Raw genomic sequence first — 228,334 nt, 5'->3', positions numbered from 1 at the left:
CGACAGCGGCCTGCTGTCCACGGTCTGCTACCGGTTCGGCGACGCCAAGCCCGTGTACGCCCTGGAGGGCTCGATCGCCGTCACCGGCTCGGCCGTCCAGTGGCTCCGTGATCAACTCGGGATCATCGGCGCGGCCGAGGAGAGCGAGACGCTGGCCCGCAGCGTGCCGGACAACGGCGGCGTCTACTTCGTGCCCGCGTTCTCCGGCCTGTTCGCGCCCTACTGGCGTTCGGACGCCCGCGGCGCGATCGTCGGCCTGTCCCGGTTCAACACGGCCGGCCATCTCGCTCGGGCCGCGCTTGAGGCGATCTGTTACCAGAGCCGGGACGTGGTCGAGGCGATGGAGACCGACTCCGGGGTGCACCTGGACGTGCTCAAGGTGGACGGCGGGATCACCGCCAACGAACTGTGCATGCAGTTGCAGGCCGACATCCTCGGCGTCGAGGTGAGCAAGCCGGTGGTGGCCGAGACCACCGCGCTGGGCGCCGCCTACGCGGCCGGGCTGAGCACCGGTTTCTGGTCCGGCACCGACGAGTTGCGCGCCCAATGGCAGGAGGACAAGCGGTGGCGGCCGACCTGGTCCGACGACGACCGGGCCGCCGGCTACGCGACCTGGAAGAAGGCGGTCGACCGTACCCTCGACTGGGTCGACGTCTCCTGACCAAGATCAACAACCGACCACGATCATCGGGGATCATGATCATCTTTCGATCGGAGGACCTGTGACATCGGTGACCGCACCGCTGAATCCGGAGAGCCGGCGCGAGGCGCTGGCCCGGCTGGCGGCCGACGAGCTCGACGTGCTGGTGATCGGCGCCGGCGTGACCGGTGCCGGCGCCGCCCTGGACGCCGTCACCCGCGGCCTGCGGGTGGGCCTGGTCGAGGCCCGCGACTACGCCGCCGGCACCTCCAGCCGGTCCAGCAAGCTGTTCCACGGCGGGCTGCGCTACCTGGAGCAGCTGAACTTCTCGCTGGTCTTCGAGGCCCTCAAGGAACGTTCCCTGGCGCTGAACCGGCTCTGCCCGCACCTGGCCAAGCCGGTCCGGTTCCTCTATCCGCTGCGCAAGAAGGTGATCGACCGCGGCTACGCCGGCCTCGGCATCGGCGTGTACGACATCATGGGTGCCGGCCGCGGCGTACCGCATCATCTGCGGCACCTGTCCCGGCGCAAGACCCTGGAGTATTTCCCGTCCGCGGACCGGTCGGCGCTGGTCGGCTCGATCGCGTTCTACGAGGGGCAGGTCGACGACGCCCGGCACACGATGATGCTGGCCCGGACCGCGGCCCACTACGGCGCGCTGGTGGCCAGCAGCACCCGGGTGGTCGGCTTCCTCCGCGAGGAGGACCGGGTCGCCGGAGTGATCGTTCGTGATCTTGAAGGCGGGGACGAGTTCGAGATCCGGGCCCGGCAGACGATCAACGCGACCGGGGTCTGGATCGACGAGATCCAGGCCATGCTGGGCGGCCGTGGCCAGTTCCAGGTCCGGGCCTCGAAGGGCATCCACCTGGTGGTGCCGCGGAACCGGATCAACTCGACCACCGGCTTGATCACCCGGACCGAGAAGAGCCTGCTCTTCATCATCCCGTGGGGCGGGCACTGGATCATCGGCACCACGGACACCGACTGGGACCTGGACAAGGCGCACCCGGCGGCGAGCCAGGCCGACATCGACTACCTGCTGGATCACGCCAACACACTGCTCGCCGACAAGCTCGTCCGGGACGACGTGGTCGGCGTCTACGCCGGGCTGCGGCCGTTGCTGGCCGGCGAGTCGGACTCGACCAGCAAGCTGTCCCGGGAGCACGCGGTCGCCTCGCCAGTCCGGGGATTGATCATGGTCGCCGGCGGCAAGTACACCACGTACCGGATCATGGCCAAGGATGCCGTGGACGCCGCCGTTCATGATCTTGTGCCGCCGGGTGCCAGCAGTACGGTGCCACGGTCCTGCACCGAGAACGTACCGCTGCTCGGGGCAGACGGGTTCACCGCGCTCTGGAACGGCCGGGCGATCCTGGCCGAGCGAAACGGTCTGCGGATCGGCCAGGTGGAACACCTGCTGAACCGGTACGGGTCCCTGATCGGCGAGCTGACCGATCTGATCGCGACCGATCCCCGGCTGGCCCGGCCGCTGGACAGCGCGCCCGACTATCTGAAGGTCGAGGCGGTCTACGCGGCCTCCCACGAGGGGGCGCTGCACCTCGACGACATCCTGGCCCGGCGGACCCGGATCTCCATCGAGACCTGGGATCGCGGCAACGCCGCGGCCCAGGAGGTCGCCGAACTGGTCGCCCCGATCCTGGGCTGGGACGCCGCGGCGATCGCCCGCGAGGTGGAGCACTACCGCAAGCGGGTCGCCGCCGAACGGGAGTCGCAGCACCAGCCGGACGACCTGTCCGCCGACGCGGCCCGGCTCGGCGCGCCGGACGTCCGGATGGGCGGCGGGCGCTGAGGCCCACGGTCCACAGCGACCGGCCCACCTCCACACCCGCGACCGTTCCGCCTGTCCGCGACCGTTGCAACGGTCGCGGCTGAGTGGGACAGTCGCGGATTCGTGAGGCCGGATGCGGCTTTCCCCCCTGACGGAAAGCTCGGTAACGTCGGCCCCATGGTCCAGCCGGCGGCGTTGAGGGCAGCTCGTGATTTCCTGATCCAGCATCGGGACGACTACCCGACGGCCCACGCCGGCTTCACCTGGCCGGACCTGCCGGTGTTCAACTTCGCCACCGACTGGTTCGACGGCCTGGCCGAGGAGAATCCGGACGGCACCGCGCTGTGGGTGATCGACGGCGAACGCGAGGAGAAGCTGAGCTTCGCCGAACTGTCCGCCCGGTCGGTCGCGGTGGCCCACCTGCTGGCCGATCTCGGCCTGCGCCGCGGTGACCGGCTGCTGCTCGTACTCGGCAACATCGCCCCGCTGTGGGAGATCATGCTCGGCGCGATCCGGCTCGGCGCGGTGATCATTCCCGCGGCCCAGCAACTCGCAGCGACCGACCTGGCCGACCGGATCGACCGCGGCGGCGCCCGGCTGCTGGTGGCCCAGGCCGCCGACGCCGAGCGGCTGGCCGAGCTGCGGCCCGAGGCGGGCCGGATCCTGGTCGGCGCCGAGGGGCCGGTCGACGGCTGGGTCGACTACGGCCGGGCCGAGGAGTTCCGCGGCGCGAACCCGCACCTACCCGGGGCCAGCAAGAGCGGCGACCCGCTGCTGCTCTACTTCACGTCCGGGACCACGGCACAGCCGAAGCTGGTCCAGCACACTCAGATCTCGTACCCGATCGGGCATCTGTCGACCATGTACTGGATCGGGCTGAAGCCGGGCGACATCCACCTCAACGCCGCGTCCCCGGGCTGGGCCAAGCACGCCTGGAGCAGCTTCTTCGCGCCCTGGCTGGCCGGCGCCACGATCGTCGTCTACAACTACGCGCGGTTCGACCCGAACGACCTGATGCGGGTGCTGGAACGGACCCGGGCGACCACCCTGTGCGCGCCGCCGACCGTCTGGCGGATGCTGGTCCAGGCCGACCTGACCACGGCCCGGCACGCCCTCCGCGAGTGTGTCTCGGCCGGCGAACCGCTCAACCCCGAGGTGATCGAGAAGGTACGCCAGGCCTGGCACCTGACCATCCGGGACGGTTATGGCCAGACCGAGACCACCGCCCAGATCGGCAATCCGCCGGGCCAGCCGCTCAAGCCCGGTTCGATGGGCCGGCCGCTGCCCGGGTACGTGATCAAGCTGATCGACCCGGCCACCGGCCAGCCGGCCGAGCGCGAGGGCGAGCTCTGCCTGGAACTGACCGGCACCGCGCGCAGCGGCTGCGACAGCGACCCCGGGCCGGCCCCGGACCGGCCGCTGCCCCTGATGACCGGGTATCAGCACCGGGCCGGCGAGTACGACAGCGAGCTCAACGACGGTGCCTTCGCCGGCGGCGTCTACCACACCGGCGACGTCGTGGAGATCGACGACGAGGGCTATCTGACGTTCATCGGCCGGGCCGACGACGTGTTCAAGGCCAGCGGCTACCGGATCAGCCCGTTCGAGCTGGAGTCGGTGCTGATCGAGCACCCGGCCGTCGCCGAGGCCGCCGTGGTGCCGTCCCCCGACCCGATCCGGCACGCCGTGCCGAAGGCGTACGTGGTGCTGGCCGCCGGTCACGCACCCGATGCCGACACGGCTCGCTCGATCCTGGCGTACGTCCGTGATCATGCGGCGCCGTACAAGCGGATCCGCAAGCTCGAGTTCACCGATCTCCCGAAGACGATCAGCGGCAAGATCCGCCGGGTCGAACTGCGCACCGCCGAGGACGGCCGGGACGGCCGCGCCGAAGGCGAGTTCTACGATTCGGACTTCGCCTTCTGATCGAGGTCGATACTGAAGCCATGGGCGATAGGCCGGGGGCGGCGCTGCGGGACTACCTGAGTGAGCAATGCGGGATCGTCATCCGGTTGACGGCCGCCGGCCTGGGCGACGCCGAGGTCGTGCACGACACCCGGATCGCCCTGCGCCGGCTGCGGAGCACGCTGCGCACCTTCGCCCGGGTGATCGATCCCGACCAGGCCGGGCCCCTGGAGCAGGAGGCGCGATGGCTGACCGGTGTGCTCGGCGAGATCCGCGATCCCGACGTCCTGGCCGAACGGTTCGCGGACCATGCCGACCGCGAGCCGGGCCTGGACGCCGGCGAGGTGGCGCCGGTGCTGGCCGAACTGGACGACCGGCGGCAGCAGGCCCGGCGGTCCGCGGCCGAAGCGCTCGCTTCCCGCCGGTACGCGGAGCTGCGGGCGGAGCTCGAACGCTGGCGGGACGATCCGCCGATCCGCGTCGAGGGGGTCTCGGCCGGCGACCTGGTCGACCTGGTCCGGCGAGCCGGGCGTACCCAGAAGAAGCGGGTCCGGAGCGCGGCCAAGGACGACGCCGACGACGAGGCACTGCACCGGGTCCGGAAGGCGGCCAAGCGACACCGGTACGCCCTCGAACTCGAGGACCGGCTGCCGATCCACCGCTCGTCGAAGAAGCGCAAGAAGCACCGCCGCCGGGCCCGCCGCAGCCGCAAGCTGCACCAGCGCCTCGGCCGGCACCAGGACGCGGTCGTCGCCACCCAGTTCCTGGAGGCCCGCTCCGACAACTCCACCGAGCCCGCCGCGGTCCGGCGCCGGCTGCTCGACCGGGAGCGCGCGATCGCCGACGAGACCCGACTCCCCTGACCGGTAGGGCGTTCGCCGATTCCGTGGCTCCCCCACAAGGGGGAACCGCCGGGCGTCCGATCACCCGTGCCGGGCTGCCGCTCCGACGGGCACCGGAACAAGATCATGATCATGGTCGACCAGCACCGCTTCCTCCGGTTCGCCGTCGCCGCCGTCGTCATCAACCTGGGCTACGCCCTGGTCCACCTGGCCTGGTTGATCATGGGCGAACCCGCCTGGGCACACGGAGTCTCGGTGTTCCCGGGCGGCTGGGTCCCGGTGCTCCCGGCCGTGATCGCGGTCGCCTCGATCATGATCATGATCTTGGTCCCGCGGGCCTGGCGGCCGGCCGCGGTCGCCGCCGCGGCGGCCGGTGCCGCGTTGCTCGCGTACAGCATGCTGGCCTGGATCGGGCTGCTGATGCTGCTGATGATTCCGTTCGGGCTGCCGATGCCGGCCGACGACCTGGCCCGGCTGGTGGTCCGGGTGGCCGGTGCGGCCGGCGGCGGGCTGACCCTGCTGGCCGCGGTGGCCAGGGCCCGGGCATCCCGGCCGGCCTGCCCGCGCTGCGGCGGCCGTCACCCGGACCTGCGCACCCGCCCGCCCGGCTGGGCCGTTGCCGGCGGTTGGCTGGCCGTCGCCGGGTTCGCGGCCCGGTTTGCGGTCGAACTCCCGGACATCCTCACCGCCGGCGTGTCCGGACCCGGCGGGCTCGGCTTCCAATTGTTCGTGGCGCTGCTGGTGCTCGCCGGTACGGTGCTGCCGCTGGCCCTGATCCGGCCCTGGGGACGGGCCTGGCCGCGGTGGGTGCCGGGTCTGGCGGGCCGCCGGATCCCCCGGCTGCTGGTCCTGGTCCCGGGCCTGGTCATGGCGGCGGGGTTGCTGGCGTACTTCGGCATCGGCGGCATCGGCGCCCTGCTCACCGGCCATGACTCCGCCGATCCGGCAGCCTGGCTGATGATCGGCGGCTACACGCTGTGGGGACTCGGGCTGCTCCTGGCGGCGGCCGGTTACGCCCGGCTGACCGACTCGGTCGCCGCCGGCTGCGTGCCGGTCCGCGCCGCTGTCGTACCGAACAGGCAGAATGCAGGGAGGGGTGAACCGCGCCCCCGATCAGATCGCAGTAAGGACCACGAACAGCCCCATGGCCCGCAAGCCCCCAGCACCGCCGGATGACGATTTCACCGAACGGATCGTCGACATCGACGTCTCGTCGGAGATGCAGAACAGCTTCCTGGAGTACGCCTACTCGGTGATCTACGCCCGGGCGTTGCCGGACGCGCGGGACGGGCTGAAGCCGGTGCAGCGGCGCACGCTGTATGCGATGGACGAGATGCGGGTCCGGCCGGACCGGCCGCACGTGAAGTGCGCGCGCGTCGTCGGTGAGGTCATGGGTAAGTACCACCCGCACGGCGACACCGCGATCTACGACGCGCTGGTCCGGACCGCCCAGCCGTGGAACATGCGGCTGCCGCTCACCGACGGCCACGGCAACTTCGGCTCGCTGGACGCCGGCCCGGCCGCGATGCGGTACACCGAGTGCCGGATGGCGCCGGCGGCGCTGGCGATGACGACCGACCTGGACCAGGACACGGTCGACTTCAAGCCGAACTACGACGGCAAGGACGTCGAGCCGTCGGTGCTCCCGGCCGCCTTCCCGAACCTGCTGGTGAACGGCACCACCGGGATCGCGGTCGGCATGGCCACCAACATCCCGCCGCACAACCTGATCGAGGTCGTCCAGGCGCTGCGGCACCTGATCAAGCACCCGGACGCCGACCTGGACGCGCTGATGCGGTTCGTCCCGGGCCCGGACCTGCCGTCCGGCGGCAAGATCATCGGGCTGGACGGGATCCGGGAGGCCTACGCCACCGGCAAGGGCTCGTTCCGGATCCGGGCCACCGCGCGGGTGGAGCAGGTGCACCCGCGGCGCAAGGGCATCGTGGTCTCCGAGCTGCCGTACCTGATCGGCCCGGAGAAGATCATCGAGCAGATCAAGCAGCTGGTCACCAGCAAGCGGCTGCAGGGCATCGCCGACGTGATCGACCTCTCCGACATGGAGAACGCGACCCGCCTGGTGATCGAGATCAAGAACGGGTTCAACCCGGATGCGGTGCTGGAGCAGCTCTACAAGCTGACCAAGCTCGAGGACTCGTACTCGATCAACGCGGTGGCGCTGGTCGACGGCCAGCCGCGGACGATGACGCTGCGCGACATGCTGACCGTCTATCTGGATCACCGCCTCGACGTGGTACGGCGACGGACGCAGTACCGGCTGGGCGAGGCGAACGATCGGCTGCACCTGGTCGAGGGCCTGCTGACCGCGATCCTCGACATCGACGACGTGATCGCGATCATCCGCGGATCCGACGATGCGGCGGCGGCGCGGGCCAGGTTGATGGAGGTCTTCGACCTGTCCGAGATCCAGGCCAACTACATCCTGGACATGCCACTGCGCCGGCTGACCAAGTTCTCCAAGATCGAATTGGAGAAGCAGCGCGACGAGCTGCAGCAGACGATCACCGAGCTGACCGCGATCCTGGAGAACGAGGACCAGTTGCGCAGCCTGGTCGGCAACGAGCTGGCCGAGATCGCCAAGCAGCACGGGACGCCGCGCCGGACCATCCTGCTCGCGGCCGACGGCATCGCCACCTCGGCGGCCGCCGCCCCGCTCGAGGTGGCCGACGACCCGTGCTGGATCCTGCTCTCCTCCGCCGGGCTGCTGGCCCGGACCGACCACGCCGAGCCGCTGCCGCCGGCGATCGCCCGGGCCAACCACGACGTGATCACCTCGCGGATCGTCGCGACCGCGCGCGGCGAGTTCGGCCTGGTCACCTCGGCCGGCCGGGTGATCAAGATCAACGCGATCGACCTGCCGACGGTCCCGACCACCGCGGCGGCGCCGAACCTGCAGGGCGGCGTGCCGCTCACCGCGCTGGTCACACTCGAGGCCGGCGAGACGGTCCTGGCCCTGACCACGCTCGCCGAGGACTCCCTCGGCCTGGCGCTCGGCACCGCCCGCGGCGTCGTGAAGCGGGTCAATCCCGAGGTGCTGGCCAAGGACTCGTGGGACGTGATCCGGCTGGAACCGGGCGACCGGGTGATCGGCGCGCTGGAGCTGACCAGCGCCGAGACCGAGCTCGCGTTCGTCTCCTCGGACGCGCAACTGCTGCACTTCCCCGCTTCGGCGGTACGACCGCAGGGCAGGTCCGGCGGCGGCATCGCCGGCATCAAGCTGTCCCCCGGCGCGTCCGCCGTGTTCTTCGGCGCGGTGCCGGACGGCGAGGCGGTCGTCGTGACCGTGGCCGGCAGCTCCGGTGCGCTGCCCGGCACCGACTCGGGAACGATCAAGGTCACCCCGTTCTCTGAGTATCCGGGCAAGGGCCGGGCCACCGGCGGCGTCCGGTGCCACCGCTTCCTCAAGGGCGAAGACACGCTGCTGCTGGCCTGGGCCGGCCCGGCTCCCGCGATCGCGGCCGCGGCGAGCGGTGCGCCGATCGACCTGCCCGCGGCGGACGGCCGCCGGGACGGCTCCGGCTCCCCCGCCGGCCAGCCGCTGAACGCGATCGCCCCGGCCGGTGGCTGAGCCGACTCACCCGATCCCTTCCGGTCAGGCTAAAACTTCATTACGGTGACACCTAAACCTTCACAGGTCAGGAAGCGGTGTCACCCATGGACAAGGTTGATCAGCGGCGCACCCAGAACTCTCCGGTCGTCTCCACGCTCGCGGTCCTGCTGGGACTGGTCCTGACACTCGGCCTGGTGGCGACGGCCGGACCGGCCGTCGCCGCCGGGACCGTGCTGCTCACCGGCTTCGAGGACGACAGCAGCCTGCGGGGCGTCACCCTGGCCGACCCGGAGCACGACACCGCGACGCGCAGCGACGCCTTCGCCGGCGAGGGCTCCAGCGCCCTCAGGTTCACCCTCGCCGGCACCCGCGACAGCGGGAGCACGATCTTTCCGCGGGTCTGGCTGGCCGACGGCACGACGCTGCAGCCCGCCGATTGGTCCTCGCACACGTACCTCCAGGTCGGCGTCGCGAACGCGTCGGCCACCCCGACCACGCTGTACGTCGTGGTACGCGACCTCGACGGCCGCTACCTCCAGCGGTCGCTCGCTGCCACGCCGTACGACTACCGGGTCTTCCAGATTCGCACCGCCGACATCGCCGGCGCCGGGGTGGATCTGGACCGGCTGCAGCACATCCAGGTCAGCGCCGCTCGCAGCGGCGAGGAGCGGGTGATGTTTGTCGACCACGTGCGACTCTCCGACACCGCGATCGACGAGTCCGCCGAACGGGCGGCCGTCGTCCCGGACCTGCTCGCGCTGACCGGAGCGGCCGACGTCCTCGACCGGGTCGACGCCGAGCTCGCGCAGGCCCGCGAGCTGCTCGGCTCCGACGGCGGCGCCTCGTACGCGCCGATGAAGGCCTGGATCGACCAGGTGGCGGGCCGGTCCGCCGACCTCCGCCAGAGGCTGGACCAGATCGCGACCCCGGCCCAGCTGCAGGCCATGCTCGCCGAACTCGCCGAGCTGACCGCGGCGCCGGCCCGGCTGATGCAGGTGCTGGACGTCCGAAGTCGCAGGCCCGACGGGCTGTTCGGCCTGGACACCGCGGACTCGATGACCCTGGTATATCCGAAGGACCTGCCCTGGCCGAGCACCGGGCCGGAGCCGCTGGTCGAGCTGGCCCGTGGCGAGACCGAGCACACCCAGCTGGTCGTCGTCCCGTACGGCGCCGCGCTCACCGGAGTCTCGGCCCGGGTGCTCGACATCCGTGGACCCGGCGGCACAGCCGTGCCGGCCGAAGCGTTGGCAGCGTCGGTCACCCCGATCGGATCGCTGTACACGGTGCCGAGCTCGGCGTACAACCGCCCGACCTACACCGGCTGGACGCCGGATCCGCTCCGGCACGACCTCGACCGGGTCGACCTCGCCGCGCGGGACGTGCAGCCGTACCTGGTGAGCGTGGACTCCGGCACCGACGCCGCGGCCGGCACCTTCCGGGTGCGGGTCGCGATCAGTGCCGACGGCCAGCCGGAGCAGCGGATCACGGTGACGGTGAAGGTGTGGCCGATCACGCCGCAGGACCGTCCCGAGCTGCGGACCGCGTTCCAGTTCACGCCCTGGCTGGCCTGGGACCTGCACGGGATCACCGACCCGGCCGAGCGCGAGGCGATGCGGCTGAAGTACTGGGACTTCCTGGCCGAGCACAAGATCCAGCCCGACCAGATCTACACCACGGCGTTCGACCCGGCGAAACCTGGACCCGGCGACTTCCGGCCGCAGCCGGTCGAGGACATCGTCAAGATCAAGGAACGGTACGGGCTGAAGCAGTTCACCGCGCTCTACCTGTGGGCCGGCCTGCTCGACCCGAACAAGCCCGAGACCTGGGACACCCAGATCGACCTCTGGATCGGCCAGTTGGAGACCGCGATGGCCGAGTACGAAGCGGCCGGGGTGGCCGACCAGGCCGTCGTCTACGGCTTCGACGAGTCGACCGGCCCACTGCTGCGCGCCGCCGAACACACCTTCGCCCGGATCAAGGAACGGTTCCCCGACCTGCCCACGATGACCACGCTGCGCGACGACACGTTCGGGCAGAGCACCGGCCTGGTCGAGGAGGTCGACATCTGGGTGCCCTGGGTCGACGGCTACCGCTACGACCTGGCCGAACAGGCCCGGGCGAACGGCGAACGGGTGTGGTGGTACCACGCCATCTCCACCCGCTACCCCCAGCCGAACTGGTTCAACGGCTACCCGCCGATCGACGCCCGGATGCTGATGGGCCCGATGTCGCACCAGTCGGGTGTCGAGGGGGTCCTCTACTACGCGACGAACCGCTGGCCCCGCGCCGACCGGGGTGATCAACTTCTGGTCGACGACGGCATTCTCTCGAAGTGGAACCCGGCCACCTATTTCGGCACCGCCGGCGACGGGTCGATCTTCTACCCGGGCCCGGACGGCCCGATGTCGTCATTGCGGCTGGAGAACGTCCGCGACGGGCTCGAGGACTACAACCTGATGCAGGAACTGCGCCGCGCCCTCGCCGAACACCCGGACGCCCCGGCGGGGATCCGGCAACGCGCCGAGGCTGCGCTGGGCGCGACCGCCGTCGTCCGGAACTCGCGCGACTTCACCGAGGACCCCGCCAGCTACCGCGAGTGGCGGCGAGAGGTCGCCCGCACCCTGCAGCTGCTCGCTCAGAGCTGACCGCGCCGTCCGAGGCTTCGACCCGTCCAGCGTCATCGTCGACCGACCCCGTCGAAAGGACCAACCCGATGCGTCCCGTCTCCCGTACCCGATCGGTGCCGTTGTTGATCATCCTGGCGCTCGTGGCGAGTCTGGTGCTGGTCGCCGCTCCTCCCGCCCGCGCCGCGACGGCCGGCGTGTGGCAGGACTTCGAGACCGACGAGGCGGTGGCGGCGGCCACGGTGAGCGTGCCCGGCCACGACGCCGCGATCCGGGTGCCGTACGGGAGCCACGGTGACAGCGGCGTGGAGTTCACCGTCGCGCCCCGCGACACCCCCGGCGCCCTGGACAACGCCGGCCTCACCCTGCACCAGGACACGGCGAGCATGCCGGTGAACGACTGGTCCGGTCACACGTACCTGGTGTGGGACTTCTGGATGCCGACCGACTACACCACCAGCGGCCGGATCACCATCCGCGACGACCGGGGTGTCGCCTGGGGCACGAGCTACCCGATCCGTGGCCGTGGCTGGACCCCGGTGCAGATCCGGCTGGCCGACGTCACCGCGGCCGGCATCGACCTGACCGACATCCGTTACCTGGGCATCTCCATCCCGCGCCGCAGCGAACCGGTGCAGGGGTTCTTCGACGGGTTCCGGCTGGTCGACGGCACACCGGACAACGCCGCCTTCGGCGCTCGGGTCGTGCAGAACCTGATCGACCAGGTCGACTTCCCCGGCACCCTCGACGGCGTCGACGCCGAGCTGGCAGAGCTGGCCCGCCTGCTGGGTACGGCGGACTCCCCGTCGTATGCGCCGATGAAGGCCATGATCGACAAGTGGCTCGACACCTCCACCCGGATCCGGGAGAGCCTGGCCAAGATCAGCACCGCCGACCAGTACGCCGCCATGATCGCCGAGGTCGACGGCCTGACCGCGGCACCGGCCCGCCTGGAGCAGATCCTCACCCTGCGGCAGCAGCAGCCCGACGCCAGGTTCGGCCTGGACTCGGCGGACTCGATGAGCCTGGTGTACCCGAAGGAGCTGACCTGGCCGAGCACCGGCGCGGCCCCGAAGATCGAGCTGGCGCGCGGGGAGACCGAACACACCCAGACCGTGGTGGTCCCGTACGGCGTCGACCTGTCGGACGTCTCGATCAGCGTCACAGGCGTGCACGGACCCGACGGGAAGCCGGCGCCGGCCGCGCACCTGGCGGCCACCGTCGCCCCGGTCGGCTCGCTGTTCACCAGGCCGACCTCCGCGTACGGCCGGGACACCTACACCGGCTGGACCCCGGATCCGATCCGGACCGACCTCGCCGAGGTGGACGTGCCGGCCGGGGACGTCCAGCCCTACCTGGTCAGCCTGACCTCCGGCCGGGACGCGAACCCGGGCACCTACCGGTTGACCCTGACCGTGCGGGCGGACGACGAACCCGCCCGCCGGATGACCGTGATCGCGACAGTGTGGCCGACCACCCTGCAGGACCGCCCGGAGCTGCGGACCTCGTTCCAGTTCACGCCGTGGCTGGTGCACGAGCTGTACGGGATCACCGACCCCGCCGAGCGGGAGGCGATGACGATCAAGTTCTGGGACTTCCTGGCCGAGCGCAAGATCCAGCCGGACCAGATCTACACCGTGAACCAGAACCCGACGCCGCTGCCGCCGGCGCAGAAGTTCGTGCCCCAACCGGTGGAACGGATCACCTACATCCGGGATCACTACGGGTTGGGCCAGTTCACCGCGATGTACCTGTGGGCCGGGCTGCTCGACCCGAAGAAGCCCGAGACCTGGGACACCCAGATCGACGTCTGGATCGGCCAACTCGAGACCGCGATGGCCGACTACGAGGCGGCCGGCGTCGCCGACCAGGCCGTCGTGTACGGCTTCGACGAGTCGACCGGGCCGATGCTCAACGCGGCTCGGCACACGTTCACCAGGATCAAGGAGCGCTTCCCCGACCTGCCGATCATGACCACGCTACGCGACGACACCTTCGGCGAAGCGACGCAGCTCACCGGCCTGGTCGACATCTGGGTGCCCTGGATCGACGGCTACCGCTACGACGGCGCCGAGGCAGCGCGCGCCCGGGGTGACCAGGTGTGGTGGTACCACGCGATCTCCACCAACTATCCGCAGCCGAACTGGTTCAACGGCTACCCGCCGATCGACTCCCGGATGCTGATGGGCCCGATGTCGCACCAGTCGGGTGTCGAGGGGATCCTCTACTACGCGACGAACCGGTGGCTGCTCGCGGACCGGGGGACGCAACTCCTGGTCGACGACGGCATCCTGTCGAAGTGGAACCCGGCCACCTACAACGGGACCGCGGGCGACGGGTCGATCTTCTACCCCGGTCCGGACGGACCGATGTCGTCCCTGCGGCTGGAAAACATCCGCGACGGGCTGGAGGACTACAACCTGATGCAGGAACTGCGCCGCGCCCTCGCCGAACACCCGGACGCCCCGGCGGGGATCCGGCAACGCGCCGAGGCTGCGCTGGGCGCGACCGCCGTCGTCCGGAACTCGCGCGACTTCACCGAGGACCCCGCCAGCTACCGCGAGTGGCGGCGAGAGGTGGCCCGCACCCTGCACCTGCTGAACCGGGCCTGACCTCTCTGCCCGTCGCTCCCCGAGCTGGTCGGTTCGGCGTTGTTCCTTGCCACGGGCGAGTTCCGGGGATTCAATAACCCTGACGGCGTTCAGTCGCTGCTGCGGGCCATCGTCGAGGCACCAGGAGGTGCGGTGTGAGCACTGAAGCAACCGCGAGCGAGATCTCCAGTTCGCCACCGCGGCTCGGCGGGCTGGCGATCGTGCTCGGCGTCCTGACCGCCGTCCTCGGCATCCTCGTCATGGTCTGGCCCGGTCAGACCCTGCTGATCATCGCCGTGCTGTTCGGCCTGCAACTGCTGTTCGTCGGCGCCTTCCGGATCATGGTCGCGGTCACCACCAGGGCCGCACCGAACTGGTGGCGCGGCCTCGTCGGCGTGCTGGGCGGGCTGACCGTCGTAGCGGGCATCATCTGCTTCGTCCGGCCCGGCACGTCGCTGCTGGTGATCGCCATCCTGATCGCCGCGGGCTGGCTCGTCGACGGCGTGACCTCGATCGTGTCCGGCGTCGTCGACAACTGGGCCGGCCTGCAACGGGTGGCCCAGATCGTGTTCGGTGTGATCAGCATCCTGGCCGCGATCGTCGTCCTGATCTGGCCCAGCACCAGCCTGCTCCTGATGACCTCGGTCGGCGGCGCGCTGCTGGTGGTGCTCGGCGTCGCGATCATCGTGGTGGCCCTGGTCGTCCGCCGTACGACGAACCGGCCGGCCCGGGCCGCCTGACCCACTCACTCCGTCCCACGTCCCGCCCCGGTCGGCTGAACCCGGACCGATCCGTGGACGGCCTGATCCCGCTCCGCGAGCCGCCATGATCGCCTCCGCGGCGGCGCCGTACAGTTTCAGTCGTGGAGGATTCCGTGCCCGCGCACCAGGACAGCTTCGACGATCTGCTCGCTGCGAACGTCGAGTTCCAGCGCCAGTTCACCGACGGCGGCTTCGACGGCATCGCCCGCGCCGGCGTCCTGATGCTCACCTGCATGGACTCCCGGATCCTGCCGCTGCACATGGTGGGCTTGAGGATCGGCGACGCCAAGATCCTGCGTACGCCCGGCGCTCACCTGACCGACGACGCCCTGATCGGCGTGATCGTCGGCGTCCACCTGCTCCATGTGCGACGCGTCCTGCTCGTCCCGCACACCCGCTGTGCCATGGCGACCGGGACCGACGCCGACATCGCCGCCGCCGTCCGTGCCAGCACCGGCGCCGACCTCGGCGACCTGAAGATCGGCGCCACGCCCGACCAGGAGGGCCGGCTCGCCGCCGACGTCGCGCGGCTCCGCGACCACCCGCTGATCGCCGGCCGGGCCGAGATCGGCGGCTTCCTGTACGACGTCGACACCGGAGCCCTCAAGCAGTTGCTGTAATGCTCAGCCCGCATCGTCCCCTGATATCCTTTGATATCGGAGGTGATGGCGATGACGGATGTGTTGATTCGCGGCGTCGCGGAGGATGACCTTGCCCGGATCGACGAACGGGCCGCACGAGTGGGTCTGTCCCGCAGCGAGTACCTTCGCCGGCAGATCACCCGAGAGGCTGCCCGGGACGAGGGACGCGTCAGCATCGAGGATCTGGAACGGGTCGGCAGGCTGAGTCGTGATCTCCTCGACGAGGATGTCATGCGTGACGCATGGTCATGACGACTTGGCTCGTCGACAAGTCGGCGTTCGCCAGGCTGAGTGTCGCCGCCCAGGCCTCGGTGTGGGCTGAACGCATCGAACGTGGTCTGGTGCATGTGACGACGGCTACGGTCCTGGAAGTGGGATACTCGGCGCGGTCCGGCGACGACTGGTCTGCGCTGGTGACGGAACCACCGGTGAGCCGTATGCCCGTGCAGAATCTCACGCCGGCCATCGAAGCCCGGGCCGTCGAGGTTCAAGGCATCCTGGCACGCCGTGGCTGCCATCGGGCGCCGTCGGTCCCGGACCTGCTGATCGCGGCCACCGCTGAACTGACGGACCTCGTCGTTCTGCATCACGACCAGGACTTCACTCTGATTGCTGACGTGACCGGGCAGCCCGTCGAAGAACTCGAACTTCGATCGTGACGCCGATCAGGCGTCGATCGTCGCGGCGTCGAGGGCGTACGCGCCGTCGATGATGAACTCCTTGCGCGGCGCCACGTCGTTGCCCATCAGCATCTCGAATGTCGTCTCGGCCAGGATCGCGTCGTCGACCGTGATCCGGCGCAGGGTCCGATGCCGCGGGTTCATCGTGGTCTCGGACAGCTGGTTGGCGTCCATCTCCCCCAGGCCCTTGTAGCGCTGCGGCTCGCTGAACCGGATGTTCTTCTTGGTCAGCTCGGCGGCCTTCCGCTGATACTCGGCGTCGGAGTACGTGTAGATGTACTTCGGCTGGCCCTTCTTGGGGTTGGTCAGCTCGAACCGGTGCAGCGGCGGCACCGCGGTGTAGACCCGCCCGGCGTCGATCAGCGGCCGCATGTACCGGAAGAACAGGGTCGCCAACAGACAGCGGATGTGGGCACCGTCGGCGTCCGCGTCGGCCATGAAGATGATCTTCCCGTAGCGCGCCGCGTCGGGGTCGAAGTTTCGGCCGGAGCCGGCGCCGACCACCTGGATGATCGAGGCGCACTCGGCGTTCTTCAGCATGTCGCCGACCGAGGCCTTCTGGACGTTCAGGATCTTGCCCCGGATCGGCAGCAGCGCCTGGGTGTCGCCGTTGCGGGCCCGCTGCGCCGTGCCCAGCGCCGAATCGCCCTCGACGATGAACAGCTCGGTCGAGTCGACGTCGTTGCTCCGGCAGTCCTTCAGCTTCGGCGGCAGGGTCGAGGACTCCAGCGCGTTCTTCCGCCGCTGCGCCTCCCGGTGCTGCCGGGCAGCGACCCGGGACCGGGACGCCGAGACCACCTTCTCCATCACCGCGCGGGCCTGGGTCTTCGCCTCTCGCTTGGTCGAGGTGAGGAAGCTCTTCAGCTCGGCCGCGACGGTCTTCTGGACCAGCGCGGCCACCGGCGGCGTGCCCAGCACCTCCTTGGTCTGGCCCTCGAACTGCGGCTCCGCCAGCCGGACCGTGACGACCGCGGTCATTCCCTCCTGCACGTCGTCCTTGATCACCTCGTCGCCGTTCTTCAGCAGCCGGGTGCCGCGCATCACCTCGGTGAACGTCTTGGTCAGCGCCCGCTCGAAGCCGGTGACGTGGGTGCCGCCCTTGGGCGTCCGGATGATGTTGACGTAGGACTGCACCATCGTCTGGTAGCCCTCGCCCCAGCGGATCGCGATGTCGACGTCGAGATCCCGCTCCACGTCGGTCGGCGTCATCGCGCCGCTGTCGTCGAGCATCGGCACGGTCTCGGTGAACCGGCTCTGGCCCTGCAGCCGGATCACGTCGCTGATCGCGCGGTCCGGCGCCAGAAACTCGCAGAACTCGGTGATCCCGCCGTCGTGCAGGAACTTCTCGACCGAGGTCTCCGGGCCGCGGTCGTCGGTGACGACCAGGGCCAGTCCGGGCACCAGGAAGCTGGTCTGCCGGGCCCGGGCGTGCAGTTCCTCGATGGACAGCTGGGCGTCCTTGAGGAAGATCGAACGGTCCGGCCAGTACGTGATCCGGGTGCCGGTGGCGCCGCGCTTGGCCTTGCCGAGCTTCTGCAGGCCGCCGCCCGCGGTGAACTTCGCGTCCGGGCCCGGGCCGTCGAACGTGCCCGGCACGCCGCGCCGGAAGGACATCCCCCAGGTCGCCGACTTGCGGTCCACCTCCACGTCCAGCCGGCTGGACAGGGCGTTCACCACCGAGGCGCCGACGCCGTGCAGGCCACCGGTCGCGTTGTACGACCCCGCCCCGAACTTGCCCCCGGCGTGCAGCTTGGTGAAGACCACCTCGACACCGCTCAGCCCGGTCCGTGGCTCGATGTCGACCGGGATGCCGGCGCCGTGGTCCTGGACGGACACACTGCCGTCGGCGCCCAACGTGACCAGGATCTCGTTGCCGGATCCGGCCAGGGCCTCGTCGACGGCGTTGTCGATGATCTCCCAGACGCAGTGCATCAGCCCGCGGGTGTCGGTCGACCCGATGTACATCGCGGGCCGTTTCCGGACGGCCTCCAGCCCCTCCAGGACCAGCAGGTGCCGGGCCTCGTAATCACGGCTTTCCGTTGCAGGCTTGCCGATCGTGGACTTCGCGGGACTTGGCACCCTGTGAGCTTACCGGCGCCCACCGACGGTCCCCGGGAGATGCTCGCGGTGTCGGAGGATCCGGCCTCCGGAGCACCATTCTTGGAGTTCGCTGGGCTGATCCTGAGGTGATCGTTACTCGACTTTCACGATCATGATCCGAAATGGGGAACATTCCACCCCCGGAAGGATGTTCACTAGATATCGACGCCCGTACTGGTCGCCGACTCGGGATGACTCACACCCGGGGGAGGACCGGACATGTTGCGAAAGAGAGGCCTATCGTGAGCACATCCGTGATCGAAGACCCCACCCTCGACGCGGCCGACCGCTGCGACCGCTGCGGTGCCCAGGCCTATGTACGTGTGACCTTGGCGACCGGCTCCGAACTCCTGTTCTGCGCCCACCACGGAAAGCAGCACGCCGACAAGCTGAAGCAGGTCGCCCTGCAGATCCATGACGAGTCCGAGCGACTGAAGTAACCCCCACGACAGACCTCAACCGGAAACGGCCCCCGATCCTTCGATCGGGGGCCGTTTCGGTGCTGGGATCAATCCAGGTAGTCCCGGAGGACCTGGGACCGGGACGGGTGGCGCAGCTTGCTCATCGTCTTCGACTCGATCTGGCGGATCCGTTCCCGGGTCACGCCGTAGACCTTGCCGATCTCGTCCAGCGTCTTCGGCTGGCCGTCGGTCAGGCCGAACCGCATCGAGACCACGCCGGCCTCGCGCTCGCTGAGCGTGTCCAGTACGTCGTGCAACTGCTCCTGCAGCAGCGTGAAGCTGACCGCGTCGGCCGGCACGACCGCCTCGGAGTCCTCGATCAGGTCGCCGAACTCGGAGTCGCCGTCCTCGCCCAGCGGGGTGTGCAGGGAGATCGGCTCGCGGCCGTACTTCTGCACCTCGACGACCTTCTCCGGCGTCATGTCCAGCTCGGCCGCCAGCTCCTCCGGCGTCGGCTCGCGGCCGAGGTCCTGCAGCATCTGCCGCTGCACCCGGGCCAGCTTGTTGATCACTTCCACCATGTGGACCGGGATCCGGATGGTCCGGGCTTGGTCGGCCATGGCCCGGGTGATCGCCTGCCGGATCCACCAGGTGGCATAGGTGGAGAACTTGTAACCCTTGGTGTAGTCGAACTTCTCGACCGCACGGATCAGGCCCAGGTTGCCCTCCTGGATCAGGTCCAGGAAGAGCATGCCGCGGCCCGTGTACCGCTTGGCCAGCGAGACGACCAGCCGCAGGTTGGCCTCCAGCAGGTGGTTCTTGGCGCGGCGCCCGTCCTCGGCGATCCACTCCATGTCATCCCGCTGCGCGGCCTTCACCTTGGCCGCGGTGTCGTTCAGCTTCTCGTCGGCGAACAGGCCGGCCTCGATCCGCTTGGCGAGTTCGACCTCCTGCTCGGCGTTCAGCAGCGCGACCTTGCCGATCTGCTTCAGGTAGTCCTTGACCGGGTCGGCCGTGGCGCCGGCCGTGACGACCTGCTGCTCGGGCTCGTCGGCGTCGTCGGCGTCGGAGAGACTGAAACCCTCGTCCTCGGTCAGTTCCTTCTCGAGGGTGGCCTCCTTCTTCGGCTCGAAGGTCGACTCGTCGACCTCGTCCAGGGCGCGCCGCTTGTCGTCGGTGGTGAGCTTCTTGCCCACCGTCAGCACGACATCGTCGCCGTCGACCTCGACCAGCAGATCGGCCTCGAGTTCCTCCGGCGTGATCTCGACGTCGTCATCGTCGTCGTCGGACCTGGACGCCTTCTTGGCGGTGGCCTTCTTCGCGGCCGCACCCTTCGCGGCGGTCTTCTTGGCCGTCTTCCGGGTTCCCGGACTCGCGCCCTCCGCCTCGTCCGGCTCGTCGGAGACCGCCTTCAGCTTCGCCTTCTTGGCGGCCGTCTTCTTGGCCGGTGGACGGCCTGGCCGCTTGGCGGCCGGCGCCTCGTCCTTGGTCACCGCAGCGGATACCTGGCTGGCCCGCGTCGCGCCGGCAGCGGCGACGCTGCCGTTCGACTGGTGCGGTGCCGAAGGCTCGATGGCTTCGACGGTGGATTCGGACGTGATTCCCTCGCGCGCGGCGTTGGGAGTTGAAGAGGATGACACTAAGGACCTCTCGGGCGTACCGGATCGTATCTAGGGCAGGCGCGGCCCGTCGGAAGTCAAGAGCCGTTCCTGAACGTATTCTTACACGCCCACCCAAAATGGCTGAATCGACGCGGCGGTACGAGCTCCGACGGCAACCCGCCGCACCAAGATCAACTTCGGCGGATCAACTCCCGGCGATCGACTCGGCCTTGACCGCGAGCACCGGGCAGGACGCGTCCAGCAGCACCCGCTGGGCGTTGCTGCCGAGCAGCAGCTTCCCCACCGGCGAACGACGGCGCAGCCCGATCACGATGAACAGGGCGTGCGACTCCTCGGCCGCGTTGATCACCTCATCCGCCGGGTCCAGCTCGTCCGGCGCCTTGCGGACCTCGAACGGCACCCCGGACTGGTCGAGCTCGTCGGTGAGCGCAGCCACCTCGTCCGCGGTCGACGTGTGCACGACGATCAGCCGGGCATCACGCCGCCCGGCCTCGACGATGGCGGTCCGCAACGCCGCGCTTCCCTCCGGCTTGGCCGAGTAGCCGACAACGATCGTCGGCGTCGTCGTTGCCTGCGCATCCGAGTCGCTCATCCGCCCTGTATCGCTCATGTACGCAGTGCCTCCCAGGTGTGGACCGGTTCGTTGCTGTGCATCAGTTCCAGGTAGCGGGCGAGCATGGCGCGCAGGGCCGCTCCCCGGTCACGACCGGCCGCCTCCAGCCCGGACACCTCCGCAGTCTGCCACGTTGCGCCGTTGGCCGCACGGACGCAGCGCCGCTCGATCACCTGGAGCAGCCGGTCGGCCTCCTCGCCGTTCACCCGCCACTGCCGCAGCCCCTGCTCGGCCAGCGGCAGCAGTTTCCGCAGCACCAACTCGACTACGGTGACCCGGCCGACGCCGGGCCAGTACACCTCGGCGTCGATCCCGTGCCGGTAGCCCGCGACGAAGTTCTCCCGGGCCGCCTGGAACGACATCGCCGACCAGAGCGGCCGGTCGGCGTCGGCCAGCGCCCGGACCAGCCCGGCGAAGAACGCGGCGTTGGCCATCGTGTCCAGCACGGTCGGGCCGGCCGGCAGCACCCGGTTCTCCACCCGCAGGTGCGGCACCCCGCCGGCGATGTCGTACACGGGACGGTTCCAGCGGTAGACGGTGCCGTTGTGCAGCCGCAGCTCCTCCAGCTTCGGCACGCCCCCGCTGTCCAGCACGGCAACCGGGTCCTCGTCGGTACAGATCGGCAGCAGCGCCGGGAAGTAGCGGGTGTTCTCCTCGAACAGGTCGAAGATCGAGGTGATCCAGCGCTCGCCGAACCAGACCCGAGGCCGTACCCCCTGGGCCTTGAGCTCGTCGCTGCGGGTGTCGGTGCTCTGCTCGAACAGCGGGATCCGGGACTCGGCCAGCAGCCGGTGCCCGAAGAGGTACGGCGAGTTGGCCCCCACCGCGATCTGCACGCCGGCGATGGCCTGGGCAGCGTTCCAGTAGCCGGCGAAGTCGTCCGGGCTAACCTGTAGGTGCACCTGGGTGGAGGTGCAGGCCGCCTCCGGCATGATCGTGTCGGACACCATCCGGAGCCGCTCGGCGCCGTGGATGTCGATCTCCATGTCCTCGCCGCGGGCCGCGAAGATCTCCTCCTCCAGCAGCGAGTAGCGCGGGTTCTCGCTCAGGTTGTCCCGGGTCGCGTGCTCCGGCGCCAGGGTGGGCAGGATGCCGACCATCGCCAGCCCGACGCCGGCGTCGGAGGCCCGCTTCTGCGCGTGGTTGAGGGCCGCCCGGACCGAGTCCTCGAACGAGGACAGCCCGCGCCCGGCCAACTGCCGCGGCGGTACGTTGATCTCGATGTTGAACCGGCCCAGCTCGGTCTGGAACTGCGGATCGGCGATCGCCTCCAGCGCCTCGGCGTTCCGCATCGCCGGCTGCTGGTCCTGGTCGACCAGGTTGAGCTCGATCTCCAGCCCGGCCATCGGCTGGTCCGCCTCGAACCGCGACTCGGTCAGCATCAGCGCCAGGACGTCGAGCCCGGTCCGCACCTTGGCGCGATAGCGACTCCGGTCCGCCCGGGTGAACTCCCGCCGTTCGACCTCGTCGCCCATGCGATCCATCGTCACCCATCGGCGCCGCAATGTCAGCAGGCCGGCCGTTCCCCTACGGTGGCCGTTGTGGATCCGAACTCCTACTACGTCGACCTCGGTGATCACCGGTACCGCCCGACCGTGCACGTGCAGGGCGCCTGGCGGGACACCGAGCAGCACATGGCGCCGGTGGCCGGGCTGCTGGCGTACGTGATCGAGACGCACGCGGCCCGGCCGGAGCTGCAGCTGTGCCGGCTGACGTACGAGATCCTCGGGGTGATCAGCGCGGTGCCGTTCCGGGTCGAGGTCTCGACGATCCGGCCGGGCCGCACGATCGAGCTGGTCGAGGCGATGATGATCATCGACGAGCGGCCGGCGGTGCGGGCGACCGGCTGGCGGCTGGCCAGCACCGACACGTCCGCGGTGGCCGGCGGCGGACCCGATCCGTTGCCGGCGCCGGACGGACTGCCGGTCTGGCCGATCACCGACACCTGGGGCGGCGGCTACATCGACAGCCTGGAGTTCCGGGTCGTGCCCGGCTCGGAACCGGGCCGCGCCCGGGCCTGGCTGCACTCCCGCACGGCGCTGCTCGAGGGCGTCGAGGCCTCCGACCTGGTCCGCTTCGTCGGCCTGCTGGACACCGCCAACGGGATCGCCGCCCGGCTGCCGCCGAAGCAGTGGATGTTCCCCAACACCGACCTGACGATCCACCTGACCCGGCGGCCGCGGCTGTCCGGACCGGACGCCTGGATCGGCTTCGACGCCCGGTCCGAGATCGGCCCGACCGGGATCGGCCTCACCTCCGCGATCGTGTACGACCTCGACGGCCCGGTCGGCCGGACCGAGCAGATCCTGACCGTACGCAAGCTCGGCTGAGCACCGTCGGAGGCAGGGACTAAGGTCGGCAGCTATGACCGACCAGCTCGACCGCGCCGCGACCGCTCCGACGGCCGCCTTCCGTCCGACCGTCCGGAGCCACCACGGCGACGACTTCGCCGACCCGTACGAATGGCTGCGGGACAAGGAGAATCCCGAGGTGATCGGCTACCTCGAGGCGGAGAACGCCTACACCGAGGCGCGCACCGGGCACCTGGCCGAGCTGCGCGAGGCGATCTTCACCGACATCAAGTCGCGAACCAAGGAGACCGACCTCAGCGTCCCGTCGCACCGCCGCCACGGCGAGCGCGGCTACTGGTACTACACCCGGACCGTCGAGGGCCAGGACTACCCGATCCACTGCCGGGTGGTCGCCGCCGACCCGACCACGCCGCCCGACCCGGAGCGCCCGATCGAGGGCGAGGAGGTGCTGCTGGACTGCAACGCCGAGGCCGGCGACGCCGAGTTCTTCTCCGTCGGAGCCCTCGGCGTGTCGCCGGACGGCAGCCTGCTGGCGTACTCCACGGATCTCAGCGGCGACGAGCGCTACACGATCAAGATCAAGAACCTGGGCACCGGCGAGCTGCTGCCGGACGAGATCCCGGACACCGTGTACGGGATCGCCTGGGCCGGGGCGGATCACCTCTTCTACACGCGGGCCGATTCCGCCTGGCGGCCGTACCTGGTCCGCCGGCACCGGCTCGGCACCGACGTCGCGCAGGACGTGGACGTGTTCAACGAGCCGGACGAGAGGTACTGGGTCGGTCTGGAGGCCAGCCGCGACGAGCGCTGGATCCTGATCGGCGTCGGCAGCAAGCTGACCACCGAGTACCTGATCCTGGGCACCGAAGAACCTGCCGCGACCCCGCGATCGATCGCGCCGCGCCGGCAGGGCGTCGAGTACAACGTCGAGGTCGCCGGCGACCGGCTGCTGATCCTGCACAACGACCCGCAGCGAGACGGCGGCCCCGACTTCGCGCTCGCCGAGGCGCCGCTGGACGCGACCTCGCCGGACCAGTGGCGGACCGTGCTGCCGCACCAGGCCGGGGTCCGGCTCACCGACGTCACGGCGTACGCGGGCCACGTCGTGCTCGGGCTGCGCAGGGACGGGCTGACCGGGCTGCGGCTGCTCCCTCGCGGCGCCGACGGCACGCCGGGCGCCGGCACCGACCTCGAGTTCGACGAGCCGCTCTACACGGTGGACCACGTGGCCGGCCGGGACTACGCCAGTAGCACCGTCCGGTACGCCTTCACCTCGCTGGTCACGCCGGACTCGGTGGTCGACCTGGACGTGCCGACCGGTGCCCGGACCGTCCGCAAGCGGACCGAGGTGCTGGACCACCCGGTGCACGGGCCGTACCGCTCCGAGGACTACGTCCAGGTCCGCGAGTGGGCCACCGCCGCCGACGGCACCAAGATCCCGATCTCGATCGTGCACAAGGCCGGGCTCGAGCTGGACGGCAGCGCGCCGGCCCTGATCTACGGCTACGGCTCGTACGAGATCTCGATCGACCCGTCCTTCCGGATCTCCCAGCTGTCCCTGCTGGAGCGCGGCTTCGTGTACGCGATCGCCCACATCCGCGGCGGCGGCGAGCTCGGCCGGGCCTGGTACGAGAACGGCAAGGAGCTGACCAAGAAGAACACGTTCAGCGACTTCGTCGCCTGCGCCGAGCACCTGATCGAGCGCGGCTACACGAGCGCCGACCGGCTGGCGGCCCGCGGCGGCAGCGCCGGCGGACTGCTGATGGGCGCCGTGGCCAACCTGGCCCCGGAGACGTTCCGGGCGATCCACGCCGCGGTGCCGTTCGTCGACGCGCTGACCACGATCCTCGACCCGGACCTGCCTCTCACCGTCACCGAATGGGAGGAGTGGGGTGACCCGCTGCACGATCCCGAGGTGTATGCGTACATGAAGTCCTACAGCCCGTACGAGAATCTGCGCGAGGTCGCCTATCCGGCGATCCTGGCCACCACGAGCCTCAACGACACCCGGGTCTTCTACGTCGAGCCGGCCAAGTGGGTCGCCGCGCTGCGCCGGGTCGCCCACAACGGCGAGGACCGGCCGATCCTGCTCAAGACCGAGATGACGGCCGGCCACGGCGGGGTCAGCGGACGCTACAAGTCGTGGCGGGAGTTGGCCTTCGAATACGCCTGGATCATCGACCAGGTAACCCCTTCCCCGTGACGCAGATCTCAGTAAAGTAAGACTTGCGGCCTATCGGGGTTCCACCGAGGTAGGTCTCAGGGATTCTTCAGGGCTACGAAGGAATCCTTTCGGCGTCCGGTGGCGTTGACTCCTGTGTACGGCAGAGACAACGCCGGCCCGGACATGGAAAGGGGCCAACTGTGGTAGCTCAAGCAACGCGATCCCGCGTCTCCGAAGGCATCGACGGTAAGGACGCGGTTGGACTGTATCTCGATGGAATCGCCAAGACTCCCCTGCTGACCGCCGAGGAGGAGGTGGAGTTGGCGAAGTCGATCGAGGTCGGCCTGTACGCCGAACGCATTCTCACCGGCGAACTGGACGACGAGGGCGGCAAGAAGGCCGTGTCGGCCTCGACCGAGGAGCTGGAGTTCCTCGCCGAGGAGGGCCGCCGGGCCCTGCAGCGCTTCATCACCGCCAACCTCCGGCTGGTGGTCTCGGTGGCGCGCAAGTACGGACGGTCCCAGATGCCGTTGCTTGATCTGGTGCAGGAAGGCAACACGGGCCTGATCCGTGCGGTCGAGAAGTTCGACTACACGAAGGGCTTCAAGTTCTCCACCTACGGCACCTGGTGGGTGCGGCAGTCGATCAGCCGCGGCATCGCCCAGCAGGGCCGGATCGTGCGGCTGCCGGTGCACGTCGCCGAGCAGGTCAACCAGGTCGGCGCGGTGCGCCGTACTCTGGAGCGGCGGCTCGGCCGCGAGCCCGAGATCACCGAGATCGCCGACGAGATGGGCATCGAGGCGGACCGGGTGATCGACCTGATGCGGTACGGCCGGGAGCACGTGAGCCTGGACGCGCCGGTCGAGGAGGGTGGCGACACCGCCCTCGGTGACCTGATCGCCCGCGAGCCGATGCCCGGCCCGGACGAGGTCTATCTCGACGCCGAGGAGCACGCCCGGCTGGAGGCCCTGCTGGATCAACTCGACGAGCGCTCCGCCGACGTGGTGCGCCGCCGGTACGGCCTGCTGGACGGCCGCCAGGCCAAGCTCGCCGACATCGGAGCCGTCTGGGGCATCACCGCCGAGCGGGTCCGCCAAATCGAACGGCACGCCATCGCCAAGCTGCGCGGCAAGTCAGTCCTCGCCGCCTGACCCAAAGATTCTCTTCCCTACCCACAAAGAGAAACGAACGGCCCCCGACCACCCACTCGGGGGCCGTTCGCTGTTCCCTGACTTCAGCGGGTGGTGGGGCGGATCAGCCCCTCCTGGGCGACATCGGCGACCAGCGTCCCCTCCTGGAACAGACGGCCGGTGGACAGGCCGCGGGCGTTCGAGGCCGAGGGCGAGACCTGGTCGTAGAGCAGCCAGGTGTCGGCGCGGAACTCCCGCAGGAACCACATCGCGTGGTCCAGCGACGCCGCCTGCAGCCGCGGGTCGCCGATGAAGACGCCGTGCGGCACCGTCGCTGCGGCGAGCAGGGTCAGGTCGCTGGCGTACGCGAGCGCGGCCTGATGGATCCACCGCTCGTCCGGCAGGCGCCCGTCGACGCGGACCCAGACCCGGGCCCGGGCCGGGTGCCGCGGGTCGGTCAGCGTGCCGCCGGGCCTGGAGTCACCGGCGAACCGTACGTCCAGCGCGCCGTACTCCCGCTGCCAGACCGCCGGCTCGCGCCGGGTCGCCGCGGCCAGCAGGTCGACGTAGCGCGGACAGTCGTCCGGCCCGGGCACGCCCTCCGGCAGCGGGTCCTGGTGCTCGAACCCGTCCTCGGCGATCTGGTACGACGCCGAGAGATAGAAGATCGTCTTCCCGCCCTGCCGGGCCACCACCCGCCGGGACGAGAACGAGCGGCCGTCCCGGATCTGCTCGACGTCGTACACGATCGGGATGTCGGTCCGGCCCGGGATCAGGAAGTAGCCGTGCATCGAGTGCAGCGACCGGTCCTCGCCCACCGTCCGTACCGCCGCGCAGAGCGCCTGCGCCAGCACCTGGCCCCCGAACGCCCGCTGCATCCGGGTGTCCGGCTGCCGGGCCCGGAACAACCCGACCTCGATCTCCTCGAGCTCCAGCAGGTCCACCAGTTCATCGATCGACTTCGGCACACCAAGACCCTAACCACCCACCACCCCACCCGCCGACCGGTCACCAACGCAGCCCTTTCTGCGGCGTGTCGCTGCACAAGTGACCGGTCGGCAAGGGCGACCTGGGCGAGTACCGGACCCGAGCTGCAAGGCTGGGTCGCATGGCCGAACCCGATCTGCTCCGACCGTTTCCAGCCGGTACGGGCTCTGGGCCGGGACGGGCCGCCGGTGCTGCTCACCCGGGACGGCCGCGAACAGCCCGCCGTGGCAGCGACCGTGGCCACGTTTCTGGCGGCCGCCGAGGTCGCCGGGCGTCCGGTCGAGGTGATCGACGTTCCCGCGGGGCGGCACGGGTTCGACTCACTTGATCATGACGTGGGCTCCCGGACGGCGGTCGAAGCGGCGCTCGACTGGGTCTCCGGCAAGATCCGCGCCGGCTGAGCCCGCCGGCGGAGCAGGGCCGAGCCGACGATCAGCACGCCGAGGGCGGCGGCGACCGGCGGGACCAGGAGGGCGGAGCGGTACCCGGCGAGTTGCTGCTGCGGATCGTGCGAGCCGCCGATCACGGCACTGATGATCACCGAGGCGGCGGCGATGCCGAGGGCGGCGCCGAACTGGAACGAGGTGTTGACCAGGCCGCCGGCCAAGCCCTGCTCGGACTCGGTCACGCCGTCGGTGGCCAGGATCGTCGTCGGGCCGTACACCAGGGCGAACGAGACGGCGATGATCACCATCGCCGGGAGCATGGTCAGGTAGCTGCGGTCCAGGTCGAGCGGCAGGAACAGCCCGTACCCGATCGCGGCCAGGACCAGGCCGGCGGTGATCACCTTGGCATTGCCGAACCGGGCGACCAGTCGCGGCGTCAGGGTCGGCGCCAGGACCGCGTCGAAGCCGAGGACCATCAGGGCGAGGCCGGTCTGCAGCGGCGTCCAGTCGCGCAGTTCCTGCAGGTAGAGCACCAGGATGAACTGGTACGCGTTGAAGCCGCCGAGGACCAGCAGCGCGGCCAGGTTGGCCCGGACCACCGACGGCGACCGCAGGATGCCGAACCGGATCAGGGGTGCCGCCACCCGCCGCTCGATGATCACGAAGACGATCCCGAACAGGGCCGCCGCACCGAACGTGATCAAGGACTCGACGACCGGCACCTCGTGCACCCGGACCAGGCCCAACACCAAGATCAACATCGTGGCGGTCAGGGTGACTGCACCGGCCAGGTCGAGGTCGCGGAGCCGCGGCCGGCGCTGCTCCGCGGGGCCGGCCGGCAGCACCCGTACCGCGGTGATCAACAACAGCAGCGCCGCGATCACCGGCGCGAAGAAGACCCAGCGCCAGTGCACGGCGGCCAGCGCACCGCCCACCATCATGCCCAGCGAGAAGCCGGCCGCGGCCATCCCGGCGTAGACCAGCAGCGCCTTGTTGCGCCGCTCCCCCTCCTCGAACGTCGTGGTGATGATCGACAGCCCGGCCGGCGTCATGAAGGCCGCCGCGACGCCGGTGACGAACCGCGCCGTGATCAACATCCAGCCCTCGCCGGCCATCCCACCCAGCCCCGACGCGACCAGGAACACGGTCAGCCAGAGCAGGAACATCCGGCGCCGGCCGAGCAGGTCCGCGGCCCGCCCGCCGAGCAGCACGAACCCCGCGTAGCCGAGCACGAACGCGCTCATCACCCACTGCAGTTCGGGCGTGGACAGCCCGAGGTCGGCCCGGATCGACGGCAGCGCGACGCCCATCATGGACAGATCGATGCCCTCGAGGAAGATCGTCCCGGACAGGACGAAGACGACGGCCCGGGCGCGCGCCGGCATCCGTACCTTCGCGCGTTGTGGACTCGAAACACTCACCAGAACTCCCGTTCGTCATTTCGGTTACTTCTTGTAACTGACACAACCATCCGTCACCATGGGGAGTTGTGGAAGAAGGCACTTTGAAGTCACCCGGTTCCGCCTGTGATACCGACGACGGCGATCCGTTCCAGTGGGACACCCGCGAGGACTGCGAGGTACGCCAGATCCTGGACCGGATCGCCGACAAGTGGTCGCTGCTGGTGATCGCCCTGCTGGACCAGCGCTGCCTGAGGTTCACCGAACTGCGGCGCCGGATCGACGGAGTCAGCCAGCGGATGCTCGCGGTCACCCTGCGCCATCTGGAGCGGGACGGACTGGTCAAGCGCACGGTGCATCCGGTGGTGCCACCCCGTGTCGACTACGAACTGACCCCGCTCGGCCGGTCCCTGCACGCGACGATCCAGGCCCTGGTCGACTGGACCGAGACCCACCAGGGCGAGATCGCCGCCGCCCGCAGCAACTACGACGAGCGCCTGACCGAGCCCGCTGCTCTCACCTGAGCCGCACTCCGCTGCCTCAGGAACGCCGGGCACAGACGTCCTTGTCGCCCCGGGCGTCGGCAACAGAACCCGTTCGTGTCCGGAAGTGAATCGCGTCCTGGGTGGGCACCGGGGAAAGATGCGCGGGCAAGATCATCGACGGCACCGGTGTCAGGTTCCTTGATGATCGAACTCGGGCGAGGGGGCACGCAAGGTGCTCGATATCGCGGTCAGGTTGGACGAGGCCGAGTTCGATGCGCTGCCCTACCGCAGCCGCCGGGCACTGTCAGCGGCTCGGCGACGAGCGGCCAGGCCCAAACCGATGCCCGCCTGGCCGTCGGAGCTCGCCCGCGCGGGAGACGATCTGCTGGTGCGATGGGTCGAGACCAACCGCAGACCCAGCCAGCACGAGGCCGTACCCGCATCGGTCTGGCGGCGAGCCGACCGGCTGCTGCCCGAGGCGAAGCGACTCGCCGGCACCTTCCCGAGCGGGTCCGGGCCGAACTGTTTCGGCAACGTGGTGGCCGCCGCCGGCGTTCCGGACACCGCGATCGTCCAGGTGTTCCCGGACCAGTTCAAGGCCTGGCTGGACCGGCAGACCGAACCGGTCCGCGGGACCGGCCATGTTCGAGAACCGGGCACCGTCCTGTACTGGACCGAGCACGGGAAGCTGGCCCATGCGGCGGTGACGATCGGGGACGGATGGGTGTTGAACAAACCGTCCCAGGCCTGGTCGTGTCCCCGGTTGATCATGACCGTGCGTGATCTCGTCAACCGCTGGAGGTACCCCACGACCCGCTGGTATCGACGCCGGATGATCGACTGAGCCCCAGCCGCCTAGCGTCGACCGGTCAACAGTGCAGCGACACGCCGCCAAAACAGCTGCTTTTGTGACTGGTCGGCGGGTTTATTCGGGGTTCTTGTCTCGTTCGGCGAGGAAGCGTTCGAACTCAGCGGCGATCTCGTCGGCGCTCGGGACCTGCTCGACGCCCTCGGCGGTCATCGCGTCGTACTGCTGTTCCAGGGAGCCGACCAGCTCCTGCACCTCGGTCGAGCCGGCGACCTCCTCGGCGATGTCGGCCATGGTCGAGGCCGAGGCCTTCTCCAGCGGCTCGGTCGGGACGACCAGGCCGGTGACCTGGGTGACGGCCCGGGCCAGGGCGACGGCGGATTCGGGGAACGCGGACTGGGCCAGATAGTGCGGTACGTGGACCGCGAAGCCCATCGCCTTGCGGTCCTGCTGGCCGAGCCGGAACTCGATCAGGCCGGTGAAGCTGGCCGGGACCTCGACCCGGTCGATCCAGCTGCGGTAGCCGGTGACCAGCTCGGGATCGGTGGCGTGCGCGGTCAGCGTGATCGGCCGGGTGTGCGGCACGGCCATCGGGATCCCGTGCAGCGAGACCGTGAGCCGTACCCCGAGCTGATCGATCAGGCCGAGCACGGCCGCGGCCAGCCGCTCCCACTGCACGTCGGGCTCCGGCCCGGACAGCAGCAGGAACACCTCGCCCTGTTCGTCGACGACCCGGTGCAGCCGCAGTTGCACGTCCGCGTACGACTTCCAGGTGTTGGTGTCGAAGACCATCGCCGGCCGCCGGCTCCGGTAGTCGTGCAGCTGATCATGATCGAATTCGGCCAGCAGTTCATGATCAAGGTGTTCCAGCAGGTGCGCGCCGTAGAGCCGGCCGGCCTGACCGGCGTCGACGAACCCGTCCAGTTGGACGATCAGCACCGGATGGTGCCCGGCGAGCTTGGCCACCACGTCGTCCCGCAAGGTGTACAGCTCCCGTGGATCCATCATGCGGCCCAATCTACCCGCGCGCCTCTCGCTCGATCGCGCGCATGATCCGCTTGGCGGACACCGGCGCCGCCGTCCCCAGCCGCTGGGCAAACAGGCTGACCCGCAACTCCTCGATCAGCCAGCCGATCTCGGCCACCTGGTCCGGCAGCGGCCCGGGCGGCAGGCCGGCGCACAGTTCCGCGTACGCGTCCTCGCAGTCCAGCACCGTCGCCAGCGCCTGGTCGTCCCGGGCCACGTTGCCGGGCAGTGCCTCGGCCCGCAGCACGGCGGCCCGCAGGTAGCGCGGGACCTGGACCAGGTGCCGGTACGGCGTCGCGGCCAGGAAGCCGGCGAAGACCAGGTTCCGCAGCTGCTCGGTCAGGTCGTCGGCGGCTGCCGGGCTGACCCGGCGGACCCGGTCCAGGCCGGCCCGGGCCTGCTGCCAGAGCCGTACGCTCTCGGCGGCCAGGACGACCAGCTCGAGGGCCAGCTCCGCCGCGTCGGCCCGGACCCGGTCGGCCAGCGGCCGGAACGCCGCCTCGGAGCGGATCTGATCGGCTCCGCCGGCGCGATCGATCAACTCGCTGACGGCGGCCAGCCGGGCGTCCACCAGCAACTCCGGCACGCTGGGGTACGGACTCGAGCCGAGCGCCAGCTTGTCGGTGTTGGACAACCCGCCGACCAGCCAGCGGGTGATGTCCGGGATGTTCAGCAGCACCAGCCGGCGCAGCCCGAGCCGGTGACTGTGCCGCTGCCGCAGCGGCGAGTCGAGCACCGTGACCGCGACCGCGTCGCCGGCATCGGACAGGGCCGGATAGCCGACCGCGCCGTCGCCGAGCCGCAACTCGGTCGCGATCTCGCCGAACTTCCAGGTGGTCGCCGGCGGGCTGAGCCGGTCGGCCGCGGCGCTGCGCAGGGTCTTGGTGACCTGCCCGACCAGCCGGTCCCGGAGCTCGGTCAGGTCCTTCCCCTCGGCCACCGTCCGGTCGCCGTCGGTGATCACGAACGTCGTCTCGACATGGCCCGGCACCGTGCCGGTCCGCCAGTCCCCCGGCTCGATCAGCTCGCCGGTCAGGCCGCGGATCGCGCGGGCCAGCCCGTCGGTGAGCGACCCGGATCGCTGGTCGGGATGGGCGTCCAGCCAGGCCAGCGCGCGCTCGGCGTACTCACGGGCGGGGACGAGGTTGCGCCGGACCGCCTTGGGCAGGGACCGGATCAGTTCGGTGGCCAGCTCCACCCGGGCGCCGGGTACCTGCCAGCTGAACGGGGCCGGATCCACCTGGTTGAGCAGCGCCAGCGGCACCTCGACGCTGACCCCGTCCCGTTCGGTGCCCGGATCGAACCGGTAGCTGACCGAGTAGTCGTGGCTGCCGACCGACCAGACGTCCGGGAACTGGTCCGGGTCGGCACCGCGGTCGTCCAGGACCAGGTCGGACAGGGAGAGCGTGAGCAGGTCCGGCGTCTCCTGCTGTGCGTCCTTCCACCACCGGTCGAAGTGCGCACCGGAGACCACCTCGGCCGGGATCCGGGCGTCGTAGAAGTCGAAGATCACCTGGTCGTCGACGACGATGTCGCGGCGCCGGGTCCGCTCCTCCAGCTCCTCCGCCTCGGCCCGGGTCTCGGCGTTGGCGGCGAAGAACCGGTGCCGCGTCCGCCAGTCCCCCTCGACCAGCGCGGACCGGATGAAGATCTCCCGGGCCTCGGCCGGATTGATCTTGCCGTAGCCGACCGGCCGGCCGGCGATGATCGGGATCCCGTACAGGCTGACCGTCTCGGAGGCGACCACCGAGCCGGCCCGGGCCGACCAGTGCGGCTCGGCGTAGCTGCGCTTGAGCAGGTGGCCGCCGACCTCCTCGATCTGGGCGGCGTCGACCGGCGCAACGGTACGGGCCCAGAGCCGGGTCGTCTCGACGATCTCGGCCGCCATCACCAGCGGCGGCTGGGTCTTGGCCACGCTCGAACCGGGATTGATCGCGAACCGGGTGCCGCGGGCGCCGAGGTATTCCCGGGGCCCGCGCTGCCGCCGCCCTAGGGAGCCACGATCGGGCTGGCCGCGGGCCGGCTTCTGGTCCGGTTCGGCCAGGCCGACGTGGGACAGCAGCCCGGACAGGACCGCGGTATGGATCGAGGCGTGCGACGCCGGAGCGGTGTTCCGGCCGAGACCCAGGTCGCGGGCGATCTGGCGCAGCTGGCCGTGCAGGTCCTGCCACTCCCGGATCCGGAGGAAGTGCAGGAACTCGTCCCGGCAGAGCCGCCGGAATGCGTTGCCGGACAGGGATTTCTGGCGTTCCTTGAGGTAGTCCCAGAGCCGCAGGTAGGCGATGAAGTCGCTGCCGTCCGGCTCCGCTTCTTGATCATCGCCAGCCCCGCTCGGGGCCCAGAACCGGCGGTGCAGCGCGGTCGCCCGGTCGGCCTGGTCGGCCGGCCGCTCCCGCGGATCCTGGATCGACAGCCCGGCGACGATGATCAACATCTCGGCCAGGCAGCCGTACCGTTCGCCGGCCAGCAGCATCCGGCCCATCCGCGGATCCAGCGGTACGGCAGCGAGCCGGTGCCCGATCTTGGTCAGCCGCGGGCGGTCCCGGTCGCCCTTCCCCTGACCACGCAGGGCGCCCAACTCGTCGAGCAACCGGATGCCGTCGGTGATCTGGGCGGCGTCGGGTGCCTCGACGAACGGGAACGACCGGATCTCGCCGAGGTCGGCCGCGGTCAACTGCAAGATCACCGAGGCCAGGTTGGTGCGCAGGATCTCCGGTTCGGTGAACTCGGGCCGGCCGAGGTAGTCCTCCTCCTCGTACAGCCGGATGCAGATGCCCGGCGCCACCCGGCCGCACCGGCCGGCGCGCTGGTCCGCCGACGCCCGGGAGATCGGCTCGATCGGCAGCCGCTGCACCTTGGTCCGGGCCGAGTAGCGGGAGATCCGGGCCAGGCCGGTGTCGATCACGTACCGGATGCCGGGCACGGTCAGCGAGGTCTCGGCGACGTTGGTGGCCAGCACGATCCGTCGCCCGGTGTGGGAGCTGAACACCTTGTGCTGCTCGGCCGCGGACAACCTTGCGTACAAGGGAAGGACCTCGGTGAACCGCAGCCCGAGCCCGTTGATCGTCTCGGCCGCGTCGCGGATCTCCCGCTCGCCGGAGAAGAAGATCAAGATGTCGCCGTCGCCCTCCGCGGCCAGCTCCTTGACCGCCTCCGCGACCGCCGCCGACTGATCGACGTCGGGGTCCTCCAGCAGCGGCCGGTAGCGCACCTCGACGGGATAGGTGCGACCCGACACCTCGACGATCGGCGCCGGATTCCCTTGCTCGTCGGCGAAGTGGGCGGCGAACCGCTCGGTGTCGATGGTGGCCGAGGTGATGATCACCTTCAGCTCCGGCCGTTTCGGCAGCAGCGTCCTCAGGTAGCCGAGCAGGAAGTCGATGTTCAGGCTGCGCTCGTGCGCCTCGTCGATGATGATCGTGTCGTAGCGGCGCAGCTGGCGATCATGGGCGATCTCGGCCAGCAGCACGCCGTCGGTCATCACCTTGACCCGGGTGTCCTTGGACGCCTTCCGGGTGAACCGGACCTGGTAGCCGACCAGGTCGCCGAGCTCGACCTGCAGCTCCTCGGCGATCCGTTCCGCAACCGTACGGGCAGCGATCCGCCGCGGCTGGGTGTGCCCGATCTTCGTCCGGCCGAGCTTGAGGCAGATCTTCGGGAGCTGGGTGGTCTTGCCGGACCCCGTCTCGCCGGCCACCACCACGACCTGGTGATCGCGGACCGCGGCGGCGATCTCGTCGACCCGGTCGCTGATCGGGAGCTCCGGGGGGAACTCGATCCGCGGGTCGCACATTCCGGCCATCCTAGGCGCCGCCCCAGCAAGACGACGAACCGATTAACGCCGAGCCCCACCGCACTTGTCCTTCGACCCTACGGCCCGAACCGCACCGTCAACCGGCGGATCCGGTCGCCGTCGAGTTCGAAGATCATCACACCCGCGTCCTGGTCAGGCTCGGCATCCCAGGCGTACCGAGCGGTGATCCGGTCCTCGGCGACGGCGCGGTCAAGGGTGCGCAGCGTGTCGTCCGGCGGCGCCGCTGCGTAGCCCGCCCGGATCGCCTCCCGACCGCGATACGGCCCGACCGGCGGTCCCTCGAAGATCAACTCCGCGTCGTCGGTGAACCCGGCCAGCATCGGCTCGTAGTCCCCGGTGCGGACACCGTGGTTGAAGGCGGCGACGTGGCGATCCAGCAGTTCCGAGCGATCCATCGGCATAGTGTCGGGCCGGAATCCCCGTGCTGGCAAGGGTTCCCGGCGTACGATCCGATCATGCTGACGCTCGGCCTGGCGATCTTGATCTACTGCGTCGCCCGCGCCGTCATCGAGGGCCGCTCCGACCCGCCCCTCGCGCGGTCCGACTGATCCGGCCCCGCCAGGAACCGTACCGACCGCTCGACCACGTCCGGGTCGCGCAGGATCCGGTAGTGGCCCAGTCCGTCGGTGCCGACGATCTCGGTGGCCGGCCAGCGCTCGGCCAGCCGCTCCCCTTCCTGGTACGGCGTGTCCCGGTCCCCGTGGTCGTGGATGATCAAGGTCGGCGGCCGCGGCACCGAGTCCGGCACCGCGAGCGCGTTCAGGTCGGTCAGCGGCCGGCCGGCCACCTGCTGCAGCCGGACCAGGAACGCGACCGACGACCGGCGACCCAGCCCGAGCTGCTCCCGGAACCGGTCCACCACCAGCAGCGGGTCCGCACTCGGCGACAGCAGGACCAGCCGGCCCGGCGCCAGCCCGTCCCGCAGCGCGAGGATCGTGGTGGCCGTACCGAGTGAGTGGGCCACGATGCCGGCCGCCGGCCCGTGCACCGCGACCACGGCGCGCAGCGTCTCGGCGAACTCGATCGCGCTCGCCTGATGCCGGCCGAGTTCGCCCGGCCCGGAGTCGCCGTGGGCCGGGGCGTCGAACCCGACCACCCGGTAGCCGGCCGCCCGGAGAGGCTCGACGAACGCGCCGAGCTGACCCCGCCAGCCGCCCCAGCCGTGCACCAGATAGATCGTGCCCGCCGGAGCCTGCCCGTCCGGCGCCCAGGTCTCCACCCGGACCCGGCGCCCGCCGGTCAGCGTGAGCTCCGACTCCTGGCCCGGGCCGGGACGGTTGTCCTGCCGGCGCCCCGCGGCGCTCGGCGGCGTCGCCCAGAGCCGCAACGCCAGCCGGCCGGCCAGCCTGGGCGCGACGCGCTCGCCGACAGCCAGGGCGAACTTGATCGCCCGAAGCCGGGCGGGCTCTGATTTCCGTACGATCGTGCTTTTTTCTGTCGATGGTTCTGCGCTCATGGTGGAACCTCTCCTGAAGGTTTATCCGGTGGCGGCGGCGTCGGCGAGCAGGCGTTCGAAGGCCTGCCGGGCCCGGTGTTCGGCGTCGGGGTCGGCGAGCAACTGGGAACTGAGGTAGAAGGCGAGCATGATGCCGTACAGGTCGGTGGCGAGCTGTTCCGGATCGGTGTCGGGCCGGAAGTGCCCCTCGGAGATCCCGGTCCGGGCGATCTGGGCGATCGAGTCGAGCAGATCCCGGTGGGCCTGCACCAACTCGTCCCGGACCGGCCCTTCCTGCTGGTCGAATTCGTTGGCAGCCTTGACGAACAGGCAGCAGCCCGGCCGCCCCACAGCGGCCCAGGACGACCAGTGCTCGAACAGCGCCCGGAGCCGCGGGATCCCGCGCGGTGTGGCCAGCGCGGGCCGGACCACGCGATCACCGAAGTCGGTCCGCGCCTCGGCCAGCACGGCCAACTGCAGGGCCTGCTTGGACCGGAAGTGCGCGTAGAGACCGCTCTTGGACAGTCCGGTGACGACGGCGAGACTGCCGATGGTCAGGCCACCCAGCCCGATCCGGTACGCGGTCTCGACACCGCGCTGCAGGATCAGTCGACGGGTCTCGTCACCCTTGGCCACGCGCCCAAATCTAGCACGGTCGTGCTACTAGAACCGAGCGGGTTCCTGATAGCTGCCCCACACCTCGCGCAGGGTGCCGCAGATCTCACCCAGGGTCGCCTCGGCGCGGGCCGCCGCGAGCATCGGCTCGATCAGGTTCGCGTCGCCGGTGGCCTGTCGCTTCAACTCGGCCAGCGTCGCGTCCACCTCGGCCTGGTCCCGGGCCGCCCGCCGCTCCGCGAGCGCGACGCGCTGCTGTTCCTCGACCTCGTGGCCGACCCGGAGGATCTCGACCGGTTCGGTGACCGACTCGAGTTGGCTGTTCACGCCGACCACCCGCTTGTCGCCCTTCTCGACGGCCGCCTGGTAGCGGAACGCCGACTCGGCGATCTCGCCGGTGAACCAGCCCTCCTCGATCCCGCGCAACAACCCGGCGGTCATCGTCCCGTCGCCGCCCAACTCGAGGATCTTGGCGAAGATCTGCTCCGCCTCCGCCTCCATCCGGTCGGTCAGTTCCTCCACGTACCAGGAACCGCCGAGCGGGTCGACGACGTTGGTCACGCCGGTCTCTTCGGCCAGCACCTGCTGGGTCCGCAGCGCGATCTCGGCCGACCGCTCGGTCGGCAGGGCGAGCGTCTCGTCGAGCGCGTTCGTGTGCAGCGAGTTGGTCCCGCCGAGGACCGCGGCGAGCGCCTCGACGGCGGTCCGGACCACGTTGTTGTACGGCTGCTGCGCGGTCAGCGACACCCCGGCCGTCTGGGTGTGGAACCGGAGCCACTGGGCCTTCGCCGTCTTGGCCCCGTACCGGTCGCGCAGCCAGCGGGCCCAGATCCGCCGGGCCGCCCGGAACTTCGCGATCTCCTCGAAGAAGTCGATGTGGGCGTCGAAGAAGAAACTCAGCCCGGGCGCGAACAGGTCGACGTCGAGCCCGCGGGACAGCCCCAGCTCGACGTAGCCGAACCCGTCCGCCAGCGTGTACGCCAGCTCCTGCACCGCCGTCGAGCCGGCCTCCCGGATGTGATAACCGGACACGCTGAGCGGCTTGTACGCGGGCATCCCGGCGCAGGTGTACTCCATCAGGTCGCCGATCAGCCGCAGGTGTGGCTCCGGCGAGAAGAGCCACTCCTTCTGCGCGATGTACTCCTTGAAGATGTCCGTCTGCAGCGTCCCGTCCAGCACGGCCGGGTCGACGCCCTGACGTTCGGCCGCGACGACGTACATGCAGAAGATCGGCACCGCCGGGCCGGAGATCGTCATCGAGGTGGTCACCGCACCGAGATCGATCCCGTCGAACAGCAGCTCGAGATCGGCCGCCGAGTCGATCGCGACGCCGCAGTGGCCGACCTCGCCGAGGCTCTGCGGCTCGTCGGAGTCCCGGCCCATCAGGGTTGGCATGTCGAACGCGACGCTCAGCCCGCCGCCGCCCCGGGCCAAGATCATCTTGTACCGCTCGTTGGTCTGCCGGGCGTTGCCGAAGCCGGCGAATTGCCGGATCGTCCACTGCCGGCCGCGGTAGCCGGTCGGATAGAGACCGCGGGTGTACGGATACTCCCCCGGCCAGCCGATCCGCTCCATCCGCTCGTCCGCGGCTTCGTCGACGGGGCCGTAGACGGGGTCCACCTCGGCCCCGGACAGGGTGCTGAAGTCCGCGTCCCGGACCCGGCCGGCCCGCTCGGCCTCCGCATAGGCGGCCCGCCAGCGCTCGTAGCCGGGACGTCGCTCAGACTCGCTCATAACGAAATACTAGGACGCCCTACTAAATCTCACCACTGGACTAAAGCGGCGTCTCCACCCACCGTTCCCATGACATCTACCCGGGGTTAACCTCCGCGACGCCAACCCGTCCTAGCGTCCCCGCCGTGGTGAAGACCTCCGAACAACTCCGCGTCGTCGCGATCATCCCGGCCCGAGGCGGCTCCAAGGGCGTACCGGGCAAGAACCTGCGCCGGGTCGGCGGGGTGCCGCTGGTCGCCCGCGCGGTCGCGGCCTGCCGTCGGTCCCGCTTCATCGACGCCGTGTACGTCAGCACGGACGACCCGGAGATCGCCGAGATCGGCCGCGCCGCCGGCAGCCGCGTGATCGAGCGGCCGCCGACCATCGCCGGTGACCTGGCCAGCTCGGAGTCGGCGCTGCTGCACGCGTTGGAGGAACTCGCTGCCGCCGGCCACCAGCCGGACGTGCTCGTCTTCGTCCAGTGCACCAGCCCGTTCATCCAGCCCGACGACCTCGACAACGGGGTGTCGCTGGTGCTCGACGACGACTGCGACAGCGCGTTCTCCGGCGTCGCGACGTACGACTTCATCTGGCGCGACCGGGCCGACGACGTGCTGCCCGGCGGCGGCGCCATGGTCGGCCAGAACCACGACGCGGCAGTACGGCCCCGGCGGCAGGACCGGCGGCCCGACTTCCGCGAGACCGGCGCCTTCTACATCATGAAGGTGGCCGGCTTCCGGGCCCACCAGCACCGCTTCTTCGGCCGGACCCGAGTGGTCGAGGTGCCCGAGCTGACCGCGATGGAGATCGACACCCCGCAGGAGTTGATCATGGCCGAGTCGCTGGCCAGCCTGGTCGACCCGCCGAGCACCGAGCTGGTCGGCGTCCGGGCCCTGGTCACCGACTTCGACGGCGTACACACCGCCGACACCGCCTACGTCGACCAGGACGGCCACGAGACGGTCCGGGTCAGCCGCAGCGACGGCTACGGCATCGCCGAACTGCGCCGGGCCCAGGTCCCGATCCTGATCTTGTCCAAGGAACGCAACCCGGTCGTGGCGGCCCGCGCCGCCAAGCTCGGCGTGGAACACCTGCAGGGCATCGACGACAAGATCAGCGCCCTGTCGGCCTGGCTGGCCGAGCGCGGCATCGACAGCCGCGACGTGGCCTATCTCGGCAACGACGTGAACGACCTCGGCCCGATGTCCCTGGTCGGCTGGCCGGCCGCCGTCGCCGACGCGCACCCGCAGGTCCGGTCCGCGGCGCGGGTGATCTTGAACCGGTCCGGTGGCAACGGCGCGGTCCGCGAGATCTGCGACCGGATCCTGTCCGGCCGCCGGCTCGAGGACTCGGTCAGCGCCGCCGAGGCCGGCGCTTCGCCAGTCGCCGGACCCGACGAATCATCGGCCAGGTCCGAGCCGGCAGTTCCAGCCGGAGCCGCCGCTTCAGCCGGGCCGAACGGGAGTCGACCGGCATCGTGATCGACGGGGCCAGGCCGTGCAGCTCGCGGATCGCGAGCAGGTCGTCCAGCCGGTCCAGCCAGTCCGACTCCGCCTCCGGGTGGAAGTAGTTGTCCATCAACCAGTCCTTGTTGGGCGACTTGAACTCGCCCCGGCGCAGATCGTCCAGCGTGCCGAGGCAGCCGGACTCCGCGTAGACGGTGTTGATCATGGTCTGGTTGACGCCGAAGTCGTTCAAGATCAACACGCCGACCCCGGCCGCCATCGCCTCCAGCGCCGCCGTCGACGACACCGTGACCAGGCCGTCCGCGCCCTCCAGCGCCGCCCGCATCGAGCCCTGGGTGAACGACACCCGGCGCCGGGACAGCTGCTCGTTCTTGACCAGCTGCTTCCACAGCCCCTGATACGGATGCTGCTCGTTGTGGGTCTGCTGCTCGTCCGCGGCGGCCCGCAGCTTGACCACCGGCCGGACATCGCCGGGCAGTTCCGCGAGGGCCCGCAGGATCTGCCGGCGCTGCTCCGCCTTCGGCGGTACCATCGCCTGGCCGGCGAACAGCACCCGCGGCGGCGACTGCGGCTCGAGCCCGTCCGGATTCTGCGCGCCGGGCTCGGTGTCGACCAGGAACGGCAGCCGGGTCAGCCCGACCCGGAGCCCCGGAGCCATCGTCTGGGCCAGCGTGCTGAACTCGCGGCGCTCCCGCCGGGAGTGCACGATCAACAGGTCGCAGCCGGCCCGGAACCGGACCGCCCGCGGGCTGGCCGGGAAACTGATCCCGGGCAGCCCGGTGATCAACACCGGCCGCCGCAGCGAGTCGGACAGCCCGCGCTGGGCGGACAGCTGCCCGACCGTCGGCCCGGTACAGCCGAGCAGCACCGCGTCCGGCCGTTCGAAGCCGATCCGGTGGATCAGTTCACGGCGCGACAGCACCTCGACCGGCTGGTCGGTGACCGCGGCGATCTGCGCCGGCGACGGCTGGGTCGGGTTGCGGACGATGATCGTGTCGCAGGTCCAGCCGTACGGCAGGCGCGCAGCGGTGGCATGGGTCCATTTGAGGTACGAGTCGGAGTCGGCGACCGCAATCATCCGCGGCATCGTGGCCTCAGAAGTCTCCGGCCGCGGCGCGCGGCGTCGTCAGCAATTCGGTCAGCCGGTCGCAGTCGTCCTCCGACATCGCGCCCAGCGCGAACCGTGCCCCGACGATCAGGTCGGTGGCCTGCTGCAACACCTCGCGGCCGGCCGGGGTGATCGCGGCGAGCACCGCCCGCCCGTCCTCCGGATGCCGATTCCGGGTGATGAAGCCCGAGTTCTCCAGCCGCTTCACCAGCGGCGTGACCGAGGTGGCGTGCACCTGCAGGCGCTCCCCGATCTTGCCCAGCGGCAACGCGCCGCGCCGGGAAAAGGCGAGCAGCACCAGCACCTCGTACCGGGCGAAGGTCAAGCTGAGCGGCCGGAGCAGTTCGTCCAACTCGGTGAGCACCAGCTGGTGCACTCGCATCAGCGAGGTGACCGCGCGCATCCGGGGCGTCTCGGCCCAGCGCCGGGACCACTGCTCGGCGGCTGCCTGGATCGGATCGAACGGCAGCCGGTGGCGATCGGACGATTCGCGCACCGGCTGCGGGACCAGCCTCGGACGCTCCGGACCGGCGGGACTGTGTCCCCCCGTTTCCGCGCGCGAAGCCTGGGTCACGTTTCTTCCTCTTTACTGATCTGCATGCTGGCCCGAAGACCGGACCGCTGGATCACGGTCTGGATCGTAGCGTCTCGCTCGTCCGGCCGCCCAACCCAGCGAATGTCGCGCAGGCCCTGATCCTGGGCGGCGGACTCGAACACCAGGTGTCCGTACCCGAAAACCCGGCCGATCACCGGCTTCTCCACCGTGATGTCGAGGATTCGGGCCATCGGCATCGTCGCCCGGTTCTGGGTGAACACGCCGTGCACGCGGAACACCCGCATCGTCGTGATCACGAACCGGTCCATGTGGGCGGTCAGAATGCGCCAGCCGGCCTGCAACGCGATGATCAACGCCGCCACCATCAGCAACGCGCCGGCCAGCGGACCGACGAAGATCGACACGCAGGCCAGGATCACCGCGATGATGACCCGCACCACCGGGAAGGCCACCGCCATCCAGTGCCGGCGCACCTCGTCGACGATCTGCTCCCCCTCACCAACCAGCAGATAGTTCTCGACGTGCGGATCGATCAGCCGGCTGAGCGCGCCGAACACCTACTCACCCGGCAAGGGCGCTGAAGAACACGACGAACGAGTTCAGCGCGTTGGCGACCGCGTCGACCCCGCTGCGCACGGCGCCCGCGGCACCGTTCGGATTCCCGATCAGGTAGAAGGCGACGAACGCCACCACCATGACCAGCAAGATTCGCTTGATCCACTTCATTCAGATCAACACCTTCTGCTCGACGCGGGGCCTGGGTCCCCACCATTGTCACCTCAGTCGCCCCGATACGCAGCCCTGCCACGCCGACCTTCCTGCCTCACCCGAGACCACCCGCAGCGCACCGTCCGGGTCACTCCCGCGCAGCGACCAGTCTATCGGCCGCAGCGTACGGGTCCAGCCTTCCGTCTCGTACGTCCTCGGCGAGTTCGACCAGCCGGTCGCCGCCGCCGGAGTCCGCGGCGCCGAGCCTACGTCGGAGCGAGGCCAGCGCAAGCGCCGACACCTCCGTTTCCGCCCGGCCCAATCGCCGGTCCTGCCAGCGCCCGGTCCGCTCCGCCTCGGCCCGGAACCGGTCCAGCCGTCCCACCAGGTCGGCGATCCCCTCGCCGGTGGTCGCGACGGTCCGGACGATCGGCGGCTTCCAGTCGTCCGGGCCGTGATCGGCCAGCGCGACCATCCCGCGGAGCTCCCGGATCAGGCTCTGGGCGCCGTCCCGGTCGGCCTTGTTCACCACGAAAAGGTCGCCGATCTCCAGTACGCCGGCCTTGGCCGCCTGGACCCCGTCGCCCATCCCGGGCGCCAGCAGGACCACGCAGGCGTCCGCGATCCGGGCCACCTCGACCTCGGACTGGCCGACGCCGACGGTCTCCACCAGGACCACGTCGTAGCCGGCCGCGTCGAAGCCGCGCAGCGCCTGCGGCGCCGCCGCCGACAGGCCGCCCAGATGGCCCCGGCTGGCCATCGACCGGATGAACACGGCGTCGTCCAGCGCGTACTCCTGCATCCGGACCCGGTCGCCGAGCAGGGCGCCGCCGGAGAACGGCGACGACGGATCGACCGCGAGCACCCCGACCCGGTCGCCGCGGGCCCGCAGGGCGCCGATCAGCTCCGCGGTCACCGACGACTTGCCGACGCCCGGCGCGCCGGTCAGCCCGATCACGTACGCGTGCCCGGTGGCCGGCGCCAGCGCCGCGGCCAGGTCACGCAGCACCGGTGCGTCGTCCTCGATCGCCGACAGCACCCGGGCCAGCAGCCGGCGGTCGCCGGCCCGCAGCCGCTCCCGTACAGTCTCGGGGTCGATCACGCGTCGCCGACGGTGAGCAGCAAGGCGTCGCCCTGGCCCCCGCCGCCGCACAGCCCGGCCACGCCGGTGCCGCCGCCGCGGCGGCCGAGTTCCAGGGCGAGGTGCAGCACCAGCCGGGCCCCGGAGGCACCGATCGGGTGGCCGAGCGCGACCGCGCCGCCGTTGACGTTGACCCGCTCGTCGATCGCGGAGTCGGACAGGCCGAGGTCGCGGGCGCTGGCCACCGCGACGGCGGCGAAGGCCTCGTTGATCTCGATCAGGTCCAGCGCGGCGACGTCGACGCCCTGCCGTTCGCAGGCCCGCCGGATCGCGTTGGCCGGCTGCAGTTGCAGCGACGAGTCCGGACCGGCCACCTGCCCGTAGGCGCCGATCGTGGCGAGCACCCGCCAGCCGTTGCGGCGGGCCACCTCGGCGTCGGCGACGATCACCGCGGCGGCGCCGTCGGAGATCTGGCTCGAACTGCCGGCCGTGATCGTTCCGCCGGCGCCGAACGCGGGCGGCAGCTCGGCCAGCGTCTCGGCCGTGACGCCGGGCCGAATCCCCTCGTCGGCGGCGACCAGCGAGGGCGCGCCGCGGCGGTGGGCGACCTCGATCGGCTCGATCTCCTCGGCGAACACCCCGGACTGGGTCGCGGCCAGCGCCCGCTGGTGCGACCGCGCCGCGAACGCATCCTGGTCGGCCCGGCTGACCAGGGCGTCGCCGGTGTTGCAGCTCTCGGTCAGCGCGCCCATCGCCTGATCGGTGAACGGGTCCCAGAGTCCGTCGTGCGCCATGTGGTCGACCAGCCCGGCCGGCCCGTACTTCACACCGGTCCGCGAGGTCGGCAACAGGTGCGGCGCCAGCGACATCGACTCCATCCCGCCGGCGACGACGACCTCGGCCTCGCCGGATCTGATCATGAGATCGGCCAGCGCGATCGCGTTCAGGCCGGACAGGCAGACCTTGTTGACGGTCAGTGCCGGCACGTCCAGGGCGATTCCGCCGGCGACGGCTGCCTGCCGGGCCGGGATCTGGCCGGCGCCGGCCTGCAGCACCTGGCCCATGATCACCGAGCCCACCGCGGCCGGGTCGACCCCGCCGCGGCGCAGGGCGGCAGCGATCGCGTGCCCGCCCAGTTTCGTTGCGGGGAACCCGCTCAGTCCGCCCAGCAGCCGCCCGATCGGCGTCCGCGCTCCGCCGACGATCACCGAAACCACGACGCTCTCCCCTCAGTCCGCGGGCGTCCCGCACCCGTTCCAGATCAGTGTGACACTGGTCGTCTTGGGCGTGACCGCCGATGAGGATACGGTAAGGAGAACGCACTCGGGTGCGTTCTCATCAGCGTGCACGGAGAGGACCGGATGTGGCTTCGGAAGAAACCGGCCTGAATCTCTTTGACGATACGGCAAGTGCGGTCGGCAACTTCCCGTCCGCGATCCGCGGGTACGACAGGTCCGCGGTTGACGACTACGTGCGGACCCTCGAAGCAACCGTCGTCAATGCACGTCGTCAGGCCAGGGACCTCGAGGACCAGTTGGCTGCGGTCAGTGATCAACTGAACCAGGCCAACAGCCGACCGGCACCGGACAACGTCGACTACGCCAACCTCGGCGGGCGGGCGACGGACATTCTGCGGCTCGCCGAGGAACAGGCCCGCGAGATGGTCGACCGCGCCTCGGTCGACGCGGACCGGATCCGCGAGGTGGCCCGGCGGGAGGCCGACGGGATCCGGCAGGCCGCTGCCCGCGAGGGCAGCAACATCAAGAACACCGGCAAGTCCGAGATCGAGCAGATCCGCAGCCGGACCCGCGAAGAGGCCAAGTCCCACGTGGAGAAGGCCGCGGCCGAGGCGGCCAACATCGTCGCCGCGGCCCGCCGCGAGGCCGAGGCGCACCGGCGCCAGGCCGAGCAGGAGGCCCAGACCGTACGCCAGCAGGCCTATCTGGACACCGAGACGCTGCGCCGGCAGGCCGAGCGGGAGGTGGCCGAGACCCGGCAGCAGATCGCCAGCGAGCGGGAGGCGGCGATCAGCCAGCTGAAGGCGACCCACGAGGAGCACGTCAGCAAGACCACGGCGCTGCTGGCCGAGGCGACCCAGCACAACAAGGACGCCACCGCCCGGCTGGAGAAGGACATCGCCGAGGCCGAGCGGATCCGGTCGGAGGCCGTGGCCGAGGCCGAACGGATCCGGACCGAGGCGATCGCCAACGCCGAGGAGCGGATCGCTGCGGCGAAGAAGCAGGCCGCCGCGATCAACGAGCGGACCCAGCAGGAGTTCTCCTGGCGCAAGCAGCAGCTGAAGCGGGAGACGGACCTGCTCGGGCAGCGCAAGCAGGCGGTGCTGAACCAGCTGGCGAGCCTCTCCGCGCTGGCCGAACAGACCGCGCAGACGTTCCCCGACCTGGACGAGCTGGAGGGCTTCGAGGCCGAGCACGGCGACACCACGCTGCTCCGGCCGCCGAACCTGCCGCCGTCGCTGCCGGAGGGATCCAGCGGCGACGCCGAGGACACGATCGACCCGGCCAAGCCGGACGGCGCGCCGTCCGACGCCGAGCCGGCGGCGAAGTCGGGAGGGGTTCCGAAGTCGGAGCCGGCCGCCCAGCCGCCGTTCGATCCGGACACCACGATCGTCCAGGCGGCCGTCCGCGACGGACAGCCGGCCGGCTCGCCGGCCTCGGCCGGTGGCCCGCAGCCGGGTGCACCGGCGCCGGGCTCGGCCGGCTCCCCCGCCGCCTCGGCGACCTCGCCGTCGGCGAAGCCCGACGACGACGGCACGCTGATCCGCGACAAGGACCGCGCGGCCGGCGCGGGCCAGCCGCCCCAGCACCAGTCCGCGCAGCACCAGCCCACGTCGAATCAGCCCGCGCAGAACCAGCAGCGCCCGCAGGGCCAGCCGGGACCGAATCAGGCCCGCCCGAACCAGCCGGGGCCGCACCAGGCCGGACCGAACCAGCGACCGAACCCGGCGCAGCACCCGCAGTCCCCGCCGGGGCAGCCGCAGCAGGGCCAGCGACCGCCGAACCAGCAGGGCCTCGGGCATCCGGGCCAGGGGCAGCCTCCGCAGGGCCAGCCCCGGCACGCCCAGCCGCAGGGCCAGCCGGGTCCCGGCCAGCAGGGTTCGGGTCAGCCGCAGGGAGGCCAGCCGCAGGGACCGGGCCAGCGCAGCCCGCAGAGCCCGCAGGGCCAGCCGCACCCGCAGGGCGGCGACCACACCGTGCTCGCACCGCCGCCGGCGCGTCCGGCCGGCACCGAGCACCTGCCACGTCCGGGCGCGAGCCCGTACCCCGAACAGACGGGCGGGAGCGGCCAGGGGTCGCAACCGTATCGTGGCTGAACCGACCGATCCCTCACCAGCCGAACCCTCGCGAGCAGAGCCCTCCAAGGCACCTCGGCGGCCGCCGACCGCCGAGGTGACCCCGGGTCCGGATGCGGTGACCGAGCCGCAGCGTCGGTTCCTGTTCCAGATGCCGCCGTTCTGGATCGGCTTCTCCGGGACGCTCGGCGCGCTGATCGCGTTCGGCCTGGCCAACCTCGTGTTGCAGGCCCGGTCGGTGTTGATCTTGATCCTGGTCGCGATGTTCATCGCGCTGGGCCTGAACCCGATGGTCGAGCTGCTGCGGAAGCGGGTGCGGCGCCGCTGGCTCGCGGTGCTGATCGTCGTCCTCGGGCTGCTGGTCGTGCTCGGCCTGGCCAGCTTTGCCATCGTGCCGGTGTTCACCCAGCAGATCACCAACCTGGTGGTGCAGGCGCCGACGATCTTGAGCGACCTGTTGCGCAACCCGCAGATCGATGCGTTCGACCAGCAGTACCAGGTGATCTCGAACCTGACCCAGTTCCTCGGTTCGGGAGCCTGGGTCAATCAGCTGTTCGGCGGCATCCTCGGTGCCGGTCAGATCGTGATCGGGGCGGTGTTCTCCGGCTTCACCCTGTTGATCTTGACCCTGTGGTTCCTCGCCTCGCTGCCGGCGATCAAGGCCGGCATCTACCGGCTGGCGCCGGCTTCGAAGCGGGATCGGGTGGCCGAACTGGGCGACATGGTGTCGGACCGGATCGGGTCGTACCTCTCCGGGCTCTTCGTCGTGGTCACCTGCGCCGGCATCGGATCCTTCGTCTTCCTTTGGATCGTGGGGATCTGGGTACCCGAGCTGCGCAACTTCGCGCTGGCGCTCGCGGTGCTGGTCGCGCTGTTCGACTTCATCCCGATGATCGGCCCGCCGATCGCCGCGGTGATCGTCTGCGTGATCGCTTTCGTCCAGTCCCCGGTGAGCGGGATCGCCGCGGTGATCTACTACCTGATCTACCTCCAGTTCGAGAGCTACGTGCTCTCGCCGCGCGTCATGAAGCGGTCGGTCAACGTTCCCGGCGCGTTGGTGGTCATCGCCGCCCTCATCGGCGGTACGCTGCTCGGCGTGGTGGGTGCCCTGATCGCGGTGCCCACCGCTGCCGCTGTCCTGCTCCTGCTGCACGAAGTCGCGCAGCCGAAGTTGGACACTTCCTGACCAAAGCGGGCCCTCCCGAACCCGATTCCGTGCGAATCCTAAGAAAAATCGCCGCAGACCCTCGTCGGATCGGCGTTGGCTCAGTAGCATGACTCGGGCTCGGGGAAAAGCATTTGGCGTCAGGTGGCGCCTGTCCACACGTACCACAAGCCCCGAGGATTCGAGTGAGCGCATTCGCCCAAACCACCACCCCCCAGTTTCCGCTGGTCCGAAAGGGATACGACCCGACCGCCGTGTCGAGTCAACTCCAGAAGCTGGAAAGCCGGATCGAGGTCCTCTCGAGCTCGACCGACCAGCTGAACCAGCAGATCGCGGATCTGACCGAGGAGAACGAGCAGCTCCGCAAGGCTCTCGATGAAACCTCCAAGGGTGGCGAAGTCAACTTCACCAATCTCGGCGGTCGCGCCGGCGACATCCTGCGGATCGCCGAGGAGCAGGCCAAGGATGTGACCGAGCGGGCCACCGCAGAGGCCGACGAGGCACTGCAGAAGGCCCGTGCCGAGATCGAGATGCTCAACCAGCACGCCGCGGAAGAGCGCGCCGAGCTGAAGGCCTCCGGCACTGCGGAGATCGAGCGGCTCCGGCAGCAGGCCGCGGCCGACGCCGACAAGCTGCTCAGCAAGACCCGCGGCGAGACCGAGCAGCTGATGACGGCGGCCCGGCTGCAGGCCGAGGCCGTCACGACCGAGGCCGATCGGAAGGCTCGGGCTCAGGTCCAGTCCGCCGAGATCAAGGCGAAGTCGATCGTCGCTTCCGCCGAGAAGGAGATCGCCGACGTCCGCCAGCAGGTCGCCACCGAGCGCGACGAGCTGCTGACGGAGCTCCGGACCACGCAGCAGGAGTCCGAGGCCAAGCTGTCCAAGCTGCTGTCCGAGGCCACTGAGCACCACCGGACCTCGTCGCAGCACCTGGCCGAGGAGGCCGAGAACGCCGCCAAGCTGCGTTCCGACGCCCTGGCCGAGGCCGAGCAGATCAAGGTCGCCGCGGTGGCCGAGGCCGACCAGCTGGTCGCCCAGGCACAGCACCAGGCCGCGACGATCGACGAGCGGGCTCGGCAGGAGTTCGCCTGGCGGAAGCGTCAGATGCGCAGCGAGTACGAGCTGCTCGGCCGTCGCAAGCAGGAGATGCTCAGCCAGCTGGCCTCGCTCTCCGCGCTCGCGCTGGAGACCGCGGAGAAGCTGCCTGAGGTTCCGGAGCTCGACTTCACCGATCTCGAGCGGCAGGACTCCAAGACGGCGGACGTCTCATGAGCCCGGTCAACTTCTGAGGTACCCGCCTCACTCTTCCCCACCTGCACGCAACAACGCGGCGGGCCCCGGTCACTCGGCCGGGACCCGCCGCGTTGGTGTTCTGGCGGGCTCGAGCGCCAACGCATCCCGAGCTTGTCAAAGGGCAGAGATTGATCGGATCAGCTGTTTTCGGTTCGGGCGCGGTGGACCCGGGCTCAGGGAACGTGGGTTTCCGGATCAGAAGAGGCGCTCGGTCGGGTCGTCCAGGCCGCGCAGTAGATCGTAGTCGACCGTGACGCAGGCGATCCCGCGATCGGTCGCGACCACCTTGGCCTGCGGCTTGATCAACTGCGCGGCAAAGACGCCCTGAACGTCGCCGAGCAGCGGGTCGCGCCGGAGCAGTTCGAGATAGCGGGTCAGCTGCTCGACGCCGTCGATCTCGCCGCGCCGCTTCACCTCGACCGCGACGTAGCCGCCCTCGGCGTTGCGGCAGAGTAGGTCGACCGGACCGATCGCGGTCGGGTACTCCCGCCGGACCAGGCTCCAGCCGGCACCGAACGTCTCCGGGTGCTCGGCGAGCAGTTCCTGCAGGTGCGCCTCGACGCCGTCCTTGCGCAGGCCCGGGTCCACCCCGAGCTCGTGGCTGGAGTCGTGCAGCACCTCGGCGAGGGCGATCCGCAGGGTCTCCCCCTCGGCGTTCTTGACCTCCCAGACAGCCTTCAGCGCCTCCAGCCCCGGCACCTCGGCCTCGTCGGACTCGGCCGGCAGCTCGGTCAGCGTGCACGGCGGGCTCATCCAGTTGAGCGGCTTGTAGGCCCGGTCGTCCGCATGGATCGACACCGATCCGTCGGCCTTGATCAGGATCAGCCTGGTCGCCATCGGCAGATGAGCGGTCAGCCGACCGGCGTAGTCGACCTGGCAGCGAGCAATCACCAAACGCACCCGGACACCGTACCGGCGCGAGCCCGCTCGACCGCAGCCGAACCGCCGCCACCGGTCTGGCAGACTGCAGGGCGTGATGATCAACTCCTCGGCCGTGGTCTTGTGGTGATCATGGTCCGCCGCCGCAGCAAGCACACCCGGCCGGCCCGGCCGCTGGGAGCCCATCACGCCCACGCCGAGGACAAGGGCGACGGCCGCTGGATCGTCCGTACGGTGCCGGGAGCCAAGGCCGAGAAGGAGTACCGCTGCCCCGGCTGTGATCAGCCGATCCGGCCCGGCACGCCGCACCTCGTCGCCTGGCCGGACGACCCGGGCTGGCTGGCCGACTCCGGCCTGGAGTCCCGGCGGCACTGGCACACCGCCTGCTGGCAGCGTCGCCGATGAGCACAGCAGTGCTCAACACCATGACCGTCGGCGACCACGGCAGCCGGGTCGTCTTCTGCCACGGCCTGTTCGGGCAGGGCCGGAACTGGACCGCGATCGCCAAGGCGCTCTCCGCTGATCACCGCAGCCTGCTGGTCGACCTGCCCAACCACGGCCGCTCGCTGTGGACCGACGACGTGGCGTACCCCGCTGTCGCCGACCTGGTCGCCAGCAGGCTGGCCGAGCTGACCGGCGGCGAACCGTTCGCGCTGGTCGGCCATTCGATGGGCGGCAAGATCGCGATGATGATCGCGCTGCGGCACCCCGAGCTGGTCGAGCGGCTGTGCGTGGTGGACGTGTCGCCGCGGCCGCAGCAGCTGACCGGCGACAGCCCGTTCGCCCGGTACGTCCGCGGCATGCGTTCGCTCGACCTGGACGGGCTGCCCGACCGGGCCGCGGCCGACCAGGCCCTGGTCCCGTGCGTCGAGGATCCGGTGGTCCGCGGCTTCCTGCTGCAGAACCTGCGCCGGGACGGCGATCACTGGCGCTGGCAGCAGAACCTGCAGGTGCTCGGCGACCGGCTGGACGTGCTCGGCTCCTGGCCGGAGGTGACCCAGCCGCCGTACGACGGCCGGGTGCTCTGGGTGGCCGGGCAGCGGTCGGACTACATCACCGACGCCGACCGGGAACCGATGCGGGCACTGTTCCCGGCCGTCCGCAAGGTCGTGATCAAGAACGCCGGCCACTGGGTGCACTCCGAGCAGCCGGAATCCTTCCTGGCCACCCTGCGGGTCTTTCTCGCCGCCTGACCCGGTTGCCGCCAAGATGGGGCCATGCATCTGCTCCCGCTGGACGTAGCGCCGGAACCGGCGACCCAGGTCGGCCCGGTCGTGATCATCGTCGTGCTGGCCGTGATCGCCGCCGTGGTGGCCGTACTGCTGATCCGCTACCTGCGCCGGTGATTCAGAGCCGGTCCATGATCAACGACAGCAGCGCGGAGCCGGCCAGCACCGAGAGCGCGTTCACGCCGAGCGCCACCGGCCAGGCCCAGACCGGCCCGGCCCATGGCGGCGCCGAGCCGAGGTCGGCGGAGCGACGCCGGACCACCAGCGCAACGATCAGTCCCTCGATCCCGACCGCGAGCAGTTCCAGCGGAATGACCAGCCAGGGCAGCTGCCCGACGGTCAGCCAGAGCAGCGGGTGGGTGGCCAGGTTGACCAGGATCGCGAGCAGGACCGCCACTGGCATCCGCAGTGGGGCCCGGCGGCCCAGCCAGCCCAGCGTCGCCCAGCCGAGCAGATAGCCGGGGATCTCGATGGCACAGGTCAGCGCGAACGCCGGCAGCAAACCGTCGGCCCAGCTCAACACCGCCTCCACCACCGTGCCCAGTCTGCCCGTTCCCGGTCCGCGCGGGGCGCTGCTCGCAACATTGATGATCATCGCCGCCGTCGGGGCGCTGGCCCTCGCCCTCCGCGCGCCGTTGGCCCTGACGGTGCTCGGGCTGATCGCGTTCGGCGTGCTTCACAACGTGCTCGAGTTGCGGTACGTCGCCGGCCGGTTCGCCGCCATCCTGACCGGCCGGTTCCTGATCCTGCTGGTGATCTTGATCAGCGGCATCGTGGCCTGCCGGCTGATCGCCGGCTACCTGCCCGCGCTGGCGAGGTATGCCGAGGTAGGGCTCGGCTATCTGGTCCTCGGCGTCGGCTGCTGGTACGGGTTGCGCGGCCGCCGGCTGGCCTTGGCCCTGCTGGTGCTGGCCGTCGCCGCGGTCGGCTCGTTCGCCTGGCCCTCGTACCACTTCGTGATGTTGACCCACCTGCACAACCTGGTGCCGCTGGTCTTCCTGTGGGAGTGGGCCGGCCGGATCCACGGGCCGGCCCGGGACTGGTTCCGGGCGTCGCAGGTGCTCTGGGTCCTCGTCGTCCCGGCGCTGATCCTGGCCGGCGCCGCCGACGGGTTGATCGTCGCCGACCCGGGCGTCGTCGCGGGCTTCGTCGGGGACGGGTCGCGGGTGATCGCCGCCAGCGCTCCCCCGGACGCCCCCGTCACGATCGGGCTCCGGCTGTTGGTGATCTTCGCGTTCCTGCAGACGATGCACTACGTGGTCTGGGTCGGCTTCCTGCCCAGGTACGCGCCGGAGGCCGCGGCCGCGTTCGACGCGCGGGTGCCCTGGCTCCGCGGCTGGCGGACCTGGGCGGTCGGGGCGGTCGGCGGCGTCTTCCTCGGCGCCCTGTTCGTCTCCGACTACTTCACCGGCAAGGCCCTCTACGGTGCGCTGGCCAGCTACCACGCGTACCTCGAGTTCCCGGTTCTCTTGGCGCTGCTGATGACGCCCGCGCGCCCCGTACCCAAAGTGTCTTGATGTCAAGATAGTCTGTGGTCATGCTGCACCACGTCCTGCTCGCCAGCCCGCCCGACTCCGAGGCCGCCTCCCGCACGTACTACGCCGACCTGCTCGGCCTGACCGAGATCGCGAAGCCGCCCGCGCTCGCCGCCCGCGGCGGCTGCTGGTTCCGCGGCCCCGGCTACGAACTGCACCTCGGCATCGAGGACGACTTCCGGCCGGCCCGCAAGGCCCACCCGGCGATCCGGGTCGGGGATCTGGACGCGCTCGCGGAGCGGTTGACGGCGGCCGGTCGCGCGATCCGGATCGACGACGAGCTGCCCGGCTTCCGCCGGTTCTACGCCGACGACCCGCACGGCAACCGGCTCGAGTTCGTCCAGCCGGTCGAGCCGGACTGGCCGCTCGGCGACGGGGTGATCGTGCGGCGGGCCAGGGCGGCGGACGTCGGCAAGATCATCGTGTTGCTCCGGGACGACCCGCTCGGCCGGGACCGGGAGACCGACGCCGCCGACGCCGCCGGGTACGCCGAGGCGTTCGCCGAGATCGAGCGCGACCCGAACCAGCTGCTCGCCGTGGTCGAGGACGACGGCCGGATCGTCGGCACCTGCCAGCTCACCTTCGTCGCCGGACTGTCCCGCCGCGGCACCCTGCGGATGATCATCGAGGCGGTCCGGGTCGCCGCCGACCAGCGCGGCCGGGGCCTCGGCGCACGGCTGATCGGCTGGGCGATCGAGCGGGCCCGGGAGCGCGGCGCGGGGCTGGTCCAGCTGACCACCGACAAGTCACGGGTGGACGCGCACCGGTTCTACGAACGGCTCGGCTTCGTCGCCAGCCACGAGGGGATGAAGCTCCAGCTCAGTCGCTGAGCTTGATCACCTTGCTGATCTTGGCCGGATTGTTCGGCTTGCCGCCACCGTACGGATTCGTGCCGTCCTGCCCCTCGGCCGCGATCCGCTGCACGACCGCGGTCGACGCCGCGTCCATGGTCCCGAAGATCGTGTACTTCTGCTCCATCGCGTCCAGGCCCGTGGAGTCGTTGTAGACAAGGAAGAACTGCGAGCCGTTGGTGTTCGGCCCGCCGTTCGCCATGGCGATCACGCCGGTGGTGTACGACTCCGTACCGTCGGTCTCGTCGGCGAAGCTGTAGCCGGGATTGCCGCCGCCGTCGCCGGCCGGGTCGCCGCACTGGAGCACGTAGATGCCCGAGTCGACCAGCCGCGGGCAGGCGGTCTGGTCGAAGAAGCCCTGCAGCGCCAGCGACTCGAACGAGTTCACCGTGCAGGGTGCCTTGGCCCGGTCCAGGGTCAGCTTGACCTCGCCCTCGTTGGTCATCATCGAGAACACCGGCTGGCCGGCGTTGGCGACCCCGGTCGTCTTCGGCGGCTGGACCGGCTTGGACGCGGTGCCGGTGGCCGGATACTCGCAGGTCTCCGGGCCCTCCGGCACGGTCGTCACGCCCCCGGTCGCGGGCGGCTGCGGCCCGGCCTGGGTGGACCCGCCGGACGGGGACGCCGAGCCGGACGGGACCGGCGATCCGGACCCGGCCGGCGTGGACGGTGCCCCGGGACCTACGGGCGGACTGCTGGAAGGCGTGCTGCTCGGCGGGGCCGCACTCGAGGCGGGATCGTCCGGCGCTGCCGTACCGGAACTGAGCGGGTCGCTGACCGGGATGGTGCCGCAACCGGTGAGGAAGAGCGCCGCCAGGGCCAGGGCGATACGGCGCGGGACGGGATTCACGTGCCTACCTTGCCATGCGGCCTCGCCCGGCCCGGAGCCGACGCGCGCGCCGGTGGGAGGATGCGGACATGGCCCGGCTCCTGGACTCAGCCCTGCCCCTGGTCGCGGCGCCGATGGCCGGCGGACCGAGCACGCCCGCCCTGGCCGCGGCGGTCGCCGGGGCCGGCGGGTTCCCGTTCCTGGCCGGTGGTTATCTCTCCCCTGCTGCCTTCGCCGAGCTGCTGGCCGAGGTCCGGCCCGTGGGCGAGTTCGGGGTGAATCTCTTCCTGCCGCAGGACGATCGGCCGGACCCCGCGGAGTTCCGGCGCTATGCCGAACGGCTCGCTCCCGAGGCGGCTGCGCTCGGCGTCGCCCTCGATCCCGTACCGGTCGAGGACGACGATGCCTGGCCGACCAAGCTCGACCTGCTGCTGGCCGACCCGGTGCCGGTCGTCTCGACGACGTTCGGGCTGCCCGACCGGGCCGCCGTCTTGGCCCTGCAGCGGGTCGGGACGCGGGTGCTGGCCAGCGTCACCACCCCGGCCGAGGCCGCGGCGGCCCGCGAGCTCGGCGTCGACGGGCTGGTCGTCCAGGGGGTCGAGGCGGGCGGGCACAGCGCTCGCTTCGATCCACGCGCCGCCACTCCGAGCCGCCCGTTCCCCGACCTGGTCCGCGCGGTCCGGGCCGGCACCGGGCTGCCGGTCATCGCCGGCGGGGGCGTCACCGGACCGGCCGCGGTCCGCGACCTGATCGCGGCCGGTGCCGATGCCGTCGCGGTCGGCACCCTGTTGCTGCGCTGCGACGAGAGCGGCGCCTCCGCGACCCACCGGGAGGCCCTCGCCGACCCGAGCTTCACCGAGACCGTGATCACTCACTGCTTCACCGGCCGCCCGGCCCGCGCGCTGCGGAACGCGTTCGTCGACCGGCACCATGCCGCGGCCCCGTACGGCTATCCGGCCCTGCACCACCTCACCCGGGACCTGCGCCGGGCCGCCGCCCGGGCCGGCGACCCGCACCGGCTGCACCTGTGGGCCGGCACCGGCTTCCGCGAGGCCCGGACCGGGCCGGCCGCCGACGTCGTCCGGGCCCTCGCCGAGCGGCTCTGACCCGACCCGTGGAACCCGCAGGTGCGCCACGGGCCCTGCCCTCGTAGGGTTTGATCATGGCACCCGCGGCGAGGCGATATCCGGGGTCCCCGCGGCGTTGTTCGGGGGAGCGCGGCGGAGGAGAAGAACGGCGTGGGGTGGTCGCATGGTTCGGTTGACCAGGATCTACACCCGGACCGGTGACGGCGGTCGGACCCGGCTGGTCGACTTCTCCGAGGTCTCCAAGACCGAGCTCCGGGTGGCCGCGTACGGCGACGTCGACGAGGCCAACTCCGCGATCGGCGTGGCGCTGGCGGGCGGTGAGCTGCCGGACCCGGTGCGCGACGTCCTCGGCCTGATCCAGAACGAGCTGTTCGACGTCGGCGCCGACCTGGCCAACCCGGTCCCACCGCCGGACACGAAGCTCATGCCGGGCCAGCACCATCCGCTCCGGATCACCCAGGATTCGGTCGACCGGCTGGAGCGTTGGTGCGACGAGTTCGGCGACGGGCTGCCGAAGCTGGAGTCGTTCGTGCTGCCGGGCGGCACCCTCGGCGCCGCGTACCTCCATGTCGCGCGGACCGTCGTCCGGCGGGCCGAGCGGACCGGCTGGGCGGCCCGGGAGGCCGAGGGCGACCGGCTGGAACCGCTGCCGCTGACGTACCTGAACCGACTGTCCGACCTGCTGTTCATCCTCACCCGGTACGTCAACGGGCCCGAGCGCGAGGTTCTCTGGGTGCCGGGCTCCGGCCGGACCGACCATGATCATCCCCATCCCACAGTTCAGGAGTGACAACGATGACCGCACCGAACACGCTGCCCGAGGCGACCGGCCAGGCGAACCCGAAGCAGGCTCGCCCGGTGACCCTGTTCACCGGACAGTGGGCCGACCTGCCGTTCGAGGAAGTGTGCAAGCTCGCCTCGGAGTGGGGTTACGACGGCCTGGAGATCGCCTGCTGGGGTGATCATTTCGATGTCGCGAAGGCGGCCGAGGACGACGCGTACGTCCAGGACCGCAAGGACATCCTGGCCAAGCACGGGCTCGGCTGCTGGGCGATCTCGAACCACCTGAACGGGCAAGCCGTCTGCGAGTCGATCATCGACGACCGGCACAAAGCGATCGTGAACCCGCGGGTCTGGGGCGACGGTGATCCCGAGGGTGTCCGGCAGCGCGCCGCCGAGGAGATGAAGATCACCGCGCGAGCCGCGGCCCGGTTCGGCGTCGAGACGGTGATCGGCTTCACCGGCTCGTCGGTCTGGCACTACGTGGCGATGTTCCCGCCGGTCAGCGACGACGTGATCAAAGCCGGCTACCGCGACTTCGCCGATCGCTGGAACCCGATCCTGGACGTGTTCGACGAGGTCGGCGTGCGGTTCGCCCACGAGGTGCACCCGTCCGAGATCGCGTACGACTACTGGTCGACGGTCGCCACCCTGGAGGCGATCGAGCACCGGCCGGCGTTCGGGCTCAACTTCGACCCGTCGCACATGGTCTGGCAGGGCCTGGACTACGTCGGCTTCCTGGACGACTTCAAGGACCGGATCTACCACGTCGACTGCAAGGACACCAAGGTCCGGATGAACAACGGCCGCAACGGCGTGCTCGGCTCGCACCTGCCCTGGGCCGACCAGCGCCGCGGCTGGGACTTCATCTCGACCGGGCGCGGCGACACCCGCTGGGAGGACATCTTCCGGATGCTCAATCACATCGGCTACGACCGGCCGATCTCGATCGAATGGGAGGACGCCGGGATGGACCGGCTGGCCGGTGCCCCCGAGGCGCTCGCGTACGTCCGCGCCCTGAACGGGATCACGCCGCCGGAGGCCGCGTTCGACGCCGCCTTCTCCAGCTGACCCCTCTCGTTCAGCGGCTGCCAGCGGGTCCGTCGCTACGCTTCGGTGCATGCCTCGCCCTCGTCGGAAGCAACTCAAGCTCACGGATCCGCGGACGATCAAAGCACTGAGCCACCCCGCGCGGATCGCCGCGATCGACGAGTTGTACGGCGGCCGCGTTGCGACGTCGACCGAGCTGGCCGCCCTGACCGACCTTTCAGCCAGCGCGATGAACTATCACATGCGCGCGCTGGAGAAGCTCGGCATCGTCGAACGCGATGACTCGGCCCGCGACGGCCGCGAGCACCCCTGGCGGGCGGCGGCTCAGGGCCTGAGCGTGGAGGGGTTGCAGAGCCGCGCTCAGCAGGCCGCTGCGAGCCTGCTCAGCGGCGCCGTCGTGGACAACCTCCGTCGTTCCGTCGACCGTTATGCGGCGGCCGAGGCCACGTTGCCGGCGGAGTGGCAGGACCACGCGAACTTCGACTCCGGCACGGTGTATCTGACGCCGGACGAGACCCGAGATCTCATCGATGCCGTGATGGCCGCGGCCAAGCCCTATCGCTGGCGCCGGACTCGCCGGAAGGGCACCCAGCGCGTGCGCATCGCGTTGGCGATCATCCCCGACCCTGACTGAGCCGGTCGACCGGCTGCTCACCGTTGTCAGATCTAAAGTATTCACTTTATAGTGACTGCTTTAGATCTTGGAGGATCCGATGATCGTTCCGCTGCATCGCAACGCCGATTTCCGCCGACTGTGGCTGGGTGAGGCCCTGTCCGATCTCGGTACCGGTACCTCCCAGCTCGCCTTTCCCTTGCTGGTGTTGGCACTGACCGGCTCGCCGTTCCAGGCCGGGCTCGTCGGCACCACGCAGTTGGCCGTGTGGGTGCTGCTCTCCGTCCCCGCCGGCGCGCTGGTGGACCGCTGGGACCGGCGCCGGATCATGATCAGCTGTCAATGCACGCGGGCCGGCGCGTTCGCCGTACTGGGTCTCGCGGTCGCCGGCGGGGTCGCGTCGATGCCGTTGGTGCTGGCCGTCGCGCTCATCCACGGAGCCGCGGGCGCGTTCTTCGGGCCGGCCCACTCGGCCGCGTTGCGCAACATCGTGCCGACCGAGCAACTGCCACTGGCCGCATCGAGAGAGCAGACCCGGGCCTACGCCGCCGAGCTGGCCGGCCCGCCGCTCGGCGGCACCCTGTTCGGCCTGGCCCGGTGGGCACCGTTCGTCGCTGACGCGGTGTCCTATCTCGCCTCGCTCGTCGCCATCCTCCGAATCCGCCAACCGCTGCGGCGAGCCGGCGAGGAACAGCGCGAGGCCTTCCTCCCGTCGATGCGATCCGGCGTCGCGTTCGTCTGGCAACAGCCCTTCCTGCGCGCAGCTCTGGTCTGGGCACCGCTCTCCAACGTGGCCATGCAGGGTGTGTTCTTCGCCTTCATCGTGCAGCTGCAGTCGAACGGCGTGCCGCCGGCCGGCATCGGGGGCGCCCAGACCGTGATCATGGCCGGTGGGCTGCTCGGCACGTTTCTGACTCCCCTGATCCAGCGCCGACTGCCGGCCCGGGCGCTGATCATGACCATGTCGTGGCTGGCGGCGGCGCTGATCGCGTCCCTGGTGCTGGTCCGAGGGAGCTACCTGATCGTGCTGCCACTGATGATCTTCATGCTGCTCGAGCCGGCGGTCAACGCGACCTTCCTGGCCTACCAGCTCGCCACGACTCCGGACGCACTGCAGGGCCGGGTGATGGGAGTGCTCGGCACCCTGTCGCAGGCCTTCAGCCCGCTCGGACCATTGCTGGCCGGGTTCCTGATCGAAGCCGCCGGGGGCTCCTGGGCCTTCGGCGGTTTCGCCATCCTGCTCGGCCTGGCCGCGATCTACGCCACCGCAAGCCGGGGCATCCGTACCCTCCGCCCGATCGAATCACTCGTCGATCGATGACGCGTCGGGACGGCACGACTGTCCACTCCGGGAGTAGCTGCAACCGGTTGCATCGCCGGCCGAGACAAGTCGGCCGGATCATTGACGCCCCCTCGCCTCCATGATCGACTGCAATGGATTGCAGTGCTGCCGTCGGGAGAGGGGGAGCCATGCTCCTCAGTCGCCGTTCCTTGATCATCGGTTCCGGGGCCACCGCTGCCCTGACCCTCGGCCGGTCCGGTGCCGGCCGAGCCCGGGCGGAGGACGGGGCGACGCCGGTCCCCCGCCCGATCGATCCGGGCGTCGATCTCGGCCGGGTGGTGATCGTCGCGCCCGACCGGCCGGCCTGGCAACAGCTCGGCGCCGCGCTGGCCGCCGGGATCGCCGAGGCGGCCGGAGTTCCGGTGCCGACGGTGGCCGTACCCGAGCAGGCGAAGTTCGAGACCGGCTGGGCCGGACCGACGATCCTGCTCGGCCAGCTCGGCAACAACGTCCAGCTGGCCCGGCTCTACGGGATGCGGTTCGCCATGGTCGACTCGTGGTTCCCGGGGCCCGGCGGGCACTGGATCCGGACCCTCGTCGACCCGTTCGGGCTGGGCGGCAACACCGTCGTGCTTGGCGCCGGCGACTTGGCCGGGGCCGAGGCCGCGGTCACCGCGCTGATCGGCGCGATCGACGGCAGCACCCTCGGCCTGCAGCACCGGGCCCGCCTGGCCGACGCGGTGCAGGCCGCCCTGCCGAACGACGGGGTGGCCGACGACGCGTACCTGAACCGGGAACTGGCCGACGCCGACGCACTGCTCGGCTCGCTGGTGCCGAGCGTCGGCGTCGAGGCCGACGCGGTCCGGCTGCACAGCGTGCTGAACGAGATCAGGATCGCCGGCGAGGCGCACCTGCTGACGGCCGATGTCGGCTTCGCCCGATTGCACCGGCACTATCTGCTCGGCTATGCGGCGTTCGTCAACGAGCACCCGGAACCGGCCACGAACCAGCTGAACAACAACCGGAACATGTGGACCAACGGCGAGGAGTTGATCAGCGTCTGGGCCGTGCTGGAGGGCGACGGCCGGTTCAGCGAGGACGAACGGGCGCAGGTCCTCGCGGCGTTGCACACCACCTTCGCCGCGAACGCGAACGACTCGTACCTGATCAGGGCCAGACCGGAGGCGCCACGCTGGAATCACGAGGCGTATCCGGCGTTGTCGCTGGTCGCGGGCGCCGACTACTTCCTCCGCCACCACGATCTTCCGGCCGCCCGCGATTGGTACGACCGCGGCGCGATGATCTTCGCCGGCAACACCGCCGTGATCAGTCTCGACGAGGGCGCCGACTACCTGATGCACCTGCCCATGATCACGATGGACTACGGCATGTTCACCGGGCAGCTGGACTACCTGAACCGGACCCTGCGGCCGAGCGCCGACCTGAACGCGCTCATGATCGACAACCTCGGGATGATGGTCGGCGGCGGCGACGTCTATCCGTTCGGCTACAGCGGCGTCTACTCCTGGGGGCACTCCCAGGTGATGCACGCTGCCACCTGGCTGTTCGGCGATCCGCTCTACGCGCTGCTGCAGGAGCGGGCCCGGACCGGGCCGTTCAGCGGCCAGCGGATGCCCGACCTCGACTTTCCGTTGCACCGCTATCTGGTGCTCGACGACGACGGCGGCCCGCCGGGTGAGGCCCCCGCGCCGCCGGCCGTCCGGGCCTACCCGATCGAGCCCGGCGTGTACGACGATCTCACCGCGACCACGCCGTCGGAGATCCCGCAGGACCGGACGTTCCACAAGCTGGCCTTCCGCGCCGGGCTCGGGATTGACGCGCCGTGCCTGATGCTGGACGGCTTCACCGGCGGCCGGCACAACCACCTCGATGGCAATGCGATCATCGGCTACTCGGCCCATCAGCGGCTGTTCCTGACCGACCGGGACTACATGGAGAACACGCCGGAGCACCACAGCGGCGTGGTCGTGGTCCGGAACGGCGAGCAGCAGCGGATGGGCGCGTTCACCCGGATCGACTGGGTGGCCGACGTCGAGGGCGCCGCGGTCAGCCGCTCGACGGTGCCGGCCTGGAACGGCACCGACTGGACCCGGACCGTGATCACCGTGGACGGCGGGTTCCACCTGATCCTGGACGACGTCCGGATCCTCGACGACGGCTCGTACCTGATCAAGAACCAGTGGCAGGCCCTCGGCACCGGGACCCTGGCCGGGCACCGGTTCCACGCCCGGCAGCGCGATGCGTCCATGATCATCGACAGCCTGGACGACTCCCGGCTGCAGACCCGGGAGCGGTACGGCCACTTCCGGAAATACTTCAAGAGCACGTATCCGTACCCGTTCGCCGATCAGGAGACCGTGCTCAGCCAACTCCACCCCGAGCGCGCCCGCTCGGCCGGCGACGCCGTCGGGTTCGTCAATGTCCTCGCCAGCGGCCCCGGGACCGACCCGGGGCTCACCTCGCGCCGGTGGGGCGGCCGGATCTGCCAGGTCGAGCTGGGCGACCGCAGTTGGTGGCTGGTCCGCGGCCGGCTGCAGGCGCCGGAGCTGGCCAGCGACGGCGAGTGGCACCTGATCGGGCCGGACCGGTTGATCATCGCCGGGGCGACCATGATCACGCTGGCCGGAACCCGGCACCGCTTCGGCGAGGAGGCCATCGTCACGGTCAGTCTCGCCGACGGATCCTGGGCCGCCTACCCGGTCCGCCGCGACCTGGTCCGGTACGACGAGCAGGGTGACCCGATCCGGCCCGGGCCGATCGACCAGGGATCCTCCGCGGTGCGCCGGCGGCACGCGGACGCCGTGCTCGAGCGGCTGCGCCCGGACCATGATCAGAAGACGCCGCCGGACAAGATCATCTCCGCCGGCACCTCCGTACCGAAGAGCTGGCGGCAACTGGCCGCCGTGTCCGGCCGGATCACCGCCACCCACCGGGTCACGCCGTTCGGTGATGGGCACTCTTTGCTGCTGGTCGGCACCGAGGACGGCCGGGTCGTCGCGCTGACCCCGGACGGCCGTACGGTCTGGTCCGCGACGGTCAGCGGGCGGGTCAACGAGATCGCCGCTCACGTCCACGACGAAGATCAACTGGTCACTGTGGCGACCGAGGGCTGGCGGGTGCACGCGCTGTCGCTCGACGGCCGCGAGCGCTGGGTCCGCGAGATTCCCAACACCTCGGCCCGGCGCGAGATCAAGGGCAACCTGCTCGGCATCACCACGATCCGGCTCGGCTACGTCAACGGCCGGGGCCAGGCTCCGTGGCTGATGGTCGGGACGCAGTTCCGCTGGGTCTACGGGCTCGACTGGGCCGGAACGATCAAGCACGAGACGATGCTCTACTTCTACGGCATCGAGGATGCCGTCTTCGCCGACTTCGACGGCGACGGCCGGGACGAGGGCGCCTACGCGCTGGAGTACTTCTACCCGGTGATCTGGGACGACAAGACCTCGGTCCGTGGCCCCGCCGCCGCCGGTCCGGGCTTCACCGCCGTCGGCACCCTGGAGCAGGCCGACGGCCCACCGTCGATCGTCTACGGCACCAAGCAGAACGACGTCCGCAGCTATCGCTATGCCGGCGGGAAACTGGTGCCGGGCTGGTCCCGCAACGTCGGCGGCCAGGTCACCACCCTCACCGCCGGCACGTTCCACGCCGCCGTCGGCCAGGAGATCATCCTGGGCACGACGGGATTCCAGGCAATCTCGCTGGGCGCCGACGGGAGACCGCGGTTCCGGGCCAAGATCGGCGACACGGTGCGCTTCCTGGTCGCGACTCCGCAGCCGGGCTACCTGGCGGCGGCCGATCACGGACTGCTGGTCGGGCTGGACCCCGCCGGCCGGGAGACGGGGCGGTGGCGGTTCCCGGAGTGGATCGCCGGGGTCGAGGTGGCGCCCGGCGAAGCGATGCTGGTGGTGCTGGCCGACGGCCGGGTGTTCGCTCGCTGACCACCAACCGAGGTCGGTCAGGAGGCACCGAGTTCGGCCAGCTCACGGGTGTCCGGGTCGGTCGCACTGGCGCCGTCCGCGACCAGCCGCTGGTACTCCGTGAGCAGCGCGGCGTCGCGAACGGTCGAGTCCTCCCCCGCCTTCCAGTACGCCGACGCGTGCAGGTCGTCCCGGGCGACCAGGTCGTGGTCGAGGACGTACCGGCGCACTTCGCGTACGACGCCGGCCTCGGCGCCGATCCAGACCTGGAGTCGCTCACCGGTCGGCTCCGGGAGCGCATGGCGGACCGCCGCGGCCAGCTCCGTGTCGCTGCCGTACGGCGAGCTGTTCGACGTCCAGTGCACGTCCAGGCGGGACCGTTCCGGCAGCACGGCCCGGTCGGCCTCGTCGGCGACGCCGAGCACGGCCGTCACCGCGGTCCCGTCGGGCAGCGACTCCACGATCGCCGCGACCGCCGGCAGGGCACAGGCATCGCCGACCAGGACGTGCCGGTCCACGCCGAGGGCCGGAACGAACTCGCGGCGCATCCCGGAGATCCCGATCTCGGTGCCGTCCGGAGCCCGGCGGAGCCAGCCGGCCGTGTAGGCGTCACCGTGCCACCAGGCGTCGAAGTCCAGCCAGGACCGGTCCTCGGCGACGCCACGGACGGTGAAGGCGCGCAGCAGCGGCCGCGGCCCGTCGTTCCAGACCGGAAGCCGGTCGGACCGGCGGCCCGGGAAGTCGATCGGCCCGCCGTCGACCGGGATCGCGATCTTGAACGCATCGGCCGGCCGCGGGTCGCGATAGTCCGTGAGGCCCGGTCCGGTCACCCGGATCCGGAGCAGGCCCGGCGAGATCGTCGTCACGGAGTCGATCCGGACCGGGCAGGTGAACACGTCGCCACGATTGGACAGCTCGCGTACGGCCTGGCGGATCGACGACATGAGACCTCCCGACTTAGGTTGCCCTAAGTTTACTCCACCCGTCCCGTACGGACTCCACCGAGGGACGGTGCGGCCGGTAGCCGTTGTCCAGCAGCGGCGAGGAGATCATCAGATCTGCGCTGGCCCGATTGCAGGCGACGCCGATGTTCCAGACGTTCGCCAGCCGCAGCAACGCCTTGACGTCGGGATCGTGCGGCTGAGCCTCCAACGGATCCCAGAAGAAGATCAACAGGTCGATCACGTTCTCGGCGATCTTGGCGCCGATCTGCTGGTCGCCGCCGACCGGGCCGGAGAGGAACCGGGTCACCTCCAGGCCGAGTTCGAAGGTGAGCATCGTCCCGGTCGTGCCGGTCGCGTAGAGGGTGTGCCGGGACAGCGTACGCCGGTTGAAGTCGGCCCATTGGAGGAGTTCGAGCTTCTTGCTGTCGTGCGCCACCATCGCAATGTGCCGACGGCGCGCCAGCTCCTGGAAGTCGTCCATCGGGCCAGTGTGGCGCCGGATTGAAACGGTCGCGTGAAGGTGAGGTTGCGTCCGTGAATAGGCGGAATTCCTTCGTGAATGACGACCGAACTCCTCGGCTCGAAATTCGGGCGGACATCGTGCCGCCGAGTCCACCCAGCCGGAATTCACCCGATCAATCGGCGAAACCCGGAGCGGCGCCTCACCTCCTATGGACGAAGGAGGTGAGACGGCGAGCAGTCGTTCTCCGGGCGACCGCCCGCTCCGAGGATTCCGGGCCGAACCTGGGCGAACGACACCCGGAATTGGATTCCCCGCCGCGAAGGAGTCTGGCGGGACGGATCGACACGTGGCAACTCGCCACACGGAACATCTCGTCAATCGTGACACAACTGTCGGTGCCGACAATCGGCGCTGGTGAATTCCACAGAATGGCGCGGAACGAGGGAATTCCGATGTACAGATGGTGTCCGAGAACCATTCATCCCGGGAATGGTTTCCTTCCGGACCGTTCAGCGCGGTACCAGTTGACCGTCCTCGACCAGGGCCCGGTAGTTCCATTCGTTGCGTTCCTCGGCCGTGTAGTTCCAATAGGTCCAGGCCGCCGCAGCCGCGTAGCCCTCCTGTTGGGCCGCCGCGTAGTCGCGTCGCAGTGCGTGCCGCAGCTCGTCGGAGAGGCCCGCGATGGTCCGGCCGGGCAGCGCCACACTCCACTCCCCCACGATCACCGGGTGCCGGCGGCTCAGCCAGTTGATCAACCTCGCCCGGCTGCGCCGGGCCTTGCGCAGGTGGTGCTCGACGGAGTTGTTCTGGTCCCACGGGTAGAAGCACTGGTAGAGGTGGCAGTCCATGATCACCGGGAAGTCGGGCACCGGCCGGATCGCGCCGCGGGTCAGCCAGGGCACGAAGCCGTCGGAGAAGACGATCTTGGTGCCGGGCCGCAGGATCGTGATCAACCTCCCGTACGCCTCGCGATAGAACGTGATCAAGGTCCAGACCCGCGGGTCCATCGGCTCGTTGAGCAGCTCGATCCCCCACAGGTGATCGGCATCGCGGTAGCGCCGGGCCAGTCGCTCCAGCACGTCGACGGTCCGGCGCCGGTAGTCGGCGTTGTCGTACCACGCGCGGCGGCCGCTCTTGCCGCTGTGATCACGACCGTTCTGCGAGCCCGGGGCGCCGTGCAGGTCGAGCAGCACCCGGAGCCCATACCGCCGTGACTGTTCCATCGCCCAGTCGAGCTCGTCGAGACAGCCGAGCAGCAGCTGCCGCCCGTCCGGTCCGGTCTCCGGCGCGTCGCCGAACACCCAGTGCCCGACCGGGATCCGGACCAGCTCCAGCCCGTGATCGGCGATCCAGGCGAAGTCGTCCTCGGCGAGGAACTCGGCCCGGTGCTTGCGCAGCTTCTCCACCGCGCCCGGCGTGGACATGAACTGGTACTCGTCCTCGGCGTGCACTCCCGCGAAGAGCGAGGGGGTGAGCCACTTCTCCAACACCAGCCAACCGCCGAGATTCACGCCACGCATGGGCACACCGTACCGGGCGCCCTGCCCGCCGGTACGGCCAACTACGATCGTGCATCGTGCAGCCGCTCACCGTCGTCAGTTACAACCTGCGGACCAGTCTCGCCTTCGATGATCATCCGTGGTCGGTCCGCCGGGAGCCGGTGGCGACGCTGATCAGAGAGCTGGCGCCGACGGTGCTCGGGACCCAGGAGGGTCACCCGGAGGCGATCGCGGACCTGGCCGCGCTGCTGCCGCGGAACTATGCGTACCTGGCCGAGGGCCGGCGCGGCCGGAACTCCGACGAGACCTCGGCGATCTTCTACGACACCGCTCGGCTGACCGTGCTCGACGTGGCCCACCGCTGGCTGTCCGACACTCCGGAGGTGCCCGGTTCCGCGACCTGGGGCAACGAGCTGCCCCGGATGATCACTCGGGCGAGGTTCGCCGACTCCGTCTCCGGCGTACGGTTCGTGGTGATCAACGGTCATCTTGATCATGTCAGCGAGCCGGCCCGGGTCCGCTCCGCGCACTGGCTGGCCGAGCAGGCGGCGCGCACCGAGGAGCCGGTCCTGCTGCTCGGCGACTTCAACGTCGGCACTGGTACGCCGACCCATCGGATCCTGATCGAGAGCGGGCTCCGCGACGCGATCGACGAGGCCGCGACCGGCCCGGCGATCGGCACCTTCGGCAACTACGCCCCGCCGAGGCCCGGCGCCGACCGGATCGACTGGATCCTGGTCGGCCCGGGGATCGGTGTGATCGACGCCGAGATCGTCGACCGCACCGTCGGCGGCCGCTACCCCTCCGACCACGTCCCGGTCCGAGCCGCCCTCACCCTCCCGGTCCCTGACTCGACCTCCAGAACCGCGACGACGTAGCCCCGGCGCCGGCGCTCAGCACCGACGACGCGCGGCCCGTAGCCGCAGGCCGGCGACCCATCCACCGGTCGGCAGTCGGCGGCAGTGGCTCGCGCTGGGTGCAGGTTCGCGGTCTGGGTCCGCCGAGAGAGTTGGGGTCGGGCGGTGACCGGACCGCGTTCCGGGCAACCCTGGAATGCATCGAGCGGACGCAAATGGCAGCGAAATCGCGCCTGGCTTGCCATTTGCGTCCGCTCGGTGGCTTGGCGGCCGGCGGGAGGAGCGCGCGATGGTGCGGGATCGCAGTTCCGCGGCGCTGGGTCCGCCGAGAAAGTTGGGTCGGGCGGTGACCGGACCGCGTTCCGGACAACCCTGGATCGCATCGAGCGGACGCAAATGGCAGCGAAATCGCGTCGGGCCTACCATTTGCGCCCACTCGGCGCGGCCTGCGGGAGGCGCTCGCGACGATGGTGCGGGACCGCAGTTCGGCGGAGTTGGGTCCGCCGAGAGGGTTGGGGTCGCACGGTGACCGGACCGCGATCGGGGCGGCCTTCGGTTGCGGCGAGTGGGCGGAAGGGCAATTGGATCGCATCGCGCTTGCCCTTCGGGTCGGCCCGACGGTTGCACCCGCGAAAAGAGTTGCACCACTCGGCGGTGAACGACGGTGCGGGTCCGGCGTCGCCGCGTCGGATTCAGCGCCGATCGACGGAATCCGCGGCATCCACAGCGGTACGGTCACCGCGGCCGCACGGCGGGCGATGTAGACGACCGCGCGACTGTGATCGTCGCGGTCGACATGTCCGGTGGCGGCGGCCGACGTCAGCTCGACCGGCTACGAGCAGCCGGGCCGTCGCCCACGTCGGGCGAGACTCCGCAAGAGTCTCGGGTCGAGCTGACCATCCGCCTTCGAGCGGATCGCTTGACCGCACCGGCGGCCGGTTCTGCCGGTCAAAGGGTCCGCTCGGCGACGTCGAGACGAAGCCGACCGAAGATCTTGCTGTCACGAGGATTCACACAGGCTCGGCGGTCCGACCGTGTCTCATCGCCCGCAGTGCATTCCCGGCGCGCGATCCGCGACAACCGGTGATCGCTCCAACGGTCGCGGATCGGCGACCGATCGCGGCTGGCCAGATGCCGCCGACGTTCGTTGGCGACGCCCCGCCGATCCGGGCCGGAGGCTGCCGAACCGCCGACTCACGTCCGCGACGGTTCGCTCGAGACCTCGAGCTCCCGGGCCTGTTGATCTTGCTTGGTCGTCGATTCGTGAGCGCGTCGCAGGAGGGGCTCCGAACAGAGGGGTCGTCGGGACCGGACATCGAATGGCTCGGGCCGAGACCGCCGCACGCGGACTGCCCAGCGGCCAAACATCGGAGCCCGCTCACTGTGACCCGCCTCAACCGCCCCGACCACCAGACCGATCGCCGACGAGCCGCGCGATCGCACGAACCGGCCCGGACTGGCCGGACGCGCGGGCGCCCATCACCCACAGCCCAACCGACCGGTCACAACCGCAGCGACACGCCGCAGAAACGCCTGCTTTTCTGACCGGTCGGCGTTTGTGGGAGGGGTTAGAAGCCGTTGATGGCGGTGCCGGGCGGGGCGGCTTCGAGCCAGGCCAGGAAGCCGGTCAGGGAGTCCGAGCTCATGGCGAGTTCCCAGACCTCGATGGATTCCTGGTGGCCGATCGCGATCCGGACGACCCGCTGGCCGTCGTAGAGGGCGACGGCCTCGGCGGGGTCAGGGTCGCGGGTGTCGACGACGCGGGAGCCGTTGCGGCGGAAGGTCATCCGCGGGAACGGCGAGAAGGAGAAGAAGCGGAACCACTCGACCCGGTCGTGGCTGTAACGAGCGACTCCGAGCACCCAGTTGGTGCTCGGAGTCTGATCGGCCTGGAGCTGGCCGACGGCTACGGGTCGCAGCCGCATGCTGCATTCGAAGGCACTGCCCTGTCTGGTCACCCAGCGTTGCCGCAGGGCAAGGGAGACCAGCGGCAGGACCACGACCACCAAGATCACCAGCGCGACAACGACGGCGCCGATCCAGCCTGCCATCGTCGTCTAGGGGCCCTGTCTCTCGGTGGTGGGTTCGGCGTCCCGCCACCGGTGTCCGATTCGTTGAACCGGACACCATTCGGGCGGAAGTCCTCAGCGTACCTTGTGTGCCGCCCGCACCTGAGCACTGGCGCGCATCACGTGCTGACGTACCTCCTCGGTGTCCTCGCCGGCGTCCAGCCGGGCCTGGGCGTCGGCGAGTTCGCGCTCTGCCTGGTCGACGCTGATCTCGTCGGCCATCCGCGCGTACTCGCTGAGGATCGACACCCGGCCCTGGGCGACGGACAGGAAGCCACCGTCCACGGCCACCACCTCGCGGGAGGCGTCGGGCGTGACGATCTCCACCCCGCCCGGGGCCAGGACGGCCAGCACCGGCGCGTGCCCGGGCATGATGCCCATGTCGCCGTCGACCGTCCGGGCGATGATGAGCGTGCCCTGACCGGACCAGACCACCTCATCCGCCGAGACGACCTCGACCTGCAACGGTTCAGCCATGATCAGTTGTCCTGCTGCAGCTCGGCCCAGCGACGCTCCACGTCCTCCATGCCACCGACGTTGAAGAACGCCTGCTCGGCGATGTGGTCGACCTCGCCGTCACAGATCATCCGGAACGACTCGATGATCTCCGACAGCGGCACGGTCGAGCCGGGCACGTTGGTGAACTTCTCGGCCATGTACGTGTTCTGGCTGAGGAACTGCTGGATCCGGCGGGCCCGCGCGACGACGATCTTGTCCTCTTCGGACAGCTCGTCGACACCCATGATCGCGATGATGTCCTGCAGTTCCTTGTTCCGCTGCAGGATCTGCTTCACCTGGGTGGCCACGTCGTAGTGCGTCTGGCCGATGTACTGCGGGTCCAGGATCCGGCTGGTCGAGGTCAGCGGGTCGATGGCCGGGTACAGGCCGCGGGCCGCGATCTCTCGGGACAGCTCGGTGGTCGCGTCGAGGTGGGCGAACGTGGTCGCCGGCGCCGGGTCGGTGTAGTCGTCGGCGGGCACGTAGATCGCCTGCATCGAGGTGATCGAGTGACCGCGGGTCGACGTGATCCGCTCCTGCAGCTGGCCCATCTCGTCGGCCAGGTTGGGCTGGTAGCCCACCGCGGACGGCATCCGGCCGAGCAGCGCGGACACCTCCGAGCCAGCCTGGGTGAACCGGAAGATGTTGTCGATGAACAGCAGCACGTCCTGGTTCTGCACGTCCCGGAAGTACTCGGCCATGGTCAGCGCCGACAGCGCCACCCGCAGCCGGGTGCCCGGCGGCTCGTCCATCTGGCCGAAGACGAGGGCGGTGTCCTTGAACACGCCCATCTCTTCCATCTCGTTGATCAGGTCGTTGCCCTCACGGGTCCGCTCGCCGACGCCGGCGAACACCGAGGTGCCGGAGTGCAGCTGGGCGATCCGGTAGATCATCTCCTGGATCAACACGGTCTTGCCCACGCCCGCGCCGCCGAACAGGCCGATCTTGCCGCCCTGCACGTACGGGGTCAGCAGGTCGATCGACTTGATGCCGGTCTCCAGCATCTCCGTCTTCGCCTCGAGCTGGTCGAACGCCGGCGCATGCCGGTGGATCGGCCAGCGCTCGGTGATGTCCAGGCTCGCGGTGTCGGCGCTCAGGCAGTCGCCGGTCACGTTCCACACCCGGCCCTTGGTGACGTCGCCGACCGGCACCGAGATCGCCGCGCCGGTGTCGCGGACCTCGGCACCGCGCTGCATGCCGTCGGTCGGCTTCAGGGCGATGGTCCGGACCAGGTTCTCGCCGATGTGCAGCGCGACCTCGAGGGTCATCGTCCGGGTCTCGTCACCGACGGTCACGTCGACCAGCAGCGCGTGGTAGATGTCCGGCATCTGGTCGGCGGGGAACTCCACGTCCACCACCGCACCGATCACCCGGGCGACGCGCCCGACGCCGGCCGGGGCGGATTCCTTCTTCTCCTCAACTGTGGCGGTCATGGTTCCTCACTGGGTTTCTTGTTCAGGCATGGTTGTACGGCTGGTCAGTCGGCTTCGGCGGTCGCGTCGGCCAGGGCGCCGGCACCGCCGACGATCTCGCTGATCTCCTGGGTGATGCCGGCCTGGCGGGCCTGGTTGGCATCCCGGGTGAGCTTCTCGATCAGCTCCTCGGCGTTGTCGGTCGCCGCCTTCATCGCTCGCTGCCGGCTGGCCAGTTCGGAGGCCGCCGACTGCAGCAGGCAGTACTGGATCCGGCTGGCCACGTACAGCGGCAGCAACTCGTCCAGTACGGTCTCGGCGTTCGGCTCGAACTCGTACAGCGGGAGCAGTTCCTCCGCCGGCGGCGCTTCCGTACCCTCCACCACTTCGAGCGGCAGCATCCGGATCACCTCCGGCCGCTGCGTCACCATCGAGACGAAACGGGTGTAGACGACATGGATCTCGTCCACCCCGCCCTCCTCGTACGGCGTGAGGAAGGCACTGATCAGCGTGTCGGCGATCTCCCGCGCCTCGGCATACTGCGGCGCATCGGAGAACCCGGTCCACTGCTGGGCGACCTCGCGCCGGCGGAAGCCGTAGTAGGCGGCCGCCTTGCGCCCGGTCAGGTACGGCACGACCTCGCGACCCTCGTCGGTGAGCAGCCGGGTCAGCGACTCGCCCTCCCGGATGGCGTTGGTCGAGTAGGCACCGGCCTGACCACGGTCGGCGGTGATCAACAGCATCGCCGCCCGGCGCGGATTCTCCGACTCGGTGGTGAGCGGGTGATCGGTGTTGGAGAAGGTCGCCACCGCCGACACGGCCCGGGTCAGCTCCCGGGCGTACGGCGCCGCCGACAGGGCCCGCTGCCGGGCCTTGATGATCCGCGAGGCAGCGATCAGCTCCATCGCCTTGGTGATCTTCTTGATGTTCGACACCGAGGCACGGCGCTGGCGCAGTTCGCGCAGGCTAGCAGGCACTAGACGATCACCTCTTCTGCTTGACGATCTGCTCTTGCTCGACCTCGTCCTCTTCCAGCGCCTCGTGCTCCTCGCGGCCGGCCAGCAGACGGCCGTCGGAGGTCTGGAAGCCCTGCTTGAAGGTGTCGATGTCCTTGGTCAGTGCCGCGGCCGTGTCGTCGTCGAAGAGCTTCGTCTCGCGGATCGTGCCGAGCACCTCGGAGTTGTGCCGGAGGTACTCCAGCAGTTCCGTCTCGAAGCGCAGCACGTCGTCGACCGGGACCTCGTCGAACTTGCCGGTGGTGCCGGCCCAGACGCTGACCACCTGCTCCTCGACCGGGTACGGGCTGCCCTGCGGCTGCCGCAGCAGCTCGGTCAGCCGCTCGCCCCGCTCCAACTGCCGCCGGGTGGTGGCGTCCAGGTCGGAGGCGAACATGGCGAACGCCTGCATGTCGCGGAACTGGGCCAGGTCGACCTTGATCGAACCGGAGACGGTCTTCATGGCCTTGACCATGGCGGCCGTACCGACCCGGGACACCGAGATGCCGACGTCGATGGCCGGCCGCTGGTTGGCGTTGAACAGGTCGGACTGCAGGAAGATCTGGCCGTCGGTGATCGAGATGACGTTGGTCGGGATGAACGCCGACACGTCGTTGGCCTTGGTCTCGATGATCGGCAGACCGGTCATCGAGCCGCCGCCGAGATCGTCGGAGAGCTTCGCGCAACGCTCCAGCAGCCGGGAGTGCAGGTAGAAGACGTCACCGGGGTACGCCTCGCGGCCCGGCGGGCGGCGCAGCAGCAGCGACATGGCCCGGTACGCCTCGGCCTGCTTGGACAGGTCGTCGAAGACGATCAGGACGTGCTTGCCCTGGTACATCCAGTGCTGGCCGATGGCCGAGCCGGTGTACGGGGCGATGTACTTGTAGCCGGCCGGGTCGGACGCGGGGGCGGACACGATCGTCGTGTACTCCAGCGCGCCGGCCTCCTCCAGCGAGGCCCGGATGCCGGCCACCGTGGACGCCTTCTGGCCGATCGCGACGTAGATGCAGCGGACCTGCTGCTGCTCGTCGCCGGAGGCCCAGTTGTCCTTCTGGTTGATGATCGTGTCGACCGCGATCGCCGTCTTGCCGGTCTTGCGGTCGCCGATGATCAGCTGCCGCTGGCCGCGACCGATCGGGGTCAGCGCGTCGATCGCCTTCAGGCCGGTCTGCAGCGGCTGCCGTACCTCCTGGCGATCCATCACGCCGGCGGCCTGCAGCTCCAGCGCACGCCGCTCGTCCAGCGGCGTGACCTCGCCGAGGCCGTCGATCGGGCGGCCGAGCGCGTCCACGACGCGGCCGAGGTAGCCGTCGCCGACCGGGACCGAGAGGACGTTGCCGGTCCGCTTGACCGGCTGCCCCTCCTCGATGCCCTCGGAGTCACCCATCACCACGACGCCGATCTCGCGGACGTCGAGGTTCAGCGCGATGCCCAGGGTGCCGTTCTCGAACTCGAGCAGTTCGTTGGCCATCGCCGAGGGCAGCCCCTCGACGCGGGCGATCCCGTCGCCGGAGGTGGCGACCGTGCCGACCTCTTCGCGGCTGGCGGTCTCGGGCTGGTAGTCGCGGACGTAGCGGTCCAGTGCGTCCCGGATCTCCTCCGGGCGAATCGTGAGTTCTGCCATCGTTTCCTGCTCTCGCCTACGTTGCCTAGTAAGTGATCTTGGACCGCTGTCTCATCGACGCGGTTATTCGAAAAGCCGTCGAGCCTGGTCGAGTCGGCCGGCCACGGTCCCCTCGATCACCTCGTCGCCGAGTTCCACCCGGATCCCGCCGAGCAACTCGGCGTCGACAATGACCTGGACCGAGATCTCCCGGCCCGCCTGCCGGCTCAACGCCTGCTGCAACCGCTCCAGTTGACCCGGCTCGAGCGGCCGCGCCACCCGGACCGTCGCCAGCAGCCGACTGCGCTCCGCCGCCGCCAAGGATACGTAGCCGGCGATCGTGTTGGCGAACGTCCGCTGCCGGGCCGCCACGGCCCGCCGGGCCAGCGCGATCGTGGCGTCGTTGGCCTTGCCGGACAACAGTTCGGAGACCAGATCCTGGCGCCGCCCCAGCGGTGCCGACCGGTCACTCAGCGTCGACCGCAAAGCGCCGTCGGAATCGACCAGCCGGCCGAACCGGAACAGTTCGTCCTCGGTCTCCTCCAGGCCGGCCGACCCGATCGACCGCAACTGCGCCCGGACCGCCTGCCGCTCCAGCGCCACCGTGAACGTACGGCCGCCGGACCAGCGGAACCGGACCGCAGCGACCAGCAACTCGACCGCCGCCGGGGCGATCTTGCCCTCGAAGAGCGACCGGGCGATTCCGGCCCGCGCCTCCTCGGGCGTCCCCGGGTCGGTCAGTGCCCGGCGCAGGGCCGGCTGCGCGTCGAGGGCGTCGACCACCGCGAACAGGTCCGAGCCCGCCTGGCCCTGCTCGCTGCCGGACCCGGAGGCCAGGATCGAGTCCAGGGACGAGTCGAGCGCGCTCAGTCGGTCCTCGGCGGCGGAGCTCATCGGGAAGCCCCGGTCTCCGACGGCGTGACGTCCTGGCCCTCGAGATCGGACAGGAACCGCTCGACGGTACGGCGAGCGCGCTCGTCGTCGTCCAGCGACTCGCCGACGATCCGGCCGGCCAGCGTGGTGGCCAGGCCACCGACCTCACGCCGCAGTTCGGCCAGCAACTGCGAACGCTCGGCCTCCAGCTGGGCCTCGCCGGTCGCCTTGATCCGGGCGGCCTCGGCCTGCGCCTGCTCCCGCATCTCGGCGAGGATCTGGGCACCCTGGGCCTTGGCGTCCTCCCGGATCTTCGCGGCCTCGCCCCGGGCCTCGGTCAGCTGCGCCTGGTACTCCTCCAGCGCGGCCTGAGCCTCGGCCTGGGCCTTCTCAGCCTTCTCCATCCCGCCTTCGATCGCCGCACGACGCTCGTCGTACATCTGCTCGAAGCGCGGCATCACCTTGGCCCGGATCACCAGCCACAACACGATCATGAGGAGGATCCCCATGATCAACTCGGAGAGGTGGTGCGGCAGCAGCGGGCCGAGATCGATTCCCTCCATCGGCACCATGATCATGTTCTCGTTTCTGGAATCAGGTGAGGAACAGCGCGAAGGCGAGGCCCAGGATGGCGAGCGCCTCGACCACGGCGAAGCCGATCCAGGCGGTGCCCATCATGGCGCCGCGGGCCTCGGGCTGCCGAGCGGTGCCCTGGATGACGGAGGCGAAGATCAGCCCCACGCCGATACCGGAGCCGATGACGGCGAGGCCATAGCCGACCAGGTTGATCGAGCCGTTGATTTCCATCGGGGTCATGCTTGTCGTTCCTTTCGGTTTCCTAGCCGGAGCTGGGCAGGTCAGTGTTCGTCCGCCGTGGCCGAGGCCACGTACGAAGCGGTCAGGACGGTGAAGATGTAGGCCTGGAGGGAGACCACCAGGAGTTCCAGCGCGAAGATCGCGAAGGTGAACAGCAGCGTGAAGCCGCCGGCCGCGTTGAGCAGGATCCCGTCGGCCTGGGTCAGCAGGTACGTACCGCCGACCACGAACACCAGCACGACGAGGTGGCCGCCGAGCAGGTTGCCGAAGAGTCGCAGGGCCAGCGTGATCGGCCGGATGATGAAGTTCGACAGAGCCTCCACCGGAATGATCACCGGTGCCAGCCACAGCGGGACGCCGGCCGGCAGCACGCTGTTCTTGAAGTACATCAGGCCGTGCTTCTTCACGCCGGCCGCGTTGTAGATGATCCAGCTGAGCAGCGCCAGGCCCCAGGCGTACCCGATGTTGGAGAACGTCGGGAACATGAACACCGGGAACAGACCGAACAGGTTGTTCACCCAGATGAAGCAGAACAAGCCCAGCAGGTACGGGAAGTAGGGCTTCCAGTTGTGCCCGATGGTGTCCCGGGCGACCCCGTTGCGAATGAACGAGTACAAGAACTCACTGACGAACTGGCCCTTGCCCGGCACCACCTTCAGCCGCCGGGAGGCGATCAGCCAGAACGCCAGGATGATGATCACCGAGATCAGCGCCTGGACCAACGGCTTGTTGAACCAGTCGACGCCGGGGATGAACCCGCCGTTGAACTCGAAGTCCTCCAGACCCGGCGGTACGAATCCGCCTTCGCCGCCCGTCTCGAGCGGAACCAGAACGGGAATCAGTGAACCCACCGACCCTCCTCTCCCAAGGTCCTATGAACCGACCGGTCAGAGACGGTCAGCGTTTGTTCCGCGGATCCGGCGTGCCGCCGTACCGCCTGATGATCAAGAAAATGGCCCCGGCCGCGCCGAGGATGATGCCGATCGGCAGCAGGAACCGCGTCTTCAGCAACTGGTCCCCGATCCAGCCCAGTCCGCCGTAGAAGACCATCCCGGCGATCAGGTACGACAGCACCCGAAGCCCCTGGTCCGTTCCCGTCGCCTTGTCGGACCGCTGCCGGTCCTGCGGCGAGGTCGAGCGGTCCTCCTCCGGCTGTTCCGGCGAGGAGTCCGCCGGCGGCTCGCCGCGGCCGCCGTCGTTCCGATCCGTCATGGCGACACAGACGATAGCGTGTCATGGCTGATCACCGCTCACCGCCGGGGCGACGTACTCGCGGTCGTAGACGCCGATCCGCAGCCGGGAGAAGACGAAGATCTCCACGGCCAGCCAGCCGACCACCACGGCGACCGCGGTCGCGGTCACCGCCTGCGGCGTCAGAGCGGCCCATCCGGCCCCCTTCCGGGCGACCAGCAGCAGGAACAGGCCGACCACGCAGAACCGGGCGAAGTAGCTGGTCATCGAAACGATCATCAACGTTCGGGCGCCGGCGCCGGCGGTCCGCACCATGACGTACTGCCCGACGGTGTAGAAGGCCAGCACGATGCCGCCACCGACCGCCGCCGAGAGCAGCCCGGAGAGACCGCTCAGCAGACCGAAGACGATCAGGCAGATCAGGGTTGCGGCGGAGCCGCCGATCAGGCCGCCGACCAGCAGCTTGCGCGCTCGCACCACGTGAATGCTCGGCCCCGTGCCAACAGCCGGCGCGCCGTCGGTGGGCGGGGCTGTCGAGGGAGAGTGTTCAGTCGTCATGACGGCGGCTGTCCTAATCTGCGACCCAGGGACGGTGTCCTGGGCCCTAGTCGGGCGATCCCCGGCCTTGGGGTGTCTGTCCGGCCGGCCGATCTACTCGGCGTTTCAATGCTTGTGAAAAATAGCACAAGGTCTCCTCCGAGCTCCAATCGGGGGGCGGCCTTCGGGCGCTACTTCGCGACCCTTCGCGGCTTCACTCTGGTGCGACCGTTGAGCGGCCGTCCGAGCGTCGCCACCAGCAGCACCAGCGCGAGTCCGAGCAGGCCGACCGCGACCAGCACCGAGACCCGGTCCTGGACCAGGCCGAGCCCGATCATGCCGAACGAGACCAGCGCCGACCAGCCGTACATCAGCATCACCGCGCCGCGCTGGCTGTGCCCGCGCTCCAGCAGCCGGTGGTGCAGGTGCTGCTTGTCCGCGGCGAACCACCACTTTCCTTGGTACGTACGGCGGATGTAGGCCATCACCAGGTCCAGCAGCGGTAACGCGAGGATCGCCACCGGCAGCACCAGCGGCAGCACGGTCGGCAGCAGGCCGCGATCGCTCGGCATCTGCGACGGGTCGATCTGCCCGGTCAGGCTGACTCCCGAGGTGGCCAGCAGGAAGCCGAGCAGCAGTGCGCCGGAGTCGCCCATGAACATCTTCGCCGGGAAGAAGTTGTGCGGCAGGAAGCCGAGGCAGGCGCCGGCGATTGCGACCGTGATCAGGCTGGCCGTGGTGGCCCGGGTCAGGTCCTGGGTGACGGTGAGCAGATAGCAGTAGGCGAAGAAGGCCAGCGCGCCGATCCCGACCACCCCGGTGGCCAGGCCGTCCAGCCCGTCGACGAAGTTGACCGCGTTGGAGCAGAGCACGATGAAGAACACCGTGATCGCGATCGAGGCGGAGCTGTCCAGCGCGATCGTCTGCCCGGGCAACGGGATCCAGAGCATCTTCACGCCGAGCGCGACCACGACCCCGGCGGCGACGATCTGGCCGGCGAACTTGGCCAGCGCGGACAGCTCGAACAGGTCGTCCAGCACCCCGACCAGGCAGATGATCGCCGCCGCGATCAAGATCGCCCGGGAGTCCTGGATGACCAGTTCCTGGCCGCCGAGGAACGGCAACTGCCAGGCCACCACCACCGCGACGGCAAGGCCGCACAGCATGGCCAGGCCGCCGAAGTACGGCATCTCGATCGTGTGCACGTCCCGGTCCCGGACCTTGGCCAGCGCCCCGAACCGCAGCGCGAGCTTGCGACACAGACCGCTGACCAGAAAGGTCGCGGCCGCCGCGATCAGCAGCACCAGCAGATATTCACGCACGCTCGGTCTTCCGGATGGATTGCGCCACTAGGTCTTGGGAGTCGCCTCGCTCGGCGACGCCGCAACATGATCATCGTCCGCTTGATCATCCGCGGGTACGGGCTCGGTCGCGTGCTCCTTGATCAGCCGCTCGATGTCCTCGCTGCTGTCCGGCTCCTCGGTCTCACCCTTCGCCTCGGTGCCGGCCTCGGCGGCCGGGCCGACGTCGGTCGGCTCCGGGTCGACGGGCTCCCCCGCAGCCATCGATTCGGCATCCGACGGCTCGGTATCCGTCGGCTCGGCGTCGGTCGGGTTGTCGTCGGTCGGTTCGGCGTCAGCCGGCTCGGCTTCGGCTGCCTCGGCTTCCTCGGCGGGGACCGTCAGGTCCTCCAGCTCGGGCAGCGTCTCCCGCAGCACGTCCACGCTGAGCGCGCCGGCCCGGAGCAGTTCGCCATGATCATTCTGGGAGAAGTCGACCATCGACGAGGGCGCGCCGTCGGGGCTCGCGACCGGCCCGCCGTCCAGATAGACCGACACCTTGTTGCCGAAGTACTCGATCGCCTGGTCACAGGTCAGGGCCGGCGGCCGGCCGCTCAGGTTGGCCGAGCTGACCGCCATCGGGCCGGTCTGCCGGAGCAGGTCCCGGGTCAGCTCGTAGTCCGGCACCCGCAGCCCGATCGTGCCACGGGTCTCCCCCAGGTCGATCCGCAGCGAGTCCCGGGCCTTGACGATCACGGTCAGCGGCCCCGGCCAGTGCTTCTCGGTCAGCGGTCCGACCAGCTCCGGCACGTCGTCGGCCAGCGCCCGGATCAGCGAGGCGTCACCGATCAGCACCGGCGGCGGCGTGTCCCGGCCGCGGTCCTTCGCGTCCAGCAGCCGCTGCACCGCGTCCGCGTCGAAAGCGTCGGCGCCGATCCCGTACACGGTGTCGGTGGGCAGCACCACGCACTCGCCGTTCTCGATCGCGATCCGGGCCGCCTCCGCCGCCTCCGCCAGCGCGGCCGGATCCGATCCCGTGATGTCGAACCGCTGGTAGGCCGGCAGCGGCGGTTCCTCCGGCTCGGCCTCCGCGGCGTCCTCGGCCGGTTCCTCCGCGTCCTGATCGCCCGCCGGCTCTTCCTCCGTGTCCTGAGCCTGTCCAAGGGCCGAGTCCGGTTCGGCACCGCTCACCGCGCCCGCCGGCTCGGCGGCCTGCTCCTCCGTGCCCTCAGCCTGTCGCAGGGCCTGATCGGATTCGGCCTCGACCGGCTCCGGCGGTTCGTCCGTCTTCGGCGCCGTCACCTCCGAGACGGCGGCCCGGCCGGCCATGTGGTCCTTGATCCACTGCTCGGTCTCGGCCCGGCGCTCTTCCTCCGTCGGCTCCGTCTCCGTCGCCGGCGGCCCGGGTCGGGGGCCCGCGTCGGCCGGCGCCGGCTTTGCGGACCCGTTGGGCTCCGGCGGGCTCAGCGGCTCGTCGGCCGCGGCGCCGGTGCCCTGCTCACGTACTTCGTTCACCCGGCCCATCCTGCCAGAGCCGTACGAGTGGATCCGTCCCGCACGGCGGTGGTGAACCGGGAGCGTCCGGTCAGGTCGCGGTGGTCGCGGACGGAGCCGAATCCGCCGTGCCCGGCGAAGAGCGCGACGACCGCCTCGCCCTGCAGGTCGGAGTGCTCGGTGGCGACCAGCCCGCCCGGCTTGAGCAGCCGCGCCGCGAGCCCGGTCAGCACCCGGATCGCGTCCAGGCCGTCGGCCCCGGAGTACAGGGCGAGCTCCGGATCATGATCACGAGCCTCCGGCGCGACGGACTCGTACGCCTCCCACGGAATGTAGGGCGGATTGCTGATCACCAGGTCGCAGCGGCCGTCCCAGTCCCCCGGCAGCTCGGCCATGTCGGACTTGATCAACTCGACGCCGGTCCCGGCCAGGTTGCCGGCGGCCCATTCGGCGGCCCGATGATCACGTTCGACGGCGATCACCGTGCAGCCCGGCGCCTCGTCGGCGAGCGCCTTGGCGATCGCTCCGGACCCGGTGCCGAGTTCGATCACCAGCGGCCGATTTCCGTCCATAATCGACTTCTGCAACCGCTCGACGGCCCAGCCGGTCATCACCTCGGTCTCCGGTCGCGGTACGAACACGCCCGGCCCGACGGCCAGCTCCACGTGCCGGAAGAAGGCCCGCCCGGTCAGGTGTTGCAGCGGTTCCCGGCGCGCCCGGCGGATGATCAACTCCAGGTAGCGGCGCCGTTGATCATCGTCGACCCGGTCCATGATCAACAACTGGCTCGGCTCGAAGCCGGCCGCGTGGGCCAGCAGCAGCCGGGCATCGGTGTCGGGGCTCGGCACGCCGGCCTCCCGCAGCCGGTCGGTGGCCTCGGCGAGCACCGTACGTACCGAGGAATCCATGATCATCTTCTGGTTCATGCCGGGCCGGCCAGGGACAGCCGCTCGGCGGTGTCCGCCTCCTGCAGCGCGGTGATCACCGCGTCCAGCTGACCGTTCAGCACCTGGTCCAGGTTGTAGGCCTTGAAGCCGATCCGGTGATCGGCGATCCGGTTCTCCGGGAAGTTGTAGGTCCGGATCCGTTCCGAACGGTCGACGGTGCGGACCTGGCTCCGGCGGGCCGCCGAGGCGGCGTCCGCCGCCTGCTCCTCGGCCAGCGTGGTCAGCCGGGCCCGCAGCATCCGCATCGCCTGTTCCCGGTTCTGCAGCTGAGATCGCTCGTTCTGGCAGGAGACCACGATGCCGCTGGGCAGGTGGGTGATCCGGACCGCGGAGTCGGTCGTGTTGACCCCCTGGCCGCCGGGACCGGACGACCGGTAGACGTCGATCCGAAGATCATCGTCGCTGATCTCGATCTCGGTCTCCTCGACTTCCGGCATCACCAGGACTCCGGCCGCCGACGTGTGCACCCGGCCCTGGGACTCGGTCACCGGCACCCGCTGCACCCGGTGCACGCCGCCCTCGAACTTGAGCACCCCGTACGGCATGTCGTCGGGCGAGCCCACCTTCGCCGCCTTCACCGCGACGGTGACCGACTTGTAGCCGCCGAGATCGGTCTCCTGGCTGTCCAGCACCTCGACCTTCCAGCCGCGCAGCTCGGCGTAGCGGCTGTACATCTTCAACAGGTCGCCGGCGAACAGCGCCGACTCCTCGCCGCCCTCGCCGGACTTGATCTCGATCAGCGCGTCGGACGAGTCGTTCGGGTCCCGCGGAGCGAGCAGCCGGGTCAGCCGCTCGGTCAGCTCGGTCAGCTTCCCCTCCAGCTGTTCGGCCTCCGCGGTGAACGCCGGGTCGTCGGCCGCCAGTTCGAGGGCCGCCTCGCGGTCCGCGGTGAGGCGTTCATGATCGGCGAGCGCGGTCACGATGGGGGTCAGCTCGGCGTACCGGCGGCCGAGTCGGCGGGCCAGGGCGGGGTCGGTGTGCGTCGCCGGGTCGGCGAGGCGGCCCTCCAGCTCGGCGTACTCCTCCCGCAACGGCTGGGCTGACTCGAACATGGACCCTCCACGGGGAGCTGACGAAACCAGGTGCGCGAATCCTGGGCAGACACGCAAACGGGCGCCGGGAAGGCGGGTCTCCCCCGCCTCCCGGCGCCCAGTCGAAGCTACTTCTTCTTGGCGTACCGCTTCTCGAACCGGGCCACGCGGCCGCCGGTGTCGAGGATCTTCTGCTTGCCGGTGTAGAACGGGTGGCACGCCGAGCAGACCTCGGCGCGGATCGCACCCTCCGACGCAGTGCTGCGGGTGGTGAACGTGTTGCCACAGGTACAGGTCACCTGGGTCACCGCGTACGCGGGATGAATGTCAGCCTTCATTTCTCTCCTCGGTCTCTCGGCACCGGGTCGCCTCGCAGTTCGCGGACGTGAACCGGCACCACCGGGCAAGTTTGCCGTACTTGCCTCCACCCGCCAAATGCGCCACGCCCCGCAGATATTCCCGCCGCCCGATGGTGACTACTCGTCGGCCGAAACACTCCGGGGACTGGAGTGCAAAGCGGTCTCCCAGTCCTGACCGCCGTGGAAAATGCCAAGGACGTTGATCACGAACTCGCCGGTCGACTCATCGACCTCGTAGGCGATCGTCGTCCGCTTCCGGTACGTGGTCGTTCGCAGCCCCGGCCGGACATCATCCCGATTCCGACCAGCGTTCGGGAACTTCGTGATGCTTCTGCAGTGATCCAGGATCGCCGAGATGAAGACCCGCGCCGCCTCGACCGATGCCCCGTTGGTGATCCACTCGTCGAGTTGCTGCGCGGCTTCCGGCGTGAATTAAACCCGGCCCGTCATGAACGGGCCGCCCACTTGGCCTCGAGACGGCTCCTGATGTCGTCGGCCGGGATTGCACGCGACCGGTCTGCCTTCAAGGCGTCGTAGGCTGCTGCGACTTCGGATCGTAGCCACTCCTCGGCTGCTCGCCCCATGGACTCGTCCGACTCCACCGACCTCAGCAGTCGCAGGGCCACATCCTTGCGCACCTCGGGAGGCAAGGACATCCCCGCCTCGTAGTACTCCGATGCACTCAGCGACATGCGGTCAATGTACGACGATCCCCCCGACGACACCCGCCGATCACAGCTACCCACGGATCGCGGTGAGGGCGAGGGCCGCCACGGCCCGTAGATCCTCGACCTGGGCGCCGTCTCGGGCCTGCTGACTCATCCCCTGAAGGGTCGCGGCCACGAACCGGGCCAGCCGAGCAGGTTCGGCGTGCGGCGGCAACTCACCCGAGTCGATATCGCGGCGGAACGCCGACTCGAAGGTCGCGAGATTCTGGTTGCGCAGGCCGGCGAGCCGGTCGGCGACGTGGCGATGGCCCGGCGTCACCGTGACCGCCGCGCTGATCACCAGGCAGCCGCCTGGGTGGCCGGTCGAGGCGTAGTGAGTCGCAGCCTCGTTGAGTACGCGATCGGCGAGCCGGGTGCCGCCCAGTTCAGCCGCGACCGCCTCCGCGAGGAACCGTCCGTGAGTCGCGTTGTAGTGGTCGACCACGGTGAAGAAGAGCGACTCCTTGGAGCCGAACGCCGCGTACAGACTCGGCGGCCGGATCCCCATGGCCGTCGTGAGCGTGGCGAGACTGGCGCCTTCGTAGCCCCACTCCCAGAACACCTGGGTCGCGGCCTCGACGGCGGAGGTCAGGTCGAATCTTCGGCCCTGGCCCGAAACCCCTGCCATGGATCCTCCTCTCGGGACGGCCAGCATACGTGTAGCGATCGATACTTGTAGTGATCGATACACGTATGACACGATCAATGGCATGACCCAGACCTCGCCGCCCGCCGCCGCCGAACTCGCTCCCCTTGCCGTCGTCACGGGAGGCAGCCGGGGCATCGGTGCCGCAACCGCCGAACGACTGGCACGCGACGGCTATTGCGTCGCGGTCCATTACGGCAGCGATGCGGCCGCTGCCGACACGGTGGTCGCCCGGATCCGGCGGAACGGAGGCGACGCCTTCTCCTTCCGGGCGGAACTGAACCGGCCCGAAGCCGGCCATCGATTCTGGGAGGCCTACGACGCTGCAGCAGGCGACCGCCGCGGACAGCGCCTCCGGACCATGATCAACAACGCCGGCGTGACCCTGCGCGGGCCGATCGAGGATTTCACTTCCGAATCACTGCTGCAGCAGCAACAGATCAATCAAGTCGCGCCGTTCCTGATCGTGCAGGCAGGACTCGACCGTCTCGAGGACGGCGGCCGGATCGTGAACGTGTCCTCGGGCGCCACCCGGATCGCCACGCCGGACATCATCGGCTACACCATGACGAAGAGCGCGATCGACGCCTTCACGCGGATCCTGGCCCAACATCTGGGACATCGCCGGATCACCGTCAACGCCGTGGCACCCGGAATCATCGACACCGACATGAACGCGGGCTGGCTGCGCGGCAACCCCGAGGCCGTCGAGCAGGTGCTGCCCCAGATCGCCCTCGGCCGGATCGGAACGGCCGCCGAGATCGCCGACGTGATCAGCTTCCTCGCCTCCGACGACGCGCGCTACGTGACCGGACACACCATCGACGCGACCGGTGGTTCCCGACTCTGAGGCGCCCGAGCTTGTCGCGGCGCTGTCCGCTACCGCTCGCCCGGAGCAGGGGACGCGACCGGGCCCGGGTTGTCCTCCATCACCCGTTTCCGGCGCTGCCACGGATCAAGATGCAGGTACGGCTTCGCGAACGGGTCGACCTCGGCCTGGTCGAGGATCCGCCCGACCTCCTCGACTGATCGGCCGACCACCTCCACGGCCTTGAAGTCTCCCTCGGGCGGCGGAGCCTGAACCACGGAGTCGGCCACGGGCAGGGTCCGCAGGATGATCAACTCCGGAACGCCGGTCTCGCCCAGGTCGGCGTACGTCACGACCGCGAGGCAGGCCTGCCCCACCTCGAATCCCCGCTGCCAGCCGCCGGTGATCGTCTCGGGCACCTCGACGCCCGGGTTCAGGGACGGCCGGCGCCACACGATCCGGTCCGTCCGCAACTCGAGCCGGCCGGGACTCCGGCTGGCCCGAGGCGCGGGCTCGTCCTCGTCGGTCACGGTCAGTAGCACCAGGATGTCGCCGTAGGTCACCCAATCCCTGACCGTCCCGTCCGGAAACGCCTTCTGCCCTCCAGGGGACGGGGCGCCGCAGTGGCCGGCGACCACGGCCCGCGGACCGAGACTCGTACCGGCGCAGGCCGACAGGGCCAGGGCGAGGGCCAACCCCAGGGCCGCCACCAGGCGCACCCGCGACGTCGTTGTCATGGACCGAGACTAAGCGCCGGGTCTGTCAACCGGCGGTTCTGGACCAGCGAGTGAACGATCAGAGGAGCTCCCGGGTGGGCAAGAATGAGGCTGTGCCGACCCCTGCGAACGACGGGCAGCCAGGAGGGCTACTGATTGTCATCTCTGGCCCCTCAGCCGCAGGCAAGACCACGGTCGGATGCGAGTTGGCCACCCGCAGAGAGCGTGCGATCCACATCGATGGTGATGTGATCCAGCGCCTGGTCGTCTCCGGGTCCGTCACGATGGAGATCCCGCCGCCGCCGGGCGCACTCGACCAGCTGCGCCTGAGGTTCGCCGCGGCGCTCGCCGTTGCCGATCTCTATCGCGCCGCCGGCTTTGACGCGATCCTGAGCGACAACCTGTTCGGGGAGGAAGCGCGTCGGTTCATCGTGTCCGCGCTCGAATCGGACCCTTCGTGGCCGCTGCATTTCGTGATGCTCGATCCGTCGATCGAGGCGATCCGGGAGAGATACCGCCGACGGCCGGGCGGGGGCTACTCAAACACCCTCACTCCGGAAGTCCTCAAGGACGCGGTGGAAAGCACGCCTCGCGTCGGACTTCGGTTGGACACGACCGGCCAGACGGTGACGCAGACCGTCGACGAAGTGCTCGCGCGGCTGGCGGAAGCGGTGGTCGATCCCGCATCACTTCGCGCCGCCGGCTGAATGCCCTGACTGGCGATCGCCTGTCCAGGTCGGTGTCGCCAAACCTCCGCAGTTCGGCCGCTACACCCCGGAATCGGCCTCCAATGCTCCGCTCGTGGAGGAAAACGACACCGGCTCTCGGCAGCCGGACCCCGTGCCCAGCCGGCGCCTGAAAACCATTGGCAGGCTGTCGGTGGCCGACCCTAGACTCGTCGGCGACGAAGAAGGAGGTGCACACACCTTGTCGAACCATGTTCCCTCGACTCGCTGGTCGGCCGGTCCCGGCTGGCCCGCGCCGGCTGAGATCGGCGCGTCCGGTTGTGCCTCCGCCGATTCCGTCTGTTGATTCGGCCCCAGCGCTGACCGTCCGCCGCGACCGCGCGGCCAACCTTCGCTGACTTTCAGCGTCGCTGCGCCGACTCCTGCCTCCCAACTCGTACGACCTCTCTGCGACTCAACGCCCTCGAAAGGAGGACGACACATGATCACGCACGACCACGATCCGCGCGAGACCGCCATCTGGGTTCCCGGATCGCTGGTTTTCACCCGGACCGAACAGTGCCAGCACGGGCTGGCCGCCGAGGAGGCGCTGTTCCTGCGCACCCTGGACCAGGTCCAGGCCGACCGGCGCCGCCGGCCCCGGCCCATCGCCAGGCTCCGGCTGTTCGCCGCACGGCGGCTCGGCGTCGCCAGCCTCACCGACTGAGAAAGTCTGCGCCGCGCGGAATACCTTCCGGGGCTCGCTCGTTGGTGCTGTTGGCCGGGCTGAGAGATGCTCGGACCAGCGGCGCCGGAGCCTCATCCGGTAGCCAGCCCAATGACGCTGCCAGCCCCACCAGGGGCGGGCTGTGCGCTGGGCACCCCACTCTCACAGTGCAGTGACCGGACCAGCCTGTCCGGTGGATTCGTCTGCCCGCAGGCCGGCCCGGGCCGCCACGCCCCAGCAAGACCCCTCGAAGGGAGGGAACACGAATGAACTTTTCTCAGTACGATCCGCGAGACGTCGCGCTCTGGACCCCCGGTTCGGTGACCGCCAACCGTCCGGCCGTCGGTCGCTTCGGCCGTCCGAGCGAGGAGGCCCTGATCCTGCAGGCACTCGAGGGGCGGCGCGCCGCGCGCGCCCGTCGGCCGCGCCGGTTCGGTCGGCTCCGCCTGATCGCCCGCAACGCCTGATCACGGATCAGGCCCTAGAAAACGACTCGATCCCCGGACCTCACGGTCCGGGGATCGCGTCTTTCCACCGGCGGTTCAGCGCAGCCGCTCGATCGAGATCTGGTCGTCGCAGACCCGGTCCAGCAGCGCCGGCTCGTGACTGATCGCCAGCAGCCCGAGTCCGCGATCACGGACGAGGTCCAGCAGGGTGTGCCAGATCCCGGCCTGGGTGAGCGCGTCGAACATCGCGGTCAGTTCGTCCACGACGAGATAGCGGGTGCCCGGCTGCAGCGCCCGGGCGATGCAGAATCGCTGGAGTTCGCCGCCGGACAACTCCTCCGGAAAGCGTTCGAGCCAGTCGGGCCGGATCCCGATCCGGTCCAGTGTCTCCCGGGAGGGCCGGCCGGCCTCGTCCAGCACCGACCGCATCCGCCACCGGGGATTGACGGCGAGTTCGGGATGCTGATGGATCAGCTGGACCGGCCGGAAGCCGCGGCGCGGCAGCGGCCGGCCGTCGACCTGAATCTCACCCGAGGCTGGCCGAAGATCACCGGCCAGCAGTGCGGCGAACGTGGACTTGCCCACGCCGCTCGGACCGGTCAGCCCGACCACCGTCCCGGCCTCGACCCGGAGAGTCGCCGCCCGAAAGAGCGGTTCCCGGCCCGGATGGGCGAACGCGAGGTCCCTGACCACCAACGCCATCAGGCACCTGCCGGACGGAACTGGTTCTGCGGCAGGGCACACCAGAGATCACGGGCGAAGGCGTGGGTCAGGTCGGCGCCGTCGCCGGCGAACGCCCGGGCGTCCTCCACGCTGAGCAACTCGCCCTGGTGCATGACCGCGATCCGCTGGGCGACGGCGATCGCGGCGAAGATGTCGTGCGTGATCAACAAGACCGCGGTGCCCGCCTCGGCCAGCTCGCGCAGGTGGCGCAGCACCTCGGCCACCGCGTCCGGATGGAGCCCCGGGGTCGGTTCGTCGGCGACCACGAGCCGCACCGAGTCCCGGATGCTGGTGGCGAAGAGTACGCGGCGCAGCATCCCACCGGAGAGCTGGAACGGGTACAGCCGAGCCACGTCGTCGGCGAGCCCGTACCGCGCGAACAACTCTCGTTGCCGCAACCCGGCGGTCCGGGGGTCCAGCCCGATCCGAACCTGCCGGCCGACGGTCATCAGCGGGTCGAGGTGGCTGACGGTCTGCGGGATGTAGGAGATCTCGCGGCCGCGCAGGGTCCGCAGCCTCTTCTCGTCCAGCGGTTCGCGGTCGTACCGGAGCTGCCCGGTGACCGTCGCATTGGCCGGGAGGATGCCGAGGATCGCCTGGGCGAGCAGGGTCTTGCCCGAGCCGCTGGCCCCGATCACGGCGAGGATCTCGCCCTCCCCGAGCTCGAGGCTGAGCGAGCGGACGGCGGTCACCGAGCGGACCCTGCCGACGTTGCGGGTGAACTCGACCGAGAGGTCCTCGAGGGACAGCAGCGGCGGCCTTGCGGCGAAGTTGATCATGCGTTCACCAGTCTCGGGTCGAACCGGGCCCGCAGCCGGTCACCCAGACGCGCAACGCAGAGCACCACGACGAGCAACGCCGCGCCGGGAAAGACGGCCAGCCACCACTTCCCGCTCAGGATGTGCGGCATCCCCTCGGAGAGCAGGATGCCGATCGCGGGCGTCTGCGGGGAGAAGCCGAAGCCGAGGAAGGTCAGCGCCGCCTCGTGCAGCACCACGTGCGGCAGCATCAGCACGAACCCGACCAGCAATTGTGGGAAGGCGAGCGGCAGGATGTGCCGGGAGGCGATGAACCAGGGACTCTTGCCGAGCCCGCGGGACACCTTGACGAAGTCGGCGTCGCGCAGCTGCTTGGTGTCCGCCCGGACCAGCAGGGCGAGCGCCATCCAGTGCGTCGTGGCGATGCCGAGCATGATGCCGGGGATCCCGCCGCCGACGGTGAACGCGATCAAGATCATGAACACCAGATGCGGGATGCCGATGAACAGGTCGACCAGCCAGGAGAGGGCCGTATCCAGCCAACGTGCCGCCAGCGCCGCAGCGATGCCGAGCGCGGTCGAGATCGCCGTGCTGAGCAGCGCGGTCGCCACGCCGATGGCGAGCGAGAGGGCGAGTCCCTTGACCACGCGGGTGAACAGGTCCCGGCCCAGATGATCGGTGCCGAAGAGATGCTCGAAGCTCGGCGGCAGCAACCGCGATCGCAGGTCGGACTGCAGGGCCGCGTCGTCGAGCAGGAAGCTGCCCACGGTGATGCCGACCACCAGCGTCGCCACCAGAGCCAGGGACCGGGCCAGCGGGGACCGGGCCGGCGGGAAGCGTGGGCCGGACCGGACCGGAGTTGCGGTGGCCGTCACAGCCGGCTCCTGACTCGAGGATCGATCCCGGCATTGACGAGGTCGGCGACCAGGTTCCCGGCGAACACGAAGGCCGAGCTGATCAAGACGATGCCCAACAACAGCGGTACGTCGGAGCCGAGGGCGGCGGCGGTCAGCGTCGATCCCAGCCCCGGATAGGAGAAGACCGTCTCGGCCAGGACCGAACCGCCGAACAGCTCGGCGAAGTACGCGAACTGCAGCGTGATCGCGGGGACGATCGAATTGCGCAGCCCGTGGTTCCAGAACAGGGCAGGTCCACGCTCGCCCCGGGCCCGGGCGAAGATCACGTAGTCGCTGTGCAGGACGTCGGTCATCCGTTCCCGGGTGTGCATCGCGATGTTCGCTACCCCGATCAAGGAGAGCGTGGCCGCCGGCAGGACGAAGTGATGCAGCCGCTGCGCGAACGTGACCTCGTCGGCCGGAACGCCGTGCGGGCCGGCGAGCCCGACCGGGAACCAGGCCAGCCAGACGGCGAAGATCATCAGCAGGACGATGCCGAGCCAGAACGCCGGCGTCGACGACAGCAGGTAGCTGTAGCCGGTGACGAGCCGGTCGGCCGGCCGGCCACGGCGAAAGGCGGCGACCACGCCGAGGGCGTACCCGAAGAGGCCGGAGAGCACCCAGGCCACGCCCATCAGAGCGAACGAGGCCCAGAACCGCTCCGCGATGATCTCGGCCACCGGCGCCCGGTACAGCGTCGACGTGCCCAGGTTTCCCTGCAAGATCGCGCGCGCCCAGGCCAGATACTGCTCGATCGGCGACCGGTCCAGACCCCAGTACGCGCGAAGCCGCTCGAGCTGCTCGTCGGTGAGATTGACGTCGGCGCCGACGTAGGCCTGGATCGGATCGACCGGAGAATTCAAGATCAGAACGAAGGCCAGCACCGACACGCCGACCAGCAGCGTCACGAACCGCAGCACCCGGATGGTGACCCGGCGGGCGAGCCCGGTGCCGCCGAGACGGCCGTGCACCACCGTCACGTGGTCCAGTTCCAGTCGGCGAGGGTGTTGAACAACGCCCACTCGTGACCGTGGCCCTGGATCGGGCCTTTGCCCAGGTCGAGCCCGTCCCGCACCAGGTAGGAGTGGTCGAGCCGGATCAGCCAGACGATCGGGGCGTCGCCGTGCTCGCCGGCGAAGCCCGCCTCGCCGTCGAGCTGGGCGAGTTTCCAGTGCTCGTTGGCTTCGGCCGGATCGGCTGCGGCGAGCCCGGCCGCGAGGTGCCGGTCCACCGTCTCGTCCGAGTACTGCGGCATGTTGTTGTAGCCGGAGTCGATCGCCGTGGACGAATACATCTCGAACAGCTGATGGGCATGGTGGCGGCCGCCGCCCCAGGTGACCGCGTTGGCCTTGCCGTCCCGGTAGATCCCGTCCCAGGTCGTGCCCTGAGCCACGATCTCGATCCCGAACGCACGCGCCTGTTCGGCGACGACCAGGGCAAGATCGCTGCGAAGTTGATCATCGGACGGGTAGAGCAGGGCGAACCGGGCCGGGGTGCCGTCCTTCTCGACGATGCCGTCCCCGTTGGAATCCGACCAGCCGGCCTGCTGCAACAGCCGCTTGGCGTCGTCGATCCGGCCGTCCTCGAAGGCCGCGGCCTCGTTGAACCACGGCAGCCCGTCCACCAGGGTGAAGGCCGGCCGGCCGTGGCCCTGCAGCACCAGCTCGACCAGGCCTTCCCGATCAAGGCCGATGTTCAGTGCTTGCCGCACGGCTCGATCGGCGGTGACGTCGTTGCCGACCTTCACCTCCTGGCCGCGGATCTTCCCGGTGTTGCCGGCCGGCAGGGTCGGCAGGGTGAGCCCGCGCGAGTCGACGGATTCGAAGGTCTGCAAGGTCATGCCCGGGATCTGCTGGTCCGCATAGGCCGGCGGTACGTAGGCGATGTCGACACCACCGGACCGGGCCGCGGCCAGGGCCGCATCCTCGGCCAGGAAGAGGAACGTCAGCGACGAGAACGCGACCTTGCCGCCGTACCAGTGCGGGTTCGGCTCCAAGATCAACTGCTGGCCGTCCTGATAGCTCCGGACCTGGTACGGACCCGAGCCGATCGGGTTGCTCGAGTACTCCGGCCCGTAGTGGTCCTTGGGCAGGATCGGGATCTCCGACAGCTGGCTGACGAACGTCGACCGGGGCTGTTCCAGCTGGAAGCTCACGTGCTTCTCGTCCGCGGCCGTGATCTTGCGGACGAAGCTCAGATCGAACTGACTGGCGTCCTTCTTCAGCAGCTCGTAGGTGAACACCACGTCCTGCGCCGTCACCGGCTCACCGTTCGACCAGCGCGCGTCGTCCCGCAGGGTGAAGTCCCACCGGAGCGCGTCGTCGCTCACCGAGTACTCCGCGGCGAGGTCGCCGACGAAGTTGACATCGGCGTCCAGCGCCAACAGCGAACTGTGGATCGGCCGGATCTGTGCCGGACGACTCCCCCACCCCTTGAGCGGGTCGAACTCGCCTCCCGCCACGTTGCCGACGGCGATCGTCAGTTCGTCCCCGCGGGCGGCGGGCCGACCGGACTCGCCGCCACCACCGCTGCACCCCGTGATGATCAGGAGCACAACCGCCGCCATGAGGGCGGCCATTCTGCTCGCCCTGCCGGGGTGAGCGCGGAATGTCGGCACTGGTCGACCTCATCTCTCGATGGCGTGCTGCGGAGACCCCCGATGATCACCAGACCCGGGTCGAGAGAAAACGATAATGAAAACGGTTGCCAGTTGCAATTCCGCCCGCAGAACGATCACCGGCCGGTTGGGCCGCAGCCGCGACTGATCATCTGCCTGGCCTGATCAAGGTCCCTGGAAACGACTCGATCCCCGGACCTCGCGGGTCCGGGGATCGAATCTTGGTGCGTGTGGGTCAGTCGTCGTCGGAGCCGGCGGTGACACCGGTTCGAGCGCCGGCGCCGGGAACGCTTCGGGTGATCGCCACCAGGAACTCCTGGTTGCTTTGCGTCTTGCGCATCCGGTCCAGCAGCATCTCCAGACCCTGGACGCCCTCGAGGCCGGACAGCACGCGGCGCAGCCGCCAGACGACGTTGAGCTCTTCCTTGCTCATCAGCAATTCTTCGCGGCGGGTGCTGGAGGCGTCGACGTCGATCGCGGGGAAGATCCGCTTGTCGGCGAACTCGCGGCGCAGCCGGAGCTCCATGTTGCCGGTGCCCTTGAACTCCTCGAAGATCACTTCGTCCATCTTCGAGCCGGTCTCGATCAGCGCCGTGGCCAGGATGGTCAGCGAGCCGCCGTTCTCGATGTTCCGCGCCGCACCGAAGAACTTCTTCGGCGGATACAGCGCGGCCGAGTCGACACCACCGGACAGGATCCGGCCGGACGCCGGGGCCGCCAGGTTGTACGCGCGGCCGAGGCGGGTGATGCCGTCGAGCAAGATCACGACGTCCTTGCCCAGCTCGACCAGCCGCTTGGCCCGTTCGATCGCCAGCTCGGCGACCGTCGTGTGATCTTCGGCCGGCCGGTCGAACGTCGAGGAGATGACCTCACCCTGAACAGTGCGCTCGAAGTCGGTGACCTCCTCCGGACGCTCGTCCACCAGCACCACCATCAGGTGGACTTCCGGGTTGTTGGTGGCGATCGCGTTCGCGATGGCCTGCATGATCAACGTCTTGCCGGCCTTCGGCGGCGAAACGATCAAGCCACGCTGACCCTTGCCGATCGGCGACACGATGTCGATCAGTCGCGTGCTCAGCTTGTTGGCCGTGGTCTCCAGCCGCAGCCGCTCCTGCGGATACAGCGGGGTCAGCTTGCTGAACTCGAGCCGGCCCTTGCTGGCCTCGGGATCCGCACCGTTGACCGTGGTCAGCTTCACCAGCGGATTGAACTTCTCCTTCCGCTCCCCGTCCTTGGGGGTACGGATCTCGCCGGTGATGATGTCGCCCTTGCGCAGGCCGAACCGCTTCACCATGGACAGCGAGACGTACGCGTCGTCGGGACCGGGCAGGTACCCGGTGGTCCGGACGAAGGCGTAGTTGTCCAGCACGTCGAGGATGCCCTTGGTCTCGACCAGGACGTCGTCCTCCGACACCACCGGCTCGTCGAAGCGCTCCGCGCCGCCGAGCTGGCCGGAACCGCCCCGGCGCCGGCTCTGCCGGTCCCGGCTGCGCCGCCGCCGGCCCCGGCGACCGCCCTGCTCGTCGTCGAAGTCGCTACCGCCGCCGCGATGTTGATTGCTGTTGTTGTTCTGGTTGCTCTGGCGACGGCCGCGGCGGCCGTCGTCGCCGTCGTTGCGATCGCCGTCGGCGTTGTTGTTGTTGTTGTCGGACCGGCTCTCGGCCTCGCCGCCGCGCTGGCGCGGTTCCCGGTCGCCGTCGTTGTCGCCCCGGGAGCGGCGTTCGACCTGGGCCTTGATCTCCTGCTCGACCCGGGCCTGCACCTCGGGGTCGACGGACGGCCGCTCGGCCTGACCGTCGCGAGCCTGTCCCGGCTCACGCTGCTCGCGCGGCTGACCCTGCTCGCGCGGCTGATTCTGCTCGCGCTGCTGGCTCTGCTCACGCTGCTCGCGGCGCGGCTGGCCCTGCTCACGGACGGGCTCATGGGTGCCGTTGCTGCTCGGCTGTTCGATCGACGCGTCCAGCGTCGGCTGATCGGCCGGGGCCGACTGGCGGCCCTCCCGGCGGTTCCCGTTCCGCGGCCGCTCCGCCGCAGCTTCGGTGGCCGGCGCCTGCTCGGCGGAGCCGGATCGGTTGGATCCGCTCTGCGCGGCCTTGATGGCGTCGATCAGTTGGCCCTTGCGCATGGCGCCGAGGCCCTTGATTCCGAGTGAGCCGGCAAGCTGCTTCAGCTCCGGGAGGACCATGGCCTCCAGACCAGAACCCTTGCGCTTGCGGGGAGCGTCGCCAGCTGAGGGCGCGCTCGTCACTTCGGCGGTATCTGTCACGAGTTTCCTTCTCGGTTCGGGTGTTCGTCACCCTTCCTGACCCCACAGGATTCGCCTGGGGGAACGTTTCTTTGAACTCCCTCGCCACCTCCGCCTATGCCAAGGCCGTGGACGCGGGATTCATCAGTTGGGTCATCGACAGCGATCAGGTCGGCCAAACATTTCTCGACTTGGCATCGACCTCTGGGTGATCGCCGTTGCGCCAGACCCGGGGCGCTGCCGGGGAAAAGACCCGCAAGCCAAACCGCGTGCTCTCTTCACCGTCGGCACAATCAGGCTAGCACCATCAGGCCAGAAAGGGTGATTTTCCGCGGAGTGGCACCGAAAGTCGTGTTCGTCACACTGCCGCGGCGGGCGGTTCCACCCTGGCCCCGGCGCCGATCGCCAGGCTCCTCCGGCGGAATCCCGGATGCTCCGGCAGACCGGCCAGCGACGGTGCCCGCCCGAGCACCAGGACGGACGGCCCGGCACCGCTGACCACGGCCGCGAATCCCTTGCTCCTCAGGAGTTCCAGCAGGTCGTACGACTCCGGCATAGCGGTCCGGCGATAGCGCTGGTGGAGCCGGTCCTCGGTCGCCGGCAGCAGCAGGTCCGGGGTGCGGGAGAGGGCCTCGACGAGCAGCGCGGCCCGGCCCGCGTTCGCCGCGGCGTCGCTGTGCGGCACCTCGGCCGGCAGCAACCCGCGCGCCTCGCTGGTGGGCACCGAGGTGTCCGGCAGGTAAACGGTGGCACCGAGCTCCGGGTGTACGGGAACGCTCACGGCTCCGACCCGGTCCGGCTCCGGATAGGCGATCACCAGCCCGCCCAGCAGCGCGGCGGCGACGTTGTCGGCGTGGCCCTCGAGTTCATTGGCCAGGCCGAGCAACCGCTCCGGCTCCGGGTCGACGCCGGCGAGCACCGTACCGGCGAACAGACCGGCGATGATCGCGGCCGCCGACGAGCCGAGGCCCCGGCCGTGCGGAATGACGTTGTCCGCGGTCAGCGCCAGGCCCGGCACCTCGCGGCCGAGGTCGGCCAGCGCCGCGACGGCGGACCGGAGGATCAGGTGCGAGCCGTCCCGCGGCACCGTGTCGGCACCCTCACCGGTCACCGCTGCGGTGAAACCGGTCTCGGTGACCCGCAGCGTCGCCGCCTGACGCAGGTCGAACGCGAGCCCGAGATGGTCGAAGCCGGGCCCCAGATTCGCGCTGGTCGCCGGCGCCGAGACCGTCACGGTGCGCCCGACCAGGTCCGCTGCCAAGGCGCCTACTCCAGCCCGCAGACCGCGGCGACCTCGGCCAGCGCCGCCGGCACCACCGGTGCGGACCCGATCGTCTGCCCGGTCAGCGCCGCGTGGCCGGACAGGGCGGTGTCGACGTCCTTGAGCCCATTGCCGGTCACCGTGATCACGATCCGCAGCCCGGACTCCAGCTCACCGCGCTCCGCCTTCGCCAGCAGTCCGGCGACCCCGGTCGCGGAGGCCGGCTCGACGAACACGCCCTCCCTGGCCGCGAGGTACTGCTGGGCGGCCAGGATCTGATCGTCCGGTACGGCCTCGAACAGCCCGCCGGACTCGTCCCGCGCGGCAACCGCGAGCGCGGTCGACGCCGGGTTGCCGACCCGGATCGCGGTGGCCACGGTCTCCGGATTCAGCACCGGGTGACCCAGCACCAACGGCGCCGCGCCGGCAGCCTGGAACCCCCACATCCGGGGCCGCCGGGTGGCCCGGCCGGCGTCGGCGTACTCGACATAACCACGCCAGTAGGCCGGCAGGTTGCCGCCGTTCCCGACCGGCATCGCGTGGATGTCGGGGGCGTCGCCGAGCAGGTCGACGATCTCGAACGCGGCCGTCTTCTGGCCCTCCAGCCGGATCCGGTTGACCGAGTTCACCAGGGACACCGGGTAGTGGTCGGCGAGCTTCTGGGCCAGCCCGAGGCAGTCATCGAAGTTGCCGTCGATCTGGACCACCTTGGCGCCGTGCACGATGGCCTGGGCGAGCTTCCCGGCGGCGATCCGGCCGGCCGGCAGCAGCACGATCGGCAGCAGCCCGGCCTTCGCGGCGTACGCCGATGCGGAGGCCGACGTGTTCCCGGTGGAGGCGCAGACGACCGCGGTCGCCCCTTCGTGCAGGGCGGCGGTGACGGCGACCGTCATGCCGCGATCCTTGAAGGAGCCGGTCGGATTGGCGCCCTCGACCTTGAGCCAGACCTCACCGCCGAGCCGGTCCGACAGGTTCTCCGCGGCGACCAGCGGCGTGTTGCCCTCGCCGAGCGTGATCACCTTGGCGGCGGGATCGATCGGCAGCCAGTCCCGGTAGCGCGCGATGATCCCGTGGGTCGTCCCCTGCGCCTCGCCAGCAGGCTGCGTCCCATGATCAAACAGGGTCATCACTCACCCTCGACTCTCATCACGCTGGTCACCTCGACGACCACGTCCAACTCCCGCAACGATTCCACAGTGGCGCTGAGTGCCGCATCCGGAGCCGGGTGGGTGACGATCACCAGTTGGGCGTCGGCGCCCCGGCCCTGCTGCCGTACGGTCTGGATGGAGACGCCGTGGTCGGCGAAGCAGTTCGCGATGGTGGCCAGCACGCCCGCCACGTCGGTCACCTCGAGCGAGAGGTGATAGCGGGTGATCACGGTGTCGATCGACGAGATCGGCCGGGCGGCGTAACTCGACTCCCCCGGCCCGGCGGCGCCGCGGAGCCGGTTCCGGGCGACCGTCACCACGTCGCCGAGCACCGCGCTCGCCGTCGGCGGACCGCCCGCGCCGGGCCCGTAGAACATCAGCCGACCGGCCGACTTCGATTCGACGAACACCGCGTTGTAGGCGCCGCCGACCGAGGCGAGCGGATGATGGCGCGGGATCATCGCCGGATGGGTCCGGACCGAGACCGCCCGCTCGCCGTTCGCGTCGGGGCCGGTGAGCTGACAGATCGCGACCGCCTTGACCACGCAGCCCATCGCCTTGGCCGAGGCGATGTCGGTCGACGTGACGTCGGTGATCCCCTCCCGGTACACGTCGGCGCTGGTGACCCGGGTGTGGAAGGCCAGGCTGGACAGGATCGCGGCCTTGGCGGCGGCGTCGAACCCCTCGATGTCGGCGGTCGGATCCGGCTCGGCGTACCCGAGATCCTGGGCCTCGGTCAGCGTCTCGGCAAAGCCGGCACCGCTGGTGTCCATCTTGTCCAGGATGAAGTTCGTGGTGCCGTTGACGATGCCGATCACGGCGGTGATCTCGTCGCCGACCAGGGATTCGCGCAGCGGCCGGATGATCGGGATCGCGCCGGCCACCGCCGCCTCGAAGTAGAGGTCGACGCCGGCCTCCTCCGCCGCGGCGAACAGGGTCGAGCCGTCCTGGGCGAGCAGGGCCTTGTTGGCCGTGACGACCGAGGCGCCGTTCTTCAGCGCGGTGAGGATCAGGTTCCGGGCGGGTTCGATGCCGCCGATCACCTCGATCACCAGGTCGGCGCCGGAACTGACCAGTTTCTCCGCGTCGGTGGTGAGCAGGGCCGGGTCGATCCCCGGGCGCTCCCGGCCGGCCCGGCGGACCGCGATGCCGATCAGTTCGAGCGGCCGGCCGATCCGGGCCCGCAGGTCATCGGCCGAGTCGGTGAGCAGGCGCACCACCTCGGTGCCGACGGTGCCGCAACCCAGCACGGCGACCTTCAGCGGCGTGGTGGCGAGCGGCTCGGCTGTGCTCATCGATGACCTCGTGAATTCTGGTGGTTGTCGCGGACTCCGCCCATGCGGTGCGGCCGCGGCGGATCCTGCCCCATCTTGACTGTCCTACTCGGCATTCTGTCCTACTCGGACCGCTGCGGCTCACCCGACGTCGAGCCGCAGCAGGTCCTCGATAGTCTCTCGCCGCACCAGCGTGGTCAGCCGGCCGTCCCGGACCCCGATCACCGGCGGCCGCGGTACGTGGTTGTAGTTGCTGGCCATCGACCGGCAGTACGCGCCGACCGCCGGCACCGCGAGCAGATCACCCGGGGCGATGTCGGAGGGCAGGAACTCGTCCCGGACCAGGATGTCGCCGCCCTCGCAGTGCACACCGACGACCCGGGACAGCACCGGTTCGGCACCGGACCGGCGGGAGGCCAGCGTGGCCGAGTAGTCGGCGCCGTAGAGGGCGGTCCTGATGTTGTCGCTCATGCCGCCGTCGATGGACACGTACAGCCGGGTGTGGCCGCCGTCCAGCTCCACCGGCTTGACCGTGCCGACGCGATACAGAGCGAACGTGGTCGGTCCGCTGATCGCCCGGCCCGGCTCGATCGACAGGTGCGGCACCGTCGCCCCGAGTGCCTCGCACTCGGACTGGATGATCTTGGTCAGGGCGTCCGCGAGCTGGCCCGGTGTGGCCGGCGAATCCTCTGACGTATAAGCGATTCCGAAGCCACCACCAAGATCAAGTTCCGGCAGCTCGAGGCCGATGATCTTGGCCGCCTCGGCCCGCAGCCGGAGGGTACGCCGAGCCGCCACCTCGAACCCGTCCGGCTCGAAGATCTGCGACCCGATGTGGGAGTGGATGCCGATCAACTCGAGCCGCGGATGATCATGACACTCGCGCAGCGCCCGCAGCGCGGCGCCGCCGGCGATCGAGAAGCCGAACTTCTGATCTTCGTGCGCGGTCGCGATGTATTCGTGGGTGTGCGCCTCGACGCCGGTGGTCACCCGGACCATCACCCGCGGCGTCGCGCCCAGCTGCTCGGCCAGTTCGCCGAGCCGGCCGATCTCGTCGAAGGAGTCGACGATGATCCGGCCCACGCCGGCCTCGATCGCCGTCCGCAGCTCGACGACGCTCTTGTTGTTGCCGTGCAGTCCGATCCGGGCCGGGTCGACGCCCGCCCGCAGCGCGACGGCCAGCTCGCCGCCGGTGCAGACGTCGACGCCGAGCCCTTCCTCACTGACCCAGCGGGCGACCGCCGTACAGAGGAAGGATTTGCCGGCGTAGTAGACGTCCCAGCCGTCGAACGCCGTCCGGAAGGCCGTGGCCCGGGCCCGCAGGTCGTCCTCGTCGAGCAGGTACGCGGGCGTACCCACTTCTTCGGCGATCTCCGTCACCGACCGCCCGGTGATCGTCAGCACTCCCTGCCCGTCCTTCGCGACGTGCCGGCTCCACAGCCCGGGCAGCAGCGCGTTGACGTCCTCGGGTACGTCGAGCCAGCGCGGGTGCGGCCCGGCGGCGTCGGCATGGATCGCGCCGGCGATGTGCGACGCGTTCATCGGCGATACCCGGAGCGGAGCAGTCCGGAGGGGCACGAGATCACGGCGGAACTCTGCCAGAACCGGCCGGCCGATGCCCCGCCTTTTCATCTCGTGGACCGTCCCGCCCGAACCGAGTGCGCATCCGCGGTCGATCACTGGTACATTTCTCTTCGGCCATCCGGCCCCCGTAGCTCAGGGGATAGAGCACCGCCCTCCGGAGGCGGGTGCGCAGGTTCGAATCCTGCCGGGGGCGCCAGCACCACACCTGTTCAGGTGTGAGCGCAGCGCCGAATTCACCACCAGCCGATCGCCGATCCCGGCGGTCTACTACGTATCATGTATGACAAGTGATACGTGTCAGGAGGCTGGATGAAGCTCAACAGCAAGGGGCAGGTCACCATCCCGGCCGAGCTCCGCGCCAAGCACGGCTTCGCCGCGGGCGACGAGGTCGATGTGATCGAGGACGGCAATTCCTTGCGGATCGTCCACCGCAACCCGGGCCAGAGCCGCGGAGCCCGAACCGTCCACCGGATGCGCGGTCGCGCGACAACCAGCCGGACCACCGACGAGTTGATGGAACTGTTGCGTGGCGAATGAGCGGACGACCCTGGTCGATTCGAATGTGCTGCTCGACGTCCTCACCGACGACTCGACCTGGTCCGAGTGGTCGGCCACCCAGCTCGCCAACGCCCTCGACCACGGCACGGTGATCATCAATCCCCTGATCTACGCCGAGGTGTCCGTCGGCTTCGAGCGGATCGAGGAACTCGACGAAGCACTGCCCGAAACGACTTTCCGACGGGAGCCACTGCCCTACTCCGCCGGATTCCTTGCCGGGAAGGCGTTCCTGGACTACCGACGCCGTCGCGACTCCAAGCCGACACCGCTGCCCGACTTCTACATCGGCGCCCACGCGGCCGTCGCCGACCATCGCCTGCTGACCAGGGATGCCCGCCGGTACCGGACGTACTTTCCGAGCGTCGACCTGGTCGCTCCCGCGTAGTCACCGACTCGCTCCTTGCCGAATCCGCAAACAGTCGTGCCGGATCGGCCGCTCCCGACGAGACTGGCGACCAACGCCGCCGGTCATCGCCGAAGGAGATCGTTGTGCCCACAGCCACCCGCCGTGCCCGTCGCCGGGACACGCCGCCGCCCCGGACCGGGAGCACCGAGGCTGAGGTGCTCCGTGGGTTCCTCGACTACCTTCGGACCTCGATCGCGGCGAAGGTCGACGGTGCGCCGGAGCCGGAGGTGCGGACGGCCCTGGTCCCGTCGGGCACCAACCTGCTCGGCCTGCTCAACCACCTGATCTTCGTCGAGCGGGCCACCCTGCTCGGCGACAAGATCACCAACTGGCCGGCGACCTTCCGCGCCGCACCCGGCGACAGCGTGGCCGATGTGGTCGACCTTTACCGGGCGACGGTCGCGCGGGCAAACGAGGTGCTGGACGGCTACAGCGATCTCGCAGCGACCCTGCCCCGGCCGGGCAACCAGCGCGGACCGAGCGTGCGCTGGGCACTCACCCACCTGATCGAGGAGACCGGCCGGCACGCGGGCCATGCGGACATCCTGCGCGAGTTGATCGACGGCACCACCGGCCGCTGACGCTCAACCAGGCAGCGGCAGGTCCACGGTCTGCCCTGGCGGGGTCAGCCGGTAGGCGTCGAACAGGTGCATGATCGCCAGCGATTCGTCCAGGGTGCCCTTGGTGGGCGGAGTGCCGGCCAGCACGCTCTCGCAGAAGTGCCGCACCTCCGGCACGTAGCCGAGATAGAACAGGTTCTTGTTGTACAGCTGGCCGAGAGAGAACTCGGGCTGCCAGACCAGCGGCGCCACGTCGTCATCCACGACATAGCTCGGATTGCGGCCGTAGCCGAGCCTCACCCCGGGCCGGTAGTAGGTCAGCCGGACCCCGTTGTCGATCACCAGATTGGCGTCCCGGCCGACCACCTCGACCCGTTCCAGCGGGCTGGTGCCCGCCGCTCCGGCGGCCAGGTGCAGCGAGCCGATCGCACCGGACTCGAAGCGAAGCATCGCCACCGAACCGCCCGCGGGCTCCCGCTCGTAGCCGAATCTGGTGATCTTGCCCCCGAGGTACCCGAGCACCGCGCCCGGGTGGTAGATGTGATCAAGGAAGCCGATCAGCTCCCGCGGGTCCTGTTTGCGATCGTCGTCGGGCAACCCCTGCGGATACCGTACGATGATCGAGGAGACCGGCCCGAACTCGTCGGACTCGATGATCGACTTCGCCTTTTCCATCGCCGGCGTGAAGATCTTCTTCAGCCCGGTCATCACGAACCGGCCGGCCGACTCGGCGGCGGTCTTCAACTCGAGCACCTCGGCCACCGAGGCCGCGGTCGGCTTCTCCATCCAGACATGGCTGCCGGCCGCGAGACAGTCCAGGGCCAGGTCGGTGGCCTGGACCCGCCCGTCCTCGTCGTAGCTGGTCACGATGAAGACGGCGTCCGGCCGCTCCTGCTCGAGCATCGCGCGATGATCATGGTAGGACTGCGTCGCGCCGAACGTCCGGGCGTACGCCGCCGCTCGGTCGGCCGAGCGGTCGCACACGGCGACCAGGTCGACGGGTGCGTACTGGAACGTCGGATAGACATTGCGGTACGAGTGCCCGCCGGCACCGATGAACGCACACCGGACCCGCTGCTCGTACTCGAACTGATAGGTGATTTCTGCACTCCCCTGGGCCATCGCACCAGTCTGTCAGCGATGATCACTGATCTTGAGAAGTTCGAGTAGGACAGTTCTAGCCCGACTTGATCTTGGCGGCCCGCTCGACGGCCTTGGCGATCGCGTCCCGCTCCCGTTGGACGGCCTCGCGAACCTTGATGTCGGCGTCGCGGCGCTTCGCCTCGGCCTCCCGGCGTTTCGCCGCCGCTGCCCGTACCGCCTTGTCGCGGCGCACCTCGTCGCGGGCGAACTCGCCGATCTCGGGCGGCTCCGGAGGCGGCTCGGCATCCGGTGCGGTCCGGTCACCGACCGCTTCCAGATAGCGCGCGAACCCGTCCAGCAGCCGGTCCAGGCCGAACCGGAAGTCGGCGTCCTCCAGCTGGGACTCGGAGGTGCCGAAGTACTCGCCCGACACCACCATCGGATAGAGGTCCGGGAACCGGTCCGGCGTGACCAACTCCCGCAGCGCGCCGGCCTGCGCCTCGGCGGCCCAGGCGTCCCGGGCCAGGTCGATCTCCTCGTCGGCGACCTCCTGCTCGAGTTCGCAGAAGCTCCGCACGTACATGCTGACGACCATGATCAACGCGATCTTCTCGGCCAGCTCCAGCCGGGCCGGACGGAGGGCGCGCAGACCAAGATCGACAACGGCCATGTTGTTCGGCGTCATCAGCAGCGACGGGGTGCGGTTGATCTCCAGCAGCCACGGGTGATCGCGATAGCAGCCGCGGAGCAGGGCCGCCCAGTCCCACATGTTCGCGCGCCAGTCGTCGCCCCAGCTGCCCTCCGGGTACGAGACCTCGCTGGCTGCGTCGGCCATCAGCACCAGCAGGTCGTCCTTGCTGGTGACGTAGCGGTAGAGCGACATCGTCGTGAATCCGAGCGATGACGCCACCCGGCTCATCGTCACGGCCCCGAGCCCTTCGGCGTCGGCGATGCCGATCGCGGCCTCGACGATCAGCTCGTGGCTCAACTCCCGCTTCGGGCCGCGTTGCGGGTTGGCCGCGATCCCCCAGGCCATCGCCACGGCACGCGGCAGTTCCTGCTCCACCGGGTCGCTCATCGGGCCAGGATAGTGCCCCGCGCTGGTTCTGTGTGTGCTGCATACTGTTTACGTGATACGCTGCGTATCCAGTACACAGTTAGGAGCCGCGATGACACCCGCCGTCGAGATCTCCGGTCTCGCGAAGTCGTACGGGAAGACCACCGTCCTGGCCGGGATCGACCTCAGCGTCCCGACCGGAACGATCTTCGCCCTGCTCGGCCCGAACGGTGCCGGCAAGACGACCTTGATCAACATCCTCAGTACGCTGATCCCGCCGGACCGCGGCCGGGCGACGATCCTCGGTCACGACGTGGTCACCGAGGCCGACCTGGTCCGCCGGTCGATCAGCCTGACCGGCCAGTACGCCGCCGTGGACGACCTCCTCACCGGCACCGAGAACCTGCAGCTGATGGCTCGGTTGTCCGGTCTCCGCCCGGCCGACGCCCGCCGCCGCAGCGCCGAACTGCTGGCCGACTTCGACCTCGTCGACGCCGGGCCGCGCCGGGTGAAGACCTACTCCGGCGGCATGCGGCGCCGGCTCGACCTGGCGATCAGCTTGATCATCACGCCACCGGTGCTGTTCCTCGACGAGCCGACCACCGGCCTGGACACGCGCAGCCGGCAGGCGCTCTGGCAGGCCATCCGCGGCCTGCTCGACGTCGGCACGACGATCTTCCTGACCACGCAGTACCTGGAGGAGGCGGACCAGTTGGCCGACCGGATCGCGGTGATCAACAACGGCCAGGTGGTCGCCCAGGGATCGGCCGCCGAGTTGAAGGCCCAGGTCGGCACCGAGTTGGTCGAAGTGCACGACGCCTCCGGCCGGCTGCTCGCCGAGCACCAGACGGACGGAACCATCGACGGCCTGCAGGCGGTGCTGGCCGGGCTGGACCGCTCGGCGTACCCGGATGCCCAGATCACCCTCCGCAAACCGACCATGGACGACGTGTTCCTCGCCCTCACCGGGGACGCGCCGGCCGACCAGAACCGACGGGAGCTCGTCCGATGACCACCCTGACCGTGCCGGCGCTGCGCGCCGTACCCTCGCCGCTGGCGACGAACCTCGCCTTCATCGGCCGCAGCGTGAAGCACTCGCTGCGCGAGGTCGACGCACTGCTGATGGCGATCGCCCTGCCGGTGATGTTGATGTTGGTCTTCACGTACGTCTTCGGCGGCGCGATCGAGACCGGCGGCGACTACATCAACTACGTCGTACCGGGGATCATCCTCACCTGTGCCGGCTTCGGTGCCAGCAGTACCGCGGTCAGCGTGAACACGGACATGACCGAGGGCATCATCAACCGGTTCCGGACCATGCCGCTGCGCGCGTCCGCGGTGATCACCGGCCACGCGGTCGCCAGCCTGCTACGCAATCTGGTGGCCACCGGGGTCGTCTTCGTGGTCGGCCTGCTGATCGGCTTCCGGCCGGCTGCCGGCCCGCTCGGCTGGCTCGCCGCGTTCGGCGTGATCGCCCTCTACATCCTCGCGATCACCTGGATCTTCGCCGTCCTCGGCCTGCTCGCCCGGAGCGCCGGCGCGGCCAGCGGCTACGGCTTCGGCCTGCTCTTCCTGCCGTACGCGTCCAGTGCGTTCGTCCCGGTCGACACGATGCCCGCCTGGCTCCGCGCGTTCGCCGAGCACCAGCCGCTGACCCCGATCAACGAGACCATCCGCGGCCTGCTGATGGACACCCCGCTCGGCAGCCAGCCCTGGTGGGCCCTCGGCTGGTGCCTGGCGATCCTGATCGCCGGCTACCTCTGGGGCCGCTGGCTCTTCCCCCGCCGCCTCGCCCACTAAACCCCCGCCGACCGGTCACAAAAGCAGCGGTTTCTGCGGCGTGTCGCTGCGGTAGTGACCGGTCGGCGGGGCTTCGGTCGGACCGAAGGCCCAGTACGGAATCTTCTGCCGGGTCTGATCCATGGGTCTGATCCACGCTGGCGGGCGACGCATTCGTCCCGCCACACGGCGGACCGGAGACGCGGCCACGGCTGGAACGCCGAGCAGCCCGGCCTTGACCGGAACGCCAAGGGCAGGGATCCGCCCGGTGCCGTGGTGACGCGGATCCTGCGGCTGAGCGGCACAGGATCGCATCTCGGGGCAGGGCACCGCCGGCTCAGGGGGCTACCTCGACAAGATCATCACCGGACGCCCGCCGACCCCCAGAAATGCGCACCGGCGACCCCTTGACCTACGGAGCGGCATCCAACTCGGCGAGAAGCGAGCGCTCAGCCCGGATCACCATGACCCGCCGCCTGCTGGCCGAGCTCGTCGCCGCCGGCCGTCCGGACCACCGGCCGCTGCACCGCTGATCCCGTGCGCGTGATGTCGCGAAATCTCTTGACGTTGACCGAACGGCGGCGGTACAACGTTGCACCCGCTGACGCGAAGAGAAATCGCGACACACCCTGGCCAGGCCCGACCCTGCGCGCACCGCGGCCTGTGAACCGCCCCGGGTTTTCCGGACGCTTCGGGTTGTGTCTCTACCCGGTCGGGCTGAGACGGTTTCTTGCAGCGTAGTACGCGGTTTCGACCTCGATGGGTGTGAGGTCGTCGATGGCTTCGTGGGTGCGTTCGTGGTTGAACCAGTGGACCCAGTGCAGGGTCTCGATCTCGACATGATCAACATTGCGCCAAGGCCCGCAGCGTCGGATCATTTCGCTCTTGTAGAGACCGATCTGGGACTCGGCCAGGGCGTTGTCGTAGGCATCGCCCACCGAGCCGACCGAGGGGTCGACGCCGGCCTCGATCAGCCTGCTGGTGAAGGCGAACGAGGTGTACTGACTGCCGGCGTCGGTGTGGTGGACCAGCCCGGTCAGGTCGGTGATCCCGGCTTGATGGCGGGTCCAGAGCGCGTGTTCGAGGGTGTCCAGGACGAGTTCGGTGGTCATCGTGGTGGCGGCTCGCCAGCCGACGATCAGCCGGGAGAACACGTCGATGATGAACGCGACGTAGACGATCCCGGCCCAGGTCGGCACGTAGGTGAAGTCGGCCACCCAGAGCCGGTTCGGCGCCGGCGCGGTGAAGTCCCGGTCGACCAGATCAGCCGCTCGGGCCTGCTTGGGGTCGGCGATCGTGGTTCGCACCTGCTTGCCCCTGAGTGCGCCGTGCCAGCCGTTTTGTGCCATCAACCGCTCGACCGTGCACCGGGCCACGTCGTGGCCCTGCCGGCGCAGATACAGCCACAGCTTCCGAGCACCGAACCCGTCGACGAACCGCTGCTGCCGGGCGGTCTTGATCAACTCGACGATCTCGGTGTCTCGTAACGCCCGCCGAGATGGCGGCCGGTTACGGGCCTCGTAGTAGGTGGACGGGGCGATCTTGATCCCGTGCTCGGTCAGCACGCGACAGATCGGCTCGACCCCGAACCGGTCCCGGTGTTCGTCGATGAACACGATCAGTACCTGGGTGGGCGGTCGAGCTCCGCCGCGAAGAAAGCCGACGCGCTCTTGAGGATCTCGTTCGCTCGGCGCAACTCGGCGTTCTCCTTCTTCAACGCCTTGATCTCAGCGATCTCCTCGCTGGTCTTCCCCGGCCGCTGACCATGATCAACTTCGGCCCGACGGACCCACTTCCTGACGGTCTCGGCCGACCCGATCCCGAGCTGGTCCGCGATCGTGCGGATCGCTTCGAACTCGGACGGGTAAGCGCCGCGCTCCAGCGCCTCAGCGACCAGCCGGACCGCACGCTCCCGCACCTCGCGGGGATACTTCGACGGACGTGCCATGACTTCATCCTCCAACTAATGAAGCCTCCGGACACCCCGGGGCGGTTCACTCAGCCTCCCCACCACCCGTACAACCGCGACCGGCGCGTCACCATCGCAGCCTCGACAGCGTCGAGCGGAATGCTTGACCCACGGAACGCGCCGGAATCGAGGTCAAATCACTCAGTGAGCACGCCGGCGCTCCCGCCTCGAAGTTGCCGGCTCGCCTCATGCTCGACCCCGTCAGCAGAATCGCGTTCGCGTCGATCGGGATCCCGGCCACGACGGCTGCGACTTCCTCCGGAACCTCGGCCCAGCCCTGTCGGTTCGAGTGCGGTCAATTCGGGCTGAGCGTGGCCAGGGTCCGCCGGTCAATCGGCGCCCGAACCCGTGCCTGCGCTGACCGGCTCGGCATTCCACACCTCCGGGAATCGGCACAGGCACCGACATCCATGACCGGCGCAGTACGCCACCTGTCCCCACCGGCGCAGAGCGCGCATGTCTATGAATCGGCGCAGCGACCGTAGTGGATCAGCGGATCGCGCACCCCACCCCCCGGACCAGCAGAGCGCGCAGCACCCGCCCCCGGTCCAGCAGATCGGTGCAGCGCCCATCACGTCCACTTGTCGGCATAGCGCATGTCCGAGCGTCAACTGATCGGCCCAACTCCCGTCCAACCACCGACCAGTGCAACGCCTGTCCGTGCGACCGCTGATCGGTGCAATTCCCCTCGCCCACCCTTCGGCACAACACTCCACCGATCGGCGCGACGCTATCCGTGCATTCCGCGGACCGGCGCAGCGCCGCACATCCGATCCAGGCTCTGCTCCGAGGGCATTGGCCAGAGCCCCGGCTCCCCCCATCACCACCGACCAGTCACAAGTGCAGCGACACGCCGCCAAAACACCTGCTTTTGTGACCGGTCGGCGGATCTCTTGGGGGGTCAGGGGGTGTAGACGAGGGCGTCGCCGACCTTGCGTTCGGCGCTGCCGGAGGGCTTGTTGATCAAGCCGCCCTTGGCGACCATGGTCGAGGAGCCGCCGCCGTCGAGGTTGATCGCGTCGCGGAGGCCGAGGGACTTCGCGACGGCCGCGGTCTCCTCCAGGGTGGTGCCGACGCTGGTGGTCTGGCGGCCGTCGATCACGCCGAGCACCAGCTCACCGGTCGACTTGGTGCCGATGAACGTGCGCGGGTTGCGGGCGAAGAAGCTGTTGTCGATCGGGGGCAGGACGTTCTCGCCGTTGCGGAGCAGCTGGTAGCGGCCGTTGACGGCCTGGCTGTCCCGGCCGAGCCGGACCTCGCGGCCGGCCTCGTCCCGCAGGGTGCTGTCGATCTTCACGCAGCCGGCCAGCCGGCGCAGGGCGACGACGTCGGAGCCGGTGGCCTGCAGGGACTGCTCGCCCTTGGCCAGTGCGGTGCCGCGCTGGTCGGCCCGGCGCTTCACGCAGCCGCGGGAGTCCAGCACCAGTTCGGTGCCGGGGCCGGACGGGGTGCTGGCCGCGAACTCGGGCGTGAACAGCACCGTGTCGCCGTCCGTCGGGCAAGCCGCCTGGTCGGCCAGCGCCTCGCAGCCGGCGGGCAGCGCCGGCGGGTGGTTGACGAACTCGAGCCCGACCCTGAGGTCACGTCCCTGGACGTGGCCGGACCAGCTGAACGGCCCGTACGACGGGCGCAGTCCATCCCGGTGGAACAGCACCGAGACCTCGGCCGGGTCGGTGGTCGGCTCGCTGAGCAGCCGGCCGTCGTAGACGCCCAGACCGACCGGATCGCCGGGATAGTCCCGCGAGGCGGTGAAGGTGAAGAAGCTCGCGTTCACGCCGGCCAGGGCGCCGGCCTCGGCGGTCAGTTGCGAGGTGGTCTCGACCCCGGCCAGGTCCGGGCCCTTGACGGCACGGATCTCGCCGGTGGCCTGGCGCGGATCGATGGTGAGCAGGAAGACGCGCCACGGTCCCCTGGTCGTGGTCGCGATCTCGGCCGGGTCGGCCGGCTCGTCGCCGCGGACGATCGTGGTGAGCGTGACGCCGGGCGCGAGCGTGGAGGTCGACCGGCTCTCCGGCAGGTCGGCGTCGCCGAGCGGCAGTTCCGGCGGGCGGGCGGTGGCCGGAACGGCGGCCAGCGCCAGAGTGAGGAGGGTCCCCCCGAGCAGGGCTGTCATGGTGGAAAAGCGACCCTTGATCATGACTTGACGTTGACATTTGCCAGCGAACGGCCGGGCCACCTTCCCGTGACCGCATCGAGAAGATCCGGTGACGCATCGGAGCCCTGGTAGATTCGCCGCCGTCCGTACCGCCGCCGGCGGGTCCGCCTCTCGAGCCAGCAGGAGTCTCCGCCGTGCCCGAATCAGCACCCGACGCCCGGCCGGCCCCGCGACCGCTGGTCGACCGCATCCCGTCGGTCACCCTGGTGATCTTCTGGCTGGCCAGCCGCGTCCTGGTGCTCGGGGTCTGGCTGAACGCCGAATACATCGCGACCGGGGACGTCGGCTACTACTTCGGCAAGATCGCCAACCTGGGCCGGGTCGGGCTGGACCAGACCTTCCTGGAATACCCCACGCCGGTCACCTGGATCCTGTCGATCCCGTACCTGCTCTCCGGCGGCAACCAGTCCGGCTACATCATCGGCTACGTCGGCTTCATGATCATCATCGACGCGGCTTTCACGATCGCGCTGTGGCGGGCCGGCGGCGACCGGCCCGGCCGCGCGGTCTACTTCTGGCTGATCTTCATCGTCTGTGTCGGCCCGCTCTCCTACCTGCGGTTCGACCTGATCCCGGCCGTGCTGGCCGGCGGCGCGCTGCTCGCGCTGCGCCGGGTGCCCGCACTGAGCGGCGTGCTGACCGGGATCGGCGCAGCGATCAAGCTCTGGCCGGCCCTGTTGATCGCGGCCCTCGCCGCGCCGAAATCAGGCCGGCGGCCGGCCCTGATCGGCTTCGCCGCCGCCGGGTTCGGGCTGGCGCTCATCAGCCTGATCGCGGGCGGCTGGCAGCGGCTGATCTCACCGCTGGCCTGGCAGTCCGGTCGCGGCCTCCAGATCGAGTCGGTCTGGGCGACGCCGCTGATGCTGGCCCGGATCGGCGACCCGACGACCTGGACGATCGACATGTCTCCGTACCAGGCCTTCGAGGTGTACGGACCCGGCAACGAGATCATGGTCGCGGTCAGCAACCTGGCCACGATCGCCGGTCTCGCCGTGATCGTCGCCCTGTGCATCCGGGCCTTCCGCGCCACCGAGCCGAGCCTGCTCGGCATCGGCCTGCTGATGATCGCGATCGTCGCGTTGATGATCATCACGAACAAGACGTTCAGCCCGCAGTACCTGCTCTGGCTCGGCGGCCCGGTCGCCGCGCTCGGCGTCCTCCATCGCGGCGACCGGTCACTGCTGGACCTGCTCGGCGTCTCGGTGCTGGCGCTGGCCGTCCTGACCCACCTGATCTACCCGGTGCTCTACTACCAGGGGCTGCTCGACGCGGAGGTGTCGACGGGCCTGATCGTCGGCACCGTCGTCCTCGCGATCCGGAACGTGGCGATCCTGGTCTTCACGGTGGCGGTCTGCCGCCAGACCTGGATCGCCCTCGCTCCCGCTCCGGTCAGGCCTCCCGGGTGAACTTCTTGATCTTCGGGTCCTGAGCCACCTCGTCGGCCGCCTTCTGCATCGCGGCGACGTACTGGTCCGGAGTGGACCGGCCGTTGATCAGGTTGGCCATCTCGCGCTTCCGGGCGTCGTTCATCGGCGCGTACCAGGTGTTGAAGTTGAGGCTGAAGATGTTCTCGCCGGCGGCCTTCGTCGCCTCGGCCACCGACTTCAGTGCGGTGGTCGGGTTGGTCAGGTTCTCCGGCGCCGTCTTGGTCGCGATCAGCGACCCGGTCAGTTCGGCGAACTTCGCCCCGGCGTCGTTGCTCAGCATCAGCCGGAGATACTGCATGCCGCCGAGCTTGTTCTTGGCGTTCTCGGCGACGATGAAGTTCTCGCCCGGGCCGCCGTAGAGCGCCTCGAACGGCAGCTGGTCGCTCGCGGTCAGCGAGGGCACCGGCTGCGCCACCATGTCGAAGCCGGGCTTGATCTGCTTGCGCATCTCGTTCTCCAGCCACGATCCGCACGGGATGATGGCGGCCCGGCCCTGCAGCCACTGCGCCTGCGAGGTGGTGTGGTCGAGACCCTCGGAGCCCTCCATGATGTAGCCCTCGTCGTGCAGTTGCCGGACCGCCTTCGCCGCCGCCAGCACCGACTCGTTGTCGAACGCGTTCGGCCGCAGGTTGTCGATGTTGAGCATGATGTCGATGCCGCCGTGCTTGATCGCCATCGTGTCCAGGATCGTGTCCATGTACTGCGTGTGCACGCCGGTGTGGACGAACGGCGCCAGCCCGGTGGACTTGATCTTGTCGCAGAGGCCCAGGAAGTCGTCCCACGTCTTGGCCGGTTCCCAGCCCTTCTCCGCGAACAGCGGCCCGCTGTACCAGAAGCCCCACATCGCGAAGACGTACGGCAGCTGCCGCATCACGCCGTCGTAGGAACCGGAGACGATCGCCGCCGGCATCAGCAGATCCCGGATCTTCGTGTTCGGGTCGTCCACCGACGGCGCGTCCAGCAGCGGCGTCAGGTCGGCCAGCTGGTTGTCGGCCACCAGCGTCGCGGTCGGCATCGCGTCGGCGCCGGAGTTGTCGATCACCTCCGGCGGGTTGCCGCCGGCGAACCGCGACTGCAGCGTGCTGGCGATCTTGACCGTCGACGACATCTTGCCCACCTCGCCGCCGGCCCAGGTGTTGTAGAGCGCGACGTGCTCCTTGCCGTACTGATCGCCGTACCCGCCGTTGAAGATCACCACCTCCAGCGGCGCCTTCTTGTCCACGCCGAGCGGATTGTCCGCGGTCTGCTCGCCCGCCGACGAGGAGGCCCCGGGGTCGGGCGCACCGCCGCTGGCCACACAGGCGGTCAGCCCGCCAGTACCGGCCAGCGCCGCACCCGCCGCGGCGGTCTTGATCAAGGACCGCCGGGTGATCGGCGGGACCTGCTTGTCGAACTCCGGAGCCATGATCGGTTCCCTTCGATGTCGGAGAAGTTACTTGAGCGCGCCGGCGGTCATCCCGGCCTGGATCTGCTTCTGGAAGATCACGTACAGGATCAGCACCGGCGCCATGCTGATCACGAGCCCGGCGAACAACCCGGAGAAGTCCGAACCGTACTGCGAATCCCCCGCGAGCTTGGCCAGTCCCTGGGTCACCACATAGAGGCCCGGGTTGTCGTTGTTGAGGAACAGCGGCAGCAGATACTGGTTCCACAGCCCGACCGCGTTGAAGATCGTGATGCTGACGATGCCGGGCCGGGCCAGCGGCAGCATGACGAAGAAGTACGTCTTGAAGTGACCGCAGCCGTCGATGAAGGCCGCCTCGCTCAACTCGCCGGGCAGGCTGCCGAAGAAGCCGGTCAGGAAGAAGACCGTGAACGGCATCGCGTACGCGACGTAGACCGCGATCAGGCCGTGATAGGTGCCGAGCAGCCCGAACGGCAAACCGGACGCCTGCATGCTCGTGCCGAGTTGTTTTATCACCCCGAACAGCGGGATCACGGCCAGGAAGATCGGCAGCGCCATCGCCCCGATGAAGGTGAGGTTGAGCGCCCGCCGGCCGACGAACTGGTAGCGGGCCAGCACGTAGGAGACCATCGCGCCGAGCACCATGACGATCAAGGTCGACAGGCCGACCACGATCAGCGAGTTGAGGAAGTAGGTGCCGAACTGGGCCTCGTTCCAGGCCCGGAGGTAGTTGTCGAGCTGCAGCGCCTGCGGCGGCCGCCAGGAGTCGACGAAGATCTCGGCGTCGGTCTTCACCGACGACATCAGCACCCAGATGATCGGCAGCCCGATGATCACCGACCAGATGATCAAGATCACCTGGGTCACCGCGGTCAGGCCGCGTTCGCCCTTGATCTTGGGCGCGGTCTCGGTCCGCAGCTGCGTCACCTGCGTCGTGGTCACAGTTCCCCCTGCTCTCGCCGGGTCACCCGCAGGGTCAGCGCCGCCAACACCATCGTGATCAGGAACAGGACCACGCCCTGCGCGGTCGCGTACCCGAACTGGCCCTGTTCCTTGAAGCTCTTGTAGATCGACAAGGCCATCACCGTCGTGGTTTCGTTCGGCCCGCCCGGACCGATCGTCATCAACTGGACGATCGCGAACGCGTCCAGACACAGCACGCCGAGATAGATGTAGGCCGTGATGATCGACGACCGCAGCAGCGGCAGGGTGATCCGCAGGAAGGTCTGGGCCCGGCTGGCCTTGTCGATGGCGGCGGCTTCGAGCAGCTCCCGCGGGATGCTCGACATCGCGGCCGAGAAGTAGACCATGTAGAAGCCGACGTTCATCCAGACCATGACGATGATCACCGTCAGCATGGCGGTGTTGGGATCGGCCAGCCAGGACGGCGGGCTCGCGACACCGACGAGACGCAGCAGGGAGTTGAGCAGGCCGCCCGGATGGAAGACCTGCTGGAACATGATCGCCAGGGCCGCCACCGAGACCACCTGCGGCACGAAGAACAGCACCCGGTAGAAGGCGGCGCCGGTCACCCCGCGCAGCTGGCCGGCCTTGGTGCTGCCGGACAGGTTCAGCATGGATGCGAAGAACAGGGCGATGGCGATCGAGATGAACGGCACCACCAGGAGCAGGATCATGTTGTTCCGCAGACCGGCCCAGAAGACCCGGTCCGGATTGAAGTCGCCGAAGCCGAACAGGGCCGCGAAGTTCTGCAGACCGATGAACTCGAACGTCGGCGAGTAACCGGTCCAGTCGGTCAGCGCCAGATAGAACGCCTGCACGTACGGCGACACGACGAAGATCAGGAAGATGATCATGGGCAAGATCAGGAAGGAGCCGACGAAGACGTACTTCTGCACCAGCTTCAACCGGCGCTGCCGGGACCGCCCGATCGGATCGACGGCAGGCCGGCGGGCGGGCGCGACGGCCGCGTTGCCGCCCGACTGCACCGCGACCTGATTGCCGCTGTCGGCCATGCCTGATTCCCCTGTCGCCTTGCCCTCAGACGGGTATTTCCGCTACCTAAGCACACTCACCGCAGAGATTCTCGTGATCCGGGCTGGAAGTTACCTGAGCGCATCCTTCGGGTCACGGCGACGCACCGGACGACCCCGGTGACTTCGGACGCAGGCTGGTCGGCAAGGATTCGGGCGTGACCGCGGTGATCATCGGCGCCGACATCGGCGGAACCTCCAGCAGAGTCGGCGTGGCCAACCTGACCGGCCGCTTCCTGGCCGTCGTCACGGGCGGGCCGGCCAACCCGAACGCCGTCGGGATCGACAGCGCCGGCGCCGAGATCCGCCGCGTGACCGACGCGGCCCTGGCCGCCGCCGGCCAGGGGCTCGGCGGCACTCCGACCGTGGCCGGAGTCGTGATCGGCCTGGCCGGGATCACCGGCGTCGCCGACCCGGAGGGTTTCGCCCGCGCCGCCCTGGATCCGATCCTCGCCGGCCGGCCGCCGCTCGAGGTCGTGACCGACCTCGCCGTCGCCTACGCGTCCGGCTCCCCCGAACCCGACGGCTGCGTGTTGATCGCCGGGACCGGAGCGATGGCCGGCATCATCCGGTCCGGTGTCCTGGACGAACGCCGGGACGGCTGGGGCTGGCTGCTCGGCGACGACGGCTCCGGTTTCTGGCTCGGCCGGGAAGCGGTCCGGGCGACGCTCGCCGACCTCGAGGCCGGCCGGGAGCTGGGCCCGCTCGGCGACGCGATCCTGGACCTGGTCCGGACCCAGGTCGAGCCGGGCCCGGGCGGAGAGTACGGAGCCTCGGAGCTGATCCGGTCCGGCTACGCCAGGCCGCCGCGGGAGCTCTCGGAGTACGCGACGCTGGTCGCCGAGCTGGCCGACGTGGACCCGGTGGCAGCCCGGATCGCCGACCGGGCCGCGGAGGTGCTGGCGGCGACCCTCGGCCGGCTGGACCCGGGTCCGGCGTTGCCGATCGTGCTGGCCGGGTCGGTGCTGCAGCCGGGTCCGGCCGGGCGGCCGACGCCGGTCGGCAGCCGGCTCCGGGCGCTGCTGTCCGAGCGGTACGAGAACCCGCTGCACGAGGCCGGACCGGGGGTCGTCGGGGCCGCCTGGCTCGCCGTACCGGCGGCGGCCCGGAGTGATCGAGACCTGCACCGAAGACTGCTCGCGTCGGCCCGCGACCGGTCCGGCTGAGGCTGCCGGCGACCCGCTCCGGACCCGTCGCGCAACACGTGCGTACCACCCGTCTCCCTGGTCCATATTCTTGGGTAGCCTTAGGGACGACACCGCGGTAGACGATGGCCGCGGGACAGTTTGCAACGGAAGAAGGCGACAGTGGCCACCAGGCCAGACCAATCATCCACCGGATCGCCCGCTGCGGGCGGCTCCAGCCGCAGTCAGTCAGCCGACCTCGACGTCGAGGCCACGGCAGAGGACGTGGGAGCCAACGAATGGCTGCTGGAGGAGATGTACGAGCAGTATCGCGAGGATCCGAATTCGGTCGCCCCGAGTTGGAAAGAGTATTTCGCGTCGCGGTCGAACGGACATCAGTCCCAGCAGGCCGCGCAGCAACCCAGCCCGCGCCGGGCTGACCCCACCCCAGCCCCCGCGGCACCGGCCCCGGTGAACAGCGCCCCGGCCGTGCCCACGGTGCCGGCGACCCCCGCCCCGGCCTCGCCGCCGTCGGCCGCGACTCCCCGGGCCCGGGCGGCCCAGGTCGAGCCGCCGAACCAGACCAAGGAGGTCCGGCCGAGCAAGCCGGGCAGCCAGGGCGGCCTGCCGGCCGATCCGCCGAACCCGTCCAACCGGCCCGACGTCGCCGCCACCGAGCCGACCCGGACCATTCTGCGCGGCGCCCCCGCCCGGACCGCGAAGAACATGGACCTGTCGCTGTCCGTGCCGACCGCGACCAGCGTCCGTTCGCTGCCGGTGAAGCTGCTGATCGACCAGCGCGTGGTGATCAACAACCACCTCCGCCGGGCCCGCGGCGGCAAGGTCTCGTACACCCATCTGATCGGGTACGCGATCGTCCGTGCCCTGCAGAGCCTGCCGTCGATGAACAACGCCTACGACGAGGTCGACGGCAAGCCGACCCTGGTCGTCCCGGCCCACGTCAACCTCGGCCTGGCCATCGACATGCCGAAGCCGGACGGCACCCGGCAGTTGCTGGTGCCGAGCATCAAGAACTGCGAGAACCTCGACTTCGCCCAGTTCTGGGCGGCCTACGAGGAGGTCGTCAAGAAGGCGCGGTCCAACTCGCTGACGCTGGAGGACTTCGCCGGCACCACGATCACGCTGACCAACCCGGGCACGCTCGGCACCAACAACTCGGTGCCGCGGCTGATGCGCGGCCAGGGCGCGATCATCGGCGTCGGGTCGATGGACTACCCGCCCGAGTTCCAGGGCGCGGATCCGGAGCGGCTCAACGAGACCGGCGTGTCCAAGGTCATGACGCTGACCTCGACGTACGACCACCGGGTCATCCAGGGCGCCCAGTCGGGCGAGTTCCTGGGCCGGATGCATGCGCTGCTGCTCGGCGAGGACGACTTCTACGACGACATCTTCCGCGCCCTGCGGATTCCGTACGCACCGATCCGGTGGGCCCAGGACGTCAGCTCCGAGCACGAGGACCAGGTCTCCAAGCAGGCCCGGATCCTGGAGATGATCAACGCCTACCGGGTCCGCGGTCACCTGATGGCCGACACCGACCCGCTGGAGTACCGGCTCCGGTCGCACCACGACCTGGACGTGCAGAGCCACGACCTGACCCTGTGGGACCTGGACCGCGAATTCGCCACCGGCTCGTTCGGCGGCGGCCAGAGCCGGATGAAGATGCGCAAGATCCTCGGCATCCTGCGCGACGCGTACTGCCGCACCATCGGCATCGAGTACATGCACATCCAGGAGCCGTCGCAGCGCCGCTGGATCCAGGAGCGGGTGGAGCGGCCGCACGAGTCGCTGCCCCGTGAGGAGCACCTGCGGATCCTGGACAAGCTCAACGAGGCGGAGATCTTCGAGACGTTCCTGCAGACGAAGTTCGTCGGGCAGAAGCGGTTCAGCCTCGAGGGCGGCGAGTCCACGATCGCGTTGCTGGACGAGGTCTGCGAGCAGGCCGCGAACAGCGGTCTGGTCGAGGTCTGCGTCGGCATGCCGCACCGCGGCCGGCTCAATGTGCTGGCCAACGTGGTCGGGAAGTCGTACGCGCAGATCTTCCGCGAGTTCGAGGGCAACATCGACCCGCGGACCGTGCAGGGCTCCGGCGACGTGAAGTACCACCTGGGTGCCGAGGGCGAGTTCACCGCGCTGAGCGGGGCCAAGATCAAGACCTCGGTGGCCGCGAACCCGTCCCACCTGGAGGCTGTGAACCCTGTCCTGGAAGGGATTGCGCGGGCCAAGCAGGATATCCTCGACCGCGGCAGCGAGTTCCCGGTGCTGCCGGTGCTGCTGCACGGTGACGCGGCGTTCGCCGGCCAGGGCGTGGTGGCGGAGACGCTGAACCTGTCCCAGCTGCGCGGCTACCGGACCGGCGGCACGATCCACATCATCGTGAACAACCAGGTCGGCTTCACCACCTCGCCGACCGAGTCCCGCTCGTCCATGTATTGCACGGATGTGGCGCGGATGATCCAGGCGCCGATCTTCCATGTGAACGGCGACGATCCCGAGGCCTGCATCCGGGTCGCCCGGCTGGCGTTCGAGTTCCGGCAGGCGTTCAACAAGGACGTCGTGATCGACCTGATCTGCTACCGGCGGCGCGGCCACAACGAGGGCGACGACCCGAGCTTCACGCAGCCGAAGATGTACGACCTGATCGAGAAGAAGCGTTCGGTACGCAAGCTCTACACCGAGGCACTGATCGGCCGCGGCGACATCTCCGTCGAGGACGCCGAGCAGGTGATGACCCGGTTCCAGGAGCGGCTGGAGAGCGTCTTCGCCGAGGTCCGCAACGCCGGCGCCGAGGCCCCGCACGACGAGCCGTACCGCCGGGTGCCGGTCTACCCGAGCAAGTCGGCGGCCAAACACGGCACCGCGGTCAGCCTGGAGACGCTGAAGAAGATCGCCGACGCGCACACCAACGTGCCGGACGGCTTCACCGTGCATCCGAAGGTGCTGCCGCAACTGCAGCGCCGCGCGGCCGCGATCACGCAGGGCCCGATCGACTGGGCCACCGGCGAGATCCTGGCGCTCGGCTCACTGCTGCTGGAGGGCCGGCCGGTCCGGCTGACTGGGCAAGACACGCGCCGCGGCACGTTCGTCCAGCGGTTCGCCGCGGTGATGGACCGCAAGACCGGCGAGGCCTGGGTGCCGCTGCGCAACCTCGATGATGATCAAGGAAAGTTCGCCGTCTTCGACTCGCTGCTGAGCGAGTTCGCGGCGATGGGCTTCGAGTACGGCTACTCGGTGGCCCGGCCCGAGGCGCTGGTCCTCTGGGAGGCGCAGTTCGGCGACTTCGCCAACGGCGCGCAGACGATCATCGACGAGTTCATCACGTCCGGCCAGGCCAAGTGGACCCAGAAGTCCGGCGTGGTGCTGCTGCTGCCGCACGGGTACGAGGGCCAGGGCCCGGACCACTCGTCGGCCCGGATCGAGCGCTACCTGCAGCTGGCCGCCGAGGACGCGATCACGGTCTCGTACCCGTCGTCGCCGGCGAGCTACTTCCATCTGCTCCGGCAGCAGGCGCTCAGCGAGCGGCACCGCCCGCTGATCGTCTTCACGCCGAAGCGGATGCTGCGGATGAAGTCGGCCACCTCGGATCCGGCCGACTTCACCAGCGGCACGTTCCAGCCGGTGCTCTCCGATCCGTCGATCAGCGACGCGGCGAGCGTCCATACCGTGCTGCTGTGCTCCGGCAGGCTGCGCTGGGAGCTGATGGCGGAACGGGACAAGCGCGGCCTGACCGACTCGGTCGCCGTGGTGTCGGTGGAGCGGTTCTACCCGCTGCCGGGTGACGAGGTCGCCCGGGCGCTGGCCGGCTACCCGAACGCGAACGACGTGCGCTGGGTGCAGGAGGAGCCGGAGAACCAGGGCGCCTGGTTCTACATGGCGATGAACCTGCCGGGTGCGATCGCCGACGCCACCCCGGACCGCCCGGTCCGGCTCACCTCGGTCGCCCGCCCCGCCTCCTCCGCCCCGTCCGTCGGGTCGGCGAAGGAACACGAGGTGCAGCAGAAGGCCCTGTTCGAGGCGGCCCTCTCCACCTCGCACTGACACAACGAGATTGACGACGAGACCCCTTCGCGCAGGCGAAGGGGTCTCGGTGTTTCACCGGGCGTTGGGCCCGGGCGAGGCCAGTTGGTTGGCCGACCGCATCAGCGCTTCTCTCGGGCTGGCAGCGTCGGCCGACGCGTCGGCATGGATCATCCGGGCCATCTGCGGCACGGCGTACCACCAGCCCGCGAGCGCCAGCACCAGGAACGCGAGGTCGGCCGCGGCGATCTCGTCGGTGATCTCCCGGCGCTGCTGCGCCTCGGCGAACGCCGCGACCTTGCGGCGGTAGTACTCGGTCCGGGACTCCTCGTCGGGCACCCGGGGCGCGTCGAGCAGTCCCTCCCAGAGCAGCAGCCGGGTCAGCTCGGGATGCTCGGCGTGGTAGTCGTAGACCGCCGCGGCGTAGTCGGCGACCGCTGCCGGACCGTCCAGTCGATCCAGCGGCACGGCCGCCGCGACCTTGTTCAGCTCGTCGGCCAGCACCGCGGCGAACAGCCGGTCCCGGTCGCCGAAGTAGTGGTAGAGCCGCTCCTTGTTCACGCCCGCCTTGCGCGCGATCCGCTCCATGGTGGTGCCGCCCAAGCCGTGCGCGGCGAACTCCGCGACCGCCGCGTCCTTGAGCCGGCGCTTGGTCTCCTCGGTGTTCCAGGCCATGCCCGGAGCATATCCAACGCTGGCGTTGTAAACCGTGGGCGAGCGCGCTACGGTCATATCCAACGCAATCGTTGGAAATTGGAGGAGACGCCATGCCAGATCTGAAGCCGCTCATCGTCGGAGGCCTCGCCATCGCCGTGCTGGCCGCTGCCGGCACCGCCGTGGCCGCGACCACGGTCGGCAACGGGGCCGTACCCGCGCCGTCCCAGTCCGACCTCGCTCAGCTTCGCCCGGCCACTGGCACCCCGCCGCCGACCGCCCGGCCGACACCCCAGGGAGAGGCCGAACGGCGCGAGGCGGACGCGTCACGGACGGCCGAGCGGCGCACGGCCGATGCTCTGCGCGACACCGGCCTGGAGGTCCCGACCGGCTGGGACATCGTCGACGTCCGCCTCGAACGCCACGACGACCGGGCCGTCACCGTCATCCGGCACCAGCCCGACGGCCATCGGCTCGGCGGCCCGCACGCCAGCCTCGTCCTCGACGACTCCGGCACCATCCTCGGCTTCACCCGGCTCGCGGGCGGAGCCGGCGCAGAGTTGCCCGACGAGGAGGCCGCCCGGGAGGCCGCACTTGGGTTCCTGCAACGGGTGGCGCCGGACTATGCCGCCGGCCTCAGCGTCGAATGGGTCGATCAGCACGACGAAGCCATCACGCTGCGCGACGGCATCGCCCACACCGTCTCGGGGATCAAGGTCAAGCTGCACCACGACGACGGTCGCTACGCCTGGGTCATCGTCGGTCCGGACGCCCAGATCCTCACCTACGAGCGGGACATCACCTGGGACTCCAACCAGGGGCGGCGCGGCACCCAGATGTGGTTGCACGACTCCTGGATCGCCGCCCACGAAGGCACCGGAGCCCAACCCGGCCCGCCCTACGCCCTCGCATGAGCGGAGTCCTCCAGCAGGTCCTCGACTGTGACGATTCCGTCCGGTTTCGGCGCGCGATTTCGTGGTCGGAAGCGTCACAGTCAGTGAACGCGACGGACCCAGGCGGCATGGCAGAGCGCGGCGGATCTCGATCATGATCGTCCCCGGATCATCCGGATGATCGGGCGGCGGAAGCCGGGGTGGAGCTTCCGGGCGCCGTCCGGACGGAAGCCGTGGCGGCGGTAGAAGCCGACGGCGCGGTCGTTGCCGTCGAGGACCCAGAGGGAGGCCGGCTGGTCGCCGATCGCGGCCTCCAGCAGGCGGTGACCGACGCCGGCGCCCCAGTGGGCGGCGCGGACGTAGATCATGAACAGTTCCAGGCCGGGGCGCAGGTCGTCGTCCTCGGTCGGGCCGGCGTCGGCCAGGCCGATCACCTCGCCGTCGTCGAGGGCCAGCCACGGGGCACGGCCGTTGTCGATCTTGGTGGTCCAGTACGAGATCCGGGCCGAGCGGCCGCCGCTCACGTTCGCGAGGTATGCCTCCGATGCGTACTCCCGGTAGGCCTCGCGCCAGCAGGCGAGGTGGCAGTCGACCAGCGCGGCGGTCTCCCCCGCCGCGGCCGGCCGGATCTCGATCATGGACCCCAAACTAAATGCATTCGCCCTTGGCCAGCCATGGCCGTACAGTGATCGGCGGCTCGGATCAGCGGTGACGGATGGGTGTGCCGATCAAGATTCCGCGTGTCGTACCCGAGCTCTTTCCTGGTACAGCACTCCAAATGCTGAGGTTCGATTCCTCCAAGGTGTCGGCGCGGCGGACCAGGCGGACGGCTGCTCTGCGGGCGGACCGGGTCGGGCGCGAGCCCCTTCGTCGGCGAAAGCCGGACCGGTGCCGTCCCCGCGACCGGCCGCCCCGCCCCGCCGGCACCGCCGAGGAAGTCCACGACACGACGAAGATCAACAGAAGCAGCACCGGGAGGTGACACCCATGTTCATGATCACGGTCGAGCCGGATCAGCGCGTCGTCCACTACCGCGACGGCCGGCTGATCGGTGTGCTCGAGCCCGGCCGGTACCGGCGCACCCGCCGGTCCCGCTACGTGCCGGTGGATGTACGGCAGCAGCTGACCCAGACGGCTCCGCAGGAGGTGCTCACCTCCGACGGTGTGACGGTCAAGGTCAGCGCGACGGTCCGCTGGGCGGTCTCCGACGCCGCGGCCTACCTGCAGGCAGCGAACGAGCCGTTCTCGTTCGTCTATCTCGCCGTGCAGGTCGCGCTGCGCGAGCGGCTGGCCGATGTCGAGGTCGCCGACCTGCTCGGCCCGGCCCGCTCCGGGGTCACCGAGGCGCTCACCGCGGCGGCAGTCGCCGCCGGGCAGCCGCTCGGCGTCGCCGTCGCGGAGGTGGTGATCAAGGACGTGATCGTCCCGGCCGAGCTGCGCAATGCCTACGCCGAGGTGATCACCACCCGGCAGCGGGCGCAGGCCCAACTGGAGGCGGCGCGGGCCGAGACCGCCGCGCTGCGGTCGATGGCCAACGGCGCGAAGCTGCTCGATGATCACCCGGCGCTCGCGATGCTGCGGATGATCCAGGCCGCACCGTACGGAACCAAGATCGTTCTGGGCTCCGTCCCGGCCGCCGAGGCCGCCGCCGAGGAGTGATCGCGGCCAGGGAGCCTCGGTGGTGCCGGCGTGCGGGGGGTCGCGATTTCTCTTCTCTTGAACTGATAAAGCGCTTCAGAGGCCCGCTAGCGCTCGAGTTCAAGAGCTTTCGCGACAAGGTCACGCTGCGCCGCTTCTCCTCAGAGTGGTCCCGAGTAGGCGCTGCAGGACGTCCCGGGCGACTTGGCGGCCGGGGCTGCGGAAGCGCCACGCGGCCCGGGTGGCGATGCCGCCGAGGTCAGGGCTCGATCACGATCTTGCCGAACACCGTGCCGTCGATCATGGCCGCAAACCCCTCGCTCGCCTCACCCAATGGAAGGACCCGGTCGATCGGCGGCCGGATGCCGGTGGTCACCAGCATCGCGGCCAGCCGGCGCAGTTCCTCGGCGGTGCCCATGGTCGAGCCCTGTACCCGCAGCGGCCGGAAGAAGATCTTGGTCAATTCCGCAGACTCCGGTTCCGCCCCCGAGGTCGTACCGCAGATCACCACGGTGCCACCGGGCCGCAGCGCGTTGATCGAATGCGACCAGGTCGCCGCGCCGACGGTCTCCATCACCGCGTCCACCCGTTCCGGAAGTCGTTCTCCGGAAGGGAAAGCACGGTCCGCGCCGAGCTCGACGGCACGTTCGCCGCGCTCCGGGTCGCGCGAGGTGACCCAGACCCGCAGCCCGGCGTGCCGGCCCAGCATGATCAACGCCGTCGCCACACCGCCGCCGGCACCCTGCACCAGCACGGTCTCGCCCGGCCGCAGCCCCGAGCTGGTGAACAGCATCCGGTACGCGGTCAGCCAGGCGGTCGGCAGACACGCCGCCTCGGCGAACGTCAGTTCGGCCGGCTTGTCGATCAGGTTCGCGGGCGGCACCCAGACCCGCTCCGCCAGCGTCCCCTGATGCCGCTCGGACAGCAACGACCGCCGCGGATCGAGAGTCTCGTCCGGCCCGGTGAACGACGGATCCCGGATCACGGCGTGCACGATCACCGCGCGACCGTCCTCGGTCGTCCCGGCGGCGTCGCAACCCAAGATCATCGGCAGCCGCTCGGCCGGCAGCCCGACCCCGCGCAGCGACCAGACGTCGTGGTGGTTCAGCGCCGCCGCCCGTACCTCGACCGGGACCCAGCCGGACGGCGGCGCCGGCAGTTCAAGATCATCGACGCGGAGCGCCGCGAGCGGGTCGTCAGGATCGAGCCGGGCGGCGTAGGCGGCGAGCATCTGCTCAGCCTAGGACGACGAAGGCTTCCGGGCGGCTGGGCCCGGTCCGGGCTCAGCGACGGTGGAGCAACGGCGAGAGCGAGGCCTCGACCACCCCGTCCTCGGTCACCTCCACCGCGTCCTGCCGCTTGCCGACGACGTCCGGCGGGAGGTCCGCCTCGATCAACCAGAGGCCCGGCCGGAGATCCGCGACACCGAACCAGCCGGTCGCATCCGTCGTCGCACCCGTCACCCGTTCACCGGTCGCCGGATTCCGGGCCAGGATCGACACCACGGCCAACGCCGCTCCGCCGGAGAGCCAGAGGCGTCCGACCACCGCTCCGGTCCCTGACTGTGCCTGCCAGGGCAACACAGAGACTGCTGTCTGCTCCGCGATCACCGGCTTCTCCCCCGAGGTCAGTGGTGGTCGGTTCGGCGTCCTGAAGCACGTGGCCGCCGCCGGCGCCGCCCGCTGTCAGCACGGGCGCGCGGCGCCAGAGTAGTCGCTGCACGAGGTCACTCCGGCCGGGCCGGGAAGCGGCTTGTAAGGTTTCGTCCCGTGCTCGAGCAACGCGACGAAGCTGTGGTCAACGCCTTCCGTACCGGTTATTCCGCCGAACCCGCCGGGGTCTGGGTGGCGCCGGGCCGGGTCAACCTGATCGGCGAACACACCGACTACAACGACGGCTACGTGATGCCGTTCGCCCTGGACCAGCACGTGACGATCGCGGCCCGGCCCCGCACCGACGACACCTGGTCGGTCACCTCGGTCAACACCGGCGACACCGCCGTGTTCGAGGCCGCCGACCTGCGGCCCGGGATGAAGGGCTGGCCGGCCTACCTGGCCGGCGTCGTCTGGGCGCTCCGGGAGGCCGGCCACCGGGTCTCCGGTGCCGACCTCACGCTCGGCTCCGACGTACCGCTCGGGTCCGGGCTGTCCTCGTCGGCCGCGCTGGAGTGCGCGATGCTGACCGCGCTGGCCGACCTGAACGACCTCGAGATCGAGCCGCTGCAGCGGGCGATCCTGGCCCGCAAGGCCGAGAACGAGTTCGTCGGCGCGCCGACCGGGCTGATGGACCAGGCCGCCTCGACGCTGTGCATCGCCGGCCATGCGCTGTTCTTCGACTGCCGCGACCACTCGGTACGCCAGGTGCCGCTGGCCGATCCGGCCCTGGAGATCCTGGTCCTCAACACCAACACGCCGCACGCGCACGTGGACGGCGAGTACGCGGAGCGGCGGGCCAGCTGCGAGCAGGCGGCGGAGCGGCTCGGCGTCCCGGCCCTGCGGGACGTGACCGACCTCGACGCGGCGCTGGCCCGGCTGGACGACGACCTGCTGCGCCGCCGGGTCCGGCACGTGGTGACCGAGGACGCCCGCGTGCTGGAGGCCGTCGCCGTCCTGGAGCAGGGCCGGTTGGCCGATCTCGGGCCGATCCTGGACGCCGGGCACGCCTCGATGCGGGACGACTTCGAGATCACCGTGCCGACGGTCGATCTGGCCGTCGAGACCGCCCGGGAGGCCGGCGCGCTGGGGGCCCGGATGACCGGCGGCGGCTTCGGCGGCTGCATCATCGCGCTGGTCCCGGTGGGCACGTCCGATGCCGTGGCCGAGCGGATCGGGGCCGCGTTCGCCGACGCCGGTCACGCCGCTCCGGAGCACTTCGTCGGAGTCCCCTCGGCCGGCGCGCGCCGCCTGCACTGAGCCGCAACGGCCGCCGCGGCCGAGGTGTTGCGATTGGGTTCCACTCGCGGTGCCGCGTCACGGAACCCGGGCTGGCGTGGCAGGATGCGGAAACACCCGGTCCGCGAGTGATTCTCGAGGACAAACCGGGACGAGGAGGAGGAAATCTCGTGATGACCCGAGGAAAGTTGCTCGTTCTGGCCGCATCGCTGGCGCTGCTGGCCGCCACCGCCTGCGGATCGAGTTCACTGGATCAGCCGCCGGTCGAAGGGCAGCCGCCGTCCCAGTCGCCGTCCGAGATCGCCGCCGATCCGGCGCTCGCGGGGAAGGTCCCGGAGAAGATCAAGTCCGCCGGCAAGATCGTCATCGGCACCGACGCCAGTTATGCCCCGAACGAGTTCCTGGCCGCCGACGGCAAGACGATCCAGGGCATGGACGTCGACCTGTTCAACGCCGTCGCTGCGAAGCTCGGCCTCAAGACCGACTGGCAGCCGGCCGACTTCACGTCGATCATCACCGGCGTCCAGGGCAAGAAGTACGACATCGGCATCTCGTCGTTCACGATCAACGACGAGCGCAAGAAGCAGGTCACGATGGTCAGCTACTTCTCCGCCGGCACCCAGTGGGCCACCCTGGCCGGCAACCCGAAGGGCTTCGACCTGAACAACCCGTGCGGCCGGACCGTCGCGGTCCAGACCGGCACCGTCCAGGAGACCGACGATCTGCCCGCCCGGCAGGCGAAGTGTGGCGACAACAAGATCAACATCCTGTCCTTCAAGGGCCAGGACCAGGCCACCAACGCGGTCGTCACCGGACGGGCCGAGGCGATGCTGGCCGACTCGCCGGTGACGGCGTACGCGGTGAAGCAGGCGGCCGGCAAGCTCGACCCGCTCGGCGAGGTGTACGAGTCCGCGCCCTACGGCTACGTCCTGCCGAAGGAGCAGACCGAGTTCGGCGAGGCGATCGTCGAGGCGCTCAAGCAACTCAAGGAGAGCGGTCAGTACGAGGCCGCGCTGAGCACCTGGGGCGTTGAGAACGGCGCGATCGACGACTTCGCCGTCAACCCCTGATCGGGAGTCGATCATGTCACCCCACGAAGTTCTTCTCCTCCGCTGCGCTCCCCCGAACAACTTCGCGGGGGCCCCGACATGACCGCGACCCCGGCCGAGACGAAGGCGTCGGAGGACCGGCCCGGACTGATCAAGGCCGTACCGGTCCGGCACCCGTGGCGCTGGGTGGCGATCGCCGTGATCGCCGTGCTGGTGGCGATGTTCCTGCACATGGTGTTCACGAACCCGGCGTTCAACTGGCCGTTCGTGTTCGAGGCGATGAACCAGAACCCTGTCATCGAAGGGTTCTGGAAGGGCACCATCCTGGTCACCGTGCTCGCGATGATCATCGGGATCGCCGTCGGAGTGCTGCTGGCCATGATGCGGCTGTCCGACAACCCGGTGCTCAAGGCGGTCTCCTGGGCCTACACCTGGTTCTTCCGCGCGATCCCCCGCTACGTGCTGCTGACGATCATGGGAGCGCTCGGGATCCTTTTCCAGCAAGGGCTTTCGCTCGGGGTTCCGTTCGACTGGCTGATCATCGACTGGCTCGGGCTGGAGGGCAGCTGGCGGTTCGTCACGCTGGATGCCAATGTGCTCTTCGTCGGGCTGTTCGGCGGTGTGATCGGGATGGCTGCCTCGGAGGCGGCCTACATGGCCGAGATCGCCCGGGCCGGCATCCTCAGCGTCGACCGCGGCCAGCTGGAGGCCGCCCAGGCACTCGGGATGAGCCGGGCCAAGGCGATGCGCCGGATCGTGCTGCCGCAGGCGATGCGGGTGATCGTGCCGCCGACCGGCAACGAGACGATCGCCATGCTCAAGGACACCTCGTTGCTGCTGGCCATCCCGGTCGGCACCGAGCTGTTCTTCCAGTTGCAGGCGATCGGCACGAGGACGTACCAGACCTTTCCGGTGCTGGTGGCCGCGACGCTCTACTACCTGGTCACGACCAGCGTGCTGATGATCGGCCAGTCCTATCTGGAGAAGCGGTTCGGTCGCGGCTTCGGTACGACTGCGCCGCGCGCCGCGGCCGGAATGGCGGGAGGCGGCCTGTGAGCGAGCACCTGGTCGAGGCCGTCAACGTCACCAAGGCGTTCGGCGACAACGTCGTCCTGCAGGGCGTCGACCTCACCGTCGATCCCGGCGAGGTGGTCTGCCTGCTCGGTCCGAGCGGCTCCGGCAAGACCACGTTCCTGCGCTTGATCAACCAGATGGAGATCCTGACCGGCGGCCGGATCTGGGTCGGCGGCGAACTGATCGGCGTCGAGGAGCGCAACGGCCGGCTCTACGTCCGCAAGGACCGCGACATCGCCCGCCAGCGGTCCCGGATCGGCATGGTGTTCCAGCGGTTCAACCTGTTTCCGCACAAGACCGCCCTGCAGAACATCACCGAGGCACCGATCCAGGTGAAGCGGATGCCGAAGCCGACGGCACGGAAGGCGGCGCTGGACCTGCTGGACCGGGTCGGGCTCGCCGACCGGGCCGACTACTACCCGGCGCAGCTCTCCGGCGGCCAGCAGCAGCGGGTCGCCATCGCCCGGGCGCTGGCCATGCAGCCGGAACTGATGCTGTTCGACGAGCCCACCTCGGCCCTGGACCCGGAGCTGGTCGGCGAGGTGCTCGCGGTGATGCGCGACCTGGCCAAGGACGGCACGACCATGATCGTGGTCACCCACGAGATGGGCTTCGCCCGCGAGGTCTCGGACCGAGTGGTCTTCATGGACGGCGGGGTGGTGGTCGAGGAGGGTACGCCCGAGCAGGTGCTGCTGAAGCCGACGCAGGAACGGACCCGTACCTTCCTGAGCCGGGTCAAGCAACAGGCCGAGGCGGAGGCGGCACACGACGCGGAACTGACCCAGATCCTGGAGTCGTGAGTCACTCGGCCGGCGGTTGCGGATCCTCGGCGAGGAAGTGCCGGGTGGACGGCGGTACGACCAGGCAGACCAGCGCCACCAGGGACAGCCCGGCCAGCAGATAGCAGACCCAGGCGGTCACTCCGCCGAAGAAGCTGAAGGCGACCGGCAGGTGCAGCAGCTGGGTGGCCACCGCCGGCCCGCGGGACCAGCGCCGGCCGAGGAACACGCCGCGCGCCGCCGCGCCCAGCAGCGCCGCGTACCCCAACAACAGCACGGCGGTGCCGGCACCGACCACGACCCGGTCGAGTCTGATCTGGGTGGCTTCGAAGATGGCGAAGGCCGCGGCGCCGAGCGCCTCGATGCCGAGGAGGCCCGCGGCGACGACGAGGGTCAGGCGATCCCGGGTGAACCAGTTGGCGAGCACCGGAAAACTCTACGGCCTGCGGCGTTTTGGGGGTTTACCTAGGCTGGGTGTTCCCCTACAGTCGTACCGACCGAGGCGCTGCGGCGGGAAGTGTCCGGTTCCCCCGGCTGTAACGTGCGTGAAATGTGAGGCAGCCAACGCGGGGAAACCCTTGTAAAGATGCTTCGAAGTTGAAAGTCTTGACGTCGGGCTGAACGATCGGCACGGTTTCGCGTGGACCGCCGGCCCAAATCAAATGAGACGTGCGGGTCCAGCAGGACCCCTGGTAAGGAGAGGACGCCATGGACTGGCGCCACAAGGCGGCTTGTCTGGACGAGGATCCGGAGCTGTTCTTCCCGATCGGCAACACGGGACCTGCCCTGTTGCAGATCGAGGAGGCCAAGCAGGTGTGTCGGCGTTGCGACGTGAAGGACGCCTGCCTGCAGTGGGCCCTCGAGGCCGGACAGGACCACGGAGTGTGGGGCGGCCTGAGCGAGGACGAACGTCGTGCGCTCAAGCGCCGCGCGGCACGGGCCCGGATCCGTACCGCCTGAGACGGACCGCCCCAGGGCACACAGCGCCGGCTCAACGCCGGCGCTTTTGCTTTCCCAGCATTGACTACGTGCTTCCCAGCCAGTGATAAACCGGCTAGCGGGCCGGCTGATCCAGCGGTACGACGACGCTGGCGCGGGTCCCGGTCCCGTCGGGATTCGAGCCCAGTTCGAGCGTCCCGCGCAGCTCGGCCACCAGGGTGTTGACGATGGACAGGCCGAGGCTCCGCGAGGAGCGCCAGTCGAATCCCTCCGGCAGGCCGACGCCGCCGTCCAGGATCTCGATCTGAAGCTCGCCCGCCGCGCTCTTGGTGGCCGGCCGCCGCGTCGGCCGGACGATCACCACGCCGGTCCGGCCGGCCAGGCCGTGCTCGACGGCGTTCTGGCACAACTCGGTGATCACCATCGACAGGCTGGTCGCCATCGTCGCGGTCATCACCCCGAACGAACCCTCGCGGGTGGCCACCGCAGTGCCGTCCGGTGAGGCGACGTCACCGACCAGCTTGAGCACCCCGTCCACCACCCGGTCGAAGTCGACCGACTCGTCGAACGTCTGCGAGAGCGCCTCGTGCACGATCGCAATCGATTCCACCCGCGACATCGCCTCCCCCAGCGCGGCCTTGGCCTCCGGCGCGTCGATCCGCCTGGCCTGCATCCGGAGCAGCGCCGCAACGGTCTGCAGGTTGTTCTTCACCCGGTGGTGGATCTCCCGGATGGTGGCGTTCTTGGTCACCAGCTCCCGCTCCCGCCGCCGTAGGTCACTGACGTCGCGGCAGAGCACCATCGCTCCGAGCCGTTCCTTGCCCCGGGTCAGCGGCAGCGCCCGGAGCAGCATGTGCGCGTCGCCGGCCACCGCCTCGGCCCGGCGGGCGCTCCGGCCGGACAGCACCGAGCGCAAGGAGTCGTCGACCGGCCGGTCCGGGACCGGGACCAGGTCGGCGGTCAGCTCGGCCAGGTTCTCGTCCTCCAGGTCGCCGATCAGGCCGAACCGCCGGTACGCGCTCAGGGCGTTCGGGCTGGCGTACTCGACGAATCCCTCGATATCGATCCGGATGAACCCGTCCCCCACCCGCGGGCCGAGCGCGTCGTCGCCCTCGTCCGGGATCGGGAAGCCGCCGTCGGCGATCATCCGGGCCAGGTCGTCGGCCGTCTTCAGGTAGGACTGCTCCAGCGAGCTCGGGGCGCGGACGCCGAGCTGGCTGGTGTGCTGCTCGATCACCGCGATCACCCGGTCACCGCGCCGGATCGGCAGCGCATGCACGTCGACCGGGATGCCCGCCTGCAGCTTGCCCTCGCTGGTCCGGGTCATCTCGCCGCTCAGGTACGCCTCGGAGACCAGATGCTCCGGCGAGTACGCGATCAGGTCGCCGATCACGTCGTCGATCAGCGCGGTCGGACCGGTTGTGGGCCGGATCTGCGCGGCGGCCCAGAACACGTTCTCGTCCGTGTCGGGCACCCAGAGCACCAGATCCGAGAAGGAGAGGTCGGCCAGCAGCTGCCACTCCGCGACCACCGCCTTGAGCCAGGCATGATCGGCATCGCCGAGGCCCGTACGCTCCGCGATGATCTCCGACATGGACGGCATGAGTGCAACCTTAGTGGCGCGGACGGACATCGCTTTCAGCGGCGCGGCGGAGCGTGTCGAGGTAGTTCGCCAGCCGCCCGTCGGCGGCGATCATCGCCAGTCCCCGCCGGACCAGCCGGTCCTGCCAGTCGGCCAGTGACGCGACCAGGGCGTCGGTACTGCCGGCGCCGCGGACCTGCGCGATCACGGTCGCGATCCGGTCCAGCCGTTCGCCGCCGCGGCGCAGCAGCCGGGCCAGTTCGGCGTCACGCAGGTCGTCCGGTCCGAACTCGCGGTGCCCGGTCGCCGGGTTGCGCTGCGGTTCGAGGATGCCGGCTCGTTCCCACGCCCGTACCGTGGCTGCGGTGAGGCCGAGTCGATGGGCCACCGCACCGATGCTGGACGAGCCCTCGACGGCTGCCGCCTCGGGCCGCTGGCCGGCGAGCAGGTCGATCGCGTCCCGGACCGCCTGCAGCGTGGCCCGGTCCCGCTGCAACCGGGCATGGCTCTCGTCGATCTGCTGCAGGACGCCGTCCAGGTCGCCGGCGTGGGCGGCCCGCATGATCATTCCAGCGGTCGCGTGGCCGTGACCGCGGATCAGGGCCAGGTAGGCACCGAGGGCGGCATCGTGCAGCTCGGTGTAGCGGCGGTAGCCGGCCGGGCTGCGGTCCGCCTCGGGCAGACAGCCGTCCTGCTCGTAGTTGCGGACCGCCTGGGTGGACAGGCCGTGCCGCCGAGCCAGGTCGACCGGACGTAAGCCTCGTTTGAGACTTTTCTCCATCGGCTCCGCTCCAGATCTGGGACCAGGTTTCAACCGTTCCTTCAAAGATACGATTGAACCTCATGACTCAGTCCCTGGACCACCTCATGAACCCGGCCTGGGAGCTTCTCGCCCTCGGCGAACCGACCCACGCCGAGCCCCGCTTCGGGTTCCTCCGCAATCGTCTCTTCCAGCAGTTGGTCGGTCACGGCTACCGTTCGCTCGCGCTCGAATCCGATCGAGTCGCCGGCACGCTCGTCGACGACTTCGTCCGGAACGGGGTCGGTGATCTTGATCGGGTGATGGCCGAGGGCTTCAGCCACGGTTTCGGCGAGCACCCGGCGAACCGTGAGCTGGTCGCCTGGATGCGCGACCACAACCAGGAGCAGGCTCCCGCCGATCGGCTGGCCTGGTATGGCTTCGACGTACCGTTCGAGACCCTGAGTGCTCCGAGCCCGCGCCGCTTCCTGGCCCACGCGCTGGCCTATCTTGATCTTGAACTTGATCTTGGTCCGAAGATCGACCGGCTGATCGGGCCCGAGGAGCGGTGGGACTCGGCCGCAGCGCTGATGAACCGCGAGGCGTCGCCCGGCGCGTCGGCCGAGGCCGACGAACTGCGCAACCTGACCGAGGACCTGATCACCACCCTCCACGTCCGGGCGCCGGAGTTGATCAAGAAGTCCTCGGCGGCCGCCTGGCGGGAGGTCGAGGTCAGGCTGACCGCGGCCCGGCAGCTGCTGCACTACCACGGGCAGGCGGCCGCGGCCTGGACCGAAGGCGAGGTGGCCGATGAGCCGCGCTGGAACCGGATGTGCGCCACCCGCGACGCCATGATGGCCCGGAACCTGATCGAGCTCCGTACCCTCGAAGCCCACCGCGGACCGACCCTGGTCTTCGCCAACAACCTCCACCTGCAACGGCAGATCAGCACCATGCAGATGGGCCCGATGCGGCTGGAGTGGTGGGGCGCCGGCTCGATCCTCGCCCCGCTGCTCGGCGACCGCTACGGCTTCGTCGCCGGCAGTCTCGGCGCCAGCCCGAAGATCGACCTCGGTCAGCCGCGGCCGGACACGTACGAGAGCTTCCTGCAGACCAAGATCAACGACTGGGGCCTGCTCCGGCCGGAGGAACTGCCGGCCGCCACGAGCCGTACCGACGCCACGCCTCGGCAGGGCTACTTCCCCCTTGATCAGGAGACGATCGACGGCGCCGACCTGATCCTGCACCTGGCCGCCGGTCAGGCCTGACCGGCGTTCTCCAGCGCAGCGCAACAGGTGTTCACGAGCAGGCGGGTGACGTTGTAGGGGTCGATGTTGGCGTTGGGCCGGCGGTCCTCGATGTAGCCCTTCTTGTCCACCTCGACCTGCCACGGGATGCGGACCGATGCGCCGCGGTTCGAGACCCCGTAGCTGTAGACGTCGTGCGGAGCGGTCTCGTGGTGACCGGTCAGGCGCTCCTCGATGCCGTGGCCGTAGCCCGCGATGTGCTCCTCGACCTTGCCGGGCGCGCCGAGGGATTCGCACGCGGTGATGATCGCGTCGTAGCCCTCCCGCATGGCCCGGGTGGAGAAGTTGGTGTGCGCGCCGGCGCCGTTCCAGTCGCCCTTGGCCGGCTTGGCGTCCAGGGTGGCGGCGACGTCGTACTCCTCTGCGATGCGGTAGAGCAGCCAGCGCGCGATCCACAGGTGGTCGGCGACCTCGACCGGTCCCGCCGGCCCGACCTGGAACTCCCACTGGCCCGGCATCACCTCGGCGTTGATGCCGGAGATGTTCAGCCCGGCCTCGAGGCAGGCGTCCAGGTGCTTCTCGACGATCTCGCGGCCGAAGACCTCGTCGGCGCCGACGCCGCAGTAGTACGGGCCCTGCGGAGCGGGGTAGCCGACGGCGGGAAAGCCGAGCGGGCGGCCGTCCTGGAAGAAGGTGTATTCCTGCTCGATGCCGAACCAGGGTTCCTGCCCCGCGTACCGCTCGGCGACCGGCAGCAGCCTGGCCCGGTTGTTGGTCGGGTGCGGCGTGCCGTCGACGAGGTAGACCTCGCACAGCACCAGCACGTGGTTGCCGCCGCGGACCGGGTCGGGGCACGAGAAGACCGGCTTGAGGACGCAGTCCGAGTTGTCACCGGGCGCCTGGTTGGTGCTCGAACCGTCGAAGCCCCACTCCGGCAACTCGGCCCCGTCGGCCAGGATCTTCGTCTTCGAGCGAAGTCGCGCGCTCGGCTCGGTGCCGTCGATCCAGATGTATTCGGCCTTGTAACTCAACGGTCTCCCCCTCGGATCGGCCAGCCCCGTGGCGGCCAACGCCGACGATGTCAGCCGGCTTTTACGGTCCCGTTGCTCCTCCATGACGACGGCGTTACGACGGCAGAGATGCGGGCCGGTTGGCTTTGGGTGCCTCCACCCGGCAGCGGTCAGCGGCGCGTGATCAGCAACTCGATGCCGTCCAGGACGCGTTCCAGGCCGAACGTGAAGGCGTCGTGGTCCGGTTCGGCGGCGGACGCGGCGAGCGCCGTCAGTGCCGGGTAGGAGGAGCCGAAGCTGTCGCGGAGCCGGTCCAGCAAGGGATCCTGCGGAACGTCGAGCGTCCACGGCAGCACGCCTGCTGTGGTCATCGCGTGCGTGCTGCGGAGGTGCGCGCTGAGCAGGAACACGCAGTCCATCCGTTCCCGCGCCGTCAGCGGTGTGTCCTCGAAGGCTGCGACCGCGGCCTCCACCCAGCCGACCTCGTTGGGTCCCATCGGCCGGTCGCCGGCGACCGGCCGGATCGCGCCCGCGTGTCCCTGCCATTCGCTGACGTACGGCAGCCACGGGTGCTGCTGCCAGGTGGCCCGGATGCCCCGGATCCAGCGGTCGATGCGGGTGCGCCACCCGTCCTCGGGCGGCCCGAGGTCGGGCGGCGCACCGATCGCCAGGTCGGTCATCACGGCGATCAGCTCGGCCTTGTTCCTGACGTAGCGGTAGAGGGACATCTTGGTGTAGTTGAGTTCCTGCGCCACGCGCTGCATTGCGACCGCGTTCAGGCCTTCGGTGTCCGCCAGCCGCACGCACACCTCGGCGAGCTGCTGGACGGTGAGTGCACGCCGCGGACCGAAGGAGGACGGCTCACGCAAGCCCCACAACAGCTCGAGTGCCGCCAGTTCCTGGCTCTGTTCGTCCTGCACAGCCCACCATCCGTCGGTCGGAGATCGGGGATTGCCACGGCGCCCCACGGTGTCTAGAGTACACAGTGTCCCTGAGACACAGTGGTCTGGGACTGATGACCAGGAGGAGCAAGCGATGAGCAAGATCACCTGCCACCAATCGATCTCGGTCGACGGCTACGCGGCCGGGCCCAACCAGTCCGAGGAACGGCCGTTCGGCGACGACGGCGGCGATGGTTGGGGCAACACGCTGCACAGCTGGATGTTCGACGACGCCGACGACAACCGCCCTGAGCTCGATCAGGCCACGGCGGCCGGCGCGGTGATCATGGGGCGGAACATGTTCGGCCCGGTGCGCGGCGCGTGGGACCGGCCGTGGAACGGCTGGTGGGGCGACAATCCGCCGTTCCACGGGCCAGTGTTCGTGCTCACCCACCACGCCCGCGAGCCGCAGCCGATGGAGGGTGGCACGACGTACCACTTCGTCACCGACGGGATCGAGGCGGCGCTGGAGCAGGCCCGGGAGGCCGCCGGGGAGCGCGACATCTCGATCGAGGGCGGTCCGGAGACGATCAATCAGTACCTCGCCGCCGGCCTGGTCGACGAGGTGCGGCTGCACATCGTGCCGATCACGCTCGGCGGTGGTTCACGGTTGTTCGACGGCGTCCCGCCGCTGAAGCTCGAGCAGGTGTACGCCCGGGCCTCGACCACGGTCACCCATGTGACGTACCGCGTGCTGCGCTGACTCCGAAGCCTCGGAAGGCCACGCGCCCGCATCAGCGACGCAACTGCTCCGCGGCCCACCCGAAGACGTCGCCGACCTCGTCGGCGAGGGTGTGCCGGAAGCCGGCGACCAGGTCGGCCTGGCCGGGGTCCGGCGCCTTGGGGTTCGGGTCCGCGGCGGTCAGGTCGGCCAGCTCGTCGCGGTCGCGGGAGCGCCAGTTGTAGCGGTGGGTCCGGGTCCGCAGGGAGAGGTTGATCGCGTCGGTTGCCGGGTCGAAGCCGGCCGGGTCCCGGTGCTCCCCGGCCGCGTTCTCCGAGTCGAGGTTCCACAGGACCGACTCGCCGACGACGTGATCACGGACGTCCGCGGCGCCGGCGTTGCCGACCAGGTTCGCGTACGAGAGCCCGTCGGTGGCCCGCTCGAACGGCACGCCGGCCAGTTCGGCGAGCGTCGGGGCCAGGTCGGTCATGCTCATCGGGGCGTCGGTCCGGGCCGCGCCGCCGTCCGGGTGCTTGATCAACAACGGCACCCGCATGGTCTCGTCGTAGTGCAGCAGGTGACCCTTCTCCACCATCCGGTACGCGCCCATCATGTCGCCGTGATCGGAGGTGTAGCAGATGATCGTCCGGTCCAGCTCCCCGCGGGCGGCCAGGCCGGCCAGGATCCGGCCGAGTTGATCATCGACCAGGCTGCACAGGCCATGGTAGTGGCCGATCACGTCGATCCAGCCGGCCTCGTCGAGGTCGGCGAACTTGCTCGCGAAGTGGGACTTCGCAACCTCGTCCGGCAAGGCCTCCGGGCCGAGCGCCCAGGTCGGCGGCAACGTGATCTTGGTCCGGTCGATCAGGCTGTCGTACGGGCGCGGCACCGCGAACGGGAAGTGCGGCGCGTTGAACGAGCAGACCGCGAACCAGGGCCGGTCGTCCGGCGCCCGGTCCAGCGCGGCCAGGAACTGCCCGGTCTGCCAGGGCTCCAGGAAATGCTCAAGCTCGATCGCGGCCGTCGTGCGGTGCGGCGACGACGGATCCGCCAGGCCGGCCCGGTCGGCCTCGGTCAGGTTCTCGATGTTGCCCGGCACCAGTTCGTAGCCGGCCGCGGCGGCATGATCACGATACGGCTCGATGTAGCGGCCGCGGTCCTTGCCGTCGATCACCGCCGGGATCGCGACCGACTCGGCGAAGCCCATCCTCTTTGGCGTCGTGCCGGGCACGTGCCACTTGCCGCAGTAGAGCGTGTGGTAGCCGGCGGCGGCGAAGTCGGCGCCGATCCCCTGCTCCGCCAGATCCGGCCGGATGCCGCGCCAGTTGCCGAGCACGTGGTGGTGCCGCGGCTGCTGCGAGGTGATCAGGCTGGTCCGCGACGGGCAGCAGAGCGGGAACGGTGTGAACAACGCGTCGAACGACGTCCCGTTCTCGGCGAGCCCGTCGGTGTGCGGGGTCCGGGCGGCCGGGTTTCCGTTGCAGCCAAGGGTGTCCCAGCTCTGCTCGTCGCTCATCACGACCAGCACGTTGAGTCGATCAGTCACGATCAGGTCTCCTCAGGGAAGTGCGGCGGAAAGCAGGGCGGCGCCGATCGCTGCGCCGAGGTCACGCTCCGCCGCCGCGTGCTTCGGATCGCCGGACCGGTTGATCAACTCGCCCGGGTCCTCGGCAAGGTCGAAGAACTCGGCGAACCTACGGCCGTGGGCCTCGGCCCGGGCCAGCTTGCGCCGACCGTCGGTCGCCGTCACGAAGCCCTCGCCCTCGGACAGCAGGATCTGGTGCCGCTGCTCGCCGGCCAGGCTCAGGCCGTCCACGGCGCCAGGATCCCCGCCGGCCAGCCCGACCAGGGTCGGGAAGATGTCGATCAAGGACACCAGGTCGTCGCTGCGGCCGGGTGCCACACCCGGGCGGCGGACCAGGAACGGGACGTTGAGCACGTCGTTGTAGAAGCAGTGGCCCTTGCCCCAGATGCCATGATTGCCGAGCATCTCGCCATGATCGGGCGTGAAGATCACCACCAGGTCGTCGCCGAACCGCTGCTCGGCGGCGGTGATCAGATCCCCGATCACGTCGTCGATCAGGGCGACGTTGGCGTAGTAGTTGGTCCGCAGCCGGCGCCAGTAGTCGGCGTCGTAGCGGTCGTTGCGGCCGCTCTCGATCCATCGTCCGGGCGCGCCGTGCCGACTCCAGTAGTGCATCCGGGCCGGGTCGTCCAGGTCGCCGGTGATCACCGGCTCCTCGATCTTGTTCGGATCGACCCGGTCCAGGTATTCCGCCGGCGGGTCGAACGGGAAGTGCGGGCCGGAGATCGAGACCCAGGTGAACTGGGGTTGATCTTGGTCGGCACGGGACAGCCGTTCGACCGCCTTCCGGCCGACCCAGGCGTCCGGGTGCCACTCGGTCGGCGCCGGGAAGGTGAACACCTTCGCCGCGTCCTTGTCCCAGACCTTGGCCCGGTACGCCTCCAGGTGACCGGCCTGGTCGAGTTCCTCGGCGTAGTCGTCGCGGAACCAGACCGACACCTGCTTGTCGTCCTGAAGTTCGAGATCGTCGATACCGAGACTCAGGTAGTAGTCCCGGAACTCCGAGTACGGCAGCGTCCGGTCCGGCTTCGTCTCGCCGTACGGCACCGGCGCGTAGTGGCACTTGCCGACATGGGTGACGTGGTAACCCAACCCGCCCAAGGTGTTGTAGAGGTTCGGCCGGTCCGGGGTCAGCCGGCAGTCCCGGAAGTTGCTGTACGCCCGGTGGGTGTGCGGGTAGCAGCCGGTCATGATCGAGCTCCGGCTGGGCAGGCACCACGGGCTGGCGGTCCAGGCGTTGTCGTAGACCGTCGACGTCGCCGCCAGCCGGTCGAGGTTCGGCGTCTCGATCACGCTCCCGCCGTAGCAGCCGAGGGAGTCCCGGCGCAGCTGGTCGGTGGTGATCAACAACAGGTGGGGTCGTTCACTCATCTCTTCCTCGGCGATACCAGTTGTGATCGGCGCGGAGCGGGCGGTAGGCGCCGGTGGGCAGGTCGTCGGCGACCTCGAGCCGCCAGCGGAGCAGCTCGGTGATCAACTCCGCCCGCCGCGCCGCACAGTCCGGGTCGTCCCAGAGATCGTTCAACTCGGCCGGGTCGATGTCCAGCCGGTACAGCTCGCCACGCCCGTCGGAGTGGAAGATCACCTTCCAGTCCCCGCGCCGGAGCATCGCCGAGGTGCCGCTCTGGGTAACGGTGTTCAGCTCGTCGTAGATCGTTCCCTGGTACGGATAGTGCAACTCGGGCCGGGCGTCCGCTGGGTAGAACAGGCCGCCGTAGCCGCCCTCGGCGTAGATACTGGCGAACACCTCGCCCGGATCGTCACCACCGGTCAACAGCGGCCAGAAACTCCGCCCCTGCACGCCGGCCGGGATCTCCGCCCCGATCGCCTCCGCCAGCGTCGGCAACACATCCACCAGACTCACCAGATGATCACCGTCCACGCCGGACCGAACGCCCGGACCCGCCACGAAGAACGGAATCCGCATCAGGGCCTCCGGCATCCCGGCACCCTTGCGCTGCAACCCGTACTCCCCCACGAAATCACCATGATCGGCCAGGAACAGATAGAGCGTCCGCCCCGGAGCGCGCTCCTCCACCGACGTCACCAGCCGCCGCACCTGATCATCGATCAACCGCAACATCCCGCAATAGGACGCCCGATACCGCCGCCACAGGTCGTCATAACCGGGCCGCTTCTCCTCCACCAGCTCGCGCAGCCAGCGGTACGGCCCGCCCTTCGCCAGCGCCGCCTCCGGCCCCGCCGCCCGGTCCGGCACCTGCTCCGGAGCGAACAGCGAGAAGTACGGCTCCGGCACCTGATACGGATTGTGCGGCTCCGGGAACGACACCCAGCTCAGCCAGGGCCGATCATGATCACCGCCGTCGTCGGCCAGCTGGGCCAGCGCGTCGTCGACGATCCGAACCGGATACTGCACCGCCACCGGGAACGGCGTCGGCTCCAACGCCGGACCATGATCGATCGACACCAGCCACTCGGTGAACGCCCGTTGCTCGTCGGTCTCGTCCGGCGCCCCGGTGTGCATGTACGGCCCGGCCCAGTGGTCGTAGTCCTCCGGCCCCCGATACACGTGCGGCTTCCCGGCGAACGCCGTCCGATAACCGGCCGCCCGGAACACGTCGAGCAGATCCTCGCCCCGAAACTCCTTGCGGTTGTTGGAGTTCTGCCGGATCCGGTGCGCCGACGGAAACCGCCCCGACAACAGACTGGTCCGGGCCGGGACACACGCCGGCATCGGCGTATACGCCCCGGTGAACGTCGTCCCGGACGCCGCCAACCCGTCACAGAACGGCATCGTGTCCAACCCGAACCCTGTCCCAGCCGTGAACCCGGCCCGCTGCTGGTCGGTCATGATGATCATGACATTGGGCCGATCGGGGGCCACGCGATCAGCCGTTCTTGTAGTCGGTCGCAGGCTTCCAGTCCGAGAACGCCCAGTCGTCGGCGGACACCTTCGCGCCGTCGGCGACCGCCTTCTTGATCGCCTGCTCCCGATCCGCGGCCGAGTCGTCGGTGAGCTTCTTCAGCGCGCCCCGGATGTCGGTGACCTGGCCGGAGAAGACGCCTTGCAGCAACTCGCCGAGGCCCGGCTTGACCGCCTTACTGTGCCGGTTGACCCGCTGCACGTCGGGGTTGCGCAGCACGGCCTGCGGCGCGATGAACACCGAGTCGGCGTACCAGCCGATCAGCCGTTTCCACGGCTCGATCGCGGTCGATCCTTCGACCACGGACAGGTCGTACGGCGGCTGGGCCATCGCGTTGGCGATCGCGGTCCAGTAGTCCTTGGTGGCCAGCCCGGTGAGCAGTTCCGACGCCTCGGCGGGCAGCTTGGACGAGCCGGAGATGAAGTAGTTGCCGCCGGCCTGGCCGCGGTAGGCGACGACCGGACGGCCGGCCTCCGGCTGCAGCATCGGGCCGACGTCGACCGACGGCAGGAACTGCTTCGCCTCGGTCTGGACGGTGCCCGAGCACCACGGCCCGTCCAGGTAGAAGCCGGCCGCGCCGGCGGCCCAGCGGACCCGCGCGGTCTGGTCGTCCAGGCTGGACGATCCGGGGAAGATCAACTTGTCGGCCTGCAGCGAGGCCAGGAACTCGAACACCGCCACGTACGCATCGTCGTCGAAGGCGAACTCACCGGTGGCGAACTTCACCCCGTTGATGCCCTCGAACCCGGCGCCCTGCGCGAGCGAGTTGAGGTGCTCGTTCATCCGGCCCGTGTGGGCCAGGCTCAAGATCATGCCGCTGGCACCCTTCTGGGTGTCCTGCACGGTGCGGCAGGCGGTGCGGAACTCGTCGAACGTCTTCGGCGGGTTCGCCGGGTCCAGTCCGGCCTTGCCGATCATGTCCCGGTTGAACCAGGTCGCGGCGACGTACTGCCGGTCGGCGAAGATCGGGAACGTGTAGAGCTTCCCGTCGAACGAGTGCAGCCCCTCGACCAGCCCGCCGAGCGAGGCGAACGCCTTCTTCACGTCGTCCGGCCAGTCGATCGGAGCGAACCAGCCGTCCGCGATCAAGGACGGGATCGACGCCTCCAGCCCGGCGGTGCTGTGCACGTCCGGCTGCTGGTTGCTCTGCTTGGCCAGCTGCAGGGCCTGGCCGATCTTGGCGGTCTGGTGGTACGTGTACTTGACCGCGATCCCGGACTTGGCGGTGAACGCCTCGTACGCGGCACCGTTCGCCTTCTGCAGGTTGACGTTGTGGTCCCACCAGGTGATCGTGCGCTGTCCCGGCGTCTCGGCCTGCGGTGTGCTGCAGCCGGCCACGACGCCGGCGGCACCGGCCGCGGACAGCCCGAGCAGGGTCCTTCTATTCATGAGCGACATGGCTCTTCCCCGTGCCTTTCTCTTGTACTGGGGCCTTTCCGTTGGTCCCGCCGGCTGACGCGGCGGCGGCCCGGCGGCGGAAGCCGTCGACGACCTCCGCCGGGATCGAACGGGCCGGACGGGTGATGATCTTGCGCAACTCCTCGATCGGGAGCTTGGCCGAGCGGTCCTCGGCCAGCAGGCCGTTGGTCTCCTGCACGGTGTCGGTGAGCTGGGTGTAGCAGAAGCCGGCCACATCGGGCAGGTCCGTGATCGCTGTGACCAGGCTGGCGAAGTGGTTCAGGAACTCGTCGGCCGAGGTCACAGTGGCGTAGCCGAACCAGCGTTCCCCCTGCGATGGCGCGTAGGACAGGCCGCCGAACTCGGTGATCATGATCGGCTGGCCGCGGTACTCCCGCTCGCCGAGCAGCACCCGGCGCCGGTTCGGCGCCTTCTCGGTCAGGCTGGCCTGCAGGGCCTCCGGGCTGCCGTACTTCGCGGTCAGGTCCTCCGGCACCGGCGAGTAGTCGTGGATCGACCAGATGTCGGACTCGGTGTGTTCCCAGCCGTCGTTGGAGATCACCGGCCGGGTCGGGTCGAGCGCCTTCGTCAGGTGGTAGAGCGCGGTCGCGAAGTGCTGCTGATCGGCCCGGTCGGAGATGCCGGGCACGCCCCAACTCTCGTTCAGCGGCACCCAGCAGACGATGCTGGGGTGGGAACGGTCGCGGCGCACCACGTCGAGCCACTCCCGGGTCAGCCGGGTCGCCGCCTTCTCGTTGTAGACGAAGGCGTTTGCCATCTCGCCCCAGACCAGCAGGCCGAGCCGGTCGCACCAGTAGAGGAACCGGGGATCCTCCACCTTCTGGTGGATCCGGGCGCCGTTGAAGCCGAGTTCCTTGATCAACCGCACCTCCTCGGCGAGTTCCTCGGGGTTCGGTGCGGTCAGGTGCGACTCCGGCCAGTAGCCCTGTTCCAGCACCAGGCGGGAGTAGTACGGCTTGCCGTTGAGCAGGAACTGGCCGTCTCGGACCGCGACCTCGCGGAGGCCGAGATAGCTGCTCAGTCGATCGGTCTCGACGCCGTCGACGATGAGCGTGATCTCGGCGTCGATCAGCCGCGGCCGTTCCGGCGACCAGAGCAGCCGCTCGCGCTCCATCGGCATCCCCAGCCGGGGCAGGTGCAGCCGCACCAGCGACCGCTCGCCCCGGGCCGCGGTCGCGGTCTGGTCGGCCAGCAGTTCACCGTCGTACGACAGCCGGACCCGCACCGTCACCGCAGCGTCTCGCTGATCATCGCTGCTGGCCAGGTCGAGCTCGGCGGTGACCGACTCGGCGTCCAGGTCGGCGGTCCAGGCGACGTCGGCCACATGATCGACAGCGACCCGCTCGGCCCAGACCTGCTGCCAGATGCCAGTGGTGCGGTGGTAGAAGATCCCGTGCGTCTCGGTCCGCCAGTCCTGCTTGCCCCGCGGCTGGGCGACATCCAGCGGGTCGTCGTGCACCCGCAGGGTGAGCCGGTGCGGGCCGGGCCGGCGCAACTGCCGGGTCACGTCGACCGAGAACGGCGTCATGCCGCCGACATGATCACCGACCAGCTCGCCGTCCAGGTAGACCGCCGCCGCGTAGTCGACGGCACCGAAGTGGAGCTTGATCAACTCGCCCTCGCCCGGCGGCTCGAGGTCCAGCGTCCGGCGGTACCAGACCACCGGATGGTAGCCGGGGTCGCTGATGCCGGACGCCGACGACTCCGGCGGGAACGGCACCGTGATCCGGCGGCCGAACTCGTGATCATCGGCGAGCCAACCGTCGGCCAGGCCGCGGTCGGCGTCGTCGACGTCGAAGTCCCAGACGCCGTTCAGGTCGGTCCAGTCGTCCCGGCGCAACTGCGGCCGCGGGTAGGCGGCCTCGGCGCGGTGGTCCTGGTTGTCGATCATGGTGTGATGTGCTCCTGAGTTGGTTTCGGTGGTCACCAGAAGTCGGCCCGCGGCTGGCTTCGGTCCTCGGTCGCGACACCGATGTCGAGGAGGAGTTCGACCAGGTCCAGCCGGGTCGCGGCGTGGGCCGGGTCGTCGTAGAGGTTCTTCAGTTCGTCGGGATCGCCGGCGAGGTCGTACAACTCGCCCTGCCGGCGCCGGTTCGTGGCCGGTCCGCCGTGATGGACCACCAGCTTGTGCCGCCCGTGCCGCAGCATCGTGGTGTGCACCGGCGGATCGTACGGGTGCCCGGAGTTCCGGTACTCGCTGATGGCCCAGTCCCGGATCGGGGTCTCGGTCTGCCCGGTCGCCCGCGGCAGCAGGCTGCTCCCCTGCGCCCCGGGCAGCGCCGGCGCGCCGGCCGCGTCGACGATCGTCGCGGACAGGTCGATCCACTGCACCAGGTCGTCGATCACGGTGCCCTCCGCGATCCCTCCGGGATAGCGGATCAGCAGCGGGACCCGGACCGAGCAGTCGTACATCATCGGGCCCTTGAGCATCAGCTGATGATCACCGAGCAGCTCGCCGTGATCGGAGGTGAAGATCACGATCGTGTCGTCGGCCAGGCCCTCGGCCTCCAGCGTGTCCAGGATCCGGCCGACCTCGTCGTCGATCAGGGTCACCATCGCGTAGTAGGCGGCCTTGACCTGCTGCAGTTCCTCGGCGCTGTAGTCGGCGAAGCCGCGGGCGTGCCCGCCGTAGGACTCCTTCGACGCGTCGGTGTAGATGTCCGGCTTGCTCGCCAGTTCCTCCGGGCTGCCGACCGGGCGGCTCAACTGCTCCGGGTCGTAGCGGTCCAGATACTCCGGCGGCGCACCGAACCCGTGGTGCGGGTCGAAGAAGTTGGCGATGAAGAAGAACGGCTGGTCCGGCCGGCGGCTCTCGGTGAGGAAGTCGATCGTCTCCTCACCGATCCAATGGCTGTAGTGCGCCTCGGCCGGCATCGAGTCGAAGCCCAGCGGGTCGTCCCGGTCGACGGCCCGGCGGTACAGCTCCGGATGCACGGCCTTCAGATAACGGTGGTACGCGTTCTCGGACGACCCGCGGTACGGGTCGTGGGCCCAGCGGAACACCCGCATCCCCGGCGGCGCGTACTCGGTGCGGCCCTTCATGCAGGCGGTCAGGTGGTACTTGCCGACCAGGCCGCAGTCGTACCCGGCCGCGGCGAGCGGTTCGGTGATCACCGTCGCGTCCTCGGGCAGCGAGACGCCGTTGGCCCAGAGCCCGTGCCGGTGCACGTACTGCCCGGTCATCAGCGACGCCCGGGACGGCCCGCAGACCGGGTTCTGCACGTAGCACTGGGTGAACCGCGCCCCTTGGCCGGCGAGCCGATCAAGGTTCGGTGTGCGGATCTCCGGGTTGCCGGCGGCGCCGAGGGCGTCGAAGCGCTGTTGATCGGTGCACAGCAACAGGATGTTCGGACGATGTTGATCTTGGGTGGTGGTCACGACTTGACGGCTCCTGCGATTCCCTCGACGAAGTAGCGCTGCAACAGGATGAACAACAGCACGACCGGTAGCAGCGAGATCGTCGCCGCGGCGGCCATGCCGGACCAGTCGGTGGAGTTCTCACCGATGAACGCGAGCATGCCGACGCTCAGGGTCCGCAGGTCCGGCCGGGAGAAGGTGAACACCAGCGGCAGGAAGAACGCGTTCCAGGTGGACAGGAACGTCATCAGCGTGACGGTCGCGGTGACCGGCATGGCGAGCGGCAGCATCACCTGGAAGAAGGTTCGGAAGAAGCCGGCGCCGTCCATGATCGCCGCCTCCTCCAGCTCCTTCGGCAACTGCCGGAAGTAGCCGAGGTAGAGCAGGATCGACGCGACATGGGCGCCGCCGGACAGCGCGACGATCATCCCCCAGAGCGAGTTCAGCATGCCCAGCCGGGTGGCCAGGTCGACCACCGGGATGATCGTGTAGCCGGCCGGCACGAACAGGGTCGCCACCAGGATGCCGAGAATGATCTTGCGGCCGAAGAAGGAGTAGCGGGCGAGCACGTACCCCGTCATCGAGCACCTGATCAACACCAGCAGCACCGTCGCGAACGTGACGATCACCGTGTTCAGCAGATACTGGGAGAAGTCGGCGTCGACCCAGGCGCGCCGGAAGTTGTCCCAGACCGGCGACTCCGGAATCAGGTTCAGTCCGGAGCTGAACACCTCCAGCGGCGACTTCAGCGCCGCCGACACCATCCACAGGAACGGATAGATCCACACCGCGACCAGCCAGATCAAGATCACCGCGGCGAACCAGTACGGCAGCCGGCGCAGCACCCGGCCGGACCGGGGCCGGCGCGCCGGCGCGGCCGGCGGAGCGGTGGCCGCGCGGGCCGGGGCTTGCGTGGGCGCGCTCATTTCGTGGTCCTCATCTTCTGTGCGGCGCGGATGCCGACCAGCTGGAACAGGCCGACGGCGCAGATGAACAGGCCGAACAGCACCGCCGCCGCGGAGGCGAACCCAAGCCGCGGGGTGGTCGACGCGAACGCTGCCTCGTAGATGTAGATCTCCATCACCTGCGTCGCGTAGAACGGCCCGCCGCCGGTCATCGTCAGCATCAGGTCGAACACCTGCAGCGTCGACTCCAGCGTGAGCAGCGTGATGATGATCAAGAACGGCTTCAGCAGCGGCAGCGTGATCGAGGTGAACATCCGCAGCGGGCCGGCCTTGTCGATCGACGCCGCCTCGTAGAGATCGCGCGGGATCGTCTGCAGCGCCGCCAGCCAGTAGATCAACGTGGTGCCGAACCACTTCCAGACGAACACGCCGACCACGGTCGGCAGCGCGGTCTTGGAGTCGCCCAGGAAGTTGATCCCCTGGTCCAGGAAGCCCAGCTCCAGCAGGCCGAGGTTGACCGGCCCGGAGGCCGGGTCGAAGACGAACTGCATCACCACGCCGACGATCGCCGTCGTCGTCACCACCGGCAGGAAGAACGCGGTCCGGAAGAAGCCGGACCACGGCATCCGCGGCGAGTTGAGCAAGATCGCCAGCAGCAGCGCCAGGAAGACCTTGATCGGCACCGCGAGCAGGGTGAACGTCACGGTGACCCGGAACGAGTTCCAGAACATCGGATCGGCCAGCACCTCGGTGTAGTTGGCCAGGCCGACCCAGGTCTTGACCGCCTCGAAACCGTTCCAGTCCAGGAAGGAGTACCAGTAGCTGCCGATGATCGGGTAGACGGTGAACAGCCCGTACAGGACGATCGTCGGCAGCAGGAACAGGTAGACCATCAGCTCGGTGCGCCGAACCCGGCGGCGCCGGCCGCCCACCGCCGCACGCCGCGGTGCGGCCCCGCCGATCGCGTTGCTCGGGATCCCGGTCACCGGGTGCCCCCGTCGACCGAGGCTGCGACCCGCGCCGAGCGGTAGCTGTTGACGACCAGGTGCGTCCGGCCGGTCGGACCCGGATCGTCGTGGGTGGCCAGCACCTGCTCCCGGGGCAGCACGCCGCACCGGTCGGCCCACGCCTGATAGGCGGTGATCAATTCCTGGACCAGGTCCGGATGATCGGCGGCGACATCGTTCAGTTCGGTCCGGTCGGCGTCGAGGTCGTACAACTCCCAGGGCCGGGCGTGCTTGCGGACCAGCTTCCACCGACCGCGCCGGACCGCGCTGTTGCCCTCGTGCTCCCAGAACAGTTCATGATCATCGACGGTCCCGCCGCGCCAGGACGGCAGCATCGACGTGCCCTCGGCCGGCGGTACCGGATGATCATCACGCCGTTCCGGGTACTCGGCGCCGGTCGCCTCCAGCACGGTGGCCAGGACGTCGGGCAGCTGGTACGGATCGTGCACGGTGACCCCGCCGGACAGCCCGGCCGGCCAGTGCGCGATCAGCGGCGTCGCGATGCCGCCCTCGTGCACCCAGTGCTTGTACTCGCGGAACGGCGTGTTGGACAGGTTGGCCCAGGGCTTGCCGTAGGAGGTGTACGTGTCCGCGCCGCCCGGGACGATCTCCGGCGCGTTGCCGGTCCGGACCCGTTCGCCGGACGGGGAGGTCAACGGCGTGTGGATCGGCCGCGCGGGCAGCTCGTCGGCGTACCCGGGCGGCATCTCCTCCGCGCAGCCGCCGTTGTCGGACAGGAAGATGATCATGGTGTCGTCGAGCCGGCCGGTGTCTCGGAGTGCGGCCACGACCCGGCCGATCGCGGCGTCGGCCAGCTCGACCTGGGCGGCGTAGACGGCCATCCGGCGGGCCTGCCAGTCCCGGTCGGCGGTGTCCGCCCAGGCGGGCACCTCCTCGTCGCGCTCGGACAGCGGCCAGGCCGCGCTGATCAAGCCCGACTCGCGCTGCCGGGCGTGGCGTTCCTCCCGGAGCCGGTCCCAGCCGGCCCGATAGCGCTCCTGGTAGCGCTCGACCACGTCCTCCGGCGCGTGCAACGGCCAGTGCGGCGCGGTCAAGGCCAGATAGAGGAACAGCGGCTGCTCCGGCGCCGCGGTGTGATGATCATGGACGTAGCCGGCCGCCCGCTCGCCGAGCTCGGTGGTCAGGTAGAAGCCGTCGCCCGCCTCGGCCGGCTGCTCGTCCTCGGTCAGGGTCGCCGGGTCGTAGTAGCTGGCCGCGCCGGCGACGATGCCGTAGTGGTGATCGAACCCGCGCCGGGTCGGCCACGTCTCGTCCGGTTCCCGGATCTGGCCGGTCAGGTGCCACTTGCCCGCCATCGCGGTCGCGTAGCCCTGGCTGCCGAGGATCTCGGCCAGGGTCGCGCACTCCTGGGACAGGGTGCCGGGATAGCCGCCCGGACCGTCGTTGCGGGTCAGCACGCCGATGCCGGTCTGGTGCGGATGCAGCCCGGTCAGCAGCGAGGCCCGGGACGGCGAGCAGCGCGCGGTGTTGTAGAACTGCGACATCCGTACCCCGGCGGCGGCGAGCGCGTCCAGGTGCGGGGTTTCGATCTCGGAGCCGTAGCAGCCGATGTCGGAGTAGCCGAGGTCGTCGGTGAGGATGATCACCACGTTCGGCCGGCGGGGCTGGGTCTGGTTCATGATCATTTCCCGGGTTCGGTGGTGTAGTCCTGGCCGCGCTGCCAGTCGGGGAACTTCCAGTCGTCCGGACTCGCGGTCACACCCTTGCCGGCGAGCTGCTTGATCGCGCGCTCCCGCTCGGCCGTCTGGGCGTCCCGGTACTTGATCAAGGCGGCGCGCGCGTCCGGGACGTCTCCGGTCATCACGCCGGCGACGATCTCGCCGAGGCCGGGCTTGATCGCCTTCATCGCGCCGGTCACCTTCGCGACGGCCGGGTTGCGGACCACCGGGTCGGGCGCCAGGAAGTCGATCTTCTCGCACAGTTCGACCGACTGCTTGAAGGTCGGGTGTACCTCCGCCTCGGCCACCGTGCCCGAGTAGATCGCCGGCGCATTCATCCCGGACAACATCCGGATCTGGGCCTCCTTGCCGACCATGATCGACAACAGCTTCGAGGCCTGCTCAGCGACCTTCGACGTCTTCGACACCCAGAGCGTGCTGCCGCGCGGCACGTGGTTGATCACGGGCTGGGTCGACGCGTCCGGCACCGGGATCGGGGCGACGCCCACCTTCGACGCGAACTCGCCGAAGTCCTGCGCCACGACCCCGATGCAGTACGGCCCGTCGAAGAACATCCCAGCCGATCCCGCCGCCCAGCGGGCCCGGGCCGTCCGCGCGTTCAGTGACGCCGATCCCTCGAACAGCACCCCGTCGGCCTGCAGCGCCAGCCACCAGTCGATCGCGGCCAGGTAATGATCATTGCCGGCCGTGTACTCGCCGGTCAGGATGTCGATCCCGCCGACCGACGGCGAGCCGCCCGCCTCGGCGAGCTGGTGGATCTGGGCGGCGATCCGGTCGGTGAACTGCAGTGGTGCGATCCAGCCCGCGGCCCCGGCCTGCTTGATCGCGCGGGCCGCTGCCCGTACCTCGTCGTAGCCGACCGGCGGCTTGGCCGGATCGAGGCCGGCCTTGCTGAACAGCTCGGTGTTGAACCAGTTCTGGCAGTCGTGCATCCGCCAGCCGAACAGCGGCAGCCCGTACACCTGGCCGTCGAAGACGTTCACGCCCTCGAGCAGCGTCCCGGCCGGCAGCCCCGACTTGACCTTGTCGTCGAGCGTGACCGGTTGGAACCAGCCCTGCTCTATCAGCGCGGAGCTCGGGGCGCCGACGCCGGCCAACGTGAACACGTCCGGCAGCTGGTTGCTCTGCTTGGCCAGCTGCAGCGCCTGGCCCATCTTGGCCGGGTCGTAGACCGCATAGTCGACCGGCAGCCCGCCCTCGCTCGCGGCGAACTCGGCGAACAGCTCCTTCTCGACGTCCTGGGTGGGCAGGAACTGGTCCCACCAGACGATCTTGCCGGCGGCGCGCTCCTGCTCCGGTGCCGCGCCGGGCGCGCAGCCGGCGATCAGCGACGCCCCCGCACCGACGCCTGCAAGACCGAGAAATGCCCGGCGATCGAGGCCAACCATTGCCCTCCCCCTCCGAAATTTGCCACGTGGCAAGAACGGAGTCTAACGGCCCCGATCGGGGTTCGGCCACAGGCCTCGAACGCCGAGACGTCACTTGTGCAGCGACACGCCGACAGAACGGCTGCTTTTGTGACCGGTCGGCGGAGCTTTTAGGAGGGGGTTGGGCCGACGGTGCTCTCGCGGGCGATCAGGGAGTAGCCGACGGTGCGGTGCAGTTCGGCGGGTCGGACGCCGGCCAGTTGGTCGATGATCATGTCGACCGCGATCGCGGCGATCTGGTCCGAGTCGGCGCGGATGCTGCTGATCGGCGGCCAGCTGTACGCGACCTCGCGGATGTCGTCCCAGCCGATCAGGGCGACGTCACCGGGGACCGAGAGACCGCGTCGCCGCAGCGTGGCCAGCGCACCGACGGCGACCAGGTCGTTGAAGCAGAAGACGGCGTCCGGCCGCAGATCGTCGTCCAGCAGCCGCTCCATCGCGGCCTCGCCCTGCATCCGGTTGAACTTCAGCACCGACTCCTGCCGGACCGGCAGCCCGGCCGCGGTCACGGCGCGCCGGTAGCCCTCGAACCGCTGTGAGGCCGTACCGCCCTCCCGGCCGGGCACGGTGCCGATCGCCGCGATCCGCCGGCGGCCCAGCTCGATCAGGTGCTGCGTCGCCGCACCGGCGGCGGCGATGTTGTCAACGCCGACGTAGGCATGGTTGCTGCTCGGTTCGCTCCACTCACCGAGCAGCACCAGCGGCGTACCGTCCGAGGCGTCATCGACCTCCCGGGCCCGCAACCGCAGCGGCGACAGGATCAGCCCGTCGATGGCGTGCGGACGCAGACCGCCCGCGATCAGCCGCTCCCGGTCCGCCTTGCCCTCGGTGATGTCGATCAGGATCGTGTAGCCGCGCGCCTCGGCCGCGGTGGTGATCTTGGTCGCCAGGTCGGCGAAGTACGGCAGCGTCAGCTCCGGGACGGCGAGCCCGATGATGCCGATCTTGCCGGTCCGCAACGTCCGAGCGGAGCGGTTCGGGATGTAGTTGAGCTTCTTGATCGCGGCCTGCACCCTGGCCACCGTCTCCGGCTTGATGTGCGGATAGCCGTTGATCACGTTCGACACGGTGCGCGGCGAGACGCCGGCCTCGCGGGCCACATCGCTCTGGCGTGCCTTCACCACCCACCTCCTCGAATCGACCATCACGCAGGTCATGGCAGAATATGTCGCCTTGCGCCCGGTGACGAAGTGGAGCCCGGGCGGGCAACACCGCTAAGGAGGCTAGAGATGGGCAAGACCGGCCGCAAGCGTCGGGCGCGGCGCAAGAAGGGCGCCAACCACGGGAAGCGCCCCAACGCCTGATCCGTACCCAGAACGTGCCTGAGCCTGTCGACGCCGAGATCATCGGCATGTCGACAGGCTCAGGGCACGTCAGGGGTTAGGACTCGGACAACTCCGAGATGCGCAGCAACACCTTCGACCGCAGCTGGTCCGGCGCCTTGTCGTTGCCGCAGCAACGCGACACCAGCGCCTTCACCGCCTGCTCGACGTCGAACCGGTCCAGGCACGGCTCGCAGGCCGCCAGATGACTCCGGATCGCGTCCCCGGACGCCTCGTCCAACTCGTGGTCGAGGAACTCGTAGACCCGGGTCAGCACCTGCTCGCAGTCGTGCTCGGCCGGGGTTTCCGCTCCCGTCATGACTTGCCCGCCTCCTGCCGGATCAGGCCGCGCTCGACGGCGTAGTCGGCGAGGTGGCGACGCAACTGCGTCCGGCCGCGGTTCAGCCGCGACATCACGGTCCCGATCGGCGTTTCCATGATCTCGGCGATCTCCTTGTACGAAAAGCCTTCGACGTCGGCCAGGAACACGGCCAACCGGAAGTCGGGCGCCAGCTTCTGCAGCGCCTCCTTGACGTCGGAATCAGGCAGGTGCTCCAGCGCCACCATCTCCGCCGACTTCAATCCGTCCGAGGTGTGCGCCGCGGCGCGGGCCAGTTGCCAGTCCTCGATCGTCTCGCCGCCGGCGATCTGCGGCTGCCGTTGCCGCCGGCGGTAGTTGTTGATGTACGTATTGGTCAGGATCCGGTACAGCCAGGCCTTGAGGTTGGTGCCCGGCGTGAACTGGTTGAACGACGCGTAGGCCTTCGCGTACGTCTCCTGCACCACGTCCTCGGCATCGGCCGGATTACGGGTCATCCGCAGCGCGGCCGCGTACAACTGGTCGAGGAAGCCGAGCGCGTCCGCCTCGAAGCGCGCGTTCCGCTGCTCCGGCGTCTCTTCGCCCGGGGTCTCGCTCGCCTGATCGGCCGCGGTCGCGGGACTGGTCGGTATGGTCATCAGGTACGAGCGTACTGACGGGCGTTCCCGTTCCAACAACACGGCTGACATCCACTCCTCCGACGGCATCGACGTACCTCTTGTCGAACACCGCCGGAAGGCAGTTATTCCCGACCCTGCGCCAGGAAGTCCAGCACCTGGGTCTTCAACTCGGCCCGCAGATCGGCCGCCGTCCACTCCGCCGCCTTGGCGACCCGGTAGCCGTGGTCGACGCCGGGCAGGTCCACAATCCGCACCCCCGGGTCGCCGGCCGCCGCGGCCCGCACCTCGTCCGCACTGCCGAACGTGTCCTTGGTCCCCTGCAGCACCAGCCGCGGCACGTCCGGCGCGAGCAGCTCCGGCGCTCGCGACTTCTCCGGCCGGCCCGGCAGGTGCAGCGGGAAGGCCAGACAGACCACGCCACGCGCGCCGAGCTCTGTCGCGGTCCGGCAGGCGACCCGGGCCCCGGCACTGCGCCCGCCCAGATAGAGCGGCAGGTCGGTGAACTCCGGCACCGTGCGAAACGCCTTCAGCGCGGCGGTCCAGCCGACGTCCAGCCGCGGCGGCGGTACGGCGATCTTGCGGCCCGCGACCCGCCACGGCTGCTCGAACCGGGCCACCGCGATCCCCTCGCCGGGCAGGTAGCCGGCGAGCAGCTTGAGGTCCATCGCGTCGATGCCGCCGCCGGCGCCGTGGCCCAGCACCAGCAGCGCGCGGGGCGTCTCGGCGGGCGCGACGTGCAGCCGGCCCGGGCCCTCGGGGGTCGGGATCTCGATGATCATGGTGCCCTTCAGATCAGTGGGGCCTGGTCGTCGCCGTCATCCTCGTCGTCGGCGAGCGGCAGCAGCAGCGACGGACCATTGTTCTGCACCCGGTTGACCTCCGTCGACACCGGGTAGGCCTCGAGCTGCGCCGGATCGGTCACCGACAGCAGTTCCAGCGCCGCGGCGGGATCGTCCTGCTTCGGGTCCAGCCAGGCGTCGAAGGACTCCTCGCCGATCACCATCGGCATCCGGTCGTGGATGTGCCCGACCGCGTCGGTGGCCTCGGTCGTGATCACCGTGCAGGTGCGCAGCCAGGCCGTCTCGTCGTCGCGGTCCTTGGCCGGGTCCCGCCAGATCTCGTACAGCCCGGCCATCGCGAGCACGCCGCCGTCCGTGCGCCGGATGAAGAAGGGCTGCTTCTTCGTCTTGCCGAGACCCGGCAGCGGCCGCCCGGACGCGGCCCGTGCCGCCTCCGGCAGATACCACTCGTAATAGCCGTCGGCCGGCAGCAGGCAGCGCCGGGCGGCGAACGCCCGCCGGAACGACGGCTTCTCCGCCACGCTCTCCACCCGGGCGTTGATCAACTTCGCCCCGCCGGTGGCCGACTTGGACCAGGACGGAACGAGACCCCAGACCAGCGGCGCCAACCGGCGCCGGGTCTCCCCGGTGTCCTTCGACGTCCGCTCGAACACCGCCGGCACGGCCACCGTCGGCGCCACGTTGTAGTCCGGCCCGGGCAGCCCGTCGAAGATGTCGTCCACCTCGAACTCCGCCGCCAGGTCGTCGGAACTGCGCGAGGTCGCATACCTGCCACACATGGGACAGACGCTACCCCGGGGCACCGACGACCCGAGAGCGCCGTGCGGTTTTTCACGTCCCGTGAAAAACCGGCGCTTTACCAGAGAAGTTTCTCGGGTAAAGCGACAACAAACTTGGTGAAGTGCCGCCACCCCCGTACGATGAATGAAAGTTCACTCAACAGCTAGGGGTGGGACGGTGCCGCGGAGCGAGGCGCAGAACGAGGTGATCCGGGCGGCGACCCGGGAGAAGCTGCAGGCCGCCGCGATCACGATGTTCACCCGGAAGGGGTTCGCGGCGACCAGCGTCGGCGACATCGCGGGGGCGGCCGGGGTCAGCGTCGGTCTGATGTATCGGCACTACCGGACCAAGGAGGACCTTTTCGGGGACCTGGTCGAGCAGGCGGCGACCGGTTTGGAGCGGGCCGCGGCGCTGTTCCGAACCGAGCAGCCCGCCGCGGAGTTGATCTTGGCGTTCGCCACCGAGTTCCTGGACGACCTCGCGGCCGGCGGGGCGACGCTGGAGTTCTATCTGCTGCTGCAGCAGGCCGTCCTCAAGGGTCCGGACGATCCTCGGATCGCGGTTCTGCTCGACCGGCACGAGGCGCTGCACGGCGAGACCGTACGGCTGATCGAGCGGGGGCAGCGGGACGGCACGTTCCGGGACGGGCCCGCCGCTGCCCTGGCCGACCTCTTCTACGCCACGCTCGGCGGTCTGGCCCAGCTGCGGCTGATCCGCGGCGACCGGTTCTCCGGCCCGAGCCCGGAACTGCTCACCACCTTCTTGATCAAGGAGCCCTCATGATCGACATCGTGCCCGCCCGTTCCCTCGGCGACGACGCCGCCCGGATCGTCAGCGAGATCTTCGTGGACGGCTTCGGCCAGCACTTCACCGCGTTCACGAAGGACCCGGGCCGGCTGGTCGGGGCGTTCGCGCACACGTTCGTCCTCGACCTCTTCTACGTCGCCACCCTCGACGGTGAGCCGGCCGGGATCGCCGCCTGCACCGACGGCGTGCAGGGCTGCGTCCACTCCGATGCGGCGACCATGCGACAACATCTCGGCCTGATCCGGGGAATGTTCGCGCACTGGGTGTTCGCGAGCCAGTTCAGCGAGCCGATCAAGGATCCGCGCCCGGGTCAGGGCTCGATCGAGTTCGTCGCGACGGCGGCTCGGCATCGTGGCCGGGGCGTCGCGTCCGCCCTGCTGCGCTGGTTGCACACCCTCCCCCAGTACGACAGCTTCGTGCTCGCCGAGGTCGCCGACACCAACACGGGTGCGCTCAGCGTCTACCGCCGGCTCGGCTACGTCGCGTACGACCGCAAGCCGGTCCGGCACGGCCGGTTCTCCGGGATCAACGCCTACGTGTCGCTGCGGTACGCCAAGGACTCACCAGCGGCCCCACTTGGCGGCGGTCCGGTGGCACGGTAGGAATGGTTCATGACTTTGCTTCGTGCAGCCGCCCGAACCCTGCTCGCCTCGTACTTCGTCGTCTCCGGGGTCAAGGCCGTCAAGGATCCGGACTCGCTCGTCCCCGCCGCCCAGCCAATCGCCGACAAGGTGGTGCCGCTGGTCAAGGACTACGCGCCGGACACCGTCGCCAGGTACATCCCGGAGGACGCGGCGACCCTGATCAGGATCAACGGCGCGCTGCAGCTGGCCGGCGGCTTCGCGCTGGCCACTGGCAAGGGCCGCCGGCTCGGCGCGCTGCTGCTGGCCGCCTCGCTGGTGCCGAGCACGATCGCGAAGCACCCGTTCTGGACCCGGGACAACCCCGAAGAAGAAGCCGTCGACAAGGCCCACTTCCTCAAGAACGCCAGCCTGCTCGGCGGTGTGCTGCTGGCGGCCGGTGACACCGAGGGCAAGCCGAGCTTGGCCTGGCGGGCCCGCCGGGGCAGCGAGGCGCTCGCCCGGGACACCAAGAAGTCGGGCCGGAAGGCCGTCAAGGAGGGCCGCGAGTTCGCCGAGGAGGCGCTGGCCAGCGGCGCCCTGCTCGCCGGCACCGTCGTCGCCGGCTCGCGGCGGGCCCGGAAGCAGGCCGCCAAGGACCTGAAGAAGGCTCGCGAGGTCGCCGAGAAACAGGCCGCCGAGGCCCGCAAGGTGGCCGAGAAGCAGGCCGCCGAGTTCAAGAAGAACGCCGAGCGCGCCGCCAAGGACGCCCGGAAGAATTTCAAGAAGGGCCGGGACAACTTCGCCAAGAGCGCCGAGCAGGCCCGGGATGACGTCGCCAAGCAGGCCGGCCAGGTGATCAAGGACGTCAAGAAGAGCGACGTTGCGAAGAAGATCAACAAGGCCACCGAGAACATCCACCTCGGCGAGAACTGATCATCGCAGTTGGGGCTCGCGCGGTGGGCAACTTGTAAACTCGCCGCGTGACCTCGACCCCGACCGAAACCTGGCCCGCTCCGCTGGCCCCGGCCCCGATCCGAGCCACCGTCACGGTGCCCGGGTCCAAGTCCGAGACCAACCGCGCCCTGATCCTGGCTGCGCTGGCCGACGGACCCTCCACGATCAGGTACGGGCTCGACGCGCGGGACACCCGGCTGATGCGGGAGGCGCTGCGCACCCTCGGGGTCAAGATCACCGAATCCGCGGCCGAGCACGCATGGCGGATCGAGCCGCCGGAGACGTTCACGGCCGGCGGCACCATCGACTGCGGGCTGGCCGGGACCGTGATGCGGTTCGTTCCGCCGGTGGCGGCGCTGGCAGCCGGCGAGGTCGCCTTCGACGCGGACGAGCAGGCCTACCGGCGACCGATGGACGTCCTGCTGAACGCGCTGCGGGACTGCGGCGCGACGGTGCCGGACGACGCCTCGACGCTGCCGTTCCGCCTGGCCGGCCGGCCCGACCTGCCGGGCGGTGTGATCACGATCGACGCGTCCACCTCGAGCCAGTTCGTCTCCGCGCTGCTGCTGGCGGGCGCCCGGTTCGCCCAGGGACTTGATCTTCGCCACGACGGCAAGGACGTGCCGTCGCAGCCGCACATCGACATGACGGTGGCGATGCTGCGCGAGCGCGGGGTCGCGGTCGACGACAGCGAGCCGGCCCGCTGGGTGGTCTCCCCCGGCCCGATCGCGGCCGTGGACGTCGTCATCGAGCCCGACCTGTCCAACGCGGCGCCGTTCCTGGCCGCGGCGGCGATCACCGGCGGTACGGTCACCGTACCCAACTGGCCGGAGCACACCCACCAGCCCGGTGATCAACTTCGGGAGATCCTGGCCCGGTTCGGCGCCGCGGTCGGCCGGAACGACTCCGGCCTGACCGTGATCGGGACCGACCAGATCCACGCCGTTGATCTTGATCTTCGCGAGGCCAGCGAGCTGACTCCGGTGATCGCGGCCATCGCGGCGCTGGCCGACGGGACCAGCCACATCCGCAACGTGGCACACATCCGCGGGCACGAGACCGACCGGCTCGCCGCCCTGGAGGCCGAGCTGGACGCCCTCGGCGCGCATGTCACACAGACCGACGACGGGCTGACGATCCATCCGCGGCTGCTCGGCGGCGGGCTGTGGCACTGCTACGCCGATCACCGGATGGCGCACGCGGGAGCCCTGCTCGGCCTGGTGGTGAACGACATCGAGCTGGACGACATCGCCTGCACCGGTAAGACGATGCCCGAGTTCGCCGAGCTGTGGCAGTCCATGATCAACTCCTCTGTCGTCGACCAGGAGTCGACCGACGCATGAGCACCAGGGGTCTGCGCGACGACGACCACACCGGTTTCGACCGGCCTCGTCGGCGCAGCAGGCCCCGGACCAAGGACCGGCCGGACTACTCCGACGCCGAGATCGGCATGATCATCACGATCGACCGCGGGCGCTACCGGGTCCTGATCGACGGCCGTGACCTGACCGCGGTCAAGGCCCGCCAGCTGGGCCGCAAGAGTGTGATCGTCGGCGATCGGGTACGCGTCGTCGGCGACACCTCCGGCGAGGAGGGCACGCTGGCCCGGATCGTCGAGGTCGAGGAACGGACCACCGTGCTGCGCCGGACGGCCGATGACGACGACCCGTACGAGCGGCCGGTGGTCGCCAACGCCGACCAGCTCGCCATCGTCACCGCGCTGGCCGACCCGCCGCCGCGGACCGGGATGATCGACCGGATCCTGGTCGCCGGGTACGACGCGGGACTGGAGCCGCTGCTCTGCCTCACCAAGGCCGACCTGGCCGCCCCCGACGTGTTGCTGGCCGCCTATCAGCCGCTCGGCGTGCACAGTGTGGTGCTGGCGCCGGACAGCGATCTGGAGCCGCTCCGGCGGGCGCTGGCGGGCCGGGTCAGCGTGCTGGTCGGGCATTCGGGCGTGGGCAAGTCGACCCTGGTGAACCGGCTGATCCCGGGCAGCGACCGGGCGATCGGCGAGGTCAACGAGGTCACCGGGCGGGGCCGGCACACGTCGACGTCGGCGATCGCGCTCGCGTTGCCGGGCGGCGACGGCTGGGTGATCGACACGCCCGGCGTGCGCTCGTTCGGGCTCAGCCATGTGACGCCGGACCGGATCGTCGCCGCCTTCGGCGACCTGGCCGAGGTCGCCGCGGACTGTCCGCGCGGCTGCCGGCACACGGCGGCCGACCCGGAGTGCGCGCTCGACGCCGCGGTTGCCGACGGCCGACTCGGCTCCGGCCGCGTGGAGTCGTTCCGGCGAATGATCACGACGGCCTAGAGATCACGACTGGATAGCCGGACGTGGTGGCGCCGGGGCCTACCGGCGGGTCACTAGTACGGTATGCCCCATGGCGGCGACCATCCCCTCCCAGCAGAGCCTCACGGACGATCTGCGCCTGGCACACCTGCTGGCCGATGACGCCGATTCGATCACCATGAACAGGTTCAAGTCGCTCGACCTGCACGTGATGACCAAGCCCGACCTGACTCCGGTGACGGACGCCGACACCGAGGTCGAGGAGGTGTTGCGGCGCACGCTGGGGCGGGCCCGGCCGCGGGACGCCGTGCACGGCGAGGAGCTGGACGACACCGGCTGGGGTCCGCGGCGCTGGGTGATCGACCCGATCGACGGCACCAAGAACTTCGTGCGCGGGGTGCCGGTCTGGGCGAGCCTGATCTCGCTCATGGTCGAGGACGAGGTGGTCGTCGGCGTCGTCAGCGCACCGGCGCTCGGCCGCCGCTGGTGGGCCTCGCTGGGCAACGGCGCGTACACCGGGAAGTCGCTGATGTCGGCCACGCCCTGCCACGTGTCCGACGTGACCAAGATCGAGGACGCGTCGCTCAGCTACTCCTCGATCGGCGGCTGGGTGGAGAACGGCCAGGGCCAGGAGTTCGTCGACCTGCTGCGGGCCTGCTGGCGGACCCGAGCGTACGGCGACTTCTGGTCCTACACGCTGCTCGCCGAGGGCGCGGTCGACATCGCCTGCGAGCCGGAACTGGCACTGCACGACATGGCCGCATGTTCGATCGTGGTCGCCGAGGCGGGTGGCCGGTTCACCGATCTGGACGGCCGGCCGGGACCCAACGGCGAAGGTGCGTACGCCACCAACGGGCGGCTGCACGACGCCGTCCTGGACCAACTCAGACCCGAGGACTACGAACCCGAGACCGACGGCGCCGAGGACGAGGAGGACCTGCCGGGCGCGTAGGTGAAGTTGGCAGCCAGCCACGACCGCAGGAGACAATGACCGGATGCAGCTCAACCACCGATTCACCGTCCCAGTCCGGGTCGAGGATGTGTGGGCCGCATTCCATCGCCTCGACCGGGTCGCTCCGAGTTTTCCCGGCGCCACCCTGGAGAGCGTCCGCGGGGACGACTTCACCGGGTCGATCAAGATCAAGTTCGGTGCGCTTCTGCTGCTCTACAACGGATCCGGCCGGATCGTCGACCGTGATCAGGCCGAGCGCCGATTGGTCATCGAGGCCAAGGGCCGGGACCGGCGCGGGCAGGGCGGGGCCACGGTCGAGCTGGCCGCGCGGTTCGTCGGGCTCGGCCGGTCCGGCACCGAGATCGTCGCCGAGACGACCCTGAACCTGACCGGCCGGCCGGCGCAGTTCGGTGAGGCGGTGATCTCCGACGTCGTCGATCGGGTGCTGGAACGCTTTGTACATGACGTGGCCGACCAGCTGACCGGACGGACTGCGGCGCCGGCCCCGGAGCCCGTGCCGGCCGAGCCGCCTGCCGAGCCGGAGCCCGAACTGGTCGAGTTCGCCGAAGCCGAGGAACAGGTCGACGTCGAGGAGACCGCCGCGGTCGAGGACGATTTCGGGTACGACGAGCTGGGCCCGGTCGCCGAGGCCGAGGCCCCGGGGCCGGCGGTCGAGCTCGAGCCCGAGCCCGCGGCGAACGCAGCGGTGATCGAGACCGCAGACGAAGCCGTGGCCGCGGACGGCGCGGACGACATGGTGGACGAGGACGACGGTCCGGTCGACGACCCGCGCGGCGACGACGCCGACTTCGCCACGGTTCCGCTCCCGGAGCCCCCGCCGGCCGGTGCCGCGGCCCGCAACGATCGGGCCGGGCAGGACCTGGTCCGGCCGAGGTCCGGCGGCCTGCCCGCACCGACGAATGCGGCCGGCACGATCAAGCGCTACGCCCCCGCCGCGGCCGCTGCCGTGGCCGGCGTGACCGCCCTCGTCGTCTGGGCCCTCGGCCGCCGTCGCCGCTGAGCGAGCATCGGGCGTCCGCGCGATCTCAGTCGGCCAGGCGGAGCCGGATGGTCTCCGGCAGGCTGCGCAGCTTGTCCAGCAGCTCGGCGGGTACTCCCCCGGCGACGTCGGTGATCACGTAGCCGAGCTCGCCGCGGGTGGACAGCGACTGGCTGTCGATGTTGACGCCGAAGTCGGCCAGCACGCCGTTCGCGGTGGCCAGCACGCCGGGCACGTTGCGGTGGATGTGCAGGATCCGGGTCCGGTCGCTCGGCGTACCGTCCAACTGCACGGTCGGCAGGTTCACCGACATCGTGGTCGCGCCGGCGCCCAGGTAGTCGCGCAGTTTGCCCGCGACGAACCGGCCGATGTCCTCCTGCGCCTCCTCGGTCGAGCCGCCGACGTGCGGCGTCAAGATCACGTTCGGAATCCCTTGCAGGGAAGAGGTGAACGGGTCGCCGGTCTTCTTCGGCTCGCTCGGGAAGACGTCCACCGCGGCGCCGGCGATGTGGCCGGACTCGAGGTGTTCCCGGAGCGCTTCATGATCAACAACGATGCCCCGGCAGAGGTTGAGGAACAGGCTGCGCGGGCGCATCTTGGCGAACTGCTCGGCACCGAACAGGCCCGCGTTGCCGGGCCGGCCGTCGACGTGCAGCGACACCGTCTCCGACACCTCGAGCAGTTCGTCCAGGGTCTCGCAGCGGCGCGCATTGCCCAGCGCCAGCTTGTCCGCGACGTCGTAGAAGTAGACCTGCATGCCGAGCGCCTCGGCGATCACCGAGAGCTGGCTGCCGATGTTGCCGTACCCGACGATGCCGAGGGTACGGCCGCGCACCTCATGCGCGCCGGTGGCCGACTTGTCCCAGACGCCGGCATGCATCTTGGCGTTCTTGTCGGTCAGGTGCCGGGCCATCGAGATGATCTCCGCGATCACCAGCTCGACGACGCTCCGGGTGTTGGAGAACGGGGCGTTGAACACGGCCACGCCGTGGCCGGACGCCGCGGCCAAGTCGATCTGGTTCGTGCCGATGCAGAACGCGCCGACCCCGAGCAGGTGCGGAGAGGAGGAGATCACCCGCTCGGTCACGGTCGTCTTGGACCGGATGCCGAGCAGTTGGACGTCCCGGACGGCTTCGATCAACTCGTCCTCGTCCAGCGCGCCCTTCACCGTCTCGAGCTCGATCCCGCGCTCGGTCAGCAGTCGTTCGGCCTCGGGGTGGATGTTCTCCAGCAGAAGTGCCTTCATCGCTCCTCATCAACTCGCGTTCGCCCGGGCCATTCTAGGTACGGCGACGAGGGTCGTCGTCCGTAATCTCATCCCCGCGTCCGTAACCCGGCGCTAGAATCCGCTCCGTGGAGTGGAGATCACCCGGTGTCCCGGGCCGGCGCTGACCGGCCCGCCCTGACGAGTTCCGAGGCCTGCAGCGCCCTTCTTGCGCCATCTCACTCCTGCCGCAAAGGGTCTCCGTGTTCCTCCTGCTCCTGGCCTACCTGGCCTTTCTCAGTCTCGCCCTCCCCGACGGGATGCTCGGCGTCGCCTGGCCCTCGATGCGGATCAGCCTGGACGAGCCGCTGGACGCGCTCGGCTGGCTGCTGCCGTTCGCTGTCGGCAGCTATCTCGCGTCGGCCGCACTCGCGGACCGGCTGGTCGCCCGACTCGGCCTCGGCCGGCTGCTCGCCCTCAGCACATTCGGTACGGCAGCGGCCCTCGTCGGCACCGGGCTGGCACCGGCGTTCTGGGTCACGATCGCGGCGAGCGTGCTGCACGGGCTGTCCTCGGGCGCGATCGATGCCAGCCTGAACAGCCACGCCGCCCGCACCTTCACGCCGACGGCGATCAACGTGATGCACGCCTGCTACGGGATCGGCGCGGCGCTGTCGCCGCTGCTGGTCACCGGAATCGTCGTCGCCGACCGGTCCTGGCGGTGGGCGTACCTGATCGTCGCCGGGCTCCAGCTCGGGATCGCGATCGCGTTCCTCGCCTCGGCCTCCCGCTGGCCGGCCCCGCCACCGGCGAGCGCGTCCGGCGGGCCGGTCGCCGGGCTCCGGGCACCGCGCCGGGTGGCGGTGCTCGGCGTCGTCGCGGTCGGGGTGCAGTCGGCCTTCGAGTCCAGCCTCAGCCTGTGGTGCTTCGTCTTCCTCACCCAGGGTGCGGGAGTGCCGACCGCCACGGCGGGCCTCGCCGTCTCCGGTTACTGGGTGGCCCTCTGCGCGACCCGGCTGCTCATCGGCCCGGTGGCCGACCGGGTCGGGCCGTGGCCCGTGCAACGGGTGGCCGCCGGTTGTCTGGTGATCTTCGCCGCGCTGCTGGTGCCGGGCCTGCCGCTGCTCGCCGTGATCGCGGTGATCGGGCTCGGCATCGCCGCGGCACCGCTGTACCCGCTGCTGATGCTGACCACCCGGGATCGGGCCAACCGGGTGGACCGGGTGGTCGGCCTGCAGACGGTGGCCTCGGGACTGGGCGCGGTGATCCTGCCGGGATTGCTCGGCATGATCATCGAAGGGTCGCCCGGGCACTTCGCGATGATCATGGCCGGGATGGCCGGACTGGTGCTGCTGTTGCAGGTCGGCCTGCTGATCATGACCGAAACTCGCGTCAACGACCGGATGTCCTGATTGACATCCTCCCACCACAATGCCATGATCATTTGCAATCGGTTGCATTCACTCCCGACGATGACGTCGAAAGGATCGAGCATGCCCTCCTCCCCGCAACGATCATGGACCGTGCGACGCCGTACGCTGCTCGGCGCGGCCGGCGTCGGCGGGCTCGCCGCGGCGACCGGACTGCCGGCCCGGACAGCCTCGGCCGCCACCGAGATCGTGGACCTCGGGGTCGCGATGCTCAGCGTCAACGTACGGTTCGCGGCCGGCGGCACGTGGCCCGACGGCACCCCGGTGATCTTCGCGATGAGCGACGGCAACCCGGTCAGCTTCAATGTGCTGCGGATCTCCGACGGCGAGCGGCTGGCCGGCCATCAGCTCGGGCCGGACAGCATCGGCGCCTGCCTGGTCCAGCATCCCGACGGGCGGGTGTACTTCAGCGTCCGCGGCAAGTCGACCGGGCTCCTGCTGCGCTACGACCCGGCCCCGGACACCGTCGAGACCCTGGTCGAGCACATCGTCGGCGAGAACTTCATCCGCAACCTCGTGGTCGACCCCGAGACCGGCACCGTGTACGGCTGCACGTACGCGCACGCGAAGGTGTTCGGCTACGACCCGGCGACCGGCGCCGTCCGCGACTACGGTTCGCTGACCACGACAGGCGACCGGGTCTGGGGTCTGGCCTGGGTGGACGGCGAGGTCTGGGCCGGTACCGGGATGACCGACGGGCGGCTGGTCCGGATCGACCCGGCGACCGGGACGAAGACCGACCAGGCACTGCCCGCGCCGGTCGCCGACAACACCCGCTACCTCTACAGCATCCAGCAGCGCGGCCGGGCGGTGATCATCAGCCTCAGTCCCGGTGCCGCGGGCGTGAACTCGGTGATCTTCGATCTGGACACCGGGCAGTGGCGTGACCACGCCGGGCTGCACCAGCCGCTCGGGCTGAACGGTCACCTCACCGAGCCGGACAGCGGCGGGCGCTGCTACTACGCCAGTTCCGGCGAAATCTATGCGTACTCCCCTGCCGGCAACAGTTCCGTCGCGACCGGGATCGCCGAGACCGACCTGGCTCCGCTGATCGGCGAGACCCGCACCCTGTCGGTCAGCGGCAGCGGACCGGACGAGTCGCTGCACGGCATCACCAGTGACGGCACCATCTGGACCTACGGGCTCGGCTCCGGCGCCACCAGCACCGTGAAGTCCACCCCGATCGGCTCACCCGCAACCCTGCACACGCTGGGCGTCGGCCCGGACGACAAGGTGTACGTCGGCGCCTACCTGAGCTCCGGCGTGATGGCCCGGGCCTCGACGTCGACGTACGAACTGGAGGCGTTGACCGGGCCCGGCCAGTCGGACCAGGTGGTCGCGCACGACGGCCGGATCTACGTGACTAGCTACCCGAACGCGGTCGTCTACTCCGGCACGGCCGACCCGTGGGACTGGGGCAGCAACCCGAAGGAGCTGTTCCGGATCGGGCGGGCCGTGCACCGGCAGGACCGGATCTTCGACGTCTGCCCGGTGCTCGACCTGATGGCGTACGGCAGCGTGCCGGACTACGGCGAACTGGGCGGCGCGATCACGCTGGCCGACGCCGACGGTGCCTTCCAGGTGTATCGCGACGTGGTGCCGGACCAGAGCATCACCGCCCTGGCCGCGGCCGGGCCGCTGCTCTTCGCCGGATCGTCGATCCACGGCGGCCTCGACTCCACACCGGCCGCGGCCGAGGCGAAGTTGATCATCTTCGACGTCAGGACCCGGAAGACGATCTTCGAGACCGTACCGATCCCGGGCGACGACGTCATCCACTCCCTGCTGGTGCACCGCGGCCGCCGGGTCTGGGGCATGGGCAACTCCGGCACCGTGTTCGAGTTCGACATCGCCGGCCGGAAGCTCCTCCGGAGCGCCGACACCGGGTTCGTCGAGACCAATTCCTGGGGTCGGCTGGGCAGCCTCTACTGGCGCGACCGGGATCAGCGGTTCTACGGCAACGCGGGCGGCCGCCTGTTCCGACTCGATCCGGCCACCCTGCAGGCGACCGCGCTGACCGACGGCGTCAAGGTCTCGGTGCTCGCGCCGACCGGCGACATCTTCTTCGGCAACGCCTCGAACCTGTTCGCCTACCGGCCCTGAGCGGCACGCTCCCCGAGCCTGGATCGACCGTTACCCGATGTCGCGATTTCTCTTGGCACCGACCGAACCGGCGGCGGGCTCATACGGTCGTCGCAACAACGATCTTGGAGGTTGTTGTGGCGGTCGATGCTGGTTTGCGGGCGCGGGTGTTGGAGTTGGTGGCGGCGGGCGAGTCGTGCTCGGAGGCGGCGCGCCGGGTCGGTGTTAACCGGCGGAGCGCGATGCGGTGGGCCAATCTGGCGGGCATGGAGTTGCAGCCGGGTCGGATTGAACCGCCCCGGGTTTTCCGGACGCTTCGGGTTGTGTCTCTACCCGGTCGGGCTGAGACGGTTTCTTGCAGCGTAGTACGCGGTTTCGACCTCGATGGGTGTGAGGTCGTCGATGGCTTCGTGGGTGCGTTCGTGGTTGAACCAGTGGACCCAGTGCAGGGTCTCGATCTCGACATGATCAACATTGCGCCAAGGCCCGCAGCGTCGGATCATTTCGCTCTTGTAGAGACCGATCTGGGACTCGGCCAGGGCGTTGTCGTAGGCATCGCCCACCGAGCCGACCGAGGGGTCGACGCCGGCCTCGATCAGCCTGCTGGTGAAGGCGAACGAGGTGTATTGGGAGCCGGCGTCGGTGTGGTGGACCAGGCCGGTCAGGTCGGTGATCCCGGCTTGATGGCGGGTCCAGAGCGCGTGTTCGAGGGTGTCCAGGACGAGTTCGGTGGTCATCGTGGTGGCGGCTCGCCAGCCGACGATCAGCCGGGAGTAGACGTCGATGATGAACGCGACGTAGACGATCCCGGCCCAGGTCGGCACGTAGGTGAAGTCGGCCACCCAGAGCCGGTTCGGCGCCGGCGCGGTGAAGTCCCGGTCGACCAGATCAGCCGCTCGGGCCTGCTTGGGGTCGGCGATCGTGGTTCGCACCTGCTTGCCCCTGAGTGCGCCGTGCCAGCCGTTTTGTGCCATCAACCGCTCGACCGTGCACCGGGCCACGTCGTGGCCCTGCCGGCGCAGATACAGCCACAGCTTCCGAGCACCGAACCCGTCGACGAACCGCTGCTGCCGGGCGGTCTTGATCAACTCGACGATCTCGGTGTCTCGTAACGCCCGCCGAGATGGCGGCCGGTTACGGGCCTCGTAGTAGGTGGACGGGGCGATCTTGATCCCGTGCTCGGTCAGCACGCGACAGATCGGCTCGACCCCGAACCGGTCCCGGTGTTCGTCGATGAACACGATCAGTACCTGGGTGGGCGGTCGAGCTCCGCCGCGAAGAAAGCCGACGCGCTCTTGAGGATCTCGTTCGCTCGGCGCAACTCGGCGTTCTCCTTCTTCAACGCCTTGATCTCAGCGATCTCCTCGCTGGCCTTCCCCGGCCGCTGACCATGATCAACTTCGGCCCGGCGGACCCACTTCCTGACGGTCTCGGCCGACCCGATCCCGAGCTGGTCCGCGATCGTGCGGATCGCTTCGAACTCGGACGGGTAAGCGCCGCGCTCCAGCGCCTCAGCGACCAGCCGGACCGCACGCTCCCGCAACTCGCGGGGATACTTCGACGGACGTGCCATGACTTCATCCTCCAACTAATGAAGCCTCCGGACACCCCGGGGCGCTTCAGATCGGTGGGATCCCTGGGGTCAGTGCGTTTCGGCGGTCACCGCGGGCGCGGCCTCCGCGGGTGCTGCCCGAGGGTGACTATCTGGCTGAGAACGGCCGATTGACGCTGGCCGGGCGGGTGGTGATCGCGATCCGGCTCCGGGAACGCCAGCGGCATGCTGCGATCGCCCGAGAGCTGGGGGTGCACCGGTCGACGGTGAAGCGTGAGGTCGAGGCCGGCAGCGTGGACGGTCGTTACCGGTGCAAGATCGCTCAGCGGCGGGCCGACGAGCGGCGGCGGCGGCCGAAGTCGGACCGGGTCAAGCTCAGGCCCGGGACTGAACTGTGGGACGAGGTGATCGCCCGGTTGAACGCCAAGCAGTCACCCGAGCAGATCGCCGGCAGGCTGGCCCGAGACTTCGCCGGGCGTGACGCTATGCAGGTGAGCCACGAAACGATCTACCAGGCCCTCTACGTCCAGGGCGCCGGAGCGTTGCGGCACGAGCTGGCCGTGGAGAAGGCGTTGCGGTCGGGCCGGACCAGCCGCCGTCCCCGGTCCAAGCTCGGGCCGCGGTCCAACCGGTCCTGGATCGGCGAGGCCAAGATCACGGCCCGACCAGCCGAGGCCGCTGACCGGGCCGTGCCCGGCCACTGGGAAGGCGATCTGATCATCGGCGGTGACCAGCGCTCGGCCCTGATCACCCTGTTCGAACGCAACACCCGGTTCTGCCTGATCAGCCGCATCACCGTCCACGACGCCGCCACCGTGACCGACCGGCTCACCGAGATGGCCGCCCGGCTCCCCGCAGCGTTGTGGCGATCGTTGACCTGGGACCAGGGCGTGGAAATGGCCGAACATGCCCGGTTCACCATCGCCACCGGCTGCCCCGTGTTCTTCTGCGATCCCCACTCGCCCTGGCAACGCCCGACCAACGAGAACGGCAACGGACTGATCCGAGAGTTCTTCCCCAAAGGCACCGACTTCACCAAGATCACCGACCAGCAAGTCGCCGAAGTCGAGCGCCTGCTCAACACACGCCCCCGCAAAGTCTTGAACTACCAGACCCCCGCTGAGAAGCTTGATCAACTACTCACTGTTGCGACAGCAGCTTGAATCCGCCGGCCGATGCAACGTTGTAACGTCTGACACGAAGAGAAAACGCGACACGTCGCGACCCAGATCCCCATCCGGTCGGAAGGAAACACGGCGGTGATCGAGTTCACCGCCGTGCCGGGCAAGATCAGCGAGGTCCGGGGCGACGACGTGTGGTACGTCGCCGACCCGGGACTCGGAGTCTTCTCGTTCGCCTGATCAGAGAGTGACCTCGGTGCCCTTGGCCGCCGACGCGTAGATCGCGTCCAGCACCTTGGCCCGGATCAGCGCCTCCTCGCCGCGATGCTCGGCGAACTGGCCGGACTGCACCTTGTCCAGGAACTTCAGCACGCTCGCCTCGTGGTGCCCGGCGGGCGGCACGATCGGCTGCAGTTCGGCCGGGATGCCGTCGATCTCGGTCCACACGTTGAGCCGCTGGTACGGCTCGACGCCCCAGCCGCCCCACTCGATGCTGGCGCCGCCCTCGGACCCGTACAGCGCGACATAGCACTGGTCGTACGGGATCCACTGGGCCCAGCTCGACTCGAGCAGCAGCGTGCCGCCGCCGTCCAGCCGGAGGAACGCGGTGGACAGGTCCTCGACCTCGAAGTCGACCTTGGTGTCGACGTTGGCCCGCGGGCCGTACGCCGAACCGCCGCGGCCGCGCGGGCCGAACTCGGCGTAGGTCGCGGCGGTGGCCGACGACACCTCCGGGTTGCCGAGCAGGTGCAGCGCCATGTCGAGCATGTGCACGCCGATGTCCATCATCGCGCCGCCGCCGGCGAGCGAGGCCCGGGTGAACCAGGTGCCGAGGCCCGGGATGCCCTGCCGCCGCAGCCAGCCGGCCTTGGCGTAGTAGATCTGGCCCAGCCGGCCGCGGTCGATGATCTCCTTCAGCGCGGTGACCTCGCCGCGCTGGCGGTGGTTGAACGACACGTCGAGCACCCGGTCGTTGTCCTTGGCGGCCTGCACCATCGTGGCTGCCGCGGCGCCGCTCTCGGCCATCGGCTTCTCCGACAGCACGTGGATCCCGGCGTTCAGCGCACCGACGGCGATCGGCGCGTGCAGGGCGGTCGGCGTGGCGACGCTGATCACGTCCAGGTCACCGGACTTGATCATGGATTCCCAGTCGGCGTAGCGGCGCTCGACGCCGTACTTGTCGCCGAGCTCGGCCAGCTTCTCGGCCTCCATGCCGGCCAGTGCGACCAGGTCGGCATTGGCGGCGTCGAAGTAGGCCTGCATGTGCTGCTGGCCCGCCCAGCCCAGGCCGACCACGCCGGCTCGAAGCTTCTTCGGCTCGTCGGTCACTTGTCCTCCTTCAGGCCGCGACCGGTGAAGATCGGCGGCGGCTGGCTGACCACGGACGGCGTGACGATCTCGCCGGCGCGGTCCGGCGCGGCCCAACGGACGCCGTTGGCCAGCACGCGCTTGATGTCCGGGTGGTGGTAGACGGGGTACTCCTGATCACCGGGCGAGAAGTAGAAGACCTTGCCCTTGCCGCGGCGCCAGGTGCAGCCGGACCGGAACACCTCGCCGCCGGAGAAGGTCGAGATGAAGATCTGCTCGTCCGGGTGCGGGATGTCGAAGTACTCGCCGTACATCTCCTGCTCGTCGATGACGATCGGATGCGGTACGCCCTCGGCGATCGGGTGGCCGGGGTTGGTCGTCCAGACGAGCTCGGTGTCGGCGGAGTTGCGCCAGGTCAGCGAGCAACTCGTACCCATCAACTTGATGAAGATCTTGGAGAAGTGCGCCGAGTGGAGCGCCAGCAGCCCCATCCCGCCGAGCACCCGCTGGTAGACCTTGTCGACGATCTTGTCGTCCACCTGGCCGTGCGTCGCGTGGCCCCACCAGGTCAGGACGTCGGTGGTCTCCAGCACCTCGTCGGTCAGCCCGTGCTCGGGCTGATCCTGGGTCGCGGTGCGGACCTGGACCTGGTCGCCCAGGAGCTCGGTCAGGCCGGCCGCGATGGCGCCGTGCATGCCGTCCGGATAGCGCTCCGCCATCCCTTCGCGGTCACGGTCGCTGTTCTCGTGAAAGTTTTCGCCCCATACGGTGACGCGGATCGGTGAAGTCACGATGCACAAGTCTGCGCCTTCTGCTCCCGGCAAGCAAAGCCTGTTTCGGTGCGGTCCAGCACGCGGGACGCGTCGGTCGGCGGCGAGCCCCGTCCCGCGGGCCATGATGGAGGGATGGAGCACCGATCGCGGGCTGACCAGGGTGCCGAGGCCGAGGCCGGCCGGACGACGGTTCCGCTGATCCGCCAGCTGAGCCTGCGCGCCTTCGACCTGTCCGGTCGCACTCTGCGGCGCAGCCGGGAGTCCGCGGAGCGCCGGCTCAGCCGCTGGCGGGACCGCATCTTCATGATCATCCAGTGCGCGGTGACCGCCGGACTGGCCTGGCTGCTGGCCCAGGTCGTGCTCGGTCACCCGATGCCGTTCTTCGCGCCGGTCGCGGCGATCATCACCCTCGGTTTCACGTTCGGGCAGCGATTGCGGCGCGGCATCGAGGTTGCGATCGGGGTCGCCGTGGGCGTGCTGGTCGGCGACCTGTTCGTGATCGCGTTCGGCACCGGGCCGGTCCAGATCATCCTGGTCTGCGCGATCGCGATGTCGCTGGCCACCCTGCTCGGTGCCGGCAATCTCATGATCATCCAGGCCGGTGTGCAGTCGATCATCGTGATCACGCTGACGCCGATGCCCGGCCAGGGCGTCAACCGCTGGCTGGATGCCGTGACGGGCTGCGCGATCGCCCTGCTGCTGGCCACCATCGCCCCCAGCGCCCCGCTGCGCCGGCCCCGGCTGGTCGCGGCCAAGATCCTGCAGGAGTTCGCCGCCACCCTGGACGCCGCCGCCGAGGCGCTGCGGACCGGGGACGAGGAGGGCGGCGATGCCGTCCTGGTCCAGGCCCGGGCGACCGAGACCGCGCTGGACGACCTGCGCGAGGCGACCGACGAAGGCCTCGGCGTGGTCCGGCACTCCCCGTTCCGGCGCCGCGACCTACCCGCCGTGCAGGCGTACGCCGACCTCCAGGTGCCGCTCGACCACGCCAGCCGGAACCTCCGGGTGCTGGCCCGCCGCAGCGCCGTCGCCCTGTGGCGGGACGAGACCGTACCGCTGGCGTACCTGACCCTGATGGAGGACCTGGCCGACGCCGTCCGCTACATGGCCGGCGAGCTGTACAACCGCCGGCTGCCGACCGCGGCCCAGGCCCGGCTGGTCGCCCTGGGCCGGGCCAGCTCCCGGCTGCGGCTCGCGGACACCATGTCCGCCGTGGTGATCCTGGCCCAGCTGCGGTCGATCATCACCGACCTGCTCGAGCTGACCGGCCTCGATTATGCCGAGGCCAGGACCCGGATGCCGGACATGGACTGAGAGTCCTGGGCCCGATTTGTGATCTCCGGAGGGGTGAACTATGGTTGTCCTCGCGACGCGGGGTGGAGCAGCTCGGTAGCTCGCTGGGCTCATAACCCAGAGGCCGCAGGTTCAAATCCTGCCCCCGCTACAAAGTGAAAGGCCCCTCAGGTGATCACCTGAGGGGTCTTCGCTATTGTGACGTGGCAAATTGAACGTCATGTCCAAGGCGCGTGAGGAGCTCGTCCACCTCATCGACGAACTTCCCGAAGCGGAAGTGAGCACTCCTTTGTCGACTGCTCGCGCGCTCGCACCCCGGAAGGCGCGCGGCGATCGGCCGTGGCCGCCGGCGTTCTTCGGCAGCATCAAGCATGCGGCCAACGGCCGCACCGACAACGCGAGCCGGGTCGACGAGCTGCTCGCCGAGACAGGCTTCGGGCAGGACTTCCGCGGATGATCTTGGTGGACTCGGTCCGCTGATTGCCGCGGCAATCTCGGACGACCGGGACCACCGTCGATGCGTCGACATGTTCACCGCTCTGCGCCTCAACTCAGAGAAGCTGTTGGTGCCGCAGACCGTCGTCGCCGACGTCTGTGGAACTTCCGGCCGCGTCTGGTGGCATCGAAGTTCCACGCTGTTGATCAGGTCCCGGCGAGCGAGGACTGGATCTTCTCCAGTGATTCGGTGAGGCGGGTGGACGCGTCCGGGGAGAGGCCGCGGGTCAGTTCCTCGTCGAGGCCGGTGGCAACGCGGGTCGCCTTGCGGAGCAGGGATCTCCCGGTCGGGGTCAGGATCAGGAACTGACGCCGGCGGTCCTGGACATCTCGCTCCCGGGACACCGCGCCCAGCCGCTCGAGATCGTCGACCAGCCTCACGACGAAACCCGGAGTGACGCCGAGCTCCGCTGCGTGCTCGTTCTGTGAGGCGCGGCCGGCGGCGTCGATGGACGTCAACAGACTGACGTGCAGCGGGCGCAATCCGAGTCGACCGAGCCGAGCCGCGTACTCCTCACTCGTGGTGCGGGCAAGGCGCACGAGACGGTAATTGAGCGTGTCCCGAAAATCGACCACGAGGCATCGACCCGTCCAGTAGATGATTGACCTCGTCAATCATAGAGCAGGTAACGGGACCGTGATGGAGACGTGTGGGCCGGCCGAGGGCCGACGCTATGTGGAACTCTCAGCCGGTGGCACCGAAGTTCCACGGTGTTGCGTGGCCTGGCCGGCGTGGATGTCGGCGACCCATTCCCAGCCGGGCTTGGGTGACGCAACCCGCGGGTCGTCGGCACCGCCGCCGGCGCGCAGGGCGGTCAGGTAGGCGCGGTCCAGGTCGATCCGGGATCGGATCTGATCACCGGGTGAGCCGTGGCCCGGGATGACGACGGCGACGTCGTCCGCCACCTCCGCCAGCTTCCGCAGTCCGACCAGGTATTCCTCGGTCGGGTCGTTGCTGCCGGTCGGGTTGTCGAGCATCGGGACGAAGAGATCGGACAGCATGTCGCCGGCCACCAGGACACCGCGTTCCTTGATCAACAGGGCGGCGTGGCCCGGGGAGTGCGCCGGGTGCTCGATGATCATGACCTCGGGGCCAGCCCACGGGAGTGTTGCGGTGCCGGCCGGCAGGCCGGTGATCAGGCCGAACAGGTCCAGCGGGGTGTCGTCGGCGATCTCCGGCGGCAGCCCCTCGGCGGCGCGCGCCCGCCAGTCGGGGTCCGACCGCAGCTCCTGCATCCGGGCCGCACACCGGTCCGTGCCGTAGCGGGGCGCGTCGCCGAGGTCGGCGTGCCAGAGGACGTGGTCCCAGTCGGGGTGCGTCGCGAACCCGGCCACGACGGTCTGCCCGGCCTCGGCCAGATCCTTGGCGAGGCAGGCGAATTCGGCGCCCGTGATGCCCGGGTCGATGATCAACACGCCGTCCCGGCCCTGCACGACGACGGTGTTGTTCTGCAGCAACGCGCTCTGGTGCACCAGCACGCCATCCGCGACCTGATTCAGCATCGAGCACCTCCGCTTGTAGTTTGCAACCACTTGACGTGACGGTATCCCTGACGACGGCTCTTGGCAAGCGGTGCGGCGCAGGGTCAGTCCGGGCGGAGGTGGTCGATCGCGACGCCGTGCTCCTTGATCAACCGTCCGGCGATCAGCGACCGGTGGCAGGCCTCCGGGTCACGCTCGACGCACAGCAGCGCCGCGGTACCCCGGGCCGGCAGCGTGATCATGATCGGCTTCGTGCCGACCGGGTCGAGGATCTCGGCCGTGTAGCGGCGCACATACTCCGCGGCCAGGGTACGGCGGTTGCGCCGGCCGACACCCTGGCGGTCGTCCTCGGCGTACTGCAGGTGGCGCAGTTCGGTGGTCGGGGCGAGCTCCCGGAGGTGCAGGTACGCGATCCGGGCCGCGGCCAGGGATGCCTGCAGGCGTTGCGCATTCGCCCAGGCGTAGTCGGGTCCGCGGACCCCGCGTCGCTGCCGTACGTCGATCACCAGGCTGATCCCGGCCTGCGCCAGCCGATCCAGGAACGCCTCGCCGTCAAACCCGTACACACCGATCGTGATCATGGAATTCCTGATCATGAACTCACCCCTTCCACCGACCGGTCAGGCGACGGCAGTGCCTTCGAGTTCGACCAGCTGGCCGGGGATCGCGAGCCGGGTCACGCCGAGCATCGTCGTGGCCGGTGCCACGCCGGCGGCACCCAGCCGACCGGCCAGAATCCCGTAGTGCTGGAACAGCAGGTCGACGTCGGTCGTGTAGACGTTGAGCCGGACGAGGTTCGCCAGGGTCATCCCGGCCTCGCCGAGAACCGCCTCGAGGTTGTCCAGGCTCAGCCCGAGCTGCCCGGCAAGATCACCGTCGTGCTCGGGCTTCCCGTCGGCATTCATCGCGGTCTGCCCGGAGCAGTACAGCGTGCGGCTGGCCCCGGTGACGAGCTCACCCTGGTTGAATCCCAGCTCCGCCGACCAGGTCACCGGGTTGACCGCGTTGCGTTCCATGATCACATCAGCTCCACTTCTGTTTCGAGATGTACGAACGCGGGCCAGCCTGGCAAGCAATCACGACACCCTTGGTCAGGTATTCCCCACTAGAGTTCGGGGATGCGTGCGGACAGGCTGGTGTCGCTCGTGTTGCTGCTGCGGCAGAGCGGCCGGCTGAGCGCCACCACGCTGGCCCGCGAACTCGAGGTCTCGACCCGTACGGTGCTGCGCGACATCGAGGCACTGTCGGCCGCCGGGGTCCCGGTGTACGCCGAGCGGGGGCGGCACGGTGGTTTCGCGCTGCTGCCCGGCTTCCGCACCGAGCTGACCGGGCTCAACCACGACGAGGCCCTGGCCCTGCTGATCGCCGGCTCGCGGCGCGGCGCGGAGGCGTTTGGTCTCGGGTCGGCGCTCGCCTCCGCGATGCTCAAGGTGGTCGACGCGCTGCCGGACGGCTATCGCGACACCGCGGCCGGCGTGGCCGAGCGGCTGCTGATTGACCCGGAGACCGATCTGCTGGCGCGCCGCCTGGTCGCCGACGAGGTGCCTGACGCGGTCCTGGCCGCGATCCGGCGGGCCGTGCTCGCCGGGCACAAGCTGCGGATCCATTACGAGGCCGCCGACCAGCCACCGGCCTGGCGCACGGTGGACCCGATCGGGCTGGTGAACGTACGCGGGCAGGGCTATCTGCTGGCGACGAGGAGCGGCGAGGACCGTACCTATCGACTGTCCCGGGTCCGGGCCGCCGAGGAGCTCGCCGAGCCGGCCGACCGCCCGCAGCGGGTCGACCTCGACCGCGCCTGGCGGGACCGCAGCACCCGGTTCCGGACCGGCGGCGATCAGGTCACCGTGCAGGCCCTGGTCGCTCCGCATCGACGCGAGGAGATCGCGGGTACGGCACTCGCGGTGATCACCGAGCGCACCGAGCCGGACGGCCGGGTCCGGCTGGAGCTGACGTTCCAAGATCAACGCCACGCGCTCTGGGCGCTCTGGCAGCTCGGGCAGGACGCGGAAGCCCTGGCGCCGTCGTCGTTGCGCGCCGAGCTCCGCGAGCGGGCCGCCGCGATCGCGGCGCGGTACTCGTACTAGCCCAGGCGCCGCTGCAGCACGCCGGCACCAGGGCCGGTGAGCTCACGGGCGACGGTCGCCCGGCCGGCCAGTGCCATCAGCACCGCCTCGGCGCTCCCCCGCGCCTCGGGCCCGCGACCGTACGACCAGTCCAGATCGGCGGCGACCACCCGCACGCCGCGGACGTGCCAGAACCCGCGCAGCGGCGGCGCGGTCACGGCGAACGGCAGCACCGCGCGGAGTCGCTCGGCCGGGATCGCCCGGGGCGCGCCCAGGGAACGGCGAATGTCCTGGTGGTGGATCACCGCGTCGGCCAGCCCGACCATGCCGCCGAACTTGGCCGTCGAGCCCTGCGGGGTCAGGTGCGCACGCAGGAACGCGATCAGCTCCGCCGGGCCGAGGTGCGCGTAGTCCGCTCTGGCCACGTCGTTGAGCCGGGCGAAGCTGAACCCGGCCCGCCGCAGCCGGTCCACGAAGTCCCGCAGGTTGTGATCTTCGTAACTGATCATGTGGGAGACGACGTCACGGACCCGCCAGCCGTCACAGAGGGTGGGCACGTCCCACTGCTCAGGAGTCAACGTGGCAAGGAAATTCGCAAGATCGGCTCGCTCCGCCCGGGCCAGGCTCATCACGTCCACGCCCGCATTCTTGCAGGGCTAGTGTCGCGCGTCCCTAGCGGACTCCCACCGGAGCGATCAGGGCGGCGATCGCGGTCAGCGCGGCCGGCTGCAGTCGGTAGTAGGCCCACTTGCCGCGCTGTTCCCGGGTCATCACGCCGGCCTCGACCAGGAGCCTGAGGTGGTGCGACACGGTCGGCTGGGACAGCCCGACCGGCTCGGTCAGATCACAGACGCAGGCCTCTCCCCCGTCGTACGCCGCGACCAGGGAGATCAGCCGGAGCCGGGTCGGGTCGGCGATCACCTTGAGCGAGCCGGCCAGTGCCTCGGCCTGGTCGACGCTCAACACCTCGCCGGACAGCGGCGAGCAGCAGGTGACGGACGTGATCGGCAACATGGCTCGAGTGTAGATCATGTATTGACAGATATCGATGCGACGTGCCTAGAATCGGCACACATCGAAGATCATCGATTTGAAGGGAAGTCCACCATGACAGGGATTTCAGGGGCCGAGAGCGACCTGGTGGAGCAGGTACGGCAGCGCTACGCCGGCGCCGCCACCCAGGTCGCGCAAGGCGCCGAGCGGGTCGGCTGCGGCGAGACCGCGACGGGCTCGTCCGGCGGCTCGTGTTGCGGACCGGAGCCGCTCGAGATCACCGAGACATTCGGCTCCGCGCTCTACGCGGCGGCCGAGCGCGACGAGCTCCCGGTGGCGGCGGTCGCGGCCAGCCTCGGTTGCGGCAATCCGACCGCGGTCGCCGAACTCCGGGAGGGCGAGCGGGTGCTCGACCTCGGCTCCGGCGGCGGGATCGACGTGCTGCTCTCGGCGCGCCGGGTCGGCCCGACCGGCTTCGCGTACGGCGTCGACATGACCGACGAGATGCTCGAGCTGGCCCGGACCAACGCCGCCCAGGCGGGCGCCGCCAACGTCGAGTTCGTCAAGGGCACCATCGAGGACGTACCGCTGCCCGACGCCGCGGTCGACGTGGTGATCAGCAACTGCGTGATCAACTTGTCGGTCGACAAGCCGAAGGTGCTCGCGGAGATGTTCCGGGTGCTGGCCCCGGGCGGCCGGATCGGCATCAGTGACGTGGTCGCCGAAGATCAACTCGCTCCGGCCGAGCGGGCCGAGCGGGGCAGCTACGTCGGCTGCATCGCCGGGGCGCTGTCCCGGACCGAATACCTGGAGGGTCTGGCCGCGGTCGGGTTCGTGGAGACCTCGGTCGAGTTCACCCATCAGGCCGCCGACGGCATGCACGCGGCGATCATCCGCGCCGTCAAACCGAACTGAGGAACGGATCCGGACCGGATCGACGCTCCTCCCACTTCAACGTATATCGCGACCGGGGCCTTGCCGCAAGGCCCCGGTGCGGCTGCAGAATCTCCGTCGTGGCCGGGGCAGGCGCAACGCGCGACCGGCCGAACCGACCAGGGGGATTGCATGCTCGATGTGATCATTGCGGGTGGCGGGCCGACCGGCTCGATGCTGGCCGCCGAACTCAGGCTGCACGGCGTCGCGACCATGATCGTGGAACGCGACGCCGAACCACCGGCCTTCATCCGCTCGCTCGGCCTGCACGTCCGCAGCGTCGAGGTGCTGGACCAGCGCGGCATCCTTGATCGTTTTCTGGCCGTCGGCCGGCGCCATCCGATCGCCGGGCACTTCGCCGGGATCGTCAAGCCGCCGCTGGACGACCTGGACACCACGCATCCGTACATCCTCGGCATGCCGCAGCCGGTCTCCGACCGGCTGCTGTTGGAACGGGCCGTCGAGCTCGGGACCGAGGTCCGGCGAGGCTGTGCGGTCACCGGCCTGGAGCAGGACGAGGACGGCGTGACGGTCGAGCTGGCCGACGGCAGCCGGCTCCGGTCGCGCTATCTCGTCGGCTGTGACGGCGGCCGCAGCACCGTACGCAGGCTGCTCGGCGTCGGCTTTCCCGGTGAGGAGTCCACCACCGACCTGCTGCTCGGGGAGGTCGAGGTCGGCGTACCGAACGAGGAGGTCGCGGCGGTCGTCGGCAGGGTCCGTGAGACGGATCTCCGGTTCGGCGCCGGGCCGGTCGGCGACGGGGTGTACCGGATCGTCGTGCCGGCCGCCGCGGTGGCCGAGGACCGGTCCGTGCCGCCGACGCTGGACGACCTGGGCCGGCAGTTGCGGCGGATCGCCGGCACCGACTTCGGCATCCACTCCCCGCGCTGGCTGTCCCGGTTCGGCGACGGCACCCGGCTCGCCGACCGGTTCCGGGTCGGCCGGGTGCTGCTGGCGGGCGACGCGGCGCACGTCCATCCGCCGGCCGCCGGGCAGGGCCTGAACCTCGGCATCCAGGACGCGGTCAATCTCGGCTGGAAGCTCGCCGCGGCGGTGGCCGGCTGGGCGCCGGACGGCCTGTTGGACAGCTATCACGACGAGCGGCACCCGGTCGCCGCCGACGTCCTGCACAACACCCGGGCCCAGATGGAACTGCTCTCCCCCGAGCCCGGGCCGCGGGCGGTGCGCCGCCTGCTGGCGGAGCTGATGGACCAGGTCGAGGTCCGACGGCTGCTGATCCAGAAGATCACCGGCCTCGGCATCCGGTACGACCTCGGCGACGAACCCGAACCGGTCGGCCGGCGGCTGCGGGACCGGCCGCTGATCCGGGGACGGCTCTACGACCGGCTGCATTCCGGCCGCGGGCTGCTGCTGGACCGGACCGGCACGCTCTCCGTCGACGGCTGGGCGGGCCGGGTCGACCGGGTCGCCGAGAATGTACCGGATCTTGATCATTCCGGCTATCTGGTCCGGCCGGACGGCTACGTCGCCTGGGCCGGTCATGATCAAACCGAACTGCGGCAGCGACTACACCGGTGGTTCGGTGCGCCGACCTCGTGAGCCGCGTGCTTGACTGGTGAGTGATGGCGATCAGTGCGTACGACATCGATCTGTTCGAGCGGAGCCGGGGCCGGCTGGAGGCGATCGCCTACCGGCTGCTCGGCTCCGCCACGGACGCCGAGGACGCGGTCCAGGACACCTTCCTGCGCTGGCACGGCGCGGACCGGGACCGGATCGAGAACACCGAGGCCTGGCTGACCAAGGTGCTCACCAACGTCTGCCTGAACCAGCTCGGCTCGGCCCGGGTCCGGCGGGAGCGCTACGTCGGGACCTGGCTGCCGGAGCCGCTGCTGGCCGGCGACCGGATGCTTGGGCCGGACGAAACCACCGAGCAGCGCGAGTCGGTCTCGATCGCGATGCTCACCCTGATGGAACAGCTGTCGGCCAACGAGCGCGCCGTCTACGTGCTCCGCGAGGCGTTCGGCTACCCGCACGCCGAGATCGCCCAGATCCTCGACCTGTCCGAGACGAACTGCCAACAGCTGTACCGGCGCGCCAAGCAGCGGCTGACCCGGGCCCGGACCCGGCGGACGATCAAGGCCGCGACCGCGGACAAGATCACCGAGGAGTTCCTCGCCGCCGCCCTCAGCGGGGATCCGGAGTCGTTGATCAAGCTGCTCACCGACGACGCGGTGAGCGTGGCGGACGGCGGCGGCAAGGTGCCGGCCCGGAGCACACCGATCGTGGGAGCGCTCAAGATCGCCAGGTTCCTGACCGGCGTTTTCCGGCCCAGCGCCTCCCGACGGGCCCTCGCCGAGGACTTCTTCAGCGGCGCGCCGGATCTCTATCCGGCGGTCAGCAACGGCGACCCGGCCGTGCTCGCCGTGGTCGGCGACCGGGTGATCGGCGTGATCGCGCTGGAGCTGACCGAGGACGGCGTCGCGGCGCTGCACATCCAGGCCAACCCGGACAAGCTGGCCCGGCTCACCCGGCAGTGGCCGGACCTCGATCACGGCGAGCCGATCGCCCGCTTCGGCGCCTGATCGAGCCGGGCCTGTCAGGTTTCGCCGCCCGGCCCGGTTCTTGGGGTGTGACCTCAGACAGGAGCGGGAAGCTGAACCATCGCATCGTCGTCCTCGGCGCCGGCTACGCCGGGGTCCTGGCGGCCGGGAGGCTGGCGCGGCAGCTCGGCGACGGCGTCGAGATCGTGCTGGTCAACGCCGACGGCGACTTCGTCGAGCGGGTCCGGCTGCACCAGCTGGCCGCCGGTCAGGATCTGCGGCCGCGGCCGTTGCGGGAACTCTTCGCCGGCAGCACGGTCGCGGTCCGGCAGGCCGTCGTCGACGGGCTCGACGTCGATCGCCGTACCGTCAGGCTGCGGGAGGACGCCGGTGCCGCCGAGATCGGCTACGACACGCTGGTGTACGCCCTCGGCAGCACGGCCGCCGATCACGGCATCCCGGGCGTCACCGAACACGCCCAGACGCTGGCCGGCCGGGCCGGCGCGCTGCGGTTGCGGGACCGGCTCCGTGAGCTTCCGGCCGGCGCCTCGGTGGCCGTGATCGGCGGCGGATTGACCGGGCTGGAGGCGATCACCGAGATCGCCGAGTCGCGGCCCGACCTGAAGCCCGCGCTGATCACCCGGGAGCCGCTCGGCGACCGGCTCGGCGACCGGGCGCGGCGGCATCTGGGACGGGTCCTGAACCGGCTCGGCGTCGCCGTGTCCGACCAGCGTGAGGTGCTCCGGGTCGAGGACGGAGCGGTGATCACCCACCGCGGAGCGGTCCCGGCGGCGGTCACGGTCTGGGCGGCCGGTTTCGGCGTCCAGCCGATCGCCGCGGCCGCCGCCCTGGAGGTCACCGGCGGCGGGCGGATCGTCGTCGACGAGACGATGCGGTCGGTCTCGCACCCGGACGTGTACGCCGTCGGCGACGCCGGTTCCGCGGCCGGCGTCAACGGGACGACGCTGCGGATGTCCTGCGCCTCGGGACTGCCGATGGCGCTCCGGGCCACGTCCGCGATCATCGCGCGACTGACCGGCCGCCCGGTCCGGCCGCACCCGATCAGCTATTACCTCCGCTGCATCAGCCTCGGCCGGCGGGACGGGATCATCCAGCCGGTGACCAGGGACGACCGCGCGCTGGCCGCGGCGATCACCGGCCCGGCCGCCGCGCGGATCAAGGAGTTCGTCTGTGCCGGCGCGGCCTGGTTCGCGACCCATCCAGTGGTGCTGCGGCGGGCCGGGTCCGTCCTGCTACCGGGACGGGACCGGCAGCAGGCGGCGTGACCGGCCGGACCGGGGGCTGCCGGCCGGCGACCGCACTGTTCAGTCGGCCGACTTCCTCGGCTCGGACAACTCGATAGCGTTGCCCGACGGATCGTCCAGCAGGATCTGCTTCCCGCCGAAACCGGCGACGATCTCGTTGCGGAAGGACGCGCCGCCGGCCCGCAGCCGGTCCACCTCGGCGTCGAGATCCTCGGTCGTGATCACGATTCGGTTCCAGCCGCCCGGCTCGGGGCGGCGCCCGTCCGGCATGGCCTGGGCAGCACCGCCGGCGCCGACCGGTTCGGACAGCAGCAGCCGAAGGTCGCCACGGCTCAGCGCGGCGAAGCCCGGTGCCGGATGCAGCTCCACGGTGAAGCCCAGAAAGCCGGTGTAGAAGGCGATCGCCGTCTCCACGTCGTCCACGATGTAGCGCACCGATACCATGATCGACATCTCCCTCGATAGATCAATTCCATTTGATTCAAACACCGCTGATGTATCGTGTCAACATGGTCTCGACCGCCGCCGCCCCACCTCCCTTCCTCGGCCTGGTCGCCCACCCGCTGCGCTGGAGCCTGCTGACCACCCTGGGCCGGAGCGATCTCCGGGTCCGCGAGCTGACCGAGCTGGTCGGCGAGCCGCAGAACCTGGTCTCCTACCATCTGGCCCTGCTCCGGCGAGCGGGCCTGGTCGAGGCTCGGCGGAGCAGCTTCGACGGCCGGGACAGCTACTACCGGCTGGAGCTGCAGGCCTGTGCCGAGGCTCTGGCCCACGTCGGATCGGAACTGCACCCCGCGCTCCGGCCCGCCGAACCCGCCACCGGAGGACGACGCCGGGCACCGGTCCGGGTGTTGTTCACCTGCACCGGCAACAGCGCCCGATCACCGATGGCCGCGGCCCTGCTCCGGCAGCAGGCGGGCGACCGGGTGCAGGTGCACAGTGCCGGCAGCCGGCCGCGGCCGCTGGATCCGCGCACGGTCAAGGCCCTGCGCCGCTACGATCTGGACCTGGCCGGTCACCGGCCGCAGTCACTGGACCGGTTCGCCGGCCGCCGGCTGCACCACGTGATCAGCCTGTGCGACAAGGTGCGCGAGGAGCTGCCCGGCTTCACCCACCAGCCCGAGCTCCGGCACTGGAGCATCGCCAACCCGGCCGACGCCGATGATCAAGAGGCGTTCGACCGGACCGCGGCCGAACTCGATCTCCGGGTCCGGCAGCTGGTCCCCGCGCTGCTCGCACCCTGACCGCGATCACTCGCCGACGGTCTGCCGGTCCGGGTCGGAGAAGGAGATCACGAAGATCGCCTGCTCGGTGCCCAGATTGCGCGCGTTGTGCACCTTGCCGGACGGGATGCTCACCGTGTCGCCCGGGCCCATCTCGAACGTCGCGTCGTCGACGCTGTGCAGGATCCGGCCCTGCAGCACGTGCAGCACCTCGTCGCAGTTCGGGTGGTAGTGCCGCGGGTTCTGCTGGCCGGGATCGAGATAGCACCGGCCGACCGTCATCGTGGTCGAGTTGCCCTGCCGGCCGGACACCATCCAGACCAGCCGGCCCCACTCCTGATCTTCGGTGATCACCCGGTCGGCGGGCATGAGGTGCGGATCAACGTCCGGCATGGTTCTCCTCGGTTGGGCTAGTGTCGTGAGTCAGTGGTGCGGTGCCGATAGTCGGGCTCAGAAGTGGTGAGCTGCAAGGCGGAGGACGGAGGCGTATCGGGAATACGTCGACCGACGACAACGCAGCAGATCGCCGCTTCTGGGCCCGAATATCGGTGCCGCATTACTGACTCACGACACTATCGTGTCCGGGTGGGGTTCACCCGGGCCGAACTGGAGTCGTACCGAAACCGTACCGTCCCCGACCTGATCGGTCCCGGGGTGCTGCTGCTGTTCGTCGGCATCAACCCAGGGCTCTGGACGGCCGTGACGCAGACCCACTTCGCGCATCCGGGCAACCGGTTCTATCCGGCGCTGCGGCTGGCCGGCATCGTCGATCGTGATCTTGATCGCTCGGCCGGCCTGACCGACGACGACCGGCGCTACCTGATCTCCCGCGGGGTCGGCATCACCAACCTGGTGCCGCGGGCCACCGCCCGGGCCGACGAGCTGACGCCGGAGGAACTGCGGGCCGGCCGGCAGCGGCTGCTCGATGTGATCACCGAGCACCGGCCGCGGGTGGTCGCCGTTGCCGGGCTGTCCGCATACCGGATCGCGTTCGGCCGGGCCAAGGCCAGGGCCGGCCAGCAGCCGGAGCCGATCGCGGGTGCCGAACTATGGCTGGTGCCGAACCCGAGCGGCCTGAACGCGCACGCGACGACCGCATCGCTGGCCGCGGACTACGCCGCCGCGGCACGCGCGGCCGGGGTGATCGGATGACCGGCGAGGTGATCATTGCCGCCGAGCGGGCGGTCGACGACCAGGACCTGATGATCTTGTACGGCTCCGCCGGCTGGACCGCCTACACCGCGGATCCGGACGTCTTCCGGAGGGCGATCGCCAATTCCTCGCACGTGGTCACCGCGATCTCCGACGACGCCACGATCTGTTACCTGCAAGACGTTCTGGTGCATCCGGGATGAGCGCCGGCCGGGATCGGCCGGGGCCTGGTGACGCGAGTTCGGCGACGGGACGCTGCGTGGCTTCGTCAGGTTCGACCGGTCCTGATCACCCGCTGGCCGACGCCTGGTTGGCGTACACCTGGGCGACGGCCAGCTTCAGCTGGTTCGCCAGCGGATCAGCTCCGACCAGGTCCTTCGCCCGCCGCCGCAGCCGGGCCCGGTCCTCGGTCGGCACGAGCTTGATCAGCAGCCCGGCCGCCAGCACCAGGGCCACCAGGACCGAGGTCTCCGGATCGGGCTGGCCGTCCGCGATCAGCGCATAGTGCAGCCGCTCCCGGGTCACCCGGTCCGGCCGGGGATCGCGGATCGGCCAGGCCGTGGTCGGGAACACGCCGAGCACCCGGTCGGCCCGCTGTCCCAGGATCCCGGCCGCGACCAGCCGCCCGGACAGCAGCCCCGACACGTCCTTGATCAGCGGGCGGAACCGGAACGCGTTGATGGCCTCCGACAGCTTCTGGTCCGGTTTCGCCACCAGCCCGGCCAGCATGGCGTCCAGGACTGCGTCGCCGGTCGGTGTGGGGTCGAGGACGGCGAGTCGGCGCCGGCGCATCAGCCCGTCACTGTCCGGCGTGATCGCGATCCTCCCGCACAGCACGAGTTCGGCGGCGACGGCGCCGTGCAGCGCCGGTTCCAGATGGCTCCGACCGGCGACCCGCCGACCGGACTCCGGGTCGAGGCAGAGCAGCAGGAACCTCTCCGCGGTGAGCATTCCACCACGGTACCGACGGTGCCCGGTCACCGCTTTCGCCGATGTGCTGTGATGTCCTGCATGAGCTCGCCCGCACCCGAGACGCCACCCGACCTGCCGGGCCCGTCGCCGACGTCGTACCCGATCTCTCAGACCGTGCTCGGCAACGGCTTGCGGGTGATCGCGAGCCCTGATCACGGGGCGCCGTCGGTCGCGGTCAATCTCTGGTACGACGTCGGCTCGCGACACGAGCAGCCGGGCCGGACCGGGTTCGCGCACCTGTTCGAGCACATCATGTTCCAGGGCTCGGCCAACGTCGCCGCCGGCCAGCACATCGGGCTGATGCAGGCGGCCGGAGCGATGGTCAACGCGACCACCTCGATGGACCGGACCAACTACTTCGAGACGCTGCCCACCGGCGGTGCCGATCTGGCTCTGTGGCTCGAGGCGGACCGGCTGGGCACGCTGCTGGACGCGCTGACCCAGGAGAACCTGGACACCCAGCGCGAGGTGGTCAAGGAGGAGAAGCGGCAGCGCTACGACAACGTCCCCTACGGCGACGCGATGCAGCGGCTGATCGAGCTGACGTTCCCGGCCGACCATCCGTACGGGCATACGACGATCGGCTCGATGGACGATCTGAACGCGGCGACCGTGGACGACGTCCGGGCGTTCTTCGCCACCCACTACCTGCCGAACAACGCGGTGCTCACCATCGCCGGTGATCTTGATCCGGAGGACGCCTTCGAACGGGCCCAGCGCTACTTCGGCGACCTGGCGGCCGGACCGGCGCCGGCCGACCCGGACCCGACCCCGCTGCCGGTGATCACCGGGCTGCCGCAGGCCGAGACGACCGCCGTGGTGCCGGCCGAGGCGATCTACCTGACCTGGCGGCTGCCGACCCGGGACACGCCGGAGTTCGACGCGGCCGACCTGGCGCTGTCCGTGCTCGGCCACGGCCAGACGTCTCGGCTGCACCGTGCCCTGGTCCGCGGCGCCGAGCTGGCCGAGAGCGCGGCGGCGATGACCATGCCGCTGATCGGCGGCACCTCGATCGGGATCTGCTACGCCCGGGCCCGGTCCGGCGTAACGCCGGAGCGGCTGACCGAGGCGCTGCTGGCCGAGGTGCACCGGCTCCGCAACGACGGCCCGACCGAGATCGAGGTCCGCCGGGCCAAGGCCCAGTTCGAACGCCACTGGCTGAACGAGCTGGCCCGGATCGACTCCCGCGCCGACACGATCGGCGAGTACGCCACCCTGCACGGCGACCCGACCATGATCAACTCCCGGTTGGCCACCTTCACCGCGATCGACCAAGATCAAATCGAGGCCGCCCTGACCGACCGGCTCGATCCCGATCATCGGGCCACCCTGATCTACCGCAAGGAGTCCGCGTGACGTCCCACCTGCCCCAGCCGTCGATCGAGCCGCCGCGGGAGTGGCTGTTCCCGACCCCGGAACGGCACCGGCTGGACAACGGGCTCGCGGTGGCGATCTACCGGATGCCCGGGCAGCACGTGATCTCCGGCCATCTGGTGATCGACGCACCGCTGGACACCGAGCCACGTGACCTCGAGGGCGTCGCCACCATCTGTGCCCGGACCCTCGACGAGGGCACCCGGCGGCACGGCGGCGAGGAGTTCGCCGAACAGCTGGAGACGCTCGGCGCCGGCTTCGGCGTCGACGTGTCGCTGGCCGGGCTGCAGGCGGTCCTCGACGTACCCGCCTCCCGGCTCCGGCCGGCCCTGGACCTGTTCGCGGAGGCGGCCATCGAGCCGGCCTTCGCCGACAGCGACGTGGAACGGCACGTCACGCTGCGGCTGGCCGAGATCGACCAGGTGTACGCCAACCCGGCCCAGTCGGCCAGCGTCGCGTTCCGGTCCGGCGTGTTCGCTGCCGAGAGCCGGGCCAGCCGGATGAACAGCGGCCAGCCGGACACGGTGGCCGCGGTCACGCCGGAGTCCGTACGAGCCTTCCACCATGATCATTTCCGGCCGGACCGGGCCACGCTGGTGCTGGCCGGCGACTTCGCCGAGGACCCGCTGCCGTTGATCATCGACGCGTTCGGCGGCTGGACGGTCGCCGAGCCCGGGCAGCCGGCGCCGGAGCATCGGCTGCCCCGGCCGGCCGAGCCGCGGGCGGTGATCATCGATCATCCCGGCGCCGTCCAGGCCGACCTGCGGCTGGGCGGCTTCGGGATCGACCGGACCGACCCGCGCTGGGCCGACGTCACGGTCGCCGGTTACGCCGTCGGCGGCGCCTTCCTGTCCCGGCTGAACGCGGTGCTGCGGGAGGACCGCGGCTACACCTACGGCGTCCATCTCGCGTTCGGCCCGCTGCGCCGGGCCGGTTCGTACGCCGTCCAGGGAGCCTTCCGTACCGAGGTCGCGGCGGCGGCCCTGGCCGAGGGCCGCGAGCTGCTCGACCTCGCCGAGAAGCCGATCACCGCCGACGAGGTGCGCGACGCCGTCGCCTACTACACCGGGGTGTCGCCGCTGCGCTACGCGACCGCCGACGGGGTCGCCGACCAGGCCGGCAGCCAGGTGCTGGCCGGGCTGGACGATGATCATCTGAACCGGAACCTGGCCGAACTGCGGCAGGTGACGCCGGAATCGGCCACCGCCGGCTACCGTTCGGTGGTCGACCTGGACCGGCTCAGCCTGGCCGTGGCCGGCGACGCGGAGAAGCTGGCCGAGCCGATCCGGGCGCTCGGCTACGACCTGGTGGTGCTCGAACATCCCTGACCCTGCCGGACGCGCGGCTACCCTGGTCCGCATGCAATGTCCCGTGGATCAGACCGTCCTGCAGATGTCCGAGCGCCAAGGCATCGAGATCGACTACTGCCCGACCTGCCGCGGGGTGTGGCTCGATCGCGGCGAGCTCGACAAGATCATCGAACGCGACAACGCCGGCGGTGCAGCCGCTCCGCGGCAGGACCCGCCGGCCACCGCACCGACTCAGGCCCAGCCGGCCCGACCGCCAGTCGCGCCGCCGCCGGATCCGTACGAGAGCGTCGGATATCCGCAGCAGGGCTACCAGCAGCAGCGTTACCGCTACGGCTCCCCCGGCTCACCCGACTCGCCGGACTACCGCCACGGCGGCTACCAGCAGGGTCACCGGCGGCGCCGCAAGGGCGGCTTCCTCGGCGACCTGTTCGACTTCGACTAATCCTCGAGCGCGCTGAGCCTGTCGAAGCGCCTCGCGCCCCGAGCCCTTGCCAGGATCGGGGCGCGTTCTGCTTTCCTACCGGTTCAGCGCTTCCTCGGCCCGCTTGATCGCTTCCTGGGCTTCCCTGATCTTGGCCTGGTAGCCGGCCAGGTCGCCGCGCTTCAGGGCCGCGTCGGCCTCCGCGAACGCCTTGTTCGCCGCCGCGATCGCCGCGCTGGCGGCCGGGTTGTCCGGGTTGTCACCGCCGGGCTTGGGCGGCGTGTCGCCACCCTCCTCCTCGGTGGTGGCACCGGCGTCACCCTTGAAGACCTGGTCCAGCGCATCCTGAAGGGTGTCCCCGATCGCCACCGAGGATCCGAACCGGACCAGCACGAACCGCAACACCGGATAGGCGCCGGTGCTGCCCTGCCGCTGGGTGTAGACCGGCTGCACGTACATCAACCCACCGCCGACCGGAAGGGTCAGCAGGTTCCCGAACTGTGCGGCGGCGGTGCCCTGCTGGAACGGACGCAGCCGTTCCGCCACCACTTCGTTCGAGTTGAACACGTTCGCCGTCTGGCCCGGACCGTCGATCTGGGTCTGCGCGGACATCCGCAGGATCCGCAACCGGCCGTAGTCCGGGCTGCTCGCGTCGGCATTCACCGCCATGTAGGCGGCGAGGTTCTGCCGACCCTCCGGGACATAGGTCGAGGTCAGCGAGAACACTGGCGCCTCGTCACCCGGCCACTTGATCGACAGGAAGTTCGGCGTCTCCTTCGAACCCGTCTGCTGCGGATCGTCCGGCACCCGCCAGAGATCCGAGTTCTGGTACCAGTTCTGCGGATCGGTGATGTGGTATCGCGCCAGGATCTCGCGCTGCACCTTGTACATGTCCTGCGGGTAGCGCAGGTGCTTGAGCAGGTCGGCCGAGATCTCGGTCTTGTCCTTGACGATGCCCGGGAAGGCCTTCTTCCAGGTCTGCAACACCGGGTCCGTGTCGTCCCAGGTGTAGAGCGTGACCGTGCCGTCGTAGGCGTCGACGGTCGCCTTCACCGAGTTCCGCATGTAGTTGATCGCCGAGTTCGGCTGGGCCGGCAGCCCCATCTGCGTCCGCGAGTCCGACGTCGCTTCCTCCAGCGAGACCCGCTGGCTGTACGGATAGGAGTTGGACGTCGTGTAGCCATCGGCGATCCACACGATCCGACCGTCGACGACCGCCGGGTACATGTCGCTGTCGACCCGGAGCCACGGAGCCGCCTTCATCACCCGTTCCCGCGGCTGCCGGTCGTAGATGATCTTGGACTCGGGGTTCAGCTCGGTGGACAGCAGGATGTTCACATCGGCGAACTTCGCCGCGTAGAGGATGCGGCTCCAGAAATCGCCGATCGGCACCCCGCCCGTGCCCTCGTACGTGGTCGTCGCCGGGTTGCCGCCCTCGCCACCGGACGGCGTGTCGAACTCGACCGCGGGCGCGCCCTCCGGAGCTCCGACGATCGAGTAGTCCGTCTGCTTCTCGCCGAAGTAGATCCGCGGCTCGTACTCGGTCAACTTGCCGGTCGGCGGGATGTCCCGGACGATCCACTCCGGCTCCCCGCCGGGCTGCCGGCGGTTGCCGTAGGCGGCGACCAGGCCGTAGCCGTGGGTGTAGACACGCTTCAGGTTGTTCCAGTTCTGGGCTTCGATGCCCTGGTGGTTCATCTCCCGGACCGCCACAACGGCATCGGTCTCGGCGCCATCGATCGTGTACCGGTCGACGTCGAGGATCTCGCTGAACGAGTAGTAGCCACGGACCTGCTGGAGCTGTTCGAACGCGGGGCCCACCCGAGAGGGATCAATCAACCGGATGCCCGGCAGCGCCTCGGCATCGGCCCGCAACTGCCCGGCGGTGGCCGACGTCTTGGCCGAGTAGTCGGCGATCTCGACGTCCGCGACACCGTAGGCCTCCCGGGTCGCCTCGATGTTCCGTTCGATGTACGGACGCTCCCGGACCGGTTCGTTCGCCCGGACCTGGAGCAGCTGGACACCGGCCGGGTAGACCACACCGAGGATGATCGCGGAGAGGATCATCAGGGTGAGCCCGATGATCGGGACCGACCAGCGGCGCAGCGCGGCGTTGGCGAAGAACAGCAGCGCACACAGGCCGGCGATGATCGCCAGGATCACGTCGGCGTTGCGGGTCGCGTTGTCGGCGGTGTAGTTGACGCCGGTGAGGATCGTCGCGTCCGCGATCATCAGCCCGTACTGGTCGAACCAGTAGCCGACGCCGCGGACCAACACCGCCAGGCCGACCAGGATCGACAGGTGCGCCTGCGCGCCGGCCGTGCCGCCCCGGGCCGGGCCGGTCAGCCGCAGTCCGCCCATCAGGTAGTGGATGACCGCCGCCGCGGTCGCGCTGAACAGCAGCACGACGAACACGAACGACAGCGCGAACCGCCACCACGGGTAGTCGAAGACGTAGAAGCCGATGTCGAGGTTGAACACCGGATCGGTGGTGCCGAAGGGCGTCGAGTTGCGCCAGGCCAGATAGGTGAACACCTGCCCGCTCGCGGTGGCTCCGGCGAACAGGCCGACGACGACGCCGAGGCTGACGATCACCCAGACCAGCCGCGCCTCCAGCACCTCCCGGTAGCGCTCCAGCAGCGGACTCGACGGGCCCGCGCCGCGGACCCGCGGCCGCAGCCGGTACGCGATCGCGGCGTTGGCCGCGACCACCGCCGCCATCAGCAGCCCGAACGAGGCGAACAGCCCGATCCGGGTGATCAACATCGTGTTGAACACACTGCCGAAGTCGAACGAGACGTACCAGAGGCGATCGGTCCACACGTTGGTGAAGATCGCGAACAGGATCACCAGCACGGCCGCGATCACCAGCGTGGGCAGCAGGGCGCTCCGGGGCCTACCCAGCCGAATCGTACTCACGGTCTCTCCTCACCATCAGGCTCTTCACTGTTCAGCGTATGTGCTAGTGCCGCGCCCAGCCCGGGCACCAGGTCCGGTGCCGCCAGCAGGTCCTCCGGGCGCGAGGTCAGCCGGGCCACGCCGTGCCGATGGCCGGCCCGGTCGACTCCGACCACGACTCGGACATCCTGCCGGTCCGGGTGCTGATTGACGAATTCGGCGGCCCGGTCGGGGTCCTCCGGCAGGTCGGCCTCCGCGGCCGCCGGCAGGAAGGTCCGCTCCGCCGCGATCGCGCAGCCGAACACCGGTTCCGGCCAGATCACCGGGGCCAGGTCCGCCACCAGGTCGCCGGTGCTCTGGAAATGATCTTGCTCGATCGCAGTCAGCGCGTCCGCCGGGGCACCGTCGGCGCTGCCGCGCAGGCCGAGCCGGTCGACCAGGCCCGGTTCCGCGGCGATCACGTCGTCGGTGCGGACCAGGGCGAACAGCCGGGGCGGCTGGTCCCAGCCGGCCTCGCCCACGTGCCGTTCCAGTTCGATCAACGCCGCGACCAGTGCCTCGTCGGCCTGGGCGGGTCCTTCGGAGTCCGTACTCATCGAATCCTCATCCGCATCGGGGCAGGCTCTCCGGCCGGTCCAGCCGGCTCAACGAGTCGATACCGTCCTTCAGCGTGGTCACCTTGATCAACTCCAGGTCGGTCTGCAGCCCGGCGAGCTCCGGGCAGTTGGGTGCCGGCACCAGGAACACCGTGGCACCGGCGTTGTCCGCGGCCGTGATCTTCTCCTGCAGTCCGCCGATCGCCCCGACGTTGCCGTCCGGGTCGATCGTGCCGGTGCCGGCGATGTGCCGGCCGGCCAGCAGCTCCCCCGGCGTGATCTTGTCATAGATCGCCAGCGCGAAGACCAGGCCGGCGCTCGGCCCGCCGATCCGGTCACCAAGATCGAATTCGATCTGCGGGTCGTAGGAATAGCCCAGCCCGATGGTGATGCCGACGATCGGCACCCCGGGGTCCGTCTTCGACTCGACCGTCTGGACGACGACCTTCACCTTGCGATGATCACGCAGCACCTCGAACGGCACCCGGTAGCCGACCCGGTGCCGCTTGATCAACGCACCCGCCTGATCGACCTGGCTGACCGGCTGGCCGTCCACCGACATGATCAAGTCGCCGGGCTGCAGTCGATCATGGGCCGGCCCGTCCACGATCACCGAGGACACCACCGGCATCGGCCGCACCGGCCGGTTCGCCGCCCGCAGCGCGGCCACGATCGCATCGTGCTGCGCCGTCGCCATGCTCACGGTCTGTTCCTGCTCGGACTCCTCGACCGAGGTGCCCTCCCGGTAGACGCTGGCCCGCGGCAGCGCGTCCCGCCCCGGCAGCCAGTACGACAGCACGGCCTCCGGCAGGCTGACCCTGGCGTCGACCCGGGACACCGAGACGGTGGTCAGGTCGAGCCGGCCGTTGGTCGGATACGTCGGCGTGTCCTTGATCGTGATGATCGGGGCGCCGTTGACCTCGCCGAGGGTGTCCTGCACGCCGCCCGGCGACCAGGACACGTACGGCGCCGGCACGAACACCAGCAGAGCCGTCAACGCGATGAACACGGCCGCCGAGCAGAAGGCCGTCCAGGTCTGCTTGGTCACCCGACCACTCCGGCCGACGGGGACTCAGGCAGGCCGACCCAGGAGGTGTCGCCCGCCGCGTACTCCTGTTCCTTCCAGATCGGCACCTCGGCCTTGATCCGGTCGATCAGTTCGTGGCACACGTCGAGCGCCTCGGCCCGGTGTTCCGCGCCGACCGCGACGATCACGGCCAGGTCGCCGATCTCGAGCCGCCCGGTCCGGTGTTCGACCGCCGCGGTGAGCACCGGGCGGTCCGCTGTCGTACGGCGGATCAGGTCGGTCAGCACCGCCTCCGCGGACGGGTGCGCCGTGTAGTCGAGCGTGGTCACCTCGCGGCCCTCGTCGCGCCGGCGCACCGTACCGACGAAGAGGCCGATCCCGCCGATGTGGTCGTCCGCGACGGCCGCGAGCACCCGGTCGACGCTGAGCGGCGACGGGGTGATCTGGACGTGCCGGACGGCAACCATGCGCAGCACCCTACCCAGCGGGCCTGTGGATCGAACGGGGCGGACGGCGCGCTCGGCCGATTCTCAGGAATCGGAGAGTGCGCAGGTCTGTGCGGCACCAAGACTGTGCGCTGTCAGCGATCAGGTACGGGGTGCTCGGGCGGGGACGCGTACGGTGGTGGGAAGACGTCAACGAACCCCACGAGGAGATGGCCATGGCCGAGGATCGTCGCCCCGACGACCAGCCGGACCCGGACCGCGAGCCCGACGACGGGACCGGACCCGACGAGGCCGCGCGTTCGGACAAGTCCGGCGACGGGCCGGCCAATCCCCTCGAGGCCTTGTTCTCGCAGCTCGCCGGCGGCAACGCCGGTCTGGGCAAGCCGGGCGAACCCGGGAATCCGCAGGACATGAACGCGCTGATCGGCCAACTGCAGAACGCTTTCGCGATGCTCGGCGGGTCCGGTTCGATCTTCTCCCAGACAGCCGAGACCGGCTCCGGCGTGAACTGGGACGTGACCAAGGACACGGCACGCAAGGCCGTCGCCGCGCTCGGTCCCGACCCGACCCCGGACGACCGGCAGCGGCGCGAAATCGACCAGGCCGCGTCGATCGCCGAGGTGTGGCTGGACGAGGCGATGATCTTCCCCCGCACCACCGGCACGATGCGGGCCTGGAGCCGGGCCGACTGGGTCGAGCAGACGCTGCCGGTCTGGCGCCGGCTGGTCGAGCCGGTCGCGAGCCACATCGCCGACGCGATGGAGGGCGCCCTCAGCTTCAGCCTCGACTCCGAGGAGCTCCAGCAGCTGCCGCAGATGGCCGGCCTGGAACAGATGCTGCGGCCGATGCTGCGGACCTCCGGTGCCTCGATGTTCGGGCTGCAGCTCGGCCAGGCGCTGGGCCGGCTGGCCACCGAGGTCGTTGGCGCGACCGACATCGGGCTGCCGCTGAGCAAGCCCGGCCAGGCGGCCCTGCTGCCGACGAACGTCGAGGCCTTCGGCGAGGGACTTGATCAGCAGCAGAGCGACGTCCTGCTCTATCTGGCCCTGCGGGAGGCCGCCCGGCAGCGGCTCTTCGCGGCCGTGCCGTGGCTGCGCGAGCAGGTCCTGGCCCTGGTCGAGGAGTACGCGCGCGGCATCACGATCGACACCTCGGCGCTCGAGGAGGCGGTCGGCCAGATCGACCCGAACAACCTCGAGGAGCTCGGCCGCTCGCTGGAGGGCGGGCTGTTCGAGCCGCAGAAGACGCCCGAGCAGAAGGCGACGCTGGACCGGCTGGAGACGATGCTGGCGCTGATCGAGGGCTGGGTGGACCACGTGGTGACCCGGGCGACCTCGAAGTGGATGCCGGCGGCCGATGCGCTGGCCGAGACCGTACGGCGGAATCGGGCGTCCGGCGGCCCGGCCGAGGCGACCTTCGCGACCCTGGTCGGGCTGGAACTCCGGCCGCGGCGGATGCGGGACGCGGCGAACCTGTGGGCGGCGCTGGCCGAGGCCCGTGGCGTCGACGGCCGGGACGCGGTCTGGTCGCACCCGGACGTGCTGCCGACCTCGGCCGACCTGGACGACCCGCTCGGCTTCGTCTCCGGCGAGACCAAAACCGACGACTCCGACTTCGACGCCGCCCTGGCCGAACTGCTGGACGCCGAGGAGAAGCGCGACGAGCAGCATGATCGGAAAGACGGAGATGATCATGAGGGCGGGGCCGGCAAGGAGTGAGCCTGCTCGACAGCTGCCGCGACGTGCTGTCCGGCTGGCGTCCGGCCGATCCCGACCAGGAGTCGCTGCGGCTCGCGTACCTTGATCATCTTCGGGCGCGGCCGGACGGCTGGTCGCGCGACTGCCCGGGCGCCCACCTCACCGCGAGCGCGCTGATCAAGGCGCCGGAGACCGGACAGGTGCTGCTGGTGCTGCACCGCAAGGTCGGCCGGTGGCTGCAGGCCGGTGGCCACCTCGAGGCCGGCGACACCAGCCTGCCCGGGGCCGCCCTGCGGGAGGCGACCGAGGAGACCGGCCTGTCCATGATCACGATCGATCCGGTCCCGCTGCGGCTGTCCCGGCACCGGGTCGCCTTCTGCGGGCCGGGCGGCAGTGATCATCTCGACGTCCAGTTCCTGGCCACCGTGGCCGGGCGGCCCGATCCGGTGGTCAGCGACGAGTCGGACGACGTCCGCTGGTTCGACCCGGAGCGGATCCCGGCCGACGACCGATCGGTCACATCGCTGGTCCAGGCCGCGCTGCTTCGCTGAGTGTCCTTGATCATGACCGGTGGCGGGCTCTGGCAGGGTTGCTCCATGGCGCACGACTCCACGCACCGCTCCGTGTCCCTCACCCGGGACGCCGACGGCACGTTCACGGCCACCAACGTCCGTGGCGGCACGGTCACGATCGGGTCGGCGGACAGCGACTTCACCCCGGTCGAGCTGCTGCTCGCCGCCATCGCCGCATGTACGGCGATCGACGTCGGCACCGTGACCGCACGACGGGCCGAGCCCGACTCGTTCCGGGTCGAGGTCGACGCGGAGAAGATCCGCGACGAGCAGGGCAACCGGCTGACCGACCTGGCCGTGACGTTCGACGTGACGTTTCCCGACGGCGAGGCCGGCGAAGCGGCCCGTGAACTGTTGCCGAAGATCGTCGCGCAGTCCCACGACCGGCTCTGCACGGTCGGCCGGACCATCGAGCTCGGTACGCCGATCGCGACCCGGATCGAGTGAGCCGACGGACCGGAGTTGCCACTCCGCTCCGATCCCGCCAAACTGGCCATGCCTGCGGCGCCGCAGTGAGGCCGCGCTTGGCGCCGGCCTCGCCGCCTCACCTTCCCCCGAGGGTGGGGCGGTTTCACGTCTCCGGACGCTGAACAGTCAGATCGCCCGTGCCGGTCACGGCCCATCGTCGCCGGACAGCACTCCGTGGGCTCGCCCGTTCGGGCTGGGGAACTCGGACTCGAGTCAAGGCGCTCGACAGCATGCTCCGACCGCGAGACTGGATACCCGTGATTCCGGGCGGACCGAGCCGCCCCGGCCGCGCTCCGGAATCGCCTCGACCGTTGGGCCCTGACGAGACTGCACGGCCCGATTCGAACGGTTCGTGTCCGGGCAGGCCGGATCGTTGTCGTCCGGGGTCGATCTCGAGCACGTTCGTGCCGTGGTGGTCAAGAAACCGCCGACCTCAACATCCGCCGTGCGAAGGCGGAAGCACTACCTCCACCTGGCCGGGTGGAACCGGAACCGATCTCCCCGCTCGAACCGAAGATTCTTGGGCTCAGGCCCCAGGGCGCGCCGGCCAGGTCGGGCTCGGTTCACCGAGTGGTGACTTGGCGACCTCCTCCGGCCCCCGATCGCGGTCGCAACGTCACTCTCGGTGCAGCGGCAGAAATGCCGTCGACCCGGCTCAGGCAGCGGACGCGAAATCTTGCGGTTCGCCCTGATCCGACCGGTTCACCCCTGTCCCCACCCGGCCTCTCTCCGCGCCGACCGGCACCCCTCCCACGGCCAACCCAGAGCCGCACCGCAGAACTCCCCACACCGACCTGGACCGACTCCTGCCCCGCCGGCCCACCCCTCTCCCGCGCCGGCCGGTCACTTCCGCTGCGACACGCCGGCAGAACGGCCGCGGTGGTGACCGGTCGGCGGTTTGTACGGTGGGAGGGTGATCGAGGCGACGCTGGCGTACCGGCTGCTCAAGGCGTCGAAGGCCGCCCGGCCGGCGATCTGGCCGGTGCTCGCCGATGTCGGGCTGCATCCCGGCCAGGATCTGCTCTTGGCCCGGCTCTGGGAGTCGGACGGGATCACCCAGTCCGAACTGATCGCGCGGATCGGGGTCGAGCCGCCGACGGTGACCAAGGCGCTGCAGCGGCTGGAGCGGGCCGGCTACCTGCGCCGCGAGCCGGGCCCCGGACGGACCAGGACGGTCCACCTCACCGAGGCCGGGCGCGCGCTGCAGGCGCCGGTCGAGCAGGCCTGGCTGGAGGCCGACGCCTTGATCACCGCGCGACTGAGCGAGGCCGACGCGGCGCGGCTGGCGGAACTCCTGGGTCGCGTCACCGGTTAGATTAGCCGGCTAACATGGGCGCATGAAGATCGGACTCCACGTCATGAAGTTCGGCCTGCCCGACGGGCCGGCCGCCATCGGACCGGCCCTGAGCCGGATCGTCCGGGACGCCGAGCAGGCCGGCATCCACAGTTTCTGGCCGATGGATCATTTCTTCCAGATCGGGATCGCCGGGCCGCCGGAGGACCCGATGCTCGAGGCCTACTCGACCCTCGCCTGGGCGGCGGGCCAGACCACCACCCTGCAGCTGGGCGCTCTGGTCACCGGTGTGCACTATCGACACCCGGGCCTGCTGCTGAAGACCGTCTCGACGCTGGACGTGCTGTCCGGCGGCCGGTCCTGGCTGGGGCTCGGCGCGGCCTGGAACGAGCACGAGTCGCGCGGGCTCGGCGTACCGTTCCCGCCGCTGGCTCAGCGGTTCGAGATGCTGGAGGAGACGCTGCGGATCGCGCACCGGATGTTCGCCGGTGACGATACCCCGATCGAGGGCCGGCACTACCGGCTGGAACAGCCGCTGAACCACCCGGCGCCGCTGCGCCGGCCGCCGATCATGATCGGCGGCATGGGCGAACGGAAGACGATGCGCCTGATTGCCGAGTACGCCGACGCCAACAACTTCTTCGAGCTTCCCGCACCGGGCGCACTGAAGCAGAAGCTGGACGTGCTGCGCCGGCGCTGCGACGAGGCCGAGCGCCCGTACGACGACATCGTCAAGACCACGATGGGCCGGCTCGGCGAGCGCGACCTGGACGCGGCCCGGCGCCGCTTCGAGGCCCTGGCGGACCTGGGCGTCGACCTCGCGATCGTCGACCTGCCCGACCCGGCGGACCCGAGCGCGTTCGACTACCTGGCGCAGCTCGTCGAGGAGGTGGCGCCGCTCGGCCGGCCCACTCCCGCCCTGCTCGGGTAGCCGCTCAGAACAGCCGCGGCTCGCCCGGCCCCAACGCCTCCGGGCCGGCCTCGGGGGCGTCGTCCTGGGCGGCCGGCGTGCCCTGGCCGGCCAGGTAGCCCTCCAGATAGCCGCGCGCCTTGGCGGCCTCCGGGTAGCGATCGACCAGGGCCCAGAACTCGGGCGAATGGGCGCCGTGGACGAGGTGCGCCAACTCGTGCAGCAGGACGTAGTCGACCACCCAGGCCGGCATCGGCTGCAGCCGGTGGGAGAGCCGGATGGTGCCGGTGCTCGGCGTACAGGAACCCCAGCGCTGTTGCTGGTTGTGCACCCAGCTGACCCGGGTCGGCCGGGGCGGGTAGCCCAGCGCCGGTGCGAGGAATCGCTCGGAGAGGTCGGCGGCCCGGCGACGCAGCTCGGCGTCGCCGGCCGGTGCCCGGTCCCGGATCTCCCGGTCCAGCACCTTCTTGACCATCTCGCTGACGAACCGGGACTCGTCGGCCTTGGACATCCGCTGCGGGATCAGGACCACGATCGCGTCCCGCTCCCGGTACGCGGTGACCGTGCGCTTCCGCCGCGCGCTCCGCCGCACCACCACGTGCGGTTCGCCCTGCTCCACCCCGCCTCCTCGGTCAGAGAGCTCCCAACTGCTGCTTCAGATTGAACACCTCGGGTACGACAGTCGCAGCCTCATCGGCGCGTCGGTCCAGCCCCACGAAGAACTCCTGCATCGACGCCTCCCAGCGGGCGGCGACCTCCGACCGGGCCAGATAGGCGGCGCTCGCCTCGTCGGAGTCGGTCTCGTAGTAGCCGATCAGCAGTCCGTCATCGCGCAGGAACAGCGAGTAGTTGCGCCGGCCGGAGGCCTCGATCTCCCGCAGCATCTCGGGCCAGACCGGGTCGTGCCGCTGCCGGTACTCCGCCAGCCGTGCCGGATCGACCTGCACCGTGAAGCAGACCCTTGCCATCGACTCTCCTCCGGGATCGTTCTCGTGCTACGTCCGGGCACGGGCGAGGGGGCCGCCCGGTGCCGTCATCCGACACCGTACGACCCCCTCGCACCGAGTTCCGCGCCGCTAGTTGGACGCCGCCAGCCGCTCGGTGGCGACGGGCGCCTCCTCCGACTTCCGGGCCTTCTCGAGCTTCACAGTCTTCTCGGCCTGGTCGGTCTCCTCGGAGACCTCCGACTCCTCCGCCGCAGCGGGTTCCTCGAGCCGAGCCTGCTGCTTCGACCAGACGTGGAGTTCGCCGCACCAAAGGCACTGAGTCGCACCCTGGTCCAGCTTCATGGCATCCCACGCCGCCTTGTCGAGGTCGATCCCGGTCGGGATGTCCTTGTGCGTAGACGGACAGTTGATCACGACCTGTGACATCGCCTCTCACCTCCTCCCCTGTTTCGGGGCCCCCGGTCATTCGATGTGTGAGCGCAAGCCCAAGGACCACCCATTGTCCGGGACCCCACCCTCGACCAGCTCGGGGTCGTTTCCCCACCAGGTGCCGGTCCCGAATTCATCACGCGCGGAAGATTCTAATTGCTGGTCTCAGTCTGCAGGAAATTCCTTCGTACCACTGCCACAAGAGGTCTTGAGTTTCCATTTGGCTCCTGACCAGCGCGGGCGCATTAATCCTCAAGGTTGTCCACAGTCCCAGACGCCCAATTCACAGGGATACCCACAAGATTGTCCACAGATTCTCCACGGCCTGACGGCGTCCTGTGTTGACGCCGGCCGACCGAAGCCATAGCGTTCAGTCCACGAAGCCTCCAGTTGGTCGGCGCGCTCGCAGGGGAAGGCAAGCGCACACCGAACTCTGGAGGCTTCGTTTTGCCCTCACCGCGCCTCGGCCGGCCCCGATAACACGCCGCGCGTCAACACGCCAGTCCGCGTCCGCTCGCGTAGAGTAACCGGCGACCGAGCGCTGCAGGCCGCAACGCGGTCCCGCGGACAATCGACCAGGTCTGCGGAGGATTTCGAGCAAGGAGACGAACGATGGCTGCAGAAACCTACAGCGGTGAGTTCTACTGCGTGAAGTGCAAGGCCAAGCGTGAGGCGACCGGCGAGGTGCACGTCAACGACAAGGGCACCCGGATGGCCAAGGCCAAGTGCCCCGAGTGCGGCACCAACCTGAATCGCATCCTCGGGAAAGCCTGAGCAAGCCTGGCTCCGGCCGGGCACTGCGGCTCAGGCCGCACCCGATGAACGGCCGCGGATCGCCTGCTTTCGAGCGGCGTTCCGCGGCCGCAGCATTTTCCCGACCTCTGGGTGATTGACCCTGTGGACAACCACCTCGCCGGGCTGCAGCCCGAGCGAGGATGAGTCCGTGAAGCCGTCCGCCGTCGCGCCCGCTCGGCCACGACTGGCCAGATATCCGGGGCTGACCAGGTCGACCGTGTTCCTCCGCCGCAGCCCGGACGCCGTCCAGGTCGGGATCGACACCGACGCGTCGCGGCTGCTCGCCGGCGTCGCGCCGGCCCTCGCCGAGGTGCTGTCCCAGATCGACGGACGGCAGACGCTCGGCTCGCTGCGCCGGGCCGCTCGACGGCTCGCCGTGCCGGAGCGCCAGCTGGACGAGGCCCTGGCCCTGCTGCGGCAGGCCGGCCTGGTCGTCATCCGGTCCTCGGCCGGGCCGCCCGCCGATCCCGCAGGTACGCTCTCGGGCGCCCGGATCGGCCTCGTCGGCAGTGGGCCGCTCGCCGACCGGCTGGCCGAGTCGCTGACCGGCTGCGGTCCGGCCGAGTTGCTCCGCTCCCCTGACCCGGACGCTCCGCCGCCGGACCTGACCGTGGTCGCCACCGGCACCGCCGAGCCGGACCGAGTGCTGACCGCAGGCCTGGTCCGGGCCGACCAACCGCACCTGATCGTCCGGACCGCCGGCGACCTGGCCGTGGTGGGGCCGTTCGTGCTGCCCGGCCGGTCGGCCTGCCTGCGCTGCGTCGACCTGACCCGGGCCGGCGCCGACCCCGGCTGGCCGGAACTGCTCGCCCAGCTCTGCCGACAGCGGCCGACGGCGCCCGAGCTGGTCGCCGGCTGGGCCGTCGGTGCCGCGCTGCTGCAGGTCCACTCCGCCCTCCGGTACGTCGCCGCCGGGCCGGACGCCGAGCCGCCCGAGACGCTCGGTGCCACCCTCGAACTGGACGGCGCGAGCCTGGCGCCGGGACTGCGGCGCTGGCGCAGCCATCCCGGGTGCGGGTGCGGTTGGGGCGGCCCGGCAGAATGACCTGCATGACCACCCCACCGCCAGCCGACGACCCGTCCGGTCTTCCGTTCGAAGGCGGTGCCGAGGCGGCCGAGTCGAGCGACCTGGCCAGGTCGGCCTGGCGCCGCGGCGCGCGCCTCGCGTCACTGCCGTTGGGGTTCGCCGGCCGGGCCACCCTCGGACTCGGCAAGAAGCTCACCGGCACGCCGGCCGAGGCGGTCACCGAGGAGATGCAGCGGCGGGCCGCCGATCAGCTGTTCCGGGTCCTCGGCGAGCTCAAGGGCGGCGCCATGAAGTTCGGCCAGGCGCTCAGCATGTTCGAGTCGGCGCTGCCCGAGGAGGTCGCCGCCCCGTACCGGAAGCACCTGTCGCGGCTGCAGGACTCGGCACCGCCGATGCCGACGTCGCGGGTGCAGTCCGTGCTCGCCCGCGAACTGGGCGGCGAGTGGCGCAGCCGGTTCCGCTCCTTCGAACCGAGGCCCGCGGCCGCGGCGTCGATCGGCCAGGTGCACCGGGCCGTCTGGGAGGACGGCCGCAAGGTGGCGGTGAAGGTGCAGTATCCCGGCGCCGACGAGGCGCTGCGGTCGGATCTGAAACAGATCCGGCGCATGTCCCGGCTCATCTCGCCGCTGGCCGGCGGCCTCGACGTCGAGCCGCTGGTCGACGAACTGGCGGACCGGATCGCCGAGGAGCTGGACTACACCATCGAGGCGTCGTCGCAGCAGCAGGCCGCGGTCGGCTTCGCCGGCCATCCGGACTTCGTCGTGCCCGAGGTGATCGCGCAGACCTCGCGGGTGATGGTCAGCGAATGGCTGAGCGGGGTCCCGATGTCGCGCGCCGAGGGCTTCGAGCCCGAGCGGCGCAACGCGATCGCGCTGCGTTACGTACGGTTCCTGTTCGCCGGGCCGTCCACGGTCGGGCTGCTGCACGCCGACCCGCACCCGGGCAACTTCCTGATCCTGCCCGAGGACCGGCTCGGCGTGGTCGACTTCGGGCTGGTCGCGCGGCTGCCCGAGGGGCTGCCGCCGGCGATGGGCCGGATCCTGCGGATCGCGCAGCGCGGTGACGCGGCGACCGTCACGGCCGGCCTGCGCGAGGAGGGCTTCGTCAAGGCCGATGTCGACCCGAGTGACCTGCTGGACTATCTGAGCCCGTTCGTCGAGCCGGCGACGGTGCCGGAGTTCCAGTTCACCCGGGACTGGATGCGGGAACAGTTCCAGCGGGTCAAGGACCCGACCACGTCCAACGGCGTGGCGACCCGGCTCAACCTGCCGCCGACGTACCTGCTGATCCACCGGGTCTGGCTCGGCGGGATCGCGGTGCTGTCCCAGCTCAACGCCCGGGCGCCGTTCGCTTCCGTACTCGAGGAGTTCCTGCCCGGGTATACGGAGCCGAGCCCGAACTGAAACGTCATGGAACGCTGTGCCGAATGCGGCCGGGAACCCGAGCCGGATGAGCCGATCTGGACCTGGAGCCAGGAACGGCTCGACGACGGCAACCGTACTCAGGTATTGATCTTGTGCCCGGCCTGCGCGCGCGAGCACGCCCGGAGCATCGAGGCCAAGCTCGATGCCGAGTGGTGGTGATCGAAAGTCTTCCGTACGGCCGTGGAAGGCCCGGGCCCACTGTCAGTTGATCATGCTCGCGAGCGAGCGAAGTTGATCATGACAGGGCCCGCGCCAACCAGAGCCGCACGGCGTGGACGAACCGGGCCGGCGCCGAAACGCCGGCCCCCGCGACGGCGGCGGACGGACCTGCCGATTCCAGGTCTACGTCCGCACGCCGCCGCTCGGCGATGCCGTTCATGCCGCCTGACCCGCCCCGGCTTCGGTGTACGGGTCGACCGGGTACTTCCGGGGACGACCCCGCGGCCGCTTCCGCGGCACCACGACACCGGACACGAACAGCTCGCCACCCCAGACGCCCCACGGCTCACGCCGCTCCAGGGCGCCGGCCAGGCACTCCGCCACGACCGGGCAGGCCTTGCAGAGAGCCTTCGCCGACTCGACATCCGCCGGGGACTCGGCGAAGAACACCTCCGGATCAACCTGCCGACAAGGCAGTTTCTCCAGTTCCTGCGCTGAACCAAGTGACTCCAGCACTGAGACAGTCACTTGTTCACCTCCTTGATCAATTCGGCCTACTTCGGATCGACCGGTGATGTCGATCCGGAACTTCTGGGCCGGGAATCACAAAGGCCGTGATTCCCGGTGGTCTGGGAGTCACGGCCTGGAGGCTGCGCGGTGTGTTCTACACCGGCGGACTACAGGAACTTCGTCCCAGATGGGTCGGCTTGGTGGCGGCCTTGCCACGGTTGGACAGCTGATGGGTCATGCCAGCGGAGACCCGGAGACCCGTCACCGGACCGCCGATCATCACCGGGCTCGCCGGAGCCGGGATGGTGACGGAGGTGCGCGGGCCGTAGGAGACGTGCGACGCGGCCGGTGCGCCCATGTCTGCACCGGAATCGGCGACGCAGACTGCACCGGAGACGATCGCGCGCGCTGCGACCTTGTCTTCACGACAAAGAACCGGCAGCACGACGGAGGCGCGCAGAGCAAGATCAACCTGGAAGGTGGTGATCTTGTTCGGGATGATCAAGGTGTTGGTATCCATCTCTGCGTGCCTCCTCTCGATGAAGGTTTGTGGTGTTGCTCTGACTGTTGCTCTCCGGCCGTACCCGTCCGTCCGGCCGGTGAGCCTTGCTCAGCTTAGAGAACCGTCTGCCGCGGGTGCAAACTCTTTTCGCAACAATCTCAGATTATTTGACAAATCCCCGTCCGGGCCCGCGGAGCCGCTCGTTCCGGGGGCCGAATCGGCCAGGACGGCAAGGACTTCCGGCCCGTACTTCTTGGCCTTCGCCAGCCCCAGACCATGGATCTTGATCAGGTCGGCGGGGGTCGCGGGCCGCGCCTCGGCGATCGCCACCAGGGTCGCGTCGGTGAACACGCAGTAGGCCGGCACGCCCTGCTCGGCAGCGGCCTCCTTGCGCCACGCCTTGAGTGCCTCCAGCGTCGCCTCGTCGTACGTCGACGGACAGTCGGTGTGCCGGCCGAGCTTGCGTTCGGCCGCACCGGACAGCGGCCGGCCGCAGCTGCGGCAGCGGGCCGAGAGCTCGGACCGGCGGTTCCCGGTCGACCCGCCGGACCGCGGCGCGCGCCGGTCCGCCGACGGCAGCACCGGGCCGAGGAACCGGGACGGTTTGCGGACCGCGCCACCACCGTTGCGGGTCCGGGCCCAGGAGACCCGGAGCCGGCGCCGGGCCCGGGTCACGCCGACGTAGAGCAGCCGGCGTTCCTCGGCCAGCTGGGCCGGGGTGTCGGCCAGGACGAACGGCAGCGAGCCCTCCTGGATCCCGTACAGCGCGACGGCGTCCCACTCCAGGCCCTTCGCCGAGTGCAACGTGGACAGCGTGACGCCCTGCGCGGCCGGCACCTGTTGCGCCTCGGCCCGCCGCTCCAGCTCGGCGGAGATCGCGGCCAGCCCGACCGGGCCGCCGGCCGCGGCGGTCAGGTCCTCGGCGACCGCGACCAGCGCGGCCAAGGACTCCCAGCGCTCCCGGACCGCACCGGCACCGGACGGCGGCTCCGGCGTCCAGCCGAGCGCGGCGAACAGTGCCTTCAGCCGGTCCGCTCCGCTCACCCCGTCGTCGGCACCGTCGAGGGTCCGGGCCTCGGTGCGGACCTGGAGCAGGGCCTGCCGGACCTCGGGCCGCTCGTAGAAGCGTTCGCCGCCGCGGACCAGATACGGGATGCCCGCCTCGGCCAGGGCCTGCTCGATCGGCGGGCTCTGCGCGTTGATCCGGAACAGCACCGCCATCTCCCGGTACGCGATCCCGGCGTCGGCCAGCCGGCGCAGCCAGTCGGCGATCCCGGACGCCTCGGCCGACTCGCTGGCCGCCTCCGCGTACTCGACGGCCGGGCCGGACGGCTGCTGGGCCACCAGCGTCACCGCGCCCAGCTCGCCGCGACCGCCGCCGGCCGGGGCGGCGTCCATGATCGCGTTCGCGACGCCGACCACCTCGGGCGTCGAGCGGTAGTCCCGGACCAGCCGGATCACCGTCGCCCCCGGATGCCGGCGGGCGAACCCAGTCAGGAAGTCGGCCTGCGCACCGGCGAAGGAGTGGATCGTCTGGGCCGGGTCGCCGACCACGCAGAGGTCGGTCCGCTCGCCGCGCCAGAGGTCGAGCAGGGCCTGCTGCAGCGGGCTGACGTCCTGATACTCGTCGACCACGAGATGCCGGTACGTGCCGCGGACCTGGTCGGCGACCTCCGGGTTGTCGGAGATCAACGCGGCCGCGCAGAGCAGGATGTCCTCGAAGTCGATCCGGCCCCGCTCCCGCTTGACCTCCTCGTAGCCGGCGAAGACCCGGGCCACGGTCTCGTGGTCGAACGAGGCCAGCCCGCGGTGCCGGGCCGCGGCCACCTGGGCGTAGTCCTCCGGCCCGACGTTGCTGACCTTGGCCCAGGCGATCTCACCGACCAGGTCGCGCAGCTTCGGCGTGTCGACGGCGACCCGGAGCCGGCCGGCCGCGTCGGCGACCGCGCCCATCCGGTGATCCAGCACGGCCGGCAGTTCGCCGCCGTACACCTTGGGCCAGAAGTACTGCGCCTGGCGCAGTGCCGCGGAGTGGAAGGTCCGCGCCTGCACGCCGGGCACGCCGAGCTCCTGCAGCCGGCCGCGCAACTCCCCCGCCGCGCGCTGGGTGAAGGTCACCGCCAGCACCGCCGTCGGGCGATACACCCCGGTGGCGACTCCGTACGCGATCCGGTGCGTGATCGCCCTCGTCTTGCCGGTGCCGGCACCGGCGATCACCGCGACCGGCCCGCGCAGGGTGGTCGCCACCTCCTGCTGCTCGGGGTCCAGCGCGGCAAGCAGACGATCAGGATCCACAGCCACCCGTTCACCCTAAACCGCCCCACCCACACCCACCCCAACCCCGCCGACCGGTCACAAAAGCAGGCGATTTCACGGCGTGTCGCTGCACAACTGACCGGTCGATGCGAGATTGCGGCGGCCGTACACCTGGCTGTCGGAGGCGGGCCCTAGGGTGGCCTGATCATGAGCCTGCATCTCCATCGCGCGGAGCGCTCCGACCGTCTGGTCGCGGCCCTCGGTGACGTGCTCGGGCGGCCGCTGGCCGACCCGTTCGCCACCGAGATCGTCTGCGTGCCCACGCACGGCGTCGAGCGGTGGCTGTCGCAACAGCTCTCACACCGCTTGGGTACGGCAGCGGGCGGAGCCGACGGGGTCTGCGCCGGGGTGGAGTTCCCGTCCCCACACCGGCTCGCGGCCCGCGCCACCGCAGCGGTCACCGGGATCGAGCCGGGCGCCGATCCGTGGCAGCCGCACCGGGCCGTGTGGCCGCTGCTGGCCGAGATCGACGCGGCCCGGACCGAGCCCTGGGCGGCGCCGTTGTGGGCGTTCCTCGGCCCCGACCGTTCCGCGTCCTCCGACGCCCCGGAGGAAGACCCGCGGGGCGGGCGGCGCTGGTCGATCGCGCAGCACCTGGCCGAGCTGTACGGGGCGTACGCGAGCAGCCGGCCGGCCATGGTGCTGGACTGGCTGGCCGGCCGGGACGCCGGCCCGAACGGCACCCTGCTCGGCGCCGACCGCAGTTGGCAGGCCGAACTGTGGCGACGGTTGCGCCGGCGGATCGATCTGCCCAGCCCGGCCGAGCGGATCGGGCCGGTCTGTCAGCGGCTGGCCGAGGAGCCGGGTCTGAGCGACTTGCCGGAGCGGCTGTCCGTGTTCGGGCCGACCCGGGTGCTGCCCGATCACCTTCGGCTGCTGACCACGCTGGCTCGGCATCGCGACGTCTATCTCTGGCTGACCCAGCCGTCCCCGGTGCTCTGGGACCGGATCGCCGCGGCGGCCGCGGAGGCGGCGGGTTCGCTGGTCGGGCCCCGTGCCGCTGACCACACCGTCGACCTGCCCCGGCACCGTCTGCTGGCGTACCTGGGCAGGGACAGCCGGGAACTGCAACTCACCCTGCTCGACGAGCTGAGGTCGACCGAGGTGACCCACGTGCATCACCCGGCTCCCGACCGGGACGGCCCGCCGACGCTGCTCCGACTGCTCCAGGACGACCTTGCCGCTGATCGCGACCCGACCGGGCAGGCCGAGGAACGCCGGCTCGCCGGGACCGACGAGAGCATCCGGCTGCACGCCTGCCACGGCCCGGACCGGCAGGTCGAGGTGCTGCGCGAGGTGCTGCTCGGGCTGCTCGCCGACGACCCGACGCTGGAGCCGCGGGACGTGATCGTCATGTGCCCGGACATCGAGACGTTCGCGCCGTTGATCTCGGCCGGGTTCGGGCTGGCGGACGCGGCACCGGACCAGGCCCATCCGGGACACCAGTTGCGGGTCCGGCTGGCCGACCGCTCGCTGCGCCAGCTGAACCCGCTGCTGAACACGTTGTCCACGCTGTTCGACCTGGCCACCTCCCGGGTCGAGGCGGCGGCCGTGCTCGACCTGATCTCGACCGAGCCGGTGGCTCGCAAGTTCTCCTTCTCCGACGACGACCTGGCCCGGATCGCTGACCTGGTCGAGCGGTCCGGGGTGCGTTGGGGGCTGGACGCGCCGCACCGGGCGGCGTTCGCGATGTCCGGGTTCGGCCAGAACACCTGGGCGGCCGGGCTGGACCGGCTGCTGCTCGGCATCGCGATGGACGAGTCCGGCCACCACTACCTCGGTACGGCGCTGCCGCTGGACGACATCGACTCCTCCGACGTCGACCTGGTCGGCCGGCTGACCGAGTGCGTGGAGCGGATCCGGAAGGCGGTCACCGAGTTCGGCCGGGCGTGGCCGCTGCCGGAGTGGATCCGGCTGGCCCGGGAGGCGATCCAGGCGCTCACGGCGGTGGGCCGGACGGATTCCTGGCAGCTCGGCCACGCGTACGCCGAGCTGGCCCGGATCGGCGAATCGGTCGAGCCGGCGGCGGCGGCGGAGACGCTGCTCCGGCCGGCCGAGATCCGGGCCCTGTTCGCGGACTCGTTCCGCGGCCGGCCGAGCCGGGCCAACTTCCGGACCGGGACGCTGACCATGTGCACGATGACGCCGATGCGGTCGGTGCCGCACCGGGTGGTCGTACTGCTCGGCGTCGACGACGGCGTGTTCCCCCGGCACTCCTCGATCGACGGCGACGACGTGGTCGCGGCACAGCCGTGGATCGGCGACCGGGATCCGCGGACCGAGGACCGGCAGCTGCTGCTCGACGCGATCCTGTCCGCCGAGGAGCGACTGGTGGTGATCTATTCGGGCGCCGACCCGCGGACCGGCGCCGACAAGCCACCGGCCGTCCCGATCGGCGAACTGCTGGACACCCTGGACCGGACCGCGCTCCCGGCGGACGGGCACGCCTCGGTCCGTTCCATGATCACGACCCGGCATCCGTTGCAGCCCTTCGATACGCGGAACTTCGCGACTGATGATCATGGTCGGCCGTTCAGCTTCGACCGGCAGGGGCTGCGTGGTGCCCGGGCGGCGATCGGTCCGCGGCAGCAGCCGGCGTCGCCGTACGCGATCGGGGAGCTGCCGCCGCGGCCGGCGGACGACGTGATCGACCTGTCCGACCTGTCCCGGTTCTTCGCCCATCCGGTCCGGGCGCTGCTGCGGATGCGGGCCGGCCTGTTCCTGTACGAGGACGACGAGCGGCCCGACGACCAGATCCCGATCCAGCTGGACGGGTTGGAGTCCTGGTCGGTCGGCGACCGGATGCTGCGGCTGCTGCTCCAGGGCGCGGACCTTGATCAACTCACGGCGGCGGAGTGGCGTCGCGGGACACTGCCGCCGCAGCGGTTCGGCAGCGCGGCACTGGGCCCGGTGGTCGACCAGGTCCGGGAACTGGCGGCCGGCGCCGAACCGTACCTGACCGGCCCGGCCCGCGGCGTCGACATCACGGCCGAGGCCGGCGGCGCGGTGATCACCGGGACGCTGCCCGGGATCCGTGACGACGGGCCGGTGTCGGTCAGCTATTCCCGGCTCGGCCCGAAGCATCGACTGGCTTCCTGGATCGACCTGCTCGCGCTCACGGTGACCGAGCCGGACCGGCCCTGGCGGGCGGTCACGATCGGCCGGCGCGGCTGTTCGATGCTCGGGCCGGTACCGGCCAAGATCGCCGGGCTGCTGCTCGGCGACCTGGTCGACCTCTACCGGACCGGGCTGCAGGGGCCGCTGCCGCTGCCGCCGAAGGCGTCCTGCGAGTACGCGCGGCTCAGCCTGGCCGGCCGCCCGATCGCGCCGCTGCTGAGCAAGATCGGTCAGCTCTGGGCCGAGGACCTGGATCCGTCGTACGAGCAGGTGATCGGCCCGACCCTGGAGGACCTGATGGCGGAGCCGGCCCGGCCCGAGGAGCGGCGTGGCGACATCGACGAGCCGAGCCGGTTCGGAGCCCTGGCCCGGCGGGTCTGGCAGCCGTTGCTGCGCGGGGAGGAACTGCGGTGATCACCGACACGTCCGGTCCGCCCGTCGCCGCCGAGGCCGCGGCCTTCGATCTCACCGGTCCACTGCCGACCGGGACCACCGTCCTCGAGGCCAGCGCCGGCACCGGGAAGACGTACACGATCGCCGCGTTGGCCGCGCGCTATCTCGCCGAGGGCCTGGTCGAGCTGGACCAGCTGATGCTGGTCACGTTCGGCCGGATGGCCACCAACGAGTTGCGGGACCGGGTGCGGGAGCGGCTGGTGCAGGTGGAGCAGCGGTTGACGGCGGTGCTGGCCGGCGCTGACCCGGCCGACGGTGATCCGGTGGAACGCCTGATCTGCACCGGGACCGAGGCCGAACTGCGGGTCCGGCACACCCGGATCGCCCGGGCCCGGGCCGACTTCGACGCGGCAACGATCGCGACGACGCACGAGTTCTGCCTGCGGATGCTGGACGGGCTCGGCGTGATCGGCGACCGCGAGCCGGACGCGATCTTCGTCGAGCACCTGACCGATCTGGTCCGGCAGGTGACCGGCGACTGCTATCTGCGCCGCTACGCGGGCGGGGCACGGATCGCGCCGCTGCCGCCGGAGCAGGCCCTGCGGCTGGCCGAGACGGTGGTGAACGCGCCGCACGCCGGCCTGGTCCCCGAGCGGTCCGCCGGCGCACCCGAGGACGCCGCGGCGGAACAGGTCGACTTCGCCCATGAGGTCCGGGCCGAGGTGGCCCGGCGGAAGGGTCTCGGCCGGCTGTTCAGCTACGACGACATGCTGACCCGGCTGCACCGCTCGCTGACCGACGCCGAACAGGGCGAGGCAGCCTGCGCCCGGCTCCGGCAGCGCTACCGGGTGGTGCTGATCGACGAGTTCCAGGACACCGACCCGATTCAGTGGGACATCGTCCGGACCGCGTTCCACGGCCACGCGACGTTGATCATGATCGGCGACCCGAAGCAGGCGATCTACGCGTTCCGCGGCGCCGACGTGTTCAGCTATCTGGACGCGGTCGGGGTGGCCGACCGGATCGCGACGCTGGACGTGAACCGGCGCAGCGACGCGGCCCTGGTCGATGCCCTGCAGTCGGTGTTCGGCGGCGCAGCACTCGGCGACGAACGGATCGTGGTCCGGCCGGTCCGCGCCCACCACGCCGAACAGCGGCTGCTGCCGGGTGCTGCCGCGACCGACCAGGCGCCGGTCCGGTTGCGGGTGCTGGAGCACGATCCGGAGGCGACCCGGATGCCGATGGTGCGGTCGGTGCGACCCACGATCACCAAGGACCTGGTCGCCGACGTCACCCGGCTGTTGGCTTCGGGGGTACGGCTGCGCGGGCTGGACCCGGGTCGGGTCGGGGACGACGAGCAGGTCGGGCCGGGCGACATCGCGGTGCTGGTCCGGCGGAATCGACAGGGTGAGGAGATCCGGGACGCGCTGACCGAGGCCGGGGTGCCGGCCGTGGTGCTCGGCGCGACCAGCGTGTTCGGCTCACCCATGGCCCACGAATGGCTGACCCTACTGCGTGCCCTGGAGCAGCCCCGGCAGGCCCGGGTCCGGCAGGCCGCGCTGACCTGCTTCGTCGGCCGTACCGTCGACGATCTGGTCCGGGCCGACGACGTCGCGCTGACCGAACTGTCCCAGCAGCTCCGCTGGTGGAGCCGGACGTTGGAGCGGCGAGGGGTGGCGGCGCTGCTCGAGACCATGATCACCGACACCGCGGTCGGCGCCCGGCTGCTCTCCCGGACCGACGGCGAGCGCCAGCTGACCGACCTGCGCCACATCGGCCAGACCCTGCACGCCGCGATGGTGTCCGGCCGGCTCGGCGTCAGCGCCCTGGTCGAATACCTGGTGGACCGGATCGCCGACGCGCAGCGCGACGGCACCGAGGGCACCCGCCGGCTGGAGAGCGACTCGAAGGCCGTGCAGATCCTCACCGTGCACCGCAGCAAGGGCCTGGAATTCCCGATCGTCTACCTGCCGGAGGCCTGGGACCGGCACGTCGGCGACGACGAGGGGCAGGTCCTGCAACTGCACCAGCCGACGAAGCCCGCGGACGGCGCCGGCCGCCGGCTCCGTGCGGTGCTGGACGTCGGCGGGTTGACCGGCCCGGGCCGGGCCGAGCGGCTGGCCCAAGCCCGGCGCGAGGACGGCGGCGACGACCTGCGGCTGTTCTACGTCGCGGCGACCCGGGCCAAGTGCCAGCTGATCACCTGGTGGGCGCCGACCCGCAACACGGCGCCGTCGGCCCTGCAGCGGCTGCTCTACGGGCCTCGGATCGAGGGGGTCGAACCGGAACCGGCCTACCCGGTGTCGGGCGATCCGACGACGCTCTCCCACCTCGGGCCGGGCGTCGCGGTCGAGGTGGTCGAGCCGCGCGACGCGTTGCCGCCGCCGGCGCGGCCGGAGCCGCCGGAGCGGCTGGCGGTCCGGTCCTTCGACCGGTCGCTGGACCTGCTGTGGCGCCGAACCTCGTACTCGGGGCTGACCGCGGCCGCGCACGGCCTGGCCACCGACGCCGCCGGAGTCGGCAGCGAGGCCGAACCGGCCAAGGAGGACGACGAGACCACGACGGCGTTGCCGGTGGGCGACGGCCCGGACGCCGCGGAGGCGCCGGCCGGGGAGCCGGCCGGCCTGGACCGGCCGTCACCGATGAGCGGCCTGCCGAGCGGCGCCGACTTCGGCACCGTCGTGCACGCGATCTACGAGGACGTCGACCCGGCCGCCGACGACCTGGCCGCCGAGCTGCGCCGGGCCGCGGCCGAACAACTGAGCCGGATCCCGGCCGGGACGATGACGGTCGACGGCCTGGTCGAGGCGCTGCTGCCGACCTATCACACGCCGCTCGGTCCGCTGGCCGGCGACCGCACGCTCGGCGAGTTCGGGGCCACCGACCGGCTGGCCGAGCTGGACTTCGAGTTCCCGCTCGCCGGCGGTGACCGGCCGACCGGCGAACTGATGCTGCCGGAGCTTGCCGGGCTGCTCCGCCGTCACCTGCCGGCCGACGATCCGCTGGTCGACTACCCGCGGCATCTCGAGCTGCCCGAACTGGCCGGCGAATCCCTGCGCGGCTATCTGGTCGGCAGCATCGACGCCGTGCTGCGGGCCGGCGAGCCCCGCCGTCCCCGCTATCTGGTGGTCGACTACAAGACCAACTGGATCGGCGAGCCGACCGACGAGCTCCCGCTGCGCCGCTACCGGCCAAGGTCGCTGGCCCGGGCCATGATCGGCGCGCACTACCCGCTGCAGGCGCTGCTCTATTCGGTCGCGCTGCACCGCTACCTGCGCTGGCGGCAGCCGGGCTACTCCCCCGATGATCATCTCGGCGGTGTGCTCTATCTGTTCCTGCGTGGCATGGCCGGCCCGGACACCCCCGAGATCGACGGCGTCCGCTGCGGCGTGTTCAGCTGGCGGCCGCCGCCGGCCATGATCATCGAACTGTCCGACCTGCTGGACCGGGGGCGCCCATGACCGAGACGATGATCTTGGATCCTGCGGACCCGAATCTGGTGTTCGGCGCGACCGGGCTGCTGCAGACGTTCAACGCCGCCGGGGTGCTCGGTCCGGCCGATGTGCATGCGGCGACGGCGATCGCGCGGCTGGCCGGCGAGGCCGACGACCGGGTCCGGCTGGCGCTGGCGCTGACCGTACGGGCGGTCCGGGCCGGGTCGGTCTGCATCGACCTGGCGGAGGTGCACACGACCTCGTTCGACACCTCCGAGGTCCGGATCGACCTGGCCGGCCTGCCCTGGCCGGAGCCGGCGGCCTGGCTCGAAGCGGTCCGGGCCAGCCCGATGGTCGCCGACGGTCATGATCACGAAGGCGGCCGGCCGCTGCGGCTGGCCCACGGCCTGCTCTACCTGGAGCGCTACTGGCTGCAGGAGGAAGAGGTCCGGACCGAGTGGCTCAGCCGCGAGGAACGGAACCCGCCCGAGCTCGACCGGGACCGGCTGACCGGTGCGCTGGACCGGCTGTTCACCGGTGAAGGCCTGCCGGCCGGCGAACCGGACCAGCAACGCCGGGCCGCGGCGGTCGCGGCGTTGCGCTGGGTCAGCGTGATCGCGGGCGGGCCGGGCACCGGCAAGACGACGACCGTGGCCCGGGTGCTGGCTCTGTTGCTGGACCAGCCGGGGCTCGACCACCGGCCCGGCCGGGGCCTGCGGATCGCGCTGGCGGCGCCGACCGGCAAGGCCGCGGCGCGGCTGGAGGAGGCGGTCCGGGAGGCGGCCGACCAGCTGCCGGCGGCGGACCGGGACCGGCTCGGCGAGCTGAGTGCCTCCACGCTGCACCGGCTGCTCGGCTGGTTGCCCGGGTCCCGCGGCCGGTTCCGCTACCACCGCGGCAACCACCTGCCGTACGACGTGATCGTCGTCGACGAGACCTCGATGGTGTCGCTGACGCTGATGGCCCGGCTGCTGGAGGCGGTCCGGCCGGACGCCAGGCTGGTCTTCGTCGGCGACCCGGACCAGCTGTCGTCGGTCGAGGCCGGCGCCGTGCTCGCCGACATCGCCACCGCACCCGGCCCGGACGACACCGCCCTCGACCGGGGGCTGGCGGCCCTCGGCCTGGACAGCGAGCCCGCACCGCCGCACGGCGTGGTCCGGCTCAGCCACACCTGGCGCTACGGCGGCGCGATCGAAACCCTGGCCCGTGCGATCCGCGACTCCGACGCGGACGCCGCGATCGACGTGCTGCGGTCCGGTGCCGAGGACGTGATCTTCGTCGAGAGCGATCTGGACCGGGCCGACCCGGCCGGGCTGGAGCCGCTGCGGGAGCGGGTCCTGACCGCCGGCCGGACCAGCCACGACGCGGCAGCCGCCGGCGATGTCGAGGGTGCGCTGCGCGGGCTTGATCAACATCGGCTGCTCTGTGCGCACCGGCAGGGCCCGTACGGGGTCGCCCGCTGGGGCGCCGAGGCGGAGCACTGGCTGATCGAGGCGTACGGGTCGTGGGCGGTCCCGGCCGCGCCCGGCAGCCCGGTAAGCGGCCGGGACCGTACCGCCGAGTGGTATCCGGGCCGGCCGTTGTTGATCACCGCGAACGACTACGAACTCGGGCTCTACAACGGCGACACCGGGGTCGTGGTCGCGACCGAGCACGGGCCACGGGCGGCGTTCGCCCGCGGTGCCGAGCCGACCGTCGTGTCCCCGGTCCGGCTGGACGCCGTCCAGACCGTGCACGCGATGACCGTGCACCGAGCGCAGGGCAGCCAGTTCGGCTGCGTCTCGTTCATCGTCCCGCCGCCGGACTCTCCCCTGCTGACCCGGGAACTGCTCTATACGGCCGTCACCCGGGCCACCGACCGGGTCCAGGTGTTCGGCACCGTCGACGCCATCCGCCGCGCCGTGCTGCACCCGGCCAACCGAGCCAGTGGCCTGCGGCCGCGGCTGCGACCCGCGAGCTCCGGATCGTGAACCGTTCGGCGGGTCAGGGCAGTTCGTCGTCGCGCCAGGCCTGGACCAGCCGGGACGCGATCGAACTGCGGCCGGGCAGCGCGATCTCGCCGGCCTCGAGCTTGGCCGTGAGCTCGTCGCGGGTGAACCAGGCCGCGTACCCGATCTCCTCGCCGTCGATGCTGATCTCGGCGCTGACCGCCCGGGCGGAGAAGCCGAGCATCAGCGAACGCGGCATCGGCCACGGCTGGCTGCCGAAGTAGGTGATGTCGGTGAGTCGGACGTCGACCTCCTCGGCCATCTCCCGGTGTACGGCCTGCTCCAGCGATTCGCCCGCCTCGACGAAGCCCGCGAACACCGAGATCCGGTTGCCCCACTTGGCGTTGCCGCCGAGCAGCAGCCGGTCGTCAGGATCCCGGATCGCGACGATCACGGCGGGATCGGTGCGCGGGAAGTGCTCCTGCTCGCAGGTCGGGCAGTAGCGGGCCGAGCCACCGTTGATCACCGAGGTCGGGCCGCCGCAGCGCGGGCAGTGCGGCTCACTGCGGTGCCAGTTGATCATGGCCGTGGCGGTCGCGGCGACGTCCCGCTCGTTGTCGGTGAGCTGGTGCGCGACGTCGCGGAAGTCGTGCACCTCTCCCTCGGTCAGCGCCTCCACCGCGAAGATCGGCGCGTCGTCGAGCAGGCCGAGCAGCCGGTGCCGCTGCGGGTCGTACTCGACGAACGGCTTCACCAACCGGAGCTTGCTGCCGCCCGCGTTGGTGGTGAACCGGCTCTGGTCGTCGAGCTTGAGCAGCTTGGCCTCCGGGGACCGCCACAGGTGGGCCACCCATTCCGCGGAATGCCGATGTTCGTCCACCCGGTCGAGGTCGCTGGCCGTCGCCCAATTGATCACGGCATCCAGCCTAAGGGAATCCCTTTCCCGACCGCTCGACGTCACACGGCACCCGGACCATGATCAAGTCTGAGTTATGAGACACTCGGTCTCTCGATATGGACGGAGAAGAGAGTTGAGTACGTACACGCACGGACATCACGAATCGGTGCTGCGGTCGCATCGCTGGCGTACCGCGGAGAACTCGGCCGGCCACCTGCTGCCGCATCTTCGCCGGGACCAGCGGCTGCTCGATGTCGGCGCCGGGCCTGGCACGATCACCGTCGACCTGGCCGGCCGGGTCGCCGAGGTCACCGCGACCGAGGTCGGCGAGGCCGAACTGGCGCTGTCCCGCGAGCTCGCTGCGGAGCGCGGCGCGACGAACATCGCCTTCTCGGTGCAGGACGTGCATGCGCTCGACCTGCCCGACGACGCGTTCGACGTCAGCCATGCGCACCAGGTGCTGCAGCACGTCGCCGACCCGGTGCAGGCCCTGCGCGAACTGCGCCGGGTGACCCGGCCCGGCGGGCTGATCGCGGTCCGGGACAGCGACTACCGAGCGTTCGCCTGGTGGCCGCTGCTGCCCAAATTGGATGAGTGGCTGGACCTCTACCAGGCAGCCGCGCGGGCCAACGGCGGCGAGCCGGACGCCGGCCGGCGACTGCTCGGCTGGGCCCAGCAGGCCGGCCTCACCGACATCACCGCGACCTCGTCCACCTGGTGCTTCAGCACCCCGGAGGACCGGGCCTGGTGGGGCGGCATGTGGGCCGACCGGATCCTGCAGTCCGCGCTGGCCCGGCAGTTGGTCGACACCGGCCTGGCCACCGCCGACGATCTGGCCCGGATCTCCGCGGCCTGGCGGGATTGGTCCGACCGCGAGGACGGCTGGTTCTCGATCCTGCACGGCGAGATCCTCGCCCGCGTCTGAGCGTCAGGGCTCGGTGATCCGGGCCAGGAAGAGGATGGCTCCGCTCGGCCGGTCCCGGATGACCGCCAGGAAGGGCCGATCGACGTGCACCGGGATCGGCGGCGCGGCGGCCATCCCGGCCCGCGCGATCAAGGCCGTCGCCGCGGCCCCTTCGGCGCCCTCCTCATCAACGGTGAGGACGGCCCGATGGATGACCTCGCTGATCTTGATCGGCACATCGCTGATGCCGGAGAGATCGGCGTCGTCGGTGAACAAGGTCCGGAGACCGAGGCTGCCGAGTTGCCTCGCCAGGAGCGCGCTGCCACTCGCGTCGAAGCGGGGCAGCCTCAGGTCGACCTGTTCCGGTCGGACCGAGGCATACAACTCGTGCAGGAGTTCGGCGCTCGGCGCGGTCAGCTCGCCGTCCGGCAGCAGCACGTCGAGCACCAGGTCTCCCGGCCGTTGACCGGAGTCGGCCCGGCTGACGTACGTGACGAGCCGCCAGCCGGCCGCCGCCCCGTAGTCCAGCCGGCCCTGGTGCGCCATCGTCGGTACATCGCGCGTCCCGCCGGGCGCCCGGAACGGCAGCGCCCGGGTCGCACTGCGCTCGAACGGGTGCAGCCAGTCCAGCCGGACCCGCAACGCGTTCACCAGGACGGCCAAGGTGCCGCTGTCCACCGAGCCCGGTCCGAGCAGCCCACGGATCCAGCGGTCGGTGGTCTTCTCGACGTCGGCGTTGATCGCGGCCCGGGCGGCTTCATGATCATGGGCGAAGTCGGCGACGTGCACCTCGGCGACGTCGTACGAATCCTTGATCGGGACGGACGTGTCGGCCCAGATCGTGTTCGCGACCCGTACGCCGTCGGGAAAGACCACCCCGCCCGGAGCATCCTCGAGCACGGCCGCCAGCTCGTCGCGGGTAGAGCCCGCGGCTCCTGCCATCGCCAGGCGGAGCGCCTCGGTGATCGAGTACGGCGACCAGGCGAGGTTGGCGTCACCGGAATCGGCGAGCAGAGCGTGCAGCTGGGTGACGAATCCCAGCCCGGCCGGCCCCATCACCGCTGCACGTCCCCGGTCCGGCCGCGTTCCTCGCGTACCGGCTCGGGTTCGGCCAGCAGGTCGTCGGCCTCGAAGTCGTCCAGAGTGAACCCGCCGGTCCGTTCCGCGGTCAGCGCCCGCTGGTCCCGAACCGCGCCGTCCAGCGGATGCTCGGCCGGTTCGGCGACCTCCGGCAGCGGCTCCATGCTGACGCCGGGCAACGTCACGATCGCCGGATCGAACTCGACCGGCACCAGATTCGGCTGGTGCTGACCCCGCTGCGGCTCGACCAGCAGCATCGCGTGCTCGGGGAGGTTCTGCAGCACGTTCGGCTCGACCACGTACTCCTGCACCCGCTGGTTGGTCTTGGCCTCGCTCCAGTTCGTGCCCTCGGCAAAGGAACGGGTGGCGGACCAGTTGCGCGACGACGACCAGTTGCGGCCCTCGTTGGTGTTCTCGCTCTTCGAGTAGCCCTTCGAGGAGCTGTACGACTCGTCCGGCGCGAGCAGACCGGCCTTGCGGTTGGCGTTGCTGCCCCAGTTGCGGTTCCAGCCGACCGAGGTGCCGACGTTGACGCCCATCGTCTCGCTGTGGCCCCAGCTGTCGCCCGTGGTGCGGGTCTCGTTGGACCCGACGGACGCCGTGATCTGGCTGATCACGAACTTGTGCTCCCGGCCGATGTGGTCGGCCGCCCGGCCCGCCTCGGCCGCGTTGCCGAGCCGCATGAACCCGGCGATGCCGCGACCGATGAAGTTCTCCGCCTCGCCACGCAGGTTACGGAACATCAGCGTGATCCGGATGCCGCGCCGCTCGCAGGCGTCGGAGAGCCGCTCCAGGTGCCGCAGCTTGATCGCGTCCGCACCGACGACGATCACCTCGGGCTCGCTCAGGTACGGGTTCGCGGTGATCCGCTGGGTCAGCCATTGCACCAGCAGGTCGGTCAGGAAGTCCGCCGCCGCGTTGTTGCCCTCGCTGGCCAGCGCCATGCAGGTCAGGTAGCCGAGATCCCGCGGCTGCGCCTCGGTGCCGAGTCGTTCCAGCGGCTGCAGGTACGACTCGAGCCGCTGCAGCCGCTCCGCGGACTGGCGCCGGTAATCGGCCGGGAACACGTCGTCGGCGATCCGGTTACGTTCCCGGGCCGACAGCACGCCGTCGTCGTCCGGGTGGTCCATCAGGGCCCGCAGTCCGGAGGCCAGCCGGGCCAGTGTCACCGAGTCGCCGAGTTCGTCGGCCAGCGCGGTGAGCAGCCGACGGTCCATGGTCCGCTCGGCCCGCGCGGTCGCCTCGTCGTCGCCGTACATCGACTCGATCAGGGCGTCGATCAACTGGCCCGGCGTCAGGTCGGCCAGCAGGGTCGTCGTGGCCAGGTCCTTCGGCAGCAGCTGTGCGTCGATCGGGACCCGCGCCGCCTCCGCGGCCCGGACCAGTTCCTCGCTGACCACCTCGCGGGACAGGTCGAGCAGGACCACCGGGTGCCGGGCCAGCGCCGACGTCCCGTACACGGTGAGAAAGGCCTGCCAGGACCAGATATTGCCGCCGAAGATGTCCAGCCGCCTGGTCTCCGGCGGCGTCGTGACCGCGCCCCATTCGGGCAGCTTGCCGACCCGCTCCCGTTCACCGATCTGCCAGTCCAGCTGGCGATCCAGCCAGTCCGCGCGACGCCGTACGTCCTCCTCGGCGGCATCCTCGCTGATCTTGGCCGCGGTCTTGACCAGTCGGCCGCGCCCGGTCCAGCCGAAGATCACCGTGCCCAGCGCGAGCACGATCGACACCACGACGCCACCGACGAAGAAGCGGAAGAAGTCACCGCCGGGCACGAACAGTGCGTTGTAGAGCGCTAGGGCCAGCGAGATCAGCGTGCCGACCCAGAACATGATCGCGGCCAGGTTGCGCCGGCTCCGGAACCGGCTGGCCGCGGTCTGCGAGACGTTCTGGATCCAGTACGGCAGTGGCGTCTGCTCCGGCTCCGGCTCGGTGAAGGGCTGGGCGAAGCCGAACCGGTCCCGGAACTGCCAGCCCAGCCGCTCGCCCGGCTCGAACAGCCGCGAGCGCGCTTCGAGGTCGCGTTGGCTCGAGTTCGCAGACGTCATGGCAGGACTCCGGATGCCGGGTCAGGGACTATGGATTCACAAAATTATCAGTCTCCGGGACCCGTCGGGCAGGTCGATCCACGGCCGCACGGCGGGCTATCGTGCGTGATCATGACGAGCGGGAGTCGGCGGCCGATGGCGGACGGCCTGAACGGTCTGGCCGGTTGTGTCCTGACCGAGCTTCCCCGGTGGTCCGCTTCGGCGGACACCGGCGACCCGGCGCCGACCGATCGACAGCGCCGGCTCGCAGCCCTTGTCTCCGCCTTTCACGCCGACTCGGGTCCGGTGGCGGTGAGCTGGCACCGCGCGACGGCATCCGGCCCGGTGGAGGTACGGATCGCCGGGGCCGGCCTGATCTCGGCGGCACCGGACTCCGCCTCGGCCCTGGTGAGCCTGCCGACCGGCGGCCGGGGTCGGCTGGAACCGGCCGGGGTCCTCGCCGCGACCCTGCGCGGAGTGCCGGCCTGGACGACGATCTCTGTGGTCAGCGACCCGCTGCTGGTCGACGACCGGCCCGAGCCCGCCGCGCCGGAGTCGCTGCGCCCGTCCTTGGAGGACTGTCTGCTCGGCGTCTGGCACGGACCGTTCAGTTGGGTGCTGATCGCGGAACCGGTCGCCGGCGAGGATCTCGACGAGGCGGTCGCGGTCGTCGGCAACGAGAAGCGCCGGGCCGCCGCGCGTGGCGAGTCGTCGCCGGACTACGCGGTCCTGACCGCCCGGCTGGAGGCCCGGCATCGGGAACTGTCCCAGGCGGCGACCACCGGACTGTGGCGGATCGGCTTCGCCGCCGGTGGCGAGACGCCCGAGGCCGCGCGCCGGATCGCGGCGCTGGTCAGCGCGTCGGCCGACACCGCCCAGCTGCCGTACGCGCTGCGTCCCGGGCGCACCGCCGCCGACCTCGACGAGGCGCTGGCCGCGGACGACGACCCGACCGGCGGGTACGTCAGCACCCAGCTCCTGGCGGCGATCGCGACGCCGCCGTCGGTCGAGCTGCCCGGGGTACGGTTCCGGCTCCGGCCCGAGTTCGACGTGACGCCGGAACCCTTGATCGGCGGCGAGAACTCCGGACCGGGTCTGGCGCTCGGCACCGTGCTCGACCGGAACCGGCTGCCGGCGGGTCCGCTGGCCGTACCGCGGTCGAGCCTGAACCGGCACACCTTCGTGTGCGGCGCGACCGGTGCCGGCAAGTCGCAGACCATCCGCGGCATGCTGGAGAACGCCGCCGCAGCCGGCCTGCCCTGGCTGGTGGTCGAGCCGGCCAAGGCCGAGTACCGGCTGATGGCGGCCCGGCTGGCCGGCTCCGGGCAGCGGGTGATCGCGATCCGGCCCGGGGATCCGGACGCCGTACCGGCCGGCCTCAATCCGCTCGAGCCGGGCGTCGACGCCAACGGTCACCGCTATCCCCTGCAGACCCACCTGGACCTGGTGCGAGCCCTGTTCCTGGCCGCATTCGAGGCGGACGAACCGTTCCCGCAGGTGCTGTCGGCGGCGCTGACCCGGTGCTACGAGGAGGCCGGCTGGGACCTCGCGCTCGGCGAGGCGGCCGACCCCGACCGCACTCCGGGCTATCCGAGCCTGGGCGACCTGCAACGGACGGCGATGGCCGTGGTCGAGGACATCGGGTACGGCCGCGAGATCACCGACAATGTGCGCGGCTTCATCTCGGTGCGGCTGGCCAGCCTGCGGCTCGGCACCACCGGCCGGTTCCTCGAGGGCGGCCACCCCCTGGACATGGACGCCCTGTTGCGGTCCAACGTCGTCTTCGAGATCGAGGACGTCGGCGACGATCGCGACAAGGCGTTCCTGATGGGCACGGTGTTGATCAGGCTCGTCGAGCACCTGCGGCTGATGCAGAAACATGATCAAACTCGGTTGTCCGGACTGCGCCATCTGAGCGTCTTCGAGGAGGCGCATCGCCTGCTCCGCAACGCCACCGAAGGTCCGGCCGCCCACGCGGTCGAGATGTTCGCCGACCTGCTCGCCGAGATCCGCGCGTACGGCGAAGGCTTGATCATCGCCGAGCAGATCCCGTCCAAACTGCTCCCCGACGTGATCAAGAACACCGCGATCAAGATCGTCCACCGCCTGCCCGCCCAGGACGACCGGGACGCCGTCGGCGCCACCATGAACATCACCGAAGCCCAGTCCGACTACCTGGTCACTCTCACCCCCGGCCAAGCCGCCGTCTTCACCGACGGCATGGACTACCCCCTCCTCGCCGCCATGCCCGACGGCACTGCCCGGGAACAATTCGAAGCCGAACCCGACGGCCCGGCCGCCCTGGTCGGCCGCCGCTGCTCGACCTGTGGCACCGATTGCCGAGAGAAGTCCCCCTGCACCCTGCGCCAACTCCGGACCGCCGAGCTCGCCCTCGACACCGACCCCTTGATCACCATCTGGGCCGAACTCGCCGTCGTCGCCCACCTCACGGGCTGGCCCACCCCTCGACCGTCGAACGGCTTCCTCGGTCGGTTGAGAACAATCGGCAATCGCACCCGCGATTGCGCCCTCTCTCATGCCGTCGATCGAGCCGTCACCGCACGATCTGCCGTGCTGCCCACCGGCGCACGCCGGTACGGGGAACAGGTCGCCGGCCAGCTCAGGCGCCTCGCCGACCTCGACGGTCGACCAGTCCCGCTGACCCGCGATCTCACGTGGCTCGCAGCCTCGCACCGTTGGTCAAGCATCCGAGACGAACTGGCGCACCTCGACCCATCCCGCCCCGCCGTCGCCCGTGTCCGAGTTGCTGAGATCGAGCACTCCTTGTCCCTGAAAGTCGCCGGAACCACACTCGAGGAGCAACTGCGGCTGGCAGACGAGCAGGCACAGACCGACTTGGTTGATCGCCAAAAAACGCTCACGGTCGTGGCGTTCGGCTCCGACACCGAACCAAGGCTCTTCACGGCAATCGGAGCCCGACCGGATCATTCCGACTGGGATCTGAAGCTCGGCAACGCCTTAGCCAGCCTCATGTACAACGATTGGATCGCCAGTCTTCTGGAAGACGCGCACAAGGTCGACCAGTCGAACGGCACACGGCCGGGGGCACGGGCGTGATGGCTGGCGAGCTCGGACGCGCCGACGCATCCAGACAACCCGCGGACGAGACCGCCGACAAGGCGGTCAAGCAAGACACGCATCATGACCGGTCCCCAGCCGACGGTGAATTGGTTGACCCGGGGCCACCAAGGCTCGACCAGCGGCCGCCGACGGTCATGACTGACGCCAACGGTCTCACGCCCGTCGCGTACATCAACCACCACAACAAGCGCCTCGCCAACGCCACGGATCATCCGAACAGTACGGACCAACTTCCGAACTCAGCATCCATACCCGAAGGTGCTGAGACGACGGAGCCGGCTGAGACGGATCGACGCGGCCCGGTTCAAGTTCCGTACGAATCGACGTCGCTGGCCAGGGCCGTGGCAGAGGGGCGCAGGGATTCACCCAATCCACTGACCATGAAGAATGCAGCAATCTTCGAGTACTCCCACGACGGCGTTCCCAAGTTGAGCCAGGTCGGGTTCAGCAGAAATCCCGGCCTGCACGCTGAACGAAACATCTGGAGCAACCTCGAAAAGCAAGGAGTCCGGCCCGACCAAGTGACGAGGATTTATACGGAACTTGAGCCATGCACGATTCCAACACCTGCCGCAGGCTGTGCGGCTTGGATCGATAGAATGTTTCCCCAGGCCGAAGTCACCTACAGTTTCGAGTACGGGTCGACGCAGGAATCACGCTCTGCCGGCAACGAGGCTCGCCGGAGCTACATGATCGAACGATTCGGAGAGGAATCCTCAGACCGTGAATGAGATGGATTGCCGAGAGACCTGGGGCGACTCAAACGTCGTCGACACCGTGGCCTGGCTCGGCGAACTGGGAGACAATCTGCCCTCAACCACCAAGGCGGAACTGTTGGCGGCATGTCTGCCGCTCGAGGTTGCGCCGCTCTACTCGAGTGCACCACCTGAACGAATTGAGTTGTCCTCAGCTCAACACGCAGTGAAATTCGGGTTGGCTTGGCATGGCGAATACGCCATGTGTTTGACGGAGACCAGCGGTCGAGTCGTGTCGAAACATCTCATCGCGGATGAGATCACACCCGTCAATACGGGACTTAGAGAATTCTCCCAATTTCTTGCGATCACAAGTAGGATCAGTCAACTTTACGATCGGGTCGAGGACGGCAAGACCTCGAGGGAAGACTACCTTCACGTGGTCGAGTCAGCTCGGATGGAGCTCTCGAAGATCGACAGCAGTGCGCTCGAGCCCGGAGCTTGGTGGTCGGGGATCGTCGAAGAGTTCTCCATGATCTGAATCCTGCGCCGATCAGGGACCAGACCAGGAGGTGACGCAGGTGGAAATCGACAAGGCCAAACCTACCGACGGCATGCCGATCCTGCTCGAAGGAGCGGCATCGAAGGGTACCGAAGCGATCGACAAGGTCGACCAGCGCCCACGAGAGGTCCCGGTCACCGATTCCCAGGGACGCAGCCCTGTCGAGTACATCAACCAATACAACAGCCAACTCTCAGACGTTCGGGCCACCACCTTGCGGGATGGACGACACGGACCAGGTCCGAATCTGAGTCGTGAGGCGATCCGGGAGGACCCAGCGCCGGACGGCGACCGGGTTCCACCCGAGTCGCGCACCTTGAAGGAGGGTGCAGACCATCGAACTTCGCCGGTGGCGGATTCCCCGAACCGCACTCCGGTCGAGTACATCCGTGAACACAACCAACGCCTCGCTGAAGCGAGAGGTGAGTCAAGAACGACATCGGTGGGCGCGCAAGGCGAACATCAGGAACCCCTACCGGCCACACTCGTCGATCGCTACGCGCAGCCTCCGCGCAACGCGGACCCGGGGACGCAACCAGATCGAACCCTTGGGCCGCCCGCCACCGACCGACCCTACTTCGATCTGAGCGACTCAGAAATTGCCCTGCGCAAGAAGAACGTTGTCGGTATAGATGACCTCAAAGCCAGCAGCCACGTCAATGGAGCCTATCAAGTTCTTTTCTCCGACCGCAGTTCCGGCATATACAAGCCTGGCCAGGAAGAAGCTCCCGGCGTTCGTGCCGACATTCCGGTCGGGCACTACTGGAACCGTGAGGTGGCAACATCTCGACTCGATGAAGCATTGGGATTCAACCTCGTGCCCACCACGACCGAGTGGAATGGCCCCAAGGGCATGGGCTCCTTGCAAAAGTGGGACGAGGAGGCGAGCCCAGGCCGCTCGGTCTACTGGTACGAAATTCCCGATCGCGAGAAGATGGCTGTTCTCGATTATGTGAGCGGCAATTCGGACCGCCACGAGGGAAACTATCTGACGACTGAGGCGCGACGCCCAGTCGCGATCGACCATGGCTGTTCCTTTCCCGAAGGCTCCAGCACAGCGATTCGATCCAATTTCGTGACGGAACGCATCGGTAAGCAACTGAGTCCGGAGGTGTTCAACCACGTGACTTCCGTGGACTGCAATGAACTTCGAACTTCCTTGGAAGCCTCCGGACTCAGCGAACCAGCAGTAGCTGGCGCCCTCGCACGCCTTGAGGAGATACAATCGAATGGAATGATCAACGGATCGGCCTGGCTCGGCAAGATTGTCGATGCGTTCTGGAGAACGGCTTAACGAAAGGGTGACAGTGTCAACAACTACGCCTACGCGTGTTGTCCTCTACTCGATCTTGGGAGGCCGCAACTGGACGGCTTGTGCCGAGTTCACGTATTCGCCCGAGTCCGGTATCCAACTCCTGGTCCATGACCCTGAGCGCGGCGGGAGACTTGCGCAGAGCTATTTTGACAACGGAGTCCCGAATGAGGAGGAACGACGCGGCGTGACGACGAGTGAACCGGAACTCTTCATGCGGACGTTGCTCCTACCAACCCGTACCACCGCCTACCGATGGGTCGATGAGAGCACGCCGTAGTCAGTCCTGGCGAGTCCGGACCGACCCGTCGGCGGCAACAAGGCTCGAGGGTTCGGGGCATCGGCTCTGATGTCACATTCCACCCCGACAATGAGGTCACGCGCGACTCCGAGGAGTTCCGGATCATCACCGGCGCCGGCCATCCGCGGGCCGAAACGGTCGTCAAGCAGTCCCTCGTCGCCTGGGAAGGCACGATCACCGACGCCGTTTTGACCGAATCAAGTAGAGGAACTTTCTGTGAATGGCTTTTGTCATCGTCTGGACGCAAATGGCAACTCTCGGCGCTGAAATCTGCCATAAGCGTCCATTCGGCGAATGCAGTCAGGGGCTCGCGACCCGGCCGTGACTTTCGCCTGGATCCAGTGGCGAGTTATCGACTCGAACGAGGGCTCCGCACGTCGATTTCTCGCCACTCGATCGACGCGAAGGATGGAAATGAATGACTGCGTGACGAGAACCGCGGTCCGGGATGTGCGCCCTAGCCGGGAATCCCTGAGCGAGCCCTGGAGACGATGTCGGCCACCGCGACCTAGCCGACCCTCACGTCGGTCAGGGCTTCAGCACTCCGGTCAGGCGGTCGTACTCGTAGACGGTGCTCCGGCTCTGCCCCGGCCGCTGGCGGTCGGTGATGGTGAAGATCATCAGGCCTCGCTTGACGTCGTCGGAGGTCCGGATGGTCAGCCAGGGCTTGTCGTCCCGGGTCACGTTGATCTCGTTCAGGAAGGTCGCGTCGCGGCCGGGCTTGATCGCGTAGGTGCGGCCCTCGGGATTGATGATGTCCAGGCCGCCGTCCTCCCGGATGACGGTGGTGGCGACGAGGTTGCCGGCGAAGTCGTACATCGGGGCCGGGTCGCCCACGTAGTACCTGAGCCGGCCCTGGCCGCTGACGTCCATGCCGTTGTAGTAGTTCTTGCCCAGCTTGTCGAACCAGAAGTGCGGCAGGTAGGCGCGCGCGCTCGTGTTCGGGCCGGCGTAGTAGGAAAGGTGCCAGTGCGGCGGGTTGTCCGGGTGCAGGGTGTTGTTCGTCTCGAAGCCCATCAGATACCAGGTGTGGCCCTTCGTCGCTGCCGTGGCGGCGAGCCCGGAGTCCTTCAGTACGGCCTCGGAGGCGACCAGGTAGCTGATCACCGAGGTGACCTGCCCGGCCGGCCAGGCCACCGTGGTCCACGGGCCGGCGACGCGGTCGGGATCGTTGTGCTCGATCCGCCACTGGACGCCCGGCACGGTCGGGATGGAGCTCCAGACCTGGATGGTCGGCTGCTCGGCGTTCGTCGTCGCGGCGGTCACCGGCACCGTGAACGTCACGGTGTCCCGGTCGGGCCGGTCGAAACTCAGGTGGTTGTCCCGCCAGACGATGTCGGCGATCCTGATTCCCGGCCACCGCACGGTCACCGTGATGCCCGCTTCGCTGCGCGGCCCCTGGATGAACGTGTAGTACTCGGCCCGGCTCGCGACGTGGAACTTCTCCCCCGCCACGAACGCATAGCCCTCCGGCAGGGTGACCTCGGGAACGCTCGGCGTGCCCGGGCTGGCCCGGACGATCCGGATTCCCGCGTACGACACCTCGGCGGCCGACGACGTCGCGGCCGGAATCGCCCCGAACATGATCACCAGTCCCGCGACAAGAACCAACAAGCGGCTTCTCATATGAGGAAAACAATCACATGTTGCAATCGGTTTCAATGGGTACGGCGGGCGGCGAGACAGGATTCCGGCGTTGTTCACCGTACGATGGCCATCCGTGAACCGCGACCTTCTCGCCGAGTTCGGCCTCGATCCGGACGTCCTCCATCTCAACCACGGCGCCTTCGGCTGCGCCCCGATCGTCGTCCGCCGCGCCGCCGAGGCCTGGCGCGATCGCGCCGAGCGCAACCCGCACCGCTTCAACGGTCGCGAGCTCCCGCCGTTGATCAAGAACTCCCGGCAGCGGGCCGCCGCCTTCCTCGGCGTCGACGCCGACTCGATCGGCCTGGTCCGCAACGTTTCCGAGGGCGTCTCCTCGGTCCTCGCCTCGCTCGAACTCGCCGCGGGTGACGAGCTGGTCCTCTGCAATCACGGCTACGGAGCGGTACGGATCGCCGCCCAGAACTGGGCCGACCGCCGCGGCGCGGTGATCAAGATCGCCGAATTCGATCTTGGTGCGAGCGACGACGAGATCATCGCCGCCTACACCGCGCAGGTCGGCCCGCGGACCCGCCTGCTGGTGGTCGACCAGATCACCGCACCCACCGCCACGGTGCTGCCGGTGGCCGCAATCGCCGCAGCGGTCGACGCCCCGGTGCTGGCCGACGCGGCGCACGTCCCGGGCACCCTGCGAACCGACATCGCCGGCCTCGGCGTCGCGCACTGGATCGGCAACCTGCACAAGTGGGCCTACACGCCACGTGGCACCGCCGCCCTGTGGACCCGGTCCGACCTGCGTGACCGTACCTTCCCGAGCACGATGAACTGGCAGCTCAACGAGGGTTACGCGGCGGCCTTCGACCACCCCGGCACCTGGGACTACGCCGGCTGGCTCGCCCTCGGCGACGGCCTCGACTTCTGGGAACGACTCGGCGGCTGGGACCAGGTGCAGCGCCAGGCCGACCTGGTCGGGGCCGGCCAGCGGCTGCTCGCGGAGGCGTTCGGCACGTCGCTGGACGGGCTCGCCGTGCACCCGGCGCCGACGATGCGGCTGGTCCGGTTGCCCGACGCGATCGCCGACGCCGAGCAGGCCCGCCGGCTGGGCGACCGGCTCGCCGAGGAGTACGCGATCGAGGCCGCGGTCTCGTTCCGGCACGGGCGGGGCCAGGTCCGCCTGGCCGCGGCGTCGTACAACACCGTGGACGACTACGACCGGCTGGCCGCGGCGGCGACCAAGATCATCGCCGGCTGATCCCTCCAGGGCGGTCCTGATCGATCAGGAATCGAGAAGTGGCCGGCTCCGCGCCGCGGTTAGCGTGAACGCGTCGTACACGCCAACCACACAAGGAGCATCCGATGACCGACTCGTCGATCGAAGGCATCAAGACCGTCCTGCATCCCGTCACCGACCTGGCCGCCGCCAAGAAGGTGTACGCGACCCTGCTCGGCATCGAGCCGCAGGCCGACTCGCCCTACTACGTCGGCTTCGACGTGGCCGGGCAGCACATCGGCCTGGTGCCGGCCGGCGGTCCGCAGAGCCTGGCCGGGCCGGTCGCCTACTGGCACGTCGCGGACCTCGACGGCAAGCTGGCCGAGGTCGTCGCCGCCGGCGGCACCGTCCAGGAGGAGCCGCACAAGGTCGGCCCGGGCCGCCGGGTCGCCACGTTCACCGACCCCGACGGCAACGTGCTCGGCCTCCTCGAGGACGAATGATTGGATCGGCACCAGGACCAAACCCACCGTCCCCCAGCTACCACG

General features: G+C 69.9%; 209 protein-coding genes, 2 tRNA genes, 3 pseudogenes and 2 other annotated features (1 of these 216 running past the window's edge). Of the genes and pseudogenes, 102 read left to right on the top strand and 112 right to left on the bottom strand.

Annotation, left to right across the window (positions count from 1 at the left end; genetic code table 11):
* From glpK to BKA15_RS33555, 12 genes are all read left to right on the top strand, one after another.
* On the top strand, positions 1-661 hold the end of the coding sequence (glpK, locus tag BKA15_RS33610) for a glycerol kinase GlpK (RefSeq protein WP_179757961.1). 872 nt of this gene lie to the left of the window's left edge; only the last 661 of its 1,533 coding nucleotides appear in the window; its start codon lies beyond the left edge, outside the window; it ends in the stop codon at positions 659-661.
* A 70-nt stretch (positions 662-731) separates the two neighbouring features.
* Positions 732-2,450, top strand: coding sequence for a glycerol-3-phosphate dehydrogenase/oxidase (locus BKA15_RS33605; protein WP_312879633.1), 1,719 nt, complete (start codon positions 732-734; stop codon positions 2,448-2,450).
* 156 nt (positions 2,451-2,606) lie between these two features.
* Positions 2,607-4,355: an AMP-binding protein gene (locus tag BKA15_RS33600; RefSeq protein ID WP_179757959.1), complete on the top strand. Its 1,749-nt coding sequence runs from the start codon at positions 2,607-2,609 to the stop codon at positions 4,353-4,355.
* 20 nt (positions 4,356-4,375) lie between these two features.
* A complete protein-coding gene (locus BKA15_RS33595; protein ID WP_179757958.1) occupies positions 4,376-5,197 on the top strand; it encodes a CHAD domain-containing protein in 822 nt (273 codons plus the stop codon).
* Between the two features lie 105 nt (positions 5,198-5,302).
* Entirely contained in the window at positions 5,303-6,352 is a 1,050-nt protein-coding gene (locus tag BKA15_RS33590; protein ID WP_179757957.1) for a hypothetical protein, read from the top strand.
* A complete protein-coding gene (locus tag BKA15_RS33585; protein ID WP_179757956.1) occupies positions 6,321-8,762 on the top strand; it encodes a DNA gyrase/topoisomerase IV subunit A in 2,442 nt (813 codons plus the stop codon). The genes BKA15_RS33590 and BKA15_RS33585 overlap by 32 nt, the downstream gene beginning before the upstream one ends.
* Positions 8,763-8,848: 86 nt before the next feature.
* Entirely contained in the window at positions 8,849-11,389 is a 2,541-nt protein-coding gene (locus BKA15_RS33580; protein WP_179757955.1) for a DUF4091 domain-containing protein, read from the top strand.
* A gap of 68 nt (positions 11,390-11,457) precedes the next feature.
* Positions 11,458-13,980, top strand: a complete 2,523-nt coding sequence (locus BKA15_RS33575; RefSeq protein ID WP_179757954.1) for a DUF4091 domain-containing protein — start codon at positions 11,458-11,460, stop codon at positions 13,978-13,980.
* A 134-nt stretch (positions 13,981-14,114) separates the two neighbouring features.
* Positions 14,115-14,699 (top strand): HdeD family acid-resistance protein, encoded by a 585-nt coding sequence (locus tag BKA15_RS33570; RefSeq protein ID WP_179757953.1) that lies wholly within the window; start codon positions 14,115-14,117, stop codon positions 14,697-14,699.
* A gap of 122 nt (positions 14,700-14,821) precedes the next feature.
* The gene (locus BKA15_RS33565) at positions 14,822-15,340 is read left to right on the top strand and encodes a beta-class carbonic anhydrase (protein ID WP_312879632.1); all 519 of its coding nucleotides are present in this window, start codon (positions 14,822-14,824) and stop codon (positions 15,338-15,340) included.
* A 45-nt stretch (positions 15,341-15,385) separates the two neighbouring features.
* The gene (gene vapB / locus BKA15_RS33560; RefSeq protein ID WP_246323445.1) at positions 15,386-15,613 is read left to right on the top strand and encodes a type II toxin-antitoxin system VapB family antitoxin; all 228 of its coding nucleotides are present in this window, start codon (positions 15,386-15,388) and stop codon (positions 15,611-15,613) included.
* Entirely contained in the window at positions 15,604-16,020 is a 417-nt protein-coding gene (locus BKA15_RS33555) for a PIN domain nuclease (RefSeq protein ID WP_179757952.1), read from the top strand. The genes vapB and BKA15_RS33555 overlap by 10 nt, the downstream gene beginning before the upstream one ends.
* 6 nt (positions 16,021-16,026) lie before the next feature.
* Here BKA15_RS33555 and BKA15_RS33550 read toward each other — a convergent pair whose 3' ends face one another.
* Positions 16,027-18,120 carry a DNA gyrase/topoisomerase IV subunit B gene (locus BKA15_RS33550; RefSeq protein WP_179757951.1) on the bottom strand — a complete coding sequence of 698 codons (2,094 nt, stop codon included), beginning with the start codon at positions 18,118-18,120 and terminating at the stop codon, positions 16,027-16,029.
* Between the two features lie 212 nt (positions 18,121-18,332).
* Between BKA15_RS33550 and BKA15_RS33545 the strand changes: the two genes are divergently transcribed.
* On the top strand, positions 18,333-18,581 hold the full coding sequence (locus BKA15_RS33545; protein ID WP_179757950.1) for a DUF7455 domain-containing protein: 249 nt from the start codon (positions 18,333-18,335) through the stop codon (positions 18,579-18,581).
* Between the two features lie 68 nt (positions 18,582-18,649).
* Here BKA15_RS33545 and BKA15_RS33540 read toward each other — a convergent pair whose 3' ends face one another.
* From BKA15_RS33540 to BKA15_RS33530, 3 genes are all read right to left on the bottom strand, one after another.
* The gene (locus BKA15_RS33540; RefSeq protein ID WP_312879724.1) at positions 18,650-20,212 is read right to left on the bottom strand and encodes an RNA polymerase sigma factor; all 1,563 of its coding nucleotides are present in this window, start codon (positions 20,210-20,212) and stop codon (positions 18,650-18,652) included.
* Between the two features lie 136 nt (positions 20,213-20,348).
* Positions 20,349-20,756 carry a universal stress protein gene (locus BKA15_RS33535; protein WP_179757949.1) on the bottom strand — a complete coding sequence of 136 codons (408 nt, stop codon included), beginning with the start codon at positions 20,754-20,756 and terminating at the stop codon, positions 20,349-20,351.
* Positions 20,757-20,770: 14 nt separating this feature from the next.
* On the bottom strand, positions 20,771-22,252 hold the full coding sequence (locus BKA15_RS33530) for a glutamate-cysteine ligase family protein (protein WP_179757948.1): 1,482 nt from the start codon (positions 22,250-22,252) through the stop codon (positions 20,771-20,773).
* Between the two features lie 66 nt (positions 22,253-22,318).
* Here BKA15_RS33530 and BKA15_RS33525 point away from each other — a divergent pair, with 66 nt between their 5' ends.
* The 3 genes from BKA15_RS33525 (at position 22,319) to BKA15_RS33515 (ending at position 26,404) form a co-directional block, all read left to right on the top strand.
* The gene (locus tag BKA15_RS33525) at positions 22,319-23,107 is read left to right on the top strand and encodes a thioesterase family protein (protein WP_179757947.1); all 789 of its coding nucleotides are present in this window, start codon (positions 22,319-22,321) and stop codon (positions 23,105-23,107) included.
* 34 nt (positions 23,108-23,141) lie between these two features.
* On the top strand, positions 23,142-25,292 hold the full coding sequence (locus BKA15_RS33520) for a S9 family peptidase (protein ID WP_179757946.1): 2,151 nt from the start codon (positions 23,142-23,144) through the stop codon (positions 25,290-25,292).
* A 161-nt stretch (positions 25,293-25,453) separates the two neighbouring features.
* Positions 25,454-26,404 (top strand): sigma-70 family RNA polymerase sigma factor, encoded by a 951-nt coding sequence (locus BKA15_RS33515; RefSeq protein WP_179757945.1) that lies wholly within the window; start codon positions 25,454-25,456, stop codon positions 26,402-26,404.
* 83 nt (positions 26,405-26,487) lie between these two features.
* On the opposite strand, the gene BKA15_RS33510 is transcribed toward BKA15_RS33515, so the two are convergent.
* Entirely contained in the window at positions 26,488-27,351 is an 864-nt protein-coding gene (locus BKA15_RS33510) for an acyl-CoA thioesterase (protein WP_179757944.1), read from the bottom strand.
* Positions 27,352-27,558: 207 nt separating this feature from the next.
* Here BKA15_RS33510 and BKA15_RS33505 point away from each other — a divergent pair, with 207 nt between their 5' ends.
* Positions 27,559-27,771, top strand: a complete 213-nt coding sequence (locus tag BKA15_RS33505) for an alpha/beta hydrolase family protein (protein ID WP_179757943.1) — start codon at positions 27,559-27,561, stop codon at positions 27,769-27,771.
* Here BKA15_RS33505 and BKA15_RS33500 read toward each other — a convergent pair.
* Positions 27,699-29,177 carry an MFS transporter gene (locus BKA15_RS33500; protein ID WP_312879631.1) on the bottom strand — a complete coding sequence of 493 codons (1,479 nt, stop codon included), beginning with the start codon at positions 29,175-29,177 and terminating at the stop codon, positions 27,699-27,701. The two genes, BKA15_RS33505 and BKA15_RS33500, sit on opposite strands and share 73 nt — an antisense overlap.
* Before the next feature lie 83 nt (positions 29,178-29,260).
* Here BKA15_RS33500 and BKA15_RS33495 point away from each other — a divergent pair, with 83 nt between their 5' ends.
* Together BKA15_RS33495 and BKA15_RS33490 are read left to right on the top strand one after the other, a co-directional pair.
* Positions 29,261-29,680: a winged helix-turn-helix transcriptional regulator gene (locus tag BKA15_RS33495; protein ID WP_218871685.1), complete on the top strand. Its 420-nt coding sequence runs from the start codon at positions 29,261-29,263 to the stop codon at positions 29,678-29,680.
* 349 nt (positions 29,681-30,029) lie between these two features.
* Complete coding sequence (locus tag BKA15_RS33490; RefSeq protein ID WP_179757941.1) at positions 30,030-30,485, top strand: hypothetical protein; 456 nt, start codon at positions 30,030-30,032, stop codon at positions 30,483-30,485.
* Positions 30,486-30,566: 81 nt separating this feature from the next.
* Here the strand turns inward: BKA15_RS33490 and BKA15_RS33485 are convergent, their stop codons facing one another.
* The 6 genes from BKA15_RS33485 to icmA all read right to left on the bottom strand — a co-directional run bounded on the left by BKA15_RS33485 (position 30,567) and on the right by icmA (position 39,073).
* Positions 30,567-31,457 carry a proteasome assembly chaperone family protein gene (locus BKA15_RS33485; RefSeq protein WP_179757940.1) on the bottom strand — a complete coding sequence of 297 codons (891 nt, stop codon included), beginning with the start codon at positions 31,455-31,457 and terminating at the stop codon, positions 30,567-30,569.
* Between the two features lie 10 nt (positions 31,458-31,467).
* Positions 31,468-35,268, bottom strand: a complete 3,801-nt coding sequence (gene hrpA, locus BKA15_RS33480) for an ATP-dependent RNA helicase HrpA (RefSeq protein WP_179757939.1) — start codon at positions 35,266-35,268, stop codon at positions 31,468-31,470.
* A gap of 77 nt (positions 35,269-35,345) precedes the next feature.
* Complete coding sequence (locus BKA15_RS33475; RefSeq protein ID WP_179757938.1) at positions 35,346-35,684, bottom strand: nuclear transport factor 2 family protein; 339 nt, start codon at positions 35,682-35,684, stop codon at positions 35,346-35,348.
* A gap of 89 nt (positions 35,685-35,773) precedes the next feature.
* Positions 35,774-36,745 carry an alpha/beta hydrolase gene (locus BKA15_RS33470; RefSeq protein ID WP_179757937.1) on the bottom strand — a complete coding sequence of 324 codons (972 nt, stop codon included), beginning with the start codon at positions 36,743-36,745 and terminating at the stop codon, positions 35,774-35,776.
* Positions 36,746-36,766: 21 nt separating this feature from the next.
* Entirely contained in the window at positions 36,767-37,360 is a 594-nt protein-coding gene (locus tag BKA15_RS33465; protein ID WP_179757936.1) for a TetR/AcrR family transcriptional regulator, read from the bottom strand.
* Positions 37,361-37,387: 27 nt separating this feature from the next.
* Positions 37,388-39,073 carry a coenzyme B12-dependent isobutyryl-CoA mutase large subunit gene (icmA, locus tag BKA15_RS33460; RefSeq protein WP_179757935.1) on the bottom strand — a complete coding sequence of 562 codons (1,686 nt, stop codon included), beginning with the start codon at positions 39,071-39,073 and terminating at the stop codon, positions 37,388-37,390.
* Between the two features lie 125 nt (positions 39,074-39,198).
* On the opposite strand from icmA, the gene BKA15_RS33455 reads away from it, so the two are divergent.
* Positions 39,199-40,533 (top strand): cytidylyltransferase domain-containing protein, encoded by a 1,335-nt coding sequence (locus BKA15_RS33455; protein ID WP_312879630.1) that lies wholly within the window; start codon positions 39,199-39,201, stop codon positions 40,531-40,533.
* Between the two features lie 49 nt (positions 40,534-40,582).
* Here the strand turns inward: BKA15_RS33455 and BKA15_RS36115 are convergent.
* From BKA15_RS36115 to BKA15_RS33430, 6 genes and pseudogenes are all read right to left on the bottom strand, one after another.
* Positions 40,583-41,596, bottom strand: a pseudogene (locus BKA15_RS36115) (DUF6716 putative glycosyltransferase); the annotation flags it as partial.
* Positions 41,597-41,612: 16 nt separating this feature from the next.
* A complete protein-coding gene (locus tag BKA15_RS33450; protein WP_312879629.1) occupies positions 41,613-42,122 on the bottom strand; it encodes a MarR family winged helix-turn-helix transcriptional regulator in 510 nt (169 codons plus the stop codon).
* 74 nt (positions 42,123-42,196) lie between these two features.
* Complete coding sequence (locus BKA15_RS33445; protein ID WP_179757934.1) at positions 42,197-42,739, bottom strand: PH domain-containing protein; 543 nt, start codon at positions 42,737-42,739, stop codon at positions 42,197-42,199.
* A gap of 4 nt (positions 42,740-42,743) precedes the next feature.
* Positions 42,744-42,908: a hypothetical protein gene (locus BKA15_RS33440; protein WP_179757933.1), complete on the bottom strand. Its 165-nt coding sequence runs from the start codon at positions 42,906-42,908 to the stop codon at positions 42,744-42,746.
* A 130-nt stretch (positions 42,909-43,038) separates the two neighbouring features.
* Positions 43,039-43,992 (bottom strand): methylmalonyl Co-A mutase-associated GTPase MeaB, encoded by a 954-nt coding sequence (meaB, locus tag BKA15_RS33435; RefSeq protein WP_312879627.1) that lies wholly within the window; start codon positions 43,990-43,992, stop codon positions 43,039-43,041.
* Positions 43,989-45,188, bottom strand: coding sequence for an acetyl-CoA C-acyltransferase (locus BKA15_RS33430; protein ID WP_179757932.1), 1,200 nt, complete (start codon positions 45,186-45,188; stop codon positions 43,989-43,991). The genes meaB and BKA15_RS33430 overlap by 4 nt, the downstream gene beginning before the upstream one ends.
* A 146-nt stretch (positions 45,189-45,334) precedes the next feature.
* On the opposite strand from BKA15_RS33430, the gene BKA15_RS33425 reads away from it, so the two are divergent.
* The 3 genes from BKA15_RS33425 to BKA15_RS33415 all read left to right on the top strand — a co-directional run bounded on the left by BKA15_RS33425 (position 45,335) and on the right by BKA15_RS33415 (position 49,720).
* Positions 45,335-47,305 carry a hypothetical protein gene (locus BKA15_RS33425; protein WP_179757931.1) on the top strand — a complete coding sequence of 657 codons (1,971 nt, stop codon included), beginning with the start codon at positions 45,335-45,337 and terminating at the stop codon, positions 47,303-47,305.
* Positions 47,306-47,402: 97 nt separating this feature from the next.
* Positions 47,403-48,470, top strand: a complete 1,068-nt coding sequence (locus tag BKA15_RS33420; protein ID WP_179757930.1) for an AI-2E family transporter — start codon at positions 47,403-47,405, stop codon at positions 48,468-48,470.
* Between the two features lie 233 nt (positions 48,471-48,703).
* The gene (locus BKA15_RS33415) at positions 48,704-49,720 is read left to right on the top strand and encodes a coiled-coil domain-containing protein (RefSeq protein WP_179757929.1); all 1,017 of its coding nucleotides are present in this window, start codon (positions 48,704-48,706) and stop codon (positions 49,718-49,720) included.
* Between the two features lie 216 nt (positions 49,721-49,936).
* On the opposite strand, the gene nucS is transcribed toward BKA15_RS33415, so the two are convergent.
* On the bottom strand, positions 49,937-50,641 hold the full coding sequence (gene nucS, locus BKA15_RS33410; protein WP_179757928.1) for an endonuclease NucS: 705 nt from the start codon (positions 50,639-50,641) through the stop codon (positions 49,937-49,939).
* 111 nt (positions 50,642-50,752) lie between these two features.
* Between nucS and BKA15_RS33405 the strand changes: the two genes are divergently transcribed.
* The 3 genes from BKA15_RS33405 to BKA15_RS36705 are packed head-to-tail and all read left to right on the top strand — an operon-like array spanning position 50,753 to position 51,966.
* Positions 50,753-51,025, top strand: coding sequence for an Rv1322 family protein (locus BKA15_RS33405; RefSeq protein ID WP_179758864.1), 273 nt, complete (start codon positions 50,753-50,755; stop codon positions 51,023-51,025).
* A complete protein-coding gene (locus BKA15_RS33400; protein ID WP_179757927.1) occupies positions 51,022-51,813 on the top strand; it encodes an alpha/beta fold hydrolase in 792 nt (263 codons plus the stop codon). Before BKA15_RS33405 ends, BKA15_RS33400 begins: the two co-directional genes overlap by 4 nt.
* A gap of 24 nt (positions 51,814-51,837) precedes the next feature.
* A complete protein-coding gene (locus BKA15_RS36705) occupies positions 51,838-51,966 on the top strand; it encodes a hypothetical protein (RefSeq protein ID WP_281385343.1) in 129 nt (42 codons plus the stop codon).
* A 1-nt stretch (position 51,967) separates the two neighbouring features.
* On the opposite strand, the gene BKA15_RS33395 is transcribed toward BKA15_RS36705, so the two are convergent.
* On the bottom strand, positions 51,968-52,384 hold the full coding sequence (locus BKA15_RS33395; protein WP_179757926.1) for a hypothetical protein: 417 nt from the start codon (positions 52,382-52,384) through the stop codon (positions 51,968-51,970).
* A 52-nt stretch (positions 52,385-52,436) separates the two neighbouring features.
* Between BKA15_RS33395 and BKA15_RS33390 the strand changes: the two genes are divergently transcribed.
* Both BKA15_RS33390 and BKA15_RS33385 read left to right on the top strand, forming a co-directional pair.
* Positions 52,437-53,366, top strand: coding sequence for a hypothetical protein (locus BKA15_RS33390; RefSeq protein WP_179757925.1), 930 nt, complete (start codon positions 52,437-52,439; stop codon positions 53,364-53,366).
* A gap of 20 nt (positions 53,367-53,386) precedes the next feature.
* On the top strand, positions 53,387-54,214 hold the full coding sequence (locus tag BKA15_RS33385; RefSeq protein WP_179757924.1) for a GNAT family N-acetyltransferase: 828 nt from the start codon (positions 53,387-53,389) through the stop codon (positions 54,212-54,214).
* Here BKA15_RS33385 and BKA15_RS33380 read toward each other — a convergent pair.
* Entirely contained in the window at positions 54,204-55,085 is an 882-nt protein-coding gene (locus BKA15_RS33380) for a peptidylprolyl isomerase (protein ID WP_312879626.1), read from the bottom strand. The genes BKA15_RS33385 and BKA15_RS33380 overlap by 11 nt on opposite strands.
* Positions 55,086-55,153: 68 nt before the next feature.
* Here BKA15_RS33380 and BKA15_RS33375 point away from each other — a divergent pair, with 68 nt between their 5' ends.
* The 6 genes from BKA15_RS33375 (at position 55,154) to BKA15_RS33350 (ending at position 63,839) form a co-directional block, all read left to right on the top strand.
* Positions 55,154-56,170 (top strand): NAD(P)H-dependent flavin oxidoreductase, encoded by a 1,017-nt coding sequence (locus tag BKA15_RS33375; RefSeq protein WP_179757923.1) that lies wholly within the window; start codon positions 55,154-55,156, stop codon positions 56,168-56,170.
* Between the two features lie 145 nt (positions 56,171-56,315).
* On the top strand, positions 56,316-56,942 hold the full coding sequence (locus BKA15_RS33370; RefSeq protein WP_179757922.1) for a cob(I)yrinic acid a,c-diamide adenosyltransferase: 627 nt from the start codon (positions 56,316-56,318) through the stop codon (positions 56,940-56,942).
* A 5-nt stretch (positions 56,943-56,947) separates the two neighbouring features.
* Complete coding sequence (locus tag BKA15_RS33365; protein WP_179757921.1) at positions 56,948-58,003, top strand: sugar phosphate isomerase/epimerase family protein; 1,056 nt, start codon at positions 56,948-56,950, stop codon at positions 58,001-58,003.
* Positions 58,004-58,052: 49 nt separating this feature from the next.
* Complete coding sequence (locus BKA15_RS33360) at positions 58,053-58,616, top strand: ArsR/SmtB family transcription factor (protein WP_179757920.1); 564 nt, start codon at positions 58,053-58,055, stop codon at positions 58,614-58,616.
* 79 nt (positions 58,617-58,695) lie between these two features.
* Positions 58,696-59,916 (top strand): MFS transporter, encoded by a 1,221-nt coding sequence (locus BKA15_RS33355; RefSeq protein ID WP_179757919.1) that lies wholly within the window; start codon positions 58,696-58,698, stop codon positions 59,914-59,916.
* A 149-nt stretch (positions 59,917-60,065) separates the two neighbouring features.
* Positions 60,066-63,839, top strand: a complete 3,774-nt coding sequence (locus BKA15_RS33350; RefSeq protein WP_179757918.1) for a PQQ-binding-like beta-propeller repeat protein — start codon at positions 60,066-60,068, stop codon at positions 63,837-63,839.
* Positions 63,840-63,856: 17 nt separating this feature from the next.
* Here the strand turns inward: BKA15_RS33350 and BKA15_RS33345 are convergent, their stop codons facing one another.
* The 3 genes from BKA15_RS33345 to BKA15_RS33335 form a co-directional block, all read right to left on the bottom strand.
* Positions 63,857-64,762, bottom strand: a complete 906-nt coding sequence (locus BKA15_RS33345; protein ID WP_179757917.1) for a siderophore-interacting protein — start codon at positions 64,760-64,762, stop codon at positions 63,857-63,859.
* A gap of 13 nt (positions 64,763-64,775) precedes the next feature.
* Complete coding sequence (locus tag BKA15_RS33340) at positions 64,776-65,243, bottom strand: methylglyoxal synthase (protein WP_179757916.1); 468 nt, start codon at positions 65,241-65,243, stop codon at positions 64,776-64,778.
* Positions 65,244-65,734: 491 nt separating this feature from the next.
* On the bottom strand, positions 65,735-66,745 hold the full coding sequence (locus BKA15_RS33335; RefSeq protein ID WP_179757915.1) for a glycoside hydrolase family 5 protein: 1,011 nt from the start codon (positions 66,743-66,745) through the stop codon (positions 65,735-65,737).
* A gap of 56 nt (positions 66,746-66,801) precedes the next feature.
* Here BKA15_RS33335 and BKA15_RS33330 point away from each other — a divergent pair, with 56 nt between their 5' ends.
* Positions 66,802-67,602, top strand: coding sequence for an endonuclease/exonuclease/phosphatase family protein (locus BKA15_RS33330; protein WP_179757914.1), 801 nt, complete (start codon positions 66,802-66,804; stop codon positions 67,600-67,602).
* A gap of 1,547 nt (positions 67,603-69,149) precedes the next feature.
* On the opposite strand, the gene BKA15_RS33325 is transcribed toward BKA15_RS33330, so the two are convergent.
* The 19 genes and pseudogenes from BKA15_RS33325 to BKA15_RS33235 form a co-directional block, all read right to left on the bottom strand.
* Positions 69,150-69,632 (bottom strand): DUF2550 domain-containing protein, encoded by a 483-nt coding sequence (locus BKA15_RS33325; RefSeq protein WP_179757913.1) that lies wholly within the window; start codon positions 69,630-69,632, stop codon positions 69,150-69,152.
* A 93-nt stretch (positions 69,633-69,725) separates the two neighbouring features.
* Positions 69,726-70,127: a F0F1 ATP synthase subunit epsilon gene (locus tag BKA15_RS33320; RefSeq protein ID WP_179757912.1), complete on the bottom strand. Its 402-nt coding sequence runs from the start codon at positions 70,125-70,127 to the stop codon at positions 69,726-69,728.
* 2 nt (positions 70,128-70,129) lie between these two features.
* Complete coding sequence (gene atpD / locus BKA15_RS33315) at positions 70,130-71,581, bottom strand: F0F1 ATP synthase subunit beta (RefSeq protein ID WP_179757911.1); 1,452 nt, start codon at positions 71,579-71,581, stop codon at positions 70,130-70,132.
* Between the two features lie 44 nt (positions 71,582-71,625).
* Positions 71,626-72,537, bottom strand: coding sequence for a F0F1 ATP synthase subunit gamma (locus BKA15_RS33310; protein ID WP_179757910.1), 912 nt, complete (start codon positions 72,535-72,537; stop codon positions 71,626-71,628).
* A 7-nt stretch (positions 72,538-72,544) separates the two neighbouring features.
* Positions 72,545-74,179, bottom strand: a complete 1,635-nt coding sequence (gene atpA, locus BKA15_RS33305) for a F0F1 ATP synthase subunit alpha (RefSeq protein WP_179757909.1) — start codon at positions 74,177-74,179, stop codon at positions 72,545-72,547.
* A gap of 63 nt (positions 74,180-74,242) precedes the next feature.
* A complete protein-coding gene (locus BKA15_RS33300; protein WP_179757908.1) occupies positions 74,243-75,052 on the bottom strand; it encodes a F0F1 ATP synthase subunit delta in 810 nt (269 codons plus the stop codon).
* Positions 75,049-75,603, bottom strand: a complete 555-nt coding sequence (locus tag BKA15_RS33295; RefSeq protein ID WP_376766849.1) for a F0F1 ATP synthase subunit B — start codon at positions 75,601-75,603, stop codon at positions 75,049-75,051. Before BKA15_RS33295 ends, BKA15_RS33300 begins: the two co-directional genes overlap by 4 nt.
* 22 nt (positions 75,604-75,625) lie before the next feature.
* The gene (locus BKA15_RS33290) at positions 75,626-75,847 is read right to left on the bottom strand and encodes an ATP synthase F0 subunit c (protein ID WP_179757907.1); all 222 of its coding nucleotides are present in this window, start codon (positions 75,845-75,847) and stop codon (positions 75,626-75,628) included.
* A gap of 41 nt (positions 75,848-75,888) precedes the next feature.
* On the bottom strand, positions 75,889-76,689 hold the full coding sequence (gene atpB, locus BKA15_RS33285; RefSeq protein ID WP_179758861.1) for a F0F1 ATP synthase subunit A: 801 nt from the start codon (positions 76,687-76,689) through the stop codon (positions 75,889-75,891).
* A 55-nt stretch (positions 76,690-76,744) separates the two neighbouring features.
* Entirely contained in the window at positions 76,745-77,059 is a 315-nt protein-coding gene (locus BKA15_RS33280) for an AtpZ/AtpI family protein (protein WP_179747564.1), read from the bottom strand.
* A 21-nt stretch (positions 77,060-77,080) separates the two neighbouring features.
* A complete protein-coding gene (locus tag BKA15_RS33275) occupies positions 77,081-77,515 on the bottom strand; it encodes a Cg1360 family ATP-synthase-associated protein (protein WP_179757906.1) in 435 nt (144 codons plus the stop codon).
* Between the two features lie 251 nt (positions 77,516-77,766).
* Positions 77,767-78,897, bottom strand: coding sequence for an MraY family glycosyltransferase (locus tag BKA15_RS33270; protein ID WP_179757905.1), 1,131 nt, complete (start codon positions 78,895-78,897; stop codon positions 77,767-77,769).
* Positions 78,898-78,924: 27 nt separating this feature from the next.
* Complete coding sequence (locus BKA15_RS33265; RefSeq protein ID WP_312879624.1) at positions 78,925-80,370, bottom strand: L-threonylcarbamoyladenylate synthase; 1,446 nt, start codon at positions 80,368-80,370, stop codon at positions 78,925-78,927.
* Complete coding sequence (prmC, locus tag BKA15_RS33260) at positions 80,367-81,263, bottom strand: peptide chain release factor N(5)-glutamine methyltransferase (RefSeq protein WP_246322482.1); 897 nt, start codon at positions 81,261-81,263, stop codon at positions 80,367-80,369. Before prmC ends, BKA15_RS33265 begins: the two co-directional genes overlap by 4 nt.
* 8 nt (positions 81,264-81,271) lie before the next feature.
* Positions 81,272-82,348 carry a peptide chain release factor 1 gene (gene prfA, locus BKA15_RS33255; protein ID WP_179757904.1) on the bottom strand — a complete coding sequence of 359 codons (1,077 nt, stop codon included), beginning with the start codon at positions 82,346-82,348 and terminating at the stop codon, positions 81,272-81,274.
* Between the two features lie 107 nt (positions 82,349-82,455).
* A complete protein-coding gene (gene rpmE, locus BKA15_RS33250) occupies positions 82,456-82,665 on the bottom strand; it encodes a 50S ribosomal protein L31 (RefSeq protein WP_179757903.1) in 210 nt (69 codons plus the stop codon).
* Positions 82,666-82,803: 138 nt separating this feature from the next.
* A pseudogene (locus tag BKA15_RS37455) lies at positions 82,804-83,106 on the bottom strand (type II toxin-antitoxin system RelE/ParE family toxin); the annotation flags it as partial.
* Positions 83,107-83,132: 26 nt separating this feature from the next.
* A complete protein-coding gene (locus tag BKA15_RS33240) occupies positions 83,133-83,378 on the bottom strand; it encodes a hypothetical protein (protein ID WP_179757902.1) in 246 nt (81 codons plus the stop codon).
* A gap of 46 nt (positions 83,379-83,424) precedes the next feature.
* Positions 83,425-84,021: a TetR/AcrR family transcriptional regulator gene (locus tag BKA15_RS33235; RefSeq protein WP_179757901.1), complete on the bottom strand. Its 597-nt coding sequence runs from the start codon at positions 84,019-84,021 to the stop codon at positions 83,425-83,427.
* Between BKA15_RS33235 and BKA15_RS33230 the strand changes: the two genes are divergently transcribed.
* Positions 84,020-84,889, top strand: coding sequence for an SDR family oxidoreductase (locus BKA15_RS33230; protein ID WP_246322481.1), 870 nt, complete (start codon positions 84,020-84,022; stop codon positions 84,887-84,889). The genes BKA15_RS33235 and BKA15_RS33230 overlap by 2 nt on opposite strands.
* A gap of 29 nt (positions 84,890-84,918) precedes the next feature.
* Here BKA15_RS33230 and BKA15_RS33225 read toward each other — a convergent pair whose 3' ends face one another.
* Positions 84,919-85,584 (bottom strand): hypothetical protein, encoded by a 666-nt coding sequence (locus BKA15_RS33225; RefSeq protein WP_179757900.1) that lies wholly within the window; start codon positions 85,582-85,584, stop codon positions 84,919-84,921.
* Positions 85,585-85,658: 74 nt separating this feature from the next.
* Between BKA15_RS33225 and BKA15_RS33220 the strand changes: the two genes are divergently transcribed.
* From BKA15_RS33220 to BKA15_RS33210, 3 genes are all read left to right on the top strand, one after another.
* Positions 85,659-86,270, top strand: coding sequence for an AAA family ATPase (locus tag BKA15_RS33220; protein ID WP_179757899.1), 612 nt, complete (start codon positions 85,659-85,661; stop codon positions 86,268-86,270).
* Between the two features lie 460 nt (positions 86,271-86,730).
* The gene (locus tag BKA15_RS33215; RefSeq protein ID WP_179757898.1) at positions 86,731-86,955 is read left to right on the top strand and encodes a hypothetical protein; all 225 of its coding nucleotides are present in this window, start codon (positions 86,731-86,733) and stop codon (positions 86,953-86,955) included.
* A 266-nt stretch (positions 86,956-87,221) separates the two neighbouring features.
* Positions 87,222-87,422 carry a hypothetical protein gene (locus BKA15_RS33210; protein WP_179757897.1) on the top strand — a complete coding sequence of 67 codons (201 nt, stop codon included), beginning with the start codon at positions 87,222-87,224 and terminating at the stop codon, positions 87,420-87,422.
* A gap of 75 nt (positions 87,423-87,497) precedes the next feature.
* Here BKA15_RS33210 and BKA15_RS33205 read toward each other — a convergent pair whose 3' ends face one another.
* The 10 genes from BKA15_RS33205 to lysA all read right to left on the bottom strand — a co-directional run bounded on the left by BKA15_RS33205 (position 87,498) and on the right by lysA (position 99,865).
* Positions 87,498-88,103: an ABC transporter ATP-binding protein gene (locus BKA15_RS33205; protein WP_179757896.1), complete on the bottom strand. Its 606-nt coding sequence runs from the start codon at positions 88,101-88,103 to the stop codon at positions 87,498-87,500.
* A complete protein-coding gene (locus BKA15_RS33200; RefSeq protein ID WP_179757895.1) occupies positions 88,103-88,903 on the bottom strand; it encodes an ATP-binding cassette domain-containing protein in 801 nt (266 codons plus the stop codon). Before BKA15_RS33200 ends, BKA15_RS33205 begins: the two co-directional genes overlap by 1 nt.
* On the bottom strand, positions 88,900-89,757 hold the full coding sequence (locus tag BKA15_RS33195) for an ABC transporter permease (RefSeq protein WP_179757894.1): 858 nt from the start codon (positions 89,755-89,757) through the stop codon (positions 88,900-88,902). Before BKA15_RS33195 ends, BKA15_RS33200 begins: the two co-directional genes overlap by 4 nt.
* Positions 89,754-90,758 carry an ABC transporter permease gene (locus BKA15_RS33190; RefSeq protein ID WP_312879620.1) on the bottom strand — a complete coding sequence of 335 codons (1,005 nt, stop codon included), beginning with the start codon at positions 90,756-90,758 and terminating at the stop codon, positions 89,754-89,756. Before BKA15_RS33190 ends, BKA15_RS33195 begins: the two co-directional genes overlap by 4 nt.
* Positions 90,755-92,344 carry an ABC transporter substrate-binding protein gene (locus tag BKA15_RS33185; RefSeq protein ID WP_218871682.1) on the bottom strand — a complete coding sequence of 530 codons (1,590 nt, stop codon included), beginning with the start codon at positions 92,342-92,344 and terminating at the stop codon, positions 90,755-90,757. Before BKA15_RS33185 ends, BKA15_RS33190 begins: the two co-directional genes overlap by 4 nt.
* Before the next feature lie 286 nt (positions 92,345-92,630).
* Positions 92,631-94,580 (bottom strand): transcription termination factor Rho, encoded by a 1,950-nt coding sequence (gene rho / locus BKA15_RS33180; protein ID WP_218871681.1) that lies wholly within the window; start codon positions 94,578-94,580, stop codon positions 92,631-92,633.
* Positions 94,581-94,998: 418 nt separating this feature from the next.
* A complete protein-coding gene (thrB, locus tag BKA15_RS33175; RefSeq protein ID WP_179757891.1) occupies positions 94,999-95,901 on the bottom strand; it encodes a homoserine kinase in 903 nt (300 codons plus the stop codon).
* A 5-nt stretch (positions 95,902-95,906) separates the two neighbouring features.
* A complete protein-coding gene (gene thrC / locus BKA15_RS33170) occupies positions 95,907-97,028 on the bottom strand; it encodes a threonine synthase (RefSeq protein ID WP_179757890.1) in 1,122 nt (373 codons plus the stop codon).
* Positions 97,028-98,344, bottom strand: coding sequence for a homoserine dehydrogenase (locus BKA15_RS33165; protein ID WP_179757889.1), 1,317 nt, complete (start codon positions 98,342-98,344; stop codon positions 97,028-97,030). The genes thrC and BKA15_RS33165 overlap by 1 nt, the downstream gene beginning before the upstream one ends.
* Positions 98,345-98,464: 120 nt before the next feature.
* Positions 98,465-99,865 carry a diaminopimelate decarboxylase gene (gene lysA / locus BKA15_RS33160; RefSeq protein WP_179757888.1) on the bottom strand — a complete coding sequence of 467 codons (1,401 nt, stop codon included), beginning with the start codon at positions 99,863-99,865 and terminating at the stop codon, positions 98,465-98,467.
* Positions 99,866-100,028: 163 nt separating this feature from the next.
* Between lysA and BKA15_RS33155 the strand changes: the two genes are divergently transcribed.
* From BKA15_RS33155 to BKA15_RS33140, 4 genes are all read left to right on the top strand, one after another.
* Positions 100,029-100,103: transfer RNA gene (locus BKA15_RS33155), tRNA-Arg, on the top strand.
* Between the two features lie 113 nt (positions 100,104-100,216).
* Positions 100,217-100,444, top strand: coding sequence for an AbrB/MazE/SpoVT family DNA-binding domain-containing protein (locus BKA15_RS33150; RefSeq protein ID WP_179757887.1), 228 nt, complete (start codon positions 100,217-100,219; stop codon positions 100,442-100,444).
* Positions 100,434-100,850, top strand: a complete 417-nt coding sequence (locus BKA15_RS33145) for a type II toxin-antitoxin system VapC family toxin (RefSeq protein WP_179757886.1) — start codon at positions 100,434-100,436, stop codon at positions 100,848-100,850. Before BKA15_RS33150 ends, BKA15_RS33145 begins: the two co-directional genes overlap by 11 nt.
* Before the next feature lie 104 nt (positions 100,851-100,954).
* A complete protein-coding gene (locus BKA15_RS33140; RefSeq protein ID WP_179757885.1) occupies positions 100,955-101,452 on the top strand; it encodes a DinB family protein in 498 nt (165 codons plus the stop codon).
* Between the two features lie 3 nt (positions 101,453-101,455).
* Here BKA15_RS33140 and BKA15_RS33135 read toward each other — a convergent pair whose 3' ends face one another.
* Both BKA15_RS33135 and BKA15_RS33130 read right to left on the bottom strand, forming a co-directional pair.
* Positions 101,456-102,553 (bottom strand): Gfo/Idh/MocA family protein, encoded by a 1,098-nt coding sequence (locus BKA15_RS33135; RefSeq protein ID WP_179757884.1) that lies wholly within the window; start codon positions 102,551-102,553, stop codon positions 101,456-101,458.
* A 55-nt stretch (positions 102,554-102,608) separates the two neighbouring features.
* Positions 102,609-103,592, bottom strand: a complete 984-nt coding sequence (locus BKA15_RS33130; protein WP_179757883.1) for a TetR/AcrR family transcriptional regulator — start codon at positions 103,590-103,592, stop codon at positions 102,609-102,611.
* 91 nt (positions 103,593-103,683) lie between these two features.
* On the opposite strand from BKA15_RS33130, the gene BKA15_RS33125 reads away from it, so the two are divergent.
* Both BKA15_RS33125 and BKA15_RS33120 read left to right on the top strand, forming a co-directional pair.
* Positions 103,684-104,583, top strand: a complete 900-nt coding sequence (locus BKA15_RS33125) for an ATP-binding cassette domain-containing protein (protein ID WP_179757882.1) — start codon at positions 103,684-103,686, stop codon at positions 104,581-104,583.
* Positions 104,580-105,371, top strand: a complete 792-nt coding sequence (locus BKA15_RS33120; protein ID WP_179757881.1) for an ABC transporter permease — start codon at positions 104,580-104,582, stop codon at positions 105,369-105,371. Before BKA15_RS33125 ends, BKA15_RS33120 begins: the two co-directional genes overlap by 4 nt.
* Before the next feature lie 683 nt (positions 105,372-106,054).
* Here BKA15_RS33120 and BKA15_RS33115 read toward each other — a convergent pair.
* Both BKA15_RS33115 and BKA15_RS33110 read right to left on the bottom strand, forming a co-directional pair.
* Positions 106,055-107,298, bottom strand: a protein-coding gene (locus BKA15_RS33115; RefSeq protein ID WP_179747869.1) for an IS3 family transposase whose coding sequence is annotated in 2 segments (ribosomal slippage) — positions 106,055-107,010 and positions 107,010-107,298 — 1,245 coding nt in all. Because the reading frame shifts where the segments join, the coding sequence is not laid out codon by codon here.
* Positions 106,883-107,011: a sequence feature (AL1L pseudoknot), on the bottom strand. Its footprint overlaps the gene before it by 129 nt.
* 922 nt (positions 107,299-108,220) lie before the next feature.
* Positions 108,221-109,456, bottom strand: coding sequence for a phosphodiester glycosidase family protein (locus tag BKA15_RS33110; protein WP_179757880.1), 1,236 nt, complete (start codon positions 109,454-109,456; stop codon positions 108,221-108,223).
* Positions 109,457-109,608: 152 nt separating this feature from the next.
* On the opposite strand from BKA15_RS33110, the gene BKA15_RS33105 reads away from it, so the two are divergent.
* Positions 109,609-110,880, top strand: a complete 1,272-nt coding sequence (locus BKA15_RS33105) for a glycosyltransferase 87 family protein (RefSeq protein ID WP_179757879.1) — start codon at positions 109,609-109,611, stop codon at positions 110,878-110,880.
* Here the strand turns inward: BKA15_RS33105 and ngcE are convergent.
* From ngcE to BKA15_RS33090, 3 genes are read right to left on the bottom strand one after another with little or no spacing between them, the layout of a single operon-like run.
* The gene (gene ngcE, locus BKA15_RS33100; RefSeq protein ID WP_179757878.1) at positions 110,864-112,306 is read right to left on the bottom strand and encodes an N-acetylglucosamine/diacetylchitobiose ABC transporter substrate-binding protein; all 1,443 of its coding nucleotides are present in this window, start codon (positions 112,304-112,306) and stop codon (positions 110,864-110,866) included. The genes BKA15_RS33105 and ngcE overlap by 17 nt on opposite strands.
* Before the next feature lie 27 nt (positions 112,307-112,333).
* Positions 112,334-113,248, bottom strand: a complete 915-nt coding sequence (locus BKA15_RS33095) for a carbohydrate ABC transporter permease (RefSeq protein ID WP_218871680.1) — start codon at positions 113,246-113,248, stop codon at positions 112,334-112,336.
* Positions 113,245-114,282: a carbohydrate ABC transporter permease gene (locus BKA15_RS33090; RefSeq protein WP_179757877.1), complete on the bottom strand. Its 1,038-nt coding sequence runs from the start codon at positions 114,280-114,282 to the stop codon at positions 113,245-113,247. Before BKA15_RS33090 ends, BKA15_RS33095 begins: the two co-directional genes overlap by 4 nt.
* A gap of 176 nt (positions 114,283-114,458) precedes the next feature.
* On the opposite strand from BKA15_RS33090, the gene BKA15_RS33085 reads away from it, so the two are divergent.
* Both BKA15_RS33085 and BKA15_RS33080 read left to right on the top strand, forming a co-directional pair.
* Positions 114,459-115,466: an N-acetylglucosamine kinase gene (locus tag BKA15_RS33085; protein ID WP_179757876.1), complete on the top strand. Its 1,008-nt coding sequence runs from the start codon at positions 114,459-114,461 to the stop codon at positions 115,464-115,466.
* 141 nt (positions 115,467-115,607) lie between these two features.
* Positions 115,608-119,480, top strand: a complete 3,873-nt coding sequence (locus tag BKA15_RS33080; RefSeq protein WP_312879617.1) for a multifunctional oxoglutarate decarboxylase/oxoglutarate dehydrogenase thiamine pyrophosphate-binding subunit/dihydrolipoyllysine-residue succinyltransferase subunit — start codon at positions 115,608-115,610, stop codon at positions 119,478-119,480.
* A 54-nt stretch (positions 119,481-119,534) separates the two neighbouring features.
* On the opposite strand, the gene BKA15_RS33075 is transcribed toward BKA15_RS33080, so the two are convergent.
* Positions 119,535-120,134 (bottom strand): TetR/AcrR family transcriptional regulator, encoded by a 600-nt coding sequence (locus BKA15_RS33075; protein WP_179757874.1) that lies wholly within the window; start codon positions 120,132-120,134, stop codon positions 119,535-119,537.
* A 92-nt stretch (positions 120,135-120,226) separates the two neighbouring features.
* Between BKA15_RS33075 and BKA15_RS33070 the strand changes: the two genes are divergently transcribed.
* A complete protein-coding gene (locus BKA15_RS33070) occupies positions 120,227-121,027 on the top strand; it encodes a hypothetical protein (protein ID WP_218871679.1) in 801 nt (266 codons plus the stop codon).
* 131 nt (positions 121,028-121,158) lie between these two features.
* On the opposite strand, the gene BKA15_RS33065 is transcribed toward BKA15_RS33070, so the two are convergent.
* Entirely contained in the window at positions 121,159-121,644 is a 486-nt protein-coding gene (locus tag BKA15_RS33065) for a GNAT family N-acetyltransferase (RefSeq protein ID WP_179757873.1), read from the bottom strand.
* Between the two features lie 349 nt (positions 121,645-121,993).
* Here BKA15_RS33065 and BKA15_RS33060 point away from each other — a divergent pair, with 349 nt between their 5' ends.
* Entirely contained in the window at positions 121,994-122,665 is a 672-nt protein-coding gene (locus BKA15_RS33060; RefSeq protein WP_179757872.1) for a slipin family protein, read from the top strand.
* 238 nt (positions 122,666-122,903) lie between these two features.
* Here BKA15_RS33060 and BKA15_RS33055 read toward each other — a convergent pair whose 3' ends face one another.
* Together BKA15_RS33055 and BKA15_RS33050 are read right to left on the bottom strand one after the other, a co-directional pair.
* A complete protein-coding gene (locus tag BKA15_RS33055; protein ID WP_179757871.1) occupies positions 122,904-123,875 on the bottom strand; it encodes a zinc-binding dehydrogenase in 972 nt (323 codons plus the stop codon).
* 52 nt (positions 123,876-123,927) lie between these two features.
* A complete protein-coding gene (locus tag BKA15_RS33050; RefSeq protein ID WP_179757870.1) occupies positions 123,928-124,191 on the bottom strand; it encodes a peptidase associated/transthyretin-like domain-containing protein in 264 nt (87 codons plus the stop codon).
* 222 nt (positions 124,192-124,413) lie between these two features.
* Between BKA15_RS33050 and galK the strand changes: the two genes are divergently transcribed.
* The 4 genes from galK to BKA15_RS33030 all read left to right on the top strand — a co-directional run bounded on the left by galK (position 124,414) and on the right by BKA15_RS33030 (position 128,458).
* Positions 124,414-125,556, top strand: coding sequence for a galactokinase (gene galK / locus BKA15_RS33045; protein WP_312879616.1), 1,143 nt, complete (start codon positions 124,414-124,416; stop codon positions 125,554-125,556).
* A gap of 152 nt (positions 125,557-125,708) precedes the next feature.
* Complete coding sequence (locus BKA15_RS33040; protein ID WP_179758853.1) at positions 125,709-126,605, top strand: ABC transporter substrate-binding protein; 897 nt, start codon at positions 125,709-125,711, stop codon at positions 126,603-126,605.
* Between the two features lie 78 nt (positions 126,606-126,683).
* Positions 126,684-127,640 (top strand): amino acid ABC transporter permease, encoded by a 957-nt coding sequence (locus tag BKA15_RS33035; RefSeq protein WP_179757869.1) that lies wholly within the window; start codon positions 126,684-126,686, stop codon positions 127,638-127,640.
* 8 nt (positions 127,641-127,648) lie between these two features.
* Positions 127,649-128,458, top strand: a complete 810-nt coding sequence (locus BKA15_RS33030) for an amino acid ABC transporter ATP-binding protein (RefSeq protein WP_179758852.1) — start codon at positions 127,649-127,651, stop codon at positions 128,456-128,458.
* Between the two features lies 1 nt (position 128,459).
* Here the strand turns inward: BKA15_RS33030 and BKA15_RS33025 are convergent, their stop codons facing one another.
* Positions 128,460-128,864, bottom strand: a complete 405-nt coding sequence (locus BKA15_RS33025) for a hypothetical protein (RefSeq protein WP_179757868.1) — start codon at positions 128,862-128,864, stop codon at positions 128,460-128,462.
* A 281-nt stretch (positions 128,865-129,145) separates the two neighbouring features.
* Here BKA15_RS33025 and BKA15_RS33020 point away from each other — a divergent pair, with 281 nt between their 5' ends.
* Positions 129,146-129,397, top strand: coding sequence for a WhiB family transcriptional regulator (locus tag BKA15_RS33020; RefSeq protein ID WP_179757867.1), 252 nt, complete (start codon positions 129,146-129,148; stop codon positions 129,395-129,397).
* A 94-nt stretch (positions 129,398-129,491) separates the two neighbouring features.
* Here the strand turns inward: BKA15_RS33020 and BKA15_RS33015 are convergent, their stop codons facing one another.
* Both BKA15_RS33015 and BKA15_RS33010 read right to left on the bottom strand, forming a co-directional pair.
* Positions 129,492-130,979, bottom strand: coding sequence for a sensor histidine kinase (locus tag BKA15_RS33015; protein WP_179757866.1), 1,488 nt, complete (start codon positions 130,977-130,979; stop codon positions 129,492-129,494).
* A gap of 10 nt (positions 130,980-130,989) precedes the next feature.
* Positions 130,990-131,739, bottom strand: a complete 750-nt coding sequence (locus BKA15_RS33010) for a MerR family DNA-binding transcriptional regulator (RefSeq protein WP_179757865.1) — start codon at positions 131,737-131,739, stop codon at positions 130,990-130,992.
* Positions 131,740-131,801: 62 nt separating this feature from the next.
* Between BKA15_RS33010 and BKA15_RS33005 the strand changes: the two genes are divergently transcribed.
* Entirely contained in the window at positions 131,802-132,965 is a 1,164-nt protein-coding gene (locus BKA15_RS33005; RefSeq protein WP_179757864.1) for an erythromycin esterase family protein, read from the top strand.
* Here BKA15_RS33005 and glnII read toward each other — a convergent pair.
* Both glnII and BKA15_RS32995 read right to left on the bottom strand, forming a co-directional pair.
* Positions 132,956-133,975: a glutamine synthetase gene (glnII, locus tag BKA15_RS33000; RefSeq protein ID WP_179757863.1), complete on the bottom strand. Its 1,020-nt coding sequence runs from the start codon at positions 133,973-133,975 to the stop codon at positions 132,956-132,958. The genes BKA15_RS33005 and glnII overlap by 10 nt on opposite strands.
* Before the next feature lie 149 nt (positions 133,976-134,124).
* Entirely contained in the window at positions 134,125-134,874 is a 750-nt protein-coding gene (locus BKA15_RS32995) for a TetR/AcrR family transcriptional regulator (RefSeq protein WP_179757862.1), read from the bottom strand.
* 115 nt (positions 134,875-134,989) lie between these two features.
* On the opposite strand from BKA15_RS32995, the gene BKA15_RS32990 reads away from it, so the two are divergent.
* Positions 134,990-135,598 carry a dihydrofolate reductase family protein gene (locus BKA15_RS32990; RefSeq protein WP_179757861.1) on the top strand — a complete coding sequence of 203 codons (609 nt, stop codon included), beginning with the start codon at positions 134,990-134,992 and terminating at the stop codon, positions 135,596-135,598.
* Between the two features lie 31 nt (positions 135,599-135,629).
* On the opposite strand, the gene BKA15_RS32985 is transcribed toward BKA15_RS32990, so the two are convergent.
* From BKA15_RS32985 to BKA15_RS32935, 11 genes are all read right to left on the bottom strand, one after another.
* Positions 135,630-137,102 (bottom strand): sulfatase-like hydrolase/transferase, encoded by a 1,473-nt coding sequence (locus BKA15_RS32985; RefSeq protein ID WP_179757860.1) that lies wholly within the window; start codon positions 137,100-137,102, stop codon positions 135,630-135,632.
* 12 nt (positions 137,103-137,114) lie between these two features.
* Entirely contained in the window at positions 137,115-138,512 is a 1,398-nt protein-coding gene (locus BKA15_RS32980) for a sulfatase-like hydrolase/transferase (RefSeq protein ID WP_179757859.1), read from the bottom strand.
* Complete coding sequence (locus BKA15_RS32975; protein WP_179757858.1) at positions 138,505-139,962, bottom strand: sulfatase-like hydrolase/transferase; 1,458 nt, start codon at positions 139,960-139,962, stop codon at positions 138,505-138,507. Before BKA15_RS32975 ends, BKA15_RS32980 begins: the two co-directional genes overlap by 8 nt.
* 28 nt (positions 139,963-139,990) lie before the next feature.
* Complete coding sequence (locus BKA15_RS32970; RefSeq protein ID WP_179757857.1) at positions 139,991-141,415, bottom strand: ABC transporter substrate-binding protein; 1,425 nt, start codon at positions 141,413-141,415, stop codon at positions 139,991-139,993.
* Positions 141,408-143,336: a glycoside hydrolase family 2 protein gene (locus tag BKA15_RS32965; RefSeq protein ID WP_179757856.1), complete on the bottom strand. Its 1,929-nt coding sequence runs from the start codon at positions 143,334-143,336 to the stop codon at positions 141,408-141,410. Before BKA15_RS32965 ends, BKA15_RS32970 begins: the two co-directional genes overlap by 8 nt.
* 32 nt (positions 143,337-143,368) lie before the next feature.
* Positions 143,369-144,823 carry a sulfatase-like hydrolase/transferase gene (locus BKA15_RS32960; RefSeq protein WP_179757855.1) on the bottom strand — a complete coding sequence of 485 codons (1,455 nt, stop codon included), beginning with the start codon at positions 144,821-144,823 and terminating at the stop codon, positions 143,369-143,371.
* Positions 144,820-145,728, bottom strand: coding sequence for a carbohydrate ABC transporter permease (locus tag BKA15_RS32955; protein ID WP_179757854.1), 909 nt, complete (start codon positions 145,726-145,728; stop codon positions 144,820-144,822). Before BKA15_RS32955 ends, BKA15_RS32960 begins: the two co-directional genes overlap by 4 nt.
* Positions 145,725-146,693, bottom strand: coding sequence for a carbohydrate ABC transporter permease (locus BKA15_RS36110; RefSeq protein ID WP_218871678.1), 969 nt, complete (start codon positions 146,691-146,693; stop codon positions 145,725-145,727). The genes BKA15_RS32955 and BKA15_RS36110 overlap by 4 nt, the downstream gene beginning before the upstream one ends.
* Positions 146,690-148,354, bottom strand: a complete 1,665-nt coding sequence (locus tag BKA15_RS32945; RefSeq protein ID WP_218871677.1) for an arylsulfatase — start codon at positions 148,352-148,354, stop codon at positions 146,690-146,692. The genes BKA15_RS36110 and BKA15_RS32945 overlap by 4 nt, the downstream gene beginning before the upstream one ends.
* 2 nt (positions 148,355-148,356) lie before the next feature.
* Positions 148,357-149,802, bottom strand: coding sequence for an ABC transporter substrate-binding protein (locus BKA15_RS32940; RefSeq protein ID WP_179757852.1), 1,446 nt, complete (start codon positions 149,800-149,802; stop codon positions 148,357-148,359).
* A 149-nt stretch (positions 149,803-149,951) separates the two neighbouring features.
* Positions 149,952-150,962 carry a LacI family DNA-binding transcriptional regulator gene (locus BKA15_RS32935; RefSeq protein WP_312879611.1) on the bottom strand — a complete coding sequence of 337 codons (1,011 nt, stop codon included), beginning with the start codon at positions 150,960-150,962 and terminating at the stop codon, positions 149,952-149,954.
* 108 nt (positions 150,963-151,070) lie between these two features.
* Here BKA15_RS32935 and BKA15_RS37450 point away from each other — a divergent pair, with 108 nt between their 5' ends.
* Positions 151,071-151,145 (top strand): 50S ribosomal protein bL37, encoded by a 75-nt coding sequence (locus BKA15_RS37450; protein ID WP_369797015.1) that lies wholly within the window; start codon positions 151,071-151,073, stop codon positions 151,143-151,145.
* Positions 151,146-151,221: 76 nt separating this feature from the next.
* Here the strand turns inward: BKA15_RS37450 and rsrA are convergent, their stop codons facing one another.
* From rsrA to BKA15_RS32915, 4 genes are all read right to left on the bottom strand, one after another.
* Positions 151,222-151,482 (bottom strand): mycothiol system anti-sigma-R factor, encoded by a 261-nt coding sequence (gene rsrA, locus BKA15_RS32930; protein WP_179757850.1) that lies wholly within the window; start codon positions 151,480-151,482, stop codon positions 151,222-151,224.
* Positions 151,479-152,120, bottom strand: coding sequence for a sigma-70 family RNA polymerase sigma factor (locus tag BKA15_RS32925; RefSeq protein WP_246322479.1), 642 nt, complete (start codon positions 152,118-152,120; stop codon positions 151,479-151,481). Before BKA15_RS32925 ends, rsrA begins: the two co-directional genes overlap by 4 nt.
* 104 nt (positions 152,121-152,224) lie before the next feature.
* Complete coding sequence (locus BKA15_RS32920; RefSeq protein ID WP_179757848.1) at positions 152,225-152,881, bottom strand: alpha/beta hydrolase family protein; 657 nt, start codon at positions 152,879-152,881, stop codon at positions 152,225-152,227.
* An 8-nt stretch (positions 152,882-152,889) separates the two neighbouring features.
* Positions 152,890-153,681 carry an SOS response-associated peptidase gene (locus BKA15_RS32915; protein ID WP_179757847.1) on the bottom strand — a complete coding sequence of 264 codons (792 nt, stop codon included), beginning with the start codon at positions 153,679-153,681 and terminating at the stop codon, positions 152,890-152,892.
* Between the two features lie 178 nt (positions 153,682-153,859).
* Here BKA15_RS32915 and BKA15_RS32910 point away from each other — a divergent pair, with 178 nt between their 5' ends.
* The 7 genes from BKA15_RS32910 to BKA15_RS32880 all read left to right on the top strand — a co-directional run bounded on the left by BKA15_RS32910 (position 153,860) and on the right by BKA15_RS32880 (position 160,275).
* Entirely contained in the window at positions 153,860-154,465 is a 606-nt protein-coding gene (locus BKA15_RS32910; protein ID WP_179757846.1) for a TetR/AcrR family transcriptional regulator, read from the top strand.
* Positions 154,462-155,091 (top strand): GNAT family N-acetyltransferase, encoded by a 630-nt coding sequence (locus tag BKA15_RS32905; RefSeq protein ID WP_179757845.1) that lies wholly within the window; start codon positions 154,462-154,464, stop codon positions 155,089-155,091. The genes BKA15_RS32910 and BKA15_RS32905 overlap by 4 nt, the downstream gene beginning before the upstream one ends.
* Before the next feature lie 9 nt (positions 155,092-155,100).
* On the top strand, positions 155,101-155,985 hold the full coding sequence (locus BKA15_RS32900) for a DoxX family membrane protein (protein WP_179757844.1): 885 nt from the start codon (positions 155,101-155,103) through the stop codon (positions 155,983-155,985).
* A gap of 47 nt (positions 155,986-156,032) precedes the next feature.
* Positions 156,033-157,349, top strand: coding sequence for a 3-phosphoshikimate 1-carboxyvinyltransferase (aroA, locus tag BKA15_RS32895; protein ID WP_179757843.1), 1,317 nt, complete (start codon positions 156,033-156,035; stop codon positions 157,347-157,349).
* Positions 157,346-158,323 carry a ribosome small subunit-dependent GTPase A gene (rsgA, locus tag BKA15_RS32890; RefSeq protein WP_179757842.1) on the top strand — a complete coding sequence of 326 codons (978 nt, stop codon included), beginning with the start codon at positions 157,346-157,348 and terminating at the stop codon, positions 158,321-158,323. Before aroA ends, rsgA begins: the two co-directional genes overlap by 4 nt.
* A 70-nt stretch (positions 158,324-158,393) precedes the next feature.
* Complete coding sequence (locus tag BKA15_RS32885; RefSeq protein ID WP_179757841.1) at positions 158,394-159,254, top strand: inositol monophosphatase family protein; 861 nt, start codon at positions 158,394-158,396, stop codon at positions 159,252-159,254.
* 43 nt (positions 159,255-159,297) lie between these two features.
* The gene (locus tag BKA15_RS32880) at positions 159,298-160,275 is read left to right on the top strand and encodes an SRPBCC family protein (protein ID WP_179757840.1); all 978 of its coding nucleotides are present in this window, start codon (positions 159,298-159,300) and stop codon (positions 160,273-160,275) included.
* 25 nt (positions 160,276-160,300) lie between these two features.
* Here BKA15_RS32880 and serA read toward each other — a convergent pair whose 3' ends face one another.
* Positions 160,301-161,500 (bottom strand): phosphoglycerate dehydrogenase, encoded by a 1,200-nt coding sequence (gene serA / locus BKA15_RS32875; protein WP_179757839.1) that lies wholly within the window; start codon positions 161,498-161,500, stop codon positions 160,301-160,303.
* Positions 161,501-161,721: 221 nt separating this feature from the next.
* On the opposite strand from serA, the gene BKA15_RS32870 reads away from it, so the two are divergent.
* The 3 genes and pseudogenes from BKA15_RS32870 to BKA15_RS37445 all read left to right on the top strand — a co-directional run.
* Positions 161,722-162,870, top strand: a complete 1,149-nt coding sequence (locus tag BKA15_RS32870) for an MFS transporter (protein WP_179757838.1) — start codon at positions 161,722-161,724, stop codon at positions 162,868-162,870.
* 81 nt (positions 162,871-162,951) lie between these two features.
* Positions 162,952-164,991: an NHL repeat-containing protein gene (locus BKA15_RS36105; RefSeq protein WP_246322478.1), complete on the top strand. Its 2,040-nt coding sequence runs from the start codon at positions 162,952-162,954 to the stop codon at positions 164,989-164,991.
* 116 nt (positions 164,992-165,107) lie between these two features.
* Positions 165,108-165,212 (top strand): annotated as a pseudogene (locus BKA15_RS37445) (helix-turn-helix domain-containing protein); the annotation flags it as partial.
* Positions 165,213-165,299: 87 nt separating this feature from the next.
* On the opposite strand, the gene BKA15_RS32860 reads toward BKA15_RS37445, so the two are convergent.
* Positions 165,300-166,543 (bottom strand): IS3 family transposase gene (locus tag BKA15_RS32860; RefSeq protein ID WP_179757837.1). Its coding sequence is split into 2 segments (ribosomal slippage): positions 165,300-166,255 and positions 166,255-166,543, totalling 1,245 coding nucleotides; the frame shifts between segments, so codons are not numbered across the junction.
* Positions 166,128-166,256: a sequence feature (AL1L pseudoknot), on the bottom strand. Its footprint overlaps the gene before it by 129 nt.
* A gap of 110 nt (positions 166,544-166,653) precedes the next feature.
* On the opposite strand from BKA15_RS32860, the gene BKA15_RS32855 reads away from it, so the two are divergent.
* Complete coding sequence (locus tag BKA15_RS32855) at positions 166,654-167,685, top strand: IS30 family transposase (RefSeq protein WP_179757836.1); 1,032 nt, start codon at positions 166,654-166,656, stop codon at positions 167,683-167,685.
* Between the two features lie 198 nt (positions 167,686-167,883).
* On the opposite strand, the gene BKA15_RS32850 is transcribed toward BKA15_RS32855, so the two are convergent.
* Together BKA15_RS32850 and BKA15_RS32845 are read right to left on the bottom strand one after the other, a co-directional pair.
* On the bottom strand, positions 167,884-168,972 hold the full coding sequence (locus BKA15_RS32850) for a Gfo/Idh/MocA family protein (protein ID WP_312879610.1): 1,089 nt from the start codon (positions 168,970-168,972) through the stop codon (positions 167,884-167,886).
* Positions 168,969-169,745: a ThuA domain-containing protein gene (locus BKA15_RS32845; protein WP_179758850.1), complete on the bottom strand. Its 777-nt coding sequence runs from the start codon at positions 169,743-169,745 to the stop codon at positions 168,969-168,971. The genes BKA15_RS32850 and BKA15_RS32845 overlap by 4 nt, the downstream gene beginning before the upstream one ends.
* Positions 169,746-169,856: 111 nt before the next feature.
* Here BKA15_RS32845 and BKA15_RS32840 point away from each other — a divergent pair, with 111 nt between their 5' ends.
* The 3 genes from BKA15_RS32840 to BKA15_RS32830 all read left to right on the top strand — a co-directional run bounded on the left by BKA15_RS32840 (position 169,857) and on the right by BKA15_RS32830 (position 171,474).
* Complete coding sequence (locus tag BKA15_RS32840; protein WP_179757834.1) at positions 169,857-171,038, top strand: FUSC family protein; 1,182 nt, start codon at positions 169,857-169,859, stop codon at positions 171,036-171,038.
* 56 nt (positions 171,039-171,094) lie between these two features.
* Positions 171,095-171,168: transfer RNA gene (locus BKA15_RS32835), tRNA-Met, on the top strand.
* Between the two features lie 69 nt (positions 171,169-171,237).
* On the top strand, positions 171,238-171,474 hold the full coding sequence (locus BKA15_RS32830) for a hypothetical protein (protein WP_179757833.1): 237 nt from the start codon (positions 171,238-171,240) through the stop codon (positions 171,472-171,474).
* 185 nt (positions 171,475-171,659) lie between these two features.
* Here the strand turns inward: BKA15_RS32830 and BKA15_RS32825 are convergent, their stop codons facing one another.
* The 4 genes from BKA15_RS32825 to BKA15_RS32810 all read right to left on the bottom strand — a co-directional run bounded on the left by BKA15_RS32825 (position 171,660) and on the right by BKA15_RS32810 (position 174,010).
* A complete protein-coding gene (locus BKA15_RS32825; protein WP_179757832.1) occupies positions 171,660-172,052 on the bottom strand; it encodes a MarR family winged helix-turn-helix transcriptional regulator in 393 nt (130 codons plus the stop codon).
* Between the two features lie 132 nt (positions 172,053-172,184).
* Positions 172,185-173,015: an MBL fold metallo-hydrolase gene (locus BKA15_RS32820; RefSeq protein ID WP_179757831.1), complete on the bottom strand. Its 831-nt coding sequence runs from the start codon at positions 173,013-173,015 to the stop codon at positions 172,185-172,187.
* 83 nt (positions 173,016-173,098) lie between these two features.
* The gene (locus tag BKA15_RS32815) at positions 173,099-173,590 is read right to left on the bottom strand and encodes a DUF488 domain-containing protein (protein WP_179757830.1); all 492 of its coding nucleotides are present in this window, start codon (positions 173,588-173,590) and stop codon (positions 173,099-173,101) included.
* A gap of 24 nt (positions 173,591-173,614) precedes the next feature.
* The gene (locus BKA15_RS32810) at positions 173,615-174,010 is read right to left on the bottom strand and encodes a RidA family protein (protein ID WP_179758849.1); all 396 of its coding nucleotides are present in this window, start codon (positions 174,008-174,010) and stop codon (positions 173,615-173,617) included.
* A gap of 102 nt (positions 174,011-174,112) precedes the next feature.
* Here BKA15_RS32810 and BKA15_RS32805 point away from each other — a divergent pair, with 102 nt between their 5' ends.
* Positions 174,113-175,081 carry a helix-turn-helix transcriptional regulator gene (locus BKA15_RS32805; RefSeq protein WP_179757829.1) on the top strand — a complete coding sequence of 323 codons (969 nt, stop codon included), beginning with the start codon at positions 174,113-174,115 and terminating at the stop codon, positions 175,079-175,081.
* Here the strand turns inward: BKA15_RS32805 and BKA15_RS32800 are convergent.
* On the bottom strand, positions 175,078-175,689 hold the full coding sequence (locus BKA15_RS32800) for a maleylpyruvate isomerase family mycothiol-dependent enzyme (RefSeq protein WP_179758848.1): 612 nt from the start codon (positions 175,687-175,689) through the stop codon (positions 175,078-175,080). The genes BKA15_RS32805 and BKA15_RS32800 overlap by 4 nt on opposite strands.
* A 43-nt stretch (positions 175,690-175,732) precedes the next feature.
* Positions 175,733-176,074, bottom strand: coding sequence for an ArsR/SmtB family transcription factor (locus tag BKA15_RS32795; RefSeq protein ID WP_246322476.1), 342 nt, complete (start codon positions 176,072-176,074; stop codon positions 175,733-175,735).
* 93 nt (positions 176,075-176,167) lie between these two features.
* Between BKA15_RS32795 and arsM the strand changes: the two genes are divergently transcribed.
* From arsM to BKA15_RS32775, 4 genes are all read left to right on the top strand, one after another.
* Positions 176,168-176,968, top strand: coding sequence for an arsenite methyltransferase (arsM, locus tag BKA15_RS32790; RefSeq protein ID WP_179757827.1), 801 nt, complete (start codon positions 176,168-176,170; stop codon positions 176,966-176,968).
* Between the two features lie 150 nt (positions 176,969-177,118).
* Positions 177,119-178,546, top strand: coding sequence for a rifampin monooxygenase (gene rox, locus BKA15_RS32785; protein WP_179757826.1), 1,428 nt, complete (start codon positions 177,119-177,121; stop codon positions 178,544-178,546).
* Between the two features lie 23 nt (positions 178,547-178,569).
* The gene (locus BKA15_RS32780; protein ID WP_179757825.1) at positions 178,570-179,529 is read left to right on the top strand and encodes an RNA polymerase sigma-70 factor; all 960 of its coding nucleotides are present in this window, start codon (positions 178,570-178,572) and stop codon (positions 179,527-179,529) included.
* Positions 179,530-179,576: 47 nt separating this feature from the next.
* Entirely contained in the window at positions 179,577-180,773 is a 1,197-nt protein-coding gene (locus BKA15_RS32775) for an NAD(P)/FAD-dependent oxidoreductase (RefSeq protein ID WP_218871675.1), read from the top strand.
* 39 nt (positions 180,774-180,812) lie between these two features.
* On the opposite strand, the gene BKA15_RS32770 is transcribed toward BKA15_RS32775, so the two are convergent.
* Positions 180,813-181,205 (bottom strand): VOC family protein, encoded by a 393-nt coding sequence (locus BKA15_RS32770; protein ID WP_179757824.1) that lies wholly within the window; start codon positions 181,203-181,205, stop codon positions 180,813-180,815.
* Positions 181,206-181,261: 56 nt separating this feature from the next.
* On the opposite strand from BKA15_RS32770, the gene BKA15_RS32765 reads away from it, so the two are divergent.
* A complete protein-coding gene (locus tag BKA15_RS32765; protein ID WP_179757823.1) occupies positions 181,262-181,996 on the top strand; it encodes an arsenate reductase/protein-tyrosine-phosphatase family protein in 735 nt (244 codons plus the stop codon).
* A gap of 6 nt (positions 181,997-182,002) precedes the next feature.
* Here the strand turns inward: BKA15_RS32765 and BKA15_RS32760 are convergent, their stop codons facing one another.
* Positions 182,003-182,368: a cupin domain-containing protein gene (locus BKA15_RS32760; RefSeq protein ID WP_179757822.1), complete on the bottom strand. Its 366-nt coding sequence runs from the start codon at positions 182,366-182,368 to the stop codon at positions 182,003-182,005.
* A 192-nt stretch (positions 182,369-182,560) separates the two neighbouring features.
* Here BKA15_RS32760 and BKA15_RS32755 point away from each other — a divergent pair, with 192 nt between their 5' ends.
* Together BKA15_RS32755 and BKA15_RS32750 are read left to right on the top strand one after the other, a co-directional pair.
* Positions 182,561-183,127 carry a mismatch-specific DNA-glycosylase gene (locus tag BKA15_RS32755; protein ID WP_179757821.1) on the top strand — a complete coding sequence of 189 codons (567 nt, stop codon included), beginning with the start codon at positions 182,561-182,563 and terminating at the stop codon, positions 183,125-183,127.
* Positions 183,124-183,330 carry a hypothetical protein gene (locus BKA15_RS32750; RefSeq protein WP_179757820.1) on the top strand — a complete coding sequence of 69 codons (207 nt, stop codon included), beginning with the start codon at positions 183,124-183,126 and terminating at the stop codon, positions 183,328-183,330. Before BKA15_RS32755 ends, BKA15_RS32750 begins: the two co-directional genes overlap by 4 nt.
* Positions 183,331-183,415: 85 nt before the next feature.
* On the opposite strand, the gene BKA15_RS32745 is transcribed toward BKA15_RS32750, so the two are convergent.
* Positions 183,416-184,078: a GOLPH3/VPS74 family protein gene (locus BKA15_RS32745; protein ID WP_179757819.1), complete on the bottom strand. Its 663-nt coding sequence runs from the start codon at positions 184,076-184,078 to the stop codon at positions 183,416-183,418.
* Between the two features lie 60 nt (positions 184,079-184,138).
* Between BKA15_RS32745 and BKA15_RS32740 the strand changes: the two genes are divergently transcribed.
* The 3 genes from BKA15_RS32740 to BKA15_RS32730 are packed head-to-tail and all read left to right on the top strand — an operon-like array spanning position 184,139 to position 187,225.
* A complete protein-coding gene (locus BKA15_RS32740; RefSeq protein WP_179757818.1) occupies positions 184,139-185,455 on the top strand; it encodes a M16 family metallopeptidase in 1,317 nt (438 codons plus the stop codon).
* Positions 185,452-186,801: a M16 family metallopeptidase gene (locus BKA15_RS32735; protein WP_179757817.1), complete on the top strand. Its 1,350-nt coding sequence runs from the start codon at positions 185,452-185,454 to the stop codon at positions 186,799-186,801. The genes BKA15_RS32740 and BKA15_RS32735 overlap by 4 nt, the downstream gene beginning before the upstream one ends.
* A gap of 31 nt (positions 186,802-186,832) precedes the next feature.
* Positions 186,833-187,225 (top strand): TFIIB-type zinc ribbon-containing protein, encoded by a 393-nt coding sequence (locus BKA15_RS32730; protein WP_179757816.1) that lies wholly within the window; start codon positions 186,833-186,835, stop codon positions 187,223-187,225.
* Positions 187,226-187,300: 75 nt separating this feature from the next.
* On the opposite strand, the gene BKA15_RS32725 is transcribed toward BKA15_RS32730, so the two are convergent.
* From BKA15_RS32725 to BKA15_RS32710, 4 genes are read right to left on the bottom strand one after another with little or no spacing between them, the layout of a single operon-like run.
* Positions 187,301-190,123 carry a UPF0182 family membrane protein gene (locus BKA15_RS32725; RefSeq protein ID WP_179757815.1) on the bottom strand — a complete coding sequence of 941 codons (2,823 nt, stop codon included), beginning with the start codon at positions 190,121-190,123 and terminating at the stop codon, positions 187,301-187,303.
* Positions 190,120-190,698, bottom strand: a complete 579-nt coding sequence (locus tag BKA15_RS32720; protein WP_179757814.1) for a PPA1309 family protein — start codon at positions 190,696-190,698, stop codon at positions 190,120-190,122. The genes BKA15_RS32725 and BKA15_RS32720 overlap by 4 nt, the downstream gene beginning before the upstream one ends.
* Positions 190,699-190,705: 7 nt before the next feature.
* On the bottom strand, positions 190,706-191,746 hold the full coding sequence (locus BKA15_RS37125) for a YlbL family protein (RefSeq protein ID WP_179757813.1): 1,041 nt from the start codon (positions 191,744-191,746) through the stop codon (positions 190,706-190,708).
* Entirely contained in the window at positions 191,743-192,192 is a 450-nt protein-coding gene (locus BKA15_RS32710) for a molybdenum cofactor biosynthesis protein MoaE (protein WP_179757812.1), read from the bottom strand. The genes BKA15_RS37125 and BKA15_RS32710 overlap by 4 nt, the downstream gene beginning before the upstream one ends.
* A 194-nt stretch (positions 192,193-192,386) precedes the next feature.
* Here BKA15_RS32710 and BKA15_RS32705 point away from each other — a divergent pair, with 194 nt between their 5' ends.
* The 5 genes from BKA15_RS32705 (at position 192,387) to BKA15_RS32685 (ending at position 197,133) form a co-directional block, all read left to right on the top strand.
* On the top strand, positions 192,387-193,889 hold the full coding sequence (locus BKA15_RS32705; RefSeq protein WP_179757811.1) for a zinc-dependent metalloprotease: 1,503 nt from the start codon (positions 192,387-192,389) through the stop codon (positions 193,887-193,889).
* Positions 193,886-194,419 carry an NUDIX hydrolase gene (locus tag BKA15_RS32700; protein ID WP_179757810.1) on the top strand — a complete coding sequence of 178 codons (534 nt, stop codon included), beginning with the start codon at positions 193,886-193,888 and terminating at the stop codon, positions 194,417-194,419. The genes BKA15_RS32705 and BKA15_RS32700 overlap by 4 nt, the downstream gene beginning before the upstream one ends.
* A 45-nt stretch (positions 194,420-194,464) precedes the next feature.
* Positions 194,465-194,887: an OsmC family protein gene (locus tag BKA15_RS32695; RefSeq protein WP_179757809.1), complete on the top strand. Its 423-nt coding sequence runs from the start codon at positions 194,465-194,467 to the stop codon at positions 194,885-194,887.
* Between the two features lie 934 nt (positions 194,888-195,821).
* On the top strand, positions 195,822-196,223 hold the full coding sequence (locus BKA15_RS32690) for a MarR family winged helix-turn-helix transcriptional regulator (protein ID WP_179757808.1): 402 nt from the start codon (positions 195,822-195,824) through the stop codon (positions 196,221-196,223).
* Between the two features lie 22 nt (positions 196,224-196,245).
* Positions 196,246-197,133 (top strand): LLM class F420-dependent oxidoreductase, encoded by an 888-nt coding sequence (locus tag BKA15_RS32685; RefSeq protein ID WP_179757807.1) that lies wholly within the window; start codon positions 196,246-196,248, stop codon positions 197,131-197,133.
* A 4-nt stretch (positions 197,134-197,137) separates the two neighbouring features.
* On the opposite strand, the gene BKA15_RS32680 is transcribed toward BKA15_RS32685, so the two are convergent.
* The 3 genes from BKA15_RS32680 to BKA15_RS32670 all read right to left on the bottom strand — a co-directional run bounded on the left by BKA15_RS32680 (position 197,138) and on the right by BKA15_RS32670 (position 198,485).
* Positions 197,138-197,731 (bottom strand): M48 metallopeptidase family protein, encoded by a 594-nt coding sequence (locus BKA15_RS32680; RefSeq protein ID WP_312879608.1) that lies wholly within the window; start codon positions 197,729-197,731, stop codon positions 197,138-197,140.
* Between the two features lie 13 nt (positions 197,732-197,744).
* A complete protein-coding gene (locus BKA15_RS32675; protein ID WP_179757806.1) occupies positions 197,745-198,080 on the bottom strand; it encodes an L-rhamnose mutarotase in 336 nt (111 codons plus the stop codon).
* 108 nt (positions 198,081-198,188) lie between these two features.
* Positions 198,189-198,485 (bottom strand): hypothetical protein, encoded by a 297-nt coding sequence (locus BKA15_RS32670; RefSeq protein WP_179757805.1) that lies wholly within the window; start codon positions 198,483-198,485, stop codon positions 198,189-198,191.
* Between the two features lie 615 nt (positions 198,486-199,100).
* Here BKA15_RS32670 and BKA15_RS32665 point away from each other — a divergent pair.
* From BKA15_RS32665 to BKA15_RS32650, 4 genes are all read left to right on the top strand, one after another.
* Positions 199,101-199,262: a DUF5679 domain-containing protein gene (locus tag BKA15_RS32665; protein ID WP_170304471.1), complete on the top strand. Its 162-nt coding sequence runs from the start codon at positions 199,101-199,103 to the stop codon at positions 199,260-199,262.
* A 169-nt stretch (positions 199,263-199,431) separates the two neighbouring features.
* Complete coding sequence (locus BKA15_RS32660; RefSeq protein WP_179757804.1) at positions 199,432-200,328, top strand: hypothetical protein; 897 nt, start codon at positions 199,432-199,434, stop codon at positions 200,326-200,328.
* 5 nt (positions 200,329-200,333) lie between these two features.
* On the top strand, positions 200,334-201,713 hold the full coding sequence (locus BKA15_RS32655) for an ABC1 kinase family protein (protein WP_179757803.1): 1,380 nt from the start codon (positions 200,334-200,336) through the stop codon (positions 201,711-201,713).
* Positions 201,714-201,719: 6 nt separating this feature from the next.
* Entirely contained in the window at positions 201,720-201,893 is a 174-nt protein-coding gene (locus BKA15_RS32650; RefSeq protein ID WP_179757802.1) for a hypothetical protein, read from the top strand.
* A gap of 216 nt (positions 201,894-202,109) precedes the next feature.
* Here BKA15_RS32650 and BKA15_RS32645 read toward each other — a convergent pair whose 3' ends face one another.
* The 3 genes from BKA15_RS32645 to BKA15_RS32635 all read right to left on the bottom strand — a co-directional run bounded on the left by BKA15_RS32645 (position 202,110) and on the right by BKA15_RS32635 (position 205,206).
* A complete protein-coding gene (locus BKA15_RS32645) occupies positions 202,110-202,421 on the bottom strand; it encodes a WhiB family transcriptional regulator (protein WP_179757801.1) in 312 nt (103 codons plus the stop codon).
* Between the two features lie 136 nt (positions 202,422-202,557).
* The gene (locus tag BKA15_RS32640) at positions 202,558-202,908 is read right to left on the bottom strand and encodes a hypothetical protein (RefSeq protein ID WP_179757800.1); all 351 of its coding nucleotides are present in this window, start codon (positions 202,906-202,908) and stop codon (positions 202,558-202,560) included.
* Positions 202,909-203,013: 105 nt separating this feature from the next.
* Positions 203,014-205,206 (bottom strand): ATP-dependent DNA helicase UvrD2, encoded by a 2,193-nt coding sequence (locus tag BKA15_RS32635; RefSeq protein ID WP_179757799.1) that lies wholly within the window; start codon positions 205,204-205,206, stop codon positions 203,014-203,016.
* 162 nt (positions 205,207-205,368) lie between these two features.
* Here BKA15_RS32635 and recC point away from each other — a divergent pair, with 162 nt between their 5' ends.
* The 3 genes from recC to recD are packed head-to-tail and all read left to right on the top strand — an operon-like array spanning position 205,369 to position 214,135.
* On the top strand, positions 205,369-208,752 hold the full coding sequence (gene recC, locus BKA15_RS32630; protein ID WP_179757798.1) for an exodeoxyribonuclease V subunit gamma: 3,384 nt from the start codon (positions 205,369-205,371) through the stop codon (positions 208,750-208,752).
* The gene (locus BKA15_RS32625) at positions 208,749-212,192 is read left to right on the top strand and encodes a UvrD-helicase domain-containing protein (RefSeq protein WP_312879606.1); all 3,444 of its coding nucleotides are present in this window, start codon (positions 208,749-208,751) and stop codon (positions 212,190-212,192) included. The genes recC and BKA15_RS32625 overlap by 4 nt, the downstream gene beginning before the upstream one ends.
* The gene (recD, locus tag BKA15_RS32620; protein ID WP_218871673.1) at positions 212,189-214,135 is read left to right on the top strand and encodes an exodeoxyribonuclease V subunit alpha; all 1,947 of its coding nucleotides are present in this window, start codon (positions 212,189-212,191) and stop codon (positions 214,133-214,135) included. The genes BKA15_RS32625 and recD overlap by 4 nt, the downstream gene beginning before the upstream one ends.
* 13 nt (positions 214,136-214,148) lie before the next feature.
* On the opposite strand, the gene nudC is transcribed toward recD, so the two are convergent.
* Positions 214,149-215,009, bottom strand: a complete 861-nt coding sequence (gene nudC / locus BKA15_RS32615; protein WP_179757797.1) for an NAD(+) diphosphatase — start codon at positions 215,007-215,009, stop codon at positions 214,149-214,151.
* A 115-nt stretch (positions 215,010-215,124) separates the two neighbouring features.
* On the opposite strand from nudC, the gene BKA15_RS32610 reads away from it, so the two are divergent.
* Entirely contained in the window at positions 215,125-215,916 is a 792-nt protein-coding gene (locus tag BKA15_RS32610) for a class I SAM-dependent methyltransferase (protein ID WP_246322474.1), read from the top strand.
* Positions 215,917-215,919: 3 nt separating this feature from the next.
* Here BKA15_RS32610 and BKA15_RS32605 read toward each other — a convergent pair whose 3' ends face one another.
* Together BKA15_RS32605 and BKA15_RS32600 are read right to left on the bottom strand one after the other, a co-directional pair.
* On the bottom strand, positions 215,920-216,951 hold the full coding sequence (locus BKA15_RS32605; protein ID WP_246323413.1) for a serpin family protein: 1,032 nt from the start codon (positions 216,949-216,951) through the stop codon (positions 215,920-215,922).
* Positions 216,951-219,023: a hypothetical protein gene (locus BKA15_RS32600; protein ID WP_179757794.1), complete on the bottom strand. Its 2,073-nt coding sequence runs from the start codon at positions 219,021-219,023 to the stop codon at positions 216,951-216,953. Before BKA15_RS32600 ends, BKA15_RS32605 begins: the two co-directional genes overlap by 1 nt.
* 111 nt (positions 219,024-219,134) lie before the next feature.
* Here BKA15_RS32600 and BKA15_RS32595 point away from each other — a divergent pair, with 111 nt between their 5' ends.
* The 4 genes from BKA15_RS32595 to BKA15_RS37120 are packed head-to-tail and all read left to right on the top strand — an operon-like array spanning position 219,135 to position 224,655.
* Positions 219,135-222,080 carry an ATP-binding protein gene (locus BKA15_RS32595; RefSeq protein WP_179757793.1) on the top strand — a complete coding sequence of 982 codons (2,946 nt, stop codon included), beginning with the start codon at positions 219,135-219,137 and terminating at the stop codon, positions 222,078-222,080.
* Positions 222,080-222,835, top strand: coding sequence for a nucleic acid/nucleotide deaminase domain-containing protein (locus BKA15_RS32590; RefSeq protein ID WP_179757792.1), 756 nt, complete (start codon positions 222,080-222,082; stop codon positions 222,833-222,835). The genes BKA15_RS32595 and BKA15_RS32590 overlap by 1 nt, the downstream gene beginning before the upstream one ends.
* Position 222,836: 1 nt before the next feature.
* Entirely contained in the window at positions 222,837-223,340 is a 504-nt protein-coding gene (locus tag BKA15_RS32585; RefSeq protein WP_246323412.1) for an SUKH-4 family immunity protein, read from the top strand.
* 40 nt (positions 223,341-223,380) lie between these two features.
* Entirely contained in the window at positions 223,381-224,655 is a 1,275-nt protein-coding gene (locus BKA15_RS37120; protein ID WP_179757790.1) for a hypothetical protein, read from the top strand.
* Positions 224,656-225,502: 847 nt separating this feature from the next.
* Here the strand turns inward: BKA15_RS37120 and BKA15_RS32575 are convergent.
* Positions 225,503-226,585, bottom strand: a complete 1,083-nt coding sequence (locus BKA15_RS32575) for a hypothetical protein (RefSeq protein WP_179757789.1) — start codon at positions 226,583-226,585, stop codon at positions 225,503-225,505.
* 109 nt (positions 226,586-226,694) lie between these two features.
* On the opposite strand from BKA15_RS32575, the gene BKA15_RS32570 reads away from it, so the two are divergent.
* Entirely contained in the window at positions 226,695-227,828 is a 1,134-nt protein-coding gene (locus BKA15_RS32570; RefSeq protein ID WP_179757788.1) for an aminotransferase class V-fold PLP-dependent enzyme, read from the top strand.
* 104 nt (positions 227,829-227,932) lie between these two features.
* Entirely contained in the window at positions 227,933-228,289 is a 357-nt protein-coding gene (locus BKA15_RS32565) for a VOC family protein (RefSeq protein ID WP_179757787.1), read from the top strand.
* Positions 228,290-228,334 lie beyond the last annotated feature (45 nt).

Source organism: Microlunatus parietis, assembly GCF_013407955.1.
GTDB lineage: Bacteria > Actinomycetota > Actinomycetes > Propionibacteriales > Propionibacteriaceae > Microlunatus > Microlunatus parietis.
Note: the sequence above shows the minus strand (reverse complement) of the source record. Positions and strands in the feature narration are given on the sequence as shown.

Excerpts from the sequence above, each read along its gene's own strand:
- BKA15_RS32970 (WP_179757857.1), bottom strand. The coding sequence starts at position 141,415 with ATGAATAGAAGGACCCTGCTCGGGCTGTCCGCGGCCGGTGCCGCCGGC.
- BKA15_RS33120 (WP_179757881.1), top strand. The coding sequence starts at position 104,580 with ATGACCACCCTGACCGTGCCGGCGCTGCGCGCCGTACCCTCGCCGCTG.
- BKA15_RS33240 (WP_179757902.1), bottom strand. The coding sequence starts at position 83,378 with ATGTCGCTGAGTGCATCGGAGTACTACGAGGCGGGGATGTCCTTGCCT.
- BKA15_RS33200 (WP_179757895.1), bottom strand. The coding sequence starts at position 88,903 with ATGATCAACTTCGCCGCAAGGCCGCCGCTGCTGTCCCTCGAGGACCTC.
- BKA15_RS33405 (WP_179758864.1), top strand. The coding sequence starts at position 50,753 with ATGGTCCGCCGCCGCAGCAAGCACACCCGGCCGGCCCGGCCGCTGGGA.
- BKA15_RS33075 (WP_179757874.1), bottom strand. The coding sequence starts at position 120,134 with ATGGCCTGGAACACCGAGGAGACCAAGCGCCGGCTCAAGGACGCGGCG.
- BKA15_RS33010 (WP_179757865.1), bottom strand. The coding sequence starts at position 131,739 with ATGGAGAAAAGTCTCAAACGAGGCTTACGTCCGGTCGACCTGGCTCGG.
- BKA15_RS33390 (WP_179757925.1), top strand. The coding sequence starts at position 52,437 with ATGATCATCGCCGCCGTCGGGGCGCTGGCCCTCGCCCTCCGCGCGCCG.
- BKA15_RS32685 (WP_179757807.1), top strand. The coding sequence starts at position 196,246 with ATGAAGATCGGACTCCACGTCATGAAGTTCGGCCTGCCCGACGGGCCG.
- BKA15_RS33355 (WP_179757919.1), top strand. The coding sequence starts at position 58,696 with ATGATCGTTCCGCTGCATCGCAACGCCGATTTCCGCCGACTGTGGCTG.
- BKA15_RS32670 (WP_179757805.1), bottom strand. The coding sequence starts at position 198,485 with ATGTCACAGGTCGTGATCAACTGTCCGTCTACGCACAAGGACATCCCG.
- BKA15_RS32695 (WP_179757809.1), top strand. The coding sequence starts at position 194,465 with ATGGCGCACGACTCCACGCACCGCTCCGTGTCCCTCACCCGGGACGCC.
- atpD (WP_179757911.1), bottom strand. The coding sequence starts at position 71,581 with ATGACCGCCACAGTTGAGGAGAAGAAGGAATCCGCCCCGGCCGGCGTC.
- BKA15_RS33290 (WP_179757907.1), bottom strand. The coding sequence starts at position 75,847 with ATGACCCCGATGGAAATCAACGGCTCGATCAACCTGGTCGGCTATGGC.
- BKA15_RS33005 (WP_179757864.1), top strand. The coding sequence starts at position 131,802 with ATGACTCAGTCCCTGGACCACCTCATGAACCCGGCCTGGGAGCTTCTC.
- BKA15_RS33230 (WP_246322481.1), top strand. The coding sequence starts at position 84,020 with ATGGATCCTCCTCTCGGGACGGCCAGCATACGTGTAGCGATCGATACT.
- BKA15_RS33165 (WP_179757889.1), bottom strand. The coding sequence starts at position 98,344 with ATGAGCACAGCCGAGCCGCTCGCCACCACGCCGCTGAAGGTCGCCGTG.
- BKA15_RS33365 (WP_179757921.1), top strand. The coding sequence starts at position 56,948 with ATGACCGCACCGAACACGCTGCCCGAGGCGACCGGCCAGGCGAACCCG.
- BKA15_RS32770 (WP_179757824.1), bottom strand. The coding sequence starts at position 181,205 with ATGTCGATCATGGTATCGGTGCGCTACATCGTGGACGACGTGGAGACG.
- BKA15_RS32920 (WP_179757848.1), bottom strand. The coding sequence starts at position 152,881 with ATGATCATCGAGATCCCGACCCCCGAGGGCCCGGGCCGGCTGCACGTC.
- arsM (WP_179757827.1), top strand. The coding sequence starts at position 176,168 with ATGACAGGGATTTCAGGGGCCGAGAGCGACCTGGTGGAGCAGGTACGG.
- BKA15_RS32595 (WP_179757793.1), top strand. The coding sequence starts at position 219,135 with ATGACGAGCGGGAGTCGGCGGCCGATGGCGGACGGCCTGAACGGTCTG.
- BKA15_RS32945 (WP_218871677.1), bottom strand. The coding sequence starts at position 148,354 with ATGAACCAGACCCAGCCCCGCCGGCCGAACGTGGTGATCATCCTCACC.
- BKA15_RS33590 (WP_179757957.1), top strand. The coding sequence starts at position 5,303 with ATGATCATGGTCGACCAGCACCGCTTCCTCCGGTTCGCCGTCGCCGCC.
- BKA15_RS32760 (WP_179757822.1), bottom strand. The coding sequence starts at position 182,368 with ATGCCGGACGTTGATCCGCACCTCATGCCCGCCGACCGGGTGATCACC.
- BKA15_RS33600 (WP_179757959.1), top strand. The coding sequence starts at position 2,607 with ATGGTCCAGCCGGCGGCGTTGAGGGCAGCTCGTGATTTCCTGATCCAG.
- BKA15_RS33325 (WP_179757913.1), bottom strand. The coding sequence starts at position 69,632 with ATGGCAGGCTGGATCGGCGCCGTCGTTGTCGCGCTGGTGATCTTGGTG.
- rsgA (WP_179757842.1), top strand. The coding sequence starts at position 157,346 with ATGAGCACCAGGGGTCTGCGCGACGACGACCACACCGGTTTCGACCGG.
- recC (WP_179757798.1), top strand. The coding sequence starts at position 205,369 with ATGAGCCTGCATCTCCATCGCGCGGAGCGCTCCGACCGTCTGGTCGCG.
- BKA15_RS33320 (WP_179757912.1), bottom strand. The coding sequence starts at position 70,127 with ATGGCTGAACCGTTGCAGGTCGAGGTCGTCTCGGCGGATGAGGTGGTC.
- BKA15_RS33350 (WP_179757918.1), top strand. The coding sequence starts at position 60,066 with ATGCTCCTCAGTCGCCGTTCCTTGATCATCGGTTCCGGGGCCACCGCT.
- BKA15_RS33575 (WP_179757954.1), top strand. The coding sequence starts at position 11,458 with ATGCGTCCCGTCTCCCGTACCCGATCGGTGCCGTTGTTGATCATCCTG.
- BKA15_RS33400 (WP_179757927.1), top strand. The coding sequence starts at position 51,022 with ATGAGCACAGCAGTGCTCAACACCATGACCGTCGGCGACCACGGCAGC.
- BKA15_RS33235 (WP_179757901.1), bottom strand. The coding sequence starts at position 84,021 with ATGGCAGGGGTTTCGGGCCAGGGCCGAAGATTCGACCTGACCTCCGCC.
- BKA15_RS32975 (WP_179757858.1), bottom strand. The coding sequence starts at position 139,962 with ATGATCATCATGACCGACCAGCAGCGGGCCGGGTTCACGGCTGGGACA.
- BKA15_RS32745 (WP_179757819.1), bottom strand. The coding sequence starts at position 184,078 with ATGCTCACCGCGGAGAGGTTCCTGCTGCTCTGCCTCGACCCGGAGTCC.
- BKA15_RS32915 (WP_179757847.1), bottom strand. The coding sequence starts at position 153,681 with ATGTGTGGCAGGTATGCGACCTCGCGCAGTTCCGACGACCTGGCGGCG.
- BKA15_RS32900 (WP_179757844.1), top strand. The coding sequence starts at position 155,101 with ATGACTTTGCTTCGTGCAGCCGCCCGAACCCTGCTCGCCTCGTACTTC.
- BKA15_RS33055 (WP_179757871.1), bottom strand. The coding sequence starts at position 123,875 with ATGCTCGCCGCCTACGCCGCCCGGCTCGATCCTGACGACCCGCTCGCG.
- BKA15_RS33295 (WP_376766849.1), bottom strand. The coding sequence starts at position 75,603 with ATGGTGCCGATGGAGGGAATCGATCTCGGCCCGCTGCTGCCGCACCAC.
- BKA15_RS33035 (WP_179757869.1), top strand. The coding sequence starts at position 126,684 with ATGACCGCGACCCCGGCCGAGACGAAGGCGTCGGAGGACCGGCCCGGA.
- BKA15_RS32955 (WP_179757854.1), bottom strand. The coding sequence starts at position 145,728 with ATGAGCGCGCCCACGCAAGCCCCGGCCCGCGCGGCCACCGCTCCGCCG.
- BKA15_RS33475 (WP_179757938.1), bottom strand. The coding sequence starts at position 35,684 with ATGGATCGCTCGGAACTGCTGGATCGCCACGTCGCCGCCTTCAACCAC.
- atpA (WP_179757909.1), bottom strand. The coding sequence starts at position 74,179 with ATGGCAGAACTCACGATTCGCCCGGAGGAGATCCGGGACGCACTGGAC.
- BKA15_RS32600 (WP_179757794.1), bottom strand. The coding sequence starts at position 219,023 with ATGACGTCTGCGAACTCGAGCCAACGCGACCTCGAAGCGCGCTCGCGG.
- BKA15_RS32585 (WP_246323412.1), top strand. The coding sequence starts at position 222,837 with ATGGATTGCCGAGAGACCTGGGGCGACTCAAACGTCGTCGACACCGTG.
- BKA15_RS33150 (WP_179757887.1), top strand. The coding sequence starts at position 100,217 with ATGAAGCTCAACAGCAAGGGGCAGGTCACCATCCCGGCCGAGCTCCGC.
- BKA15_RS33110 (WP_179757880.1), bottom strand. The coding sequence starts at position 109,456 with ATGATCAAGGGTCGCTTTTCCACCATGACAGCCCTGCTCGGGGGGACC.
- BKA15_RS32980 (WP_179757859.1), bottom strand. The coding sequence starts at position 138,512 with ATGAGTGAACGACCCCACCTGTTGTTGATCACCACCGACCAGCTGCGC.
- BKA15_RS33340 (WP_179757916.1), bottom strand. The coding sequence starts at position 65,243 with ATGGACGACTTCCAGGAGCTGGCGCGCCGTCGGCACATTGCGATGGTG.
- BKA15_RS33060 (WP_179757872.1), top strand. The coding sequence starts at position 121,994 with ATGTTCATGATCACGGTCGAGCCGGATCAGCGCGTCGTCCACTACCGC.
- BKA15_RS33530 (WP_179757948.1), bottom strand. The coding sequence starts at position 22,252 with ATGGGCGACGAGGTCGAACGGCGGGAGTTCACCCGGGCGGACCGGAGT.
- BKA15_RS32590 (WP_179757792.1), top strand. The coding sequence starts at position 222,080 with ATGGCTGGCGAGCTCGGACGCGCCGACGCATCCAGACAACCCGCGGAC.
- BKA15_RS33375 (WP_179757923.1), top strand. The coding sequence starts at position 55,154 with ATGGCCCGGCTCCTGGACTCAGCCCTGCCCCTGGTCGCGGCGCCGATG.
- BKA15_RS32810 (WP_179758849.1), bottom strand. The coding sequence starts at position 174,010 with ATGGAACGCAACGCGGTCAACCCGGTGACCTGGTCGGCGGAGCTGGGA.
- thrC (WP_179757890.1), bottom strand. The coding sequence starts at position 97,028 with ATGACCCTGTTTGATCATGGGACGCAGCCTGCTGGCGAGGCGCAGGGG.
- BKA15_RS33535 (WP_179757949.1), bottom strand. The coding sequence starts at position 20,756 with ATGAGCGACTCGGATGCGCAGGCAACGACGACGCCGACGATCGTTGTC.
- BKA15_RS32925 (WP_246322479.1), bottom strand. The coding sequence starts at position 152,120 with ATGACCATACCGACCAGTCCCGCGACCGCGGCCGATCAGGCGAGCGAG.
- BKA15_RS33485 (WP_179757940.1), bottom strand. The coding sequence starts at position 31,457 with ATGATGGATCCACGGGAGCTGTACACCTTGCGGGACGACGTGGTGGCC.
- BKA15_RS33370 (WP_179757922.1), top strand. The coding sequence starts at position 56,316 with ATGGTTCGGTTGACCAGGATCTACACCCGGACCGGTGACGGCGGTCGG.
- icmA (WP_179757935.1), bottom strand. The coding sequence starts at position 39,073 with ATGAGCGAGTCTGAGCGACGTCCCGGCTACGAGCGCTGGCGGGCCGCC.
- BKA15_RS33090 (WP_179757877.1), bottom strand. The coding sequence starts at position 114,282 with ATGGCCGACAGCGGCAATCAGGTCGCGGTGCAGTCGGGCGGCAACGCG.
- BKA15_RS32655 (WP_179757803.1), top strand. The coding sequence starts at position 200,334 with ATGACCACCCCACCGCCAGCCGACGACCCGTCCGGTCTTCCGTTCGAA.
- BKA15_RS33205 (WP_179757896.1), bottom strand. The coding sequence starts at position 88,103 with ATGGCGTTGGTGGTCAGGGACCTCGCGTTCGCCCATCCGGGCCGGGAA.
- BKA15_RS33070 (WP_218871679.1), top strand. The coding sequence starts at position 120,227 with ATGCCAGATCTGAAGCCGCTCATCGTCGGAGGCCTCGCCATCGCCGTG.
- BKA15_RS33555 (WP_179757952.1), top strand. The coding sequence starts at position 15,604 with ATGGTCATGACGACTTGGCTCGTCGACAAGTCGGCGTTCGCCAGGCTG.
- BKA15_RS33545 (WP_179757950.1), top strand. The coding sequence starts at position 18,333 with ATGACTCACACCCGGGGGAGGACCGGACATGTTGCGAAAGAGAGGCCT.
- BKA15_RS33185 (WP_218871682.1), bottom strand. The coding sequence starts at position 92,344 with ATGGCGGCGGTTGTGCTCCTGATCATCACGGGGTGCAGCGGTGGTGGC.
- BKA15_RS33020 (WP_179757867.1), top strand. The coding sequence starts at position 129,146 with ATGGACTGGCGCCACAAGGCGGCTTGTCTGGACGAGGATCCGGAGCTG.
- BKA15_RS33385 (WP_179757924.1), top strand. The coding sequence starts at position 53,387 with ATGCTGCACCACGTCCTGCTCGCCAGCCCGCCCGACTCCGAGGCCGCC.
- BKA15_RS33125 (WP_179757882.1), top strand. The coding sequence starts at position 103,684 with ATGACACCCGCCGTCGAGATCTCCGGTCTCGCGAAGTCGTACGGGAAG.
- BKA15_RS32905 (WP_179757845.1), top strand. The coding sequence starts at position 154,462 with ATGATCGACATCGTGCCCGCCCGTTCCCTCGGCGACGACGCCGCCCGG.
- recD (WP_218871673.1), top strand. The coding sequence starts at position 212,189 with ATGACCGAGACGATGATCTTGGATCCTGCGGACCCGAATCTGGTGTTC.
- BKA15_RS33345 (WP_179757917.1), bottom strand. The coding sequence starts at position 64,762 with ATGTCGTCGATCCGCCAGGCCGTACGCGAGCTGTCCAATCGTGGCGAC.
- rpmE (WP_179757903.1), bottom strand. The coding sequence starts at position 82,665 with ATGAAGGCTGACATTCATCCCGCGTACGCGGTGACCCAGGTGACCTGT.
- BKA15_RS36705 (WP_281385343.1), top strand. The coding sequence starts at position 51,838 with ATGCATCTGCTCCCGCTGGACGTAGCGCCGGAACCGGCGACCCAGGTC.
- BKA15_RS33300 (WP_179757908.1), bottom strand. The coding sequence starts at position 75,052 with ATGAGCTCCGCCGCCGAGGACCGACTGAGCGCGCTCGACTCGTCCCTG.
- BKA15_RS32705 (WP_179757811.1), top strand. The coding sequence starts at position 192,387 with ATGGCCGAGGATCGTCGCCCCGACGACCAGCCGGACCCGGACCGCGAG.
- rsrA (WP_179757850.1), bottom strand. The coding sequence starts at position 151,482 with ATGACGGGAGCGGAAACCCCGGCCGAGCACGACTGCGAGCAGGTGCTG.
- BKA15_RS33210 (WP_179757897.1), top strand. The coding sequence starts at position 87,222 with ATGAACTTTTCTCAGTACGATCCGCGAGACGTCGCGCTCTGGACCCCC.
- BKA15_RS33225 (WP_179757900.1), bottom strand. The coding sequence starts at position 85,584 with ATGACAACGACGTCGCGGGTGCGCCTGGTGGCGGCCCTGGGGTTGGCC.
- BKA15_RS32720 (WP_179757814.1), bottom strand. The coding sequence starts at position 190,698 with ATGAGTACGGACTCCGAAGGACCCGCCCAGGCCGACGAGGCACTGGTC.
- BKA15_RS32990 (WP_179757861.1), top strand. The coding sequence starts at position 134,990 with ATGAGCAAGATCACCTGCCACCAATCGATCTCGGTCGACGGCTACGCG.
- BKA15_RS32765 (WP_179757823.1), top strand. The coding sequence starts at position 181,262 with ATGGTCTCGACCGCCGCCGCCCCACCTCCCTTCCTCGGCCTGGTCGCC.
- BKA15_RS32710 (WP_179757812.1), bottom strand. The coding sequence starts at position 192,192 with ATGGTTGCCGTCCGGCACGTCCAGATCACCCCGTCGCCGCTCAGCGTC.
- rox (WP_179757826.1), top strand. The coding sequence starts at position 177,119 with ATGCTCGATGTGATCATTGCGGGTGGCGGGCCGACCGGCTCGATGCTG.
- BKA15_RS32565 (WP_179757787.1), top strand. The coding sequence starts at position 227,933 with ATGACCGACTCGTCGATCGAAGGCATCAAGACCGTCCTGCATCCCGTC.
- BKA15_RS33135 (WP_179757884.1), bottom strand. The coding sequence starts at position 102,553 with ATGGCCCAGGGGAGTGCAGAAATCACCTATCAGTTCGAGTACGAGCAG.
- BKA15_RS32740 (WP_179757818.1), top strand. The coding sequence starts at position 184,139 with ATGAGCTCGCCCGCACCCGAGACGCCACCCGACCTGCCGGGCCCGTCG.
- BKA15_RS32780 (WP_179757825.1), top strand. The coding sequence starts at position 178,570 with ATGGCGATCAGTGCGTACGACATCGATCTGTTCGAGCGGAGCCGGGGC.
- BKA15_RS36105 (WP_246322478.1), top strand. The coding sequence starts at position 162,952 with ATGCCCTCCTCCCCGCAACGATCATGGACCGTGCGACGCCGTACGCTG.
- BKA15_RS33130 (WP_179757883.1), bottom strand. The coding sequence starts at position 103,592 with ATGAGCGACCCGGTGGAGCAGGAACTGCCGCGTGCCGTGGCGATGGCC.
- BKA15_RS32885 (WP_179757841.1), top strand. The coding sequence starts at position 158,394 with ATGGCGGCGACCATCCCCTCCCAGCAGAGCCTCACGGACGATCTGCGC.
- prmC (WP_246322482.1), bottom strand. The coding sequence starts at position 81,263 with ATGATCATGGATTCCTCGGTACGTACGGTGCTCGCCGAGGCCACCGAC.
- ngcE (WP_179757878.1), bottom strand. The coding sequence starts at position 112,306 with ATGGCTCCGGAGTTCGACAAGCAGGTCCCGCCGATCACCCGGCGGTCC.
- lysA (WP_179757888.1), bottom strand. The coding sequence starts at position 99,865 with ATGAACGCGTCGCACATCGCCGGCGCGATCCATGCCGACGCCGCCGGG.
- BKA15_RS32650 (WP_179757802.1), top strand. The coding sequence starts at position 201,720 with ATGGAACGCTGTGCCGAATGCGGCCGGGAACCCGAGCCGGATGAGCCG.
- BKA15_RS33520 (WP_179757946.1), top strand. The coding sequence starts at position 23,142 with ATGACCGACCAGCTCGACCGCGCCGCGACCGCTCCGACGGCCGCCTTC.
- BKA15_RS32665 (WP_170304471.1), top strand. The coding sequence starts at position 199,101 with ATGGCTGCAGAAACCTACAGCGGTGAGTTCTACTGCGTGAAGTGCAAG.
- BKA15_RS33015 (WP_179757866.1), bottom strand. The coding sequence starts at position 130,979 with ATGCCGTCCATGTCGGAGATCATCGCGGAGCGTACGGGCCTCGGCGAT.
- rho (WP_218871681.1), bottom strand. The coding sequence starts at position 94,580 with ATGGTCCTCCCGGAGCTGAAGCAGCTTGCCGGCTCACTCGGAATCAAG.
- BKA15_RS33585 (WP_179757956.1), top strand. The coding sequence starts at position 6,321 with ATGGCCCGCAAGCCCCCAGCACCGCCGGATGACGATTTCACCGAACGG.
- prfA (WP_179757904.1), bottom strand. The coding sequence starts at position 82,348 with ATGTTCGAGTCAGCCCAGCCGTTGCGGGAGGAGTACGCCGAGCTGGAG.
- BKA15_RS32965 (WP_179757856.1), bottom strand. The coding sequence starts at position 143,336 with ATGATCGACAACCAGGACCACCGCGCCGAGGCCGCCTACCCGCGGCCG.
- BKA15_RS33335 (WP_179757915.1), bottom strand. The coding sequence starts at position 66,745 with ATGCGTGGCGTGAATCTCGGCGGTTGGCTGGTGTTGGAGAAGTGGCTC.
- BKA15_RS32815 (WP_179757830.1), bottom strand. The coding sequence starts at position 173,590 with ATGATCAGGAATTCCATGATCACGATCGGTGTGTACGGGTTTGACGGC.
- BKA15_RS32605 (WP_246323413.1), bottom strand. The coding sequence starts at position 216,951 with ATGGGGCCGGCCGGGCTGGGATTCGTCACCCAGCTGCACGCTCTGCTC.
- BKA15_RS32805 (WP_179757829.1), top strand. The coding sequence starts at position 174,113 with ATGCGTGCGGACAGGCTGGTGTCGCTCGTGTTGCTGCTGCGGCAGAGC.
- BKA15_RS33280 (WP_179747564.1), bottom strand. The coding sequence starts at position 77,059 with ATGACGGATCGGAACGACGGCGGCCGCGGCGAGCCGCCGGCGGACTCC.
- BKA15_RS33065 (WP_179757873.1), bottom strand. The coding sequence starts at position 121,644 with ATGATCGAGATCCGGCCGGCCGCGGCGGGGGAGACCGCCGCGCTGGTC.
- BKA15_RS32675 (WP_179757806.1), bottom strand. The coding sequence starts at position 198,080 with ATGGCAAGGGTCTGCTTCACGGTGCAGGTCGATCCGGCACGGCTGGCG.
- BKA15_RS33440 (WP_179757933.1), bottom strand. The coding sequence starts at position 42,908 with ATGAAGTGGATCAAGCGAATCTTGCTGGTCATGGTGGTGGCGTTCGTC.
- BKA15_RS33360 (WP_179757920.1), top strand. The coding sequence starts at position 58,053 with ATGCCTCGCCCTCGTCGGAAGCAACTCAAGCTCACGGATCCGCGGACG.
- vapB (WP_246323445.1), top strand. The coding sequence starts at position 15,386 with ATGGCGATGACGGATGTGTTGATTCGCGGCGTCGCGGAGGATGACCTT.
- BKA15_RS32750 (WP_179757820.1), top strand. The coding sequence starts at position 183,124 with ATGACCGGCGAGGTGATCATTGCCGCCGAGCGGGCGGTCGACGACCAG.
- BKA15_RS33580 (WP_179757955.1), top strand. The coding sequence starts at position 8,849 with ATGGACAAGGTTGATCAGCGGCGCACCCAGAACTCTCCGGTCGTCTCC.
- BKA15_RS33595 (WP_179757958.1), top strand. The coding sequence starts at position 4,376 with ATGGGCGATAGGCCGGGGGCGGCGCTGCGGGACTACCTGAGTGAGCAA.
- BKA15_RS32800 (WP_179758848.1), bottom strand. The coding sequence starts at position 175,689 with ATGAGCCTGGCCCGGGCGGAGCGAGCCGATCTTGCGAATTTCCTTGCC.
- serA (WP_179757839.1), bottom strand. The coding sequence starts at position 161,500 with ATGAAGGCACTTCTGCTGGAGAACATCCACCCCGAGGCCGAACGACTG.
- BKA15_RS33040 (WP_179758853.1), top strand. The coding sequence starts at position 125,709 with ATGACCCGAGGAAAGTTGCTCGTTCTGGCCGCATCGCTGGCGCTGCTG.
- BKA15_RS32820 (WP_179757831.1), bottom strand. The coding sequence starts at position 173,015 with ATGCTGAATCAGGTCGCGGATGGCGTGCTGGTGCACCAGAGCGCGTTG.
- BKA15_RS32940 (WP_179757852.1), bottom strand. The coding sequence starts at position 149,802 with ATGGTTGGCCTCGATCGCCGGGCATTTCTCGGTCTTGCAGGCGTCGGT.
- hrpA (WP_179757939.1), bottom strand. The coding sequence starts at position 35,268 with ATGTGCGACCCGCGGATCGAGTTCCCCCCGGAGCTCCCGATCAGCGAC.
- BKA15_RS32830 (WP_179757833.1), top strand. The coding sequence starts at position 171,238 with ATGTCCAAGGCGCGTGAGGAGCTCGTCCACCTCATCGACGAACTTCCC.
- BKA15_RS33215 (WP_179757898.1), top strand. The coding sequence starts at position 86,731 with ATGATCACGCACGACCACGATCCGCGCGAGACCGCCATCTGGGTTCCC.
- BKA15_RS33470 (WP_179757937.1), bottom strand. The coding sequence starts at position 36,745 with ATGAGCGCAGAACCATCGACAGAAAAAAGCACGATCGTACGGAAATCA.
- BKA15_RS32730 (WP_179757816.1), top strand. The coding sequence starts at position 186,833 with ATGCAATGTCCCGTGGATCAGACCGTCCTGCAGATGTCCGAGCGCCAA.
- BKA15_RS32840 (WP_179757834.1), top strand. The coding sequence starts at position 169,857 with ATGGAGCACCGATCGCGGGCTGACCAGGGTGCCGAGGCCGAGGCCGGC.
- BKA15_RS32795 (WP_246322476.1), bottom strand. The coding sequence starts at position 176,074 with ATGTTGCCGATCACGTCCGTCACCTGCTGCTCGCCGCTGTCCGGCGAG.
- BKA15_RS32880 (WP_179757840.1), top strand. The coding sequence starts at position 159,298 with ATGCAGCTCAACCACCGATTCACCGTCCCAGTCCGGGTCGAGGATGTG.